This is a genomic window from Catalinimonas alkaloidigena (genome assembly GCF_029504655.1).
GTDB classification, from domain to species: Bacteria; Bacteroidota; Bacteroidia; order Cytophagales; family Cyclobacteriaceae; genus Catalinimonas; species Catalinimonas alkaloidigena.
The window spans coordinates 351,029-581,714 of record NZ_JAQFIL010000001.1; the positions used below are offsets into that span (position 1 = coordinate 351,029).

193 protein-coding genes and 2 pseudogenes (2 of these 195 cut by a window edge) are annotated in these 230,686 nt (G+C 42.5%); 134 read left to right on the forward strand and 61 right to left on the reverse strand.

Annotation, left to right across the window (positions count from 1 at the left end):
* The 6 genes from OKW21_RS01440 to OKW21_RS01465 form a co-directional block, all read left to right on the forward strand.
* Positions 1-3,103: the 3' portion of a S41 family peptidase gene (locus OKW21_RS01440; RefSeq protein ID WP_277476585.1), read on the forward strand. The gene continues 194 nt to the left of window position 1, outside the view; the window shows 3,103 of its 3,297 coding nt (coding positions 195-3,297); its start codon lies off the left edge, out of view; its stop codon occupies positions 3,101-3,103.
* 141 nt (positions 3,104-3,244) lie between these two features.
* Complete coding sequence (locus OKW21_RS01445) at positions 3,245-4,174, forward strand: polysaccharide deacetylase family protein (RefSeq protein WP_277476586.1); 930 nt, start codon at positions 3,245-3,247, stop codon at positions 4,172-4,174.
* Positions 4,175-4,283: 109 nt separating this feature from the next.
* Entirely contained in the window at positions 4,284-4,994 is a 711-nt protein-coding gene (locus OKW21_RS01450) for a 3-keto-disaccharide hydrolase (RefSeq protein WP_277476587.1), read from the forward strand.
* Positions 4,995-5,107: 113 nt separating this feature from the next.
* Complete coding sequence (locus tag OKW21_RS01455; protein WP_277476589.1) at positions 5,108-5,692, forward strand: Crp/Fnr family transcriptional regulator; 585 nt, start codon at positions 5,108-5,110, stop codon at positions 5,690-5,692.
* 126 nt (positions 5,693-5,818) lie between these two features.
* Complete coding sequence (locus OKW21_RS01460; protein ID WP_277476590.1) at positions 5,819-6,001, forward strand: hypothetical protein; 183 nt, start codon at positions 5,819-5,821, stop codon at positions 5,999-6,001.
* Between the two features lie 59 nt (positions 6,002-6,060).
* Positions 6,061-6,210, forward strand: a complete 150-nt coding sequence (locus OKW21_RS01465) for a hypothetical protein (RefSeq protein ID WP_277476592.1) — start codon at positions 6,061-6,063, stop codon at positions 6,208-6,210.
* A 56-nt stretch (positions 6,211-6,266) separates the two neighbouring features.
* On the opposite strand, the gene OKW21_RS01470 is transcribed toward OKW21_RS01465, so the two are convergent.
* On the reverse strand, positions 6,267-7,211 hold the full coding sequence (locus OKW21_RS01470) for a putative phage abortive infection protein (protein ID WP_277476593.1): 945 nt from the start codon (positions 7,209-7,211) through the stop codon (positions 6,267-6,269).
* Between the two features lie 549 nt (positions 7,212-7,760).
* On the opposite strand from OKW21_RS01470, the gene OKW21_RS01475 reads away from it, so the two are divergent.
* The 3 genes from OKW21_RS01475 to OKW21_RS01485 all read left to right on the forward strand — a co-directional run bounded on the left by OKW21_RS01475 (position 7,761) and on the right by OKW21_RS01485 (position 13,733).
* Entirely contained in the window at positions 7,761-8,198 is a 438-nt protein-coding gene (locus OKW21_RS01475) for an SRPBCC domain-containing protein (RefSeq protein WP_277476594.1), read from the forward strand.
* 162 nt (positions 8,199-8,360) lie between these two features.
* On the forward strand, positions 8,361-11,477 hold the full coding sequence (locus OKW21_RS01480) for a tyrosinase family protein (RefSeq protein ID WP_277476596.1): 3,117 nt from the start codon (positions 8,361-8,363) through the stop codon (positions 11,475-11,477).
* Between the two features lie 267 nt (positions 11,478-11,744).
* Positions 11,745-13,733 (forward strand): cation:proton antiporter domain-containing protein, encoded by a 1,989-nt coding sequence (locus tag OKW21_RS01485; protein WP_277476597.1) that lies wholly within the window; start codon positions 11,745-11,747, stop codon positions 13,731-13,733.
* Between the two features lie 1,120 nt (positions 13,734-14,853).
* Here OKW21_RS01485 and OKW21_RS01490 read toward each other — a convergent pair.
* Positions 14,854-15,267 (reverse strand): hypothetical protein, encoded by a 414-nt coding sequence (locus OKW21_RS01490; RefSeq protein ID WP_277476598.1) that lies wholly within the window; start codon positions 15,265-15,267, stop codon positions 14,854-14,856.
* Between the two features lie 361 nt (positions 15,268-15,628).
* Here OKW21_RS01490 and OKW21_RS01495 point away from each other — a divergent pair, with 361 nt between their 5' ends.
* From OKW21_RS01495 to OKW21_RS01540, 10 genes are all read left to right on the forward strand, one after another.
* Positions 15,629-15,868, forward strand: coding sequence for an AbrB/MazE/SpoVT family DNA-binding domain-containing protein (locus OKW21_RS01495; RefSeq protein ID WP_277476599.1), 240 nt, complete (start codon positions 15,629-15,631; stop codon positions 15,866-15,868).
* The gene (locus tag OKW21_RS01500; RefSeq protein WP_277476601.1) at positions 15,865-16,188 is read left to right on the forward strand and encodes a type II toxin-antitoxin system PemK/MazF family toxin; all 324 of its coding nucleotides are present in this window, start codon (positions 15,865-15,867) and stop codon (positions 16,186-16,188) included. Before OKW21_RS01495 ends, OKW21_RS01500 begins: the two co-directional genes overlap by 4 nt.
* Positions 16,189-16,273: 85 nt before the next feature.
* Positions 16,274-17,113 carry a helix-turn-helix domain-containing protein gene (locus OKW21_RS01505; protein ID WP_277476603.1) on the forward strand — a complete coding sequence of 280 codons (840 nt, stop codon included), beginning with the start codon at positions 16,274-16,276 and terminating at the stop codon, positions 17,111-17,113.
* Positions 17,114-17,202: 89 nt separating this feature from the next.
* Entirely contained in the window at positions 17,203-17,757 is a 555-nt protein-coding gene (locus tag OKW21_RS01510; protein WP_277476604.1) for a YbhB/YbcL family Raf kinase inhibitor-like protein, read from the forward strand.
* A gap of 338 nt (positions 17,758-18,095) precedes the next feature.
* The gene (locus tag OKW21_RS01515) at positions 18,096-18,248 is read left to right on the forward strand and encodes a hypothetical protein (RefSeq protein WP_277476606.1); all 153 of its coding nucleotides are present in this window, start codon (positions 18,096-18,098) and stop codon (positions 18,246-18,248) included.
* A 274-nt stretch (positions 18,249-18,522) separates the two neighbouring features.
* The gene (locus OKW21_RS01520; protein WP_277476607.1) at positions 18,523-19,134 is read left to right on the forward strand and encodes a Tll0287-like domain-containing protein; all 612 of its coding nucleotides are present in this window, start codon (positions 18,523-18,525) and stop codon (positions 19,132-19,134) included.
* A gap of 151 nt (positions 19,135-19,285) precedes the next feature.
* Positions 19,286-19,807: a hypothetical protein gene (locus OKW21_RS01525; protein ID WP_277476609.1), complete on the forward strand. Its 522-nt coding sequence runs from the start codon at positions 19,286-19,288 to the stop codon at positions 19,805-19,807.
* Positions 19,808-19,977: 170 nt separating this feature from the next.
* Positions 19,978-21,852: a CBS domain-containing protein gene (locus tag OKW21_RS01530; RefSeq protein ID WP_277476611.1), complete on the forward strand. Its 1,875-nt coding sequence runs from the start codon at positions 19,978-19,980 to the stop codon at positions 21,850-21,852.
* Between the two features lie 19 nt (positions 21,853-21,871).
* Complete coding sequence (locus tag OKW21_RS01535) at positions 21,872-23,041, forward strand: succinylglutamate desuccinylase/aspartoacylase family protein (protein WP_277476612.1); 1,170 nt, start codon at positions 21,872-21,874, stop codon at positions 23,039-23,041.
* Positions 23,042-23,203: 162 nt separating this feature from the next.
* Complete coding sequence (locus tag OKW21_RS01540) at positions 23,204-24,310, forward strand: transporter substrate-binding domain-containing protein (protein WP_277476613.1); 1,107 nt, start codon at positions 23,204-23,206, stop codon at positions 24,308-24,310.
* 41 nt (positions 24,311-24,351) lie between these two features.
* Here the strand turns inward: OKW21_RS01540 and OKW21_RS01545 are convergent, their stop codons facing one another.
* Entirely contained in the window at positions 24,352-24,762 is a 411-nt protein-coding gene (locus OKW21_RS01545) for a response regulator (protein ID WP_277476614.1), read from the reverse strand.
* 40 nt (positions 24,763-24,802) lie between these two features.
* A complete protein-coding gene (locus OKW21_RS01550; protein WP_277476615.1) occupies positions 24,803-27,100 on the reverse strand; it encodes a PAS domain-containing sensor histidine kinase in 2,298 nt (765 codons plus the stop codon).
* Positions 27,101-27,479: 379 nt separating this feature from the next.
* On the opposite strand from OKW21_RS01550, the gene OKW21_RS01555 reads away from it, so the two are divergent.
* Positions 27,480-28,037: a hypothetical protein gene (locus tag OKW21_RS01555; protein ID WP_277476616.1), complete on the forward strand. Its 558-nt coding sequence runs from the start codon at positions 27,480-27,482 to the stop codon at positions 28,035-28,037.
* A 36-nt stretch (positions 28,038-28,073) separates the two neighbouring features.
* On the opposite strand, the gene OKW21_RS01560 is transcribed toward OKW21_RS01555, so the two are convergent.
* Genes OKW21_RS01560 through OKW21_RS01575 form a run of 4 tightly spaced genes read right to left on the reverse strand, consistent with a single transcriptional unit; the run spans position 28,074 to position 31,089 of the window.
* Positions 28,074-28,874, reverse strand: coding sequence for a DUF4097 family beta strand repeat-containing protein (locus OKW21_RS01560; protein ID WP_277476617.1), 801 nt, complete (start codon positions 28,872-28,874; stop codon positions 28,074-28,076).
* A gap of 1 nt (position 28,875) precedes the next feature.
* The gene (locus OKW21_RS01565; RefSeq protein WP_277476618.1) at positions 28,876-29,742 is read right to left on the reverse strand and encodes a DUF4097 family beta strand repeat-containing protein; all 867 of its coding nucleotides are present in this window, start codon (positions 29,740-29,742) and stop codon (positions 28,876-28,878) included.
* 7 nt (positions 29,743-29,749) lie between these two features.
* Positions 29,750-30,541 carry a HEAT repeat domain-containing protein gene (locus OKW21_RS01570; RefSeq protein ID WP_277476619.1) on the reverse strand — a complete coding sequence of 264 codons (792 nt, stop codon included), beginning with the start codon at positions 30,539-30,541 and terminating at the stop codon, positions 29,750-29,752.
* On the reverse strand, positions 30,538-31,089 hold the full coding sequence (locus tag OKW21_RS01575; RefSeq protein WP_277476620.1) for an RNA polymerase sigma factor: 552 nt from the start codon (positions 31,087-31,089) through the stop codon (positions 30,538-30,540). Before OKW21_RS01575 ends, OKW21_RS01570 begins: the two co-directional genes overlap by 4 nt.
* A 241-nt stretch (positions 31,090-31,330) precedes the next feature.
* On the opposite strand from OKW21_RS01575, the gene OKW21_RS01580 reads away from it, so the two are divergent.
* Both OKW21_RS01580 and OKW21_RS01585 read left to right on the forward strand, forming a co-directional pair.
* Positions 31,331-32,344 (forward strand): glycoside hydrolase family protein, encoded by a 1,014-nt coding sequence (locus tag OKW21_RS01580; protein WP_277476621.1) that lies wholly within the window; start codon positions 31,331-31,333, stop codon positions 32,342-32,344.
* A 44-nt stretch (positions 32,345-32,388) separates the two neighbouring features.
* The gene (locus OKW21_RS01585) at positions 32,389-32,895 is read left to right on the forward strand and encodes a DUF2911 domain-containing protein (RefSeq protein WP_277476622.1); all 507 of its coding nucleotides are present in this window, start codon (positions 32,389-32,391) and stop codon (positions 32,893-32,895) included.
* A gap of 3 nt (positions 32,896-32,898) precedes the next feature.
* On the opposite strand, the gene OKW21_RS01590 is transcribed toward OKW21_RS01585, so the two are convergent.
* A complete protein-coding gene (locus OKW21_RS01590) occupies positions 32,899-34,353 on the reverse strand; it encodes an AGE family epimerase/isomerase (protein ID WP_277476623.1) in 1,455 nt (484 codons plus the stop codon).
* Between the two features lie 132 nt (positions 34,354-34,485).
* On the opposite strand from OKW21_RS01590, the gene OKW21_RS01595 reads away from it, so the two are divergent.
* Positions 34,486-35,343 carry a polysaccharide deacetylase family protein gene (locus OKW21_RS01595; RefSeq protein ID WP_277476624.1) on the forward strand — a complete coding sequence of 286 codons (858 nt, stop codon included), beginning with the start codon at positions 34,486-34,488 and terminating at the stop codon, positions 35,341-35,343.
* A 508-nt stretch (positions 35,344-35,851) separates the two neighbouring features.
* Positions 35,852-36,307: a cold-shock protein gene (locus OKW21_RS01600; RefSeq protein WP_277476626.1), complete on the forward strand. Its 456-nt coding sequence runs from the start codon at positions 35,852-35,854 to the stop codon at positions 36,305-36,307.
* Between the two features lie 88 nt (positions 36,308-36,395).
* Here the strand turns inward: OKW21_RS01600 and OKW21_RS01605 are convergent, their stop codons facing one another.
* Complete coding sequence (locus OKW21_RS01605) at positions 36,396-36,965, reverse strand: TetR/AcrR family transcriptional regulator (RefSeq protein ID WP_277476628.1); 570 nt, start codon at positions 36,963-36,965, stop codon at positions 36,396-36,398.
* A 28-nt stretch (positions 36,966-36,993) separates the two neighbouring features.
* Positions 36,994-38,355 carry an alpha-amylase family glycosyl hydrolase gene (locus tag OKW21_RS01610; protein ID WP_277476629.1) on the reverse strand — a complete coding sequence of 454 codons (1,362 nt, stop codon included), beginning with the start codon at positions 38,353-38,355 and terminating at the stop codon, positions 36,994-36,996.
* A 309-nt stretch (positions 38,356-38,664) separates the two neighbouring features.
* Between OKW21_RS01610 and OKW21_RS01615 the strand changes: the two genes are divergently transcribed.
* Positions 38,665-40,137 (forward strand): sulfatase family protein, encoded by a 1,473-nt coding sequence (locus OKW21_RS01615; RefSeq protein ID WP_277476631.1) that lies wholly within the window; start codon positions 38,665-38,667, stop codon positions 40,135-40,137.
* Between the two features lie 100 nt (positions 40,138-40,237).
* Positions 40,238-42,859: an alkaline phosphatase D family protein gene (locus OKW21_RS01620; protein ID WP_277476632.1), complete on the forward strand. Its 2,622-nt coding sequence runs from the start codon at positions 40,238-40,240 to the stop codon at positions 42,857-42,859.
* Positions 42,860-42,915: 56 nt separating this feature from the next.
* Here OKW21_RS01620 and OKW21_RS01625 read toward each other — a convergent pair whose 3' ends face one another.
* Positions 42,916-45,660 carry a PAS domain S-box protein gene (locus OKW21_RS01625; RefSeq protein WP_277476633.1) on the reverse strand — a complete coding sequence of 915 codons (2,745 nt, stop codon included), beginning with the start codon at positions 45,658-45,660 and terminating at the stop codon, positions 42,916-42,918.
* A 415-nt stretch (positions 45,661-46,075) separates the two neighbouring features.
* Between OKW21_RS01625 and OKW21_RS01630 the strand changes: the two genes are divergently transcribed.
* On the forward strand, positions 46,076-46,216 hold the full coding sequence (locus OKW21_RS01630) for a hypothetical protein (RefSeq protein WP_277476634.1): 141 nt from the start codon (positions 46,076-46,078) through the stop codon (positions 46,214-46,216).
* Positions 46,217-46,246: 30 nt separating this feature from the next.
* Here the strand turns inward: OKW21_RS01630 and OKW21_RS01635 are convergent, their stop codons facing one another.
* The 6 genes from OKW21_RS01635 to OKW21_RS01660 form a co-directional block, all read right to left on the reverse strand.
* Positions 46,247-47,716: an efflux transporter outer membrane subunit gene (locus OKW21_RS01635; protein ID WP_277476635.1), complete on the reverse strand. Its 1,470-nt coding sequence runs from the start codon at positions 47,714-47,716 to the stop codon at positions 46,247-46,249.
* Positions 47,691-50,810 carry an efflux RND transporter permease subunit gene (locus tag OKW21_RS01640; RefSeq protein WP_277476637.1) on the reverse strand — a complete coding sequence of 1,040 codons (3,120 nt, stop codon included), beginning with the start codon at positions 50,808-50,810 and terminating at the stop codon, positions 47,691-47,693. The genes OKW21_RS01635 and OKW21_RS01640 overlap by 26 nt, the downstream gene beginning before the upstream one ends.
* 12 nt (positions 50,811-50,822) lie before the next feature.
* Complete coding sequence (locus OKW21_RS01645; RefSeq protein WP_277476638.1) at positions 50,823-51,857, reverse strand: efflux RND transporter periplasmic adaptor subunit; 1,035 nt, start codon at positions 51,855-51,857, stop codon at positions 50,823-50,825.
* Between the two features lie 854 nt (positions 51,858-52,711).
* Positions 52,712-53,131, reverse strand: a complete 420-nt coding sequence (locus OKW21_RS01650; protein ID WP_277476639.1) for an OsmC family protein — start codon at positions 53,129-53,131, stop codon at positions 52,712-52,714.
* A gap of 45 nt (positions 53,132-53,176) precedes the next feature.
* Positions 53,177-53,725, reverse strand: coding sequence for a carboxymuconolactone decarboxylase family protein (locus OKW21_RS01655; RefSeq protein WP_277476640.1), 549 nt, complete (start codon positions 53,723-53,725; stop codon positions 53,177-53,179).
* Positions 53,726-53,806: 81 nt separating this feature from the next.
* Positions 53,807-54,658, reverse strand: coding sequence for an AraC family transcriptional regulator (locus OKW21_RS01660; protein WP_277476641.1), 852 nt, complete (start codon positions 54,656-54,658; stop codon positions 53,807-53,809).
* A gap of 290 nt (positions 54,659-54,948) precedes the next feature.
* Between OKW21_RS01660 and OKW21_RS01665 the strand changes: the two genes are divergently transcribed.
* Positions 54,949-55,494, forward strand: a complete 546-nt coding sequence (locus OKW21_RS01665; RefSeq protein WP_277476642.1) for a 2'-5' RNA ligase family protein — start codon at positions 54,949-54,951, stop codon at positions 55,492-55,494.
* 24 nt (positions 55,495-55,518) lie between these two features.
* On the opposite strand, the gene OKW21_RS01670 is transcribed toward OKW21_RS01665, so the two are convergent.
* Entirely contained in the window at positions 55,519-56,805 is a 1,287-nt protein-coding gene (locus OKW21_RS01670; protein WP_277476643.1) for an aminotransferase class V-fold PLP-dependent enzyme, read from the reverse strand.
* 281 nt (positions 56,806-57,086) lie between these two features.
* Here OKW21_RS01670 and OKW21_RS01675 point away from each other — a divergent pair, with 281 nt between their 5' ends.
* Positions 57,087-57,662 (forward strand): hypothetical protein, encoded by a 576-nt coding sequence (locus OKW21_RS01675; protein ID WP_277476644.1) that lies wholly within the window; start codon positions 57,087-57,089, stop codon positions 57,660-57,662.
* 275 nt (positions 57,663-57,937) lie between these two features.
* On the opposite strand, the gene OKW21_RS01680 is transcribed toward OKW21_RS01675, so the two are convergent.
* From OKW21_RS01680 to OKW21_RS01695, 4 genes are all read right to left on the reverse strand, one after another.
* Entirely contained in the window at positions 57,938-59,338 is a 1,401-nt protein-coding gene (locus tag OKW21_RS01680; protein WP_277476645.1) for an MBL fold metallo-hydrolase RNA specificity domain-containing protein, read from the reverse strand.
* A gap of 114 nt (positions 59,339-59,452) precedes the next feature.
* Positions 59,453-59,809, reverse strand: a complete 357-nt coding sequence (locus OKW21_RS01685) for a hypothetical protein (RefSeq protein ID WP_277476647.1) — start codon at positions 59,807-59,809, stop codon at positions 59,453-59,455.
* A gap of 54 nt (positions 59,810-59,863) precedes the next feature.
* The gene (locus OKW21_RS01690) at positions 59,864-60,856 is read right to left on the reverse strand and encodes an IS4 family transposase (RefSeq protein ID WP_277476649.1); all 993 of its coding nucleotides are present in this window, start codon (positions 60,854-60,856) and stop codon (positions 59,864-59,866) included.
* A gap of 215 nt (positions 60,857-61,071) precedes the next feature.
* Positions 61,072-61,374: a DUF1330 domain-containing protein gene (locus tag OKW21_RS01695; RefSeq protein ID WP_277476650.1), complete on the reverse strand. Its 303-nt coding sequence runs from the start codon at positions 61,372-61,374 to the stop codon at positions 61,072-61,074.
* Positions 61,375-61,560: 186 nt separating this feature from the next.
* Here OKW21_RS01695 and OKW21_RS01700 point away from each other — a divergent pair.
* A pseudogene (locus OKW21_RS01700) lies at positions 61,561-61,871 on the forward strand (Uma2 family endonuclease); the annotation flags it as partial.
* The gene (locus OKW21_RS01705) at positions 61,871-62,041 is read left to right on the forward strand and encodes a hypothetical protein (RefSeq protein WP_277476652.1); all 171 of its coding nucleotides are present in this window, start codon (positions 61,871-61,873) and stop codon (positions 62,039-62,041) included. The pseudogene OKW21_RS01700 and the gene OKW21_RS01705, both read left to right, overlap by 1 nt.
* A 4-nt stretch (positions 62,042-62,045) precedes the next feature.
* Here OKW21_RS01705 and OKW21_RS01710 read toward each other — a convergent pair whose 3' ends face one another.
* Together OKW21_RS01710 and OKW21_RS01715 are read right to left on the reverse strand one after the other, a co-directional pair.
* Positions 62,046-62,996: a DUF1593 domain-containing protein gene (locus tag OKW21_RS01710; RefSeq protein ID WP_277476654.1), complete on the reverse strand. Its 951-nt coding sequence runs from the start codon at positions 62,994-62,996 to the stop codon at positions 62,046-62,048.
* A gap of 73 nt (positions 62,997-63,069) precedes the next feature.
* Positions 63,070-63,741: a DUF2306 domain-containing protein gene (locus OKW21_RS01715; protein WP_277476655.1), complete on the reverse strand. Its 672-nt coding sequence runs from the start codon at positions 63,739-63,741 to the stop codon at positions 63,070-63,072.
* A 390-nt stretch (positions 63,742-64,131) separates the two neighbouring features.
* Here OKW21_RS01715 and OKW21_RS01720 point away from each other — a divergent pair, with 390 nt between their 5' ends.
* Entirely contained in the window at positions 64,132-64,710 is a 579-nt protein-coding gene (locus tag OKW21_RS01720; protein ID WP_277476656.1) for a DUF2911 domain-containing protein, read from the forward strand.
* Positions 64,711-64,728: 18 nt separating this feature from the next.
* Here the strand turns inward: OKW21_RS01720 and floA are convergent, their stop codons facing one another.
* Entirely contained in the window at positions 64,729-65,628 is a 900-nt protein-coding gene (floA, locus tag OKW21_RS01725; protein WP_277476657.1) for a flotillin-like protein FloA, read from the reverse strand.
* Between the two features lie 326 nt (positions 65,629-65,954).
* On the opposite strand from floA, the gene OKW21_RS01730 reads away from it, so the two are divergent.
* Both OKW21_RS01730 and OKW21_RS01735 read left to right on the forward strand, forming a co-directional pair.
* A complete protein-coding gene (locus tag OKW21_RS01730; protein ID WP_277476659.1) occupies positions 65,955-66,881 on the forward strand; it encodes a hypothetical protein in 927 nt (308 codons plus the stop codon).
* Complete coding sequence (locus OKW21_RS01735; RefSeq protein ID WP_277476660.1) at positions 66,865-67,734, forward strand: phytochrome family protein; 870 nt, start codon at positions 66,865-66,867, stop codon at positions 67,732-67,734. Before OKW21_RS01730 ends, OKW21_RS01735 begins: the two co-directional genes overlap by 17 nt.
* Positions 67,735-67,748: 14 nt before the next feature.
* Here the strand turns inward: OKW21_RS01735 and OKW21_RS01740 are convergent, their stop codons facing one another.
* Positions 67,749-68,423, reverse strand: a complete 675-nt coding sequence (locus OKW21_RS01740; RefSeq protein ID WP_277476661.1) for a class I SAM-dependent methyltransferase — start codon at positions 68,421-68,423, stop codon at positions 67,749-67,751.
* Positions 68,424-68,672: 249 nt separating this feature from the next.
* Between OKW21_RS01740 and OKW21_RS01745 the strand changes: the two genes are divergently transcribed.
* From OKW21_RS01745 to OKW21_RS01765, 5 genes are read left to right on the forward strand one after another with little or no spacing between them, the layout of a single operon-like run.
* Entirely contained in the window at positions 68,673-69,836 is a 1,164-nt protein-coding gene (locus tag OKW21_RS01745; RefSeq protein ID WP_277476663.1) for a glycosyltransferase family 4 protein, read from the forward strand.
* A gap of 1 nt (position 69,837) precedes the next feature.
* The gene (locus OKW21_RS01750) at positions 69,838-70,731 is read left to right on the forward strand and encodes a hypothetical protein (protein ID WP_277476665.1); all 894 of its coding nucleotides are present in this window, start codon (positions 69,838-69,840) and stop codon (positions 70,729-70,731) included.
* Positions 70,728-70,907, forward strand: coding sequence for a hypothetical protein (locus OKW21_RS01755; protein WP_277476666.1), 180 nt, complete (start codon positions 70,728-70,730; stop codon positions 70,905-70,907). Before OKW21_RS01750 ends, OKW21_RS01755 begins: the two co-directional genes overlap by 4 nt.
* Before the next feature lie 55 nt (positions 70,908-70,962).
* A complete protein-coding gene (locus OKW21_RS01760; RefSeq protein WP_277476667.1) occupies positions 70,963-72,042 on the forward strand; it encodes a glycosyltransferase family 4 protein in 1,080 nt (359 codons plus the stop codon).
* Entirely contained in the window at positions 72,039-72,911 is an 873-nt protein-coding gene (locus tag OKW21_RS01765; RefSeq protein ID WP_277476668.1) for a hypothetical protein, read from the forward strand. The genes OKW21_RS01760 and OKW21_RS01765 overlap by 4 nt, the downstream gene beginning before the upstream one ends.
* An 83-nt stretch (positions 72,912-72,994) precedes the next feature.
* On the opposite strand, the gene OKW21_RS01770 is transcribed toward OKW21_RS01765, so the two are convergent.
* Positions 72,995-74,362 carry a TrpB-like pyridoxal phosphate-dependent enzyme gene (locus OKW21_RS01770; protein WP_277476669.1) on the reverse strand — a complete coding sequence of 456 codons (1,368 nt, stop codon included), beginning with the start codon at positions 74,360-74,362 and terminating at the stop codon, positions 72,995-72,997.
* A 206-nt stretch (positions 74,363-74,568) separates the two neighbouring features.
* Here OKW21_RS01770 and OKW21_RS01775 point away from each other — a divergent pair, with 206 nt between their 5' ends.
* The 3 genes from OKW21_RS01775 (at position 74,569) to OKW21_RS01785 (ending at position 77,301) form a co-directional block, all read left to right on the forward strand.
* Complete coding sequence (locus tag OKW21_RS01775; RefSeq protein ID WP_277476670.1) at positions 74,569-75,150, forward strand: DJ-1/PfpI family protein; 582 nt, start codon at positions 74,569-74,571, stop codon at positions 75,148-75,150.
* Between the two features lie 217 nt (positions 75,151-75,367).
* Positions 75,368-76,315: a YihY/virulence factor BrkB family protein gene (locus tag OKW21_RS01780; RefSeq protein WP_277476671.1), complete on the forward strand. Its 948-nt coding sequence runs from the start codon at positions 75,368-75,370 to the stop codon at positions 76,313-76,315.
* A 533-nt stretch (positions 76,316-76,848) separates the two neighbouring features.
* Complete coding sequence (locus OKW21_RS01785) at positions 76,849-77,301, forward strand: cytochrome B (protein ID WP_277476673.1); 453 nt, start codon at positions 76,849-76,851, stop codon at positions 77,299-77,301.
* Positions 77,302-77,352: 51 nt separating this feature from the next.
* On the opposite strand, the gene OKW21_RS01790 is transcribed toward OKW21_RS01785, so the two are convergent.
* The 6 genes from OKW21_RS01790 to OKW21_RS01815 form a co-directional block, all read right to left on the reverse strand.
* Positions 77,353-78,777 (reverse strand): DASH family cryptochrome, encoded by a 1,425-nt coding sequence (locus OKW21_RS01790; RefSeq protein WP_277476674.1) that lies wholly within the window; start codon positions 78,775-78,777, stop codon positions 77,353-77,355.
* Positions 78,778-78,835: 58 nt separating this feature from the next.
* Positions 78,836-79,510, reverse strand: a complete 675-nt coding sequence (gene nth / locus OKW21_RS01795) for an endonuclease III (protein WP_277487595.1) — start codon at positions 79,508-79,510, stop codon at positions 78,836-78,838.
* Positions 79,511-79,512: 2 nt separating this feature from the next.
* Complete coding sequence (locus OKW21_RS01800; RefSeq protein WP_277476676.1) at positions 79,513-79,758, reverse strand: hypothetical protein; 246 nt, start codon at positions 79,756-79,758, stop codon at positions 79,513-79,515.
* Positions 79,733-80,332, reverse strand: coding sequence for an RNA polymerase sigma factor (locus OKW21_RS01805; RefSeq protein ID WP_277476677.1), 600 nt, complete (start codon positions 80,330-80,332; stop codon positions 79,733-79,735). The genes OKW21_RS01800 and OKW21_RS01805 overlap by 26 nt, the downstream gene beginning before the upstream one ends.
* 301 nt (positions 80,333-80,633) lie before the next feature.
* A complete protein-coding gene (locus OKW21_RS01810) occupies positions 80,634-81,290 on the reverse strand; it encodes a PKD domain-containing protein (RefSeq protein ID WP_277476679.1) in 657 nt (218 codons plus the stop codon).
* A 77-nt stretch (positions 81,291-81,367) separates the two neighbouring features.
* A complete protein-coding gene (locus tag OKW21_RS01815) occupies positions 81,368-82,912 on the reverse strand; it encodes a hypothetical protein (RefSeq protein WP_277476681.1) in 1,545 nt (514 codons plus the stop codon).
* A gap of 180 nt (positions 82,913-83,092) precedes the next feature.
* Here OKW21_RS01815 and uvrA point away from each other — a divergent pair, with 180 nt between their 5' ends.
* The 3 genes from uvrA to OKW21_RS01830 all read left to right on the forward strand — a co-directional run bounded on the left by uvrA (position 83,093) and on the right by OKW21_RS01830 (position 87,347).
* Positions 83,093-85,936: an excinuclease ABC subunit UvrA gene (gene uvrA / locus OKW21_RS01820; RefSeq protein ID WP_277476683.1), complete on the forward strand. Its 2,844-nt coding sequence runs from the start codon at positions 83,093-83,095 to the stop codon at positions 85,934-85,936.
* Positions 85,937-86,045: 109 nt separating this feature from the next.
* Positions 86,046-86,888, forward strand: coding sequence for an acetyl-CoA carboxylase, carboxyltransferase subunit beta (gene accD / locus OKW21_RS01825; protein WP_277476684.1), 843 nt, complete (start codon positions 86,046-86,048; stop codon positions 86,886-86,888).
* Between the two features lie 24 nt (positions 86,889-86,912).
* Positions 86,913-87,347 carry a hypothetical protein gene (locus OKW21_RS01830; RefSeq protein ID WP_277476686.1) on the forward strand — a complete coding sequence of 145 codons (435 nt, stop codon included), beginning with the start codon at positions 86,913-86,915 and terminating at the stop codon, positions 87,345-87,347.
* A 3-nt stretch (positions 87,348-87,350) separates the two neighbouring features.
* Here OKW21_RS01830 and OKW21_RS01835 read toward each other — a convergent pair whose 3' ends face one another.
* Both OKW21_RS01835 and OKW21_RS01840 read right to left on the reverse strand, forming a co-directional pair.
* Entirely contained in the window at positions 87,351-88,442 is a 1,092-nt protein-coding gene (locus tag OKW21_RS01835; RefSeq protein ID WP_277476687.1) for a sensor histidine kinase, read from the reverse strand.
* A gap of 114 nt (positions 88,443-88,556) precedes the next feature.
* On the reverse strand, positions 88,557-89,747 hold the full coding sequence (locus OKW21_RS01840; protein ID WP_277476688.1) for a proline dehydrogenase family protein: 1,191 nt from the start codon (positions 89,745-89,747) through the stop codon (positions 88,557-88,559).
* Between the two features lie 232 nt (positions 89,748-89,979).
* Between OKW21_RS01840 and OKW21_RS01845 the strand changes: the two genes are divergently transcribed.
* A complete protein-coding gene (locus OKW21_RS01845) occupies positions 89,980-91,080 on the forward strand; it encodes a bifunctional 3-deoxy-7-phosphoheptulonate synthase/chorismate mutase type II (RefSeq protein ID WP_277476690.1) in 1,101 nt (366 codons plus the stop codon).
* A gap of 57 nt (positions 91,081-91,137) precedes the next feature.
* Positions 91,138-92,181, forward strand: coding sequence for a 3-dehydroquinate synthase (aroB, locus tag OKW21_RS01850; protein ID WP_277476691.1), 1,044 nt, complete (start codon positions 91,138-91,140; stop codon positions 92,179-92,181).
* A 158-nt stretch (positions 92,182-92,339) separates the two neighbouring features.
* Here aroB and OKW21_RS01855 read toward each other — a convergent pair whose 3' ends face one another.
* Entirely contained in the window at positions 92,340-92,984 is a 645-nt protein-coding gene (locus tag OKW21_RS01855; RefSeq protein WP_277476692.1) for a PQLLE family protein, read from the reverse strand.
* 12 nt (positions 92,985-92,996) lie between these two features.
* On the opposite strand from OKW21_RS01855, the gene OKW21_RS01860 reads away from it, so the two are divergent.
* Positions 92,997-93,149: a hypothetical protein gene (locus OKW21_RS01860; protein ID WP_277476693.1), complete on the forward strand. Its 153-nt coding sequence runs from the start codon at positions 92,997-92,999 to the stop codon at positions 93,147-93,149.
* A gap of 711 nt (positions 93,150-93,860) precedes the next feature.
* Positions 93,861-94,235, forward strand: a complete 375-nt coding sequence (locus OKW21_RS01865) for a VOC family protein (RefSeq protein ID WP_277476694.1) — start codon at positions 93,861-93,863, stop codon at positions 94,233-94,235.
* A gap of 412 nt (positions 94,236-94,647) precedes the next feature.
* Here the strand turns inward: OKW21_RS01865 and OKW21_RS01870 are convergent, their stop codons facing one another.
* Positions 94,648-94,887, reverse strand: coding sequence for a YtxH domain-containing protein (locus tag OKW21_RS01870; RefSeq protein WP_277476695.1), 240 nt, complete (start codon positions 94,885-94,887; stop codon positions 94,648-94,650).
* Positions 94,888-95,040: 153 nt separating this feature from the next.
* Between OKW21_RS01870 and OKW21_RS01875 the strand changes: the two genes are divergently transcribed.
* Positions 95,041-96,252 carry a 3-phosphoshikimate 1-carboxyvinyltransferase gene (locus OKW21_RS01875; RefSeq protein ID WP_277476696.1) on the forward strand — a complete coding sequence of 404 codons (1,212 nt, stop codon included), beginning with the start codon at positions 95,041-95,043 and terminating at the stop codon, positions 96,250-96,252.
* Here the strand turns inward: OKW21_RS01875 and OKW21_RS01880 are convergent.
* Both OKW21_RS01880 and OKW21_RS01885 read right to left on the reverse strand, forming a co-directional pair.
* Positions 96,239-96,415, reverse strand: coding sequence for a hypothetical protein (locus OKW21_RS01880; RefSeq protein ID WP_277476697.1), 177 nt, complete (start codon positions 96,413-96,415; stop codon positions 96,239-96,241). The genes OKW21_RS01875 and OKW21_RS01880 overlap by 14 nt on opposite strands.
* A 109-nt stretch (positions 96,416-96,524) precedes the next feature.
* Complete coding sequence (locus tag OKW21_RS01885; protein WP_277476698.1) at positions 96,525-97,547, reverse strand: SPASM domain-containing protein; 1,023 nt, start codon at positions 97,545-97,547, stop codon at positions 96,525-96,527.
* A 56-nt stretch (positions 97,548-97,603) separates the two neighbouring features.
* On the opposite strand from OKW21_RS01885, the gene OKW21_RS01890 reads away from it, so the two are divergent.
* The 3 genes from OKW21_RS01890 to OKW21_RS01900 all read left to right on the forward strand — a co-directional run bounded on the left by OKW21_RS01890 (position 97,604) and on the right by OKW21_RS01900 (position 99,914).
* Positions 97,604-98,473: a BadF/BadG/BcrA/BcrD ATPase family protein gene (locus OKW21_RS01890; protein WP_277476699.1), complete on the forward strand. Its 870-nt coding sequence runs from the start codon at positions 97,604-97,606 to the stop codon at positions 98,471-98,473.
* Positions 98,470-99,279, forward strand: a complete 810-nt coding sequence (gene murQ / locus OKW21_RS01895) for an N-acetylmuramic acid 6-phosphate etherase (RefSeq protein ID WP_277476701.1) — start codon at positions 98,470-98,472, stop codon at positions 99,277-99,279. The genes OKW21_RS01890 and murQ overlap by 4 nt, the downstream gene beginning before the upstream one ends.
* Before the next feature lie 62 nt (positions 99,280-99,341).
* Positions 99,342-99,914 (forward strand): hypothetical protein, encoded by a 573-nt coding sequence (locus OKW21_RS01900; protein WP_277476702.1) that lies wholly within the window; start codon positions 99,342-99,344, stop codon positions 99,912-99,914.
* On the opposite strand, the gene OKW21_RS01905 is transcribed toward OKW21_RS01900, so the two are convergent.
* A complete protein-coding gene (locus OKW21_RS01905; RefSeq protein ID WP_277476703.1) occupies positions 99,889-100,527 on the reverse strand; it encodes a SprT-like domain-containing protein in 639 nt (212 codons plus the stop codon). The two genes, OKW21_RS01900 and OKW21_RS01905, sit on opposite strands and share 26 nt — an antisense overlap.
* Complete coding sequence (locus OKW21_RS01910) at positions 100,517-101,023, reverse strand: hypothetical protein (RefSeq protein ID WP_277476704.1); 507 nt, start codon at positions 101,021-101,023, stop codon at positions 100,517-100,519. Before OKW21_RS01910 ends, OKW21_RS01905 begins: the two co-directional genes overlap by 11 nt.
* A gap of 154 nt (positions 101,024-101,177) precedes the next feature.
* Here OKW21_RS01910 and OKW21_RS01915 point away from each other — a divergent pair, with 154 nt between their 5' ends.
* The 3 genes from OKW21_RS01915 to OKW21_RS01925 all read left to right on the forward strand — a co-directional run bounded on the left by OKW21_RS01915 (position 101,178) and on the right by OKW21_RS01925 (position 102,996).
* A complete protein-coding gene (locus tag OKW21_RS01915; RefSeq protein ID WP_277476705.1) occupies positions 101,178-101,801 on the forward strand; it encodes a hypothetical protein in 624 nt (207 codons plus the stop codon).
* A gap of 3 nt (positions 101,802-101,804) precedes the next feature.
* Positions 101,805-102,401, forward strand: coding sequence for a ribosome biogenesis GTP-binding protein YihA/YsxC (gene yihA / locus OKW21_RS01920; RefSeq protein WP_277476706.1), 597 nt, complete (start codon positions 101,805-101,807; stop codon positions 102,399-102,401).
* Between the two features lie 142 nt (positions 102,402-102,543).
* Positions 102,544-102,996 carry a DUF5606 family protein gene (locus OKW21_RS01925; RefSeq protein WP_277476707.1) on the forward strand — a complete coding sequence of 151 codons (453 nt, stop codon included), beginning with the start codon at positions 102,544-102,546 and terminating at the stop codon, positions 102,994-102,996.
* Between the two features lie 41 nt (positions 102,997-103,037).
* On the opposite strand, the gene OKW21_RS01930 is transcribed toward OKW21_RS01925, so the two are convergent.
* The gene (locus OKW21_RS01930) at positions 103,038-104,501 is read right to left on the reverse strand and encodes an NADP-dependent isocitrate dehydrogenase (protein ID WP_277476709.1); all 1,464 of its coding nucleotides are present in this window, start codon (positions 104,499-104,501) and stop codon (positions 103,038-103,040) included.
* Between the two features lie 257 nt (positions 104,502-104,758).
* Between OKW21_RS01930 and OKW21_RS01935 the strand changes: the two genes are divergently transcribed.
* From OKW21_RS01935 to OKW21_RS01990, 12 genes are all read left to right on the forward strand, one after another.
* Positions 104,759-105,544, forward strand: a complete 786-nt coding sequence (locus OKW21_RS01935) for an enoyl-CoA hydratase/isomerase family protein (RefSeq protein ID WP_277476710.1) — start codon at positions 104,759-104,761, stop codon at positions 105,542-105,544.
* A 71-nt stretch (positions 105,545-105,615) separates the two neighbouring features.
* Positions 105,616-107,115 carry a lipopolysaccharide biosynthesis protein gene (locus OKW21_RS01940; protein WP_277476712.1) on the forward strand — a complete coding sequence of 500 codons (1,500 nt, stop codon included), beginning with the start codon at positions 105,616-105,618 and terminating at the stop codon, positions 107,113-107,115.
* Positions 107,116-107,177: 62 nt separating this feature from the next.
* Positions 107,178-107,618, forward strand: a complete 441-nt coding sequence (gene dut / locus OKW21_RS01945) for a dUTP diphosphatase (protein ID WP_277476713.1) — start codon at positions 107,178-107,180, stop codon at positions 107,616-107,618.
* A 31-nt stretch (positions 107,619-107,649) separates the two neighbouring features.
* Positions 107,650-108,666 carry a sugar phosphate nucleotidyltransferase gene (locus OKW21_RS01950; protein ID WP_277476715.1) on the forward strand — a complete coding sequence of 339 codons (1,017 nt, stop codon included), beginning with the start codon at positions 107,650-107,652 and terminating at the stop codon, positions 108,664-108,666.
* Between the two features lie 150 nt (positions 108,667-108,816).
* Entirely contained in the window at positions 108,817-110,568 is a 1,752-nt protein-coding gene (locus OKW21_RS01955) for a tetratricopeptide repeat protein (protein ID WP_277476716.1), read from the forward strand.
* A complete protein-coding gene (lolB1, locus tag OKW21_RS01960) occupies positions 110,561-111,346 on the forward strand; it encodes a lipoprotein insertase outer membrane protein LolB1 (RefSeq protein WP_277476718.1) in 786 nt (261 codons plus the stop codon). Before OKW21_RS01955 ends, lolB1 begins: the two co-directional genes overlap by 8 nt.
* Positions 111,333-112,562, forward strand: coding sequence for a murein hydrolase activator EnvC family protein (locus OKW21_RS01965; RefSeq protein ID WP_277476719.1), 1,230 nt, complete (start codon positions 111,333-111,335; stop codon positions 112,560-112,562). Before lolB1 ends, OKW21_RS01965 begins: the two co-directional genes overlap by 14 nt.
* A gap of 190 nt (positions 112,563-112,752) precedes the next feature.
* A complete protein-coding gene (locus OKW21_RS01970) occupies positions 112,753-112,959 on the forward strand; it encodes a twin-arginine translocase TatA/TatE family subunit (protein ID WP_277476720.1) in 207 nt (68 codons plus the stop codon).
* A 49-nt stretch (positions 112,960-113,008) separates the two neighbouring features.
* Positions 113,009-114,394 carry an Asp-tRNA(Asn)/Glu-tRNA(Gln) amidotransferase subunit GatA gene (gene gatA, locus OKW21_RS01975; RefSeq protein ID WP_277476721.1) on the forward strand — a complete coding sequence of 462 codons (1,386 nt, stop codon included), beginning with the start codon at positions 113,009-113,011 and terminating at the stop codon, positions 114,392-114,394.
* A 117-nt stretch (positions 114,395-114,511) separates the two neighbouring features.
* Positions 114,512-115,900 (forward strand): lytic transglycosylase domain-containing protein, encoded by a 1,389-nt coding sequence (locus tag OKW21_RS01980; RefSeq protein ID WP_277476722.1) that lies wholly within the window; start codon positions 114,512-114,514, stop codon positions 115,898-115,900.
* A gap of 104 nt (positions 115,901-116,004) precedes the next feature.
* Positions 116,005-117,120, forward strand: a complete 1,116-nt coding sequence (locus OKW21_RS01985; protein WP_277476723.1) for a DUF4837 family protein — start codon at positions 116,005-116,007, stop codon at positions 117,118-117,120.
* Between the two features lie 182 nt (positions 117,121-117,302).
* Complete coding sequence (locus OKW21_RS01990) at positions 117,303-119,606, forward strand: NADP-dependent malic enzyme (RefSeq protein ID WP_277476724.1); 2,304 nt, start codon at positions 117,303-117,305, stop codon at positions 119,604-119,606.
* Between the two features lie 23 nt (positions 119,607-119,629).
* Here OKW21_RS01990 and OKW21_RS01995 read toward each other — a convergent pair whose 3' ends face one another.
* Together OKW21_RS01995 and truA are read right to left on the reverse strand one after the other, a co-directional pair.
* Positions 119,630-121,393, reverse strand: coding sequence for an ABC transporter ATP-binding protein (locus OKW21_RS01995; RefSeq protein WP_277476725.1), 1,764 nt, complete (start codon positions 121,391-121,393; stop codon positions 119,630-119,632).
* 50 nt (positions 121,394-121,443) lie between these two features.
* Positions 121,444-122,196, reverse strand: coding sequence for a tRNA pseudouridine(38-40) synthase TruA (gene truA / locus OKW21_RS02000; protein ID WP_277476727.1), 753 nt, complete (start codon positions 122,194-122,196; stop codon positions 121,444-121,446).
* A gap of 242 nt (positions 122,197-122,438) precedes the next feature.
* Between truA and OKW21_RS02005 the strand changes: the two genes are divergently transcribed.
* The 7 genes from OKW21_RS02005 (at position 122,439) to OKW21_RS02035 (ending at position 130,057) form a co-directional block, all read left to right on the forward strand.
* Entirely contained in the window at positions 122,439-123,617 is a 1,179-nt protein-coding gene (locus tag OKW21_RS02005; protein WP_277476728.1) for a Na/Pi symporter, read from the forward strand.
* A 123-nt stretch (positions 123,618-123,740) separates the two neighbouring features.
* Positions 123,741-124,100, forward strand: a complete 360-nt coding sequence (locus OKW21_RS02010) for a hypothetical protein (RefSeq protein ID WP_277476729.1) — start codon at positions 123,741-123,743, stop codon at positions 124,098-124,100.
* Entirely contained in the window at positions 124,090-124,854 is a 765-nt protein-coding gene (locus OKW21_RS02015; RefSeq protein WP_277476730.1) for a phosphoglycerol geranylgeranyltransferase, read from the forward strand. Before OKW21_RS02010 ends, OKW21_RS02015 begins: the two co-directional genes overlap by 11 nt.
* Positions 124,855-124,960: 106 nt before the next feature.
* Positions 124,961-125,833: a sugar phosphate isomerase/epimerase family protein gene (locus OKW21_RS02020; RefSeq protein WP_277476731.1), complete on the forward strand. Its 873-nt coding sequence runs from the start codon at positions 124,961-124,963 to the stop codon at positions 125,831-125,833.
* A complete protein-coding gene (locus OKW21_RS02025; protein ID WP_277476732.1) occupies positions 125,833-128,703 on the forward strand; it encodes a PVC-type heme-binding CxxCH protein in 2,871 nt (956 codons plus the stop codon). Before OKW21_RS02020 ends, OKW21_RS02025 begins: the two co-directional genes overlap by 1 nt.
* Positions 128,704-128,766: 63 nt before the next feature.
* Positions 128,767-129,549: a Gfo/Idh/MocA family protein gene (locus OKW21_RS02030; protein WP_277476734.1), complete on the forward strand. Its 783-nt coding sequence runs from the start codon at positions 128,767-128,769 to the stop codon at positions 129,547-129,549.
* Positions 129,497-130,057 (forward strand): hypothetical protein, encoded by a 561-nt coding sequence (locus OKW21_RS02035; RefSeq protein ID WP_277476735.1) that lies wholly within the window; start codon positions 129,497-129,499, stop codon positions 130,055-130,057. The genes OKW21_RS02030 and OKW21_RS02035 overlap by 53 nt, the downstream gene beginning before the upstream one ends.
* Before the next feature lie 157 nt (positions 130,058-130,214).
* Here OKW21_RS02035 and OKW21_RS02040 read toward each other — a convergent pair whose 3' ends face one another.
* Positions 130,215-130,976: a 3-keto-disaccharide hydrolase gene (locus tag OKW21_RS02040; RefSeq protein WP_277476737.1), complete on the reverse strand. Its 762-nt coding sequence runs from the start codon at positions 130,974-130,976 to the stop codon at positions 130,215-130,217.
* A 211-nt stretch (positions 130,977-131,187) separates the two neighbouring features.
* Here OKW21_RS02040 and OKW21_RS02045 point away from each other — a divergent pair, with 211 nt between their 5' ends.
* Together OKW21_RS02045 and OKW21_RS02050 are read left to right on the forward strand one after the other, a co-directional pair.
* The gene (locus tag OKW21_RS02045) at positions 131,188-132,063 is read left to right on the forward strand and encodes an SDR family oxidoreductase (protein WP_277476738.1); all 876 of its coding nucleotides are present in this window, start codon (positions 131,188-131,190) and stop codon (positions 132,061-132,063) included.
* Between the two features lie 130 nt (positions 132,064-132,193).
* Entirely contained in the window at positions 132,194-133,198 is a 1,005-nt protein-coding gene (locus tag OKW21_RS02050) for a YpdA family putative bacillithiol disulfide reductase (protein ID WP_277476739.1), read from the forward strand.
* 67 nt (positions 133,199-133,265) lie between these two features.
* Here the strand turns inward: OKW21_RS02050 and OKW21_RS02055 are convergent, their stop codons facing one another.
* Positions 133,266-134,111 (reverse strand): helix-turn-helix domain-containing protein, encoded by an 846-nt coding sequence (locus tag OKW21_RS02055; RefSeq protein ID WP_277476740.1) that lies wholly within the window; start codon positions 134,109-134,111, stop codon positions 133,266-133,268.
* 206 nt (positions 134,112-134,317) lie between these two features.
* On the opposite strand from OKW21_RS02055, the gene OKW21_RS02060 reads away from it, so the two are divergent.
* The gene (locus tag OKW21_RS02060) at positions 134,318-135,304 is read left to right on the forward strand and encodes a phytanoyl-CoA dioxygenase family protein (RefSeq protein WP_420870095.1); all 987 of its coding nucleotides are present in this window, start codon (positions 134,318-134,320) and stop codon (positions 135,302-135,304) included.
* Positions 135,305-135,363: 59 nt separating this feature from the next.
* On the opposite strand, the gene OKW21_RS02065 is transcribed toward OKW21_RS02060, so the two are convergent.
* The 4 genes from OKW21_RS02065 to OKW21_RS02080 all read right to left on the reverse strand — a co-directional run bounded on the left by OKW21_RS02065 (position 135,364) and on the right by OKW21_RS02080 (position 142,925).
* Positions 135,364-136,968 (reverse strand): SGNH/GDSL hydrolase family protein, encoded by a 1,605-nt coding sequence (locus OKW21_RS02065; protein ID WP_277476742.1) that lies wholly within the window; start codon positions 136,966-136,968, stop codon positions 135,364-135,366.
* A gap of 1 nt (position 136,969) precedes the next feature.
* Positions 136,970-139,768 carry a TonB-dependent receptor gene (locus OKW21_RS02070; protein WP_277476743.1) on the reverse strand — a complete coding sequence of 933 codons (2,799 nt, stop codon included), beginning with the start codon at positions 139,766-139,768 and terminating at the stop codon, positions 136,970-136,972.
* Between the two features lie 219 nt (positions 139,769-139,987).
* Positions 139,988-141,709 carry a M3 family oligoendopeptidase gene (locus OKW21_RS02075; protein ID WP_277476744.1) on the reverse strand — a complete coding sequence of 574 codons (1,722 nt, stop codon included), beginning with the start codon at positions 141,707-141,709 and terminating at the stop codon, positions 139,988-139,990.
* 61 nt (positions 141,710-141,770) lie between these two features.
* Positions 141,771-142,925, reverse strand: a complete 1,155-nt coding sequence (locus OKW21_RS02080; RefSeq protein WP_277476745.1) for a ferredoxin--NADP reductase — start codon at positions 142,923-142,925, stop codon at positions 141,771-141,773.
* 240 nt (positions 142,926-143,165) lie between these two features.
* Between OKW21_RS02080 and purB the strand changes: the two genes are divergently transcribed.
* From purB to OKW21_RS02105, 5 genes are all read left to right on the forward strand, one after another.
* On the forward strand, positions 143,166-144,524 hold the full coding sequence (gene purB / locus OKW21_RS02085) for an adenylosuccinate lyase (RefSeq protein ID WP_277476746.1): 1,359 nt from the start codon (positions 143,166-143,168) through the stop codon (positions 144,522-144,524).
* Positions 144,525-144,778: 254 nt separating this feature from the next.
* Positions 144,779-145,252 (forward strand): transcription elongation factor GreA, encoded by a 474-nt coding sequence (greA, locus tag OKW21_RS02090; protein ID WP_277476747.1) that lies wholly within the window; start codon positions 144,779-144,781, stop codon positions 145,250-145,252.
* Between the two features lie 3 nt (positions 145,253-145,255).
* Positions 145,256-145,648 (forward strand): HIT family protein, encoded by a 393-nt coding sequence (locus tag OKW21_RS02095; protein WP_277476748.1) that lies wholly within the window; start codon positions 145,256-145,258, stop codon positions 145,646-145,648.
* A 476-nt stretch (positions 145,649-146,124) separates the two neighbouring features.
* Positions 146,125-146,523, forward strand: a complete 399-nt coding sequence (locus tag OKW21_RS02100; protein WP_277476749.1) for a hypothetical protein — start codon at positions 146,125-146,127, stop codon at positions 146,521-146,523.
* Between the two features lie 2 nt (positions 146,524-146,525).
* A complete protein-coding gene (locus OKW21_RS02105) occupies positions 146,526-158,663 on the forward strand; it encodes a fibronectin type III domain-containing protein (protein ID WP_277476750.1) in 12,138 nt (4,045 codons plus the stop codon).
* 73 nt (positions 158,664-158,736) lie between these two features.
* Here OKW21_RS02105 and OKW21_RS02110 read toward each other — a convergent pair whose 3' ends face one another.
* Complete coding sequence (locus tag OKW21_RS02110; RefSeq protein WP_277476751.1) at positions 158,737-159,162, reverse strand: OsmC family protein; 426 nt, start codon at positions 159,160-159,162, stop codon at positions 158,737-158,739.
* A gap of 123 nt (positions 159,163-159,285) precedes the next feature.
* Here OKW21_RS02110 and OKW21_RS02115 point away from each other — a divergent pair, with 123 nt between their 5' ends.
* A complete protein-coding gene (locus OKW21_RS02115) occupies positions 159,286-160,890 on the forward strand; it encodes a carbon-nitrogen hydrolase family protein (RefSeq protein ID WP_277476753.1) in 1,605 nt (534 codons plus the stop codon).
* Positions 160,891-160,925: 35 nt separating this feature from the next.
* On the opposite strand, the gene OKW21_RS02120 is transcribed toward OKW21_RS02115, so the two are convergent.
* Complete coding sequence (locus OKW21_RS02120) at positions 160,926-161,942, reverse strand: acyl-CoA reductase (protein WP_338130023.1); 1,017 nt, start codon at positions 161,940-161,942, stop codon at positions 160,926-160,928.
* A gap of 101 nt (positions 161,943-162,043) precedes the next feature.
* Here OKW21_RS02120 and OKW21_RS02125 point away from each other — a divergent pair, with 101 nt between their 5' ends.
* Positions 162,044-162,391: a 4Fe-4S dicluster domain-containing protein gene (locus tag OKW21_RS02125; protein ID WP_277476754.1), complete on the forward strand. Its 348-nt coding sequence runs from the start codon at positions 162,044-162,046 to the stop codon at positions 162,389-162,391.
* Between the two features lie 58 nt (positions 162,392-162,449).
* On the opposite strand, the gene OKW21_RS02130 is transcribed toward OKW21_RS02125, so the two are convergent.
* The gene (locus tag OKW21_RS02130) at positions 162,450-163,352 is read right to left on the reverse strand and encodes a DUF58 domain-containing protein (RefSeq protein ID WP_277476755.1); all 903 of its coding nucleotides are present in this window, start codon (positions 163,350-163,352) and stop codon (positions 162,450-162,452) included.
* 284 nt (positions 163,353-163,636) lie between these two features.
* On the opposite strand from OKW21_RS02130, the gene OKW21_RS02135 reads away from it, so the two are divergent.
* The 4 genes from OKW21_RS02135 (at position 163,637) to OKW21_RS02150 (ending at position 167,314) form a co-directional block, all read left to right on the forward strand.
* Positions 163,637-163,969: a DUF3276 family protein gene (locus OKW21_RS02135; RefSeq protein WP_277476756.1), complete on the forward strand. Its 333-nt coding sequence runs from the start codon at positions 163,637-163,639 to the stop codon at positions 163,967-163,969.
* An 85-nt stretch (positions 163,970-164,054) separates the two neighbouring features.
* Positions 164,055-165,143, forward strand: coding sequence for an AI-2E family transporter (locus tag OKW21_RS02140; protein ID WP_338130024.1), 1,089 nt, complete (start codon positions 164,055-164,057; stop codon positions 165,141-165,143).
* Positions 165,144-165,162: 19 nt separating this feature from the next.
* The gene (ychF, locus tag OKW21_RS02145) at positions 165,163-166,257 is read left to right on the forward strand and encodes a redox-regulated ATPase YchF (protein ID WP_277476757.1); all 1,095 of its coding nucleotides are present in this window, start codon (positions 165,163-165,165) and stop codon (positions 166,255-166,257) included.
* 205 nt (positions 166,258-166,462) lie between these two features.
* Positions 166,463-167,314 carry a CRISPR-associated endoribonuclease Cas6 gene (locus OKW21_RS02150; RefSeq protein WP_277476759.1) on the forward strand — a complete coding sequence of 284 codons (852 nt, stop codon included), beginning with the start codon at positions 166,463-166,465 and terminating at the stop codon, positions 167,312-167,314.
* Here the strand turns inward: OKW21_RS02150 and OKW21_RS02155 are convergent.
* The 3 genes and pseudogenes from OKW21_RS02155 to OKW21_RS02165 form a co-directional block, all read right to left on the reverse strand.
* A complete protein-coding gene (locus OKW21_RS02155; RefSeq protein WP_277476761.1) occupies positions 167,311-168,651 on the reverse strand; it encodes a type IX secretion system plug protein in 1,341 nt (446 codons plus the stop codon). The two genes, OKW21_RS02150 and OKW21_RS02155, sit on opposite strands and share 4 nt — an antisense overlap.
* A 6-nt stretch (positions 168,652-168,657) precedes the next feature.
* Positions 168,658-170,588: pseudogene (gene abc-f, locus OKW21_RS02160) on the reverse strand (ribosomal protection-like ABC-F family protein).
* 81 nt (positions 170,589-170,669) lie between these two features.
* Positions 170,670-171,368: a 2'-5' RNA ligase family protein gene (locus OKW21_RS02165; RefSeq protein WP_277476763.1), complete on the reverse strand. Its 699-nt coding sequence runs from the start codon at positions 171,366-171,368 to the stop codon at positions 170,670-170,672.
* Positions 171,369-171,462: 94 nt separating this feature from the next.
* Between OKW21_RS02165 and OKW21_RS02170 the strand changes: the two genes are divergently transcribed.
* From OKW21_RS02170 to OKW21_RS02210, 9 genes are all read left to right on the forward strand, one after another.
* A complete protein-coding gene (locus OKW21_RS02170) occupies positions 171,463-172,683 on the forward strand; it encodes a hypothetical protein (RefSeq protein ID WP_277476765.1) in 1,221 nt (406 codons plus the stop codon).
* Positions 172,684-172,694: 11 nt separating this feature from the next.
* Positions 172,695-174,362 carry a hypothetical protein gene (locus tag OKW21_RS02175; RefSeq protein WP_277476766.1) on the forward strand — a complete coding sequence of 556 codons (1,668 nt, stop codon included), beginning with the start codon at positions 172,695-172,697 and terminating at the stop codon, positions 174,360-174,362.
* Between the two features lie 235 nt (positions 174,363-174,597).
* Positions 174,598-175,686, forward strand: coding sequence for an alanine racemase (locus OKW21_RS02180; RefSeq protein WP_277476768.1), 1,089 nt, complete (start codon positions 174,598-174,600; stop codon positions 175,684-175,686).
* A gap of 44 nt (positions 175,687-175,730) precedes the next feature.
* Positions 175,731-177,092, forward strand: a complete 1,362-nt coding sequence (locus tag OKW21_RS02185; RefSeq protein WP_277476770.1) for a D-alanyl-D-alanine carboxypeptidase — start codon at positions 175,731-175,733, stop codon at positions 177,090-177,092.
* Positions 177,093-177,252: 160 nt separating this feature from the next.
* On the forward strand, positions 177,253-178,287 hold the full coding sequence (locus tag OKW21_RS02190; RefSeq protein ID WP_277476771.1) for a sensor histidine kinase: 1,035 nt from the start codon (positions 177,253-177,255) through the stop codon (positions 178,285-178,287).
* Positions 178,280-178,984, forward strand: coding sequence for a LytR/AlgR family response regulator transcription factor (locus OKW21_RS02195; protein ID WP_277476772.1), 705 nt, complete (start codon positions 178,280-178,282; stop codon positions 178,982-178,984). Before OKW21_RS02190 ends, OKW21_RS02195 begins: the two co-directional genes overlap by 8 nt.
* 5 nt (positions 178,985-178,989) lie before the next feature.
* Positions 178,990-180,498, forward strand: coding sequence for a TolC family protein (locus OKW21_RS02200; protein WP_277476773.1), 1,509 nt, complete (start codon positions 178,990-178,992; stop codon positions 180,496-180,498).
* A gap of 75 nt (positions 180,499-180,573) precedes the next feature.
* Entirely contained in the window at positions 180,574-181,884 is a 1,311-nt protein-coding gene (locus OKW21_RS02205; RefSeq protein ID WP_277476774.1) for a hypothetical protein, read from the forward strand.
* Positions 181,881-183,551, forward strand: coding sequence for a capsule assembly Wzi family protein (locus tag OKW21_RS02210; protein WP_277476776.1), 1,671 nt, complete (start codon positions 181,881-181,883; stop codon positions 183,549-183,551). Before OKW21_RS02205 ends, OKW21_RS02210 begins: the two co-directional genes overlap by 4 nt.
* A gap of 36 nt (positions 183,552-183,587) precedes the next feature.
* Here OKW21_RS02210 and OKW21_RS02215 read toward each other — a convergent pair whose 3' ends face one another.
* Positions 183,588-184,670, reverse strand: coding sequence for a glycosyltransferase family 4 protein (locus tag OKW21_RS02215; protein ID WP_277476777.1), 1,083 nt, complete (start codon positions 184,668-184,670; stop codon positions 183,588-183,590).
* A gap of 191 nt (positions 184,671-184,861) precedes the next feature.
* On the opposite strand from OKW21_RS02215, the gene OKW21_RS02220 reads away from it, so the two are divergent.
* From OKW21_RS02220 to OKW21_RS02375, 32 genes are all read left to right on the forward strand, one after another.
* The gene (locus tag OKW21_RS02220) at positions 184,862-186,028 is read left to right on the forward strand and encodes a LegC family aminotransferase (protein WP_277476779.1); all 1,167 of its coding nucleotides are present in this window, start codon (positions 184,862-184,864) and stop codon (positions 186,026-186,028) included.
* A 61-nt stretch (positions 186,029-186,089) separates the two neighbouring features.
* Positions 186,090-186,302, forward strand: a complete 213-nt coding sequence (locus OKW21_RS02225; protein ID WP_277476781.1) for a hypothetical protein — start codon at positions 186,090-186,092, stop codon at positions 186,300-186,302.
* Entirely contained in the window at positions 186,299-186,634 is a 336-nt protein-coding gene (locus OKW21_RS02230; protein WP_277476782.1) for a type II toxin-antitoxin system PemK/MazF family toxin, read from the forward strand. Before OKW21_RS02225 ends, OKW21_RS02230 begins: the two co-directional genes overlap by 4 nt.
* 10 nt (positions 186,635-186,644) lie before the next feature.
* Positions 186,645-187,280 (forward strand): acetyltransferase, encoded by a 636-nt coding sequence (locus OKW21_RS02235; RefSeq protein WP_277476783.1) that lies wholly within the window; start codon positions 186,645-186,647, stop codon positions 187,278-187,280.
* Positions 187,281-187,639: 359 nt separating this feature from the next.
* On the forward strand, positions 187,640-188,332 hold the full coding sequence (locus OKW21_RS02240) for a DNA-binding domain-containing protein (protein ID WP_277476785.1): 693 nt from the start codon (positions 187,640-187,642) through the stop codon (positions 188,330-188,332).
* 1,212 nt (positions 188,333-189,544) lie between these two features.
* Positions 189,545-190,396, forward strand: coding sequence for an ABC transporter permease (locus OKW21_RS02245; RefSeq protein ID WP_277476788.1), 852 nt, complete (start codon positions 189,545-189,547; stop codon positions 190,394-190,396).
* Positions 190,397-190,398: 2 nt separating this feature from the next.
* Positions 190,399-191,667 carry an ABC transporter ATP-binding protein gene (locus OKW21_RS02250; protein WP_277476790.1) on the forward strand — a complete coding sequence of 423 codons (1,269 nt, stop codon included), beginning with the start codon at positions 190,399-190,401 and terminating at the stop codon, positions 191,665-191,667.
* Positions 191,668-191,728: 61 nt separating this feature from the next.
* On the forward strand, positions 191,729-192,586 hold the full coding sequence (locus OKW21_RS02255; protein ID WP_277476792.1) for an FkbM family methyltransferase: 858 nt from the start codon (positions 191,729-191,731) through the stop codon (positions 192,584-192,586).
* A gap of 17 nt (positions 192,587-192,603) precedes the next feature.
* Positions 192,604-193,563: a class I SAM-dependent methyltransferase gene (locus tag OKW21_RS02260; RefSeq protein WP_277476793.1), complete on the forward strand. Its 960-nt coding sequence runs from the start codon at positions 192,604-192,606 to the stop codon at positions 193,561-193,563.
* Between the two features lie 25 nt (positions 193,564-193,588).
* Positions 193,589-194,575: a glycosyltransferase family 2 protein gene (locus OKW21_RS02265; protein WP_277476794.1), complete on the forward strand. Its 987-nt coding sequence runs from the start codon at positions 193,589-193,591 to the stop codon at positions 194,573-194,575.
* Entirely contained in the window at positions 194,568-195,245 is a 678-nt protein-coding gene (locus OKW21_RS02270; protein WP_277476795.1) for an acylneuraminate cytidylyltransferase family protein, read from the forward strand. The genes OKW21_RS02265 and OKW21_RS02270 overlap by 8 nt, the downstream gene beginning before the upstream one ends.
* Positions 195,238-196,173 (forward strand): phosphoglycerate dehydrogenase, encoded by a 936-nt coding sequence (locus OKW21_RS02275; protein ID WP_277476797.1) that lies wholly within the window; start codon positions 195,238-195,240, stop codon positions 196,171-196,173. The genes OKW21_RS02270 and OKW21_RS02275 overlap by 8 nt, the downstream gene beginning before the upstream one ends.
* A complete protein-coding gene (locus OKW21_RS02280; protein ID WP_277476798.1) occupies positions 196,170-196,919 on the forward strand; it encodes an SDR family NAD(P)-dependent oxidoreductase in 750 nt (249 codons plus the stop codon). The genes OKW21_RS02275 and OKW21_RS02280 overlap by 4 nt, the downstream gene beginning before the upstream one ends.
* Positions 196,920-196,936: 17 nt before the next feature.
* Positions 196,937-197,749 carry a 6-hydroxymethylpterin diphosphokinase MptE-like protein gene (locus tag OKW21_RS02285; protein WP_277476799.1) on the forward strand — a complete coding sequence of 271 codons (813 nt, stop codon included), beginning with the start codon at positions 196,937-196,939 and terminating at the stop codon, positions 197,747-197,749.
* Entirely contained in the window at positions 197,749-198,711 is a 963-nt protein-coding gene (locus tag OKW21_RS02290) for a sulfotransferase (RefSeq protein WP_277476800.1), read from the forward strand. Before OKW21_RS02285 ends, OKW21_RS02290 begins: the two co-directional genes overlap by 1 nt.
* A 3-nt stretch (positions 198,712-198,714) precedes the next feature.
* A complete protein-coding gene (locus tag OKW21_RS02295) occupies positions 198,715-199,725 on the forward strand; it encodes a glycosyltransferase (protein ID WP_277476803.1) in 1,011 nt (336 codons plus the stop codon).
* Between the two features lie 36 nt (positions 199,726-199,761).
* On the forward strand, positions 199,762-200,907 hold the full coding sequence (locus OKW21_RS02300) for a hypothetical protein (RefSeq protein ID WP_277476804.1): 1,146 nt from the start codon (positions 199,762-199,764) through the stop codon (positions 200,905-200,907).
* On the forward strand, positions 200,880-201,689 hold the full coding sequence (locus tag OKW21_RS02305) for a glycosyltransferase family 2 protein (RefSeq protein ID WP_277476805.1): 810 nt from the start codon (positions 200,880-200,882) through the stop codon (positions 201,687-201,689). The genes OKW21_RS02300 and OKW21_RS02305 overlap by 28 nt, the downstream gene beginning before the upstream one ends.
* Positions 201,686-202,468: a DUF5672 family protein gene (locus OKW21_RS02310; protein WP_277476807.1), complete on the forward strand. Its 783-nt coding sequence runs from the start codon at positions 201,686-201,688 to the stop codon at positions 202,466-202,468. Before OKW21_RS02305 ends, OKW21_RS02310 begins: the two co-directional genes overlap by 4 nt.
* Position 202,469: 1 nt before the next feature.
* A complete protein-coding gene (locus tag OKW21_RS02315) occupies positions 202,470-203,576 on the forward strand; it encodes a glycosyltransferase family 2 protein (RefSeq protein WP_277476809.1) in 1,107 nt (368 codons plus the stop codon).
* 11 nt (positions 203,577-203,587) lie between these two features.
* Positions 203,588-204,277, forward strand: coding sequence for a hypothetical protein (locus OKW21_RS02320; protein WP_277476811.1), 690 nt, complete (start codon positions 203,588-203,590; stop codon positions 204,275-204,277).
* Between the two features lie 24 nt (positions 204,278-204,301).
* Positions 204,302-205,537: a glycosyltransferase gene (locus OKW21_RS02325; protein ID WP_277476813.1), complete on the forward strand. Its 1,236-nt coding sequence runs from the start codon at positions 204,302-204,304 to the stop codon at positions 205,535-205,537.
* Positions 205,534-206,649 carry a non-hydrolyzing UDP-N-acetylglucosamine 2-epimerase gene (wecB, locus tag OKW21_RS02330; RefSeq protein WP_277476815.1) on the forward strand — a complete coding sequence of 372 codons (1,116 nt, stop codon included), beginning with the start codon at positions 205,534-205,536 and terminating at the stop codon, positions 206,647-206,649. Before OKW21_RS02325 ends, wecB begins: the two co-directional genes overlap by 4 nt.
* Entirely contained in the window at positions 206,646-207,866 is a 1,221-nt protein-coding gene (locus OKW21_RS02335) for a glycosyltransferase (RefSeq protein WP_277476816.1), read from the forward strand. The genes wecB and OKW21_RS02335 overlap by 4 nt, the downstream gene beginning before the upstream one ends.
* On the forward strand, positions 207,848-209,011 hold the full coding sequence (locus OKW21_RS02340; protein ID WP_277476817.1) for a polysaccharide pyruvyl transferase family protein: 1,164 nt from the start codon (positions 207,848-207,850) through the stop codon (positions 209,009-209,011). The genes OKW21_RS02335 and OKW21_RS02340 overlap by 19 nt, the downstream gene beginning before the upstream one ends.
* A 289-nt stretch (positions 209,012-209,300) precedes the next feature.
* Positions 209,301-210,434 (forward strand): glycosyltransferase family 4 protein, encoded by a 1,134-nt coding sequence (locus tag OKW21_RS02345; protein WP_277476818.1) that lies wholly within the window; start codon positions 209,301-209,303, stop codon positions 210,432-210,434.
* Between the two features lie 74 nt (positions 210,435-210,508).
* Positions 210,509-214,024, forward strand: a complete 3,516-nt coding sequence (locus OKW21_RS02350) for a PKD domain-containing protein (RefSeq protein WP_277476819.1) — start codon at positions 210,509-210,511, stop codon at positions 214,022-214,024.
* Between the two features lie 484 nt (positions 214,025-214,508).
* Positions 214,509-215,003: an Lrp/AsnC family transcriptional regulator gene (locus OKW21_RS02355; protein WP_277476820.1), complete on the forward strand. Its 495-nt coding sequence runs from the start codon at positions 214,509-214,511 to the stop codon at positions 215,001-215,003.
* A gap of 259 nt (positions 215,004-215,262) precedes the next feature.
* Positions 215,263-215,826, forward strand: a complete 564-nt coding sequence (locus OKW21_RS02360; protein ID WP_277476821.1) for a phosphoribosyltransferase family protein — start codon at positions 215,263-215,265, stop codon at positions 215,824-215,826.
* A 203-nt stretch (positions 215,827-216,029) separates the two neighbouring features.
* On the forward strand, positions 216,030-217,529 hold the full coding sequence (locus OKW21_RS02365; protein ID WP_277476823.1) for a sensor histidine kinase: 1,500 nt from the start codon (positions 216,030-216,032) through the stop codon (positions 217,527-217,529).
* Between the two features lie 434 nt (positions 217,530-217,963).
* Positions 217,964-220,777 (forward strand): hypothetical protein, encoded by a 2,814-nt coding sequence (locus OKW21_RS02370; protein ID WP_277476825.1) that lies wholly within the window; start codon positions 217,964-217,966, stop codon positions 220,775-220,777.
* A gap of 88 nt (positions 220,778-220,865) precedes the next feature.
* On the forward strand, positions 220,866-222,455 hold the full coding sequence (locus tag OKW21_RS02375) for an FAD-dependent oxidoreductase (protein WP_277476826.1): 1,590 nt from the start codon (positions 220,866-220,868) through the stop codon (positions 222,453-222,455).
* Here OKW21_RS02375 and meaB read toward each other — a convergent pair.
* Positions 222,452-223,444, reverse strand: coding sequence for a methylmalonyl Co-A mutase-associated GTPase MeaB (gene meaB / locus OKW21_RS02380; RefSeq protein WP_277476828.1), 993 nt, complete (start codon positions 223,442-223,444; stop codon positions 222,452-222,454). The two genes, OKW21_RS02375 and meaB, sit on opposite strands and share 4 nt — an antisense overlap.
* A gap of 467 nt (positions 223,445-223,911) precedes the next feature.
* On the opposite strand from meaB, the gene OKW21_RS02385 reads away from it, so the two are divergent.
* Entirely contained in the window at positions 223,912-224,820 is a 909-nt protein-coding gene (locus OKW21_RS02385) for a hypothetical protein (protein WP_277476829.1), read from the forward strand.
* 250 nt (positions 224,821-225,070) lie between these two features.
* Entirely contained in the window at positions 225,071-225,664 is a 594-nt protein-coding gene (locus OKW21_RS02390) for a phosphatase PAP2 family protein (protein WP_277476831.1), read from the forward strand.
* 14 nt (positions 225,665-225,678) lie between these two features.
* On the opposite strand, the gene OKW21_RS02395 is transcribed toward OKW21_RS02390, so the two are convergent.
* Positions 225,679-226,275 carry a riboflavin synthase gene (locus tag OKW21_RS02395; RefSeq protein WP_277476832.1) on the reverse strand — a complete coding sequence of 199 codons (597 nt, stop codon included), beginning with the start codon at positions 226,273-226,275 and terminating at the stop codon, positions 225,679-225,681.
* A 77-nt stretch (positions 226,276-226,352) separates the two neighbouring features.
* Positions 226,353-229,373: a PVC-type heme-binding CxxCH protein gene (locus OKW21_RS02400; RefSeq protein WP_277476834.1), complete on the reverse strand. Its 3,021-nt coding sequence runs from the start codon at positions 229,371-229,373 to the stop codon at positions 226,353-226,355.
* A 309-nt stretch (positions 229,374-229,682) separates the two neighbouring features.
* Here OKW21_RS02400 and OKW21_RS02405 point away from each other — a divergent pair, with 309 nt between their 5' ends.
* A complete protein-coding gene (locus OKW21_RS02405; RefSeq protein WP_277476837.1) occupies positions 229,683-230,312 on the forward strand; it encodes a TetR/AcrR family transcriptional regulator in 630 nt (209 codons plus the stop codon).
* 156 nt (positions 230,313-230,468) lie between these two features.
* A protein-coding gene (locus OKW21_RS02410) for a TolC family protein (protein WP_277476839.1) crosses the window boundary here: on the forward strand, positions 230,469-230,686 show its beginning. The gene runs 1,084 nt beyond the window's last position; the window shows 218 of its 1,302 coding nt (coding positions 1-218); it begins with the start codon at positions 230,469-230,471; the stop codon falls past the right edge of the window.

Consider the following 230,686-nt stretch of genomic DNA (forward strand, 5'->3'; position numbering starts at 1 on the left):
TCCCGGGGTGGAGTCTGAGCCCCACTTTTCACCTGACGGTCAGCAGATTGCTTTTACCGGTGAATACGATGGTAATACTGATGTGTTTGTCGTGCCGGTAGCCGGAGGAAGCCCTCAGCGGTTGACCTGGCATCCGGAAGATGATTTTGTGAGAGGATGGACAAAAGATAGTGAAGTCCTGTTTGCCTCGGGTCGTACACGCGTACCTTACCCTCTGCCAGACCAGTTATGGACAGTGAAGACTGACGGAAGTATGCCAGAGCAGTTCATCGTACCCCGGGCGGTGAATGGTAAGTTTTCTCCTAATGGCGATCAGTTTGTGTATGAAATGATCTTTCCCTGGGAGTCTGAGTTCAGAAACTATCGTGGGGGGCAGCTCACCCCTTTGCGCATCATGGATCTACAGTCTTATGATGTAAAAAAGTTGCCCTGGGACAACAGCCGGGACATAGATCCGGTATGGATGGGCGATAAGGTTTATTTCCTCTCCGATCGTGCGCAGGTCATGAATATCTGGGAATACGATACCCAGTCCAGAGCAGTAAAGCAGCTTAGCTTTTTTGAAAAATTTGATTGCAAAAACCTGGAAGGAGGCAATGCTACGCTCATCTTCGAGAACGGAGGTTATCTTCATACTCTGAATCCGGAAGGCGGTGAGCCTGAAAAGTTATCCATTGAGGTAGTTGGAGATTTCCCCTGGGCGCGTCCGCACTGGAGCAAGATAGAAGACTATGTGGATCATCTGTCTATTTCTCCTACCGGCAAAAGGGTAGCTATCTCAGCGCGTGGCGATGTTTTTACCGTACCGGCCGATAAAGGCAGCGTCAGAAATCTGACCAACACTTCAGGCGTTGCAGACAGACAGGTAGCCTGGTCGCCGGATGGTAAATATATCAGCTGGTTTTCCGATGAAGGAGGAGAATATCAGTTGGTAATCTCCGGTCAATACGGCAAGGAGAAGAGAAAAATTGAAATAGAACACCCAACCTTTTACTATCATCCCACTTGGTCGCCTGATTCCAAATACCTCAGTTTTTACAATGAGAACAGAACGCTGATGATTGTGGAGGTAGAAAGTGGAGCACTTACTGAAGTGGATAATGAAGGTTTTGCCCATCCCCAGCATGTAATCTACGGAGAATGGGCCCCTGACTCTAAGTGGTTAGCCTATACCAAACGCCTGAGCAATGAATACGCTGCGATTTTTGTTTATTCTCTGGATCAGCAAAAGTCTTTTCAGCTTACCGATGGGATGGCCGATTGCCAGATGCCTGCCTGGGATGCCAGTGGTAAGTACATTTACTTCACCGCCAGTACAGATTACGGACTTAATGTAGGCTGGCTGGATATGTCCTCTTATGATCACCCTGTCAACAGAGCTATTTACCTGGCTGTACTTTCCAAAGATGAGCCTTCGCCTTTATCACCGGAAAGTGATGATGAGCCAGTGGGAGAAGAGGAGAAAGAAGAAAAGGAAGAGGCTGAAAAAGACAAGAAAAAGAAAAGTGAGGAAGGTGAGGATCAGGCCGAAGAAAAAAAGGTGGAAGTGAAAATTGACTTTGAGGAACTACAGCAGAGAGTTGTGGCGTTGCCCGTACCGGTCAGAAGCTACACCCAACTGGAGGCTGCCAAAGAAGGTGTAATTCTCTATACCGAGCAGGTACCTCAGCAGGATGGCCTGAGCTTACATCGTTTCAGCCTGGAGAAAAGAGAGCCGGAAAAGATTACGGACGGTGTGCAGGGCTTTGAAATATCTGCGGATAAAAATAAATACCTCTATATGGCCTCAGGGAAGCAGTACATACTGTCTGATCCGTATGGCAAGCCTGATCCGGGAGAGGAAAAGCTCGATATCAGTAATGTAAAAATCAAAGTAGATCCGGCAAAAGAGTGGCAGCAAATCTTTAGGGAAGCATGGAGATACCAGAGAGATTATTTTTATGTAGACAATGTACATGGCCTGGACCTGGACTGGGCTTATGAAACCTATGCCCCCTGGATTGAAGATGTAAAGCATCGCTCTGATCTCAACTATGTGCTGGATATTTTTGGTGGAGAAACCTCTATCGGCCACTCCTTCGTGGGTGGAGGTGATTATCCCGATGTGGATCGTGTACCGCTAGGTTTGCTGGGCGCGGATTATACCATTGAAAACAACCGCTACCGGATTCAGAAAATCTATAGCGGGGAAAGCTGGAACCCGCAGATCAAAGCACCATTAAGTGCCCCGAGTAGCAATGTCAACGAAGGCGATTATCTGCTGGCAGTAAACGGGGTGGAACTGGATGCTTCTCAAAACCTTTTCTCTGCTTTTGACCAAACCGCCGATCAACAAATTTTCATTACTGTCAACAGTACTCCCAGCATGGAAGGCGCCAGAGAATTAACGGTTGTTCCGGTTTCCAACGAACATCTGCTAAGACAATATGACTGGGTAGAAGGCAACCGCAGGAAAGTGGATGAATTATCTGATGGACAACTGGCCTACGTCTGGCTGCCCAATACTGGTGGTGGAGGTTATGCCAATTTCAACCGCTATTACTTTGCCCAGAAAGACAAAAAAGGTGCTGTCATAGACGAGCGTTTCAATCAGGGCGGTTCTATTGCCGACTATATCGTAGACTTGCTGGCCCGTGATCTTTTGGGGTATTTCAACAATCCTATCGGAGATCGTCAGCCCTTTACCGCACCCAATGGGGGCATCTGGGGCCCCAAGGTGATGGTCATCAACGAAATGGCAGGTTCTGGTGGCGATATGATGCCCTATATGTTCAAGATGAGAGATATAGGTCCGCTGGTAGGTACCAAAACCTGGGGTGGGCTGGTAGGTATCTGGGATGTACCACAGCTGATTGATAACGGTAGGATCACCGCTCCGCGAGGAGGTTTTTACAATCTGGAAGGGGAGTGGGATGTGGAAAACATTGGAGTAGCACCAGACATAGAGGTAGAACAGGGTGTTAGATCAGTCATTGAAGGCCATGATCCTCAACTGGAAAAAGCAGTGGAAGTTGCTCTGGAGCTACTTGAAGAAAATCCGGTAGAATTACTACCTCAGCCAGAAGATCCGGTACGCGTTGTTCAGCCTTCTTCAGAAAGATAAATCAGTTTTTGTGAAATTATGCCTGTGATTTGTAGAACGACTCTCAAAAGTCGTTCTACTATTTTATAGAAGCCACATTTTTGTTATCCAATCATATCTCTCCTTATATTGCCTGCTTGATTCACAACATAAACCCAAAAAATGAAAAACTATTTGTTCCTTTGTATACTGTTTACTTCTATTGCTTCATTCGCCCAGACCAAAGAAGTCTGCTTTACTATTGATGACTTGCCAGTCGTGAATTATGGCAATAATGACGAAGCTTATCTGCAGGACATTACCCATAAGCTCATCGCTACTTTTGATGCATATGATATCCCCGCCATCGGCTTCGTAAATGAAAGCAAGCTTTATCAGCAAGGCGGCTTAAGCGCTTTGCAGATAGAGCTACTGGAGCATTGGCTGGAAAATGGATATCAACTGGGCAATCATACCTACTCTCATATCAATTACCATCAGACGAGCTTTAAGGAATATACCGCTGAGATTTTGAAGGGTGAAGAAGTCACTAAGCCTTTATCGGAGAAGTATGCGCTGGAATACAATTACTTTCGTCATCCTTTTCTACGAGTAGGTTTAACCAAAGCCAGACATGATTCTTTAAATCATTTCCTGGAGCAACATGGCTATCAGGAAGCGCCGGTCACCATAGACAATGATGACTACTTATTCGCTAAAGCTTACCATGTCTCCTTTACGAAGAAAGATCTGACAATGATGAAAAAGATTGGGGAAGACTATATCAGCTATATGGAAGATAAGGTAGAGTTTTATGAAAAGCTTTCCGGTCAGTTGTGGGACAGAAACATCAAACATATTCTGTTGCTGCATGCCAACAAACTCAACGCGGAATACCTGGATGAACTGGCTGAGATGTATCAGCGCCATGGCTATGCTTTTATTTCCCTTCAGGAAGCACTGACTGACGAAGTATACAAGGAGGAAATCAGCCGCTACGGAGACTGGGGCATCTCCTGGATCGACCGCTGGGCACTGACCAAAGGTAAGAAAGGAGATTTCTTCGCCGGAGATCCGGTTACGCCTGAATATGTACAGGAACTGGCGCAATAAAAAGAGTGGTATTCATTCCGGTAAAGGTACTTTATACTTGTTGAAGATTAATTTTTTGCTCATTTTGAACGCATTGTCATACATATCACGTCCAGCAAATATCAAAATAATGATCTGCAAACCATTCCTTATCATTTTTTCTCTTCTACTCAGTCTAAACTTTGTAAATGCACAGTCTGAGGAAGTTCTCCAGTTCAGACCGCTCTTCAATGGCGAAGACCTGAGTGGCTGGGTGGATGTGAATACTTCGCCCGAAACCTGGAAAGTAGAAGATGGCGTACTCATCTGTTCCGGCCTGCCTATCGGTGTGATGCGTACTGATCGTCAGTACGAAAACTTTATCCTGGAAATTGAATGGAGGCATATGGAAGCCGGAGGAAACTCAGGGGTTTTCGTCTGGAGCGAGGGCACACCCTTTGAAGATGACCCCCTCACCAAAGCCATAGAAGTGCAGATGCTAGAGCTGGAATGGGCTGAGCAGCACAATCAAACCGACGCCTATGTACACGGCGAGCTTTTTCCTACCATGGGCATGACCGCTATTCCCGATAACCCACGAGGTATCCGTAGCAAATCCATTGAGAAGAGATGCAAAGGCAAGGGAGAGTGGAATAAATATGTAGTGGTATGTGTGGATGGCACAGTCAAACTATCGGTCAATGGAAAATTTGTGAACGGCCTCCGGGCCTCGGAACGTAAAAAAGGCTATATCTGCCTGGAAGCCGAAGGTGCGGAGATTCATTTTCGTAACATCAGAATTATGGAACTGCCTCCGGGAGTGACTACCGCTGCTCAAACTGCTCCTGTGGTAGGTGAATAGGACATGAAACAAAATAGTAAAAAAAAGAAGCAGTACATGAATCTTAGGAGGAGGATGATCCCTTATCTCTGTTGAAAGATTGTCAGCTTCATTAAGTTCTAGAACGCTATGCTATGATCTTTGACAACTTCTGGACATTTACCGATCAGTTTGTTTCCTTTTCCAGGCAGGAAAAAGAGCAGATCAAACGTCAGTTGAGCATCCGAGATGTGCCCAGACATCATGTGCTGATCAATACGGGTGAGGTGGCAGATGAAATATTCTTCATCAACAAAGGATGCGTACGCCTCTATTACCTTACCAATGAGGGCGAGGAAATTACCGGCTTTATCTTTCTGGAAAATATGATGGCAGGTTCTTCCGAAAGCTTCTTCTCTCAGATTCCCGGCACACAAATTATAGAAACTTTAGAGGAGTGTGAGCTGCTGGTACTTACCTATGAGAAATTGGAGCAGCTTTATACTGATGTACCCAGAATGAACATACTCGTTAGAAAGATATTGGAACAAAGGATGGCTTTTGCGCAGAAAGTGGTGGCTTCCCTCATCATCAACAAGCCCCAGGACAGATACTCCAGCTATCAGCAATTACATCCCGGCCTGGAGAACCGTATTCCTCAACACGTATTGGCGAGTTACATGGGCATCACCCCGGTATCGTTAAGCAGAATTCGGAAGAGATTAAGTAAAGGGGAGTGATTTTTACCAATAATATCAAGAATAAAAACATGTCAATGACACACTCGTGACAAACTGTGAAAATGAAGCATTAAAGAGATTTGTTAGCTTAGAGAATTATAGCGATTTTAGTTAAAATGTATGCTTATGGAAGGGATTAAGAAAAAATATATAGTTGACGAAAACCAAAAGAAGATAGCAGTACAAATTGATATTGCTGATTTTGAAAAAATAGAGCAAATTCTTGAAGATTATGCGCTGGGTCAATTGATGAAAGAAAATGACGCTTCAGAAAATTTGGATTTTGGAGCAGGCCAAAAAGTTCTATAATCAATTAGATAAAGCGTAACTAAGTGACAATCAGGGTCAATAAGAAGTTTTTAAAGGATTTGGCAAAGATTCCAGCCAATGAGCGGCAAAAGATTGAAGTCTTTGTTTTTGAAGAAAGTGAAAAGATCAAATCTCTGGAAAAGGACTATCTTATTCAGGTAGAAAATTTGGAAGTATTTGAGGAGATCGTATCTATTACTGAACTCTGATAGGGCGAAAATCATGTCAAGCTACGATTTCATCCAGAAGGAACATATCTGAAGTATCATACCTGCATCCTTGCTAATGGTACTAAATAAGCATATAAGGTTCTATCTTTTACATGATTATGTAAATCTAAATCTGTTATTTTATCAAATATATTGTAATGATCGGCAATCGCTAAAAAGTTTTTATATCCATGATTAATAGCTAAAGAATAGTAAAATAAAATTACAAGCTCATGAGTTGTTATTTGTGATATAAAAATGTTTCTGTAGAATTTATATTCAGTAGGGTATATTGATTCTAGTTTTTTGATGTACTTAAGGATTTCAAAAATTGTGTTAATATAATCCGTAAAAGTCTCTGAGTGATCTCTGATAAAATTATCAATAACCTCATCCATAACTCTTTTCCAGGCTGTGTTCTGATTTATTAATCGGTATTTTTCTTGATTGAAATGCCAAGTAGCCTCAATTCTATCTTTTAAACTTTCATTAGCTAATTTAAATACTTCTTTACCACTGTAGGATGCAGCACCCTCTCTAAAAATAACATTTCTAGAAATTTCACCATATGTATCCAGCAATTTAAAAAATACGTTTTCGTAGTTTTGCTTTATTAAAGTTTCATTTTGAGACTCCATTTCTTGTCTAGTAAGCCTGAGTTCTTCCTTTTGGCTTAAGTATGTCAGAAAAACTAAGAAAACTGCAACACCTGAAAAAATAGTCCCAACAAATCCACCTAAAAAAGTGCCAAATCCAGAGATAGTTTCATTATCAATTTCACCCTCAAAATCAATTAAACCCTGCTTGTAATAAATGAAAATTGTAACTCCAATTATAGCAAACATTGCTAACATAAATGCGATAAAGTAGTATACGAGCAAACCTTTCAAGGACTTAGCCATTACACTGTTTATCTCCTTTACAACTTTTGACCATTTATATTCTTTGGCATTTTCATTAAATTCTACCTTGCCTGTTTTTTTATTGAGTTTGATTTCCACCTGGTTTTTGATTAAGTGCTGCTAGTAAATAACTACAATCACAATTAATTTTCAAAGTGATATCGAACACCAAAATACGCCGCTGTCCGTTCCCGCCGTTCAAAATTTAACCAGTAAGATTTGCTTTTACTTTAAATGTCGATGTTGCAAAAACGCAGAATCACTCTCAAAACTTCAATAACATCAACAGTAAAAACGATCTTGATTATTAAACTAATAATCACTTTGCCTGGGGAATTATTATCCCCTTCTCCTCTTAACATAATTAATATGTTTTTTCCAATGCCAACAGCCCCACTGTGCTGGCTTCCAAATGTTAATACGTGATATTTTGAAAAAATGTTAAACTATAATGGGAGGTTATTTGCTTACCAAAAACTGAAAGAATAAATACACCATGCATGGTATTAAATCTGTAATCTTAAGTAGATTAGAAAAGTCCATTTTAAAATAGATCTCTAGCCAAACCTAAAAGCTATTTTTCTTTACAATTGTTAATGGAATAGACTGCGAATCAGATGAACTTTGGGGAAACAAAATGTAGAAATCATGAAAGAACTCAAAACTGAAATCATCCTGAATGCCCCTAAAGAACAAATCTGGAAAGTACTTACCGACTTCCAGAATTACCCCTCCTGGAATCCTTTTATCGTCTCTATTGAAGGCAAACCCCTACTGCATAGTCAGCTCAAAAATACCCTGATGAGCAAAGGTAAGCCTATGGTTTTTACTCCCACCGTCACCCGCCTGGAAGAGAACCGTATTTTTGAGTGGCTAGGCTCAGGTTTATTAGGTACCTTTAAAGGAAGGCATTACTTCATCCTGGAAGACATAGGAAACGGACAAACCAAACTTATCCACGGCGAAAAATTCAGTGGCTTACTTAGCGGTCCCATCCTGAAAATGATAGGCGACGAGACTTTGCTCAACTTCCAGCGCATGAACAAGGCCTTGAAAGAGAGAGTAGAACAGCAGCTAGCTGTGTAAATACTGCTAGGTGTATAAATAAGTGTAAGACATCATTTGAGATAATGCTAAATTAGCGAAAGGTTACATTAGGACTTTTAGGGTGACTAAATAGCGTTGACTTTATCCCCTGAGCTATTGCTCAGTCAAAGTATATTTATGGTAACACAACCTTAAAAAGCTATGAACTGTCGTAAAAATGTCAGTCGGATGACCGACGCTGAAAAAACAGCCTATGTCAATGCCGTATTGGCCCTCAAAGCTACTCCTATCATAGAGGCTGATCAGCCTGCTGCCTGGGCAGATGGTGCCAGAAATCGTTATGATGTATATGTATGGGTACATTTACAGGTGATGGACGGAGCTCATAAAGGCTCAGCTTTTCTACCCTGGCACCGGGAGTTCCTCCGGCAATTTGAACTGGAACTACAGGATGCCTCGGGAAACCCCAAGCTAACGATTCCCTACTGGGATTGGATAGACTACAGAGATGAAGGAGATAACAGTCCTGATCCTGATGGTACTGGAGCCGGTTATCCACTGACGGCTAATTTTATGGGAGGCATGGGCACCGGAGCTGATAATCGGGTAGAAACCGGAGCTTTTGCCGAAAGCGCGGGCTGGGAGCTTAATGTCATTACCGGCAACCCTAGTGGCAATGCCCGGGATGATACCACTTATTTGCGTCGGGCCGGTACCGCAAGCCCAAATTTCCTGCCTGGTAGTACCACTCAAAATGCTTGCCTTTCTACGAGTGATTATGATCAGTCTCCTTTTAATGAACCCAATTATGGTTCAGGAGGAATCAGTCCGGCTGAACAGGCAGAAATTGATGCCAGCTTTCGCAAGAAACTGGAATGGGGGCTGCATAATGGTCCTCACCTAGGAATAGGAGGAAATATGATCCCTATGACTTCTCCCAATGACCCGATATTCTTCCTTCACCATTCTAATGTAGACAAGATATGGGCAGTCTGGAGTCATATTAACCCTTCCGGATTTTCCAATTTCCAGCCCAATGCGGGTGCGCCGGGTCATAGTTTGAATTCTATCATGGCCATGCTGGACCAGACCTTTTTTAACCATCCGGTAAAACCCACACCTAATGAGTTATTGGATCATCGTGATCTGGGTTATATGTACGATACGGATTTGCCGGTAGTCACCCCTTCCAGCATGTCTATTAACTATGGACAGGTGCCGGAAAATACAGTGACCTATGGATGGGTGGAGTTTACCATCACCACCTGCCGAAAAGTCACTTTCAGCATTACCGGCCTGGGAGGAGATGCCGCTTTTCAGGTACCTGATCATATTATGCCCTATGAAGTAGAGGTAGACCCTAATGATGGGGAAGAGCAAACGATAAAGGTTTTTGTGAAGCTGGACACAGCTACAGGCCTGGGTAATAAGAATGGTATGGCAACCATCTCCGCGATTGTTGATGACGAAGAGGGCTACTATGGTCCGGAAGGAAATGAATTTACTGCCCAATCCTGGGATATCAATTTGTCTGCCAATGTGCAGGAGCGGGAAAAGTCCGCCATCTGCCTGGTACTGGATAAGTCAGGAAGTATGTCCAATACCGATGGGACCAGCCTCAGCCGTTTTGAAATGCTGGAAACCGCTGTAGACGTAGTACGCGATATTATGCTGCCCGACGATGGCATCGGCATGGTCTATTACGATACCAATGAAAACCGCCTCTTCGGCATTACCCAGATGTCGGCGGGAGGAAGTACCAATGTCAGCAATGCGCTGAGCGACCCGGCACTGAACCCCGGAGGTGATACGGCCATAGGTAAAGGGATGATAGAAGGAGCCGACGTGCTGGGCGATGAGATCAACCTTGCCGCTACGCCTTATGATAACTTTGCCATGCTGGTGATGAGTGATGGCAATCAGAATGTCTCTCCCTATGTAGGCACTCCGCCGGTAAACACGGCCATTACCGATATCAGCAGCGATGTATATGCCATAGGCTTGGGAGTACAAGGCTCAGTAAATGACGCTGTGCTGGGAGAAATCTCTAATTACCAACTGATTACCGGCAATATGACTGCCGATGAGCGTCTGTTTCTGCTGACTCATTATTTCGTGCAGATACTGGCTGATGTCAGCAACAATGATATTGTGGTTGACCCTATGGGCAGGCTGTTTTTCGGTCTTAAACATGAGATAGACTTTCACCTCAACGAAGCGGATATCTATGCCGATGTGATCATACTTTCACCTTTTGCGCCCCTCATTACTGCTTCTATCATTACCCCTGCCGGTGATGTGATACAGGGTAGTGGGGGCAATACCCAGCACAAGGTCAATATGAATGATCAACTCTACAGGATTACCTTGCCAGCCATTCCCGCGCAAGCCATAGGCTCACATGCAGGTAAGTGGAAGGTAGTGCTGGAACTATCAGCAGAGAAGGTCAGGGAAATATGGAAAGAAATTGCTGAAAACAATCAGGATCTGTTAAAACAGCTTAGTGAATATCAGTCGGTACCCTATAGTGTAATTGTACAGTCCTATACTGATCTTAATTTTGCCGCTGCCGTAGACCAGACCTCCAATGTAGCGGGAGCGAAGATCAATCTGTCAGCTACCATCAGGCAGTACAATGTGGCGATTGAAGGTGAAGTAAAAGCAGAGGTTAGCTATCCCAATGGCATCAAGAAAACATTAAAGTTAGATTCCCAGGGGGAGGGTAGCTATGCTACTGATTTTGAGGGAGATCACTCCGGTTTATACCAGATCAGGTTCAAAGCATCAGGCAATTCCATGTCCGGTAATGCATTTACCCGGGAGGCGGTACGTACGGTCTCTCTTTACAGAAGCGAACCTGTTCCTCCTATCAAGGAGGATGATGGAAGAGGAAGCGGCGATGCTTTGTGCAAAATTGCAGACTGTTTTTTAAGTGATAAGGGTATCATGGCATTGCTGAAAAAGCATGAGATTGATGCCCGGCGATTACGTGAATGTCTAAAGAAACATTGTATGGATCAGGAAAGAAATGATAAGCGGATAAGTGCTACGGCAGCGGGGCGGGAAAAAACCGCTGACAGCAGGCTCTCAGCTCAGGTGAAAGCAGTGGTATCCAATACAGATATTGAAAAGATTATCCTAACTGCACCGGAGATCAAAAAAATCCCCCCTCATAAGCCCAATATTCCAAAGCATAGCAAAGAGCATTTGTGGATGCCGGTACCTCCTGCCATTCGCATTGACGAAAACGGAAATATTGAGCTGATAGATTTTGACAAAGAGAATAAGGAAAAGAAAAAGACGAAAAAGAAAAAGTAAGTCATTATACAAGCAGGCAGTGTGATGCTTAGGGCATTATCACTGCCTTTTCCTTGAAAGATGTAATTACTGTTGACAACTGGCACTTCAGCCCTTTGGCATAGAGCGTATTCTTTCAATATTATCCTGCATATGAAGGTCATTGCCTCAGGCCTGATCAGCTAAGCACTTGCCACATACCGGAAATAGGTGAATTTTTTCACAGGCATCAGTTGGTACTCATTTCCGCTTTTTTCATCTTAGTACAGCAAAGATTTTTTTTAACTTATGGAAATACCTCTACTTACCGATATCATCATCATCCTAGGCGCGTCTGTATTCGTGATTTATCTCTTCCAGCGCCTCAACCTGCCTACCATTTTAGGCTATCTGATGACAGGTATCATCGCCGGGCCCTACGTGCTGGCATTGATTACTGCCTCTCATGAGATAGAAGTCATGGCAGAGATAGGGGTGATACTGCTGCTCTTTATCATCGGTATGGAGTTCTCGCTGAAAAGCCTGGCAGCCATCAAAAACAGCGTCCTGATCGGGGGAGCGGTACAGGTGGGGCTGACCATCCTCATCACTGCCCTGATCGCCATGTGGACTGGTTTTACAATGAACAAAGCTATCTTTCTGGGTTTTGTGTTTTCACTGAGTAGTACCGCCATCGTCCTTAAGCTTTTGCAGGAGAGAAATGAAGTCAACAGCCCGCATGGCAAGGTAGCGCTGGCAGTGCTGATCTTTCAGGACATCATCGTAGTCCCCATGATGTTGCTTACCCCTATTTTGTCCGGAAATGGAGGAGACATCTGGATTACCCTGGGAGAACTACTGCTTAAAGCAGGAGGAGTTATCGTAATTGTATTGTTCGGGGCTCGTTATCTTATTCCTTTCCTGCTGCACGAAGTTGCCAAGACCAAAAGTCGGGAGCTGTTCATTCTGTTTATCGTGGTCATCTGCTTTGCCGTAGCCTGGGCTACCTCCAGCATTGGCCTTTCCCTGGCACTGGGTGCTTTCCTGGCCGGGCTGATCATTTCAGAGTCCGATTACAGCTATCAGGCCACCGGATTTATCATTCCTTTTCGCGAGATATTTACCAGCTTCTTCTTTGTATCTATTGGCATGCTGCTGGATGTAGTTTTTCTCCTGGACAATTTGCTTCTGATCCTGGGCATACTGGCTTTGGTCTTTGTATTCAAAACCCTGATTGCAGGCTCTGCGGCTTTTATCCTGGGCTATCCACTGCGTACCGCGGTGCTTACCGGTCTGAGTCTCTTTCAGGTAGGGGAATTCGCTTTTATCCTTTCTGATGTAGGGATTGAAAATGAGCTTCTTTCAGAGAACACCTATCAGTACTTTCTCTCGGTGTCCATACTCTCCATGGCCATTACCCCCTTTATCATCCAAAACTCAGGAAAAGTCACGCGGCTGTTTTCCAAAACTAACCTGCCCGATAAGATGCCGGTAAAGACAGGCAGTGGTGCCGGAGAGGAAATGGAAGAACTGATAGAAAAGCTGAAAGACCATACCATCATCATTGGCTACGGAGTCAACGGTAGAAATGTAGCGCAGGCGGCTAAATTCGCTAAAATTCCTTATGTTATTATAGAAATGAATGCCGAGACCGTAAGGCTGGAGCGTGCCAAAGGCGAGCCCATCCTGTTTGGCGATGCTACCAATCCTTTCATTCTGGAGCATGTGAAGGTATATAGTGCCCGGGTGGCTATCGTCGCTATTTCTGACCCTCCCGCTACCAAAGGAGTGGTGAGTAGCATAAGGACGATCTGCCCTACTGTTCATATGATCGTACGTACCAGGTTTATGTATGAGATGCGTGAGCAGCTTCAGTTGGGTGCCAGCGAAGTGATCCCTGAGGAATTTGAGACTTCCGTTGAGATTTTTACGCGGCTGCTCCACAAATACCTGGTGCCCCATGATGAGATTGAACGCTTTGTGCAAACTGTACGCTCCGACAATTACGAAATGCTAAGGCCAAGGGAGTTTGTCTATAAAGGTATTGCCGGAATCAATATTCCCAATATGAATATCTCTTCGCTGAGGGTACAGAACACCAATAAGGAGGTAGTAGGTAAAAAAATTGATGAGTCAAAAATTCGTTCCCGCTTCGGAGTTAATATACTGGCGATACAACGCGAGGATGACTACCTTGCTCACATTGAAGCCGATACTGAGATCAGGCAGGATGATATTCTCTTCCTGGCCGGTAAGCCCGAAGATATCTCCCGCTTTCATGAGTTGATCAAGGTGTAAAAGAAATAATGCTCATCGCATTGTTTATTCCGTAGCGCAGCGAGGAATTTCGGCCCGAGGGCTTTACCAGCTTGTTGGCAATTGATAAGCTGACCTTAAGTGGGGGCAAGATGCCTGACGGCATGACTGATGTTTTCAGACCAAGGTTTGTGTCTCACAAAGCTTCAAAGCCGTTGTGAAAAGATCAGCATTTGTGACCTATACTGCTTTGGCTTTCAGGCGAAGGGGGTACTTCAAAGCTTCACATTTGAAGTTCCGAACCTCAGTTTTGTACTTTAGAACTTCAAATCAATACTTTGGAAGTGCTCGGCTGAATGACCAGAGCGCAATGCCGGACTTCTATTCCTTAATGTTGATGTATAAGGCTTATAACTTGTTAGTGGGAAGATTACTTTTTAGTGATTTAGATTTGCGAGTTACAAATTCAGTGAGCAGGAGGAGTAAGTGTTTTTCTTTTTTGTCATCCTGAACGGGTAATTTACAAGACTCATTGATAAACTATGCGATTTAGTCACCCTCCTGTCATCCTGAATAGACAATAAACGAAATTCATTGATAAAGTGTATGACATACTTCCCCCTCCCTGTCATCAAGGAGGGAACTTTTAAAATTTGAAATGGAAAGTAATTTTCTTATAAAACGTTTTATATCCTTGATAGGAACTTTTTAGGGTTGATTACCAAGCTATCTGAGGATATAAACAAACTTTCTCAATAGCAGAAAGCCACAACTGAGAAGGTTGGTCAGTGAGTGGAGGGGAAGCATCAAAAGTATAGGAATAATGTTAAGATGGAGGACAATAAAGAACATCTATTTAATTCCTGAAGAGATTCTTATCAACTGTATAAATCTTTTAAGGCCAAAAATCAATATATACGCAGGTCTTAGCAAGGTCTTTCGGCATCGGCCGTCCGACAGGATGACAAAGCATAAACATATCGTACATCAATCAATGAACGACAATTTTATTGTATGTTCTGAATGACAAGACTGGATAAATTGGTCAATTGAAAAAAGGAAGGTTGGTAAAGAATAGTGAAGTGACACAAAGCTCAAAACCATAAAGTAGACAAAAGGTCTACCCTGCTATCCACCATTTACTTCTTCTGAAAACGCTGGCTCAAATCCTCAAAAATAGACTTAGCCCCGGTACATTCATTTTGCTGGCCTGTTTTACCGAATTGTAATAAGCCAGAGCCGCGGCATAGGCTTCGCTACCCGAAAGCATCATGGTATCGTCCAGATTTTTGCACAACTGCTCCACTTCGCGATACAGTCTACGTAGATCATCCACTGCCTGAATGTCAATTTCCATCTCATCTACCTGCAGGTAAGAAGGCGTAAACTCGGGATTGGATTTAGTATACTCCAGTACCTTTTCTACAAAAGGAATCGTCTTATCGCTCATCTTGGGCAGGGACTGATGCTCTGCGGGCTGGAGGGCAATGAGATAAGACTTTAAGAGCGCACTGATCTCCTGCAACTTTTTGGTAAGTGTCTTCTGATCCTCTTGTGGGATCTGGATAGACCACATTTTCGTTTGACATAATTTTTAAAATTTTGGTAAATAAAAAAACCTCCCGAAATGATGCTTTTCTCCCAAAGCAGAAAGTGATGAAAAGAAACGGACTTACGGAGATAAGGAAGAAAGAGGAATAGTGAAAGAATGGAATGTGTTCACAAGCATTTAATAAGCGTTTGCAAACGGATAAGTATAAAACACAGTAATTTTATATATTATCATTATAAAATTAATAAAAAGCCTTTATCTTGGAGTGGTATATGGGAAATAGCCGTATATATGCGCTATCCCGATGTTACCCTGCATTAAAATTTGAAAAGAACTTGGAACTTTATGTGCATGTAATTACATTGTAAATACAAAAGTATAAACTATGGAAGTTTCAATCATACAAATCGGCAACTCGAGAGGCCTTAGATTAAACAAATCAGTTCTTGATAAATATAATATTAAAGATAAAGTTGAGGTGATTTTGGAGGAAGGGCAGATAATTCTTCGTCCAATAGATACACCTAGAAAGGGTTGGAATGAAGCTTTCAAGGAAATGCATGAGAATCAAGATGACCAATTATTGTTAGATGATGTCTTTGAAGATGAAAGTTTTGAAGAATGAAAATAAATCAATATGCAATAGTTTTAGTTAATCTAGATCCGACAGTAGGAAGCGAGATAAAGAAAACTAGGCCATGTTTGATTATATCTCCCAATGAAATCAATGACAATCTTAGAACAGTTGTTGTCGCTCCAATGACTACTAAAAGTAAACCTTATCCTTCTAGAATAAGAGTGCGACATAACAATCAAACAGGTTGGGTAGTCATTGATCAGATACGAACGATTGATAAAAGTAGGATCATCAAAGTGTTAGGAAAAATTACAGCGAAAGAAATTAAAAGCTGTAAATCAGTGATCAAAGAAACATTTGTTGATTGAAAACGCAGGGTAACAATGCTCAGCGGGCATGCTTCGGCTAAAGCCTTCGCCGTCCGCTGCATTAGCCGATAGAGACAATTGAGCTTTGAAAACCGTTATTTTACCTGAAGACTTAATACCCTACGAAAAAGCAGATGTGCTTGCTTATGACTACAGGGCTCAGCAAGAGTCTACGAAGCAGCAAGTCGATCTTTCTATGAATACGTTTAGTTTTCTTATGGAAGGCTATAAGGAAGTTCACTCTGATATTAAGTCAACCGCTATTTCAAATACTGAATTTCTTTTAATGAAAGCAGGCAAATGCTTAATGACAGAGAAATTAACGGGAACGAATAATAGCTATAGAAGTGTCCTTTTCTTTTTTCCAAATGAAGCTGTTTTACAGTTTGTTAAAAAGTATTCTATTACACTTTCAAAAAATATTGAGAGAAAAACCATTCAACCCATTCCATTTGATCGGTACCTCCGCACCTTTGCTGAAAGTTTGACCTGTCTCGATCATCTGTCTTCATCAAATAGGCAGAGAGTACTTCAAGTTAAATTTGAAGAATTGATATTATACCTGATTGATAATTTAGGTCATAGCTTCTTAGAATCCTTGATAACGAGTGTCAATGACTATGACTTACATTTTCAGCAGGTAATTGAAAACAACAAGTTGAACAAATTGACATTGAATGAATTGGCTTTCTTATGCAATATGAGTTTGTCAACTTTTAAAAGAACCTTTGAAAAACAATATCGTGTTTCACCTAGCAAGTGGTTTCAGGAAAGAAGGTTAGAATACGCTGCTATTTTGCTGAAAAATGAAAGGAAACGCCCATCTGATATCTATCTTGAGGTAGGCTATGAATCACTAACCAACTTTATTCAAGCCTTCAAATCCAAGTACGGGGTGACTCCAAAACAGTTTCAATCAACTTGAACTTTTAGCAATACTTTCTGACCTAGTCGCATGCACTAATTGGTCTTCCGAACCATGAGCTTTGTAACATTATTTAAACACAAAGATTCATGAAAAAGACAATCTTATTAATCACATTCAGTATTATTTCACAAATAACATTCAGTCAGTCAACCTTTACCTTATCAAGTAAAGACCTAGGAGGACAGGCTACTTTAACAGAAGAGTTCAATGGTTTTGGGTGTGTAGGAGATAATAAATCGCCTCAGCTCTCATGGGAGAATGCACCCGAAGGAACCAAAAGCTTTGCAGTGACGATGTACGATCCGGACGCACCAACAGGTAGCGGATGGTGGCATTGGGTAATGTTTGACATTCCTTCCAATACCTATGAATTAGTAAGTGGTGCTGGAGATGTATCAACAAAACTAGCTCCCAAAGGTGCTATTCAAAGCATCACCAACTATGGTGCTAAAGGATATGGAGGGCCGTGTCCACCTGAAGGTCATGGTTTACATCAGTATGTTATTACCATCTATGCCTTGAAAACTGATAAGTTGGGATTAGATGAAAACACAAACCCTGCGGTTGTTGGATACTACCTGTGGAACAACACTATTGCAAAAGCTAGTATCGTAACTTACTACCAACGAGAAGCTAAATAAAAGTCTCTAACATATGATATAGCACGTGCCTCAACTGAGTTTATTTGAAACTGAAATGCAAAACCGGTATTTGAGTAGATACTTAAAAAAGCTCAGAGGCACGTGCCCTATCTGGACGTAGGGAAATGTAATGAGACTGCTAAGTTTGAAAGTAAATCTCAGCTTGTAAAGCGTTTGTCAACGCTGATGAAATAGCCAGAGGATTATCTCCTTTTCAAGCCGAGAAGACAGCGACAGAGGCAGGAAGATTAAGGTTGAAAAGGACCAATACGCTAATTGAATCAGGTGAGAACTTTGCTTTTGAAACTAGGCGGTCTACTAAAAGCTATGTATAACAGATGAATCAAGTTAAAAATAAAGCATTTCAAGTAACCCTTCCGTTTTTTTTGCTTCATTCATTTGACCTGGCTATTTCAAGAGTAAAAGATCGGGTAAAAGAAGATATGAAAGTATACGAAGAGAGTCTAAAAGTCTATCGTGATAATGTATAGTGTCATTGAAACCGCTAAAAAAGAAGGAGCGATTAAAAAGAAATTGAGATTAACAGGGAAATGAAGAAAGATAATCATCCTATTGAGCTGATTATAAATACACTGGACTGACAAAAGCACAGATAGAAAAATTATAAGCTCCTCAAGCATAATTTCCCACTGTGACATAAGTCACTTTTTCTTTCCTCTTTTTTTACGTCCTTAGGTATTGTAAGCAGCAGATTGTAAGTCTGCGGTGATAATGATGGTTTAGCTCAATTTTGAATACCTAAAGATGAAAAAGATAAGCCCACGCAAACTGTTCTTATTAAGTCCTGTGCTTCTGTTGCTAAGCTGTGGGGGAAGGAATGCAAATGAGCAAAGCGATACTGCTCAGCTCAGCACGCCAGAAGACACTGTTGATTATCTGGCCTTAGGACAGGAATATGCTGCCCAGACCCAGTCAGTCCTGGGTAAAAACCTGATGCAGGCTATCCAAAGTGAGGGAAGCGCCCATGCGGTAGACTTTTGTAATACCCGGGCCTATCCGCTCACCGATAGTATGGCGCAGGTGCTGAATGTTCATCTGAAAAGAGTTTCTGATCAGCCCCGGAATCCTGATAATGCCGCCGATGGTTCACAACTGCAATACATTAAGGCAGGCAAAGAGAAGCTGGCGCAGGGAGGGAAAGTAAGTCCTCAGCTACAGGAGTTTGATGGGAAAATGATCGCTTACTATCCTATTATTACCAACACTATGTGTCTGCAATGCCACGGTGACCCTAACCGCCAGATCAATCAGGAGACTTTGGCTAAGCTCAATACGCTTTATCCTGAAGATCAGGCGAAGGGCTATGCCGAAAATCAGCTGAGGGGAATATGGGTAGTGGAAATGGATAAGGAATAAGGTGTGGAGAGCGCTTTACCCTTTCAGGGGTTAAACTGCTGAAGGCCAATACGCTAAACTCAGTAAAAGCAGTGCAAAACATACATTTTGTCAAAGTAATACCTGTGATGAACTATATTGGTTTACATAATCACATTTAAACTCACAAGCTATGAGTACGATGCAAAGGTATTTTGAGCAGTTGGTGGATGACATACGGGAGTCGGCAAAAAATAAAGATCAGAATGTGCAGTTCAATATTCCCACGGACCTTTTGGAGGTACCGGAAGAATATGAACACCTAGAGGTAGAGCCGGCCCAGAAGGCCAGCGAATGGTTCAGGCTTTCACCGGAAATGTTCCCCCCTGCTGAGAAATGGACAGAAAGACAATTGCTCTACATGTGTGCAATCCTTCGTCAGCTTTATGAGCATTATAACATAATCGTAGAGTTACCATCTTATCTTCCTTACGATTTAGTGTACACTTATCTTCTGAAAGCCATGGATGTGTATATCACCTGCGACCAGGAGAGCTTGAATGACATTCGCTTTTGTGATGGAAAAGGCTACGAATGTCCTTTTGGAAAGCATTGTACCAATGAGGGAGAGTACCACTGCGATACCTGGGAGTTTGGACAGGACTGGGAGGGTTTCAGCGATCTGAAGTACATGGAAGACAATGATGAAGAATAATGCCTACAAAGTGTTGAATGGTGCATGATGATCCTATCCATCTCCGGATAAAAGTGCAGGGCTACTGAATGCAAAGGTAGTCAGAAAGCTAATTTGCTGTTTTCTTCATTATTCGCTGGAAAAAGCTATTTTTAGAACAATAGGCGTACTTGTCTTTCAGAATACATAATATGGGGGAACATAGCGTAAATAGCCAACTCAATCATGAAAAGCGGGCAGCATTTATCAGGCATCTGCTTGATGACCTTCAGGCGCTGGAGTACATGCTTGCGCATGGGTTGATAGAAGATGACATCGTCCGCATCGGGGCGGAGCAGGAATTTTGCCTGGTGAATAACAACTGGCGGCCTACCAAAAATGCGGAGCAGGTGCTAAAATCTATTGATGATCCACACTTCACTACAGAGATTGCCCGCTACAATCTGGAGATCAACCTTGATCCGCAGAAGATGAATGCTGACTGCTTCTCCCGGCTGGAAAAGCAACTGAACAGCCTGCTGGCAAAGGCCAAGGCAGGAGCAGAAAAGCATGACACGAAAATTGTACTTAGCGGAATCCTGCCTACCATCAGCAAGAATGAACTGGAACTGGAGTACATGACGCCTACACCCCGCTATCGCGCATTGAATGAAATGATCAAGACATTGAGGGGTACAGATTTTTCTCTCCACCTGCGGGGCGTAGATGAACTTACCATTACTCATAACTCAGTACTTTTTGAGGCCTGTAATACGAGCTTTCAGCTGCACTTACAGATTGCCCCTCAGGATTTTATCGCCAGCTATAACTGGGCTCAGGCAATCTCAGGACCAGTATTGGGGATATGCGCAAACTCTCCCTTGCTGCTGGGCCGGGAGCTATGGAGTGAAACCCGTATCGCGCTCTTTCAGCAAAGTATTGACACCCGCAGTTCCTCTTATGCGCTCAAAGACCAGCAGGGGAGGGTAAGCTTCGGTAATGCCTGGGCTAGCGGTTCTATCGCTGAGATTTTTAAGGATAACATTGCTCAGCATAAAGTGATTCTTTCCAGGGAGATTGGCAGCAATGCAATGGAAGAGTTACAAAGAGGAAATACACCAAAGCTGGAAGCGCTCAACCTGCATAATGGTACTGTGTATCGCTGGAACCGTCCCTGTTATGGCGTAGGAGGGGGAAGAGCCCATGTACGTATTGAGAATCGGTATATTCCTGCTGGTCCTACTGTATTGGACGAAATGGCAAACTTTGCCTTTTGGGTAGGCTTGATGAAAGGCAGGCCCGCGAAATTTGAAGACATGTCTGGCTGCATGGATTTTCGTGATGCTAAGGCCAACTTTATCAAAGCGGCCAGAACGGGTAAAGAAACCATTCTACACTGGATGGGTAAGTCCGTATCAGTGGAGAAGCTAGTGACCAATGAGCTCTTGCCCATGGCCTATATAGGTTTACAAAAGGTGCAGATTGACCGGAAAGATATAGACCGGCTGCTGGGTATTATTGAGCGGCGTACCCAAGGGAAAACCGGTGCGCAATGGCAGGTAGAAAGCTATCGCAATTTCAGAAAGCAGATGAAGCAGGATGATGCATTGCTGGCACTTACCAAAGCTATTTATGAGCATCAACAAACGGACTTTCCTGTACATCAATGGCCAAAAGTAGAAAGCAAACCAGCCATTCATAAGGCAGCAGAGCAGGTGGGGCATATCATGTCTACCCAGATGTTTACCGTGCACGAAGGTGACCTCGCTACTTTGGCCACCAGTATGATGCAGTGGAAAAATATCCATCATGTACCGGTAGAAAACCAGTCAGGAAAGCTCTGCGGACTGCTGACCTGGTCACATATGGAAAGTCAAAAAAAAGAAAATAAGGGTGATGAACGTACCGTAGCTGATATTATGATCAAGGAAGTGGTCACGGTGCAGTACCACACCAAAATCAGTGAAGCCATCCAACTTATGAAAAAGCATGAAATCGGCTGTCTTCCGGTAGTGCATGAGCAGGACCTGGTAGGCATCATTACTAAGCATGATATTAGCGCGTTTCTGCATGGTGAAGGTAAATAGCAAGGCACTTAAGCAATCCATGAAAATTGGCCGTATGATTGGCCAACTTAAAGGGCGCGAAGCCGGACCGACCATCATCTTTACGGGAGGTATTCATGGCAACGAACCGGCAGGTATTTTTGCGCTGGATAAGGTGATGAAGGAAATAAAAGATAAGGATATCCGGCTTAATGGAAATATTTATGCGATCAGCGGTAATTTGTGGGCACTGGAAAGAGGCGTGAGATATCATCAGGAAGACCTGAACCGCCTCTGGACGAGCGAAAAGATGGAAAGCTTACTGACTGGCAAACTCGAGGTGAAACATGAAGATATTGCGCAACAGATAGAAATATACCGCGTTCTCAGAACAATTCTGGATACCGGAGAAAGTCCGTTCTACTTCATTGACCTGCATACTACTTCCAGCCAGACTATTCCTTTCCTTACGGTAAATGATAGCTTGCTCAACCGGAAGTTTACTACACAATATCCGGTGCCTATGATACTGGGGATAGAAGAGTATCTGGATGGCCCTTTGCTGAGCTATATCAATGAGTTGGGCTATGTGGCTTTTGGTTATGAGGGAGGACAGCATGACGCTCTGTTTACTATAGAAAGCATGATTTCTTTTATTTATCTCAGCCTGGTTTTTTCGGGTAGCATTGAGAAACAGGCGATTGATTTTGAGTATTATTATCAGTTGCTCTTACAGTCTTCGGAAGCCTCCCGGGGCATATATGAGATTTTTTCTCGTTACGAGATCAAATCAGGGGAGGCTTTCCGCATGAAAGCGGGCTTTAGTAATTTTCAGGAAATTGAGAAAGGGCAAGTACTCGCAGAAAGTGATGGGCAATACATCTTAGCCCCTCATGATGGAAAAATATTTATGCCCTTATACCAGAGCCAGGGCAATGATGGGTTCTTTCTCATCCGTAAAATTCCTCCAGTATTTCTTCGTCTGTCTGCTTTCCTGCGAAAATTTCGTTTTGACCGCCTCCTTCCTCTGCTCCCCGGTGTGCGTTGGCTTACAGATCAGCATGATGTATTGCGTGTCAACCAGAATGTAGCGCGCTTTTTTGCCAAACAGTTTTTTCATCTCCTGGGATACCGGAGTAAGCAAATGGATAAAAGCCACCTGATTATGAAAAACCGGGAAGCAGCTTCAAGGGAGCAGGAGTACCAGCAAAGCTTTTGGTACAAACCATAGGCACAGCGTGAAAAACTAATGTTGTTTAGCGCTGGTCTATAAATGTCTGCTCCTGAAAAAAACAAAAAGTGCCTGAGGTGATTTTAATTGTATCATCAATACTTTTTAAACTGTCTGTGCTGAAAATCCTAAAGTAAATGGAGTGAGTAAGCATGAGAACCTATGAACATGCGTATTTTTTTAACGAAAACTTCTTTTTTAATATTTCCTTTGCTATTATTCTTTTCTGCCGGATTTGCTCAAGAGAATAGCCTGAATATAGGCAGAGACCCTAAAATAAAAGTAGCAATCCATTCACAGCCCCCATACATCATTCAGGGTAAGAATGACACCTGGGATGGTATCAGTATACAATTATGGCGTGAAGTCGCCGAAAGCTTACAATTACAATATCAGTTAGTTAATGTGCCTGAGGAGGAGCAGCAAAGTGCTTTGCAAAATGGTAAAATTGATGTTGCATTACTTGCTAACGTATCTGCTGAGAAGGACACTTTACTGGATTTCAGCTATTTTTATCATACATCTCATCTGGGAATAGCAATGATGCAAAGTAATAATCTGCGCGACATTGCTTCAGCCTTCTTCAGCAAGCGTTTCTGGAAAATTGCGCTGATGCTTTCTGTACTGCTGCTCATCGTAGGTACAGCGATCTATTTAATTGAGCGTACCAGCAATGATGATAACTTTGGGGGTGAGCGTTCTATCATCAGGGGGATAGGCGCTGGTTTTTGGTGGGCCGGCGTGACCATGACGACCATTGGCTATGGAGACAAAGCCCCCGTAACCTTTTTTGGCCGCGCAGTAGCCTTGCTATGGATGCTGATTGCCATGGGGGTGACCTCAGTGCTTACGGCAAGTATTATATCCGCTATGGGAGGATCATACAGCAAAACACTTAGCATACCTGATGACTTACGTGATATGAAAGTGGCCGCTGTAGAAGACTCAGATGCTGCTACCTATCTCAAAGAAGAAAATGTCAGCTATCAATCCTACCCAAGTCTGAAGGAAGCATTGCAAGCGGTAGAAAATAAGCAGCTTGAGGTAGCAGTCAGCAGTGTCGCCTTGTTAAAATATACGATTGACAATAGCCAGAACATCACTTTAAAAATACAGCCTCAAAAGCGTAATCCTCAATATTATGCTTTAGGCATAAGAGAAGAACATGATTTACTGGAAGATATCAACCGCGAAGTGATAAGAGTAATCAAGACGGACCAGTGGCAGCAGCAACTGGAGCGTTATATGCCTGAAAAGGCCGCGAAGTAAAAGAAGTCATGTTTCTGCTATTCAAGGTGATAATCCCGGCGCTATGAAGGATTGAGCTCATCCAGAATGGTTTTAACGCTTTCTTCTTTCAGCGGTTTATCAATGAATTTACAGATTTTATAATCCTTAGCTTTCTGTAGATCTTTAGCGTTTTGAGAGCTTGTTAGTAAATACACCTTGATCTGTGAGTGAGAGAGGCTCATTTCGTTCAGGGCATCCAGCACCTCAAATCCATCCAGTGCAGGCATGTTGATATCCAGAAAAAGCAACAGCAGGGTGTTATTTTTTTTAAGCTTTTCGTTGGTATCATTCACAATATTTACGGCTTCGTCACCGTCTGTAGTCACCATAATTTCATCTTCCCCAAACCCTAACTTTTCCAGTAGTAATTGGTTAATAAAATTAGTGATGGGGTCATCATCTACTAATAAAATACATTCTATCCCTTGCATTACTTACTTTATTCGTTTAAAAAAAAGCAACTGAGCAGCGCTATGTGTTTAAAAAATGTACGATAAACTCACTTCCTTCGCCTTGCCGGCTATGCACTTTCAGGTTACCTCCATTACTTTCTATGATACGTTTGATGGTATAGAGCCCGATACCGGTGCCTTCCACATGTGTGTGAAGACGCTTAAACATTTGGAATAGCTTCTGCTGTTGTTCATCGCTCAGGCCCAGGCCATTATCTTTTACTGACAGTACCACTGCACCCTCCTCAAAAAAGGTGCTAATTTTAATTACAGGAGGACGCTCAGCAGCATAATATTTTACAGCATTTGAAAAGAGGTTATACAGAATACTTCTAAGATTAGGCCTTTTGTAAATAATACTCGGAACCTGAAAGTCAAGCTTGATTTCAGGTGCAGCAGCATCAAGCAGGTGCTGGACATCCGACTTAATTTCTTCAAATATTTCCTCAAAACTGACTTCTTCACGGGTGGCATAAGCATTTTCATGCTGCATTTTAGTAAACTCAACGAGGTCAGTTATGGTTTTGTTGAGTTTACCTACAGAGGTATCTATCATATCCAGAAGCATCTTTTCCTTTTGGTTCGTTTTTCCAAGTATAGTTCCCCGAATAGCGAGCATGAGTCCTTCCAGATTGGTAATAGGTGCTCTAAGGTCGTGAGAAGCGGTATACACAAAATTATCCAGGTCAGTATTGATCCGTTCTAGTTCCAGGTTCTTCTGCTTGATCTCAGTGATGTCCATCACCACGCCTGCCATACGCAGGGCTTTTTTATTCTCAAAAAAAGTTTTGCCTTTAAGGGCTATCCAGCGGTCTTCCTGTTTAGCGCTTCGTATCTGCGTTTCCAGGTTGAGTTGTCCTGTCTCTTTTGCCAGCTCAAACTGCTCTCTTACATATTCCCTTTCTTTCGGTAGTACATGCTCAATCAGGTTTTCAAATCCCCAGTCGGGAGGCTGCTCTTTGTACCCAAATATGTAGTCATATTGCAAAGAGTGCGAAAACTCCCCGCTGTCCAGATCAAAGTCCCAGGTGCCCATCTCTCCGGCGCTCAAGGCAATGCGCAGGCTTTCTTCGCTTCTTTCGGCCAGTTTACGGGCATTGATCTGCTCAGTTACTTCAAAGGCAAATACCAGTATTCCGGAGATATTGCCTTCGCTATTGCGCATGGCCTTGTATACAAAGGTAAAATAATGATCATTGAGCTGTCCTGTTCTTTCAAGGTCAAGAGGAACAGCTACTTCATTACCAACGTAAGTCTCTCCGGTGTGGTAAACATGTTCAATGATGTTCAAGAGGTCTTGACCTTTGAGTTCTGGTATGGCCTCCAGCAGAGGAAGGCCTTGTAGCTGGCGACCCTGAAAGAGTTGCTGATACTTAGGGTTTACCAAATCAAAAACATGTTCGGGACCTTTCGAAGAAGCAACAAGGGCGGGAATGTTCATGAAAAGCTCTTTTAGTGCTTCGTTTTGCCTTTCCTCTTCCTGCCGGGCAGCTTCTTCCATAGCTGCAATACGCTCTCTTTCAGCAGCTTCTTTCTGCTCACTAATGTCAGTAATAATGCCTGACATACTCACAGCCTGTCCCTTGAGGTTAAACAAAGCTTTACCTTTTACCTGGATCCAGTGAATACTTTGATCGGGCCATCTGATTCTTGCTTCATAATTCAGGATACCATTTTGTAATGATTCTTCATAGCACCTCTGTGCATAGGCTCTGTCTTCTTCCAGAATATGCTGCCAAAACTGTTCAACTCCCCAGTCGGCAGGAAGCTCCTTATAACCAAAAATGGCACTGTGCCCAATAGAACGTATCGTAGCGTCCTGTACAAAATCCATATACCAGCTCCCCATTTTTCCTGCTTCCAGCGAAAGCTTGAGTATATCTTCATTCCTTTCAGCCATCTGTCGGGCTTTCACTATCTCGGTGACTTCCGTAGCAGTCTGAATAATCCCTGTGATATTGCCTTCAGCGTCGCGTAGTGGCTTGTAGATAATATTGAAATAGCAAAGGTTCATTCTTCGGTTTCTCTCCAATGTGGCAGGAAGCTCATTCCCCGAGAAAGGTTCTCCTGTTTGAAGCACTTTGGCCAGTATCTCCTCAAAGCCCTGTTCGGCTACCTCGGGCAGAGCTTTAAAAAGCGGCTTGTTGATGACCTGCTCATATTGCCGCCCCCATAATTCACACATGGCAGGGTTGGCCATTTCAATTATGTGTTCCTGTCCAACATAAATGCCTATGGCTACCGGGGCCTGCATGTATAATTGATGAAACCATTGAGATTCTTTAGAGAAGAGAGAAGTGTTGATGACTGATTTCAAACTCAAAAAATTTTAATGCACAAAGGTAAAAGAATTTGCATGTTGTATACAGCTCACTTTTAATACAATACAAAGATGCTGAAATGTTTAAAGAGCGACAACATCAGGTTTCCTGTGTATGGTGGTTTATATTAAGGCTATAAAGTAATAAAGGAAAACCGTAATTCTATGAATCTCTCATTAAACGGTGAGCTGGCAGCAGATATTTTTATTCCTAAATCAGAAAAATTAACTTTCTAATTTACTAATTTGATAAAAGCAGGATTTTTTTGATCTGAAAGGCCAGATTATTAAGATTGGTAGAATATCAAAAATGGTAAATATTTTTGAATGAAAATTTATTGATAGTATTTTGAATAAATCATTCAACAAGGAACGCTTGAGAACATATCCACTATTGTTTTGCTGTATACTTCTGGGCTTACTGCTGCTTAGTCATATTAGCTGTGGGCAGCGACAATTGGTGGTGCTGAAATACAATGAGGTAGTCGCTCGTTTCAATCCCGGTCAGCCTTTTACTTTTAAGTACAAAGCAAGCCGGGAAAAGGTGTCTACTTACATTCGTGATATATCAGACACTGCGGTAGTTACGTATGACGATACCGTGTCTATACACGAAATAGACAGAATTTATTTTAAACAGCATGCTTTCCACCAAACCTTAGGGGCCGCATTAGTGATTGTAGGGGTAGGTAGGTTTGTGATTGATCAGATCAATAATTTAGCTGTACATGGCAATAAACCCTCGCTGGACAGCGAGGTCAATGAGTTTTCCATCTCTACAGTTACAGCGGGGCTACCTATGCTGTTGATTAGGAAGAAATCGCAGAAAATGCTGTATAAATATAAGGCTATTATCATAGAGAATGACTCTTACCTCTATGCCAGTCCTAATCCGGAACCATACCCGTCTTCGTATTCAGAGAGGGGAAATTAGCATCATAAACAGTACAGCTTATGATGCTCTGAATATTTACCGTCTCCGGATATAAATATTGCCATTGTGGTTCTTGAAGATCACTTTAGGTCCCCCGCCATTGATGTCTCCCATAATGCTTTTGTCTACAGTAACTTTGTATACGCCATTCTCTTTTCGTTTATCAACACTACCCGACGCATTTACGTTGATGTCAAAATCAGTATAGATTTCTCCATTGAGTGTTTTCATCTGGGCAGTCATTTTGGTATTGCTAGGAAAGCTCACATCTATATCTCCGTTGAGGCTGCTGAAGGCCATAGGTGTATCAGGTGTCACTTCCAGAAATTCAACCCTCACATCGCCATTGACGGTACTGGCTACCGCAGAACCCCTGATGCCTTCCAGGCGAATACCTCCATTGACATTGCTCACTTCCATCTCTCCACTGAGTCCGCTGATACTGATATGTCCGTCATTCACAGTGCCAGCGTTTACAGAGAAATTGGAGGGTACGAGTATTTCAAGGTTAGACATTTGATTGGGCGGGCCGGCATCAATACGTACTTCATTATCCTGCTCAGTAGCATCCAGCCCAAAACTTGGTCCGGAGATCCTGCGCATACCATTTTTCGTATCTTCTTTGGTCGCTTTTTTCTGCCCACCGATGATGCGTACCACTACCTCCTGCCCATCGTAACTCTGTACACTGATAGAGCCTCTTACCATTTGTACCTCCAGTTGCCCGGCTTCTCCGGGACGACTAAGTGGGATAGCGATCTGCTCCTGCGCATGGGCTAGTCCTATGGCTAACAGATAAGTCAGCAGGGCAATTAATATAACTTTTATCAGTCTCATATCAGTACTTTTTAACATATACATTTCCGTTTAACACATTGAAATCAAGGAGTGGCCCGCCATTATTGATTTGTAGGAGGGTAGATTGGTTCAGACGATACATTTTCTTGTTCCCCTTCTCAGCACTGGTTTGCTCAATACCGGGTTTGGTTTGTACTTCAGGATAATTGGTATACAGGTCACCATTCATACTTTTGAAGCGCACGTCAGCACTAAGGTTTTCAGGGCAGATCACATTGATATCTCCGTTGATGGTATGAAACTCCGCATCCTGCGTTGGCTTTTGCGTATAGCTCACTTCTATCTCTCCATTGACCGTATGGGCTTCTGTAAGTCCGCTGACCTTGTCTGCCTTGATACTTCCATTGACATTATGCAGTTGAATGTTTTTGCCTTCTACGTTTTTGACCCTCACTTCCCCATCATTGACAGTAGATGCTTGCAGACTAACATTGCGGGGTACCCGCAGTCTGAAATCATAATGGGAATGATAGTCAGGATCATGGCGGTTAACATGGTAGTGAAACCGCCGGCCTTTCAACTCCGCTTTGACGTCCGGGTCTTCAGGGTAGATCAGGATAATGTCGCCTTCTACCCTTGTGATCAGCCGCACCTCTTCTTTGGCGTGCTCCAGAGCGGCTTGGTCTCTTCCCTTCAAAACCTGCCGGGCTTCCATTTCTACCGTATTGCCCTCATAACCTTCAATTTCTATACTTCCGCTGATATTCTTAAGGATAAGAAGGCGGTCGGTATTTTGCGCAAAGCTGAGCGAACGCCTGATGGTTTCTTCTTCCTGCACCCGCATTTTTTGGGCATGGGAATGCAGCCCACAGCAAATGAGCAGGGCAGTAAATACAATTCTTTTCATGATGTTTTCAGGTTAAAGCTTTGATACTTTTTTTGATTTCTTCGGCTACCATTTCGTTGAGTTCCTGTTGTTCCATCAGTTGCTGGAGAGCCTCTACCGACCTTTTCTCCTGGAGCTGTACCATGGCTTCTGCCAGCGCGATTTGTACCATAGGAGCCTCCTGTGCCGGTATAGATTGTACCAGGCCTTCGCGTATTCGGGGGGTGTGTGCATAATTCAGCAAAGCATCCAAAGCCGCCAGCCGTACATTGACATGAGGGTCTTCATTGAGCACTTTCAGAAGCGCTACACCCACCTTCCCATCATTTTGAGGCAGCTGGTTACTTATGCTTACTGCTTTAAGTCTCTGCGTAGCGGAAGGCTGTTCCAGTAGGTTGATCACCATCGTCTCCTGCATATTTTGTAACTCAGCGCGCATCGCTGACATCTGCTGTTCATAGCCACGATTAGTATTAAACCATAGTCCTATCATCAGTCCCAGCAAGAAGATGAAAGCCGCGGACAAAACATGAGAAAGCTTGACATCTGCCTGCAGGCGGGGAAGCCAGCTTCTCCAGCTCTGCTTGCGCTTCTCTTTGACCATCTCCTGCTCGAGTTGAGCAAAAAAGTTATGTCTGAGCTGCTGCGAAGGTTCCGGCGTCGGATAAGTTTCTGTCTTCATGTAAAATTGACGTAACTCTTCTATCTGCTCCTGCCGGATCACCTTAGCCTCAAGTAACTCATCCAGTTGATGCTGCTGTGCTTCACTGAGTTTGCCCTCCAGATAGTCTAGAACCAATATGATATGTTTATCCTTCATAATGCACTGAACCTTTCCAGTTTTTGAAAAATCTCTTTTAGCTCCCGTAGCGCACGGTATACTTTTACTTTGATATTGGCTTCGCTGGTGTTCTGCATATCGGCGATCTCCTGATAGCGTAGTCCCTGATAGCGGCTGAGTACCAGTACCTCCCGCTTGTCATCGCTCAGGTACTGCATGGCCTTTTCCAGCAGCCTGATTCGTTCTTCTTTCGTTTCCTGTGCGGCTTCTTCTTCCCACAGTTTCTCCACTTCTTTAAAATTATCAGTAGTCATTTTCTTCTTTTTCCGGTAGTGGTCAGCCAGCAGGTTACGCGCCAGATGGTACATCCAGCTGGTAAATTTCCCCTCTCCAGTGAAGGTATGCCGATACTTGATCATCCGCAGAAAGAGATTCTGCACCAGATCCTCGCTCAGCTCAGCATCCTGACACATGCGATAGTAAAAGCCAAAAAGAGGCCTGTGATGACGCTCAAAAAGAAGACCCATCTTCTCGAGATCACCGCTTTTGACTTTTAGCATGATGGCGTTGTCAGTGCTGGAATCCAAGTTTGGTAGTTTTGTCCGGGGAAACTTTGACTTTAAGGAAAGGTTACAAATAAATTTAATATTTTTCTCACAAGATAGTTTTGGGGTATGATGGTACTTTAGTGTGAAAGAGCGATGGTTTATAAATTATTCGTAACCACAGACTCTAATATCAAAACACTACATACAGGATCTTAGCACAACACTCAGAACCATAACACTATCGCTCCCTAACGCTAAACTTTAAACGACAACCTCAATTATGAAATTACCCATTTTTATTGTAAGCATTGTTACTTTATGTTGTGCCTGTTCTACTTCTTCCGACACTCAGCAAGAGCAGGAAAATATTTCATCAATTACCCCATTAGTGCCCCAGATTGAAGGCGACTGGTGGCAGATCGCTGCTAATCCTGATTTGGGTGAGCTTACAAGTGAGGAGCAGCAACCCGTAGACTTTGGCATCTGGCAGGCTGCTGACGGTAGCTGGCAGGTCTGGTCCTGTATTCGTAAAACCAATGCTCCGGGCAAAACTCGTCTGTTTCATCGCTGGGAAGGTAAACAGCTTCGCGATACGCTTTGGCAGCCTATGGGCATAGCCATGCAGGCAGATACCAACCTGGGCGAAGAGCCGGGTGGCATGCAGGCTCCTTATGTGCTTCAGCATGAAGGAGAATACCTGATGTTTTATGGCGACTGGAACCGTATCTGCCTGGCCAAAAGTGAAGATGGAAAGGAATTTACCAGAGTGCTACGTGATGGTTCTCCCGCGCTTTTTGGTGACACCACCGAAACCAATACCCGCGACGCGATGGTGAAACAGATCAATGACCTCTGGTACTGCTACTATACAGCCCATCCTGGCGATGAAGGTGCGGTTTATCTGCGCACTTCCGATAACCTTTATGACTGGAGCGACTCTCAGATTGTAGCTTACGGAGGAGAAGCGGCAGGCAGGGGCAATGGGCAATTCTGGCTGGCGGAATGCCCGCATGTGGTACAGCCGGCAGAGGGTGGAGCGTACTACCTGTTTCGTACCCAGAGCTACGGCAGGCTAGTGGGTGGTAAGCTGGAGAAAGCACAAAAAACCACGGTTTATGCTTCACCAGACCCCACAGACTTCGGAATTGATGACGATCGTTATTTTGTGGATTCTCTGGAAGTGGCGGCACCGGAAATTTTCCAGCATGAAGGGCAGTGGTACATCGCTTCACTCCAGGCTGATCTGCAGGGAATTCAGCTGGCCAGGCTCAATTGGGTAGCAAAGGAAGATTAAAAAGCATATCTTTCTGTCAATTACCAAAATTAAATTTTTTAAGTATGAAGATTTTAAATTCCTTCCTTTTATCAGGCTTTGCTTTCTTGCTTACCTTTTGCTCCCCACAAAGCCCCTCGGCCACTTCTGAGGGAAGTATAGAAGGTGTTAATGTCAGTGTGGATTACAGTTCTCCGAGAGTAAAAGGGCGACAAGGTAAGATATGGGGAGATATGCTGCCTTATGGAGAAGTATGGCGTGCCGGAGCCAATGCCGCCACTGAAGTTACTTTTGATCAGCCGGTAATGGTGGAAGGAGAACGTCTGGATGCCGGGACCTACAGCCTGTTTATGATTCCTGGGGAGCAGGATTGGACAGTCATCTTCAATGCGGCCACTGGTATTTCAGGTACTGAATATGAATCGGTCAAAGATCAGAATGTACTGGAAGTATCGGTGCAGCCTCAGAAAAACAGTGATTTAAGAGAAGAACTGAATTATGAAGTTACTGATGGTGAGCTCAGGCTGAACTGGGAATATCTGACCATACCCCTGGATGTGCAGCCTGCCTGATTCCTATCGCTTTCTCAGGCTCACTTCTACATGCTGATTTTTTTTGGGAGGGAGGCTAATGTATCCCTCCTCCTGACTGACCTGATTCCAGGCCTTACCGTTAACCAGCACTTTTTCTATCTCATATGCCATTTCTTCTATGGGTAAAGGATAGAGTTTTTCTTCATCAGCGTTGGTGATAAAATAATGTAAAGTAATGCGCTTGTGATTGGCCCACACATCCAGGTAGAGGTAGTTGAGAAGTCCGTGTTCCATGGCATGGTAAGAAGTTTTGGTCCTTACCGCCTTGTTGCCATTATCAATGCTTCCATCGGCTAATGCGCTGAGGTAGGCTCCTCCCAGCTTTTTGTCTATCAAATTCTGGTTCCAGAACTCGGCTCCTTTACGGAAGTTGTCCAGATACTTTTGATCCCCACTGCTGTGATATAAATAAAGCTGAAACATATTACCATAAGCCTGTACCCACCAGGGGCTGTCTTCACTGTGCTGCTGCGCATCCGCTACTTTGATTTTGTGGTACCAAACTCCACTTTCCGGGTGAAAGGCATATTGTAGTAACTGCCTGTTCAAATCCATAGCCTGCTTTTGATATTCTTCTTTGCCGGTCAGATCGTACAGACGCATGAGCATCCAGGCTACTTCTACGTTATGCCCGGTGTTCATCCACGCATTGCCTTGGGGCAGCAACTTCCACTGCTGATCATAGCCCTCCATGATCCATCCGCTTTCCTCATCAGTCATATTTTCCACTACTGTTTGCAAAATACGCTCGCTCATTTGCAGATATTGGGCGTCGCGGGTAGCGGCATAGAGGTAAAGTAAATAGCCGGACAGTGGGGCCAGTTGGGGAGAAAATACTTTATCTCTGTTTTTGATCGTCAAATCCTGCTGTAGCGCCCGTACATAACCTCCGCCATTTTGCGTATCCCAGGCATGTTGTTCCAGGAGAGCTATTGAGCGGTCTACATATGCTTTGACCTCACTATCTTTACGCATTACATAATACATGGCAAGGCCGGTAATAGCATAAGTCTGCATAAAAAGGTCTTTGGAGGCATCAACTACCTTCCCTGACCGATCCAGTTCGTTGTACCAGCCACCGTACTGCTCATCCCAGCCATGGGTAATGAGGTAATCATAGGTTTGGGCAGCCTGCTGTCGATATTCATCCTTTCCGCTAAGCATATAGGCTACGGTAGCACTGAAGAGGTGACGGGCAATCATGCCGGGATATTTATGATCGCCATTGAATGGCTTCCAGTCCTGATCCAGAAAGCTATGGTAGGCTCCATATTCATGATCTATGGCATGTGCTGTCCAGGGTTTGATGATCTCTTCAATAGCCTGCTTTTTCCAGTAGTTTCCTTCAGTGATAGGTTGTCCGGAGAGGATAGAATATTGACCAAAGAGGACGCATAAAATGAGTGTGAGTGAAGCTTGGTAAAGGTGTAGTTTCATTGGAAATTGTTGTATAGCAGCTTATTTTAATGAGCCCATTCTGTGTAGAAGAGAAACTAACCTACCCTTATGGCACAGGACAGAGCCGAACGGCTAATATGCTAATTTTCTGATATTCTGAAAACTATACTTATGAAACAACTCTATTTTCTACTGATTTTTTGCGCCATAAGCAGCCTCTTGTCTGCTCAGGATCAGCCTGTCCGTCTCATTGTACGCAGCGATGATATGGGCTTTTCGCATGCCGCCAACCAGGCCATGATAGAAACTGTGGAGGAAGGCATCACCACATCCATAGAGGTGATGGTACCCACCCCCTGGTTTCCAGAAGCAGTAGAATTGTTGAAAGCCTATCCAGGCCTTGATGTAGGCATACATATTACGCTAACCAGCGAGTGGTCAAATGTCAAATGGCGACCACTGACCAAAGCCCCCAGCATCAGCGATGAGAATGGTTATTTTTATCCCATGATCTGGCCCAACGACAATTACGGCCCTGAGCAGGCACTACAGGCACAGGACTGGGATATCAGGGAAATAGAGGAGGAGATACGTGCCCAGATAGAAATAGCAGTACGTAATATTCCGCAGATCAGCCACCTTACGGCCCATATGGGATGCACCAGTATGGCTTCCGAAGTAGAAGAAGTGTATCGCAGGCTGGCAAAGGAGTATAAGCTGGATATTCATCCTGAAGACCTGGGGGTAGCACGTGCCCGCTATGCCGGGCCTACCGATACACCCGCCCTCAAGCGCCAGAGCTTTATCAATATGCTGCAGCAACTGACTCCCGGGACGTATCTATTTGTAGACCATCCGGCTTATGATGTGCCTGAAGTGCGCGGGATTCGGCATACCGGCTATGAAGATGTGGCTGTTGACCGCCAAGGGGTCACGGATTTGCTAACTGATCCGGAGATCATTCAACTGGTCAAAGATCTAAACATAGCGCTTATCAGCTACGCTGACCTTAGAAAGTCTTCTCATTGACCTCTAAAAGTAATTCCTTCTGCTTACAGCATTTTACGTGAAGGAGCACTTTGAGCTTTAGCACTTGGGCCTTTCCTCTTTCATTGCTGATGGCAATGTAGCAATGGGTGGAGACCTGAGTAATTCAATATGGATTGATTAGCGAACAAGTGAAAAACATGAAGATCACTGTTTTATTTTGAGCTGTCATCACCAGATTTTTCCTGCCATATAACAGAAATAATATTTGTAAAAATATAGGGGGTTATGCAGAAACTTTATGCTGGCATACACATGTTGTGCATTTAATGCAGGGTAGATTGAGAAAGCTGGTTTAGCAGATTCGTAAAGTTTTATTACTTACACTGAATTGTTACTGGACAAAAAAATCTTCTAGAAACAAAGAAATTTTGTAGCTTTACTTTTCACATTTGTCTCTTGGAAATACTGAATGTCTTCTTTCTCCTTCCCTGATTCACAATGCATCATTTATCACCTAAAAAACATATTTTAATTAGTAAACACCATTATGGGCAGATCAAAAGAAACTGTAAACAAAAAAGAAACTGAAAAGAAAAAACAGAAAAAGAAGAAGGAAAAAGAGCAAAGACGATTAGATAGAAAAGCTAATGCCAAAGATGGTAACAGCCTTGATGATATGATCATGTACGTGGATGAGGACGGTAATTTCACTTCTACCCCTCCTGATCCTACCAAAAAGACAGAAATTAACGAAGAAGACATCGTAATCGGTGTGCCTAAAAAAGAAGCCGAAGAGCCTGAGGATGTGGTCAGAAAAGGTAGAGTAAGCTTTTTCAATGATTCTAAAGGATATGGCTTTATCAAAGACATAGATACCCAAGAGAGTATTTTTGTGCACCTGAATGGACTGATAGACAGAATCGCAGAGAATGACAAAGTGACTTTTGAAGTAGAGATGGGTATGAAAGGTCCTAACGCAGTACGTGTAAAGCTGGCAGAATAACAGCCCCTTTCTAGCTCGCTGGTTTTGTGAACTTGCTTTTTTTAGCCCAAAGTACGTCTGTAAACCTACATACTTTTGGCAAATCGTTTTATGAAAGTATACCGTGCATAAACTGGTGAACCAGTCGGTTTACCAGTTCATCATTTGCACTGGCCTTCTGCTGATTTAATAGCTGCTCAATATAAGCATTGAGCGTACCCAGGAAACTCACCGTATATTCCTTCTGCCTGCCTTGCATATTACCGTGCTGCTTGGCTGCTTCCCTAAACATATTCTCCAAAAGCTCATATTGCCTTTCTTTCAAAGGCAATATGGTTGCGTAGGCCTCGCTTTGAGGAGGAGAAAACAGTAGACTGAGTTGCATTCTGTAAAACAGCGTATGCTCACTGGCAAAATCAATATAAGCAGTAGCGATCTTGCGTAATGTGATTGTTAGATCACCTTCATACACGCCGGTCGCTTGGGTAGAGGTATATAGCACATCAAAATATTGCTGTAGCACGGCTTTCAGCAAGCCTCGTTTGCTGTCAAAATAATAATATAGCGTAGGCTTCGTCACCTCCGCTGCTTTAACGATCTGCTGTACGCTCACCCCTTCGTAGCCATAAGCAGCAAAGAGTGATACTGCCTGGGATATGATTTCTGTCCTTTTATCCATTCTATTTGTTTGTTATGGTCTGATAAGTTTATGCTACTTTCATAATTCTTCCCCAGTAGGGGTATAAGTTGATTTGAGTAGTATTGGCATTGAACTCAACACTTTGTTCAGGATTAAGCAGGTCTACCAACCTACGCCCTTTCAGCTCAGGGAGCTTAATATCCACACTTACTTCTTCAGCTGCTGCATTCACTATCACCAGTATGGTTTCATCATCACTTTGCCGCAAGAAGGCCAGTTGCTCATGCGTAACATGTACTTGCTTATAATTTCCATGCCTGAGTGCCGAAGAGGTTTTACGGAGCTGAGCAAGTTTATGAATCGTTTGTGCCAGATCAGGATGAGGGCTTATCTGCTCCGCCCTGCCAAGTTCTATATCCGGACGAAGAGGATGGTCATTTCCATTGACCTTTTTGCCTTCCCAGCCCCATTCACTACCGTAGTATAAGGAAGGCACTCCGGGTATGCTAAAGAGCAAAGTATATAGGGGATACAGATGACGCTGATCCGTAAGCGTACTGGCTACACGGTCTACATCATGATTGTCAGCAAAATTATAGAGAGGTAAGCCTTTGTACATGCCCGGATCATCAAACTGACGTTTGAGGGAGTGAGCGATCTCAAAATAATTGGCATCCACATGGCTGGAATACAGCCCCTTGTACACTTCATAATTGGTGGTAGCATCCAAAGTATCTTCATTGGTCCACTGACGATAATCCCCATGGATCACTTCTCCCATCAGCCAGAAGTCGGGTTTCATCTGATCCCGGAAGGAAGAGAGGGCTTTAAGAAAATCAATGTCAATATCTTCGGCTACATCCAATCTTAAGCCATCAATATCAAACTCATCTTTCCAGAATTGTACTGCCTGAAAAATATGCTCCTTCACCTCAGGATGGTGAAGATTAAGCTTGACCAGGCTATAATGCCCATTCCATGCTTCGTACTGGAAAGGGTCTCCGTATGGGCTGCTGCCATCAAAGGAAAGTCCGGTAAACCAATCGCAATAAGGAGACTTTTCACCATGTTCCAGCACATCCCGGAAAGCCCAGAAATCCCGCCCCACATGGTGAAACACCCCATCCAGAATAACGCGTATGCCATTTTCATGAAGGGTCCTGATAAGCTGTGCAAGACTTTCATTCGTGCCCAGACGACGGTCAACCTTAAAGTAATCTGCGGTATCATATCCATGCTCGCCTGATTCAAATAAAGGTCCCAGATACAACGCGTTGATGCCTAAATACTTTAAATGATTTACCCAATCGTAAATTTTGTCCAAACGATTTACAGCCGGTTTAGTGAAATCATTTTTTTCCGGTGCTCCGCAAAATCCCAGAGGATAGATGTGATAAAATATGGCTTCATGAGCCCAATGCTTGTTCATTATTTCTGTGTTTATAGATCTAAAATTTTATATACCTACCGGTAAGTATACATATTCAGCCAAAGAATAATTCATCACCTCGGAAAAAAATAAGTATTGCTTAGTGTCTTAAGCTGATAATCAAGCCAGTTCCTTTAGAATCTGAGATTTTTTATAGATTTTGGATGCTTTGTCGATCGTTAGAAAAAGTAAATAATTTATGTCAGCTTAGAAAAGAGAAGAATGCTTTTACCAAAACCTGAAAATTTCCTTAGAAGATAGTTGTGGATTTCCTGTTATCCTTAGCTTCAATGCTTCAAGCCTATGACTATGCAGCTACCTGAATACTTTTCTAACCAAGTCACATTCTTTATTTGTCTTCTGGGACTGGCTTTGATAATCCTTGGATGCGAGCTTCAACAGCAGCAGCAAGCAGCAGAAACTCCACCCAATATTGTCTGGATCATGCTGGAAGACTGGGGCTATCAGCTTTCCGCTTATGGGGAGCCAGGCGTCAGCACTCCTAACATTGATAAGTTTGCCTCTGAAGGTATGCGATATACCAATTCATTCTGTACCGCTCCGGTCTGTTCGCCCTCCCGTTCCGCTATGATGACGGGCTTTCATCAGAATTACATAGGGGCGAGTCAGCACCGTACCAATGGCTCAGGCTTCGAAAGAAAACCTTTACCCCACGGCATTAAGCCGATCACCCATCTTTTGAAAGAAGCCGGCTACTTTACCTGCTTTATGCAGGCCAGAAAGGCCGATCTCAATTTTACCTTTGCGGGTGATCTGTATGAGGGAGAAGACTGGAGTGAAAGGGCTGAAGGGCAACCCTTTTTTGCGCAGCTCACTTTTCCCGGTACCCATAGGCGCTGGGAACGCGATTCTCTGAATCCTATTGACATTAGCGAAGTGCAGCTTCCTCCTTATTATCCACAGGTAGATTTAGCCAAAAGAGACTGGGCCAACGGCCTGGAAGCCATGCAGGTGGTAGATCGTAGGGTAGGAGAGGTCTTAAGCCGTCTGGAAGAAGAAGGTCTGGCCGAAAATACGCTGGTTTTTCTAATTGGAGATAATGGACGCTGTATGCCCCGAGGAAAACAGTTTTTATACGATGGAGGCATACAGGTGCCTATTATTGCCCGCTGGCCGGGGCATATAGAGGCTGGTAAAGTCTCAGATGATATGGTAATGACGATAGATATTTCTAAAACCATACTGGATGTAGCCGGAGCTGAATCCTCTCATCCTTTGCACGGTAGGAACCTTTTCAGTCCGGAGATCAGTGAACGTAAATACATATTTGCTGCCCGCGACAAGATGGACAGCACCCATGATGCCATGCGGGCGATCCGTTCTGACAAATTTAAGCTAATCCACAACCTGATGCCTGAGCGGGCTTACTGTCAGTATAATCGCTACAAAGAAAATAGCTATCCGGTTCTGGCCTTGCTCAATGTATTGCATCTAAAAGGTGAACTATCAGCTGAGCAGGCCCGCTTTATGGCTGCCACTAAGCCTGAATTTGAGCTCTATGATCTGGAAAATGATCCCTACGAACTCAATAATCTGGCAGATGATCCTGCCCATCAGGAGACCAGGGCAGAGCTGCTGGAAGCCTTGAATCAGTGGAGAATATCTATCAATGATGAGGGAGTTAGTGAAAGTTTTAGGGAAGGAGGCTGGGAAGCTACATATCCTGGCCGAACATTGGAAGAATGGGAAGAAAGGCTGGAGCAATTCAGGCCCTGGGTATTTCGTGAGCCTACTGAGGAGGTAGATCATCCCTTTTATTAAAAAGCGTATGCGCTTAAGGGGCTTGGATTTGTAAACTTCAACCAAGACTTCTTAAATTATTGATTCGGAAAAAAATAAACACTAATTAACAATCTAAAATATGCGAAGAAGAGATGCTGTTAAGGCGCTAGCCATCACTACTGTTACCCCCAAAGTATTTTTTAATGGAACTGCCTCAGCTAAAGATTCAGCAGCAAAAGCTGTATTGAGAGGAGTCAAAGCCTCATTTGAAAGTAAGTGGCAAAACTGGCCGGATATGCTGTGGGTAGGCCCTGATTACTGGGGAAACCGCCTGCAGGACTGGGAAATCCAATCGGGAAGGGTAGTATGTAACGTAAGTGGAAAGAACCGAGCCTTACATAATTTGTGCTGCCAGCTGAATGGGCAGAAAGGAGCTTTTAACAGCAGTGTGATCCTGGAGATACAAAATGTCCCTGAGCAGGCAAAAGGATATGCGGGCTTGAGATTAGGAGCTAAGGGACCTTTTGAAGATTACCGTTCAGCCGCCGTATTTGGTAAAGGTTTAGATGTCGGGATTAATCGTGAAGGACAGTTGTTTATCGGTGAAACTACGGGAGAAGGAGTTCCTGCCGTCAACCGGCCCATCCTCTTGAATCTGAAAGCTACACCACAAGGCAAAACCTATAGCCTTACACTTTCGGCTACTGCGCAGGAGCAGGGCGAGGCCGCTGAGCTAACAGTCAGTGATATTTCCGCAGAGATACTGCAGGGCAATATCGCCCTGGTATCACACTTTGAAGCAGAAGGAGAGGCGGCAAGTCAACCCTCAGCAATTTTTGATCAGTGGAATATAGAAGGAGAAAAAATAGATCATCAGCCGGAACAAAGCTTTGGGCCGGTATGCTTTGCTCAGTATACTTTGCAAAATAAAACCTTAAAACTAACCGCCCAGCTTACGCCCATAGAGTCAATTGAAGATTATAAAGTTTCACTTCAGGTGCAGGAAAAAGGGCAGTGGAAAACGATACAACAGAGAAGCATTGATCCTATGGGGCGCACTGCTCAGTTCAGGATAGAAAGCTGGCCTTATGAAGAAGGAATGCCTTATCGGGTGAAGCTGGATTTGCCCTTAGTAAATGAGACAGCTACTTACTTTTATGAAGGTACTATTGCCAAAGAACCTACTGCCGATGATCAGGTAAAAATGGCGGTCTTTAGCTGTAATGCCGACCACGGTTTCCCTGATCAGGAAGTGGCAGTGAATGTAGAAAAGCATCAGCCTCATCTGGCAGTATTTCTGGGAGATCAATACTACGAAGGTTCTGGGGGCTTTGGTATACAGAAAGACCCGGTAGAAAAGGCTGCGCTGGACTTTCTACACAAATGGTATATGTTCGGCTGGTCGTATCGCGATATTTTCAAAGATATTCCATCTGCCTGTATTCCTGACGATCATGATGTATACCATGGTAATGTGTGGGGAGAAGGGGGTAAACATGCTCCTTCTGATGAAGGATGGGGCTATGTGGCCCAGGACCAGGGAGGATATAAAATGCCGGTTACCTGGGTGAATATGGTGCAGCGTACGCAAACAGGACACTTACCCGATCCTTATGACCCCACGCCAGTCAAACGAGGTATTGGTGTCTATTATACCGGATGGAATTACGGAGGTGTCAGTATGGCTATTCTGGAAGACCGAAAGTTTAAGTCTGCACCCAAGAACGTATTGCCGGAGGAGGCCAGGGTGACCAACGGCTTTATACAAAACCGGGAATTTGATATCAAGAAGCATCGGGATATAGATGCGGAGCTTTTGGGAGAACGCCAACTGAGGTTTTTAGAAGATTGGGGGAATGACTGGAGCCATGGTGCGCAGATGAAAGCGGTGCTTTCACAGACCAATTTCTGTACAGTAGCTACTTTGCCTGAAGGCAGTATTATTGACAGCATTGTGCCTAGCCTCCCCACACCTGAAAAAGGTGAATATGTAAAAGGTGATGCCCCTACTACGGATATGGACTCCAATGGCTGGCCGCAGGAAGGCCGTGACAAAGCCGTGAGGGCATTACGCAAATGTTTTGCGCTCCACATTGCCGGTGATCAGCATTTGGCCAGTACGGTACGCTATGGCGTAGACGAGTTTGGCGATGCGGGTTTTGCCTTTGCCGGTCCGGCACTTAACAACCTCTGGCCTCGTCGCTGGTGGCCTACTATCGGAGAAGGTCATCAGCCACTTGAAGGGCAGCCCCCCTATACCGGCAACTTCCTGGATGGCTTTGGTAACCGGATGACCGTACATGCTGTCGCCAATCCATATCAGAGCGGTAGGGAGCCTGCCCGTATCTATGATCGTGGTACCGGTTACGGCATGATCACTTTTGATAAGCAGGCACGGGAAATGAAGATAGAATGCTGGCCTCGTTACGTAGACCCGATTGCCAATCCCGAAGGGCAGTATGATGGCTGGCCCATTACTGTCAGCCAGAAGGAAAATTACGGGCGCAAAGCAGTAGCCTATCTGGATGAGATTGAAATACAAGGCACTGCTGACCCGGTAGTAGAAGTGATCAATGAGGCTAGTCAGGAAACGGAATATGTATTACGGATTAAGGGTAACCGTATTCAGCCTTACGTCTTTGCTGAAGGCAGCTATACACTTAAGGTGAGCGCTCCTGAAGAAGGCAAAATGAAAAGCCTGAAGGGGCTTAAGACTCATGCTAAACAGTCAGATGGAGGGACAAAACAGATACAACTTTAAGCATATGAGTAAGAAGAGATAAAGCACAAATACTTTCTTATTTCTCATTTGTGACTTTATCCTTCTTTATCTTCAGAAATTGGTAAGGTGAGCGTAAATGTTGTGCCTTTTCCGAGTTGGCTACCTACTTTCACTTTGCCATTGAGGGCTTCAGTCTGGGTTTTTACCAAATGGAGTCCTAAGCCTTTACCTTGTACATGATGATGAAAGCGCTTATACAAGCCAAATACTTTTCCTTTATTTTTTAACAGGTCTATACCCAGGCCATTATCACTGACTTCAATGATGATATGACTGTTTGTTCTTTTTGTATGAATTTTGATCTCAGGAACACGGTCAGAGGCTTTATATTTTATGGCATTGGAGAGTAGGTTATGAAAAATACTTTGCAGATAGCTTTTGACAGTATAAATCCTGCTGACTTCAAACGAAGCTGATATTTGTGCGTCCGTAGCTTTTATGGATGATGCGATTAATACTTTTACATTGTCCAGCACATCTTCAAAATTGACCCATTCACGCTGAGCACTTAGCGATTTCTGATACTCTAAAATTTGATTGAGGTCCTGGATGATTTCATCCATTTTCTCAGCCGTCATACGTATGCGATGTATTGCCTGCACACATATTGGATTATTTATTTCATTTTCATCAACAACCTCTAAGAGGCCGAGTAAAGTAGCCACCGGGCTTCTGAGGTTATGAGAAGTAATATAACCAAACTGTTGTAACTGCTCATTCTGTTGTATCAGCTCTTTGTTCAGAGCCTTTTCCTGTTGCTCCCGCTGCAAACGAAGCGTGATATCTCTCATGATTATGGTAAGATATTTTTGAGTTCCTACTTCTACCTGTGATACAGAAGCTTCAATAGGAAACTCTTTACCCATATTGTTCATCCCGAAAACCGCCTGGTCATCCTCCATTATCCGGTTTGAGTTCTCGGAGTTCATTGTATAGGAGTGGTAAAAATTTTGGAAGCGAGCAGGAATAAGTACCGAGAGTGGTTTGCCAATAACCTGCTGAGCTGTATAACCAAACATCTTTTCGGCTGACTTATTGAATATCAAAATTTGCTGCTCCTCATTGGTAGTGATGATAGCGTCCATTGCTGAGTCAATAATTCCCTCCAGGCGTTGCTGCAGTTCCAGGATTTTGTTCTCATGAGCTTTTCTCTCACTGATGTTTCTGAAGTGTCCACCAAAGAACTCCCGGTCACCATATTTAAGGTAATTAGTGCTAATCTCTACCGGTATTTCCTCCCCTTCTCCGTTACGATGGATAGACTCAAAATTTAAGGATTTTTCTCTCTTGATGTTTTCCCAGTGTAAATGGCATCTTTCTGTAGTGAAAGTAGGATCCCATTCCGGTAGGCTCATGCCGAGTAGTTTTTCTTCTGGTAGGCCATAATGCCTGCAGGCGGCCTCGTTGACATATACAAAGCGGAAGTTGTTATGGGGGTCAATCCAATAGATAGGATCGTCAGTGTGGTCTATCAGATACTTAAAAAAGCGGTTACTTTCTTCTGCCTTTTTCATCTCAGTGATATCCTGCAAAACCCCGACAATTCGCAATGCTTTTCCTTCCGCATTACGTTTTATTATTTTGGCACTGCTCATCACCCATTTGTACTGACCGGAAGCTTCTGTTATACGGTACTGCTCCTGGTAGGAAGATGTGTTTCCTTCTTCATGCAGTCTTAGCTTTTCTAAAACTGAAGGTAAGTCGTCGGGATGAATCCGTTTGGTAAAATCACGAAGTCTGGTTTCATGGTTTTCACGATTCAGGCCCGTAATACTGAGGTACCGGTCATCGCAAAGTAAGGTGTCGTTTACCAGATCACGCTCCCATGTTCCCAGGTCGGCAGCCCAGAGCGCAAGTTCAAGTTGCTTTTTTTGTTCTTCTAATTGCTTTTGCGCCTGTTGCAAAGGTGTAATATCCACCGTGATGACCGATATGCCATCGGTAGTTGGGTAAGCGTTGACCTCATAGGTACGGTTTTCATATTCGGTACCGAACTGCTGAATGTATTTATCAGATTGGCCGGTTTGCATTACTTTTTTGTAAAACTGGTCAATCGGGGAGCCTTGCAGGTGGGGATACAACTCATACATACTTTTTCCTACTGCTTCTTCCGCTGGAATATTACTAAATGCTTCACTGGCTTTGTTCCAGTGTGTAAAGCAAAACGAAGTATCCAGGGCAAAGAAGATATCTGAAATACTCTCGGCAAGGTCTTTATATTTTTGCTGATTGTACTGAATCCTTTCGTACGAGAGCCTTTGTATTTCATCTTTGGCAGCTGACAACTGTTCATTGAGAAGTGTCAGTTCCTCATTGGCAGCTTGTAATTCTTCGTTTGCGGCATGCAGTTCCTCATTGGAAGCACTAAGCTCCTCATTTGTTGCAGAGAGCTCTTCGTTTACTTCAGCCCATTGTCTTCCAGTGGGGAGCAATACTATTTTGGGGATGTATTTAATCAATACATAGGCGGTCCCGATAGATGCAAGGGCTGTAACTATGCGTACAACTGAATCAATATGGTAAATGGGGTACCAGATATTTACAACATCAAACACATGTGTAAGCCCACAACCGAATATAAATATGGCGAAAAGGATCCCCATCCAACTGTAAACAAAGTCTTTTCGCCTGTAAAAAATGTAAAAAAGAGAGAAAGGAATGATCATATAGGCTAAGGCGATAATTCCGTCGGAAAGGGCATGGGACCAGAGGATATAAGGCTCCCAGAAGTAACAATGCCCATGAGGCATAAAATCAGCCACCGTTGATTGATCTTGCATACTGGAATGATGTTATTAGAGAATATACCTTGTTGATATTAAGTCGGATACTCTCTGATATTATAGGTGTTGACACTTATTGAATCTTTAAGCAATTATTGTTCTTTGTACGTATTATTTCATATTCTGTTTTACATAGCCTTACGAATCAGAAGCTTTACAAGGATTCCATTTTTGTAAAGCAAATTTTTTTAAAAAGGTTAAACTTACTACAAGATAAAGTTATTTCAATCCCATTTATTTGCCCGGGAAAACTAAGTACTCACTTTGTCCACCCACGGGTACGCATTGACCATTAACGGACAAAATTATTTTACAGTATGGGGCAAAACAACATTTTGAGGGTATGGTGCTGTAGTTGTTTTTTTAAGACATATACAATACACACACGAAAAGAACTCATCTGGAAAAATGCGTGGAAGGGGAACGGCCTGCTGCCAGCTTACAGGCTACCAAAGCTGATCAGGCCAATCCGGCAGACTGCCTGCACAATAAGCAAAAAAGGGTAGATATATTGTTTCTTAGCCGGTGGTCAACAGCTTTTTTAGCAAAATAGTCGGCTGAAAGCTCTGAACACTTTCAGGGACTATTCCATAAATTCCTCAGCCTCATAAAGTTGAGGGGCACTTTCCCAGTTGCCACCAGATGCCAGGCTAAGGTTAATCATGCTTTGGTAGAGTTGTCCTACAATGACTACAGCATCTACCTGATTGAGGAGTGCAGTACGCTCAGCATCTACTACTTCCAGGTAAGAGACCAGGCCAGCTTCATAACGTTGGCGCGCAAGGTCCAAAGTCCTGGTGGCTGCTGCCACTGTTTGTTGCTGTCTCCGGTACTGGTTATTGAGGTAATAGATGTTGGCTAACTCATTTTCAACTTCTTCAAAAGCTGATAATACCGACTGCTGATACAGCTCGGCTACCTCCTGATAGCGGGCATATGCTGCTTCAACCAACGCTTTATTTCTACCATAATTGAACACAGGCTGAAGCAAACCTCCGCCGATCGTCCAGGCAAAACTCTGTGGCGTAAGAATGTTTTCAAAAGACCTGCCCTGAAACCCAGCTTGAGCAGACAAAGTAATATTAGGGTAGAGGTTTGCTTTCGCAATTCCGATACGGGCGTTTTCTGCCTCCATACTCTTAAGCGCAATCCACACATCAGGCCTTCTGGTCAGTACTTCAGAGGGTATTTGTGAAGGAATAATAGGAGGCAATGAATCTAGCGGAGTGTCAGGCAAAGAGAAGTTTGAAGGTTCTCTGCCGGTCAGTACCGCCAGTGAATTTTCCAGTCGTGCCCGCTGGTTGATCAACGTCCACCGCTGGGCCTGGGCAGTGCGGAGCTGTGTTTCAGCTCTTGCAGGGTCCAGCGCATCGGAGGCTCCCGCTTCATAATTTAAGTTGGCGATTTGTAAAGAGCGCTCCCTTAGGCGAATTGTGGAATCATAGAGGGCGATTTGTGTATCCAGCTGACGAATACTGATATACTGAGAAGCAGCCTGGGCTCTTAGTATAGAAAGCAGGTTGTAATATTCCAACAAAGCTATTTCTGACTCAACAATTGAAGCTTCGTAATTATTTCTCAAGGCCCCCCACAGGTCAAGCTGGTAGCTGGCCAATCCTAAAAATGAATAATTGGTGAATTTGTTGGACTGGAAGCTTTGTACCGCATTTTCTGAAACTACCGTACGGGAGGTATTGATTTCTGTCCGCACTTCCGGCAGAAGGGGGGAGCGCTCAACTCTGGTCAATATATCAGCCTGCTCAAAACTTTGCAGCGCAGCCTGCAGGTTATTATTGTTCAGCGAGACCTGCCTGATGATGTTGTCCAAAGTACTATCCTCAAAATACTTCCACCAGATAGTATCTATAGTGATGGAAGAGAGGGAGTCAGCAAATGCTTTATATTTAAAGTCATCATAAATTTGCTGATCGGGCTTTTGAAAAACCGGAGCCAGATTGCAGGAGCCAATGCCGGCAATCAGTAAGATCAATAATACGTCTAGAAGCTTTTTTTTTACGCTGCTCAAATCAGGCAAGGTTAAGTTTTTCTTCATTCAAAGATTTTTCCAGTTCGTTGGCTACTGCATTGGGACTGGATGTGCCTCGGGCAATTAGCTTGTACATGGCAGGCACAGTATAGATGGTAAAAACAGAAGATACCAGTACGCCGAATAATATGGCTATTCCGATCACCAATCTTGTTTCACTACCTGCGCCGAAAGATATGATTAACGGAAGAGACCCCATAATCGTAGTGAGACCGGTCATCACAATAGGGCGTAGGCGCATCACTGATGCATCAATAATGGCGCTATCAAAGCTTTGGCCGCGATCCCGTAGCTGGTTGATGAATTCTACGATCAATATACCGTTTTTGGTGGCAAGGCCTACCAGCATAATCATCCCGATCTGGCTGTAAATATTAATGGATTGACTGAATATCCAAAGGCCCAGCAAGGCACCCAGCAGAGCAAAAGGAACAGTCAGAATCAGTACAAAAGGGTGTACAAAGCTTTCAAACTGAGCTGCCAGCACCAGGTATACTACTATCAGTGCCAGTATAAAAATAAAGATGACAGACTCACTGGAATCTTTATAATCAAGCGATTCGCCCTTGTAGCCGATGGAAACTTCTTCGGGTAGTTGTTCTACAGCTACTGCATCCAGATAGTCCAGTGCCTGTCCCAGCGTATAGCCATTGGCCAGGTTAGCCTCAATGGTGATGGCACGCATGCGGTTGTAACGGTTCAGGCTACCAGAGTCAGCAAACTCATCCAGACTTACCAGGTTAGACAATGGAATCAGATTGCCGGTACGTTCGGAGCGCACGAAGATATTCTTCAGGTCATACAACATCCTTTTCTGCTCAAAGTCAGATTCAACGATCACATCATATTCTTCCCCCCCTTTGATAAAGGTAGTCACCAGGCGAGAGCCTAATAGCGTCTCCAGCGTCCGCCCTATGTTGATGATAGAAACCCCCAGTTCAGCGGCTCTGGTTTTATCAATGTTGACCTTCAGTTGAGGTTTGGTTTCTTTGTAGTCATAGTCAATATCTGCCAGCCCGGGGTAGTCTTCTATTTCGTTAAGTAGCATGTCTCGCCATTCGGCAATCTCCTGATAGGTATCACCGCTCAGCACATACTGCACCGGTTTTCCGGAGCCGGAGCTCAGTCCCTGGCGCATGATGACTGAGATTTGTAGTCCGGTGAGATCAGAGAGTCTTTCCCTTACCTCATCCATTATCTCCCAGGCAGACCGTCTTTGGGAAAAGTCTGACAGCACGATGATTACCCTGCCATCATTGAAAGACTGTACAGTTGACCCAAAGCTTCCGGGCGTTCTTACCAGTATGGTCCCTGCTTCGCCAGTCTCTTCGTTCAGGTACATCAGCCTCTCCTCAATTTCATCCATATAGGATTTGGTGTAGGAATAGGTAGAACCTTCGGGGGCCAATGCGCTCAGGAAGAAAACCCCACGATCTTCTTTGGGAATGAATTCTTTAGGCACGATCATGAATAATCCTACTGAGCCAGCCAGGAAGAGCAGAATGATGATCACACTTATGTAAGGCTTAATGATAAAACGCTCCAGGCTGGAACGATAACCTTTTTGCAGATACCTGACGGCTCTGTCTACCGCATGAGTAAGCATATTGCCCCTTTTTGTTTTGTGCTTCAGCATCTTGGAACACAGCATGGGTGATAATGAAAGTGCTACCAGGGTAGAGAAAAATACGGCAGCAGCCATGGCAATGGCGAATTCAGTAAATAGCTTGCCAATATCGCCTGCCAGAAAGGTGATAGGAATAAAAACTGCAAGAAGCACCAATGAGGTAGCGATTACTGCAAACCCAACCTCTCTTGCTCCCTGATAGGCAGCGAGTAGAGGTTTCCCTCCCTTTTCTAATCGTGTGTAAATGTTCTCCAGTACTACGATGGCATCATCTACCACCAGGCCGATAGCCAGTACCAAAGCCAGGAGGGTAAGTAAGTTTAAGGAATAGCCGAAAATCAATAGCACAATGCAGGTGCCTACCAGGGAAACCGGTACGGTTACAGCAGGAATAATGGTAGCTCTTATATCTCCTAAAAAGATATATATGACAAATATTACCAGGATGATGGCAATGCCCAGCGTTTTATACACTTCTGAAATAGCCTCTGAAATAAATACTGAGCGGTCATAGCTATTGCTGATAGACATATGCTCAGGTAAAGTAGGCTTGATTTTTTCTACCTCCTTCTGTACGGCATTGGCGATATCCAATGTATTGGACTTAGACTGCTTGATGATTCCCAGCCCAACCCTCATTACGCCATTACCGGTATAACTCATTCTATGTTCCTCTGGCCCCAGCTGTACACGCGCTACTTCTTCCAGTTGAATATGGTGGCCATTTGCGTCTCTTTTGATTATGAGCTTATTAAAATCTTCTACCTCCTCAAATTCACGGTTCAGGCGCACAGTAAACTGGCGGTCCAATGACTCCAGAGAACCGGCTGGTAGTTCTACATTCTCGCTGCGTAGTGCATCTTCCACATCGGTTACTGTAAGCTGACGGGCTGCCAGCGCCTCCCTGTCAAGCCATATCCTCATGGCATAGCGCGATCCGCCTGAGATTCTGATTCTGGCTACACCGGGCAGGACGGAAAAGCGGTCTACCAGGTAGCGGTCGGCATAATCGGTAAGTTCCAGCATGCCCATTTCGGTGCTGGTAAGGTTCAGATACAATACGGCATCTGAGCCGGCGTCTACCTTATTGATTTCTGGTGGGTCAGCTTCTTCCGGCAGGTTGTCCAGCAGGTTGGAGACGGCTTCCCTTACATCATTTGCCGCTGCGTCAATATCCCGGTTCAGGTCAAATTCTATGGTAACCTCAGAGCGACCGTCTACACTACTGGAATTAATCAGCTTGATTGCCTCCACCTCGCTTACGCGTTGCTCCACCAACTGGGTAATGCGGGTTTCAACCACAGCAGCGGAAGCGCCCAGATAATTAGTCTCAACTGATACGATGGGTGGTTCAATGTCGGGATACTCCCGAACTACCAGCCGGGTGTAGCAAACCAGACCAAAAGCCAATATCAATAAACTTAAGACCGCAGCAAATACAGGTCTTTTGACAGAAATATCAGATAGTTTCATAGGAATATGGGCTTATTGAGACAACTGGCTTTCTAGGTCAATAATTTCTGTAGGTTCAGTAGGCTGTTCAAATACTCCATCTATTTGTACGCTTACCCCATCATCTAGATCCTGCAGGCCGGAGGTAGCTACCGAATCACCGAGGGTAAGCCCTGAGACCACTTCCACATAGCCGGGCTTTCTTCTTCCCAGCCTGATTTCGGTTCTTTGTACAAAGTCTTTGCTTACCTTATAGACGAATTGCCTTTCTCCGGTTTGTAATACTGATCTCTCCGGAATAGAAGGAGAAGTCCCTCTTTCCAGTGCCATTTCTACATATAGCAGCATGCCTGGCTTAAGCAATTGTCTTTCATTCGGAATCTCGGCTCTCACACGGATTGCTCTTGAGCTGGGATCTACCCGGGTATCTATTTCGGTCACCTTACCTTTAAACACTTGCTCCGGATAGGCCTGTGAAATGGCACTTATTTCCATGCCCGAGCTGATCTGCCCCAGGTAAATTTCCGGTACTGTAAAGTCTACACGCATGGTGCTCAGGTCGTCAATGGTGGTGATGACGTTTTGGGGAGATACCAGTGAACCCGCGCTGATATTGCGCAAACCCAGCACCCCGTCAAAGGGTGCTCTGATAATTCTGTCTGATATTTGAGCTTGAAACTGAAGGATTTGTTGTTCAGCTACCTGCTTTTGCGTGTTTCTGGCATCCAGGGCAGACACAGCCGCTGCTCCGCTTTTAACCAGTCCGGTAAGGCGTTCAATCTCTCTTTCCTGTTCTTTAAGATTGGCTTTGGCGGCACTGAGCTGCGCGCTTTCTTCAGCATAACGGAGCACCACGATGACGTCTCCTTTCTTGACCAGCTGCCCGTCCCTGAAATTAATTTTTTCAACTACTTCAGTAACATTAGGCGTAATTTCGGCAGACTCATAAGCGAAAGTAGAACCTACAGCCTCTACAAAGTCTGCAAACTCAGTGGCTGTAACTTCGGCTATTTTTATGGGAAGAATATTTTCCTTGCTAAGTGAATCTGCTTTTTTCTCCTTATGCATAAGAGAGGGGAAAATCAGAAGTGATAACAGTCCTAAAACTATAACACTTATCCCAATAAAAAGCCATTTTTTCATGATATATAATTAATTCCGGATTCGTAAAATTGTTTATGGTAAAGAAAAATAAGTTAAACTTTTCTTTTGCAATGCCAGTGCAAAATATGGTATTAAAATAAAACCAATCTCTGTGCTTACATAAACTGATAGTTTTTTTGTCTGTCCTGACAGATTTTTGGCATTAAATCACCTGTTTTATGAATTTTAAACTTATAAGTAATATTACTAAAATATACCCTTATTGGTCTAAAATTCGCAAAGGTTAGTCTAAAACTTAAACAATGCTGTAATAAAGTACAGGTTTCGCGCCCAATCTCTTATGCAAAGTGGAGAAACCAGGCTTCGTATTTCCAACTGTCTGTATGTATTAAGTAGAGATCTTTCTTTTCTCAAATTTTATACTCAGACTTTGTTTTAGTCTTATAAGCAATGGAGATGTGGTAAAGGAGCCTACCGGTCCGGGACCTGACCTAAGTATTATTACGACGTATTTATAAGAAGCGCATAAAAACCTGATAAAGAATATTATCGATACTTTATGATTTACAGAATAAGCTGTCAAATGACTTGCTACTTTCGCAGATCTTTGATAATCTGGATTTTACTGGCGACCAACAGCAGTGCTGGCATGAGGTTGATTTATCATTGGTCGGAAAACTGACTAGTCAGTAAAGGATTCAATTTCTCTGACAATCATACTCCCAAAACTAAAGAAGATAAAAAGTACAATTAGCTTTTTTTGATAGCCATTAAAAAGCCCCTGAATGTCATAAGTCATTCAGGGGCTCACACTGATATCAGCTTACCATTTGCAGTTTTGAGGCAGTCTCTTCTATCTCCCAATCCCCTTCTATCAGCCGATGGATGTAACAGCGATCTGCTTCTCCCAGCAACTCTTGCTTCTGCTCTTCAGTTAAATCACCTTCAATGGTGATCTCAACCTTTATACGAGGGAATAATTGCTTGCCATCTCTCTTAACTTCCATTGCTAATTCAGCATCTACCTCACCAATTTCCCATTGCTTCTTCCTCGCAATATATCTAACTGTGGCTACTTTGCAGAAAGCCAGACTGGATAGTAAAAGCTCTGTAGGACTGAAGCCAAGGTCAGTTCCCTTTGAAATGACTGGCTCATCACCGATAATAGCATGTCTTCCATTGGAAATTAAGGACTGAAATCCTTCCTCCATATTTGTTATTTTGATTTTCGTGGCCATGATTAACCTCTTTTTTGATGTTCAAAAATAGCAGAGATGATACTGTTACACATTTACTTCTTCCAGCACCGGAGCGGCAGGAAAATCAACAGCTACCTGTGTAGCCCCATGAATGAAGTTACTGATGATCTTGTCACCGATGACCATGATTACATCTACAAGATTGGCTTTTGTGTAACCAGCTTCAAAAAGCTTCTCCAGAGCATGAGGGGCAGGCTTACTTCGGTTGAGCGTAATGTTTTTTACAAACGCAGCCAATGCATCAAGTTTGTTGTCAAACGAAGCTTTTCCTGAACGGATTTCCAGTATTTGCTCGCTGGTAAAGCCATTCATTTTACCTATCGCTGTGTGCGCTGCTAAGCAGTACTCACATTCATTAACCTGACTTACTACCAAATTAATAACTTCCCTTTCTTTGGCTTTAAGGGTACTTTTCCTGTTTTGCAGGTTCAGGTAGTCACCTAGTGCAGTATCGTTATAAGCATAAGTGGCATACAAATTAGGAACAAAGCCTACTGTGTCTCTTAGCTTATCAAAAATCTGTTGGTTCGAAGGGTTTACTTCTTCTCTGGTTGGAACTTTGAAAGTTGTCATTTTTACATTTGTTTTTGTGTGCTGCTACTTTATACGACCATTTACTAGCTCCTGCAGAGTCTATTTTTCCCTTATGTATGTTCAAACTTCCTTTTCTTTCAATTTATTCCGGTATTGCTGAGGAGTTTGTTTAGTTATTCTCTTAAAAAGCTTATGAAAAGAGGCTACTTCTTTGTAGCCGAGTTCGTAAGCAATCTGTTTGAATGGCTTATCAGTATACAAAAGCAAGCGTTTGGCTTCGAGTATGATTCGGTGATGAATAATTTCCAAAGGTGTCTGTTGATGAAATTGGGCAAAAAGATTGGATAAGGTTTTGGGAGATTTGAACAATAAATCAGCATAGTCACTTACCTGATGCTTCTCCCGGAAATGCATGTCTACCAACACATTGAATTTACGAATGATATCTATCTGCTTATTGTCGGTTTTTTTATGTAGCAATTGAGCTTTGGCCAGGCGGGTAGTTTTGATGATAAGCCTCTTTAGCAGCATCCGCAACATCTCTCCCTGTATGTTATCCTTAGTCTGAAATTCTTCCAGAAATACCTGATACAACAGATTGAAAGAGTAATTCTGCTGCTCATCCAGACTGATCAGGGGAGTTTGCTGGGCGCCAAAAAAAAGTATGCCATTACAGGAAACTTCATGGTCATGATCCTGTATACAATAAAACTCGCGATTGAAGGCAAAAGCAGTAAGTGGACCGGTATTTTTGTCAAAAGAGATATGTTGCAGGTAAGTGCAACTGCTAAGCTGACCGGGCTGGAGTGAGTGGGGTACAGCATCCAGGTATAGATGTATGGGTTCTGACGTTCTGTTCCAGAAAATATAGATCAGGTTCCTGTAATACTGCATCTCTATTCTTTCTCTGGAAAAATCAGTGCTGATACAAAAAAAGGAGCCTAAGTCCTGCTTCTGATAAGTATATAGCATGTGTTTATAGGATTGAACTATTATAGGAAGTAAGTTAATATTTTAACCTTACCCAACAGCCTTGCAAAAGATACGCAAGAGCAATGATAAAGATTAAATGAAGAGGAGGATTCATAGACACATCACATTAGCTATAATAAGCTCAATGGCGTTTAGACATGCAGTAAGGGGGGGGCAGAAATAATAGCGTGTTTTGTTTCAGTATCTTTATTATATGTTTTGGGCGTAATGCTTTGTATCTCTTTTTTTATACCTATATTTTTTTAGCATGAATAACCCTTAATACGTTTATGAAACTCTATTTTATTGCCTTCATACCCCACGAAGCGCTCAAAGAAAATATCAGAGCATTGAAAGAGGAGATGAAAGAGAGGTTTAACGCTCAACATGCTTTGAAGTCTCCGGCCCATATAACATTGCAAATGCCTTTTAAACGGAAAGAGGAAGAGGAAAGCAGGTTCATTCCCACCTTAGAAAAGTTTGCCGGCCAACAGTCAGGATTTTTATCAAGGCTCAATGGTTTCGGCCACTTTTCCACTCGGGTGATTTATATAAATGTGGAGCCCTCCCAAGCTATTTTGGATATTCATGCGCACCTGAACCAAGTGCTGGCAGAGCAGTTGGGTTTTCCTGAGGGTGAGATTAGAACCGAGTTTCATCCGCATATGACGATTGCTACGCGCGACCTCAGCAAATCAGCTTTTAAGGAAGCCTGGAAAGAGTTTCAGTATCGAGATTTTCAGGACAGCTTTATGGCAGAGAGTATCTTTCTGCTGAAGCATAACGGAAAGCACTGGGATATTTACCGGGAATTTTATTTCGCTAAGAGTGTGTGAAAATTACGGCTATTACACCACCAGCTATACCTCTTCCAGCGCCTCTACAATTTTATCTATATCCGCCATAGTATTATAGATATGGGGAGATAGACGTAAGCCTCCGGTGGGGGCACAGGCGATGCCATGAACATCATATAGTTTTTGAAAAACTGCTGTCTGATCTTTGCCCGGCATACTCAGAATAGTGACCCCTCCACTTAATTCAGCTGAGAGAGGCGTAACAAACTTAACAGCATGAATTTTCTCTTTTACCTGCGCTTTAAGGTAAGCGTTCAAAGCTTTGATTCTCGCTTCTATCTGAGGTTTTCCGATGGAGTGATGAAAATCAACAATAGAGCCAAGTGCTGACGCGGTAGTTTCATTTCTTTGCCCTAGGACACAAAGCTTTTCATCTACTGTATTGCTTTCAGGATTCCAGCCAGCCCCGATTACTGCCGGATAGACGTGTGTAAGCTTATCTTTTTTGACATAAAGGATACCGTTTTCTAATGGTCCCATCAGCCATTTATGGGTACTGCTGGAGTAGAAGTCACAGCCCATCTCTTTGAGATCCAGATCCAGCGCGCCTAGTGATTGTGCTCCGTCTACCATGCTCAGGATGTTTTTTTCTCTGGCAAGCGCACATATTTCTTTTGCAGGTAAAGCAATGCCGGACGTATTGGAAATATGAGAAAAAGAGATAAGGCGGGTTTTGGGAGTAATAGCATCTGCAAAGGGCTGAATCAAATCATCAACAGAAGTTGGAGCGGTGGGCACACTTATCATTTTGACACTAAAGCCATAGCGTTTGGCCTGTTGTTCCCAGGCGATACCATTGGTAGGATGGTTTTGATCCCACAGCAACACTTCATCGCCCTTCTTAAGTGCTAGTCCGTGTACAATGATGTTGTTGCTTTCTGTGGTATTGCGGGTGATGCCCATTTCATCTTTGTCTACGCCTACAAAATCTGCCAGAGCTTTAAGGGCTTCTTCCCGTTCAGTGGAGAATACTGAGCGGTATTGGAAAGATACATCTTTCTCCAGCTTTTGCTGGGAGGTGAGTACCTGCTCAGTTACAAAATAGGGACTGGGGCAGAGGTTAGCGGCATTTACCATAATCAGCGCATCAGGAATGGTAAACTGCCTCTTGACCATCTCCCAATAACTTTCTTCATATTTATTTTCACGCCTTGACAATAGTTCCAGAATCTCATGAGGCTTAGCTGAGCTCTCGGCTAGTGCCGGTAAGGTGAATGAAGCCAACGATCCTCTTAAGCACTGCTTTAGAAATCTTCTTTTAGATTCAGAATTATTTATTGAATTATGCATAATATGTAGTGTAAAAATTTAAATAAATGCCATTCTAAAGAATTTTAATTTTTAATAAAAGATATTCTCCTTCTTTATTCGCTTGATGGATCAGGTATGATAGCCTTTCCCCAAAAATTTAGATGAAGGATGCTTCTCTTGAAAGGAGTAAAAGTATATAGCACCATGCACGGTTGATCAGCTTGAGGTAAGGTTTTCTATAAGTTTGAATAACTTTTCAGTGAGTATACTTGATAAAAGTTGAGAAAAAATCACTATCGTTGCTGAAAATAAAAATAAACATGACGATAAACACTCTAAAGTCCACGTTTCTATTACTGATAGTAATGCTTGTTGCAGCTTATCCTATTCATGCGCAAGAAAATGAAGATAAACCTGTCAGGGAAATAGGTATAGGGAGCAGTAACCTTAGCAGTAATTTCAGTTTTATCTACAAAAAGGAACTGGAGGAAAATAAATATAAAAGATATGATGCTTTCTTTTCAATGGTTTATTTGGATAGAAGAAGCACTTCTAACTCATATTTGCTTAGTACATTAGTTACCGATATATCATTCACGCTTGGTACTGAAAACAGGAAGTATATTAATGATAAATTTAAGTTTGTCCATGGGTTTTATTACGGAGGAGGTATCAAAATGTACTTTCAAGAAGGTAACACTGTGGTGGAGTTAATCCCTGAGTTTGGATATTTATTAGGTGTACAATATGATATCAATGATCAATTTTATATAGGTGCTACTACTTTTCCGGGTATAATCACTGATATTAGTTTAAATAGTGAAGATGTACATATATCAAAAGTAATGGTTGGGTTCACAACAATTGCTGAGTTAAGTTTACTTTACAGGTTTTAAGCCATAAAAAACGAAAAAGGCTTGTTCATTTATTTGAGTAAGTCTTTTTGTATATCATTATACCAGGCCTAATACTTTAGTTGTCATCTTCGTCAAAAGTATATGACCACTTACCGTATTCAATCTTTTCTACCAGCTCATCATTATGCAGGTGCCAGATTTTGAGGGTGGCATCCTGAGTGTTTTAGACAGTAGACTACCCCATCCCCTTTAGTTTCCATCCTTTTCTGCCTTTTACCCATATTGGTTATAAAAGTGAAAGATGATGCGGCTGCTTATATGTTGTCAAAGAGCTTATGTTGTTCCATGTAGTCAGGGACATGCACATTAGACCAGCCGAGCTTTTGCGTAAGTGTCTGTTGTAACGCTTGAGCACTTTCTATTTCTCCATGTACAATAAAGGTCCTTTTGGGAGCTTCTTGCAGCGTACTTACCCACTTGAGTAATTCGTTTTTATCAGCATGGGCTGATAGCCCGTCAATCTTGCGTACCTGCATTTTGAGCGGAACTTCCTGCCCAAACATTCTGATGGTTTCTTTTTGTTCCAAAATATCACGGCCTCGTGTGCCTTTTGCCTGGAAGCCGACAAACAGGATTGTATCTTCTTCTCGGGGAAGGCGATGGTAAAGGTGGTGCAGAATGCGGCCTCCGGTACACATACCACTGGAAGATACGATGATAGCATTGCGACGTATTTCATTGATCCCTTTAGAAGCCTCAGCACTGCGGTAGTAATTAAAAAGCTCATAGTCAAATATAGATTCTTTAGATAAGTCTTCATCACGTAGTTTATGATAAGAAAAATGATGCTTGTATAGCTTTGTCATGCTGATGGCCATCGGACTATCCAGGTATACCGGTACCTTGGGAATTGTACCTGCTTCCATAAGTGTCTTGAGATAATACATGACCATCTGGGTTCGTCCTAATGCAAAGGCGGGAATGAGCAGGCAACCGCCTCTTTCCAATGCCTCATTCACCACCTGGGCAAACTCTTCAGAAGGATCTTCAAATAAATTATCACGATCACCGTAGGTAGATTCGGTTACCAATACGTCAGCCTGTTTCATAGAAACCGGATCACGAAGTATCGGTTGGTGATAGCGTCCTAAGTCGCCGGAAAAAACGAGGGTTTTTTGCTGCCTTTCGGTCTGTACTGTCAGCTCCACCCAACCAGCTCCCAGTATGTGTCCGGCATTATGAAATTTTATCCGAATGTCATCTCGCAGGTAAATATCTTCGTCAAACTCATAGGGCTGAAATAACCGGAAAGTATTTTCTGCCTCTTCTGTAGTGTACAATGGCTTGGGTGGATGGTGTTTAGAGTAGCCTTTCTTCTTCGCCCATTCAGCTTCTTCTTCCTGTAGCTTGGCAGAGTCAAGCAGCAGAATTTTTGCCAGATCAGCGGTAGCGGAAGTGCAGTATACGGGACCATCAAAGCCTTCTTTAACGAACTTGGGCAGGTAGCCAATATGGTCAATGTGGGCATGGGTGAGTACCAGGGCTTCCACCTGAGAGACATCCATGGGGAAGGGATCCCAGTTGCGTAGCCGTAGTTCTTTGAGCCCCTGGAAAAGACCACAATCAATAAGTACCTGAAAATCATCAAAATGAAGCAGATGCTTGGAGCCGGTGACTGATTGGGCTGCGCCTAAAAAGTGAATGGAAATATTCATATGAGTAGTTTTGGTAATAATCTACCAAAACTACCGCTGCTAAAAAAGTAAAAGTCTAATTCATGGTTTTAGGCAATCACTTTGATTTTATTTAGAAAGGGAATCCAAACCAACTTATACTTTTTGTTTCTCATTAATGAACCGATCCTTCAGAAAAGTGCTTACCTCAGTTTCCAGCTTACGCCAGTCTGCATGAGGGTAATCAAAAGCGGAAAGTCCGGCACCAAAGAAAGTGTTTAACCAGATCATAAAGGCACTGAAAGGAGAAGCATAGGTGCCTTCAATCTGTATGATATTTTGTTTGCTATAAGAAATCTGCACCGCATGCAGGGGTGAACGGCTAAGGATAATACTTTTGTAGGGGCCAACGCCAAAAAAACGTATGTTATAATCTCTCCCCAAGCCTTCTTTTAAGACTCTTATTAGTGTTTCTTTTCTGGGTCGCTCTGATAATATCAATTGCTGCATCATATGGAGTTTTGGCTTAGAGTATCTTTTAAGATAAAGAAAAACAGGGAGATTACTCTACCCGATGATATTTATCAGTTGATAATCGCAGGCCCCAGTTCGCTCTACTCTTCGCAGAAATAGTTTAAGCAGCCTATCAAAGTCAGCTTGATGCTTGCCTTTTAAATACTGCCGGAACCAATCTAACCCTCTGCGGAAAGTACTCTTGGCTGGATAGCCGTGCTTTTTGATCGCTACTTTTTGTGTTTTATCCAAGAACTCTCTGCCTAAGGACAGGCAAATAGCAAAAGCAATACACACTAAAGCAAATAGTTTTTTCCACTTGTCTAGACTTCGTAAATGTGAACCTTCCAATTTGAAACCGCGTCCTTTCAAACTTTGAAAGAAAACCTCTATGGTCCAGCGTTTGCGATATATGTGCGGAAGCTGCTTAGCAAAGTGAGTACCGATGACATACAACATTTCTCGGTTAGCCAGTCTTCTAATAGCTACATTAACTCTTACTCCATCCACAATAGCATTTTGAAAGTACCGTGTAGACTGGTGAGCCATTAATTCTTCGGCTTGGTAGGTTTCACCGTTACGCAAGGTGATAGTATGATGTTTAGGAACGCGGACACAGAAGGGAATTTCAGCCTTCTGAAGCCAAGTCAGCCACTGATGGCCGATAAATTCTCTATCCATAATGACTGAAGCGATGCGTGCTTTACCTAGCAGCCTTACACACTGCTTCAGTAGATCGATCCGATCTTGATAGTTGCTATTCCCACTTTTATTATCCAACATCTCAAAGTATAAAGGCAAGCCCACTTTACCTACACAAGCGGTGATACATAAAATATTAACCTGGCACTGGCCAAAATCCCATTCCGTACGGTCAAGACTCAGACTCACTTCTCCGGGGGGTAGAAACCTAGATAGAAGGGCCGCTACTTGTTGATAATCAAGAAGAGCATCTTTGAAAAAAGCTTGGATGCGCCGTTCATTTGAAGTCTCTCGTACTTCATCATTCAGTTCCGTAGCTAACTCACAGAATTGCACAGTGCGCATTTTGATAACTGTTTTTACAAACTGCCAGACAAATTTCTGTCGTGACAAATGGCGGACAACAGGAAAGGCATTCAAAGTTTTTTTATCTTTGATTCTAATAAATATTTCATGGTAAAGCTGAGTTTAGAGTGTATGGTAACCTCAAAATTCAGCTTTTCTTTTTCTTACTCAAAATCATCGGGTAGAGTACAGGGAGATAATAATGACGTTTTCCGTTATAGCTTATGCCCCTGAATCAAGCACAACTCTCTGATAGACTGTTCTTTCAAATGCAATAATTGCTTGCGCGTTTTATCCAGTTTGAAGCTTTCAAAGTCTGCCTCAGAAAAAAAAGATACCAAATGAATTTCGTATGGCTTTTCAATAGTAGCATCAATAACAGTATCCTGAGTAGGTCTAAGCCTGAGAAGAAGCTCCCCTTTATGTTTGCGGATAATGGGTATGGCGACATCTTCAAAAGCATGGAAAACATCTTCCTGCCCTTCTTTGAGGTAGATAAACTGGGTGAAGTAAATCATGTTGAGCAAAAAAAAGAGAAATTAAACAGACTTGTTTTACAAGCTTCACCATTTAAGCTAAATTAAGAAAAGTGAAGCTTGATAACTGAATCAGATATGGAATCTTTTGCGATAAAATTTCCGGACAGGTTAAAACTGACTGACGATGAATTTTATGAGTTCTGTCGGGAAAATGAGCATGTCCGCATGGAAAAAAATAGTAAAGGAGAAGTCATTATTATGGCACCTACCGGAGGGAATACAGGAAGAATTAACAAAAATATCCTTTTTGAGCTTGAGTCATGGAATCGGAAAACAGGACTAGGTGAGACATTTGACTCTTCTACAGGTTTCGCTTTGTCTAATGGTGCTACACGTTCTCCCGATGCCTCCTGGATCGCTGGAAAGCTTTAACTGAAGATGAAAAAAAGAAATTTCCTCCACTTTGCCCCGACTTTGTGGTGGAATTGATGTCTGAATCTGATAATCTGAGTTCGGCACAACAAAAGATGGATGAGTGGATGAACAACGGTTGCCGCCTGGCCTGGCTGTTTCAGCCTTCGGAAGAAAAAGTGTTATTTATGCTACCGGACAGAAAGTAAAAGAGGTTAAAGGTTATCAGCAGCATATTTCAGGAGATGAAGTGTTGCCAGGTTTTACATTTGACTTAGGCTGGATTCAGAAGTAGGTAATTATGGCTTTTTTAATGTCCAGTCCATACGCTTCGCCCAGTCATCCAGATAAGCTTTGCGGTAGTGATTGACAGTCTTTGCGCCAGGGCGATCATTTTCTACCAGTTCCGGCTGTGGGTCATCGGTCCAGTAATGAGGTCCGTGTGCGGTTTTGACATAAGTGCCACCCCAACTTTTATCAGTTGGGTCAGCAGGGTCACCGGAGAGCAGATACAATACGGAAGGCGTATCGCCCATTTTGATGTCTTTTTTCTTTTCCCAGAACAGCTCACCTAAGGAGCCGTGTCCTTTTACGTGTTTTTCTACAAAGGCGGTGTTTTCATATGCACCTTCCTCCATGCCGCCCATGTACATACCTCTGAAGGTAGTATTGCTTTCAATCCACCAGAGGTCTGGATGATTTTCGTAGAGATAATCTCTGGAGTTGGGGTCCAGGCGGGTGTTCCAGGAGCCGATAGCGTAAACCCTGATATTCTTTTTGATAGAAGGATCTGCATGTACTGCCTGGGCTACATCCGTGATAGAGCCCCAAACCAGTACGTAAAGTGGTGCGGAATCTTCTTTGGCTTTTTGGATAATCCACTCAGCCCCTTCACTAAGCTCAGTAGGTTCGGCAGTAGAGAGGGAATCAATGGCACCTTGTTTAGTCAGTTGCAACAAAGCTTCCGGGGAGGGAAATTCTCCGTGTTGCCTGAGCTGCGGATAATCTTTGGCATAAGCTTGCAAAGCTTCTTCTATGTGTGTTTTTCTGCCTTCATGAGGGGGAGAACTGATCAGGCCCTCAATGTCAAAGCAGTCAGCATAGACCAGAAAGTGCACCATAGACTGAAAGTCGTCCGGATCGCTGCCTCCAATGTCGGTGGACACAATGACACGGGGCTTATCAGTATTAACAGATTGACAAAGTGATACATAGGGAAGCAGGATAAACAAAAAGAGCAGGTGGCGCATAGTTCTAATTTAGGCTAGGTTGATATTAAAACATCTGGTTCCCGATAATATAGATTATTTTGATAAAACACAGCTACTTTGCCAATATCACCTGCCGTTTTTTGGCATATTTCTGATGAATGATCCACTGGGCGATGAGCAGGTTGGGCACCCAGCATAGCCAGGCAATGATACGGTAGGATTCAACAAAAGACATTTGGAAGGCACCCATAAACAAGGGAAGCCATAGCCTGAGAGTTACTGCGGCGAAAGTAAGGGCGTAACTTCTGATCATCCAGTTTTCATGTACATCAGTATTTCCTCTCCTGATAGCCAGATAAGCCATGGCAGAGGTGAACAGCCAGAGTGAGCCCAGGGCTTCAAAGCCCAGCACTGCTATGATGCCTCCGGAGGTGTAATAAGCAATGTATAGACTGGAAAGTCCGCTGAGCAATACGGCCAGCAGATAAACTTTGCCTAAATTACGATGTAACCTAAGGTTTTTGTTTCTAATATTCTTAAAAAACTGGGACCATCCGCTTAGCAAAGCAATGCCCCCTAAGCCGACATGGGCATAAAAACATACATTCCAGAAGTTGCTGGCCAGAAGTTCCTGGGGTTTACTAGCCAGGATGCCACTCTGCTGAGTCATATCTGTAAGAAAGTAAATGGAAGGATACAGGCCTACGCCTATGGCAAGGAAGGCAAATAGAAACCAAAGTAGTCTGCGGGCATTCATGCTGTCTCTTGATGAAGGGTTGAGCAAAAGCTAATATTTCATACCTAATATAAAAAATATGTGCAACGATTTCCAATACTCAGGTTCAAGCTTATACATGAAGCCAGCGTTTGTTTGAAACAACAAGAAAGCCAATAATGCCTATTGTCGTGAGTGCGACAGGTGTCATAGTCTGTACTTTAGTTTCCGCCATTTGCTTCTTGATGTCGTTGGCTTCCTCTTGCCTGAAAGATGTATCCAGCCTCTTTCCATTAGTAAAAGCTCATTTCACTTATCTTGTCCTGCATAGTTTTTTTACTGCTCTATATCAGGGGCTCATTTTGTATTAGACTCATTTGTCGGCTATATTGCTTACTGATCTGGAGCCTGTGCTTAAATTGTTTTCTATTTTACATTTCATTTACCAAACCTAGCAAGATGAAAAACTACCTGCTTTTGGCTGTCCTATGCGTTGTCTTTTGTAGTGCATTACATGCCCAGGAATTGCGGGGCACTGACAAGAGCCCTATGGATATGGCCTATTTTCCCGACGACTTTGCTCATGACATACGTTTCGCGCCCGAAGAACTTGAGTTTGATTACCCAGTGATCAGAGTTACATATAGCCGTCCGGCCAAAAATGGCAGAGAAGTATTTGGAGAGTTAGTGCCCTACGGTAAAGTGTGGCGCAATGGAGCCAATGAAGCTCCTGAAATTAAGTTCTATGAAGACGTACAACTTAATGGTAAGCAGGTAAAAGCCGGTTCTTATGCTCTGCTAAGCATACCTGCTAAAGATGAGTGGACGATTATCCTTAGTAGCGATGTAGACCAGTGGGGGGCTTACAGCTATGATGAAGCGGATGATGTGCTGCGCGTTAGCGCTCCGGTATCCCAGCTTGATAGCCCAGTAGAAAATTTTACCATTCAGTTTGAAGGCAAAGGTAAAGGAGCAAAAGAAGGCGTTATGAAACTGGCCTGGGACCAGACTGTGGTGGAAGTTCCTTTTACGTTTTGAAAAGATCTGAACTTAGCCTTATCGGATATTCAAATTCCCTTTTTTGAAAGCTTCTGCCAATGCAATTGGTACTTCAGCCTGGGCAGCAATTACGTTAGCCCGGGCTTTTTGAGACTTCGCCCGCATCTCCTGCTCTGAAGCCACGGCCATAGCTCGTTTCTCTTCGGCTTTCGCTTTAGCGACTCTCAGGTCAGCAGAAGCCTGGTCTATCATCAGTTTGGCACCAATATTTTCTCCTACATCAATATCCGCGATATCTACCGAGAGAATGCTAAAAGCCGTACCCGCGTCCAGGCCTCTCTCCAGAATATTTTTAGAGATATTATCAGGGTTTTCCAGAATGATGGCATGTGAACGGGCTGAGCCAATAGTATTGATGATTCCTTCACCCACCCGTGCCAGAATAGTATCTTCACCAGCGCCACCTACCAGTTGCTGTATATTGGCCCGTACTGTTACCCGTGCCCGAACGATCAACTGAATACCATCTCCGGCTACTCCGGCAATGGAGGGAGTATCTATAATTTTTGGCGTCACTGAAGTCTGTACAGCTTGTAGTACATTTCTGCCGGCCAGGTCAATAGCAGTAGCCTGCTTAAAAGTGAGAGGAATATTGGCTTTGTCTGCCACGATTAATGCTTTTACTACGGTAGGCACATTTCCCCCTGCCAGATAATGCGTTTCCAACTCATCGGAACTCACATCGCTAAGCCCCGCTTTGTTGGCCAGGATCATAGCATTGGCAATGGTACTGGGAGGGACCCTGCGCACCCGCATGAAGGTCAGGTTTAGCAGCCTTACTCTTACCCCTGAAAACACAGCAGGAATCCATATGTTGATAGGCAGTATATAAAATAACACGATGATCCCTAAGACCACTGCGCCAATGATGATCAAAACATTAAAAAGTCCATCCATGGGGATAAATTTAGCTATGCCTGCCTTGGCATTTGTAGCCTAAAGCTAGAGTTTATGTGTGAGATAACCAGAAAATCCTTACTTATTTTAATAAAGAAAGTGCTTCTTCTGTACTCTTCTATCAATTGAAAATAAAGCTGGGTACTGTACTATACCCAAGCGAAGTTATTGCACTATGACTTAAAGCACTTAATTGACTCACGCATTCACTTACCAAAAAGCAGAAAACCACAGTAAAGAAGTATATCTCACAAGTTAACTTTTAATGCAATAAGTATTTATAGGTAAAATATTTTTCTAATTTAGGAAAGCCCTACGCATGAGTTATGCTGCATAATAATTCTTCCAACCGGTCATTTGAGTCAAGAGTGCTACTCACTTTATTTTTGATAGCGCTTGTGCGAACGCTCTTAGGGACTGTGCAAGATCTGATAGGAGAAGTGTCCTGGCAGGGAATCCTGATAGACTCCATATTACTATGTGTTTTTACAGCGGTAACTATTTTCGCTTTTAGAAACAAGTCCTTTACACATATTCATCCTTTGCTGGGTGTCCTTTTGGTGCTTTTGATTTCGCTGTTATTTGTACGCTCGGGTGGTGTGGAAGGTAGCACGGAGTATAATTTTTTTGCGTTAATGGTTTTACTTAGCTTGCTATATGATGGCCGATGGCAAAGAAGCCTGCTAGTGATCTCTTTCGTTATTGTTATCTATCTTTCTTACAGCGTATACGTCAAAAACTCCCTATTTTATCTCCTCTTCGTGCGTAACTCCCGGGGTTACGATAATTTCCTGTATACACTAGTCGCTTTAACTATTTTGGTCGCATATCTACAGATGCTCATAGAAGAAGAAGACAAAAAACTGAAAGCCAAACATGAGGAGCTAAAGAAAAAAGTAAAGCTGGTAAGTATAAAAAATGTGAAGCTTAGTAAGCAGCAAGCACAGTTAACCCAGATGAATCATCAACTGAAACAGAAAGTTGAGGAGAGTAAAGCATATCATGAGCAAAGGAACAGGGCACTGCAGCAGTACATTGAACAGCACACTAACAAAATCCAGCTTCCTATTCAAAACCTCCACGAAGTGATTCAGCAAGTAGGTACTCCTTATCCCTACCGCTATCAGGAAATGCTAAAAAAGTCTATGGATGATATATACAAGGTGTTGGACTCAATAAAAGAATCCATTTATTCAGAACGGCAATTCACAATCACTTCTCTTCCTCCAGAGCAGAATGAAAGCAAGCATTGAACAACCTATATTAAGAATATTTATCTATTGTAGCCTTTGCTACCAACTTATACAGCTGGGCTATGATTTTTTGTTTACAGAATATGTGTGGATTACCCAGATAGAAAACATAGTGACTATAAGTCTGTATGCTTTAGTACTGTATAAAAGCATCCATAAGGCACCTCATCATATCAATCCTTATTGGGTAATCATGATTGCGGCTCTTTCTTTAACTTTTGAATGGTTATTTTTTGGTGGCTTCAATAGCACAATGCCTTATAATGCTATTTTCCTGATGATGATGATTGTCATTTGCTGCCCGGGAAAGTTGCGCTTACAGTCATCCTCTTTTTTCTTTATCTGGATTGTTGCCCTGCTTTATCTGGATTACGCTCAGGTTTTGCCGGCATACGATACCACTATCTATCCTTCTGAGCTTACCCAGTTACTTGATTTTCTATTACACGCCTTGCTTGTCGCTTTTCTAACCCTGGTTCTTAAACAAAAATTTGTTGCATACCGTAATCGGATTGTCAGGAAGAATGAGGAGTTGAAGGCTTTGGATACAGCGCTTATAAGGAAAAATGATGAGTTGGCTATTCAACAGACTGAAATTCAACTATTGAATAGTAGGCTCGAGCAAATGGTAGTAATGGAAGTAGAGCATACGCAGGAAAAAAACCGTAGACTTGCTGAGTATGCTTATATTAATGCCCATCATCTAAGGGGGCCTCTTTGCCGTATAATTGGTTTAAGTGATCTTATGAAAGAAATTGATTCCGGGGCTCCTAATCATCTTTCCCAAATTATTAAAAAGCGTGCCGAAGAACTTGATGAGATTATCAAACAAATCAATAAGACCGTTTCTTAATTCGTTTCGCTTGCTCAGGCAGGAGAAAGCACAAAAATCACCGAGAGTGGAACATGCGTATGCGGATGGATTGGCTCATGGATTTTCTCCAGTTTCAACTGGCAATGCTCAAAAAGTTTTTTCCAGTCTTTTATACTTCTCAAATACCAGTGATAGGAATCCTTAAAATTTCCTGGAAGGTTCTGCCAGACATCAGCTTCCCAGCGGCTTACTTTACTGTTTGGCATAGCATCAGGGTGTAGACTTTGGATGACCATTTTTCCTTCAGTAGTTAAGTGCTTGCGTACCTTTTGTAGTAGTGGAGCAGTAGTGCTCTCATCAAAAAGAGCAAAATTGAATATAGCAGCTTCAAATGGGGAGCCATTCACTTTGCTACCGGAAACAATATCTCCATAGCTCATACACCCATAAGTACCGCTGCCTTTTTCTTTCGCCAGCTTGATAAGCTCAGCACTACCATCTATTCCCCAGCATTCAACCCCCTCTTTCTTCATGCTTCTTACCAGCCACCCTTCTCCACATCCAATATCCAGTATTTTTTTACAGCCAAGCGATAGCAAGACATCAATAATTGCTTGATTGGTAACCAGCCGACGACTTTCCAGGCTGTTTTCTTCAATGAGCTTATTCCAGCGCTTCGCGTTCTGGTTCCAGCTATGGAGTACAAAGGATTCTTCTGGTATCTTCATAAGCAAGTGTATGATATAGTAAGTATGAAGACTTATTTACATTAAACTAAAACTGGTTTCAGTCTTCAAGACTGAAATCATGAATGAAGGTAAAGTCTGAGACTTTGCTTCATTTGTCCACTTCAGTTAGAAACTGAAGCGAGTATCTTGCTACAAAGCAATGATTTAAACTAATAGTGTCAACTTACTTAAGGTAATTAGGCTTATATCAGTTTGCAAAATGATAAGGCTTTTCTAATATTGGGTTTCATGGATCAGCAGTACCGTGCCCTGTATGCCGCTTTTGACCCTTATCCTTCTCCCAAAGGAGCGGCTACCCATATTCGCTATTTTTCTGAAACACTCTTTCGGCAGTGGAATGGAGGGGTACTTTATACAATCGGTACTTACGATCAGCCTTCTTCTGAGGTAGATGGTAACATTGGCTACGAGCGATTTAACCTGCAGGTTAGAAATTATTTACATAGAGCTGAGGCTTTTGCTGAACAGCTTACAGACCTGAGGAATGCTTTGCCTGAATTGGAAATAGTGCATTTTCGGGATATCTGGAGTGGCATGGCACTGTTACAACAGGAGCATAAATACGCTACTGTTTTTGAAGTCAATGGTTTGCCATCCATAGAATTGCCTTACCGCTACGCAGAGCTGCCAGAGGCTACGCTGCACAAGATTTACCACTTGGAGCAGCATTGTCTGGAGCATGCAGACCATATTGTGGTACCTTCAAAAGTAATTGAGCATTATTTGCTAAATAGAGGAGTGTCTGACACAAAAATCACACTGATTCCGAATGGAGCAATTGTACCTCCCACCTTAAAATCTCCGGAAGATGCGCCCGAGCAGTACCTTATTTATTTTGGCGCTCTACAGCCCTGGCAGGGTATGGATATATTGCTCAGGACCTTACCTTATCTGCAGGATTTCAGCGATCTCAAGCTTATGATTTGCGCGGCGCACCATCGTCATTTTGTAAAACCTTATCGCAAACTGGCTGAAAAACTAGGTGTAGCAGAGCGAGTGATATGGAAATTCGGGCTCGAGCAGGAAGAGTTGTGGGCTTATGTACAACATGCTCAACTTTCATTGGCTCCCCTCAAAGAATGTAGCCGCAATCTGGAACAGGGTTGTTGTCCTCTAAAGATTCTGGAATCTATGGCTTGTGGTACTACGGTAATTGCCTCTGACCTGCCGGTGGTTCGTGAGTTATTACAAAATGACATAAACGCTAAACTGGTGAGAGCAGAGCGACCTGCCGAATTGGCCAGAGCCATCAGAATTTTACTGGACTATCCTGAAGAAAATAGTAAGTTAAGAGAAAGTGCTCGCCTGAAAGTGGAGAGCCAATTTGGCTGGGCAGAGCAGCAGGCTAAGTTGACAAAATTGTACCAAACTATCATCAACCATCGCATGTAACATGTTTAAAAATTCTATTAACGCATACCGGATTTACCGAAGGCTGACCGATGAAGAAAAAGAAATACTGCAGGACCGAAAAGTCAGCGGAAAATATACGATAAGAGAGTGGAATAAGAAGCTGAGCCATATTGCCCTGATGGACAGTTATGCCGATAAGGCGAGGCAAGGCTTGGTATTGGTCATGGTTTCTATGGCATTTCCATTATTTATTCTCATTATCCTGATGATAAATGGAGTTGTATTTGCCTTCTTCTTAGCTTTTCTGCTTGTTTTATTATTTGGCACTGCATTATGGCTGCATCTGAAGTTTAAGAAGCTGGATGTAGGGAATCAGCTTCGTTTCTTCGTGATTCCCAGCCTGAAATTGCTTAGTAGTAAAGTACGCAAAAGTCATAAAGTAGAACTGGATATCAACCTGGGAATCCCTACTGATGAACAATACCAAAGCAGCCAGGAAGTTGATGACAGGCCTGCTAATAAACGTTATCAAAAGATTACGACCACATTCTTCCGCCTTTCCTGGCTTACTGCCAAGGTTCCCCTGGCCGATGGGGCATTGCTCATTTGGGAAAATGAAGATATCGTAAGAGAACGCAGGGGAGTGAAGTATCATAAAAACAAACGCAAGACGAAGTATAAAAACAAGCATCTTCTCAAAGCTAAGTTGGTCTTGCCTAAGGCAAAATACCAATTGGCAGAAGATGTGTCGGAAGGAGTTAGCATTGAAGAAACCGAAAAATTTTATATGATCAGTCTGAAAGGCAAACAGCTGTCTAAATATCACCCTAACCTTCACGGAGATTATTTCAAAAGCATGAGCCCGAAATACTTTACCAGCTTACTAATTTCTGCATACAAGCAAGTAGAACCCATTCAACCCCTAGCATCATGAATCAGGATGAGATGTTTCCTAATGAAGACGGAGAAGAAAAAGATCCATACAAACGTGTAAAAAAACGGGCTGCCGGAGGGCGACTGTTTTCTGAAGATGACTACGATGCTTTTGATGAAGAGCATCTGCTGGAGTTTGATGAAGATGAGGAGGCTTTAACCTATCTGGATAGTTAAATTGGGGTTACGTTTACTTTGGCTTAGCGAAAACTATTTCCCTAATCGGGGAGGCATGGCACAGTCCTGCGACCGTATTGTGCATCATCTGAGGGAGGGAGGCGTGCAGATAGATATCATCCATTTTTCTCAGCGCAAAAAAGCTTACCAGTGGCAGGTACAGAAGAGAGGCAGGTATATGGCTTGCCCGTTTGAGGTAGATGCTGCCCATACGCTCAACAAGCTCTGGAATAAGCTGAGTGAAGAAAAAGAGCTGTATTCTCATCTTGTGGCTTTTGGGGGAAACTTACCAATACTGGCTGCTTCTGTCTATCCCACATGGATGCAGACTCCTCTGGTCACACTCTTCCGGGGTAATGATTTTGATGCGGCTATGTTTTCAACAAGAAGGCAGCCTATTCTGCTAAGGGCTATCCAACAGTCGGCAGCTATAGGAGCGGTAAGTCAGGATAAGGTCATTAAGATACAACGACTTTTCCCTGAGCATAAAGTTTTTTATACACCAAACGGGATTGATACTACCAACTGGCGACTTAGTTCTAGTGATCTTGAAAAGGCTATGCAGTGGCGAAAAGAAATTGCACCTGATAGAAAAGTGATCGGCCTTTTTGGTGACCTGAAGGCTAAGAAGGGCGTTCCCTTTTTCCTGGAGGCCATTCGTAAGAGCAGCTTGACAGACCACTTGCATTTGTTGTTGGTGGGAAATGTAGAAGATACATTATTAGAAACCCTGCAAGAAGAACCCGCTATTCGCTTTTCTTCCCTGGGCTTTTTGGATCGCTATGAACTGCTGGGCTATTACCCCGCATGTGATGCCATTGCTATCCCTTCTTACTATGATGGTATGCCTAATGTGATGCTGGAAGCCGGGAGCCTGGGTGTTCCTCTGATCACCTCAGCCATAGATGGGATGAAAGATGTATTGATAAATGATGAAGAACAGTTAGCTTGCTTGTTCCATGCTGGTGATGTCAGGGATGCTGCCCGTGCGTTGAAATGGTGGTACAGCTCTCCCGAACAGGCAAAGCAGCAGAAAGCAGCTAGGTGTCAGCGTATCATCAAAGAACGTTTCAACCATAAGCAGGAAGTTGCCAATTACCTGGAAATTTTTCATCAAACGCTAAAAAGACCGTGAAGCTGTATTATGCAGTAGGCGGGGGACTGGGGCATTTAAGCAGAGCCATCGCTTTCATCCACACCCGGCCCGACCTTAACATAGACAACACCATAGTAATGCTTGCAGACAGAGACATCTATCAAATGGAGCAGGCTGCTTTTATGGAAGAAAAATGGAGAGCGTTAAGAATAGCACCTATTCCATTATCTTTTTTTAAGCGTTTTGAGAAGTTGAGCGCTTATCTGAAAAATTGGGTCAATGATAATGTGCCCGACCAAATCTATCTGGATACTTTTCCTGAAGGGATCATGGGCGAATGGAATTTTGAAATTAGCAAGCCGGCACAGCTACATTATGTCGGGCGCTATCTCAACTGGCCAAATTATCAACAGCCGGTTTTTAAGAGCTTTGATACTCTCTACAAAGTAGATGACTGGCATCCTGAACAACAAAGCTATTTGCCCTTATTATCACCAAATACAGTTGAGGTGAAGCTCCAGTATCCTGAAGCGAAAGTGCCAGGTGGAATACTGACTCAATTTCAGCAATGGAAAGAAGAAGGTAAAGACATTTGGTTGGTCGTACACTCAGAGCCCGCGGAAGAAGTAGAAGCTTTGTTGCACTATGCCAGAGATGTGGCAAAAGCTGAGCAGACATCGCCGGTTTTTGTGCTTTGCAGCCAGAGTAAAGTAGATGATAAGCAGTTAGATTTGCACCTTTCACTATTTCCCGCCTACGGGCTTTTTGTGCATGTAGATAAAATCGTGACTGCCGGAGGGTTCAATTTGATGCAGCAGGCAAAACATTTCAGGGACAAGCACCGCTGTATGCCCTTCCCCCGCCGCTTTGATGATCAGTTTATGCGTGTCAGAATATGGAAGGCGTAAAAATAAAAAATTGAGATTTGCCAGATTACATAGAACCTGACAAATCCCAAAAGCTTACTTGGTTTTCAATCTGAAATTTGTAATTAATTAATCTCCGGAGTATCCAACTCTGCCAGTGAAGATCGGATTTCCTCATTGGTCAACTCGTGTTCTACCAGATTACCGGACAGATAATTTTCATAGGCAGCCATGTCAAAATTACCATGCCCGCAGAGGTTGAACAGAATGGTTTTGGATTTACCTTCTTGCTTGGCCTGTTCTGCTTCCTGAATCACTGTGGCGATAGCATGATTAGCTTCAGGAGCAGGTATTATGCCTTCTGCCTGGGCAAATTTAACGCCTGCCTCAAAACACTCCAGCTGATGATGGGCACGGGCTTCCATCAGCTTATCTTTCAGTAACTGACTTACCATCACACCTGCTCCGTGGTAGCGGAGACCACCGGCATGGATTGGAGCGGGCACAAAATTATGGCCAAGGGTAAACATGGGCAGGAGGGGTGTCATACCGACAGTGTCACCAAAATCGTAACGGAATACTCCTTTGGTGAGCTTGGGACAGGAAGCAGGCTCACTGGCGATGCAGCGTATATTTTTGCCTTCTTCAAAATTGAGACGCATGAAAGGAAAAGCGATACCCGCAAAATTTGAACCTCCACCAAAAGGAGCCACTACTATATCCGGCATATCTCCCGCTTTCTCCATTTGCTTAATAGCTTCTTGTCCGATCACAGTCTGGTGCATAAGCACATGATTGAGCACACTACCCAGTGAATATTTGGTGCCCTCATCCATAGCAGCGCGTTCTACTGCCTCAGAGATCGCAATACCCAGGCTACCTGGAGAGTCAGGGTTCTTGGCCAGGATTTTTCTTCCTGCTTCAGTTTTGTCACTGGGAGAAGCGATAACATTGGCGCCCCAGGTATTCATCATCAGCTTACGGTAGGGCTTCTGATTGTGGCTGATTTTCACCATGTATACTTCACATTCAATTCCAAAGTGACGACAGGCAAAGCTTAGCGCACTGCCCCACTGGCCGGCACCGGTTTCGGTAGTAATTCTTTTTACACCTTCCTGCTTATTGTAGTAAGCCTGCGCAATAGCAGTATTAGGCTTATGCGAACCGGAAGGGCTTACCCCTTCATATTTATAATATATCTTAGCGGGGGTATCCAGCATTTTTTCCAGCCCACGTGCACGGAATAGAGGAGTAGGACGCCAAATGCTATAAAGATTTCTAATCTCATCAGGGATTTCTATCCATTTGTCAGCTGACACTTCCTGCTTGATCAATTCCATGGGGAAAAGTGGGGCCAGAGCATCAGGTCCTATAGGTTCTTTGGTAGCTGGATTGAGCGGAGGCAAGGGCTTATTAGGCATATCGGCTACAATATTGTACCAATGCTCAGGCATTTCCTTTTCCTCCAGGGTAATCTTTCTTTGTTCTAGCATGATATAAAGGTTTGTTTACGTGACTGCTTTGCAGTTAATACAAGCTTCTAAAAATAAGTAATTTGAATTTTGAGAAAAAAAATGGCCTCAAAAAAAGCGTATTTTTAGTATTCATCCTATCTTTTGTCCGTTAGTTATTTATTAGCGTGCAGCCTTGTTCTGCACCTCAATTTCATGAACTTTTTACTTTAAAATTTTAAAAAAAGATGGCTAAAAAAAAGATTCTCTTCCTAACCGGTGATTATGCCGAAGACTACGAAACTATGGTGCCTTTCCAGATGCTGAATATGGTAGGCCATGAAGTACATGCAGTTTGCCCAAATAAAAAAAAGGGTGACACTATCATGACTGCCATACATGATTTTGATGGCTATCAGACTTATTCAGAGCGACAGGGACATCACTTCACGCTAAATGCTACTTTTGACGAAATTGATATCAAGAGTTATGATGCACTGATGATCGCCGGTGGTCGCGCTCCCGAATACCTCAGGTTAGATGCCAGGGTAATTGAGACTGCCAAATATTTTGCTGAAGCTGACAAGCCTATCGCAGCCATTTGCCACGGAATTCAGATACTGACTGCTGCTGATGTTGTAAGAGGTAAGAAATTGACCGCTTATCCTGCAGTAGGTCCGGAAGTAAGCATGGCAGGAGGAGAGTATGTGGATGTTCCTGCGACAGATGCGGTGGTAGATGGAAAACTGATCACTTCTCCCGCCTGGCCCGGCCACTCCGCCTTTATCGCTGAGTTTTTAAAAGTGCTGGGAACCAGAATTGAGCTTTAATCTATAGCCGGCTTATTTGAGTCGGCTTTTCTTTGCGTCTTCTGAGTGGATAATCAGCTGTAATTGAATATGCCGCTTTCTATGATTTTTCTTAACCCATTGACCTTACTAAACTGAATAGTTGTATTTTCACCTTCTCATTCCGAAAATAATATACACGATAAACAATAACCTTATCTGACATTTGAGGTTAAAAAACCTTGTTAAGGAAGCTTTTATGAAATTCTTAAGGAAAAAATGGAAGAGGCTAAAAAAGACATTGGTCTTCAAAATCATTGGAGATATTGTCAAAGGCTTTCAGCATGACCATCCTATGCTGTATGGGGCTTCTATTGCCTTTTATATGATCTTTTCCATGCCGGCGCTTTTGATTTTTACGCTCTTGATTGCCGGAACCATCTTTGAAGAGCAGGCAGCGGAAAACCAGCTTTTTTACTACATAGAAGACTTCGTGGGTACCCAGAGTGCCCAGCAAATACAAAACATCATTAAAAACGCAGCAATTGATGAAGCTGGCTACATTGCGCGCATTATTGGTATAGCTACCCTTACCTTCAGTGCTACTACGGTATTTGTGAATATTCAGCTCGCATTGAATGAGATATGGGGAGTACGCGCCAAGCCCCAGAAAGGCTGGCTTAAACTTATCATAGATCGTTTGTTTTCTTTTGCTTTGGTCATCCTGCTGGGCATGCTCCTGATCACTTCTATTTTGATAGATACTCTGCTGGATAGTTTTGAAGATATACTGACACGCATATTTTCGGATTATACTGTTTATTTACTACAGGTTATCAGTAAAGTAGTCTCCACTACAATTGTGACAGTGGTGTTTGCTATTATGTTTAAGCTCCTGCCAGATGCTAAAGTAAGATGGAAAGATGTATGGGTAGGGGCAATTTTTACTACCGTTCTCTTTGTTGTTGGTAAAGAGCTTATAGGTATATATCTGGGCAACAGTAATTTCTCATCCACTTATGGAGCAGCAGGCTCCTTGGTCATTATACTGATATGGATTTATTACTCAGCAGTGATATTTCTGATTGGGGCCGAATTCACCAAAGCTTATTCTCAAAGAATAGGTAAGGCAATCCGCCCTAAAAAGAATGCGGTAAAAGTGGTAAAGAGAGAGATAGAAAGAGAAGTGAAACAGGAAGAGAGTTAGGTAATCACCTTATATTGTTGGCTTTCATACCACTTTAATAAGCAGAGAAAAGTCATGAAATTTTATTTATTTGATGTGCAACTTTTTGTAGTGTTAGGCTGTATATGGAGTAAATATTATTACGATATAAAAAATGATTGCAATCTTATCTTACTTAGTACTAGCCCTTTTTTTGGGTGGGTCTTTGTATATTCTCGGCTTGATGTTTTACCTGGTGATTAAGAAGGGAGAAACTCGTGTAAAACCTATTGATCCTAAAGGAAACAAAAGTCAACGACTGCCAAAAGCTGCTTAAGTAAATTAACAAATAGCTTTTTTGCGACAGCGTCACTGAGACAGCGTCACTGCGACAGTATCCACCTACTGTCGCTTTTTTTATCTTTCCTGCTAATTGATTCAAGTCTTTTATTACATTTACCCTGAATTAACTTCAGGGTTTACCCTTATCTTATTTCCGGGTTTATTCTTTACTTTTTACAGATCATTTTCTGTGTCATGTATGAACTAAACTTACACTCACAAAAATAAATTTTATGTATACCGGACTTCTTCATTTACACTCTACACTTCGTTATATCGTACTTATTTTACTGGTCATTGCTGTAATCAAGGCCTTGATAAATTGGCAAAAGAATAAGGATTTCAAATCAGGAGATAAAAAAATCTATCTATTCACGCTGATTGCTACACATGTTCAATTACTTATTGGTCTTATTCTATATTTTGTCAGCCCGATTGTAGATCAGGTATATGCTGATTTTGGTGCTGCCATGAAAAATGCGATGCTCAGATTCTGGGGGGTAGAACACTTTGTAGTAATGCTTATTGCTATTATTCTGATCACTATAGGATATTCCTCCTCCAAGAAAGCAGCAGAAGCAGTTACTAAGCATAAGAGAGTAGCCATCTTTTATCTCATTGGCTTAGTTCTGATATTAATCTCCATACCCTGGCCGTTTAGTAGCGTTGCCAGGCCTTGGTTTTAAAAACTACCGCAAAAAAGCAAAGACAACTTAAGAAAGTTGTCTTTTTTTATTTTAATACATCCACTTATCAAAATCCACTATAGGTTTGGGGTAATCGGTGCCTAACTTGACTTTAGCGTAGTCAAGATTTTGCTTTTCCAGCCTTGCAGGAAAGTGTGCTTTTTTACCCTTCAGTTCAGACAACTCAGGTATCCAGCGTCTGACATATTCTCCCTGAGGATCATAGCGTTGTGCCTGACTCATAATATTAAAATAGCGGCCTTCACGTGGGTCATTGCCCACTCCTGCAATGTAGTTCCAGTTACCCCAGTTACTGCAGACATCGTAATCAATCAGCAGTGTTTCAAAGTAAGATGCTCCCCATGTCCAATTGACTTTCAGGTCTTTGACTAAGAAGCTCGCTACATTCTGTCTTCCCCGATTAGACATATAACCACTCGCATTGATTTCACGCATGTTAGCGTCAATGAATGGTATACCAGTACTTCCCTGTTTCCAACGCTCAAATGTCACTAAGTCATTATAGTATTCTATCTCTTTTTTCTGTATGCCCTCAACTTTGAAAATACGGGTGCCATATTTTTTTGCCATAAATCGAAAGTAGTCTCTCCATAGGAGTTCAAAAAAGAGCCAGTAAGTAGAGCTGTTTTTCTCACGCTCCTGCTCATATTTTTGAATTTCCTCATACACTTTACGTGGTGACAAAGCTCCAATGGATAACCAGGCAGAAAATTTGGATGAATATGCATCACCCAAGAGTCCATTGCGGGTTTCTTTGTAAACTTTAAGCTGATCCTTATTCCAGATATAATCATGTAGGCGGTCAAGGCCTGCCGTTTCCCCTCCAATATATTTCAACACTGCCCGTTTGTCATTAGGAGGCTCACTTAAACCCAACTCATCCAAAGAGGGAATACTACCCGTCTTGACGCCATCAAAAGCGTACATTTCATGAGGAGGAGGGAGCGCTTTATTAACAACAGTGCTTCGCTCTGCTTCCTTTCTAAATTGGGTAAATGTATCAGGAATGTTCTTAACAGGCCATGGGATTTCATCTATATGTAGAAGGGTAGCCTGCCAATGAAGCTCTAGATTAATGCCTTCTCTATGTAAAGCGGTCTCCAAAGATTGCTCTACTTGTAATTCTTCCGAACCCACTTCTCTGCTAGCATAAACAGCAGTTACATTCAGCTCTTTGGCAAGTAAGGGTATAATTTTTTCAGGTAGCCCTTGTCTTACGATTAAGTCTGAGCCTATATTCTGAAGGTTCTGCCGGAGGTCACGGATAGACTCTAAAATAAATTGACCACGGAAAGAACCTGTTTTGGGAAGACCAATTTCGGTCTCTTCATACTGTCTTGGGTCAAAACAGTATACCGGATAGATGAAATCAGATTTTTGGATGGCATGATGCAAGCATGTATTATCATGTAACCTCAAATCATTTCTAAACCAAACTATTATATTGCGGTGCATGTATTGTTTAATTATTATAAAATAATATTAAACATAAACAGGCGAAAGGAGCTATAGTTTAGACTTTTTGTGTAGATGATTTATCTAAACGTGCAAATTTTTTTGAAAAAAACCTGCAAAAATGCGTGAGGTCACATTTAGCGCATTTTGGGTTTCTGGCGATACAGACATAGCGACCGTGAAGGATGAGCCAGTGGTGAGCCTTACCGATGTATTGTTCAGGTATATGCCGTATGAGCTGTTTTTCAACTTCTAGGGGTGTTTTGGCAGATTGAGTTACTAACCCAAGCCTTTTGGATACTCTGAAAACATGGGTGTCCACCGCCATGGCCGGTTGGTTAAATATTACAGAGGAGATTACATTAGCAGTCTTTCGGCCTACACCGGGGAGTTTTTGTAGATCTTCGACGGTTTCCGGTACTTCACTATTGAATTGTTCAACTAGCATTTTGGCCATGCCAATCAGATGCTTGGTCTTGTTGTTTGGATAGGAAATGCTTTTAATGAAGGGAAATAACTCATCAAATGTAGCCTGAGCAAGTATTTCAGGCGCTGGATAGCTTTTAAAAAGAGAAGGCGTCACCATATTGACACGCTTATCAGTGCATTGGGCACTTAAAATAACAGCTACCAATAACTCATAAGGGTTACGGTAGCTTAATTCTGTTTGCGGCTCAGGCTTCGTTTCAGCAAAATGATGAACGAAAGCCTGAAAACGCTCCTTCTTGTTCATCATTATTCTTCAGCCATCTGCAAGTTATAAGACCTGGAATAATTCAGGATCTTATCAATTGAAGATTGGCGCGGCTCTTCTCTGACAGGGTTGCTGTCGAGCGTGCTTTTCACAATCAGCATTTGCTGATATTCATCCATGAGCTCACTATCAAGCAGCATGGATTCTTGAAACTTGTGCGCTTCATCTTCATTCATTTCATCATAAAGAAAGCGTACTACATCATCTAGGGTAAATGTTTGGATCATAGGCTATATTATGTTTTTGCATGTTTTTCCTCAGGTTAATGAGTGCATAACGCATACGCCCTAAAGCTGTGTTGATACTGACCCCTGTTGCATCTGCAATCTCTTTAAAACTCATGTCCATATAATGGCGCATTGTCAGTACCTGTCTCTGTGCTTCGGGTAACTCTTTAATCAATTGTCTCAATAATGCATGTGTATCTTTCCTGATTTGCAGAGACTCAGCAGAGTCTTCTGAAAAATCCAAAGTATTAAACACGCTTTTTCCATCCTCCATTACTACCGTTGGATACCTTTTGTTCTTTCGGAAGTAATCTATGGATAAGTTATGGGCTATACGCATGACCCATGGTAAAAACTTACCTTCTTCATTATATCTACCTGACTTTATCGTTTTTATCACTTTGATAAAAGTCTCTTGCAATATGTCTTCTGCCACAGACTCGTCTTTTACAATCAGGTATATAGTAGTAAAAACTCTTGACCTGTGACGGTTAACTAACTGCTCAAAAGCTGCTTCATTTCCTCTTTTGTACTGAGAAACTAGCTTGCTGTCGCTGACTGAATACTTCTTCATTAATCCAATTGTTTAGTTAACGTAGAAGTTTATCTCATATTGTCTATGGTTAAGAATGGAACATCAAAATTTATAGGCACATTTTTCAAATCTAAAAAAGTAGCAAATAATATGCAACTTTTATTTTCTCAATTGAAATAAAGTAAGAATAAAAGCATAATCTTACATATTTTACAAAATTTGCTCTACAGGTGCAATAACTTTTTTTTAATATTTTTTATTCTTAGAAAAAAGTTTTAAGAACATCAATAATCATAATATTCTGATTGTCAGTTTATTACTTAATAACCATGAACGCTGGTTATTGATTCACGCTAATATCAATATTATCGGTATCAGACTTGCCGCTGGGATCTGTAACTTTTAGCCGAAAGCTATATAGTCCAGCAGCAGTTGGTACAAAAGTAGCTATCTCTTTATCAGCATCGTTAAGCGTCACTTCCACATCTATCGGAGTAGTATTAGAAATCCATTCATAGGCAAGCACATCGCCATCAGGGTCAGAAGAAGCGCTTCCGTCGAGAGTTACGGTAGTATTCACCTGTACGGTTTGGTCTTCACCAGCATTTGCCACGGGTGGCCCTCCGGTAGGAGGTAAAATATTGATACTCAAATTGTCCCGTGCAGGCGGATGATTACCGTCATCCACAGACAAACTAACTTCATACATACCCTCTACATCAGGGGTAATAGAAGCATTCATCTCCTCATCGTTATTAAGTGTGGCCGTACTGCCATCAGGTTGAGAATTGAGAGTCCACTGGTAAGTAAGCTGGTCACCATCCGGATCTGAAGAGCCGGACCCACTTAGTGCAAGAGTTCCCGCTAAATCCAGGGGAACTTCCACATCATCACCAGCATCCGCTATGGGGGGTGAGCCGGGAATATCTTCATCCGAACTGCAACGGATAAAGCAGAGGAAGGGCAAAAGCAAGAAGCCCAACTTTTGATAATACATATACACCTGTTTTTACAAAAATCTAAACCTTAGATGTATAAGATAGGGATTTTTTCTGACTTTTTCTTTAGAGAATGCTAGAACTTTATCCTCAGTATCCCCTGCTTACCGGATTTTTCCACAGGAACAGTAAGTAGTCCAGGCTCAAGCATATTGGCATAGGCTGGAATTAAGCGAACACGGTAATCACTTCTGTCCATATAGGTGGTTAGGCTTATGTCACCTTCTTTTTGAAGTGTAACCAGAGAAATGTCTGAAGCATTTTTGATATCGTTATTGAACAGCAAATAGTAGGACGCATCGTCATAGGCAAATGCATAAGAAGCATAAATGTCTTTAGACTCACTGGAACGTTGATTTTTATCTATGATTTTTACCCAATTGCTGCTTTGGTCTGGAGCAATCTTGACTGCGAGAATTTTTTTGTAAATATCGCCCATCTCAACATCCGCACTTACCGGATTGAAGGCACTGAGACTAAGTTTAGGCTTAAGCAATGGGCCTCGCTTGTACGATTCAGCAAAAAACACCAGGCTGCCGTCATCTTCCAGCACCATATTATTTACAGTATATTCTTCTGCATGCTCTTTGTCTTCCTTCTCGTTGATGTCTTTCATTACCGCCTTATCAAAAGCAAACTGTTCAACCTGGGAGGAACCCTCCACATTCACTTTGATCATCATACCTCCCTCAATGTCATTGTTTTGCGGATTGGCATAAACTCCTGCCAGTACCGGTTGTTGATTTTCATTGAGTGCCAAACCCATATTAATGACAAACTTCCCCTGCGAATCAAAATCCAGGCTACTCGCCTCTCCGCTCTCAGGATCGTAGCTATATAGAAGATACTCAAAATCATTGGCAGACTTCTTAAAGTTATCATCTTCAAAAGAAGCCATAAGAATATAAAGCTTTCCATCGTTAGCCAGGGCATAGTCTTCCAGCAGTAAGTTGCTTCCCTCAGTAGGCAGATCTATTATGTTTGACCATTCTTCCTCAAGGTTTTCGTTGAGTACCACACATTGAAAATTGGCAACGGTGGAAGAAAAATAGTTGAAGTCAAAAAAGAGGGCCAGTTTATCTTCGGCAGCATTGGTTTTGGGGGTAATAAATAGTCCCTTACGCATTTTACCAAACTGATTGGAGAAGAAGCTCCGGAATGCCGAACTTACATCATAAGTAAAAATATAGGGATAAATCTGATCCAGGTCTTTTTCTTGGCCCACACTTTCCATTTGTTGATTGTAGCTGTTCAGATAAATATGAAACAGTCCATCGTCAGATTCTTTGGTGTCATGCGAAAGCGTATGTAGTTGATCTTTGTACGAAAAGGTATAAAAATAGTCTCTTGAACGGTCTTCCTGCTTCATTACTACCGATTTTACTTCATTTGGACCAGCTATATCGTAATAGGACACCACTTGCTTATTTCCTGTGCCACTGTAGTAGTAGTCTTCAGTAAGCCCTACAAAAAAACCATTGCTATTTCCCCCGATGATATGAAGGTCTTCATCATTCTTGACATTTATGTAATCACTGATAGCAGCATCCTGTGCCAGCAGGCAAAAAGAGGAGAAACAAATTAAGCTGGAAATAAATACAGAGCGTTGAAGTAGTTTCATGATTATGGGGTTTGTGTTTAAGTCTTTATGCCTTTTATGAGATAATTGTAAACAAAAAAATGAACAAATCAGAACCTTTCCTTGCTTTGTGCTCTTGTGGAATAGAGCATACTTTCCTGTTGTGAGGAAGAGAAATATCCACTATTTGATAACGATAAAATATAGTACATTTGCAGGCCTATGAGCACGGCTAGTATTTCTAAAAATAATAGTATTGAAGACCTTGATCCTAAGCAGTTTATCCTGATCAAAGGAGCTAAGGTCAATAATCTGAAAAATCTGACGGTAGCCATTCCCCGCAATAAGCTGGTAGTGGTGACCGGCCTGTCAGGTTCCGGTAAATCTTCACTGGCTTTTGATACCCTTTTCGCTGAAGGCCAGCGCATGTATGTAGAGAGCCTCAGCTCGTATGCGAGGCAGTTTCTGGGAAGAATGGAAAAACCGGAAGTAGAATATATCAAAGGTGTATCCCCGGCAATTGCCATTGAACAAAAAGTGAACACCCGCAATCCCCGTTCAACAGTAGGAACAACTACCGAAATTTACGATTACCTCAAGCTGTTGTATGCCCGTATCGGCAAAACTTATTCGCCGGTGAGTGGCAATCTGGTAAGCCGTGATACAGTGAGTGGCATTGTTGACTTTATCTTTAGCCAGCCGGATGGTACCAAGCTTATGGTGCTTTGTCCACTGCACCCAAAGGAAGATCGTCCTTTGGAAGATGAGCTGAATATTCTGATGCAAAAAGGTTTCACCCGTATCATGGTCAATGATGAGGTACTCTTCATAGAAGAGCTGCTGGAAAAGAACACCGAAGCATATACTGATGCGGAAATCAAAATTATGATAGACCGTGCCTCCGTAAGACAGGATGATCAGGATCTGGCTTATAGGATTGCCGACTCCGTACAAACAGCTTTTTTTGAAGGTGAAGGTATTTGTCAGGTAGATATCGTAGGACGAGAAGGTACACAACGTCATCATTTCTCTGATAAGTTTGAGCAGGATGGGATGGTGTTTGAAGAACCCAGTGTCAACCTTTTCACCTTTAATAATCCATATGGAGCCTGTCGTACTTGTGAAGGTTTTGGTAAGGTACTGGGCATAGATGCTGATTTGGTTATTCCCGACAAAAGCCTTTCTGTGTATGAAGGAGCGATTGCTCCCTGGCGCAGCCATTCCATGAAGAAGTGGCTGGAATCTTTACTCAAGCATGGAATAGAATTTGACTTCCCTATCCACCGGGCTTATGTAGACTTAAGCGAAGAACAAAAAGAATTGCTGTGGACAGGTAATCAATACTTCAAAGGGTTGAATGCTTTTTTCAAATACCTGGAGTCTAAAACGCACAAGATTCAATACAGAGTGATGCTCTCCCGCTATCGTGGACGTACCATCTGCCCTGAGTGTAAGGGAACTCGCCTTCGCAAAGACGCTTCCTACGTGAAAATTGATGGTACCGCCATTACCGAACTGGTGCTGATGCAGATAGAGCAGGTGATCAGCTTTTTTGAACGTTTGCAGCTTGACGAACATGATATTAAAGTTTCTAATCGCATCCTAAAAGAGATCAGAAGCAGGTTGGAATACCTCAATAAAGTAGGCTTGGGCTACTTGACGCTTAACCGCCTGACCAGTTCGCTTTCAGGCGGGGAATACCAGCGCATCAAGCTGGCTACTTCGCTGGGAAGTGCGCTAGTAGGCTCTATGTACATTCTGGATGAGCCTAGCATTGGCCTGCACCCTCGTGATACTGCACGTTTGGTAGAAGTGCTCAAAACCTTACGTAATTTGGGAAATACTGTGATTGTGGTAGAGCATGAAGAAGAAGTGATGCGGGCTGCCGATCAAATTATTGACATCGGGCCGGATGCAGGTTCACATGGAGGAGAGCTCGTTTTTCAGGGCACCATTAAGGACCTGGAGAAACAGAACGGTCATGCCAATACACATACTTCGCGTTATCTGAGTGGCAGAGATAGTATTCCTGTGCCCAAGCAGAGGCGTAAGTTTAAGTATAAGATTAGTATACAGGGGGCACGTGAAAATAATTTGAAGCATATCAATGTAGATATTCCACTGGGCGTACTTTCTGTGGTGACCGGTGTTAGTGGCTCCGGTAAATCTACGCTGATCAAGAGCATACTTTATCCTGCGCTAGGCAAGATCTTCGGTACAGTCAATGAGACTACCGGAAAGTTTGACAAACTGGAAGGTGATATCAAGAAAGTAAGCCAGGTAGAGTTTGTGGACCAGAATCCAATTGGAAAGTCATCCCGCTCTAACCCAGTGACCTATGTGAAAGCCTATGATGGCATCCGTCAGCTCTTTTCGGAGCAACCACTGGCGAAGCAAAGAGGGTACAAGCCGGCTTTCTTCTCTTTTAATGTGGATGGTGGGCGCTGCGAAAACTGCCAGGGCGAGGGAGAAGTGAAGATAGAGATGCAGTTTATGGCGGATATTCACCTTACCTGTGAGGCCTGTGGGGGAAAGAGGTTTAAAAAAGAAATACTGGAAGTGAAGTATGAGGGTAAAGATATTGCCGATGTGTTGGACATGACAGTAGATGATAGCGTAGCATTCTTTTCTGAGCAAAATACGATCGTCAACAAACTTCAGCCGCTACAGGATGTCGGTTTGGGCTACGTAAGGTTAGGGCAATCATCTAGCTCATTAAGTGGAGGAGAGGCCCAAAGAGTGAAGCTGGCTTCTTTTCTGGGCAAAGGTAATACGCCTCGCAGTCAGCAGGAGCATATCCTTTTCATCTTTGATGAACCTACCACCGGTTTGCATTTTCACGATATTCGTAAGCTGATGGACGCTATCAGTGCGTTGATAGAACAAGGTAACAGTGTGGTAATCATTGAGCACAATATGGAAATAATCAAAAGTGCGGACTGGGTCATTGATCTAGGGCCGGAAGGCGGTGAGCAGGGTGGGAAGCTTATTTTTTCAGGAACACCTGAAGAAATGATTAAAATAGATGATAACTATACAGCGAAGTATTTAAAGAACAAGTTTTGAAGTAGTTTAGCTTCTTCTATAAATTTTTTGGAATAGCAAAATTCTCAATAACTTAGCAGCCCCAAAACAGTAGGATCCTGAAAGACAGGATCTTCAAAATGCAGTAAATATGGCATGGTTTAGAAGAAAAGATAAGGGTATACAGACACCTACTGAAGCAAAGAAGGAAGCTCCTGACGGCTTATGGTACAAAACTCCGGGAGGAAAGATTATACATACCCGGGAACTGAAAAATAATGCTTATGTAGTTCCGGAAGATGGCTACCATGTTCGTATAGGCTCTAATGAATATTTTGAGGTGCTTTTTGATGACAACAAGTTTACTGAGCTTGATGCAAAGATAGAATCTGCAGACCCACTAAATTTTGTAGACAGTAAGCCATACCCAAAGAGGATTAAAGATTCACAGGAAAAAACCCAACTAAAAGATGCGCTTCGCTCTGCGCATGGGAAAATGAACGGACTTGAAATAGTCATTGCCTGCATGGATTTTAGCTTTATCGGGGGCTCTATGGGATCAGTAGTAGGAGAAAAAATAGCCAGAGCCATAGATTATTCCATCAATCATAAAGTGCCTTTCCTTATGATTTCAAAGTCGGGCGGAGCACGCATGATGGAGGCAGGTTTTTCGTTGATGCAAATGGCAAAAACTTCTGCCAAGCTGGCCTTACTTTCTGAGGCAAAGATACCTTATATCTCATTACTTACTGACCCTACTACCGGAGGCGTTACGGCTTCTTTTGCTATGTTGGGTGATTTTAATATTGCTGAGCCAGGAGCACTAATCGGCTTTGCCGGGCCCAGGGTGATAGAGCAGACGATTGGTAAGAGCCTGCCTAAGGGTTTTCAGAGTTCAGAATTTGTGCTTGAACATGGATTCCTGGATTTTATCGTTGACCGTAGAAATCTAAAGTCGGAGTTGACTACTCTGCTTAAAATGCTGGAAAATTAATTATTCACCTTTTATATACTGTTTATGAGTCTCTGGAACCTATTCAGCCCCGGAAAAAGAGCGCGTGAAGAAGATTTTATTCGTCAGCTGTTTCATCTGGCCCTGGCGGATGATGACCTGGATGAAGTAGAAATGGAATACATTCACGGCTTAGGTGATAAGCTTGGGTTAACCCGTGAAAGAGTAAATGAGTTACGGGATCAGTATGTCGAAGGAGACATTAAATACCTCAAGCCTCCTTCAGGAGAAAGCTTTTTTACGCTTTTTTACATGATCAACCTTATCCTGGTAGATGAAGAAGTGCATAACAAAGAGCTGATTATTGCTAAGCAAATGGTACTTAAGCTGGGTTATGCTCCGGATACAGTTGATGTGATTCTGGATGTGATAAGCCGTAATCAGGCGAATAATATTTCAGTAGAAGAGACTTACAAAAACCTGAAGGAAAGACTTTCCTGAGGCTTAGAGTGCTGACTTATCTGGTAGTTGGGTGGGCTGAAATGGAAGAAAAAAGTAAAATATGCTACCTGTGCCATAGGTACTGCTGAAGCCTATTTCACCCTGATGGGCTTCAATGATTTTTCTTACTATTGCCAGGCCCAATCCACTGGAGCGTTCGCCCCCGGTTGGCACATTCTGTGCTTTTTCAAAAGGGCGGAAGATTTTGTCTTTGTCCTGATCTCTAATTCCCATACCCTGGTCTATTACTTCTGTCTTAGCATACTGTCCATTAATACTTACCTTAATTTTGACTTCAGTTTTAGGAAAAGAATATTTCAGGGCGTTTGTCAGCAGGTTGTTCAATACCTGACCCAGATAGGATCTGTCAAATTCCAGGCTGACTTCAGAATTATCGCTCTCTAAGACGATTTTCTGCTCTTTATTAGTAGCTATATGCTGGTTGATTGCTATGATCTCTCTTATAAACTCCAGGTAATCATGCTTTTCTTTTTTGATTTTCAGCGTTCCTGCTTCAATTTGAGCTACATCCAGAAGGTTATCCAGGAGGCTCAGTGCGTTATAACTGGTCTTGTTGATTAAAGTTAGAAACTCCTGCTGGCTTACTGTAAGGTTGGCACTGCTCTTGGGGTCCAGCATAAGGTCGGAGAGGTTGTAAATATTGCCAACCGGACTTCTCAGGTCGTGGGCAGTGATACCGATGTATTTGTTTTTCTCTGCATTAAGCCTCTGTAATTCCAGGTTTGCCAGTTTCAGTTTTTGCTGTTCTCTGCTTAATGCATTCACAAAGATAGCGATAGAAAAAAAGATGCCTGCCCGTACCAAAGCATTCCAGTACAATATCCAGGCACTTGAATAAGGATGACGGGTGATAAGCTCAATGCTAAACCAGGATAAACTACATACTGCGGCAATAATGAGCACCGCACGTTTACTGGTAAGCCTGCTGGAAGCAATATAATAAATGGGTAAAAGATATAGAATAGAAGTAGAGACCTCATAGCCTGTTTGATGGTCTATGACGGTAATAAATGCTACTAGTAAGTAAGTGAGTATATAAACTCCGCGTTTTGTGAAAAAAAAATTCTTAGGCATACTTAGCTTGCTCTACTAATAGAAACGCAAATTTATTTCCAATCATATTATTGCAATACGTTTACCAGAGAAAAAAGCCAATTATTTGTCATTAAAACATACTTTGCTTAAGTCTTATTTTTGATGCGCCGCTTTTCTTCTTTTCAGCTCGCTTTTTACGAGCCGGTACTCGCGGCTACTTTGTCCTGCCACTGAGGTATTTTCTTCCGCTCTCCTGAATAAATAGGGCATTACTGCATCAATTGGACCATAGGGAAGATACTTCGTAACATTAAAGCCGGCATGTGCGAGATTGAAAGATAAGTTATCGCTCATCCCATAGAGCTGAGAAAAATAAACCCGCGAGTCGGAAGGAGACATACTGTGTTTTTGCATCAGGAGTACCAGGTATTGATTACTGTACTCATTATGAGAACCGGATACCAAAGCGATACGCTGCTTGTTATTGATACAATAAAGTAATGCCTTATTATAGTCATCATCGGTAGCCTGTTTGTTGGGTTGTATAGGGTCAGGGTAGCCCTCCTCTTCCGCTCTTTCGCGTTCCTTTTCCATATAAGCCCCTCTCACCAGCTTGGCTCCCAGAAAATACTGATGAGTTACTGCTCTCTGGAAAGCCAGTTTTAAATTACTGAGCATATCTTTGCGGTACATCTGATAGGTATTGAATACCGTAACACGTTCACGGTTATACCGGGCCATCATTTCTTCGGCCAGGTCGTCAATTACCTCCTGTATCCAACTCTCTTCTCCATCAATAAAAATACCTATCTGTGCCTCATAAGCGGCTTTACATAGCGTATCTACTCTCTGTCTTACACGCTCAAAGGCTTCCTGTTCTGCTGAACTAAGCTTGTGCTGAGCCTGCACTTTCTCCAATAGCCTGGTACTGGCTATTCCTGTTAGCTTGAATACACAGAAAGGCAGGTGTTCTGAGATTTTGGCCTTGGCTATGGCGGCCAGTACTTCCCGGGTCACTTTTTCAAATCCTTTCTCCGTTTTCTCACCTTCAGCAGAATAGTCCAGGATGGTCTTGACATGATGAGAGGCAAGGCGCTGAATGGTGGGCTCACACTGATGGATAGTCTCTCCTCCACAAAACTGCTGGAAAATAGTTTTACGTAAAATACCGTGTATAGGTAGTTTTAATTTTAAGGCAATTTTCACCAACTTTGTGCCTACTTTTGTCAATAGGGGTGAGTTAATCGCAGAAAATATCAGATAAGTCTTCCTCAATTCTTCATCCGACTTGTAGGAAAAAGCAATCTCTGTATTATCTAAAGAAACCGGTTGTACAGCGAACATTCTGAGCTTGATTTGAAATTAAGAACATTGAGCATTGCCCAACTGCTTTTTTTAGTACAGGCAATTATTTTCCAAAGGATACTGTTACCCTAAAACAAAACGCAATGATATTGTTTTAAGCTGAGATGCATATTCATTTGTATGTAAAAGTTTTAAGACACTCCGGTTGCAATATAATTGGCTTTTGTTGAGCTGAAATAAACCTCTTAATATCGTTCAAAACGTTTAAGCAATGAAAATTGAAAGCATTGAGTCTTGGAACACAGGTAGTACCCATCCTCTCATTATCGCCGGTCCCTGTAGTGCCGAAACTGAAGAGCAGTTGTACGAAACCGCCAAAGCTGTAAAGGAGCAGGGTGTTTCTGTCATCAGGGCAGGTGTATGGAAACCCCGTACCCGTCCCAATACTTTTGAAGGCATAGGGCAGGAAGCTTTACAGTGGATCAGTGACATCAAAAAAGAACTCAATGTGCAGTTTGCGGTAGAGGTAGCCAATGCCATGCATGTGGAGGAAGCACTTCACTTTGGTATTGATATCTTATGGATTGGAGCCCGCAGCACGGTAAGTCCTTTCATCGTGCAGGAAATCGCTGACGCGCTGAAAGGTGTGGATATCCCCGTACTGGTCAAAAACCCTATCAACCCCGACCTTGCCCTCTGGATGGGTGCATTGGAAAGGCTAAACCAGGCGGGTATAAATAAACTGGGAGCTATCCACCGGGGCTTCTCTACGCATCAGAAAACCCGCTACAGAAATGTGCCCATGTGGCAGATTCCTATAGAGCTTAAGCGCCAGCTTCCTGACCTGCCTATCATTTGTGACCCCAGTCATGTTGCCGGTAAACGGGAGATGATCGCTGAGATCTCGCAGGTGGCTATGGATGTAAACTTTGACGGGTTGATCATAGAAACACATCGTGATCCTGAGCATGCCTGGAGCGATGCCCGCCAGCAGGTAACACCGGCCTCTTTGGGAGAGATCATCAAGCACCTTCAGATCCGCAAGTCTTCTTCGGAGGATATTGAATACATCACCCATCTGGAAGAGCTACGTACCCAGATTGATCATGCCGACCGGGAAGTGGTAGAAACCCTGGCGCAGCGTATGGAAATGGTAGCTAAGATAGGAGAGTGGAAAAAGAAAAATAACGTAGCCGCTTTTCAGTTGGATCGCTGGAATGAGGTGTTCCGTAGCCGTAAAGAATGGGCAGAATCACTAGGCCTTCGTGAGAAGTTTATTACTGAGCTTTTTAACCTGCTACATGTTGAGTCTATCAAGAAGCAAACCGAAGTAATGGATAAACTTGATGAAGAATTGAATATTACAGATTGAAAATTGCAAATTGCAGTTTCTTAATTTGTAATCCGTAATTTTTAGTCTTCAATTTCAATGCCCGCAAAGAACGTTACCCTTACCCAGGACATTGCCCTTAGCCTCAAGGCGCATTTTAGCGAATACAAGCCCAGCCAGATAGGCGTAGTGGCAGATGAAAATACGAAGGAGCATTGTTACCCTCTCATCAAAGACAGTCTGCCTGAGCATAGTGTATGTGAGATCAGGAGTGGGGAACTCAATAAAAACCTCAATACCTGCTCTGACATCTGGGAGTGGATGACCACCGAGCATTTTGATCGCAAAGCGCTGCTGATCAACCTGGGGGGGGGCGTGATCGGAGATATGGGTGGCTTTTGTGCGGCTACTTATAAGCGGGGTATCCCTTTTATCAATCTGCCTACCAGCCTGCTGGCCCAGGTAGATGCCTCGGTAGGGGGGAAGCTGGGTATAGACTTCCAGGGCTACAAAAATCATATCGGACTGTTTCAGGAGCCGGAGCATGTATTTGTATATCCGCACTTTGTCAAGACTTTACCTCCGGAAGAAGTACGTTCCGGCTTTGGCGAGGTCATCAAACACAGCCTCATCCGTGATGCTGCCTACTGGCCCAATGTAAAAGCGCAGGGATTGGAAGTGGAAGACTGGAGCAAGCACATCGCCCATTCCATTGACATCAAATCCTCTGTGGTGGATGCTGATTTCAGGGAAGGCGGATTGCGGAAGATACTCAACTATGGGCATACCATCGGCCATGCCATTGAGAGCTATTTTTTAGAAACGGAGAAGCGCTTGCTGCATGGAGAGGCCATTGCCATCGGTATGGTAGCCGAAGGCATGCTTTCCGCCAAGCTTTGCGGCATGCCCCAGGCTGAAGTAGATGAGATGAGCCGCTTCATGCTTTCCATTTACGGTTATCACGCAATCAATAGCGCAGAAGAAGAGGCGATCATCAAACTCACCTTACAGGATAAGAAGAATGAAAAAGGGGTGATCAAATGCACCCTGCTGGAAGAGATTGGCAAAGCAGTCTACGACATTGACATCACTGCCGAAGATGTAGCCGAAGGACTGGCCTACTACCGCCAGTACCAACAGTAAGCTTCAGTTTGCCCTAGCGTAGTGTGCCGGGAGCTATCAGCGTGCTCTGGGAGTGACGCTGATCAGGTAAAGTATCAATCATAAGGTCTTAGCTGGAAGTTTTTGAGCATCTGGTGCGCGTATATAAGGGGTACATCGTACATCAATCTGCTGTATCCCTATACCTTACTCGGTACTAATATACTGAACATTTCCAGCATCTGCGGATTGTCTCTAAAAGTCAGGCGGGCGATGGCGCGAAACTCCATTACCCACAGACGCAAAGCTTTGAAAGCAGCTTTCTTTTCCTGCGTACAACTTTCCGCTATACCCTTCCTGCGTGTACGTTCTTCTTTCATTTGCATGGCCTGATGTATGGATGCAGTAGCCTGTTCCAGTTCTTTCTTGCTGACGCCAAAGGGCTGAAAGTTAAGCTCCATCTCTTCAATGCGGGCATAGAAGTAAGCTGCCTGCCGCATACAGGCCCAGCCATGATTGGCAAAGCGTTTGATCTTCAGGGCATGCAAAACTTCAGGCTGTTTGCGGAAAGCAGTGCGAGCTACCCAGGCATGCTCCTTAAACTGTGCTTCCAGCGTACCCAACTGCGCATTAAGCTGCTGCGACAAACTCCATTGGGCATCGTAGAGTACCTTATGTTTTTTCTGGTATTCCAGTGCTTTGTCTACCAGGCTTTGGCCCTGATGTTTCTTTTTGGGGCTTAGCCCGTAAGCTTCCATCTGTAGCCTTATACTTTCTTCCAGTTCCATAGTAGACAGGGCAAGCTGAGCCGCTTCCAATACTTTGTGTTCAGCATTTAACTTCATCCTTTTCAGTTTATGTGGTTTACAAGTAATGATGGACAGCATGTGCAGGACTACGACCATCAGTTCGTAGTACTTTACCGGCAAATAAGAGACAGTATTGGACTGACTTTCAGTAGTATACTTCTGATATACTACCAGGGTATTATTTATAGAAAAAGGAAATAAAAGAAGTTTTTTAGCCCGGTCGAGACCTCAGGCGAGCGCATAAGCTGCTGACTGACATACAGTAAAGCATATACTGCTAAGCCTGAGTAACAAGGCAGTCGCTAAATATTACCTGAAGGGTGCCCCGTCCCTTACTGCATTCCTTAACCGGTAGTGCATGAAAAGCTCGGGCGCCATGCGAAACGCTACACGTTTCTTACACATGCCCACGGTCGCCGCCCTCAATCGGCTTCGTCTGCACATGAGAACCTGCGGCGTCATGTAAAACCGTACTCGTTTCTTACCCACGACCAGCGCCGCCACCTGTAAACGACATCGTTTGGACATGAAATCCCGGGGCGCGGAGCATTAATGACTTCGTTTTTGGCCCACGTCCGCCTTCGCGGCCTTGATACGATTCTGTATAAGCATGAAATTTCCGGTCGCAAGGCGTAAAGAGCTTCGGTTGCTGTCTGCGTTCGCTGCCGCCCTCTTTAGCTGGGCTAGGTAAGCATCAGAACCAATAGAAGAGATGCTATATCATCATGACATGAGGGTATGGCAGAAGAAAAGGAAGCGTAGTGCATAGAAGAAAGTTGTGCAAAACGCTATCCCTAAGTATCTTACTGAGGGCCATAATATAAGTGTAAGGGGAGGGGGGGTATATGGAAGGTTGGCAGTCATTGAAACTGACGATAGCGCAAAAAGCAAAAACGAATAAAATAGATAGGTATGGATACAAAATTTGAAGCAGGAATTAACATCGCGATAAAGATCCCCAAAAGCAAATATGAGAAAACCGTTGCTTTTTACAGGGACATACTGAAGTTGGAAGTTGAAGAACAACCCATTGACAACCCTACCGTTTCGAGAACCCACGAAGTAAAGTTCGGAGACAATATCATATGGTTGGACTGCGTGGACAACTATACACATTCAGAAACCTGGTTACAGCTTACGGTTCCTGACGTAGAAGCAGCAACAAACTATCTGAAGTTAAACGGTGTGGAAACTTGTGACGAACTTGAAGAGCTTCCGGAAAACATGCATTGGATTCAAGATCCGGCAGGCACAGTATTCAACCTGCAAAAGAGAGAAACCAGATAACTCCCTGGCGTGTTTTCGTGCAACGAAAACGCGTGCTTCAAAGCAATGCCTTATATTGCTTTAACCTCATTAAATTAAGAGATAAACCTCTAATTTTAAGGTATGGAAACACCTCGTCCCTGGTCTGTGCCTCACCTAAAGTATATACACAACTTTATAAAGTTTTTATTATTAAATAGCTATAAAACTCAAAATCCTCGCTTCAGTGTGTCACTGAAGCGTAAATATAATGTCAATTCTGAGACTTGACATCATTGTACATCAGTGGATAATGAGGAATAAGCCTAACGGCCTACTTAAGCGTCAAATAATTTAGGAGTGGGAAGGTCAGGTCACTGATAGTTCCGGATAACTTTAGAGGCTAAAAAAATAGCCTCACAAGGAGGCTATATTACATGAAGTCTTGCTGACACTAGCTGTTGATCTTCTTGTTATACTTTTCAATTTCCTCTACAGCACTGTCCGCCAGGTCTTTGATTTTTTCAGCGCTGTCTTCCCAGGCATCTTCCAGGTCATCCATCAGGTCTTTGGCTGACTTATTAAGTTTACGTCGGGTTTTATCTCCGCTCTCAGGTGCTAACAAAAGGCCAGTGATGGCACCGGCAGCAGCTCCGATTAAAAGTGCAGAAAGTACTTTACCAGAATTATCCATGTTTATGATGTATTATTGTGTAAAAAAATAGCTCAATTTGCTCTAAGTTACGAAAAAAAAACGCATTTGTTTTAAAGCGCCCCGACAGATACTAAATTAGGGGCATCAAAATTAATTATTACTGTGGTAGAGAAAATAATAAGACTGCAAAGGGTGAATAAGCCCATACAGGCCCAAATCCGGCTGACCTCATCGAAGAGTGAAAGCAATCGTTCGCTGATCATTCAGGCACTGGCCAAAGATAATATTGAGCTGCAAAACCTTGCTGAAGCACGCGACACTCAGACTATGATGCGCCTGCTGAAGTCCGAAGAGGAAGAACTTGATGTGCTGGATGCCGGTACGACTATGCGCTTTCTGCTGGCCTATTGTACGGTTGCCAAGCCGGGCAGAGTGCTAAGGGGTACGCCCCGCATGCATCAGCGTCCGGTCAAACTGTTGGTAGACGCGCTTACCAAGCTAGGCGCTAGTATAGATTATTTACAGAATGAAGGTTATCCACCGGTGCGTCTCAATGGCCTGCCCGATGGACAAAAGCAGGCAGCCGTAAGCATCAGAGGTGATGTGAGTAGCCAGTATATCTCTGCCCTCTTGATGATTGCCCCCACCTTGCCGGAGGGACTGAAGTTGACACTTGAAGGTAAGATCGGTAGTCGCCCTTATATTGCCATGACACTGGGCCTGATGAAGCGCTTTGGCATTGAGTACCTGTGGGAAGACAATGTCATCACCATTGATCCCCAAGCCTATGGTAAAGGCAGCTATACGATAGAGTCCGACTGGTCTGGAGCGAGCTATTGGTACAGCCTGGTAGCTTTGGCAGAAGATGCAGAAATAAAATTACTGGGCCTGAGAAAAGACTCATTGCAGGGCGATATTGCTATCGTTGAGATCATGGATAAGCTGGGGGTAACTTCCACTTTTGATGAGACAGGTGTGCTTTTACAAAAAAAGGAAGCGGTAGAAGAGCTGGCCTATGACTTCAGTGATTGCCCTGACCTGGCACAAACCGTGGCAGTGACCTGTGCCGCCAAAGGCATTCCCTGCACCATGACAGGTTTGGAGAGCTTATACATCAAGGAGACGGATCGGATAGCAGCACTACGTGAAGAACTGAGTAAACTGGGGGCTAGTCTTTTAGAAGACAAAGATACCTGGGAACTTAAGCCCGGAATGAATCCTAAAGAAATAGCAGGGGTACAGATACACACCTACGAAGATCACCGAATGGCGATGGCCTTCGCTCCTCTGGCTGCCTTAATGGATGTAGTGATAGAAGAACCTGAGGTAGTCGTGAAATCCTATCCGGGATTCTGGAAAGATTTAGATCAGGCTGGAGTGGTACAGAAAATTACAAGCGTTTAGACGCTTGTTTTCCTTTTGCTTCAGCTGCGTTTAGCACCTGAATCATTTGCTTCTTTTGAATAGAATCTTCCGTTGCATAAGCCGGACAACTTTTGTAAGTGGAACAACTAGCTGCCAAACTGATAACACATATTGCTACTAAGCCTGTTTTTAGTAGTTTCATAGTCATTACTTTGTAGTTTACTTTAGAAAGTAAGAATTTATTTCACTTTAATAAAAGAATTAACGACAAAAAGTTTGTTAAAGTGCCTCTTTTAGGTGTTTATATTCTATCAGGCCCACACTTTAGTTCCTTCTGTGCAGTTTTTGCACATTTCAATCTCACTTCGTGAGTGCAGTAGGTTTTGCCGAAATTGCTGATATGCTTCACTTTGCCATATGGATTTGAAGTTGGTAGTCCGCATATCACCCAGCTGATAGTGTGCGTCTTTGTCAAAGCAGCAGGGTACTATTTTGCCATCCCAGCTCATTACACAGGAGTGCCACATCTTCCAGCAGTGATTCAGAATCTTGTTTTTGATCGCGTAGGTACCGTTGGGCAGTCTTCGGTAGCGAGAATATTTTTCTTGCCTGGGGATCAGAGGAGAGCCATGCTGATAATCATAAATCTGAGCGGTCTTAAAGGCTACCGTTTCTACACCCAAAGTCTTAGCCAGATGCTTTACCTCTTCCACCTGATGCTCATTGGGGCCTACTACCAGAAACTGAAAGATCACATGAGGGGTGGATGACTTTAGTTTTTTCTTCCAGCGAATGATGTTTTGGGTGCCTTCAATTACTTTTTGCAGCTTTCCCCCTTTGCGATATGCCTCGTAGGTTTCCTGCGTCGTACCGTCAATAGAGATGATCAGGCGGTCCAGACCGGACTCAACTGTGTTGCGGGCGTTTTGGTCATTGAGGTAATGAGCATTGGTAGAGGTGGCAGTATAAATCCCTTGCCCGGACGCATAGCTTACCCATTTCAGAAACTGGGGATGCAGATAAGGCTCTCCCTGGAAGTAGAATAGTAGATATAGGAGCGTGTCTTTTAGTTCATCAATTGTTTTTTGGAAGACCTTCTCCTGAAGCATTCCGGTAGGGCGGGTAAAAGAGCGTAGCCCGCTAGGGCACTCCGGGCAACGCAGATTGCAGGCAGTAGTAGGTTCTATAGAAAGGCTGATAGGCAAACCTGATTGTCTGGCATTACCACTAAGCCTTGAGATATAGTAGCTGCCCAGTACTTTGAGGGCATTGGTAGTTCGTTTTAAGGTGAGTTTGGAAATAAAATTAAAACTGTCCCGCAGATTGATCTCCATAGTAGCACTAATTTAAGGCGAAAGTTATAATTTTGCTTTCTGAACATGAAGAGTCTTTGAACATTACTCAAGCAGGGATGATATTAATCGCAGATAGTGGCTCCACCAAAACCGACTGGCGGGTAATAGATGAAGCCGGAAAGATAAGCCAGGCCAAGACTGTAGGACTTAATCCTTATCTGGAAACTCTGGATAAGATGGTAAAAGTTTTGCGGGAGGAGCTACATCCTCAGCTTCCCTCAACCATCCGGAACATTTATTTCTATGGCGCAGGTTGCGCTACGGATTCTGCCTGTAAAAAGGTGAGCAACGCACTCGGTGAGGTGTTTCATGATGCCGACATAGTGGTAAATAATGATCAGTTTGGCGCGGCAAGGGCACTCTGCGGCAAAGAAGCCGGTATCGCCTGCATTCTGGGCACAGGCTCCAACACCTGCCTTTATGATGGGGAGAAAATCATTGACAACATACCTCCTATGGGTTATATCCTCGGAGATGAAGGGAGTGGTTCCAATATAGGTAAAGAACTGCTAAACCGTTACTTCAGGCGTGAGTTGCCTACCGAAATCAAGGAAAGGCTGGAAAAACGTTTTGACATGAGCAAGGAAGCAGTGCTGGACAGCGTATACGGAAAGTCTTATCCTAATCGTTATATGGCTGCTTTTGCCAAATTTGTGTTTCAGAACCTGAAGGATCCCTATCTGACCCGTATGGTCTACGAAATATTTGCTAACTTCTTTGACAAAACTATCGCCCGTTACGATAACTATGGGCAATACAAAATACATTTTACCGGCTCTATCGCCTTTTACTTTGGTAACTTGCTTCGTCAGGTAGCCAATGACAAAGGGCTGCGGGTATTCAATATACTGGAAACCCCTATTGCCGGACTAACATTATATCACCAAGAAGCCTTAAAAACATGAGTACAACGGAATCCTCATCCCTCTATAATGACTTAGAAAAAATGCCTACCCGTGAGCTACTGCAGGGTATCAATAATGAAGACAAGAAGGTAGCCTATGCGGTAGAGAAAGTAATCCCCCAGGTAGAAAAACTGGTGGATGGTATTGTAGCCAGAATGAAAAAGGGCGGTCGTATCTTCTATATCGGTGCCGGTACCAGTGGCCGGCTGGGGATTGTAGATGCATCCGAATGCCCTCCAACATATGGTGTCCCTCACGACTGGGTGATTGGTATTATGGCCGGAGGAGATGACGCCATCCGTAAGGCGGTAGAGTTTGCTGAAGATGATCCCGACCAGGCATGGAAGGACCTAGCTGTGTATGACATCAACGAAAAGGATACGCTGATTGGTATTGCCGCTTCAGGGCGCACTCCTTATGTCATCGGAGGTATCAAAGATGCCAGGTCCAGAGGAATTCTTACCGGCTGCATCACCTGTAATCTGGATTCTGCCCTGGCTGAGGCTGCTGAGATTCCGATAGAAGTAGTAGTAGGCCCTGAGTTTGTGACTGGAAGTACCCGTATGAAGGCCGGAACAGCACAAAAGCTGGTACTTAACATGATTTCTACCACCACTATGATCGGCCTGGGAAGAGTGAAAGGCAACCGTATGATAGATATGCAACTGAGCAATAATAAACTGGTAGATAGGGGAACGAGAATGCTTATGGAAGAGTTAAATGTGGATAGGGAAAACGCTGAGGCATTACTCAGGAAGCATGGCTCTGTACGTCAGGCGTTGGCTGCTGAAAAGCACGACTTTTAAGCGCACTTCCGCACGCCTTCTTTCCCAGAACTGAGGATATAAATGGCTTTACCATCAGGCGTATGCACGATATTGAACCTTTTTACAACTGGCACAAATACTACAATCCGGCCGAGGATGAGCAGTCGCCCTATTTTGGGAAAGAATACAACTATGAGCTGTATACCAATACGATCTATGGGTACTATATAGATCCTGGCTGGGATTATATGGGTTCTGAAACCCTTTACATTAAAATTCTTTATGCTGACTATCAGCGGGGGTTTTGTGTGATCGAGCTGATTGGTGAGTGGAATGATGCGCTATACAACGATATTATGCATCTGAAGAGGAATATCATTGACCATCTTACCAATAGAGGAATCAATAAATTTATTTTGGTAGGGGAAAATATACTGAACTTTCACGGCTCAGACGACTGCTACTATGAAGAGTGGTTTGAAGATGTGGAAGATGGCTGGATAGCCGGGGTTGGGTTTCGTGATTTTGTGCTTGCCGAAATGACGGTCTTTAATATTGATTCTTTCATAAATTACGGTGGAAGCCTGCAAATAGAAAACTGGCGGACACTAAAACCCTTGCAGTTTTATGAAGTGGTCAGTTCTCTGATCACTCGTCGCTTATCTCTTCCCTGATCAATTGTACTCTCGCTATCTCAGATACCAGGTATCGCTTGCCACTATCAAGGTCGCGGCATAGAGCACGAGTACGGCGTACCGTCTCTTTCACAAAAACCATATCCCTGAACTGAAATGTCTGCTCCGGCTGAATTTTGGACAGAGGAACACTCCCATCCTGCTGGTCATAATTTTGTAAGGCCAAAGATAGCCTGTGGTCGGAACCACTGGCAGCTTTGGGGTTAAGCATATACTTCTTGAGCGGCCGGAGTACATCCTGAGGAAACACATGGGCATGAAGCATAGGCTCCATCAGTTGTTGAAAGCTTTTTTTCCATGCTGCACCGTGTGGCGCAATCTTAAAGCCGTATTTTTGGAAAGCGATAAGATGGGCAATCTCATGCAGATAAGTAATCAGAAATGAGTAAGGGTTAAGCGTAGCATTTAGCGTAATGATATGCGTATTCTTTTTTTTGTGGTAACGATAGTCTCCTAACTTACTGATACGCTTAGGCGTGATATGCAGGCTAAAAGGATGTTGTAACCAGAGGTCGATGCAATACGCCTGAGCTGCCTCGGGCACATGCCTGCTCATGATCTGGGTAATCTGATGGTTATGATTAGAGTTCATCAAAATTTTTGTCACTTCTTAACCACTGATTTTCCTCTTCACTAAGTTTCATGTCTTTGCTGATCCTCTGGTGGGTAGGTCGGTTGAGAGAAAAGACTACCAAAGCGATAGCATACAGGCCGGCAAACACCTGCTCACCGGTATAGTACATACTGATGACTGGCAGGAAATTGGCCAGGCTAAGTAGCCCGTACTTGTATAAAGATACTTCGTGAAATGCTTTAAGCTTTTCCTGAAAGCGAACAGCTTGGTGCTGACGTAACTTCAGCTTGTACACGCTGTAGGCGAAATATATGCTGGCGACTGTTGCCAGCGGAATGATAATGTGGGTGAGTATTTGCAGATTTTCCGTTGCTCTCAAACCTCCCTGCTCCTCATAAGAGAGATAGACCAGCACAAAAAAAACGAGCGGAATGCCTACCATCAGATAAAACACTAGGGTGAGGGTGTTGAAATATTCATAAGCATTGCTCAAAAAATGTCTTTTCCTGGACATAAAATTAGATAAAAACGCTGCTTTCAAGGATTAATGGCTCTCCAAACAATATTATGCAAGAGATTGTATTATATTTATACCGTTCAACTGCTTATCAAAAACTTAAGCATCGCCGTAAAACTAATCTTTCTGTATAAAACCGCATAGTTTTTTGATGAAGAATACACTCTGGCTTTTGTTGCTATTCCTTACTGTTGCTGCCTGTAGCTCACGCATCAATCGGCAGACTGAGGAGCAATTGACTGATGAACAGTTTGATTCATTACGTAGCGTGTATTATGGTCTTAACGATAGCCTCAAACATGCCTGGAACATAATGATGGAAGATGATAGCGAAAAAATCAACAACCTGCACCTTCTGTTGGATGAGATACAAAAGTTAGAGACCCGCGGAACAGATACGCTGGATTCACTCAATCAGATGGTAAGCATGCTGGAAGAAATGCGTTATGATTCTGTCAGCGTGCGTAGCTCGGCGCTGATTGATAAGTACGACAGTGCTAATACAGCAGTGAGCAATGCAGTGCTTGACTATGTAGAAAATATTCCTGAGGCCGAGTACAATCCGGTAGTTAATGTGCTGGTAGACCAGGTAATGAGTGCCAATAACAGTATATTGCTCTATCGTATTCGTTACGACCGCTTTAGCGAAGACTTCAATATCTTTTTAGAGAAATACAAAAATGTGATGTCCAATATAGACAGCAGTGGCGGACCGGTATACAAAAGGCCGATGTTTCGTCTGGTTAATGATTTTAGAGAAGAAGAAGAAAAATAATTTATGCTGGTCAAAGAGGCGGAATTTATTAAAAGTGCATCAAAGTTAACGCAATGTCCGGAGAGCAAGCTGCCGGAGTATGCTTTTATCGGGCGTTCTAATGTAGGTAAGTCATCGCTGATCAATATGCTGACTGGGCGGAAAAAGCTGGCAAAAACCTCAGCAAAGCCTGGAAAAACCCAGCTTATTAACCATTTTTTGATCAACCAGCAATGGCACCTGGTGGATTTACCCGGCTATGGCTGGGCGAAGGTAAGCAAAAGCAAAAGGGCGGACTGGGGTGATATGATAGAGGATTATCTGCTTAAGCGACCTCAACTGCTTTGTCTCTTTATCCTGATTGATTCGCGAATACCACCCCAGGAGATTGACTTAAGCTTTATGGAGTGGGCAGGCGTAAACCAGATTCCTTTTGCCATGGTATTTACCAAAGTGGATAAGCAATCTATCAACAAGACAGAAAAAGCTATTGCTGCCTATCATAAGACCATGAAGAAGAGCTGGGTAGAGCTGCCTCCTATGTTTGTCACCTCTGCTATAGACAATACCGGGAAAGAAGAAATACTGGACTATATTCACGAAACCATGAATGTAGGGTAATAGTGCAGCAGCTAAAAAATTGCCGGCTAAAAAAACAGAATTCTCAACAATTCACCTTTACTTTGCTGCGTATTAGTATAGCAAACCAATAAAAGGTTTACACTTTTCACTCTTAATTGAATAACCCAAAAAGATAAGATTCATGGATTTGAATGAGATTGCGTCTATTTCAGGAAAAGGAGGATTATTTCATATCGTAAAGCCTACGCGTAGTGGTGTGATTGTAGAATCATTGGATGAACAGAAAAAGAAGCTGGTCATCGGGGCTAATCATCGTGTATCCGTGCTTAAAGAAGTCTCCATCTACACTACCGATACTGAAGGCTCCGTACCGCTGGAAGAGGTGTTTAAAAAAATACATGAAGAGTTTGGCGATGATCCCGGCGTAGACACTTCGGATGCGGAAGAACTTAAAGCTTTTACCAAACACATCATCCCTGACTATGATGAAGAGAGAGTATACCCTTCGGACATGAAGAAGCTAGTCAACTGGTACGGGGTTTTGTTACAGTACGCTCCTGAGGTGTTTGAGCAAAAAGAAGAAGAAAATAAAGAAGCAAAGGCCGAAGAGAGTAGTAAAGAAGAGAAAGAATAAAAAAAGCAGGCCAAAAGCCTGCTTTCTCATTATATGCCAGCTCAATCTCCTCTGGCGGAGGAAAAAGCCCTTTTACCATTAAAGGTGTAGAGGTTTTCTGTTTTGATAAAGTCAAACTTAGCATCTTCGTGCAGGCGACGAAGCAGATCCAGAATTTGTGCATGGCTCACCAGTCCATCTTCTGCTTCAGATGATACGAAGCGACAGCGCCAGTGATCAGTAGCAAAAGTTTCTGGTTTACCTTCAGGATACACTTTAACACCACGGTTGGTGATCATATCCAGTTTTAGGCTGTTACCACTTACTGCTTCCAGTTTTTTACCCAATACCTGGGGATCTCTGTTGTCTTCTTTCCAGTCTAGAAATACATCCACACCGATTAATTCCTTCTTCAGGCTGGGATCAGAAGGGGTAGTCTGATGCAATTTGCTTCCCTTTACCGGCTTAAACTCAGCAGGTTTTAACTGCTTTGGTATTTTGCCCAGGTTGCCAATTACAGCTTTGGCAAAGCCTTGTGTACCAACAATTTCAGTACTGGAACCGGGGCGGTAGATATCCGCGGTATGTATGCCGTCTTCCATCGTCTTGAGCCAGGCATTATTGATATCAGTTGCGATATCCGGTTGTCCGATATGCACCAGCATCATGATGGCAGCATTAATCAGACCGGAGGGGTTGGCAATATCTTTACCGGCAATGGGAGGGGCCGAACCATGAATAGCTTCAAACATCGCACAGATTTCTCCTACATTGGCAGAGCCACCTAAACCTACCGAGCCGGCAATCTGGGCAGCGATATCAGAAATAATATCGCCATAGAGGTTCAGTGTAACCACAACATCCAGTGTCTCCGGCTTATCAGCAAGAATAGCAGACCCGATATCAATGATCATGTGATCTTTCTCAATCTCAGGGTACTCCTCACCAATTTCGTTAAAAATTCGGTGAAAAAGACCGTCAGCGAGCTTCATGATATTATCTTTTGTGAAACAAGTGACCTTTTTGCGGTTATAAGCCTTCGCATACTCAAAAGCGTAGCGAATGATTTTCTCACAACCCGGACGACTGATCAGTTTAAGGCTTTGTACAACTTCCTCGGTCTGCTGGTGTTCAATCCCTGCGTACAAATCTTCCTCATTTTCCCGTATGATCACCATATCCAGCGCATTATGGCGGGTGGCTACATAAGGGCTGTAGGAACGACAGGGACGTACATTGGCATATAAGCCCAGGGTAGTACGGGTAGTTACATTCAGGGATTTAAAACCTCCTCCCTGAGGAGTGGTGATGGGAGCCTTGAGGAAAACCTGTGTTTCTCGCAGAGAGTCCCAGGATGAGGGTTCAATACCCGCGGGATTGCCTTGCTTAAAAACCTTTTCTCCTATATCTATAACTTGTGGATCTATCTGTGCTCCAGCAGCATCCAGTATATTAAGTGTAGCTTTCATGATTTCAGGCCCGATGCCATCGCCATATGCTACAGTAATTTTTTTCTTCTCAGGCATAAAAAAGTAATTTTGGTTAGCGTGATGAAATAAGTAAAGTGGCTCTATATGTTAGCCTAAAGTAAAACTATATAGCTTAAAAAAACAGTATAGAGCAGGCTAAATGCAATAAATATGTGTAAATCGTAATACTTTAACATATTTACTCCATGTGAGTTTGAGCAGGCAATAAATAAGATATATCTGGATAATTGAGAAGGTAGCTTTTGAGTTTACTATACCACCTGTTATATTTGGGCAAAACATAAGGTATTGAGATGACGAACTTTAAGTTTCTCACGACTACCCTGAATGAGGGTATATTAACCATCACTATCAGTCGGGCAGATAAGATGAACGCGCTGAACAAAGCTACCCTTGAGGAATTAGGCGAGGCTTTTCAGGAAGTGTATGACGAGAAAGATATCAAAGGAATTATTGTTACAGGGGAAGGCGAGAAAGCATTTGCCGCTGGCGCAGACATAGCCGAAATCGCGGAACTTAATGAGCTTAACGGTAGAAAATTTTCTGAAATTGGCCAGGAAGTATTTGCTCTGATAGAAAAATGTGATAAGCCGGTGATTGCAGCAGTACATGGTTTTGCTTTGGGAGGAGGTTGTGAATTGGCTATGGCTTGCCATCTTAGGGTTGTGTCCAGCAATGCCGTATTTGGGCAGCCGGAGGTGAACTTAGGCTTGATTCCTGGTTTCGGAGGTACACAGAGATTGACTCAACTGGTAGGCAAAGGCAGAGCTTTGGAAATGATGATGACTGCTGATACTATTTCTGCTGAAAAGGCAAAAGAGTATGGTTTGGCAAATTTTCTTGTCAGTGATAAGAAAGAGTTAATGGAGTTTTCTCTTCGTTTAATGAAGAAAATACTGTCAAAAGCACCACTTGCCATCGGCATGGTAATAGACTGCGTAAATGCGGCATTTGCCGGAGATGAAAATGGCTATCAGACAGAAGCCAATAGTTTTGCTGCCTGTTGTAAATCAAGCGATTTTGAAGAAGGAACGCAGGCATTTCTTACCAAGCGTGAAGCACACTTTACCGGAGAGTAATTTAGCAGGGTACGTTGTTTGCAGGGCAGTAGTAAAAATTAATTTTTACTACTGATGCGCTTTTCCACTCTATGAATCCACTTAAAAAACTGGCTGGACAAACTGCCCTCTATGGTGGAAGCACCATATTAGGGAGGCTACTCAGCTATGCTCTTGTGCCACTGCATACCGCAGTCTTTGAAGATACTGCACAGTATGGTGCAGTTACTGAGTTTTATGCCTATGTGGCTTTTCTCAATATCTTTTATACCTATGGTATGGAGACCGCATTCTTTCGCTTTATTACTCGGCATAAAGGTGATATGGTAAGTATGCAGAAGGTATACAGCTCAGCCGTAACGGCGATCTTATCCACCAGTATTTTATTTTCCGGTATCATTATTGGTTTTTCCGGCGGAATCGCGGACTTGATCGGCTATCCGGAAAGCAGTCAGATCATTATCTGGTTGGCACTGATTATGTTTACCGATGCAGTAGTAGCTGTCCCCTACGCAAAACTAAGACAGGAAAACAGGCCCCTGATGTTTGCGGTTACCAAGGTATCCAGTATCGTGCTAACGGTTTTGCTTAACTTGTTTTTCCTGCTGCTTTTACCCAAAATACATACTCACTCACCTATTCTGGAAGCCATGTATTTTCCTGAGATGGGAGTGGCCTATGTTTTTTTAGCTAATTTGATTGGTAATGCGGTGATTCCGCTTTTCTTATGGCGTACTCTTTCAGAAGTAAGACTGAGCATTGATTGGCCAGTATTTAGGCAGATGCTTATTTATGGATATCCTATACTTATTATGGGGCTGGGAGGAATGATCAATGAAAATATCGATAAGCTCTTGCTCAGTGATTTGCTACCGGAAGACTTTTATCCTGATATGACCCCTAAAGAGGCTTTGGGAGCTTACGGTGCCTGTTTTAAGATTAGTGTTTTGATGACATTAGCAGTGCAGGCATTTCGCTACGCTGGTGAACCTTTCTTCTTTTCTCAGGCAGAGAATAAAGAAGCGCCGGAGCTCTTTGCCAAGGTGATGCACTACTTCACTCTATTGAGCATATTGATTTTGTTGGGTGTCAGTGTTAATCTGGAACTTATAGGTTCAATTTTTCTTCGCAGCCCAGGTTATCTGGATGCGCTTGTCGTCGTACCTTTTCTCTTGTTTGCAAAGTTACTCTTCGGCATTTATAATAACCTCACAGTCTGGTTTAAGCTGACTGACAGAACCAAGTACGGGACTTATTTTAGTGTATTAGGTGCTGCGATCACATTGGCTGGCAATTTTGTGCTAATACCTTATATAGGTTATTTGGGGTGCGCAGTAGCGAGTATTGCATGCTATCTCGTCATGTGTATTGTCTGCTACACATACGGACAAAAATATTACCCTATTCCTTACGACTTTAAGCCAAGCCTTATATATGCTATCGTGGCTTTGGTTATGGTTTATGTCTCTTTTCAGGTTAACCTCAATAACCCTTTACTTGAAAATACTTTAAATATAAGTGCAGTGCTTCTGTTTATGGCTGTGACCTTTTTGGTGGAAAGAAAAAGGCTTACTCACCGAAGTATTTCTTAACTTGTTCCGAAAAATTAAAAATATAAACCTTACAATAATTTATCTAATCGTTACAAAAATTGATGAAAGTAAGAATTATCAACCAATCTGACCAACCTCTTCCTGCTTATCAGACTGCGCATGCAGCCGGTATGGACTTACATGCTGATATTAAGGAAAAAGTAACTTTGAAACCTTTAGAAAGAGCATTGGTAGGAACAGGGCTATATATTGAGTTGCCGGTTGGCTTTGAGGCACAAATTCGTCCACGAAGCGGCATGGCTTACAAGCATGGGATCACCGTGCTGAATAGCCCTGGCACAATTGATGCTGACTACAGAGGAGAAATCAAGGTGCTGCTGGTTAATATTTCTAATGATACCTTTACCATTGATCACGGTGATAGAATTGCCCAAATGGTAGTCGCTCCTCATGCGCAGGTAGAGTGGGAAGAGACCAACAAGCTTAGCGACACTGACAGAGGTGTAGGTGGCTATGGCAGTACCGGGATTAATATTAAGTAAAGCAGTGAAGAAACACTAAAATCCACAAAGCGTGAAAATTATTGTACCTATGGCCGGTATGGGCAAGCGTATGCGCCCCCATACACTTACCATTCCCAAACCATTGATTCCAATTGCCGGAAAGCCTATCGTTCACCGTTTGGTAGAGGATATCGCAAAAGTGGTGAATGAGCCTGTTGCTGAAGTAGGTTTTGTCATCAACCGGAGTTTTGGGGAAGAAGTAGAAAACAGTCTTAAAGAAGTTGCCGGCACGATAGGGGCGTCAGGCAAAATATACTATCAGGATGAGCCACTGGGTACAGCCCATGCCTTGTACTGTGCTAAGGATATGCTGGAAGGCAATGTAATCGTTGCCTATGCAGATACCTTATTCAAAGCGGAATTTACGCTGGATAAAGAACAGGATGGAATTGTCTGGGTACATAAAGTCAAAGACCCAGCTGCTTTTGGCGTAGTAAAGCTGGATGATGACCAGGTCATTACCGGCTTTGTAGAGAAACCTGCCACCTATGTATCTGATCTGGCTATCATTGGAATTTACTACTTCAAAGACGGGGCTTTTCTGAAGCGGGAGCTTCAGTATTTAATTGATAATAATATCATGAACTCCGGTGAGTACCAGATTACCAACGCATTGGATAATATGAAAAATAAGGGGGTTCGCTTTGTGCCTGGTCAGGTAGATGAATGGCTGGACTGTGGAAATAAAGATGCGACCGTATATACCAACCAAAGATACCTGGAGTATATCAAGGATTCTCTTGCTAATCCAGATACTGCCGGTATGGAGAACTCTGCGATCATTCCTCCTGTTTATATCGGTAAAAATGTAAAGATTACTAATTCTGTTATTGGTCCTTATGTGTCTATAGGAGATGGAACAAGAATTAAAAACTCAAGGATTCGTAACTCTATATTGCAAACCAATACGATGGTGGATAATGCCAATCTTGAAAATTCTATGCTGGGTAATCATGTTACACTTAAGCTCAGCTCGTCTGACCTGAGCATAGGAGATTATAACTCAGTGGTTGAAAATATGCACTAGCAACAGAATAATCTTTAGGTTTTTGAAAAACTTGAAATAGAAAGTATATTAAATTCGTTTATAATCTTATATGAAAGCCAGATTTGTTATAGTCTGGTTTTATTTCATCGTCATGCCGGGCGATCTTAAAAACGCTTAATTACATTGAATATGCCAATTGGAAGTCATCTTTCGCGAGTCCTGTTTTTGCTGATAGCAGTAGTTCTTTCCTTTAGCGCTGAAGAGGTGGTTGCGCAAAAGAAAAAGAAATCCAGCCGTGAAGAAAGAAAAGTTAGAGAGGCAACTTTTTATTTTACTGAAGGAGTAAAATATTACATCCTTAGTGAGCCTGACTTTGATTCCGAAAATATGGACCGGGCGTTGATGCTTTTTAAGAAATCACTTGAAAGTGATGCTGACAATGCTACCGCATATTTCAAAATAGCAACCATCCTGGCAGGTAGAGGTGATCTGGATAATGCATTATCCAACGCTAACAAAGCGATGGAACTGGATCCTGAAAACCCTTATTTCTACACCCTTACGGCAGACATCCTTACCCGCAAGTCTAATTTTGCCGAGGCTGCTCAGATATACGAGCGTTTAATCGCAAATCTTGATGATACGGACGAATACCTTTTTGACCTGGCAGCTATTTATCTTTATCAGGGGGACTATGAGCAGGGACTGGAAGTTTATAACCAGGCAGAAAAGGTATTCGGAGTTAATCCTGAAGTCACGCGGGCAAAACAACAAATTTACCTGAAACTCAACAAGCTAGATAAAGCCATAGAAGAGGGGGAAAAGCTGGTGCAAACCTATCCTGGAGAAGTAAGCTATGTCATGGCCTTAGCAGAGATATTTGTTTCAAATGATAGAGAGAAAGATGCTATTCCATATCTGGAGGGACTTTTAGAAGTGTCTCCTAACAATCCGGAAGCTCGGTTGATGCTTTCTAAAATCTATCAGCAGACAGGCAGTGGAGAACAGGCTACCGAAAGTATGGAAGTGGCTTTTGCAAATCCGGACCTGAGCCTTAAGCTCAAATTGGATTTGATTGCTAAACACATCAGAGAGTTGCCAAATGCAGATACCGAAATAATGCTCCATGCACTTACTGATTTACTGATTGAAACCCACCCGGAAGAGGCGGATGCTTATGTAATCAAAGGAGATTTTCTGAATGCCATCAAAGATAGTGAAGGTGCAAGAGATAACTACCTGAAATCTCTGGAGTATGAAGATACTAACTTTAACGTCTGGCAAAACCTGCTGACCATTGAGTTTCAGGATCTGCAAGATACTGAAAGCGTGATTGAGCATTCAGAGTCCGCATTAGAGCTTTTCCCTAACCAGGCAGTAATTTACTTCTACAATGGTGCAGCAAATTCTGTAGCTAAAAACTATGATGAGGCTGCCTATGCGTTAGAACAGAGTAAGCGATTGGCTAATAACGATGAATTGGCTAAGTATAGTAATATGTACCTGGGAGATGTCTACAATGAAATGAAAGACTATAAAAAGTCCGAACAAGCTTATGAGACAGTACTAAAACTGGATCCTACCAATGACTATGTGTTAAATAATTATAGCTACTTCCTGGCCTTGCGTCAGGAAAAACTGGATTATGCCGATAAGCTTTCTACAAGACTATTGGAACTTAATCCGGAGAATGCCAATTACCTTGACACCCGTGCTTGGGTACTCTATAAGCGAGGAGAATTTAAGCAGGCTCGTAAACTTTTAGAAAAAGCCATAGAGAACAATGATGAAAGTGGCGTAATTGTAGAGCACTACGGGGATGTGTTATTCAAGCTGGGAGAAGTAGACCAGGCGGTGAAGCAGTGGATGAAAGCCAAAGGCATGGATGATACTTCAGAATTAATTGACAAAAAAATTGCGGACAGAAAGCTGTATGAATAAAAACACACTCATTTTATTTTTTTGCCTTAGTTTCATTTTCGCGGCTTGCAGCAAAAAAACACTAAGCTTCAAAGATGCTGAAATTGCTGAAGAATTTGCAGTCAATGATCTCGTGTTTGAGTATCTGACTACCAATAGTAAAATTAAGTTTAGCAATGACGGTAAGAACCTGAGTGCTACCGCAAACATTCGTTTGAAAAAGGATAGCATCATTTGGGTTTCCATCACTCCAGGCTTTGGTATTGAAGCAGCCCGGGGGTTAATTACCAAAGATTCTTTGATCTTTATCAACCGCATGAATAAAGAGTACTCAGCCTATAATTTTAAGGAGCTGAGCGAAAAATTTAATTTTAATATCAATTTTGAGCTTCTGCAATCCGTATTGCTGGGTGATATGCCGGTAGCACCGGATGATGAGGATCTGGTGAAAAAAGAAAGTAACTATTATATAGTAAAACAGGAAAAAGGACCGATCACTATTAATAACTTCGTTGATGCCAGAAGTCTGAAGCTTGAGCGTGTAGCGATGCAGGATAGAAGCAAAGAGGAAGCTTTTGGTAAAACCCGCACGCGAAATAACACGCTCACCTTGAAATACAATGATTTTAAGATGCTTAGTGAACAAGTTTTCCCCTATGAAAACCTTGTATCGCTAAACTATCAGCGTGATGGAAAAAAACGTAAAACAGAGATTGAAATTCAGCATAAAAAAGCAAACATTACCGATGAAGCGCTCCGTTTCCCTTTCTCTGTACCGGAAAAGTATGTTCAAAAGTAAGCGCTATCAAGTCAGCATGCTTATCATGCTACTGTGTACTTTGTTCGGGCAATCTGCTCTCCTGGCTCAGACTACCCCCAAGCGTTCTCAGCTTGAACAGGAAAAAAAAGTAACTTTACAGAAAATAAAAGAGGCGCAGCAGATCCTCACTGAAACATCTTCTCGTAAAAAAACCAGCCTGGGTCAGTTGAACGCAATCAATCGTCAAATTGAAGCCCGGGAGGCCTTAATAACGTCTATCAACGAAGAACTGGCCCTTCTGAAAAGTCAGATCCGTGAGATTACCGGAGTAATAGAAGCCCTGGAAGATGATTTGGTGAGGTTGAAAAAGGAATATGCCTATATGGTATACGCAACCAGTAAAACAAGCAACAGCTACGATCGGCTGATGTTCATTTTCTCAGCCTCTACCTTCAATCAGATGTTTATGCGAATCAAGTATATGCAGCAGTACGCTGAGGCCCGTAAAAATCAGGTAGAACAAATCCAGAAGGTAAAACAAACGCTGACCAACCAGCGAAGTACCCTGGAAGGTAAAGAGATGGAACAGCAGGTGCTTCTGGATCAGCAGGTAATGGCCAACAAAGACCTCCTGGCTTTGAAAACAAAGCAGCGTTCGGTAGTAAGGGATCTTAATCAGCAGGAGGCCGAATTGAGGAAAGAACTTGCGCAGCGCCAAAAAGATGTGGAAGAGCTTGATAAACTGATTGCTAACCTGATACGCAAAGAAATAGAAAAGAGCAATAAAGACAAAACCTCCGACAGAGTAGCACTAACTTCATCTAATGAAAAGGTATCAGTTTCTTTCGCTCAAAGCAAAAACAGTCTTACCTGGCCGGTCAATTCGGGTTTTATCTCTCAAAAATTTGGTCGTAATCCCCATCCCATCATGAAAAATATCATGGTGCCTAATGATGGCGTAGATATACAAACTATCCAAAATGCCGAGGTAAAAGCTGTATTTGATGGAATTGTCAAAGCAATTACGCCTATACCCGAACCAGGAGATCTGAAAGCAGTCATTATGCAACATGGAGAGTATTTTACCGTCTATTCACGCCTTAAAGAAGTCAATGTGAAGACCGGACAAGCACTTAAAGCTTCGGATTCAGTAGGCATGGTATATACTGATGGAAATGGCGTATCGATGTTACAATTTCAGATATGGAGAAATAGCCAGAAACTTAACCCTGAAGCCTGGCTTCAGAAAAAATAAATTGTTATTTCATTTGTTAGAAGAGTTTTACCGTATTTCTGCAACAATTATTGTGTTGCATTAGCATCTTTGAGCGAACTTTTTTTACATTGCCAACCTTTGATTATTGACAGATAACTTTTTCGCGGCGGATATATTGGGTATATTTACGTGATCGTGAAAGTTTTTTCACATTTAAAAAATTGACTTTATGCACACTACATTAGCATTTGTTGGCGGACTTGGAGGATGGGAGATTCTTCTGATAGTACTGGTTTTAGTAATCTTCTTTGGTGCCAAGAAAATTCCTGAACTAGCTCGTGGCATGGGACGCGGTATTCGCGAGTTCAAAGACGCCACTAAAGAAATTAAAGACGAGATCGAAGATAATTCTCATAATACCACTGCCAGCAAATAACTTATCACCTTGAAAAGATTTACGGTCTTTCAGCCGCATACAAACGTATTTGGTTGAGGAGGTACTTACCTGTCAGGACATCGTAAGGGAGTACCTGAAAAATATTCAGGAGCAAGATCATCTGAACGTTTTCCTGGAGGTTTATGCTGAGGAAGCTTTACAGCGTGCCGGGGAAATAGACCTGAAAATCAAAAATGGTACCGCTGGCCGTCTTGCTGGGATGGTTATCGGTCTGAAAGATATCTTATGCTACCAAGATCATAAACTTCAGGCAAGCAGTAAAATCCTCGAAGGCTTTCATTCTCAGTTTACAGGCACAGCCATTCAGCGTTTGCTAGATGAAGATGCAATTATCATCGGCAGACAAAACTGTGATGAATTTGCCATGGGATCTTCTAATGAAAACTCTGCTTATGGTGTAACGCGCAATGCGGCAGATCATGCTGCTGTGCCCGGAGGATCTTCAGGAGCTTCAGCAGTATCTGTTCAGGCTAACTTATGTACCGCTGCATTAGGCTCAGACACTGGAGGTTCGGTAAGGCAGCCTGCTGCCTTTTGTGGGGTAGTCGGGTTAAAGCCTACATATTCACGTATCTCCCGTTATGGCCTTCTCGCATACGCCTCTTCTTTTGATACTATCGGCATTTTTACCAACAACATTGAAGATAATGCGCTGCTGTTGGAAATAATTGCCGGGAAAGACGATTATGACAGTACAGTTTATCAGGGTGAAGTGCCTGCATACACTCAACGGCTAGCCTTTGATAAAAAAGTGAAAGTGGCTTATATAGAAGAGACACTGAACAATGAAGGGCTTAATGAAGAAGTACGTGAACGTACCGAGAAAGCGATTAAGTTTCTTCAGAATGACGGACATCAAGTAGAGGTAGTTCATTTTTCAATGCTAGACTACCTGCTTCCCACCTATTACATTCTGACCATGGCAGAGGCCTCATCTAATCTTTCACGCTTTGATGGAATAAAGTACGGACATAGAAATAAAGAAGCGCGTAATCTGGAGGCGATGTATAAGAAAAGTCGTTCCGAAGCTTTTGGCGAAGAGGTGAAACGGCGCATTATGCTTGGTACTTTTGTGCTGAGTGCTAGCTATTATGATGCTTATTATACAAAAGCCCAAAAAGTAAGGCGCTTGATACAGGAAGCCACACTCAAAATTCTGGAGGATTACGATTTCATTGTATTACCGACAACTCCTACTACTGCGTTTAAAATAGGCGATACAAATACTCCTCTTGAAATGTATCTCGCAGACCTTTTTACGGTGCAGGCTTCAATTGCCGGGGTACCGGCTGTTTCAATTCCTAATGGGGAAGACCAGGCAGGCTTGCCAATCGGATTACAAATCATGACAGGTAATTTCCAGGAAGACAAGCTTTTTGCATTTTCTAAATATATTTTAGATAATTTGGCCTAAATGCAATGTTTGATTGCTAAAAACGTTTTAAATATCCCAACTTTTTTCGTATTTTGTATAGATTTTGCATGTAGCAAATCTAGGTTTTGGATAAAGTAAAGCTAAATCAGTAAGGCAATGTCAAAAAATATGGGAATTTTGTTTGTCACCCTTTTTTCGGTGTCAATTTTAACGGTTAGTGAGAAAGCAAATGCGAGTACAAACGATCCTGTAGATTCTGTAGGTACTGATTTGTACGAACCAGCCTACGATTATGAGTATATTCCCGATGCTTCTTATGAGTTGGTTGAAGACCGTATTGCCTGCCTGGAAACTGATATGCCACTGGTTTTTAATGAAAGAGTAAAGGCTTTTGTTGACTATTTTACGATAAAGAACAGGGAGTATACCCGTATGGTAGTTAGGCGTCAGGAAGTATTTTTTCCTCTGTTTGAGAAGTATCTGAAAAAATATGGTATTCCTGAAGATCTAAAGTATCTCTCCATTGTTGAGTCAGGGTTGAACCCCGAAGCCCGCTCAAGAGTAGGAGCAGTGGGCTTGTGGCAGTTTATGCCAAGTACAGGTCGTATGTACGGGCTAGGTCAGGACTGGTATGTAGATGAGCGAATGAACCCTGAAAAATCTACTGAAGCTGCCTGTAAGTATCTGAAGCAGCTTTACAATATGTTTGATGACTGGGAACTGGCACTGGCTGCATACAATACTGGTCCTGGTAATGTACGAAAAGCCATACGCCGTTCGGGTTATAAAAGAGATTTCTGGTCTATCTATAACTACCTCCCTCGCGAAACAAGAAGTTATGTTCCTCAATTCGTTGCGGTATTGTATACCCTTAATTATCTGGATGAGCATAATCTCAGAGAAGAAATTCCTGAATACACGATAGCTTCAGACACGCTTTGGGTAAGTCAGTTCATAAGTTTGAAAGCCCTTGCTGAGCAAATCAATGTATGTGAAGAAGACCTTACCCGCCTCAATCCTGAGCTGAAAAGAGGAGCGGTTCCCGAAACGGCCAAAAACTACCCGCTATTAATCCCTTCTGATACGTACGATTTCATTGCAGCAAATACATCTGCTATTCTGGACTCAGCAGGCAAGAAGGAGTTACAGGAGCAAATGGACTATGTGGTACGCAATACGCCTGGCAACACTCATAATAAGGAGAAAATTTATTATCGTGTGCGCAGTGGTGATGTTTTAGGGGTGATCGCTGAGCGTCATGGCGTTCGTCTCTCGGATTTGCGGACGTGGAACAATATCAGTGGTAGCCGCATCTATGCCGGGCAAAAGTTAGCAATATGGGTACATCCCTCTTCCAATCAGATTGCCTCCTCAGGGACTACTAAAGCCATTCCCGACAGTAAAGTGCATTTGGTTCAACCGGGAGATTCTCTCTGGGAAATCTCCAGGCGCTACCAGGGCCTGAGTGTAAATAAGATCAAGCAGCTTAATAACCTGACAAGCAATAAGATAACTCCTGGGCAAAAACTGATCATAGGACGCTGAGAAAATTTCTGTACAGACAACTCTAAAAAGAAATTTGGTGTTATACAAGGTGAAAAAAACTGATTATCGTATTTTAAGCTTGTAAACATCAAAATAGCGTTACTGTGGATAAAAAGAAATTATCATCATACATTACACCTTTTTTACTTTCGTGTCTAATAGTTACTGTCACAGCATGTAGTGAAAGTGGAGGTAGTTCTTCATTAGATACCTTACCAATAGCAAGAGGAGCTTCAGGTGAGTTGCTATTAGTTATGGATTCCGCACTATGGCAAAGTGAACTGGGCGACGAATTGAGACAGACTTTCCTAAAAGCTATGCCGGGCTTACCCCAGGCAGAACCTTACTTTTCTGTAAGGTATATAGATCCTTTTAAACTGAATAAAGTATTACGAAGTGCAAAAAATATGCTTTTTGTAGCGACTTTGGATAACCAAAGCATCGCGGGCAAGAAAATGAAGAGTTTCTTCACCCAATCTTCAGTTGACAGAATAGAGAGTGATCCTAACCTTTATCAGTTTAGTAAGAAGAATCAGTTTGCCAGAGGGCAGGAAGTACTTTTTTTATTTGGTCAGTCGGATGAAGCTTTGATAGAGAACCTGAAAGATAACCGTAAAGAAATCAGGAATCACTTTCACGAAATTGAAATTGATAGATTACAATCAAATCTTTATAAAGCGAACGAAAGAAGAACAATTAACCGTACGCTTTTAGAAAAAGAAGGCTTTTACATTAGGGTACCATATGGATATGAGCAGGTTCCTAAAAAAAACACTGAAGATTTTGTCTGGATACGTAGTCTGGGGGATGAGGTAGATAAGAGTGTATTTGTTGCTTATAAGGAATATACCTCCGAAGAAGCATTTAAGCCAGAAAATATACTAGACTTCAGAGAAGAAATGTCCAAAAAGTATCTTGCCGATGATAGTACTGTTCATATGACGATTCAGTCTGAAATCCCAATAGAGTTTGATACTGTAAATTTTAATGGTAAATATGCTATTGAAGCCAGAGGGCTCTGGAAGTTAAATAACAATTCTATGGGAGGTCCTTTCCTTAGCTATACTTTTGTTGATGAAGAAAGTGGAAGACTATATTATATAGAAGGATTTATATATAGCCCAGGAAAGCAAAAAAGGCCCTTTATAAGAGAGATAGAAGCTATTTTGCATACCTTCAGGACTGCCAGCGAAATGGAAAAAAAGCAAGCCACGAGTTAAACGTGGCTTTTTTTATACATTTTTCTTTCCTTAGCGTTATGCACATTCATGCATGTTCCAGTTTTACTATGATGTAAGTGCCTATTAACCAGTGCTTTAGTGCTATTAAAAAATAGCTCTGGTGCTCAAAAGGTGGATGTAGGAATATTTACTACTTTTACAACACCAAAAAATGAAGAACATTGGAAGGAAAAGTACAACAATTCAGATCTATTAAGATCAGGAGGGAAGATGCCCTCAACTACCACACCCAGGGTCAGCCTGGTAAGATTGAAGTGGTCCCAACTAAGTTATTAAGCTCACAGATTGACCTGGCACTTGCCTATTCTCCTGGGGTGGCAGAGCCTTGTAAAGAGATTGCTGCTGACAAGGAAAATGTCTATAAGTATACCGCCAAAGGCAATCTGGTAGGCGTTATCTCCAACGGTACCGCGGTGCTCGGTTTGGGCAACATTGGTCCGGAAGCGTCTAAGCCGGTAATGGAAGGGAAAGGCGTATTATTTAAAAAATTTGCTGGTATAGATGTGTTTGATCTTGAGGTAGCTGTGACTGACCCTGACGTTTTTGTACAGACAGTCAAAGCACTGGAACCTACCTTTGGAGGAATTAACCTGGAAGATATTAAGGCCCCTGAGTGTTTTGAAATAGAAGAGCGACTGAAGAAGGAAATGAACATTCCTGTGATTCATGACGATCAGCATGGTACAGCGATCATCACAGGCGCAGCGCTACTAAATGCGCTAGAGGTAGTTGAGAAAGATATTTCTGAAATAAAACTTGTGGTGAGTGGAGCAGGCGCATCGGCTATTGCATGTACCAGGTTATTTCTGCTGTTAGGTGTGCGCAGGGAGAATGTGGTGATGTGCGATATTGATGGAGTGCTAAAGCAGGGAAGAGAAGACCTGGATGAAATCAGGGAGCACTTTGCTACGGAAAGAAATGTAAATTCAATGGCTGAGGCTATGCAGGAGGCAGATGTATTTTTAGGGCTTTCCGCCGCTAATATTGTATCACAGGATATGATACGCTCTATGGCTGATAATCCTGTCGTTTTTGCATTGGCAAATCCAGATCCGGAGATTAGTTATGATCTGGCAATGGCAAGTCGTGATGATATCGTGATGGCAACCGGCCGCTCAGATCATCCCAATCAGGTAAATAATGTGCTCGGTTTTCCTTATATATTCAGAGGGGCACTGGATGTGAGAGCTACAGCAATCAATGAGGAAATGAAGCTAGCCGCTGTGAAAGCTTTAGCCAATCTTGCCAAAGCACCCACTCCTGAAATTGTCAATAAAGCTTATAGCAGCGACAAAATTATTTTCGGTAAAGATTATCTTATTCCCAAACCCCTTGACCCACGCCTGATTACTACTATCTCTCCGGCAGTAGCTAAGGCAGCAATGAAATCTGGTGTAGCGAGAACACATATTACAGATTGGGAGCATTATCATGTAGAATTACAGCAGCGAATTGGCATTGACCAGAAGTTGATGTCACAGGTAATAAGCAAAGCTAAAAAGCAGCCTAAACGTGTGGTTTTTGCTGAAGCAGAAGACCAGAAAATTCTGAAAGCTGCTCAGATACTGCAGGATGAGCAGATCGCTATACCCATACTCCTTGGAAACAAAGAGAAAATTCAGACGCTGATAGAAGATCATAAGTTGGATCTGCCCTCATGTACGATCATTGACCCCTACTATGCGGAAGGTGATAAGATTGATGAATATGGAGATCTCCTTTATGAGAAACGTAAGCGTAAGGGAATGACGCGTTATGAGGCTCGTCGCTTGATGCGTTCGCGCAATTACTATGGTACAACTATGGTAGAGGTAGGTGAAGCAGATGCCTTTATTTCTGGTCTTACCAGTGATTATCCCAAAACGATATTACCGGCACTAAGAGTGATCGGGGTAAGTAATGAGGTGAAACGAGTGGCTGGGATGTACATAATCACCAATAAAAAAGGACCGTTCTTTTTTGCCGATACCACAGTGAACGTAAACCCTACAGCCGAAGAGCTTTTGGATGTTATCGGGTTGACCGCTTCATCAGTGAGCTCCTTTGGGATTGAGCCGCGTATGGCGGTTTTATCCTATTCAAATTTTGGCTCCAGCAAAGGTGAAGTACCTGACAAAGCAGCCAGAGCAGTAGAGATGGCAAGAGAACGTTGGCCCGAACTCATCATTGAGGGTGACATACAAGCCAATACAGCGCTTAATACTGAGATGCAAAGAGAAATTTATCCTTTCAGCCGTTTGGTAGAAGAGGGCGCTAATACTTTTATCTTCCCAAATCTGGCGTCTGGAAACATTGCCTATAAGCTGTTGATGGAAGTAGGAGGCGCGGAGGCCATAGGCCCTATTCTGCTGGGGATGAATCGTCCGGTACACATCCTACAGCAGGGAAGTACAATTCGTGAAATCGTAAATATGGTAGCCATCGCTGTACTGGACGCTCAGGCTTTTGAACGGATAAGAGTTTAATATATAGTGAAAGGAGGGGATAATTATACCACCTCCTTATACTGCATGCGGTGGAGCTGGGCATAATAACCTTTAAGCTCCAGTAGCTCCTGATGCGTACCACTTTCTTTGATTTCTCCATGATCCAACACAATGATCTGACTGGCACTTTGAATAGTTGAAAGTCGGTGAGCGATAACAATGGACGTTCTGCCCTTCATCAGCTTGGCCACAGCTTCCTGAATTAGTTCTTCGGTTTCAGTATCTACCGAGGAGGTGGCTTCATCTAGTACGATGATTTTTGGGTCATAAACCATTGCCCTCACAAAAGATATCAATTGTCTCTGGCCTACAGAAAGCGTGGCTCCTCTTTCCATCACATTATAATCAAGTCCTCCTGGTAAGCGTTCAATAAATTTTCTGGCACCAACCAGGTCCGCCGCTTCCATTACTTTTTCTCTGCTGATCTCCGGATTCCCAAGCGTGATATTATTTTTAATAGTATCTGAGAAAAGAAAGACATCCTGAAGCACCACACCGATGTGATGACGCAGGAAGTTGAGTTCATAATCTTTAATCTCAACTCCGTCAACTAGTATCTCTCCGCGTTTTATATCATAGAAACGGTTGAGCAGATTGATAATGGATGATTTTCCTGCTCCGGTAGCCCCTACCAGCGCCAACGTATCACCTGAAGCTACCTCAAAGTTTATGTCTTTCAGCACATAGTCTCTGTCATTATAAGCGAACCATACGTTACGAAAAACCACATTGCCATCAATACGATCAGGGGCGTAGCTGCCATTATTGGGAATATGATCATTACTATCCAGAATTTTAAGAATACGGGAAGAGCTGACGATGCCGAGTTGGAGTGTATTGAAACGGTCAGCAATCTGACGAATGGGACGGAAAAACATATTAATATACATGATAAAAGCAACCAGTATACCGATAGTAACATCGTCGTATAACACTCCCCGAGCGCCATACCAGACAAGCAGTCCGATACCAGTGGCCTGTATCACTTCAGCTACCGGGTAGTATACCGAGTAATACATCACTGACTTGAGGTGTGCCTGCTTATGTTCTTCGTTAATTTCTTTAAAACGGTCATACTCAACTTTTTCACTACCAAAAATCTGTACAATGCTCATTCCGGTAATATGTTCCTGCACAAAAGAGTTGAGGTTAGAAACAGCATTACGGACTTCGTTGAAGGCTACTTTGATTTTTTCCTTAAAGACATACGTGCTAAGAATGAGTAAAGGCAGCGTTGATAAACTTACCAGCGTAAGCTTCCAGTCAATGTATAGCATTACACTGAGGATTACTACAATCTGTAGCAGATCTCCAATAATAGCAGCCACACCCTGACTGAAGATATCTGATAGTGTTTCAATATCAGATACATTACGGGTTACCAGACGGCCTATAGGAGTGTTGTCAAAATATTTCAGTCTTAGATTCAACAAGTGACGGTAGAGCTTGATACGGATATCCTTGATTATGTGCTGACCCAGCCAGCCTGAAAGAAAAGTATGAGAATACTGCGTTACTCCCTGAACTACCAGAAGGGCTACCAACGCAAGGCTCATATATACCAGTCCCTGATAGTCTCCCACCAGTATGTAGCTGTCTATTGTTTTTTGGACAAGAAAGGGTAGTGCCGGGGAGAGAAAAGCTACAAATATGGTAAGCGCTACAAGTGCATAGAATCGACCTTTATAAGGTTTGACAAATTTGAATATCCTGCGAAGAACATCTAAATCAATGATATCACCACTGCTGGTTTTTTCTTTATCCATAATTACTAATACTCAAAAGCTGTTGGTAGGTTATACATTTTTCTTTTGCATTAAGAAAAAATTTCAGGAGGATAGCTGACCTGGCTAAGGTACAGGCCTTCGGCTGGTACTGACCTTCCTGCTCTTTTCCGATCCTTGCTCTGTAAAATTTTTTCAAAATCGTTAAGGGAAATTTTGTGGGTACCAATATCTAACATAGTACCTACAATGGCCCGAACCATATTTCTGAGAAAACGATTGGCCGAGATATAAAACACAATTCGTGAGTGATCTTTTTTTTGCCATTCAGCTTGCTCTATCTTACAAAGGTAATTTTGCTGGCTACTTCTTGATTTACTAAAACATTCATAATCCTGCTCTTCACCAGTAGCCAGTTGGGCAGCAGCGATATTCATCTTTTCAAGATCCAGCCTAGGACGAAAATAATAACTGAATCCATACAGAAAAGGACTCTTTACCTGATGAATATGGTACTGATAATTACGTTGATGGGCATCAAAGCGGCTGTGCGCATTATCTGTAACAGGAAGAACTGCCTGAATTGAAATATCATGCGGTAATAAAGCATTGAACCTATATTGGGATTCCTCAGGAATTAGTTTTTTTGAGGTGTCAAAATGAGCATACTGCTGTACCGCATGCACTCCTGTATCAGTACGGCCGCTACCAGTAATGCTGATCTCTTCACCCAGTATTTTGCTAAGTGTATCATTGATGATGGCCTGTATGCTTTTTGCATTTTTCTGAATCTGCCAACCATGATACCGGCTGCCTTTATAGCTAATTTGTAAAAAGTATCGCACAGTAGTTAGTTTCTAAGCATTTACGGTCTGGGTATACGAATTAATCTGAACAAGACGTTTGTATGACTAAACATGTGATATCACATGCATAATTCCGAGCTTTGCATATGTTATTTGTCTATAAAACAAAAACTTAACAATTGCTTCACAACAAAACTAAGTTTTATTGCTGTCTTATTCATAATTTTACTGCTTGAACTTAAATGCGAACGTAGTTCGCTGATTTTTATTCAGTCACCTGCTTGATCACAAATACTGGAAATAAGATTGTGTCGGCTGTCAAATACATTGAGACAGGAGTGAAAGTAATTGAACAAAGCAAAAAGAGAGAGAGCCTGATGGTTGTCGGAAAAGTGTTACTCGTCTTATTGACGGTTCTACTGTTTCTGATATCATTGGATATCATGGGAAATTCATTCCTGTCGTTGCGACAGACGGCAGCAGAGACTATCCTTTCGGTTACCGCAAATCCTTTCATCGGGCTTTTCATTGGTTTACTACTTACCGCCATCATTCAGAGCAGTTCTACCAGCACTGCTATGATTGTAGCCCTGGTGGGTTCTGGCGCCTTGAGCCTCTCTTCAGCGGTCCCTATCATCATGGGTGCAAATATCGGCACTACACTTACCAGTACCATTATATCGTTAGGCTTTATCACCAGTAAACGTGAATTCAGAAAGGCTATCAGTGCAGGATCTGTTCATGATATTTATAATCTTATCCTGACAGTCATTCTGTTTCCTCTTGAATATTACTACCAGTTTCTGTCCAGCATGAGCAATACGATTGCTGCCTTGTTAGTTAGGTTTACTACTGACACCAGAGTGGCAGCGCAGACCGAAAATGTACAAAGCTGGAGTCCGGGGGCTTATCTTACTGAGGCAGTAGACAACAGCTGGCTGCTGGTACTGCTTTCCTTCATCATGTTATTCGCGGCGATTAAGATCATGTCTCAGATTATTTACACTTCGCTGATAGGTAAGTCAAAAGATCATATGCAGGATTATATTTTTAATAACCCTTACAAATCCTTTGCCTGGGGAAGCGTGATCACTGCCGCTGTACAATCCAGCTCTATCACGACTTCGTTGATGGTTCCCCTGGTGGCGACCAGCAAAGTGTCATTGCAAAAATCTTTTCCGTTTATCATTGGAGCTAACATCGGCACTACGGTAACGGCTTTGATCGCGGCAATTTACAAGTCTGAGGCAGCAATTAGTATTGCCTTGGTTCACTTTCTGTTCAATTCTTTTGGCGTGCTGGTCTTTTTGCCTTATAAGCCCCTTCGCCGGATACCAGGTTTGCTTGCCGGGAGGTTCGGAAAGCTCACTCAGCGTAATCGTCTGATCGGTTTCATTTACATCGTATTAATGTTCTTCCTGATCCCTTTCCTGCTTATTTATTTAAACAATCGCTTCTAAAGCTGAATTCTATTCTAAAGGCTTATCTATAATTATTGATTATCTGATGGAACATGTATAAATTGCTCATCAGGATATTTTTAATCTGAATAAGTAACTTACTTAATTTTTTATTTTGATACTATGAGTAAAGAAACCGAATCACTGGAAGAACAAAAAGAAAAATTCTTTGAAGCAATTGCCAGCTTACAGGAATCCCTTGACCTGAACGATGAGGATGTGCAAAAGATTAAAGACTGGGGGCTCGGGCTATTGGTAGCGGGCATTTCTGTATACGTGATATACAAACTGCTGAATAGCGCTTTTAAAGGTACCAGCGTTGATGTAGAAACTAAAAAAGGCCACATGCCTAAGGTTAAGATGAAGCGTAACACATCTATATCGCGTATGGTGAAAGAGCAGATTGTAGTCATATTAATCGCGGTTTTCAGGAAGAAGATTATGGAGTTCCTGCGCGAGAATGAACTTATTGATGAAGACTAAGCTATACCATAGTTTTTTACATAGTCAGGCAGAAGGAAAAAAAAGCTTTGCCGTACTCATTGATCCTGACAAGACTGAGGGACAGGCGGCTTGTATGCGTATTATCAATATGGCCCTGGAGAACAGGGTAGACTATTTTTTTGTAGGCGGTAGCCTGATTACCGGAAACAACTTTGGGCAAATCATAAGATTGCTCAAAGAGCATACAAATATTCCTGTCATTATCTTTCCGGGAAGCAGCATGCATATTGAACCGGAAGCCGATGCCATCCTTTTCCTTTCGCTGATTTCCGGAAGAAACCCCGACCTTCTGATCGGACAGCATGTAGTAGCTGCCCCGGTACTTAAGCGCAGTAATCTGGAAGTCCTTTCTACCGGCTATATGTTAGTGAGCTCAGGTAATTCAACTACAGTTTCTTATATGAGCAATACCATGCCGATTCCGGCAGATAAGTCTTCAGTGGCTGCGTGTACGGCAGTAGCCGGAGAAATGCTGGGGCTAAAGCTCATCTATCTGGATGCTGGTAGTGGTGCAGAACAACCCATAAGCAGCAAAATGATCAATATGGTGAGAAAATCTGTGGACGTGCCCTTAATTGTAGGAGGAGGCATCAACAATGCCCACAAAGCCGCACGTGCCTTTGAAGCCGGTGCGGACACCATAGTAATTGGAAATGGCATAGAAAAGAACCCTGAACTCCTGGTTGAAATAGCAGAACTCACTGAACGATACAATCAGCAATTAAAAATATAACTGTAAAATTATAAGTATTGAACCAATATTTGGTCTTATGCCGGTAGGAAGTCGTTTCTTATCGGCTATTTTTTTATATTTTAAGCTATAACAACCTAACAAAGCTATGTCAGTGATTTCACGCCGACGCATGCTCAAAGAGAGTGCGGCAGTGGCAGCTACACTTTCCTGTCTGCCAACCTATTCCTTATTTGCTTCTGAAAAACAAACTTACCGTATTGGGGCCTGCGACTGGTCTATTGGTCACCATAGTGAGGTGGAAGCGATGGCTACCGCCCAAAAAATTGGCCTTGATGGTGTACAGATCAGCCTGGGCAAAGTGGAAAATAATATGCACCTGCGCCAAAAAGAAGTGCAGCAGGCTTACAAGGCAGCAGCTAAAAAATATGGCGTGAAAGTTTCCAGCCTCGCCATCGGTGAACTGAACCAGGTGCCTTACAAATCTGCTCCTGAAACCATCGGATGGGTGAGCGATAGCATAGACGTAGCCCAAGCGATGGGCGTACCGCTAGTCCTGCTGGCTTTTTTTGGTAATGGCGATCTGAAGAACGATGTCCAAGGGATAAAGGAAGTGATCAAGCGTTTAAAGGATGTAGCCCCAAAAGCAGAAAAGCAAGGTATCATTCTGGGTATAGAATCCTGGCTGAGTGCCGATGAACATCTGGAAATTATTGAAGTCGTAGGCTCCCCCAATGTACGCGTCTATTATGATGTAGCCAATTCCCACAAAATGGGCTATGATATTTATGAAGAAATACAGCGGCTGGGCAGCGAATACATCTGCGAAGTACATGCCAAAGAAAATGGTTACCTGCTGGGAAAAGGAAGTATTGATTTTGAGCGGGTCAAAGCGATTCTGGATGATGTGAGCTATCAGGGCTGGGTGATCATAGAAGGAGCTATACCCGAAGGTATGGAAATGTTGGAAGCCTACCAGGCCAATTGTCAATTTGTGCAATCCGTATTCAATCAATCCTGATGCAAAAGCTTCTCTTATTTCTCCTGCTGTTATTGGCCGCCTGTGCTTCCGAATCCGAAGAGCTTGTTCGGGAAGTGCCTGAGCTTTACCTGCCCGATGATCTTCAGGCAAGCGTCTGGGCTGAATCTCCTCAGTTTTTCAATCCTACCAACATAGACGTAGACATCAAAGGGCGGGTATGGGTGGCCGAAGCCGTCAATTACCGGGATTTTAATAATCACGAAGGACATAGGACCCATGAGCAAGGCGACCGTATCATGATTCTGGAAGACCTGGATGGAGATGGTAAAAGCGATACTTCCAAAGTTTTTGTACAAGACCCCGACCTGCGTTCCCCTTTGGGTATAGCCGTACTGGGCAAACAGGTGGTAGTCTCCTGCTCTCCGAATGTGATTGTCTACACCGATGAAGATGGAGACGATCAGCCCGACCATAAAGAAATCCTGCTTACTGGCTTTGGCGGCAAGGATCATGATCACGGACTGCACTCCGTCACTGCCGGTCCGGATGGACGATGGTACTTCAATACTGGAAATGCCGGACCGCATGTCGTCACCGACCGTAGTGGCTGGACGCTCAGGGCTGGTAGCGTATACACCGGAGGTACGCCCTACAACAATGAAAATACGCCTGCCCTGCGTAGCGATGACGGTCGTATCTGGACAGGAGGCATGGCCCTTAGCATGAATCCTGATGGAACAGACCTGGAAGTACTGGCGCATAATTTTCGCAATTCTTATGAAGTGGCGGTGGATTCCTATGGCGATCTATGGCAAAATGACAATGACGATCAGAAGGACGCCAACCGTACCACCTGGCTCATGCGGGGTGCGAATGCGGGTTTTTTCTCTGCCGACGGTTCCCGTAGCTGGCAGGCAGATCGTCGTCCCGAGCAGAGCATACAGCAAGCCCATTGGCATCAGGGCGATCCCGGAGTACTACCTGTGGGAGATATTTTTGGCTCCGGCTCACCTACCGGTGTAGTCATGTACGAAGGAGACGCACTGGGAGAAAAGTACCGGGGTATGTTTCTCAGTGCCGATGCCGGACGTAATGTGGTCTTTGGTTATCATACTGAAGCTGAGGGCGCAGGCTTTGCCTTGCACCGAAGCAACCTCATCAGTTCGGTCAATGCGTCTACCGAAGGCTATCGCTGGTATGAAGTAGATGAAAACAAGCGCAAATGGTTTCGTCCCAGCGATGTGGCCGTAGGGCCGGATGGTGCTATCTATGTAGCTGACTGGTACGACCCCATTGTAGGCGGACACCAGATGCACGATAAGCAGGGCTACGGAAGAATCTACCGGATCACCCCTAAAAATAAATTACTGGACATTCCTGAGATTGACCTCAATACCACCGAAGGTCAGCTTCTGGCCCTGCAAAGTCCGGCAATCAATGTGCGTAACCAGGGCTTTGTAAAGCTACGGGAACAGGGAGAAGCGGTGATGGAAGAGGTGAAGACTTTGCTCACTGCCGAAAATCCTTACCATCAGGCAAGGGCCGTCTGGTTGCTGAGTCAGTTGGGGGAAAAGGGAATTCAGGAAGTGGAGCAGGTGCTTCGGCATGAAGATGCGCAACATGATAATCCGAGACTTAGGATTACTGCTTTACGAGCATTACAACAAGTGAAGCCTCAGGATTGGCTGGCTTATGCTGATCAACTCGCCAAAGATCCATCCATTGCTGTAAGACGGGAGGTGGCGCTATCGCTCAGAGACGTGCCGCTCACTCAGAGTAAAGCATTGATCTTGAATCTTATCAACAGCTATAAGGGTGAAGATCCCTGGTACCTGGAAGCTTTAGGTTCGGCCATGGATGGCAAAGAAGCTACCCTTTATCCTGAACTGCTTGAAACATTTGGTGATGAAAACCCAGAGTCGTGGAGTGAAGTTTTTGCAAGTTTAATCTGGCGTATACATCCTCCCCAGGCTGTTCAGGCCTTAAGAACAAGAGTGTTGTCCTCTAAGCTTACGCCCGAACAACAACAGCAGGCGATGGTGGCTCTGGCCTTTGTGCCTACTCAGGAAGCTGCCCAGGCCATGCTGGAGGTTGACAGCAAAGCTTCTGGCGACTTAAAGAAGCAATCCCTGTGGTGGCTGCAGTTCAGGAAGACCAACGATTGGAAAACCTATCTGCAGGACTGGAAAGCTCCCATTGACTATCTCCCTGAGGCTCATCCCGAACAACTGGCTTTGAAGAAACAGCTTCTGGACACCACAATCAGCTTGGAAAAAAGACTGGCATCAGCAAAAGAGATGCGTTTAACAGCAGCAGGAAGCTGGCATCTGCTGCAGGTTCTTGACTGGCTGGAAGAAGGCATGAAAGATACTGTACGTTCGGTAGCGATACCTAAAATGCTGCAAAGTGAAGACCTTTACCTGAAAGCGGTAGCCCGCCATTATCTACCAGATAAACAGAGGGCGTCGGTCTACGATAGTGAGCAACTTTTATCCTTAGCTGTCAGTGCAGAAAGTGGCAAAACCTTATTCTACCAAAACTGCACTACCTGTCATAAAATGGGTGATGCAGGGCAGGAGATTGGTCCGGAGCTCACGAACATTCATCGTAAATACGATCAGTTGGGCATGTTGGAAGGAGTAACCAACCCCGATGCAGCCATTGCTTTTGGCTACGAACCCTGGCTGGTCAGTACCCGGGATGGCGGTATTGTCTATGGATTAATGCTGTCGGATGGTCCTGTGATTACCATAATGGATATGTATGGCCGGCAGTATATAATGGAACAGGGCTTTGTGCAACACAAAAAGCAGTTTAACTTTAGTCCCATGCCCTCACCGGCGGATTTTTCGCTGAGTGAGCAGCAAGTCGCTGATATCACCGCTTTTTTACTCCAGGCAAACATTTGAAGTCAGAACCTTAGTTTGTAATCAAGTAATCATTTATTAATTGAATCATTAAGTCATTTAGCTATGCAACCGTCAATCAAGCGTAGAGAGTTTATCAAAAAAAGTGGGCTGGGTGCCTTAGGGCTCAGCACTTTTCCTTATCTCTCCAGAAGCGTAGCGCCCAGTGATACTTTACGGGTCGCTCATATTGGTATCAATGGCATGGGTACAGCTCACCTCAACTGGTTTGCGAATTTGCCTGAAGTAGATGTGGTAGGCATTTGCGATGTAGATGAGTTGCACCTGAGCAAAGGACTGGCGAAAGCCCGTGAGCTTCAGCCGGATGTAAAAGTAAAAGGCTACAACGATTTCCGACGGGTGCTGGAGCAGCAGGATATTGATGTGATTACCTGTGCCACACCCGATCACTGGCATGCACAGGTAGCCATGCTGGCGTTTGAAGCGGGTAAGGATGTGTACGGTGAAAAGCCGCTGGCCTATAGTGTTAAGGAAGGACAGCAGATGCTCAAGAGTATGGAAAAGCACAATAAGGTTTTTCAGTTGGGTACGCAGATTCATGCGACGGATAACTACCATCGGGTGGTGGAACTCATACAATCGGGTGTGATCGGTGACATAAAAGCAGTAAGGTTATGGAAAACAGGCGATACACCTGATCTGGGCAATCCTCCCAAGCAACCTGTGCCTAATCATCTGAACTGGGATATGTGGCTCGGGCCGGCTCCGTATGCAGACTATGTGCCCGAGCGATGTCATTTCAACTTTCGTTACTTTTCTGGACTATTCAGGAGGCATGTTTCAGGATTTCTGGTGCCACATAGCCGATATCGTATGGTGGGCTGCTAAGCCACAGGGCCTGAAAAGTGTAAAGGCGGAAGGAGAAGCGCCTAAAAACAGTATAGCTGATGTGCCCGAGTGGATCAATGTTGCCTATGAATTTGACAATATGGACATTCACTGGACGTCCACTCCTCCCGATGTGCCAGGGGCCAAAGACCGTAGCATAGGTGCGTATTTTGAAGGCAGCAAAGGTACATTGGTGTGCGACTACAATACCCGTGAGATTCGTATTGATGGAGAAGTGATGGAAGATGTGACAACAGTAGATCAGTTCATTCCCCGCTCTCCCGGACATCAGCAGAACTTTGTAGATGCTGTGAAGAACAGAACGCAACCAGAGAGTAATCTGGCTTACGCCCGTGAGATGACCCTGCCCATGCACCTGGCACTGATCTCTTTCCGCCTGGGAGGCAGAGCCCTGGAATGGAATGCCAAAAGAGAGAAGTTCAAAGGAGATAGGGATGCCAATGAGCTGCTGGAAAGAAAACCCAGGAAGGAATGGGATTTGGTGTAAAAGATTTGAGATGAGGCCGTCTCATAAGTCTTTAAAGTGTCATTTTGAGCGTTAGCGAAAAATCTTTTCTATTTGATAGGCAGATAATTACAGAAGAGAAAAGATGTTTCATTTCATTCAACATGACTTATGAGACAGCCCCATCTTTGTGCTTCTCTTACAACTCCCTGATCTTAATGTTCTTATAACGTACTTCCTGACCGATCTGCTCTTCCCGTCCAGCACCATGCAATTGCAAACCAATATGTCCGCTACTGGCCATGTCATCGGTATGATCCGCCACAGCTACGCCATTGATATAAGATTTGAACTGGTTGCCTTGGGCCTCTATGCGCATATGGTTCCACTCTCCGGGCCTGAAAGCCTGCTGAGCCTCCTCATTATCGGTGAGAGGTTGCAGCCAGCCGCGGCCACCTTCCTCATAAAAACCGCCTGTCCAGGCTCGCTCCGAAGGGTCTATCTCAATCTGGTAACCATGAAACCTTCCTGCTTCCCAGTCGCGGGTACTTTCTTCCAACTGTCCCGAAATGTAAGCCGTAGTGGTATCATTTTCATAGGTGCTGCTCCTGATCTGCACGCCTGAGTTAATGGCATCATCAATTTTAAAATCTAACTCCAGCACAAAGTCATCGTAAGTGTCGTCAGTGACCAGAAAGGTATTGGGCAGACCTTCTTCTGTCAGGCCTACCAACACGCTGTCTTCAATGTAAAAATTAGGATCACCGCCTACTTCATGCCAGCCGCCAAGGTCTTTCCCATTGAAAAGTACCTGCCAGTCGGCATTCGCATTGGGGCTGCTGCTGGTATCAGTCTCTTGTGTCTTCTCCTGACCAGCATCTTCATTATTGCCGGGCTGGCAACCGAAGCATAGAGTTGCAAAAAAGATAAATAGCTTGCCATGCAAAAAAATAGTGTTCATGTTCATTGCGATTAGATGTTAGGCTATAAATGTGAGAAAGGTAAAATAATAAAAAACAGGAAAATATGAATTTGATTAGCACAGACATCAGAATGCTGAAGGCGATAATTCCTCCTGCATTCTGAACAATAGTACATATTTATCAGATTATCATTAAGGTACTTCCTACAAATTATTTGGGGTAGAATAAATCTAATAAAATAAACATCAGATGAAAGATAAAATCTGTTTGATCACCGGGGCTAATTCGGGAATAGGAAAAATTACAGCGCGTGAACTGGCCAAAAAGGGCGCGCATGTGATCATGCTGTGCCGTAATGAAGAGAAAGCAGAGCGGGCCAAAGAAGATATTCTCAAAGTTTGCGGACACGATAGGGTAGATATCGTGCTGGCTGACCTAGCTTCCACGAAGCAGATTCGTGAAGCTGCCGCCCACATCAATGCTACTTACCCTCACATAGACGTGCTGAATAACAATGCCGGACTGCTGATGGGCAGCAAGCGTGAGACGACAGAAGATGGTTTTGAAATGACTTTTGGCGTTAACCACCTGGCACCCTTCCTGCTCACCCATCTGCTCATAGATAAAGTGTTTGCCAGCAAAAGAGGGAATATCATCAACGTTTCCTCGGAAGCCCATCGTATTGCCAATCTGGACTTCAATAACCTGCAATACGAAAAAAAATACGGTGGTCTGAAAGCCTATGCGCTATCCAAGCTCTGTAATCTGCTATTTACCTACGAACTGGCGAAGCGGCTGCAAGGTACCCATGTCGTGACCAACGCTTTGCATCCTGGAGGTATCGCTACCGGCTTGTATGAAGGTGTACCCGGCATTTTCGGAACGATCGCGAAATTGACTAAACCTTTTTTGCCAGGGGAGAAGAAAGGCGCCGAAACCAGCATCTATCTGGCTAGCAGTGAAGAAGGGTATACCGCTAATGGCCAATATTTCAAAAGCAAGAAGCCAAGCTCACCTACCAAAGTGGCAACCAATGACTACAATGCCCGTAGACTATGGGAGGTCAGTGAAGCTTTGCTGGATATCCGCTTTCAGCCGGAAAAGAAAAGCTTTAGTAAGAGCTGATCCTAAGCGAACACCATCTTTATTATGATTGTTGTATATTTGCAGCCGCGAGGTGCCCATAGCATGGCGCCCACCGCCTAGCGTAATACAAATCACAAAAAGAAGTACAATACACAAAATTTAGCAAAGCATGAACATTTATGATGTACTCATTGTCGGAGCAGGACCTTGTGGCTTAGCCTGCGGCATTGAGGCACAGCAAAACGGCTTAAATTATGCTGTTTTAGATAAAGGAAGCATTACCGAATCCATTCGTCGCTATCCTGTAGACATGACGTTCTTCTCCAGTGCGGATAACATTTCTATAGGAAATGTACCTTTTACTTCTCTAAACCTCAGGCCCAGCAGGGCAGAAGCCTTGAAATACTATCGTAAAGTGGTAGAGCATTTTGGGCTGAACATACACCCTTTTACCGAGGTGCAGAACATTGAAAAGGAAGACGAGCTTTTCATACTGAATACCGACAAAAGCCAGTACAAAGCTCGCAAAGTTATTCTGGCTATCGGTTATTATGATATTCCCCGCGAGCTTAACATACCCGGTGAGAACCTGCCGCACGTAACGCATTACTATGATGAACCATATAAGTATACCGGAACCAAAGCTGTAGTGGTAGGAGGAGCTAATTCAGCCATAGAAACTGCCCTGGATCTGTACCGCAATGGTGTAGACGTAACGGTGGTGCATCAGTTTGAAGGCTTTGACAAAACGGCCAAGTACTGGATCGTGCCTGATATGGAAAACCGGGTAAAGAAGGAAGAAGTACAAACCTATTTCAGAAGCGCGGTCACCGAGATTACGGAGAAAGAGGTACACCTTCAGAACCTGGATACCGGCGAAAAGAGTACCATCTCTGCCGATTTCGTATTCCTGATGGTAGGCTATCATCCCGACGCTAAGTTTCTGCGCAGGGTAGGCGTACAGCTCAATGGAGAAATGCTCATCCCGGAAATTAATTCGGAAACCTATGAGAGTAATATTCCCGGTATTTACATGGGAGGTTCAGTGATAGGAGGGGAAGAGACAGCTAAGGTCTTTATTGAAAACGGTAAGCTGCATGCCATACCTATCATCGCTGATATCAAAGCTAAGCTGAGCCAGGAAGCAATGCCTTCCGCCAAAGCTTCATCTTAGGAAATGTAGAAGCCAAGGGCTGTGTCTCACAGCACTTTAACTTTATATTAACATCTGCTTTGTAGGTTCAGGGCAGATGTTCTTTTTTAAAGGCAAGCGGGTTTTTGCCTGTCACTTTTTTGAAGGTGCGGTTAAAGTAAGAAAGGCTTTCAAACCCACATTCAAAACAGCTTTCTGTGACGTTCTTATCCATGAGCAGCAGCTTTTTCGCTTTGTCAATACGGTAATGATTCACAAATTCGGTAAAGGTAAGGCGTGTCATCTTTTTAAAATATCGGCAAAAAGCTGCCTTTGTCAGATTGCTCATTTGGGCTACCTCTTCAATCTTAATCTTCTGCTGATAATGTAGATCAATGAAGGCGTAAATGGCTTTGAGCCTATCCTGATCTTTGCGGGTATACTGATTTTTTACGGGTTCGACATGTAAAAGCTCTTTATCTTCAGCATGCATGAGCAGATGGAAGATACTTAACAGTTCCAGAAACTGCTCAAAAGATGAGTATTCCGGCAGCTTCTTCAGGCGTGGCCCTACTAGGTCCTTCGTTTTTTCTCCAAAAGCAATGCCATGCTGGGCAAGTTCCAGCAGTTGTTGTACTACTTTCAGCTCAGGAGCAACCGCTGTATGGTGCTTCAAAAAATCATGACGGATATGTACCACCACTTCTTCGTAAGATGTTTGGATACCGTAATCAAAATTCAGATGGGGTATGTAAGAACCAATCAGTACGAGGTCACTACCATTATAACGGGAAAAATGCTGGCCTACATGGCGGTTCCCGTCTGCTCCTTCTATAAAGACCAACTCATACTCAGGATGAAAATGCCAGAAGAAGAAGTCGCTCAGCTTAGGATTGACCATCAGGCTGAGAGAGCTGTCTTTGTCAGGAATGATCTTTTCCAGTTCAGTCTTCATAACCTTAATTTACATAAATGAGTACTGATTATGAATCATTATATCAATATTGTTCAAATACTGGTAATTATAGGAGCAGAAATCTGGCTTGAGAATAGGTAGCTTTGGTATATCATAAAGCACGAAGTCTGAAGACAGGAGTCCGAAGACAGAAGTCATAAGTTTACTTCGGGCTCCCGGCTTCTAACAATCAAAATGTATACGACATGAAAAATATGAAAGCACAGACTCTTGATCAGAACAGCCCAAACAAAAACCATAAGGAAATTCCGGGAAATCCTTCTACCGCTACCAGCAGCAAGCAGAAACTCAATGATCGTTCCAATGGAAAACCGCTTCGGGTTTTGACTGAGGATGACTGGAAGTTTTGGGTAGAGAATGGGTATGTAGTCATCAAAAACGCGCTACCCCCTGAGCAGGCTCAGAAGACCGCCGACTTTCTGTGGGAGTTTGAAGAGAAAGATAAAAATGATCCCTCCACCTGGTATACAGCTCCCCGTGCGGAAATGCAGATGAAAGAACTGGCCGGCACCGGCATGGTGGAAGTCTACAATACGCAGGCTTTATGGAACAACCGGCAGACACAGAGAATATATGATGCTTTTGTGGATATCTGGGGCACCGAGAAGCTTTGGGTCACCATTGATCGGGCCAACCTTAATTTTCCGATCCGCCCAGGTTTTGAATACAAAGGCTTCATCCACTGGGATTATGACCCTGAGACCAAACCACAAAATGTGCAGGGTGTACTGGCTCTGGCTGATCAAAATGATGAGAACATGGGCGGCTTTCAGTGCATCCCCTGGCTCTACAGAAATTACGATAGCTGGAAACTCACTCAGCCGGATGACAGGGACCATTTCAAGCCTGATGTAAGTGGTTTGGAAGACAAGCTTGTGAAGGTAAAACTGAATGCCGGTGATTTACTCATTTTCAACAGCTTACAACCGCATGGCATTCGGCCCAACAGATCAGAAGACAAAGTGCGGATTGCCCAGTATATCTCCATGATGCCTGCTGAGGAAGATAATGAAGAACTGAGACAGTGGCGTATTAACTCCTGGAAAAACCGTATCGCGCCCAGCGGCTATGCATTCCCTGGCGACCCACGCAATTATGAGCAGCAGAACTACGAAACAGCGAAGCTTAATGATTTGGGCAAAAAGCTGTTGGGGTTAGAGAAATGGGAATAGCAGCAGCCTAAAGGTTAAAAGTGAAAAGAGCACTTGAAGTAATCAAGTGCTCTTTGATATTAAAGTGCCACGACTACCGTCCGGAAAGGTGTAATGTCTATCGGAGGGATGTCTGCCTCAAAGGCTTCATTCATGACTTCAATGATCGCATTGGCTACCAGCGCATGACCTTTGGGGTTGGGGTGAACTCCATCGGTAGAGATGATCCCATTAGGTGAAAAGTCAGGTTGTAGGCTTACTCCGTCAACGACAATACCCTGAACCCCATCCGCTGAGGCAATTGCTTCAGATGACAAACCTAATTGAGTGGCTTGCTCGGCCGTCAGTCCTGCCACATCAGCGAAGATTGTATTGACATCTACCAAAGCTACTCTACCTCCGGTGCTGGCTACTATCTGAGCGATGATACCGTTGAAAAATGCGATACGTGTGTTCAGCACAATTTGTTCGTTAAGTGTGAGTACATACTGGTTTTCCACCGGGGCCTCTAATCCGTAAATGCCTGCTTCGGTACTGGTCCCCAGCAAAGTCGCTACATTAAATGTCAGCAGATCAGAGGCATTGGCCTGACGAAGTTTAGGTAGTACAATGGGGTCTCCTCCCTGTGGGTCAGGTAAGGTAATATCAGAAAGGTCTTCATCCAGAATTACCACCGCATTAGTTTCATTTGCATTCGTAGTTAGCTGAAAACTGATATTGCGCAATGCAGCTTCTTCTTCCGTAATCATTCCAAACTGCGCTGCTGCCTGTACGCCCTGATTGTAATCGGCATAACCGGCATTCAGTGCATCCGCATTGGCCTGATCCAGCGCGATAGGATCATAAGTGACGGCTCGGAAAAAGGGTAAGAGAGTGATGGAAGGAATCGTAATGGCTACACCTCTTGCATCTGTATGGGCAGCCAGCATGCTATTGATCACATTTGAGTATGCCTGGGTAAAACTGTTGATGCTGCTCAGTGTATTGGCCTCAGTTTGTTCTGCATCAGGATTTTCTTCTCCATCCGGGGCTGCACCACCTACTCTTGCCCAGGAGAGAACATCATTCCCCCCCAGCCAGACAGTGAAGAAGCTTCCCTGAGCGGCAGAGGCATCGCCCAGCATGGAGGCATTGGCAGATGAGGCGAAGCGAGCGAAAAAAGGATTGACTTGCCCATAACCCGAAGCAGCTACATCCAGGACCCTGGCGCCGGGCACGCCGAAATTATTCAACTGCGAGCGGTCGCCTCCGTATGGAGTGGGTAGCTCTCCTACGGTAGGTATTGGCCCTGGAATACTTGTATCCAGTATAAACCTTCCTGCTACTTGTCCGCCAACATTGTTGATAGAGATATTATAGCCGTTGGTTGAGCTGATATCCGGTTGGTTAAAAGTACCGGCATCTAAGCCTTCTACAGCCTGGAAATGATTAGCCAAAATATTGGGAAATGAATTCTGCTGACCGCTGCTATAGAGGGCAGCGTCCATCAGCCCGGCGGTAAGAGAATTACCGATAGCGACGAATTTGCCAAGGTTCACTGTCCCAGGATCACCGCTAATCGCGCCCACCGGAGGCAAAGGATTATTCTCTAACCGTTCTTCAATCAGTTCATCCTCCGTTTCACAAGCTGAAAAGAACAATGACAGGCTAAGTAAAGAAACATAAACTCTATATAACTTTTTCATATCAGTTCAGGAATTCATCAAAGGTGAGTGATACATAATACAGGGCACCCATACGGGGGTTGGCAAAGGAGGTGGTAAAGCGTTCGTTCAGAATGTTAGAGCCCCCAACCTTCAGCACGGTCTTCAGTTCAGGAATTTTGTAGCTCACCTGAGCATCCAGTGTCTGATAGGCCGGAATAACTCCTTCTCCTATTGAAGATTCCCACAAGAAAGCATCCTGCCATCTCCATACGATATTAAAGCCCAGCTCTTCTGTGACCTTGCGATTGGCAAAGCGGATATTATATCTCCACTCAGGAGTGTTGTAGGCCGCGCGGAAGCCCTGAGCAATCAGATCATCCTGATCTATGAGCTTGTTGTAAGCTACGTTTCCTCCCAGGGTATATCCTTTGCTTAGAGAATAATCTACCGCTGCTGCAAATCCGTGAGCATTCACCGTACCATCCGCATTGACATCAAAGCCAAAACGCTGAAGAGGAACAGACTGGGTTACGATTCCATCAGGATTGGCTGGCCCTTCATAAGGAGGGTTCCCGTTGTTACCTCCCAGCGCAGTTTGGGCGAAATCAATTTCAGCGACAAAATCCTGATAAGCACTGTAATAGTAATAGGCATCTATCAGCAGTTTATTATTGATCAGGCCTTTATAGCCTACTTCAAATGTGTTGACTTTCTCTGTATCAAACGCTTCAAACTCCACCGGGTCAAGTATTGCACGGGCAGCAGCCAAATCTCCATCGGCCTGGTAAGCCTGCTGGGCAGCAATAACACTTTGGGTAGTGTATACTGTGTTACTTTCAAAATTATAACGGTCTACTAATACGGAATTGCTTCCAATCAGTCGGCGGGTAACTACATCCAGGTCAATGAACTGATCCTGCGTAGTAGGAATGCGGAAGCCACGCTGAAAGGATGCCCTGAAATTATGATTTCCCTGCGCAGTATATACCCCTGAAATTCGGGGAGAGAACTGGCCGTCAAAATATTCATTCTTATCATAGCGCACTGAGCCGGTGAGGTCCAGCTTATCATCCAGCAGCTTTTTGGTGAGCTGTATGTAGGCTCCCCATTCATCAATGTCAAATTCATCTCCATTGTCTTGCAGGGCAAAGAGGGTACCATCAGATTTTAAGTTATAGCGACGGTAATTGGCTCCCACGATTACCTCAGCAAAATCTACCTGTTCACTCAGGTTGTACATACCTTCAAAATGAGTCAGGCTGGTTTCATCCAGAAATTTGGCCCCTCCTTCTGAAATTGGTACCTGCCGTAGAGAATCATATAGCTCCTGAAAGCGACCATTGTTAAGATTTTGCTCTCTCAGGTTGTCACTCACAGTCCTGGCCAGTGCATGAGCGTCATCTATAGATCCGCCTACAAGCCGTACAGCGGCGAAGCCTTGTACATAAGTAGGAATAGTCGTTTGTACGTTGATTAAGGTAGCTAATGTGTTAGCGGCATAGCTATCTCCTGAGTTTTCCTGGGTGCGATAGCCTCTCAGGAAGAAGTTGGTTCCTCTCAGCTCTGCTTTGGCTGTCCAGATAGAGAAATCGTCCAGTACAAAACGGTCGTTGGCAGTATATACCGTGCTTCCAAAACCCTGATTGAATTGGGCTAGCGCTTCCAGCTTATCATTGATACGATAGTGTATTGCTCCTCCAAGTTTTAAACTTTCCGTGGTGTTGTCTACAAATTCCTTTTCTGTGTAGCCGGTAGGGGTAAAGTTTCCTCTTTCATCCAGGGGCAACAATGCTTCAGCGCCCGAGCCAATGCCCAAAATACCTACGTTTAACAAAGGGTCACCATACACATTGACTCCATCATAAGTGCGGGAGTTGCGCTCATTTGGATCAATGCCTTCAGGACTGCGCTCTACCAGGTCCTGAGCATCCCGGTAATCCACACCGATAAAATCTACTGCCTTCAGGTATTCAGCATTAAGCTTGAAAGCAATTCTGTTGTTAAAAGCTTTAGCATAGCGTAAACCATAAGATTGATATAATCCCGGATCATCGTCCTCACCGTCAATATGGGTTATCCCTAGCTTGGCTGCTACGCTCAATCCCTGGTACTCAAAGGGGTTTTTGCTGTTCATTAGGATGATGCCGTTGATCGCGTTCGGGCCATAAAGGGCAGAGGCTGAGCCAGGCAGTAATTCTACACTTTCCAGATCAAGCTCAGGAATACCGACAATATTACCCACAGGAAAGTTAAGGCCGGGCGCCTGATTGTCTATGCCATCTATCAGTTGCACTACACGGGTATTGCCGTTAGCGCCAAAACCTCGGGGGTTAATAGATTTAAAGGTTAGGCTCTGAGCACTGACATCAATCCCTTTAAGATTGGCGATCTGATCATAAAAACTGGGTGCCGCGGCAGATTGAATATCGCGAATGTCCATTTTTTCAATGGAAACCGGAGACTGTAAGATAGATTCTTCTACTCTGGATGCTGAAACAACTATTTCCTGTCCCAATATAGCCTGCTCACTAAGCATGATAGTGAGGTCAGTCGATTGTGCTTCGGAAACGACAACTTCCTTCGGTTGATAACCTACACTGGAAACAACCAGGGTAAGAGGAGGAGAGTCATTGATAGTAAGTTCAAAATTACCATCGGTGTCAGTGATCGTTCCAATTACCTTACCTTTTACTAGAATATTTACTCCAATTAAAGGGGCATTACTTGCTTCATCTAGCACCTTTCCTGAAACACTGGTACTGGATTGGGCTTTAAGAGGGCTTATCGATATGCAGAGTAAATTTACTCCTAATATCAAAAGGCGTAAATATGTTCTCATAAATCCGTATTATATGATATTCATAATAATAACGGTAAATATGAGAATTAAATTGAAAAATTTGCAAAAATAAAAAAATGGTATTAATAGGTGTAAATTAAGGCCAGAATAAAAGGAGCAAAGTTAAGCGGTATCAGAAAATCAAATAAATGCTTGCAAAAGGTAAGGGGTGGGGATGGAAAAAATAAAAGGTAGAGATCTTTTCTCTACCTTAGTGTTTTATATTTTATTTAACTCATCTCGGACAAAATGCATGAGAGAGTGTATGTACGTTGTGCTAAAGTCAAACTTGATTCCTGCTGCCTCATAGACTTCAGGAATGGTACGCGTGTAGCCTAGTTTGAGGGCGTTTTTGTAACCTTTTAATCCCTTTTCAGGATCGTCCTTATAGTTTTTCCATACAGCGACTGCCCCAAGCTGTGCAAAACCATATTCTATATAATAAAACGGTACTTCAAATAAATGAAGCTGCTTTTGCCAAAGGTTGCTACGTTCTTCTTCCAGATCGCTCCAATCTGTAATACTATCGGAGAAAGTGCCAAAGATCTCATTCCACGCTTGCTTGCGCTCTTCTGTACTATGTTCAGGGTGCTCATATATCCAATGTTGAAACTTATCTATAGTGGCTACCCAGGGCAGGGTCTCTATGATCTGTTCCAGATGCTGGCGCTTGGCGCGCTTAAGATCATCTTCATCGGTGAAAAAAAGGTCCCAATGATCCATTGCGATGAGTTCCATAGACATGGAAGCCAGCTCAGCTATTTCCGAAGGCGCATGCTTGAAGTTATTAAGCTCCAGATCACGGGTTAAGAAAGAATGTACCGCATGTCCTCCTTCGTGCATGATGGTCACCATATCACGCAGATTAGAGGTTGCGTTCATAAAAATAAAAGGTACACCTGTTTCAGCCAGCGGATAGTTATAGCCGCCCGGAGCTTTTCCTTTGCGTGATTCCAGATCAAGATGCCCCATCGCCTGCATAATGGCAATACGTTCGCCCAGATAATCATCAAGCTTACTAAAGCATTCTATTGTTTTTACAGTTAACTCATTACCGTGCTGGAACGGTTTTAAGGGAGGCTCTCCGCTAGGATCTACGGCTTTATCCCAGGGACGTAGCTTCTCCAGACCCAGGCTTGATTTACGGTCTTTTGCCAAATCATTAAGCATAGGCACTACTTCTTTAGCTACTGCTTCATGAAAATCAAAGCAGTCCTCTTTGCTATAGTCAAAGCGACCCATAGCAGCAAACATATAGTCGCGGTAGTTTTCAAAACCGGCGTTCTTTCCGATTTTATCGCGTACGCTTATCAGTTTGCCAAAGAGGGCGTCCAGCTTTTCTTTGTCTTGCAAGCGGCGTTTGGTGATTTTACGGTAAGCATCTTCCCGTTCTACACGGTCAACGGATTGGAGCAGGTTTGCAGCTTGTTGTAGTGTCATTTCCTGCCCGTCAATTTCTACGCTCATGTCACCGGATATAGCACCAAAATTCTGAGCTTCCTGCTGCTCTTCAGTTTTGAGCGGAATGTTTTCTTCGCGGTAGATCTTAGCATCCTTTTCCAATTCACGGATCATAATAGGGTAGCCTTCCTCCTGCTTTAATTCTTCTAAGTACGGAGATTTAAGGGCTTTCTGATTAAGTTCATTGCTCACCGGCTCAATTTTAGGCTGAATCTGGGTGATGAACTCATTATAGCTTTCCCGTATCTTTTCGTTGGTAGTGTCACAGGTCATTTTGATGTAGCGCCAGGCCAGATTTTCTGAAAGTACGGCTTCCAGTTCGCTACGGTCCTGAAACCATTTGCGAAGGTCTGCTGCTGAACCTATATCACGCTGCAGCAAATCGTCAAAATAAGGCTTTACAGCTTCCCAACTGCTTACTTGAAAATCTTCGGGTAAGAAAGCTCTGTCTTTCTTTTCGGGTATCTTGATGTCTTCCATATTTAATAATGATTAATGATCAGTGAATAATGATCAATACGTAATTTTCAGTTTTGATCCTTTAGTCAATTTCAATTCTTACATTAGGAGTTAAAGGGTGGCCGACACAGGTCAATACGAATCCCTGCTGAAGTTCACCATCCGTAAGCGTATCTTCCTCGTCCAGCTTTACTCTTCCTGAAGTACACTTACCCATACAAGCGGTGCAGATACCACTCTGGCATGAGTAAGGCAAGTCAATGTCCAGCGCCAGTGCGGTATGAAGAATGGAGTTACCAGGTTCAACAGGAAAAGTATACTCTTCTCCATCATATACTACGGTAACTTCCTGTACCTCTTTAACAGTTTCGTTTTCAGTTTTAAAAGCTCCAATGAGGCCGTCCTCTACCGGTTTATCGGCTGATTCCTCAGAAACCTCACTATTCTCCGGCGAAGGAATAAACTCTTGCTCTTTTCCTTCTGAGGGAGAAGTAATACCTGCCACAAAGCTTTCTTTATGAATACGATTGTGATCCACAGCCAGCATCTTCAATCCCTCTATAGCATTATGCATCATTCCACTAGGGCCACAGATAAAGTATTCGGTATCTACCGCGGGAAGTTGTGGTAAGTCAGCTAAAAGCGCTCTTACCTGCTCCGGTTCTATCCGCCCATGCAAAGAAGGAAAGTCTGGTGAGGGTTCTTCCAGAATATGAATAACCTTAAAGGTGCGATCATATTTCCTGCTTAAGGCGTCCAGTTGATTCTTGAATATAATGGACTCTTCATCGCGATTAGCGTAGATCAGCGAGACTTTGGTTTTAGGTTCGGCATACAATACCGATTTCATGATGGACATAAGGGGTGTGATGCCGCTTCCCCCGCCAAACATGATAAGGTGCCTTTGCTCTGTGCCGATCAAAGTCGTGGTAAACTTACCCATAGGCTGCATTACCTCTAAAGTATCTCCCGCTTTGAGCTGATCGTTCAGATAGTTAGACACTTTACCGGATGCTACTCGCTTTACTGTCACTGCCGGATACTTATCCAGAAAAGGGCAGGTTGATAATGAATAAGAGCGTCTGACTCTTTCTCCATCTATAGGTAAAATAAGGGTAAGAAACTGTCCGGCCTCATATTGCAGTCTTTCTTCAGTCTGATCAAAAACGATCGTAATGGCATCTGATGTTTCTCTTATAATTTCTCGTACTGTAAGTTGATGGTATTTGTTACTCATCCTTTCTTTCTATTGCTTTAAAATTTATAAAATGATTGCTAAACTTCACTTATATATTCGCTTGGTAAGGCAAAATTGTTTGAATTTTAGGATTTGATACGCAAATATTCAATGTTTGACTGAATTGGAAGGTGAAATTCCTAAATTGCGCCCGAATTATATCGCTATATAACAAGCCTTAGGTAGAATAAAAAAGCAGGCATCTATAGCGTTAACATTTCCCAAAACATTGTTATCACTATGAACTTAAGCACTTTGACGGCCATCTCACCTATAGATGGCAGATATAGAAGTAAAACGGACGCTTTAGCACAGTATTTCTCAGAATACGCGTTAATCCGATACCGTGTACAGGTAGAAGTAGAGTATTTTATTGCGCTATGTGAACTGCGTCTTCCTCAGCTTTCGGGGGTAGATACGGCTGTTTTTCCTGAATTGAGGAAAGTTTATGAAGATTTTAGTGAGAAAGACGCAGCCTCTATTAAAGAAATAGAGAAAGTTACCAATCATGATGTCAAAGCGGTTGAATATTTTCTGAAAGAAAAGTGGGATGCGCTGGGGCTTACCGAATCCAAAGAGTTTATTCACTTTGGACTCACCTCGCAGGACATTAACAATACCGCTATTCCTGCCTCCATGAAAGATGCAATACAGCAGGAGGTACTGCCTCTGCTAAAAGAGGTAATGGATAAGATTCTTCAAAAAGCGGAGGAATGGAAAGATATTCCTATGCTGGCACGTACTCACGGTCAACCCGCTTCGCCTACCAGGGTAGGTAAAGAGTGGATGGTGTTTTACGAAAGACTTCAGCAGCAACGGGCCTTACTGGAAACACTTCCTCATGCTGCTAAATTTGGTGGTGCAACCGGCAACTTCAACGCTCATGCTGTGGCTTACCCTGACACAGACTGGCTGGCCTTCGGAAATCAGTTTACAGAAAAATATTTAGGCTTACGCCGCAGTCATCCGACTACCCAGATCGAGCATTATGATATGCTGGCTGCCCTTTTTGATAACCTGAAGCGGATTAACGTAATTCTGCTGGATTTCAGCCGCGATGTATGGCAGTATGTTGCTATGAACTACCTGAAGCAGAAAGTGGTAGCCAATGAAGTAGGCTCATCAGCCATGCCGCATAAAGTGAACCCCATAGATTTTGAAAATGCTGAAGGTAACCTGGGCATTGCCAATGCCTTGTTTGAGCATATGGCGGCCAAGCTACCGATCTCTCGCCTGCAGCGGGACCTGACTGACTCTACGGTATTGCGTAACATTGGCGTTCCTTTAGGACATACTTTAATCGCTTTTCATTCACTGCTTAAAGGTTTGGGTAAGATTGAAATCAATGAAGAAGCGATACATGATGATTTGGAAGAAAACTGGGCGGTAGTGGCCGAAGGCATACAGACCATATTGAGGCGCGAAGGTTTCCCCAATCCATATGAAGCGCTGAAAACCCTGACTCGCAAGCAGGAAAGAATTACTGAGGCAGCGATTAAGCAATTCGTACACTCGCTGGAAGTGAGTGAAGAGGTGAAACAAGAGCTATTGACAGTAACTCCTTTTAATTATACGGGGATAAGCAGTGACAAGAAATAATAAAACATTTTTTATAAAATCTTAGTATATTAACCTAGTTAATTAGATGTAGAGAAGCAATTGTATGCCAAATATTGAAATGCATGTATTAATTCTCTAATTTTACATGCTTAATTAACGTTCTGCGAGAGGCTTCAGACAGAAGCATTTAAAGGAAAAATTTCATATTATAGCTATATCTTAAGAAACGGCTGCTTTTGTATGCCGTTCTTTTGTTTTTTATAGTAGTACACAAAGTTTTAACATAAATAAGTATGGCACAGGTATCTTATTACACACAAGAAGGATTACAGAAGCTCAAGGATGAGCTGAATGAACTCAAAACTAAGGGCAGAACAGATATTGCCAAGCAGATAGCAGAAGCACGCGATAAGGGTGATTTGAGTGAAAATGCTGAATATGATGCTGCCAAAGATGCCCAGGGGATGCTGGAAATGAAAATCGCCAAACTGGAAGAGGTAGTGGGGAATGCCCGTGTGTTGGATGAGTCAAAGCTTGACACTTCCAAGGTTTCAATACTTTCTAAGGTGAAGATCAAGAATCAGCAGAATGGAGCTGAGATGACTTATACACTGGTTTCTGAAGAAGAAGCAGATCTCAAAAACGGAAAAATTTCCGTTAAGTCACCCATTGGCAAAGGCTTGTTGGGAAAGAAAGTAGGGGATACTGCCGAAATCCAGGCTCCCGCCGGTACCATGAAATTTGAGATCAAAGACATATCCATTTAGATCATGGCTAGCATATTCACCAAAATCATCAATCGCGAAATACCTGCATATATTGTTGCTGAGAATGACCATGCGCTGGCGTTTCTGGACATTCGCCCTTTGACCAAAGGACATACCCTGGTCATCCCTAAGCAAGAAGTAGATTATCTTTTTGATCTGGACGATGACTCCTATACGCAACTGCAACTATTTGCTAAAGAGGTAGCGCTTAAAATAGACAAAGTTATTCCCTGTGAGCGAATTAGCACTGCGGTGATTGGACTGGAAGTGCCTCATGCCCACATTCACCTCATTCCTATTAATAGCATGAGTGATGCTAACTTTGGTAATCCTAAACTGCAGCTTGCTGATGAAGAAATGGAGCAGATTGCTGAAAAAATACGCTCCGCTACATAAGTGTAGATTTTAATTCCCCTTTTTGAAACCAGCGTTAGGTGTGCTTCCGGCTCACCTGGCGCTGGTTTTTTATTTCCCGCCCTTTCTTATTCATGCCTGAATTTGACTAAAAGATTCATTCTTTCTGCAGATTCTCCATCACTACCCCACTTTACTACATCCCTCTCATAGTACACTTCGTGCCTTACCCTTTTTTATATCCCAATTACTCTAAATTTAATAAATATGTAGAGTATACATTGAATAATTGCAAATAGATATGGTTGTAAATACAATAAAAAATTAGATAAATCATATTTATTAAATAATGTAAAATGAGAGAAAACAGAATATAATATCGGCGTAGTGCAAAAAAGACTAAAAAAATTGCCGTGTACCTTTTTGTCAATTTTGAAGTCTGGAATGAGCGATCAGTTGATATTATTTACTAAAGAATAGACCACAAAGTAAGCTACGATTATCAAAAAGATGCTTTTATGAGCAAGTTTTACACATTTATCATCAGCCTGTGCATTTGTTTTTTGAGCCTGGAAGAGAGTTGGGCGCAATGTCCACAGCTTGATCAAATAAGTATACATACCAGCAATGCACAATCATTTGAGAAAGATGAGGGAACACTCCTCTTTACCATCTCAGCAGATATTGCTTTCAATAAAGATCAGTACAGAATCAGACTCTGGGATCATGATAAGCAACGCTACATCTATGATGATAACAACCCTGATTTTTTGAACATCACTGAGGTCAAAGTTGACCAAAATCAAATCAGTTTTGCCTCACTTCCCAAAGGCAAATATGCGCTTGAACTACATGGTGGAAACTGCCAGTACACTCGCTTTGAGGTAAGTGGTCATTCTGAAACTAAATCTAACTAGGCATGACAGTGGTAAATTTGAAAAATAGATTATTGGTAAGTGGGATAATCAGTTTCATCTGTCTGCTGATGAATGGTTCACCAGCATTAGCCCAATGCCCTACAACAGGCGGAACAACCATTACAAAGACAGACGAGCTTTGCTTTAGTGCAAATGATGGTACAATTACTTTTACTTTTAGTGATGGTTCATACCCTTCAGTGACCGATTATAGAGTAAGGCTGTGGAATTTTGAAGAAGGCGCAACGGGTGCTTACGTATATGACGATAATAACCCTCCTTTTCTCAATATAGTCCCTGCTCCATCTATTGTAGCAGATATGTTGGTTTTTTCTAATGTTCCTCCGGGAGATTATCTGCTGGTATTGGACGGAGGAAGTTGTTCTAACGAAGATTATGGGTTCCTTTTTTCAGGAGCTCCAAATAGCGGTATCAGAATCAATGCCGCAACAGAAATCGTTATTGATGAGCCAACCATAGCTACGGTCGGTAACGATCAGTGTAATGCGCCATTTAATGGGTCAATAGATGCTAGCGGAGCCGTTAGCGGTGGCACTGGAGGATATGAATATTCTATTGATGGAGGAACAAACTATCAGCCAAGCCCGGTATTCAGTAATTTAGAAAACAATACCTACACACTGACTGTCAGAGACACTAATGGTTGTATCAAAGAAGAAGCGAATATTGTCATTAATGATAATCGTGTGACACCCACAGCAGGCATTACGCCTTCACCTGCTTCTGTTTGTGCTGGAGAAGATTTAGTATTGGATGGAAACCCTGCGGGAGGAGCCGGAGGTTTTACTCATAGCTGGACCGGAGATACGGGTTTTCTTTCGGCTACCAATGTAAGTAATCCAACCTTTAATGCAGCTACGGATGGCAATTACTCATTGACATATACAGTAACGGATGCAAGTGGATGTACGGCTACCAGCAATATTTCTGTAACAGTTAATGCCCTACCAGTAGTAGCAGATCAGATGCCTACGGTTTGTGCAGATATACCCGGAGGTACCCAGGCGACTGCTGTTGATTTGACCACATTAAATGTGTCAATAGATGGAGGAAATGGCTACACTATCAATTGGTACGCTGATGCAGGTCCTGCTTCCCCAATAGCTGACCCAAGCAATGTGACAGTAAATGGCGGAGACGATTTCTTTGCCGAAGTAATTGATGGAAATGGCTGTTCTTCTGTGGCAACGATCAGCTATAGTGTTGTTTCTGCTCCTATTGCTCCTGCAAATGTAACAACATCCAATATTATTTGTGATGGTTTTGATTTAAGCTGGGATGTATCAGCGACAGCTACTTCCTATAGAATAGAAATTGACGAAGACCCTGCTTATGGAAGTCCGGAAGTAAATGCAACGCAAGCTGGAAATACTTTAAATGTAAGTGGGTTAACACAGGGTACAGTATATAACATTCGTATTACACCTATTAATAGTTGTGGAGACGGAACCTCAGCCACAGATACAGAAACGACTACAGATGTACCGCTAGCATTGGCGAATTTAGCCTCAGCCAACCCGGTCTGTGATGGTTTTGATGTAAGCTGGGATGCTTCAGCAGGTGCGGTAGATTACCTGATAGAAATAGATGATGACCCTGGCTTTGGGAGCATAGAGGTGACTACCACGCAGGCAGGTATTACTTACAATGCCAGTGGCTTGTCACAGGGCATAACATACAACATCAGGGTAACGCCCAGAAATACCTGTGGAAATGGTGCTTCAGCCACCGATACCGAGACGACTACCGATGTACCGGTGGCGCTAGCGAATTTAGCTTTGGCCAACCCGGTCTGTGATGGCTTTGAAGTAAGCTGGGATGCCTCGGCAGGTGCGGTAGATTACCTGATAGAAATAGATGATGACCCTGGCTTTGGGAGCATAGAGGTGACTACCACGCAGGCAGGCACGACATACAATGCCACAGGCTTGTCACAGGGCATAACATACAACATCAGGGTAACGCCTAGAAATACCTGTGGAAATGGTGCTTCAGCCACAGACACCGAGACGACTACCGATGTACCAGTGGCACTTGCGAATTTAGCTTTGGCTAATCCGGTCTGTGATGGCTTTGAAGTAAGCTGGGATGCTTCAGCAGGTGCGGTAGATTACCTGATAGAAATAGATGATGACCCTGGCTTTGGGAGCATAGAGGTGACTACCACGCAGGCAGGCACGACATACATTGCCACAGGCTTGACACAGGGCATAACATACAACATCAGGGTAACGCCCAGAAATACCTGTGGAAATGGTGCTTCAGCCACAGACACCGAGACGACTACGGATGTACCGGTGGCGCTAGCGAATTTAGCTTTGGCTAATCCGATCTGTGATGGCTTTGAAGTAAGCTGGGATGCATCGGCAGGAGCGGTGGATTATTTGATAGAGATAGATGATGATCCTGCCTTTGGCAGCATAGATTTGACCACGACTCAGGCAGGTATTACTTACAATGCCACAGGCTTGTTACAGGGCACTACTTATAACATCAGAGTAACGCCCAGAAATACCTGCGGCGATGGAGCCTCAGCCACAGACACCGAGACGACTACGGATGTACCGCTGGCCCTGGCGAATTTAGCTACAGCCAACCCGGTCTGCGATGGCTTTGAAGTAAGCTGGGATGCTTCAGCAGGAGCGGTGGATTATTTGATAGAGATAGATGATGACCCTGCCTTTGGCAGCATAGATCTGAGTACTACTCAGGCAGGTATTACTTACAATGCCACAGGCTTGTTACAGGGCATAACATACAACATCAGGGTAACGCCCAGAAATACCTGTGGAGACGGAACCTCAGCCACAGATACAGAAACGACTACAGATGTACCGGAGCAGCCTATCAATCTGCTCAGCAGTGGAGAAGTCTGTGATGGATTTGATGCAGCCTGGGACCCGGCTTTGGGAGCAGCAAGTTATCGGGTAGAAGTGAGTGATGATAATTTTGCCACAACAGTAGCGACAGCCACTCCCTCAGCAGGTACCGAGATTGTAAGCTTTTCTGGTTTGAGTCAGGGGGTAACTTATGCGTGGAGAGTGACAGCGATCAACAGCTGTGGCAATAGTATAGTATCCGCAGAACAGACCGCTACTACGACTACTGCTCCAGTTGTAATCGACCCTGCACCAGCACTTTGTTCAGATGACATCGGAGGCAATACTGCCTCAAATATAGACTTGAGAGCACAGGAAGCAGTCATGGATGGAGGAGCAGGATATCCTTTTGTATGGTACAGTGATGCTGCAGCAACAATATCAGTTCCTGATCCAACCGATGTTACAGCCACCGATGGACAAAGCTTTTATGCCAGAGTAGGTACAGGTTCCTGTGAAGTAATTGCCAGTCTTACCTTCGCTGTCAACTCGACAGATGACTCAGGCTTTGACTATGTACAGGCAGCCTACTGTGAGAATGAGTTGAATCCTGTAGCCCAGAATGTGATGACTGCCGGTGGTACTTTTTCTTCCACGGCAGGCCTAAACTTTCTGGATACTACCACCGGAGAGATAGACCTGGCAAGTAGTACAGCAGGTACTTATGTAATTACTTATACTACTGCTGGTGCTTGTCCTTCTTCATCAACGTATGGAATAGAAATTTATGAGGTTCCTACAGCGAATCACCTTTCAGAGGTAGTTTGCGAAGATGCTGAAGGAAGTAGCTCTGCCACAGTAGACCTGACTGTACTTGAAAGTGCTATCAACAATGAGGGAGGCTTAACTTTTACCTGGTATGATGATCCCGGCCTGGCTCCGGCTAATGAAGTAGCTACTCCCAACAATATTAGTGTGGGTAATGGCGATACCTATTATGCTGTAGTGAGCAATGGCAATTGTCAGGCAGTAGGTGAGGTGAGCTATACCATAAATAGTCTTCCAGCGGTAGTTGACTTAACGCCTGAGGCTTGTGAAACGACTGCCGGTGGTGGTAGCGCTTCAGCAAGCCTGAGAGATTTGGAAATGGCTATGGATGGTGGCGCGGGACTTACCTTCACCTGGTTTGAAGATAATCTATTTGCTACACCAGTAGCTGACCCTACCAATGTAACGGTGAGCAATGGTGATGATTTTTACGCCTTGGCTAGTGATGGCACTTGTGAGAGCTCTGCTTCAGTAACTTATACGGTTAATGCGCTGCCAGTGATAAGTTTCAGCGGATTGAGTTCTCCCTACTGTGAAACAGATGGTGCTGTATTGTTAACTGGGGATCAGGCCCCGAATGGTACATTCTCCGGACCTGGTATCACGGATAATGGGGACGGAACGGCTAGCTTTGATCCGGCAACTGCCTTGGCAGGTACACATACTATTACTTATTTTTTTACAGATGGCAATGGATGCGCTGCCGAAAGTGCGCAAACAGTTGTGGTCAATGACTGTACCCTGCCGGTAAGCGCTAATTTTACCGCTGATGTCACCAGCATATGTGATGGTGAGACAGTAACATTTACCAATCAGTCATCGGGAACCATTACGACTTACAATTGGGACTTCGGAGTAGGAGCTACCCCGGCTACAGCTACCGGTGCAGGACCACACGTAGTTACTTATAATGGCGTAGCCAGTTATACAGTTTCTCTGGAGGTAAGTGATGGCGTAGATACAGATACAGAAAGTAAGACTGATTTCATCACCGTTAACCCGGCAGATGACTCAGGCTTTGACTATGCACAGGCAGCCTACTGTGAGAATGAGTTGAATCCTGTAGCCCAGAATGTGATGACTGCCGGTGGTACTTTTTCTTCCACGGCAGGCCTAAACTTTCTGGATACTACCACCGGAGAGATAGACCTGGCAAGTAGTACAGCAGGTACTTATGTAATTACTTATACTACTGCTGGTGCTTGTCCTTCTTCATCAACGTATGGAATAGAAATTTATGAGGTTCCTACAGCGAATCACCTTTCAGAGGTAGTTTGCGAAGATGCTGAAGGAAGTAGCTCTGCCACAGTAGACCTGACTGTACTTGAAAGTGCTATCAACAATGAGGGAGGCTTAACTTTTACCTGGTATGATGATCCCGGCCTGGCTCCGGCTAATGAAGTAGCTACTCCCAACAATATTAGTGTGGGTAATGGCGATACCTATTATGCTGTAGTGAGCAATGGCAATTGTCAGGCAGTAGGTGAGGTGAGCTATACCATAAATAGTCTTCCAGCGGTAGTTGACTTAACGCCTGAGGCTTGTGAAACGACTGCCGGTGGTGGTAGCGCTTCAGCAAGCCTGAGAGATTTGGAAATGGCTATGGATGGTGGCGCGGGACTTACCTTCACCTGGTTTGAAGATAATCTATTTGCTACACCAGTAGCTGACCCTACCAATGTAACGGTGAGCAATGGTGATGATTTTTACGCCTTGGCTAGTGATGGCACTTGTGAGAGCTCTGCTTCAGTAACTTATACGGTTAATGCGCTGCCAGTGATAAGTTTCAGCGGATTGAGTTCTCCCTACTGTGAAACAGATGGTGCTGTATTGTTAACTGGGGATCAGGCCCCGAATGGTACATTCTCCGGACCTGGTATCACGGATAATGGGGACGGAACGGCTAGCTTTGATCCGGCAACTGCCTTGGCAGGTACACATACTATTACTTATTTTTTTACAGATGGCAATGGATGCGCTGCCGAAAGTGCGCAAACAGTTGTGGTCAATGACTGTACCCTGCCGGTAAGCGCTAATTTTACCGCTGATGTCACCAGCATATGTGATGGTGAGACAGTAACATTTACCAATCAGTCATCGGGAACCATTACGACTTACAATTGGGACTTCGGAGTAGGAGCTACCCCGGCTACAGCTACCGGTGCAGGACCACACGTAGTTACTTATAATGGCGTAGCCAGTTATACAGTTTCTCTGGAGGTAAGTGATGGCGTAGATACAGATACAGAAAGTAAGACTGATTTCATCACCGTTAACCCGGCAGATGATTCGGGCTTTGCTTATGGGGCTACCGATTACTGCCCCGGTGATGCTGACCCTACTCCTGTTTTAAGCGATGTATTGATTAGTGGTACATTCACGGCAAGCCCGGCTGGTTTGGTGATTAATGCAAACACCGGTGAAATAAATATAGCGGGGAGCACTCCAAATGCATACGTTGTAAGATATACTACTACTGGAGCTTGCCCAACATTTACAGAAGCGCCAATTAACATTAATCCTGCAGAAGATCCGAACTTTAACTATGCCAGCAATACCTATTGTAAAAGTGATCCGGTAAATCCTGTCGCGAATGTTACGGGAGATACAGGTGGTACTTTTGATGAGCCTAGCGGAGATCTGATAATTAATGCCTCTACTGGCGAGATAGATTTGGCAGTAAGTACAGCAGGTACATATACAATTACTTATACAACAGGAGGCCCATGCCCTGCTTCAACAATGTTTGACATCACCATAGAAGAAGCACCAGATGCTACTTTCAGTTATACCTCTGCTTCTTTCTGCCAGACAGCTGGTAATCAGTTGCCAAATCTGATAGTACAGAGTGGTGGAGGTTTCTCTATCGTAGGACCGGCTCCGGCAGGATTTCTGGTAGACACTGGCACTGGTGAAATTGATCCTTCTCTTGGAGTGGTAGGAGATACGTATACCATTGCTTACGAGATCGTTGGTGCAAGCTGTAATGATATACACACCTTTGATGTTACCATCACCGGTGCGCCTGATGCTACTTTTGAATACGATCTTACAGTAGATGGCGAGTCTTCTTTCTGTCAGAACGAAGCTAATCCATTACCTGACTTCGCGACAGGGGCCTCAGCGGGCACATTCTCGGCTTTATCTCCTGACCTGGTGTTTGCGGATGTCAATACCGGTGAAATTGATCTAACTGCTAGTACACCGGGTGTCTATTCGGTGACCAATACCATTCCTGCTGCAGGCTCTTGCCTTGCTGCCACACATACTGATCTGGTAGAGGTCAGAGCGCAGGAGGATGCCAGCTTTACTTACGATCAGGCCAGCTATTGTAAAAGTGAAACTACCAATCCGGTAGCCAATATTACCGGAGATGCAGGTGCCTTTGATCCGGTCGCTGGCATTGTGTGGGAAGATGATACAAGGGGTGAAATTGACCTGGCAAATAGTACAGCAGGTACTTACGTAATTACTTATACTACCGCCGGTGTTTGTAGTACAACACAAACTTTTGACCTTGAAATTACAGAGGTAGAAGATGCCAGCTTCCACTACGGTGGGGTTACAGAATTTTGCAAAGCAGATGCGAACCCAACGGTCACTATTGATGGCGTGGGTGGAGGTACATTCAGTGCTGGTGCCGGCTTAGTGTTTACCGCTAATCCGGGTGAGATAGATCTGGCTGCCAGTGATGCAGGTGAATATGAAATCACTTACGTTACTCCCGGTACCACACCTGGCTTCTGTGCGGGTAGCAGTACACTTACCATTACGATTTATGATGATGTTACTGCCAATGCCGGATTAGATGGCGCTTCTTGCAGTTTTGATTATACTTTGGATGCGGGCGTACCAGCAAGTGGTACCGGTACCTGGACATTGGTGGGCACACCTCCGGGTACTGCTTTCTTCAATGATCCGAATGACCCTGCTACCGATGTGCAGGTGGATAGCCCGGGCTCTTACGAATTTCAGTGGGAAGTTGTGAATGGAGCCTGTACAAGTACTGATATTGTAGAAGTTGTTTTTACTGATCCTCTAATAATAACTCCCGTGGGAAGTCCTAGTACAGCCAATTGTACAGCTACCCCTGGAGGACGTAGAATAGTAACAGTTTCCGGAGGCAGTGGAAATTATACTTTGCTCTGGAGCCCCAATGGAGAGGCTGATGATTTCTTAAATGGAACAGCGGCAGCTGGTTTTGGCCCGGGAGTACCTGGAGGGGTTTATGTTCTGACAGTGACAGATGATGATACCGGATGTGAAGCTACTTTCGTACAGGAAATAACCAATTCCGGAATAGATGGAGCAGTATCCATAACATCTAATGACAATGCTTGTAGCGGGGATGGTGCAGGAAGTATAGAAGTAGAGTACCTGACAGGCACGGGTCCTTATGTAGTCACTTACTATGATGAGTTTGGAATAGAACTAGATTCTCATAACTCAGTAGCCGGACCACTCAACGACCAGCTAAGTGGGCTTTACGGAGGTATATATTATGTAGATGTACAGGATCAGGGTGCAGGCTGTTCAACAGGGCGAAAGGTAATCATTGCCGAACCGGCTCCAATTACAGTCATGCCGGATGATATCACGGATGCTTCTTGTTTTGGGAGGGCTGATGGCAGCATTACTGTGGATGTAACCGGAGGCACGGGAGGACCCTATACTTTTAGTTGGAAAGATGATACAAATACCGAAATTAGTACTGACGAAGTTCCTATAGATTTGGCAGCAGGAGATTATTATGTAGAAGTAAGTGATGGTTCTGCCTGTCCTTCTATCACCTCAGCGATATTTACTATTGGTGAACCTGCTCCTGAAGCTGCTCCGGTAGCAAATACTGCTATCAACATCACTTGTAACAGTTTTGAAATCAGTTGGAGTGATGAGAGCGTATTGAATTATAATATAGACATCAGCGAACTTGCGGACTTCAGCAGTGGTGTGATAACCACCAACATTACAGACGGTAGTACTAGTTTATCGGTAAATACTGGAATTAATGCTGCGACTACTTATTATTACAGAGTGAGTGCTAAAAAAGGATGTGGGTTTACAGAATTTTCAAATGTAGAAAGTGTAGATACTGAAACAGTACCTGCTCCGGTAGCACAGGCAGTCAATGGGTTCTGCGATTCATTTACCGCAGAGTGGACCAGTGTAGCGGGTGCGACAGACTATTATCTGGATGTATCTACTGACCCTGATTTCACTACGAATGATATCATAGATAATCAGGCAGTAGGCGTAGTGAATAGTTATGATGTAACAGGGCTGACTGATGCTGGGCCATTCTATTACAGAGTAAGAGCAGAAACATGTGATATTTCAGCAAATTCTAATGTAGAGACCGTAGAGCTTTTAGGAATTCCTGCCCAGCCTGATGGTTTGACTACAAGTTTAGAGAAATGTACAAGCTTCCAGGCGAGTTGGAATCCGGTAGCTGGTGCAGCTAATTACCTGATTGAAGTAAGTGCAGATGGAAACATAACCTCACATTATGCAAGTACTGAAACTTTCGTAGTGACAGGATTGACTGCAGGCACAGACTATGAATGGCGAGTAACCGCGCTGCACCCTTGTGGAGACCGCCCCGCATCAGCACCTATTCCGGCGAGCACTTTAGATGTACCGGAAGATTTGACAAATCTCAGTGCCACTCCTGCCTGCGAAGGATTTGATTTGAGCTGGAATACTTCTGATGGGGCAAATGAATATCGTGTAGAAATATTTGACAATCCTGGTTTTGCCGGGCTGGCTATTGAAAGTGTAACTCAGCCAGGCACTACTTATACTACGCCCGTACTAGCGGAAGGTACAGAATACTTCTATCGGGTTACACCAGTCAATACTTGTGGAGATGGTATAGGTGATGACAATAGTGTAATCACATTAGAAAAACCAGCAGCGCTTTCAGGCTTAACAGTAGACAATGTCTTCTGTGATGGCTTTGAAATAAGCTGGGATGCGGCAGATAGAGCAGGTGAGTATCATATAGAAATAGACGATGATAATCTGTTTGGTAGTCCCGAGTTTGATCTACTGCAGTCTGAAACTAGTTATTTAGCATCAGGATTAACCGATGGCGTGACTTACTACTACCGTATTACCCCTGGAAATGGATGCGGAGATGGAACGGAAAGCACAGGGAGTGAAGTCCCTACGCTTACACCTTTGGCGGCACCAGTGAATCTAAGTATTAGTGCATCAAACTGTACAGGATTTACCCTAAGCTGGGATGGAGTTAGCGGCGCTGCTCAGTATAGAGTTGAGGTTTCTTCTGACAACTTTAGCACAATTGCTGAAAGCATGTTGGTGAGTACATTGACCCACGACTTTGTATCGCTTTCTTCAGACATCATGGATTACAAAGTGAGAGTAGTGGCAATAGACAATTGTGGAAACGATGGTACTCAATCCACAGAGGTAGATGCCCAAACCTCTCCTCAGGAGGATTGTGGCTGTGGGTTTGATCCTGACAGAGCATCTTTCGTGGTTTCTTCCGAAAATGTGAACTGTCCGGGTAGTGAAGATGGTGCCTTGATGGTGTATCTGAACCCCACTTCTACGGTAAATCCTGGCAGGTATGAATATAGCTATGTTAGTGGTCAGGATTCAGTTGGCTTTGTGGCAGGAGGAAATTCCACAGGATTAGTTTTTCTGGCTGATAATCTTTCTGCCGGAGATTACACCCTATACGTTTGGGATAAAAACGGAGATCCTGCAACCTGTGACACCCTTCGTACTTTTACAAGAACGGTTGAAGTACAAAATAACGCTTCACTCACGACAACACCCGAAACTTGTGCAGGTAGTGATGGAGGGATCACCGTAAATATCCCTTCAGGCTGTAGCGCTAACCAGGCTTATGAGATTATTGGTAATAATGTAGATACTGGAGATCCGATAAATTTTGCCGGAAATATAGCAGAGAACCTGATGGCTGGTAGTTACGAGATTGTCTTGCGTGATGATCTTGGCAATAGCCTGGATACCCTATACACTTCAGTGATTACGACCTGTAGTAATAATGGGGGCGGCGGCTCAGGGCTTACCTGTGAACTGGGGGATAAAACAGTAGATGTTTCAGTGACTGCTGCGAGCTGTGATACTGGTGAAGGCGCAGTTATCCTTTCGGTCATAGGAGGAGAAACTGAGGTGTATAACTTCCGGGTAGTCAGTGTGTCAGGCGCTATTGACAAAACAGTGACCAGTGTTGGTTCAGCTACTTTTGATGAATTACCTGCTGGTCAGTATGAGTACATTGTCATTGACGAAGCCGGTTCGCCCAGATGCCAGTCTTCTTTTAATGTGGTTGAGAATATTGTCGTGATCAATACCATTGGCATGACACTTCCTTCATGTGAGGATGAGGAGCAGACAGCTACACTGGATGTACTGTTGAGCGCTGCTACCACAGCCCCTGCTCCTTATGATGTGTTTGTCATCAATGGAAGTGATACGGTAAGTACAGCGATCATAGAAGCAGGCACTAATAGCACGGAAGTAAGCGGCGTACCTACCGGTGGTGACTTCAATGTAGTGGTTAAATCTCGCGGTGCGCAAACCTGTCCTGCTTCTCGTATCATGAATATTCCGGCGACAGGCACAGTGGCCATTAGCTTTGACCATACTTCTGAAGATATTACCTGCTTTGGTGATGGAGGTACAGTAACCATCAACAATATTGTGGTGGCAGAAGATACTGAGTTTACGATTAACCTGATGAGTGTGGAGCAGACACAGCCTTATGCCACACGTATCTTCTCCGCCATACCAAGCAGCTATACGTTTGCTAACCTTGAAAAAGGAGATTATCGTATTCAGCTCGTTCAGCAACAGTCAAGCTGCGGAATCATCAGCACCGAAAGTTCTCCGGTATTTACCATTGATGGAGGTGATGAGGAACTTTCAGCAGTTGTGCCTGAAGAAGTGTTTGTAGATGTAAATAATCCTTATGGTACCATCAAACTGGATAGTATAGAAGGAGGAGGCTTGCCTTATGAAGTACGTATTGCAGCTGACCCTAACGGAAATACTACTGATTGGATAGAAGTAACCAACGATAATCCGGTCATCAAGCCTTATGCTCATGCGTATAACGATCTGGAGATAGGTAACTATTTTGTAGAGTTAAGGGATCGTTTTGGTTGCTCTATCTTGTTTGAGGTAGATATCCATTATACGGCAGATCTGTATATCCCCAATATCATTACTCCTAATGGCGATGGTGATAACGACACTTTCAGGATCATTAACCTTACTCCTGAAGATAGTAACAATGGAGCGAAAATGATGATATCCAATCGCTGGGGTAAAATTGTGTACCGTTCAAACAACTATAGTAATGATGATGGATGGGATGGAGGTGAAAGCGCTGACGGTATGTACTTCTACCAATTGATCATGCCGGATGGTAGCGAGTATACTGGGTGGATAGAAGTGTGGAGAGGAAGAACCCCTTAAAAATTGAATAGTTATAGAAAAGGCTGTCTTCTATACAGGAGACAGCCTTTTTAATTTTCTTTTAGTATTAGGCTTAAACGAGCTTGGCATCCAGCTCAATCTTTACTGCTGATAAAGCTTTTGAGACCGGGCAATTTTCTTTGGCTCCATTGGCATGCTTTTCAAAATCCTCCTGGCTGATTTCAGGAATTTTGGCTTGGGTAACTAGTTTGATCTTCGAGATGGAAAATCCTCCATCAGATTTGGTTAAGCTCACCTGTGCTTCAGTTTTTACACTTTCTGGAGAGAATCCAGCTCCTTCCAATGCACCTGATAAGGCCATGCTGTAACAACCAGCGTGGGCCGCAGCAATGAGTTCCTCAGGATTGGTGCCGTCCCCTTCTTCAAAACGAGACTGGAAGCTGTAAGCGCCTTCATAGGCGCCACTGCCCAAGGCCATATTGCCTTTTCCGTTTTTAAGACCGCCGTTCCACTCAGCATTTGATTTTCTTAGTGCCATAAAATTTGATATTAAAGGTTGAAAAAATAGTACTATCATAAAACGTCTGCGCTTGGTAAAAGTTAATAATAAAACGAAATTGCAGTACCCATCTCCAAGAATGGGATTTTATAAACATCAGATATGAACAATAGAGAAATAGTTGAGCATCACCGCCTCAAGTTACGCCAGCTTCGTCTGAGTGATCATGACGATATCAAGGAAATTATGAAAATTGTCTATGCACAGGCAGGTGGTGCGTGGACCAAGAAAGAGTTTAAAAACCAGTTAAAGGCTTTTCCTGAAGGACAAATATGTATTGAAGTAGACGATAAAGTAGTAGCTGGTGCCTTAAGTATCATTGTAGACTATAGGAAGTTTGGAGACAACCATACCTATGACGAAATTACCGGATACGGTAAGTTTGATACGCATGATGACAATGGAGATACCCTCTATGGTACTGACGTATTCGTTCATCCTGAATATCGTGATATGCGATTGGGAAGGCGTCTGTATGATGCCCGCAAAGAGCTGTGCGAAAACCTTAACTTAAGAGCCATCATCGCCGGAGGGCGAATTCCGGGTTATAACAAGTACCGGAATGAGATGACACCCAAAAGGTATATTGAGGAAGTAAAAAACAAAGAGATTTATGATCCTGTACTTAGCTTCCAGCTTGCCAATGATTTTCACGTCCGCAAGGTCATTACTAAATATTCTGACGATGATGTCGCTTCGCACTACTATGCGACATTGCTGGAATGGCTCAATGTATATTATGATGAGTCGGAGAAACTGATCGGCGGTACCAAGTCGGTTGTAAGGGTAGGAGCGGTGCAGTGGCAGATGAGAAGAGTCGTCTCTCTGGAAGATTTACTTCACCAGATGGAATTCTTCGTTGATACCGTATCCAGTTACAATGCCGACTTTGCTATGTTTCCTGAGTTTTTCAATGCTCCGCTCATGGCGATGTTTAAGGATGTGGATGCTGCTGATGCCGTTCGTATGCTGGCCGATTATACCGAAAAGATCAAAGATAAGATGTTGGAGTTTGCCATATCTTACAACATCAATATTATTGCTGGTTCCATGCCGGTCTATGAAGACCATAAGCTGTACAATGTAAGTTACCTGCTACACCGTGATGGCAAAGTAGATGCCCAATACAAGCTGCATATTACCCCGGACGAACAAAGCTACTGGGGCTTACAAGGCGGAGATGAAGTAAAGGTATTCAATACCGATGCTGGCAGGATTGGAATTCTGATCTGTTACGATGTAGAATTTCCTGAGCTTAGCAGAATTATGGCTGACCAGCAGATGGATATCCTGTTTGTCCCTTACTGGACAGATACTAAAAATGCCTATCTCAGGGTAAGAAGATGCGCACAGGCAAGAGCCATAGAAAATGAGTGCTATGTGGTAGTATCGGGTAGTGTGGGTAACCTGCCTAGGGTAGAAAATATGGATATTCAGTACTCTCAGTCGGCGGTATTTTCACCATCTGATTTTTCCTTTCCACATGATGCTATTGTAGCAGAAGCCACACCCAATACCGAGACGACCTTAGTCTCTGATCTGGACCTTGAACTCCTCAAGAAACTGAGGACCCAGGGTAGTGTGCGTAACCTGCAACAACGCCGAAAAGATATCTACGATGTAGTGATGAAAAAGAAAAAAAAGCAGAAGAAAGAGTCCTTACCAGAAGAAGAACCACTGGATGAGAAACAGGAAGTAAATGCATAAAAAAAAGAAAGCTGGCTCATAAGCCAGCTTTCTTTCTAAGAGAGCTTCTTGACAAAGGCTAATGTATTAACGTCATCAGCATAGTCCCATAGTTCAGGTTGCTGTGCTTTACCTAATGGTAAACTGGAGGGAAACCAAGCATCTCGGGAAACTATACACTGGATTTTGTCTTCCAAAGTTTTCAATTTTTCTTGAAGCACTTCCTTTTGCTGATATTTTTCATAAAAAACTACTGAAATCGGAGAGACCAGCTGTTCGCTTTCCCGCAACAAAGCAAAACCTGTATCAAAATGCGGCTCATTGTTTACCAAAAAGATAGACTTGTTGTAATCGTAATTGTTGTTGTACTTATGATGATTGATAATGGAAGCATAACCTTGCCAGGCATCTAAGAGCTTTTTAAAATCAAAACCTTCAGGAACATAAATTTTGGAAACATTCCTACACCCCAGACCAAAATGCTGGAATATGTCATCTGCCAGGTCTGTTAGTTCCGCCTGACTTTCTTTCCCATCTATTACTGCTACAGAAGTACGGTTGTGCCGTATGATATGAGGAATTTTGGCGAAATAGTATTCAAAGTAGCGTGCTGTGTTGTCGCTGCCGGTGGCAATCATAGCTTCGGCTTCATTTAACTTATCCAGAAAATGAATTTGTGCTTTAAAATAGGGCTCAATGTCGGTAAGTATCTCAGCAATGTATTTGATCAGAAAGCTATCCTGAGAGCTTAGCTTGGCCAGTAACTGATGTCCACTGATCAGTACAGTGAGAAAATCGTGAAAACCTACCAGAGGAATATTCCCCGCCATGACTACGCCTATTTTTTTTGCATACTCAGGCTTATCAGGAAGGTCTTGCGTCCATGTTTTAAGCTTATTTTCATCCAGATAACGGATAACACCTTGTAAAGCTATGTCCAGATTTTCATCAGTAAACCAACTGTTTTCTCCTTTCGCACGCTGGTAAATGTGGGTTTTTTCGTCTTCAGATAAGTTGTCAAGGATATTTCCAACCGTATGAAAGGCCTTTATTCTATCTTCTAGTTTGATCATTTCTTAATAAATCATTCAAATGATTGTAAAATAAAACTAATGGTTGTTTAATTCGTTAATTAAATTAGTAAAAAATAAGTAACCAAATATCAAGAGTTGATATGGCGATAATGATTACCGATGAATGCATCAACTGTGGTGCATGCGAGCCGGAATGCCCTAATACTGCAATATATGAAGGTGGTGTAGAATGGTCGTGGGCAGATGGTACCGACTTGAGTGAAGTAGAACTGGATGACGGAACGGTAGTAGATGGCTCAGAGCCTCAAGAGCCCGTTTCCGACGAATTTTATTATATCGTAACTGGAAAATGTACTGAGTGTATGGGTTTCCATGAGGAGCCCCAGTGTGCGGCAGTTTGTCCGGTTGACTGTTGTGTGGAAGACCCGGATGCCAGAGAGTCCGAAGAAGAGCTTCTTGGCAAAAAAGCCTGGATGCATAATGAATAAGTTGAAAGTTAAAGGTTAAAAGTTGATGAGCGTAAACTCTCAACTTTTAACCTTTGATTCATTTCATACTTGCCCTTTTTATCAGATAAGACCTCAAAATGTGGTCAAACCCCTCATTTATATCGGCCTCTATAAAGTCAATCTTTGCCTGTCCGCATTTTATTTTTAGCTCGTGGTAGTACTCTTCCATTTGCTTACGGTAGGCCTCTTTGATTTGAGAAGGCTGAAGCTTTAGGCGATCTCCTTTTTCTACATCAATAAATTCATAAGGACGCTCATCAAAGTCAAAATCAAGCTCAGTTTTATGATCAGTAACATGAAATAGGAGTACTTCATGTTTATTGTGCTTTAGATGTTGTAGAGCACCAAATATTTTCTCCTTATCATGAAAATTCTCAAACATGTCACTGAAAATAATCACAAGCGATCGTTTGTTGATTTTTTCTGCAACCTGATGTAGTACGCTGGCTACAGAAGTCTGCTGCATTTTGGGCTGACTTTTCAGCATAGCTTCCAGGATAATAAATAGCTTATGAAGGTGTGAAGAGGTAGACTTTACCTGAGTCTGCTGCTCGATATCGTCAGAAAAAATGCACAAGCCGAAAGCGTCACGCTGCTTTTGCAACAGATAGGCCAGTGCGGCGGCTGTCATAATGCTAAAAGTGATTTTACCCATATTTTCCTGCGGGTAGTACATAGAAGAAGAATTGTCAATAACTAGCTGGCAGCGCAGGTTTGTCTCTTCTTCATATCGTTTAGTGTAGAGACGGTCAGTTTTTGCATATACTTTCCAGTCAATATGACGAGTGCTTTCTCCGGAATTGTATAGCCGATGTTCAGCGAACTCTACCGAAAAACCGTGGTAGGGTGACTTGTGAAGGCCGGTAATAAAGCCTTCTACCATTTGTTTGGCAAGCATCTCTATATTTCCAAATTCTCGGATTTCTCTTAATTGCAGCATAAAAAATACATTCCGTGTATGTGTATAACGAAATTCAATATATCAATTTGTGTTCATAATAAAAGGAAGTGCATTATATATCCACTACGTTAGCCTTCGGATAAGCACAAACTTATGAGAAGTCTGAGTTCCCTCCCATAACGTAAAAATTTTAGCCTTAGCTCATATTGCAGTTTTTTATTTGTAATAATGGTTGGATTTATACTATATTTAGGACAATTTAGTGTCAAACTAAACAAAACTTTAATCTAAAGTACTCACTTTAAAACCTAAATTTAGCTGTTGTGGAAGATAATCAAGGTAAAGAAAGGGCAGAAATTTATTCGCAGAGAGTAAGGGCCGGTAAACGTACATACTTCTTTGATGTGAAGTCTACACGTTCAAATGATTATTATCTTACTATCACCGAGAGTAGAAGAAGATACAAGGATGATGGTTATTTTTATGAGAAGCACAAAGTTTTTCTTTACAAAGAAGACTTTAACAAATTCATCAATGCGCTTCAGGAGACCATCAATCATGTGAAGGAGGAGTTAATGCCTGAATACGATTTTGATCAGTACGAAACTGCAAACAAGGAAGAAACAAGCATTGATGATGAATTAAAGTGGGACTAGGTCATCTTTAGTCATTGACGATGTAAGCCCTTGAATCTTCTTGGGCTTTATTTTTTTCTTCGGTCTAATATTTTTATGTACAATCATGATCAATAAGGGTGTCCTCTATATCATCTTATTTGTGCTGGGCTTTTTACTTCTGGCGTGGATATTCTCTGATATTTTTGGCTACTTCGTGATTGCATTGGTCTTGTCGGCTATATTTTCACCGCTAACAAATTACATCAACCAGCTGCATTTTTTTGGCTACCACATGCCACGCTTTATTGCTGTGTTGATTTCATTCGCAGTGATTATTATATTGATTTCTTCATTTATTATACTTTTTATCCCTCTTATTGATGATCAGGTAAATATCATTACCAGTATTAATTATGAGGATCTTTATTATAAGGCAAGTGCCCCTTTGCAGCGTGTTGAGACTTTTCTCTATAATAACGGCATCATTGAAGATGAAGACCTGTTAGTAGAAAGTTTACGGTCCAGCCTTCTCGCCCTAATTGGTACTATTAATTTTGGAGAGTTTTTCAATCAGTTGATCTCCCTGACAGGAACTTTTTTTGTAGGGATTCTCGCGGTAGTTTTTATCACTTTTATATTACTGTATGAGAAAGGCATAGTACGCCGGCTAGTCATTAAGTTGATCCCTAATCATTATTTTGAAGTATTTATTGCAGCCATTTATAAAATAGAGACGCTCCTCTCTAACTACCTGATTGGCTTGCTCCTTCAGATATTCTCTATTTTTTGTATCGCCTCATTGGGGCTCAGCTTGTTTGGTATCAACTATGCGCTTACCATTGCTATTTTTGCGGCAGTGGCGAACCTCATTCCATATGCCGGGCCTATTTTAGGCTCTGCCTTTGGTATCGCAGTGGGTTTGTCTACTACAATACTTGATGCCTCAACCAACGAGATGATCATTCTCGCCATTAAAGTTATTTCTGTCTTTGCTGTAGTACAACTCACTGATAATCTTGTACTTCAACCATTGATTTTCTCAAAAAGCGTAAAAGCTCATCCTTTAGAAATATTTATAGTTATTTTTGCGGGCGCTACCATTGCAGGGGTTATTGGCATGGTAGCAGCTATTCCGGCATATACTATATTAAAAGTAGTGTACATGGAACTTTATAACGGATACAAACAGTATCATATTTTTAAGACTAAATAAAATTAGCATAAAGTAGCATATGAGTTTACAGTGTGGAATAGTAGGCTTGCCTAATGTAGGCAAATCAACTTTGTTTAATGCTTTATCAAGTGCCAAGGCAGAAGCGGCAAATTTTCCTTTTTGTACGATTGAGCCAAATGTGGGTGTAATTACAGTGCCTGATGAGCGGCTGAATACGCTGCAGTCTCTGGTCAATCCGCAGAAGGTAATCCCAACAACTATAGAATTTGTAGATATTGCAGGCTTAGTAAAAGGAGCAAGCAAAGGAGAAGGTTTGGGAAATAAATTTTTAGCGAACATTAGAGAGGTTGACGCCATTATTCATGTGGTGAGATGTTTTGCGGATGATAATGTAGTGCACGTAGCTGGTTCAGTAGATCCGGTATTTGACAAAGAGGTGATTGATACCGAACTGCAACTTAAAGACCTGGAGTCGGTAGACAAGAAAATATTGCGATTGGAAAAAATCGCCAAATCAGGGGACGCCAAGGCCAGAAAACATCTGGCGACTTTACAAAGTTATAAACAGCATTTAGAGGCAGGTAAAAATGCCCGTAGTATAGATGTGGCAGAGGAAGATAAAGAGGCTGTACAGGATTTACAATTACTCACTGCCAAGCCAGTCATTTATGTGGCTAATGTAGATGAAGCTTCGGTACACGATGGCAATGAATATGTAGAAGCTTTGAAAAAAGGGGTAAGCGATGAAGAAGCAGAAATCATTTTGATTTCCGCATCTATTGAATCGCAAATCGCGGAACTGGACCCGGAAGAGCGTACTGTTTTTCTAGAGGAGTATGGCTTGACTGAGTCAGGATTGAACAAATTAATAAGGGCATCTTATAGAATCCTGAATTTAATTACATACTTTACTGCTGGTGAGAAAGAAGTAAGAGCCTGGACGATTATGAGAGGGTGGAAAGCGCCACAGGCTGCCGGAGTAATCCATACTGACTTTGAAAAAGGGTTTATCAAAGCTGAAGTCATCAAATTAGCGGATTATAAGCAGTATAAGTCAGAGCAGGGGTGCAGAGAAGCAGGTAAATTAGCCATTGAAGGGAAAGAATATGTTGTAGAAGATGGAGATATAATGCACTTCAGGTTCAATGTTTGATTTGGAATTTGTAAATTCATCTTTAATAATTACGTGAGTATCAATCAATCTGAAAAGGTTTTTGACTAATTGCTTAATAAATAAGTATTTTTACATATAAATGGTAGGTCTATATAAACAATTTCCATTATATTCTATTCCTACATTTTAGATAAGACTTTTATTCGGTCAAATTTTTTTTGGTTTAATTTAAACAGCTGGTTTTTTGAGAATACGTATCATTTTTATACTGCGGAACAAGGGCTCATATGTTCCTTTCCATCATCAGTATTTGTTGGCCCAACTAATTAAAGGGATACTGGTGAAAGGAGGCGAAGAAAAATTTATAAATTCAAGGCTCTATAATTTTTCAGGACTGAAAGGGCAGACAAAAATCAGTCGCAACGGCCTTCATTTTTATTCTAGCCGTGTTACACTGGTGTTATCAGCAACCAACAAAGACTTTATAGATTATTTTCTGAAACACCTCTTTGCTTTTCCTCAGATCGATATCGGTACCATGAGCCTGATACCGGAAGCTGTTGAGCTAGAAGACAAGCCCACTCTGAAAGATGCCATGAAGTATGTGTGCATCTCTCCATTGGTATTGGTAGAGCCCTCATTTAGCGATGATCGTGGAAAAAAGTTTATCATTCCCACCTCTGATACTTTCTCGGATCTTTTGTATGAGTCTATCATGATCCGAATGGAGAAGTCTGGTATCTATTCCGCAGATCAGATGGCTGATTTCTATAAGTTTCAGCTCGTGCCTGACAAAAATTATCTACTCAGAATTAAAGAGCAGCAGAAAAAGTTTGCCCGTATCTATCCCCTCTACGATCAAGATGTAAAATATGAAGTTAGAGGCTATACCTTCCCTTTCGTACTATATGCTGCTAAAGAGGTACAGGACTTTATCTTCAATAATGGACTGGGGTTATATGCCCATAAAGGCTTTGGCATGCTTGACTTGGCTACAGCGGATCCTGGTAAAGGTACTTCAAAGTACGAATTCGAAGGAGCTCCTGCTGCCAAACCCAACAATAAAGAAAGAGAGGATAGAGAAATTGAGTCCTAGCGTAAGTTAGATACAAAGCGACTATAGCCAATCAAAAGATCAGCCCTCTGGCCCAGTGGCCGGGTGTAAATGAAGATTTCGTACAAGTTTTCTGTCTCGTAATGGTTTCCATCAAATGGGTAAGGATCCTGGCCTTCTCCATGGTCTACATAATAAAGGTAATTATAGAATCCTTGTTTGAGTAACACATCCAGTGTATAACCCTGCTGGAGTTCATCATATGTCATTCTTACCCGCTCATTGAGTACCCGGTGGTTAAAAGCTCCTATGACATATACATCTCCGTTGAGAGGCTCGTCAGCATCCAGGAAAAAATGAGTATTGATATAATCCGCAGTGAGTTCCCCTCCTCTGTTTTCCAGATTTCCAATAATGTAACTACCATTCAAGTCATTGTATTGACTGTAAGCTTCATTAGCGCGATTACGATCGGGCAGCAGAAAAGCCTCCATTGGCTGTTGGTCCTGCAAAACTTCAGCTACATTTTGCCCCAAAGCTTTTGAAGTTCTCAGGTCAAAATAGCGATACTCGTTACCAGCCCAAAAATTATTTTCAAGATCAAAAAAGGTATACTCCAGCTGCTTTATATCTTCCCGTACAAAACTTGGTTTGAGTCCGCTAATGGTATTAAACCACTGCTGATTCTGCCGGATCACCACATAGATGTCGTTATAAGGGTTAGGGAGATTGAAGTTCTGATAATTGATGAGAAAGTCAATCTGGTGGCGGGTATCCCTTGCCTGTACACCACTGGAAAGCTTTACGTTGGCCTGAATATTTACTCTCGGATCATACACCATAAACCGTTTAGTAAATAATGGCTGATCTTCCGCATTTCTTTCATAGACTACAATAGCATAATTGCCAGGTAATTTCACCCTGGGTATAGCTAAAGTGTAGCGCGCAAAAGGTACTTTGGTATTGAAAGAAAGTTCCTCATCGATGATCCTGAATTCATTATACTCATACAGATAATCCATGCTGTATAACTTGGATTGACGCCAGTCGGAATTGCAGTGGATAATTTTAGCATTTAGCTCTCCATACACTTCTCGTTCGCCCAGTTCCAGCCAGTCAAACGACAGCAGGGTAGGAGTATTCTGATTGATATTAATAACAGCTTCATACTGTTGCTCATCGGGCTGAATCAGCCTGACAGTCTGTATTTCATCACTGAAAGTACGGTCTTCGTAAACGCCATCATCAGCTAAAGTAGAAGTGCTACTGCCGGTAGGGCTGCTGCTGTTAGTAGTAGAAGTACCTGCTACGGGCACACAGGCCAACAAATACGAAATGGAAACTAAAAAAAATGTGACTTTATACAGTAGCTGATTCATGAAGTATTAATTCAATTGCTTCTCAAGTTCTTCTACCTTCATGGCGAGTGCCTCCCAGCTTTCTGTGGCTTGCGTGAGTTCATGTTCCACAGCATCAAATTTCTGAGAGTTTTCTGCCAAAAGATCAACATTGCCAAATACAGAAGGTTTAGCTAATTCCTTTTCAAGCTGTTCTTTTTGCTCTTCCAGTTCCATTACCCTATTTTCTGCTTTTTCCAGCTCGCCTTTTAGCCTTTTCAGCTCTTTTTGAGCCTCATGATTATTGTTTTGCGGTTTGGGCGCACTGGATTTTGGCTTTGCTTTGGGCTGTTCCTGCTTTTCCTCTTGCTTACCATTGGACGGCGCTTGCTGGCTTTGCCAATAGGCATACTCTTCATACGTACCGGGATACTCTTTTATTTCCTTATCTTCTATATACCAGATCTTGTTCGCCACTTCGGAAATAAAGTAGCGATCGTGAGAAACGATGATGAACGTGCCCTTATACTGCTGCAAAGCCTGTATCAGAATATTTACCGACTGCATGTCCAGGTGGTTGGTAGGCTCATCCAGCAGCAGAAAGTTTGATTCTCCGATCAGCGTTTTGGCCAGCGCCACTCTTGACTTTTCCCCTCCGGAAAGCACTTTGACCTTTTTAAATACTTCTTCATCCGTAAATAAAAACAGCCTAAAACCCCTCTCAATTCCTGCTCGGTTTTCTCGCTACCCGCCTGCTTAAGTTCTCCCAAAATGTCATTGCTAACATTTAACGCTTCCAACTGATGCTGCGCAAAAAAGCCCATATCAACATTATAACCCAGCTTGCTTTCTCCCTCAACAGCTTCAGTACCGGCAATGATGCGCAGTAGGGTGGACTTACCTTTGCCATTGGCACCGATCAGGGCAATTTTATCTCCTCTTTCAATGGCACGAGAAGTGTTCTTCAAAATCTGCAGATCACCATAAGATTTGGAGACATCATCGAGCTCTACCACAAAACGCCCCGACTGCTTCTTGAAGTTAAACCTGAAATTAACACTGGCGTTTTCATCCACCACTTCATCTACCTTATCCATACGGTCCAGCGCTTTTACGCGGGATTGTACCTGTCGGGCTTTGGTAGCCTTGGCACGAAAGCGCTCAATAAACTTTTCGGTTTGCTTAATTTTCTGCTGCTGGTTTTCATAAGCATTTTGCTGTATTTCTCTGCGCAGCTCCCTTTCTTCCAGATAAAAGGAGTAGTTGCCAGAATAGACATTAAGCTGCTGATTGGATACCTCCACCACCATATTAATGGTATTATCCAGAAACTGCCGGTCGTGAGATACTACAATTACAGCACCCTCATATGAGCGCAAATAGTTTTCAATCCACTGGATAGAAGGGAGGTCCAGGTGGTTGGTAGGCTCATCCAGCATAAGCAGTGAAGGCTTTTCCAGCAGAAGTTTGGCCAGCATCACGCGCATGCGCCAGCCTCCGGAAAACTCTCTGAGCGGGCGTTTCAGGTCTTCGGTATTGAAGCCTATACCTTCCAGAATTTCCTCCGCTTTGGCCTGTAGTGCATAGCCCTCCATCATCTCAAACTTCTCCTGCAGCTTGGCAAGTTTATCTACCAGGGCATCATCATAGTCGGTTTCCATCTTTTTGAGCACCTTTTCAATTTCATGCTCAATCTTAAGTGCCTCTTCAAAAGCCTGCATGGCTACGTTCAGGATAGAATCATCCGACTGAAAAGAGAGCAGGTCCTGGTTGAGGTAGCCTATGCTACAGTCATTGGCTTTGCTGATCTCTCCGCCATCAGCGGTGTACTCACCATTGATCAGGCGTAACAAAGTAGTTTTGCCGGTTCCGTTCAGGCCGATCAGGCCAATTTTGTCTTTGGGCTTAATGTGCAGACTGGCATCCTCATAGATGGGCCTGCTGCCGATATAGTACGATAAGTTATTAATGGCTAACATATGCGTGCAAAAATAGAAAATATAAAACGCAGATGTAACGTCAGCCGGAAATTAAACATTCCTTGTGCTTGCCGGAAAGTTTTAGCGTGCAGCGGAAAGTGTAAAAGTTTTCAGCAATTTGACCTTAGCCTCCCGCTGATACCAGTCGTTTCCTAACAGTTCAAGCTGGCGGGCCGTGACAAGCCCAAAATCTGCTTCTCGGTATTTTTCCAGGCTATCAATAAATTTTTGAGGATTGAGCAGTGGCTCTCTGAAACGAATAACAGTACTATGTGCTGTAAAAAGCCTGTAGCGGGAATCTATGGAATGCTGTAGCTCAGAACTTTTGAAAACTTCCCTGAGCTGATCTCTTAGCCGTTCCAGGGCACCATCTTCTGGAAAACCCTGGATGAGTACAGTGGAAGGAGAGGCAGTAACACCTTTGAAGAGAATTTTGATAGGAGGAATGCCATCCAAAGCTTTCTGAATCAACTTGTTGTAAGCCAACACATCAATATCTTCCAATTCAAAACCTGAGTAGCAGGAAATGATAGAAAGAATGGTCATATGCTGATCTGACAAAGGATAATAATACTGATGAGGTTCTACCTGAGCGATCTCATCCAAAAATGCATTGATATTTTGAGCGGTAGCATTATCAGGGCGCAGCAGTAAAGTAATCCCGTAGCGATCATCACCCGGCTCATCCAGCAGGGTGTCTGTCTGCTGATTTCCTTCCAGAAAGCTGTTACGGGCTTTTGTCCACATTTGAGTATAGTGTTCAGAGAGAGCTTGGTTCATGAAAAGCTTTTAGGTTGATCATCATTTAGTGAAGGTACGGTCAAATTTGCGAAATTTTTATAACTTCAAACTGCTAACCTAAGCTATTACCCCTATGGATGTTTCATTTCAAGCACATACTGCTACTAAAAAAGTAAGGTCAGACTCTGCTTCTGTAAAGATGCTGGGCATTCCGCTATTTGTTTTTGCTACTGCCTTTGCCTCTCTAAGTATTATCATCGGGCTTATCTGGGATATCTCCTGGCATACCAGCATAGGCCGCGATGGTTTACTTTCACCTCCTCACCTGGGGATGTACCTGGGAGCGATAGTCTCCGGCCTGTTTTCCGGCTATCAGGTTCTGAAAACCAGTTTTTGGGGTAGCAAAGAAGTGAAGCAGCGTTCAGTACGCTTTTGGGGTATTTTCTCAGGTTCACTGGGAGCGCTTTTCTGTATCTGGGGCTGCTTTGCTATGCTTACCTCCGCACCTTTTGATGACTGGTGGCACAATACCTACGGTCTGGACGTTACCATACTTTCCCCTCCTCACACAGTACTGCTCCTGGGGATGATGATGGTGCAATTTGGTGCGATGATCAGTGTACTGGCTATGCAGAATCAGACTATACCCGCTGGTCTTTCTGCTTTGCAGGAAAATAAGCGCAACAGACTGCTGAGAACAATTTACGTAATTACCTCCGGCTTTTTTCTGGTGATGCTATATACGATGGCCTCCGAATTCCAGAGCAGGCATGATATGCACGGCGGCACTTTTTACATTGTTGGTGGACTACTTTACCCCTTCTTTCTCTCAGCCATAGCACGTTCTTCCAAGCTCAAATGGGCCGCCACTGCCACCGCCGGAGTATATATGTTGGTGCTGATGCTTCTCGCCTGGATGCTTCCGCTTTTTCCTGCCGAACCATTGCTAGGCCCCATATTGAATGATATTACCCACTATCAGGCCTTTGATTTTCCTTTGCTGCTGATCATTCCGGCAATTGCGATTGATATGATTATGCAGCGGAAAGAAGAAAATAATAAGTGGCTACTTGCGCTGATGATTGGTCCCCTTTTCGTCTTACTGCTTCTGGCAGTGCAATGGCCGTTCGGAGACTTTCTGATGTCGCCTTATGCGCGCAACTGGTTTTTTGCACAGGAAAGTTGGTATTTTGGCAGTAATCCTGACTGGGAATATCGCTATGCCTACGCCCCCTGGATGGTGAGTAGCGGTTGGCCCTTAATTAAGAGCCTGCTGATCGCAGGAGGAATCTCTATCCTGACTACCCGCCTGGGACTACACTGGGGTGGCTGGATGAAAAAAGTAATGCGCTAAAGCCTGAGCTTATGAAATATATCATAAATCCAGTTCGTCTTTTTATCTTATTCCTGCTGGTATTATCTCCTGCCTATGCCCACGTAGGAAGCCCGGGAGTCATCTATGAGGGAGAAGCCGGTCCTTATAGAATTATGGTAAATGTAAATCCTCCGGACGTAATACCCGGTACGGCTACGGTGCAGGTGTACGTGACCAATGGAGGTGTAGAGCAGGTGCTGCTCAAACCCATTTATTGGTTCAGCGGGGCTGATGGAGCACCCAAGGCAGATGAAGCTTTACCGCTTGCCGCTAGTCCGGGGCAGTATGAAGGGTTGACCTGGCTGATGAGCAATGGCACTGCCAGCATAGAAGTCAAGGTGAGTGGCGAATTAGGAGAAGGAACAGCACTGGTGCCGGTAATGGCGATGTCTACTGCCCAGAAAGAAATGGACCCAGCCCTGGGCTGGATACTGGGAGCTTTAGGTTTATTTCTGGTCATCCTCATGATCACCATCATTGGTGTGAGTGTCAGTGATGCAGTAGTACCTCCCGGGGATGAAAAGAAGAAAACAGGACACCGTAAAACCAAAGGTATGGTAGTCGCCGCTGCTTTTCTTTGCCTTATCCTCTATGGTGGAATGAGCTGGTGGAACAACTGGGCTGAGGATTATCGCCGTTATATGTATAAGCCCTACCAGGCAAACACTAAAGTGGTGACAACAGATAATGGCAGGAAGATGATCTTTGAAATTGACTCAGCCTATAAAGAATATCGCCAAAACTATTTACCAATCAGCTATCTTATCCCCGATCACGGTAAGCTTATGCATATGTTTTTGGTCAGGGAAGGGAGCCTGGATGCCTTCGCCCACTTGCATCCTGTTCGTACGGATTCGCTCACTTTTGAAGTAGATTTACCTCCGCTACCCAACGGACGTTACTTTGTTTTTGGCGACATCGTGAGAGGCAATGGTTTTCACGAAACTATCACTGATACTATGGAAATCATGGGTTTAGAATTGCCGGTAAGTTTGACTACGTCTGACGAAAATGATGGATGGCAACCTTCCGACCCTGATGATACTTACATTATTTCCAATCCGGTTTTACCTAACCAGGTGCAGCTGGCTGCCGGAGATATTGTGGTCTGCGGCAAGCCGGGTATTCGTACGCCACTTCCGGATGGTTCTTCGGCAATCTGGGAACATGAAGGTGAAAGCTTTCAGGCCAACCGTCTTTATCCCATGACCTTCAGTATTCTTGACCCCGATGGTGAACCCGCTGAACTGGAACCTTATATGGGTATGATGGGGCACGCGGTAGTTATGAAGCATGATGGTAGTGTTTATATACATCTTCATCCGGTAGGTAACTATTCATCTGCTTCTCAGGATCTGATCAAGCGGCGCATGGAGGATGACAGCCGACTGGTCGAACTGCCTTCAGCCGATCAGTTTCGTGATAGTGTAGACCAGGTGGTAGCCAGTATCAAGGCTATGAGTGAAGAAGAAAGAAATGATTATCTGATGGAATTGATGGGACATACTTATGAGGAAGAAGAAAATGGTGAGCATGCCGGCCATGCTACCGTTACCTTTCCCTACGCTTTTCCTGAGCCGGGCAATTACCGTATCTGGATACAAATGAAACGCAATGGGCAGGTACTTAACACTGCTTTTGATGCGGTAGTGGAGTAGTAGGAAGAGAATTACTAATCTTAATCATTGATGCTGAAAAGGCTAATCTAAATATAGCTAAGCTTTCAATGTTGTTAATCATATGCCTACTTTCTTTATATTAAAATAAAGCGATTCATTCTAAATCAGTTCTTGCTGATAATTCTCCATCCTTTTCCAATAGATTTGATGGGCTTGCTTAGCGCTTAGCAAATTTTCATTAAATTCACCGGCTAAAAGATTAGCTAAAGTATACATGAAACTTACAGAACCTACCTTATTGCTGGACGAAGAAAAAGCCAGAAATAATATAGCCGTGATGGCTGATAAAGCCCGTAAGCTGGGCGTAGAACTGCACCCCCACTTCAAAACCCATCAATCTCAGGCAGTGGGAGGATGGTTTGCCGAGGAAGGCATCAAAGCCATTACTGTTTCTTCTTTGCGCATGGCTTCCTACTTCGCTGACGATGGCTGGGAAGAAATTACTGTAGCTTTTCCGGTCAATGTGCTCCGCAAAGACATCATCAAAGACCTTTCAAAACGAATCCGGCTCAACCTTTATATCAATAACCTGGAATCAGCTCAGTACCTGGAAAAGCACCTGAAAAGACCTGTTGGCGTATTCACTGAAATTGATACGGGCTATCATCGTTCCGGCATCCCATATCAAGCTGATGAGGAAATTTCTCGCCTGCTTTCTTTTTTTAAGCATGCTGAGCATCTGCAGTTTCAGGGTATTTATGCCCATGCCGGTCATTCCTATCATGTGCAGGGCAAGGAAGCGGTAAGCAAAATCCATCGTGAAACGGCTGGTCGACTCAACGAAGTCAGGAATAAGTTTGAAGCGGATTTTGGCCCGATCAAAGTCAGCCTGGGAGATACACCATCCTGTAGCCTGGCCGACGATTTTAGTGATGTGGATATCATCCGTCCCGGAAACTATGTGTTCTATGATTTGGTTCAGGCTCAGATTGGTGCCTGCACTACTGAAGAGATTGCGGTATGCATGGCTTCGCCTATTGTAGAAAAACATTCGGATAGAGGCGAGGTGATTATACATGGAGGAGCCGTTCACTTTTCTAAAGATACACTGGCTGAAGGTGAGCAAAAGATGTATGGTAAGGTGGTCCCTTTGCATAATGAAGGCTGGGGTGAGCCTCTGGAGGGGTGCTATGTAAAATCGCTATCTCAGGAACATGGTGTAGTAAAGCTGAGTGAAACTGTCATGAAGCAGATTAAAGTGGGAGACTGGATCGGTATCCTGCCCGTACATTCCTGCCTTACGGCTGACCTGATGCGCTCCTACTGCACTTTGGGGGGACAGGTATTACGTTGCATGCCTTAACTAAAAAAATCAATATCTCTAAATCAAAATACGTCATTTTCTTTATGAAGAAACAAGTACTTCATTTCCTGTTTTTTGCTGCCATCATTATATTCATCAGTGCCTGTGCCAGCAGGCCGGGCATCAGCTCCCGAAAGTTCAAAGATTATATAGCGGAGTCTCCTGTATTTAAAACTAACTTTACCGGCTTTGCACTGTATGATACCAGACTGGATGAAATGGTGTATACCTATCAGGGAGATAAATATTATACTCCGGCTTCTAATACCAAGATATTTAGCCTATATGCCTCTCTGAAGCTGATGGGAGATTCTATCCCGGCGCTTGAATACACCGTTCAGGGAGATTCACTGCTGTTTACCGGTACAGGTGATCCTACTTTTTTGCATCATGATATTACGGATCTGGATACTACTTATAGTCAGCATGTTTACAATTTCCTGAAAGACTATGACGGACAGCTGGTATATGTGCCCAGGCCTACCGAAGATAGATATTTCGGACCCGGTTGGGCGTGGAGTGACTATAATTTTTATTATTCTCCGGAGAAATCCGTTTTTCCTATGTATGCCAATGTGGTACGCTTCAATTTTAAGGAAGGTTTTAATAAGCCTCTGGTGAGCCCTGATTTTTTTACCAGTTATGTAGAAGGCTTTCCCGATCCAAAAGCACCCTATTCGGTCTTCAGACAACAGCACGAAAATTACTTTAGCTATGCACCCAAAGATGATACACTGAGCTTTGAAAGGGATGTACCTTTTATACAGTCAGATCGGCTAGTAGCCAGATTGCTTTCCGATACGTTAAAGAGAAATGTACAACTGATGCAGCCAAAACTAAGTGTACAGGATAGTTTTCCGGTCTTTACGTATAAGCTATATAGTTTGCCTGCCGATAGTGTCTATAAGCGGATGATGCAGCATAGTGACAACTTTTTTGCCGAACAGTTGCTTATGACCTGTTCTTCAGTTTTTCAGGATACATTGAGTACCGAATGGACGATTGACTATATGAAAGAGCATTATCTGAACGACCTGCCGGACGAACCTATCTGGAGAGATGGGTCAGGCTTGTCACGCTATAATCTGCAGACGCCTCGCAGTATTGTTGCTCTCTTGCGAAAAGTAGGCGAAGAATTGAACGATGAAAGGATCAAAGATATTTTCCCGGCGGGAGGGGAGTCCGGTACCATAAGCTCCTGGTATCCTAATCCTGAGGGTAGTGAGCCTTTTGTGTTTGCCAAGACCGGGACACTCAGCAACAAGTCTGCCTTGAGTGGATTTATTTATACTAAATCCGGTAAAAAGTTGATCTTCAGTTTTTTACATAACAACTATATTACTTCTACTACCCCACTGAAGAAAGAAATGGAAAGGATATTACAGGATATTTATCTGAATTATTAAAAGTTCTAAGCCATAAGCTGAAATGACTTAAAAAAGTCATCAGCTGAAAAATTCTTATCTACTGCAAAATTACGTACGTAGAATCTTTGAAGGCCTCCGTCTAATACAAATGTGGCTAATTTGTAGAAAGTGTACCTTCAATTTTGTATAATCATGTAATATGTCTACTCATATAAATTCGCCGCTCACCTTTCGTTTGGTGATGATCCATGTGGGGGCATGGGTTGCTTTTATTCTCCTGTTGTTCGTGATATTCGGTACGCCAATAGATGATCCGAGTGTAACGATGAGAACTTTACTGTCAACCATTCCTCTGATCGCACTATTTTATTCTAACACCTCTTTTCTGATCCCTCGCCTGTTGGCTAAGAAAAGAGTGATTCCTTATATACTGGCAGTGATAGGAGCCGTGGGCCTGGTAGCCCTGCTCACTTTATGGATTGAAAGAACCTTCAACTGGGAGTTTTATGAGAGTCACAGCTGGTATCCCGGAATCGTAACCAGCCGCTCGGTACTCAATAGCCTTTTGATTCTTACTGTGAGCGGAGGCTTGAAAATGACCAAAGAATGGTTCAGAAATGAGCGCCTGAAGAATGAGATGGAGAAAGAGAAAATGGCTTCTGAACTGGCCATGCTCAAATCACAGATCAATCCTCACTTTTTATTTAACAACCTCAATAACATCTATTCACTGGCTATCAAAAAGTCGGAAGACGCTCCCAAAGGCATAGTGATGCTTTCGGAAATGATGCGCTATGTGCTGTACGATTCCAGCGCCGACAAGATTAGTCTGAGTAAGGAAGTAGAGCATTTGCAAAACTATATTGATTTGCAGAAGCTACGTTTAAAGCAGGGTAAGAAAATTTGCTTTGAAACTGAAGGTGATCTGGAAATCAAGAAAATTGAACCTATGCTTCTGGAACCCTTTGTGGAAAACGCATTCAAGCATGGTGACATTTTCAGGCAGGAGGGTAATATTTGTATCAAGTTAAAAGTGGAGGGGGACGAGTTGAGCTTCAAGGTAAAAAATACAGTAAGCAGAAACGGACACGTTAAAGATAAGCACTCGGGTATTGGGTTGAAAAACATAGAAAAGCGGCTTGACCTACTTTATCCCAAACGCTATCAGCTAAATATAGAAGAGAAAGAAGGAACATTTGAAGTGGATTTGAAGCTAAACTTGACCCATGATTAGATGCATAGCGATTGATGATGAGCCCCTGGCACTTGATGTGTTAGAAGATTTTATCAAAAAAGTGCCTTTCCTGCAACTGGTAAAATGCTGTCAGAGCGCGGTGGAAGCTATAGAGCTTCTCCATCAGGAAAATATCCAGCTTATCTTTCTGGACATTCAGATGCCGCAAATCTCAGGAGTGCAGTTTCTGAAAAGCCTGGAGCATCGTCCGAAAGTCATTTTTACTACTGCCTATTCAGATTATGCACTGGAGGGCTTTAACCTGGACGCGGTAGATTACCTGCTCAAGCCTTTTACCTTTGAGCGTTTCCTCAAGGCAGTGAATAAAGCGTATCAGCAGATCAATATGCAGACTGCTCCCCCAGAACAGGCGGCGCCCCTGGTAAAGGATTATATGTTTGTAAAATCGGGCTATGACATTATCAAGGTACATTATAAGGATATTCGCTATATAGAAGGGCTGAAAGATTATGTAAAAATACATACTGACGAAAAGGTTGTGGTATCTTTGATGAGCATGAAGACTCTGGCAGATGATCTGCCTGAGCAATTTATAAGGGTACATCGCAGTTTTATCGTTAATTTTGAACGAATCACCCTGGTACAAAAACGGAAAGTATTTATTCAAAAAGTAGAGATACCTATTGGGGAGGTATACAGAGATGCTTTTTTTGAGAGACTGAAGCAAGAACGTTAGCCAACATGACCACAACCATCCAAAACAAGAGGTTGCACCTCTTTGTCACCCTTCTGTTAATTCTTCTTGCTATAGCTGGCAGGGCTCAATCCGTTGAAGATGACCCTTTGGTCTTAAGCTTACAGGAAAGTATTGAGCGTGCGATCAATAATAATGTCTCTGTTAAGCAGACTGAACTACAGGTGATAGGAAGCCAGGTGGCACTCAAGCAGTCAAAAGCTGACCTGCTGCCCTCGCTGAATGCCAGTACCGGCATCAGCTATAGCGTAGGGCGTACCATCAACCAATTTACCAATGAATATGTAGACCAGCCGGTGCGGCAGCAGAATATGGGCATAAATTCCCAGCTCACTATATTTAACGGGCTGCAGCGTCTGAATACAATTAAGCAAAATAAAATTAACCTGGAAGGCAGTCAGTATGAGCTGGAAGCCAGTAAAGATGCGGTGACCCTCAATGTGATACAGGCCTATACTCAGATTTTGTTTAATATTGAGTTGTTGGAAACCGCCGACTTTCAGCTACAGACGACACAACAACAGTTGCAGCGTACGGAAAAGCTGGTGAATGCAGGTTCGTTACCTATCGCTAATCAATTGCAGCTAGAAGCGCAACTGGCCAGTGATGAGCTTAATATCGTTAATGCGGAAAATGACCTGGAACTGGCATATCTCAATCTGAAACAACTACTGCAAATTCCTGAGAGCGACGCTATAGAAATTATCATTCCCGAACTGGAAGCCCCTACATCAGCAGAACTGCCTTTCTCTGCCGGAGTGGTGTATGAAGGGGCTGTACAAAACTGGGCAAACTTGCAGAGTGCCGAACTACAGATAAACAGTGCCCGCTACGGCCTGGCCATCGCAAAAGGTGGCTACTATCCTACACTTTCCCTTAGTGCTGGAATTTTTTCGCAATATTCCAGCATAGCCCCGGACCAGATTCCCCGAGCAGGTACGGATAATATTACCAGCGTGCTTCCTACCGGAGATTTTCTCCAGGTGCCCGATGGCCTGATACCGGATTTACCAGCCGGAACACGTATTCCTGTGCTGACGGAAACGCAGATCCCTTCAGAGTTTACAGACAATACCTACTGGAATCAGTTGGACTTTAACCTACGCCGTTTCATCAGCCTGGACCTGAACATACCTATCTTCAACAATTGGAGGGTACGCTCTAATGTCGCCAATGCCCGGATCAATATGGAGAGTGCCCGCCTGGAGGTGATCAATCAGCGAAACCAGCTGCGCCAAACTATTGAGCAGGTATACCTGGATGCTAAGGCCGCCGCCAAGAGTTTTGAAGCCAATAATAAGAGAGTAGCCTCTTTACAGGAAGCTTTCAGGAATACCGAAACCCGCTACCAGGTAGGAGCCATAGACGCAGTGGATTTCAATCAGGCGAAGAATGACCTGAATGCAGCAGAATCCGATCTGATAAGAGCAAAGTACAATTATATCTTTAGCCTCAAGGTGCTGGATTTTTATCAGGGTAAACCGCTGGATTTCTAGTATAGAATTTGTCTATCTTAGGTTATGGGGATAAAAGATCTTTTAATAACACCGGTCTGGTTAGGCATCATTTACATGATAGCCTATGCACTGAAGCCTGCTTTCACTGATCTCCGAATCAAACGCTACTTCATTCCTGGCCTTAGTGTTAAGATCATCGGTGCTTTATCCGTAGGTTTTATCTATCAGTTTTACTATGGGGGAGGCCGACCCAGTGGGGATACTTTCGCTTACTTTAAGGATGCCAATGTAATCTTCGGGGCTTTTTGGGAGAACCCGGTCGCCGGCATTAAACTCTTTCTAGCGAGGGGAGAAGTATCACCTGAAACTTTCCAATATGCCAATCGCATGTACTGGTTTAATTCCCCTACGGAATATTTTGTGATAAGGGTGATTGCTCTCTGTAGTTTACTTACCTTTCATAGCTATGCTGCCAATGCTCTACTCTTTGCAGCAATCAGCTTCTCAGGGATATGGGCAATGTATCGTGCTTTTTATAAACTATTTCCTTCCCTGCACAAAGAGTTTGCGATAGCCATGCTTTTCATCCCTTCAGTTTTCTTCTGGGGTTCCGGTATTCTTAAAGATACTATTACCTTAGGAGCATTGGGTTGGGCTACCTGGGCAATAGTTCGCATTTTCTTTGAGCGCAAAGGAGTGGTAGTAGCTGGGATTGTTCTCTTTCTTAGTCTTTATACCATTTACTCCATCAAAATTTACATTGTACTTTGCTTTCTTCCGGCAGCTATTCTGTGGGTATTCCTGGCAAATGCCGAAAGGATAAAGTCAGTGATAGTTCGGATAATGATTCTTCCATTTGTACTGCTTATTAGTGGGGTGCTGGGCTATTATGCCATGCTGGAAATTGGGGAAGACAATGCCCGCTACTCCCTGGACAAAGTATCGGAGACCGCAGAAATCACTGCCCGCTACCTGACCTATGTAGGGGAAAGCCAGGGTGGTTCGGTTTATACCTTAGGTGAAGACTATGACTTTAGCCTGGCAGGCATGCTCAGGAAATTCCCTCTGGCAGTCAATGTTACGCTTTTCAGACCTTATCTATGGGAAGCTCATAATGTAGTCATGCTTTTATCCGCGCTGGAAAGCTTTGCGACTTTATTATTGACCCTATGGGTAATCTATCAGGCCGGTCTGGTCAATCTTATCAGATATCTATTGGCTAAGCCCATCATTAGTTTTTGTTTGCTCTTTGCCATCGCCTTTAGCTTTGCGGTGGGTATCTCTACTTACAATTTTGGCTCTCTGGTAAGATATAAGATCCCAATGTTCCCATTTTATTTGGCAGGCTTATTCATCTTGCGCTATCTTGCCCAGCGAAAAAAAATAAAACCCAAACGGCGCACTAAAGTCCTTGTAAAACCTTGAAAAAACTTTTCCTCTCTTTCTGCCTGCCTCTTTTTTTGTACTCTCTTCCCACATTTGCCCAGAGCACCTATGCCCCTCTGCAGGAATCTTATTACCAACTGCTGCATCGCTATGAGCTTTTGAATGGGCAGTGGTCATCTGAACTGGGTTCCATGGTCAAGCCTTTCCAGCGAGAAGCTATTGCTACTTTTTTAGATTCCTTAGAGCTTGGCTCACCCTCACAGGCAGATCAGTTTAACCTTGACTATCTCAGGCTGGACAATTGGGAATATACGGATACGCTGGCAGAAAACAGTCGTAAAGCCATCTTTGGTGTTTTTTACAAAAACCAGCGTGATTTACTTAGTGTAAGGGAGAAAGATTTTGAACTCTATGTGAACCCGGTATTGCATTTGGGGGTGGGAGCAGATCAGGCGGAGGGAAATCCTTATATTAATACACGAGCTGTGCAATTGCACGGGACCATTGACCGTAAAATTGGCTTTTATACGTATATCGGTGAAAATCAGATCGCTTTTCCTGACTATGTGGATCGCCATATCAGAAATAAGCTTAACGTACCTCAGGAAGGTTTCTGGAAAGGCTACGGCGAAAGAGGTGTAGACTTCCTGACGGCACGAGGACATATCAGTTTCAGCGCCAGTAAGCATATTGATCTGCAACTAGGCCACGGACGTCATTCTGTAGGGAATGGCTATCGCTCCATGCTACTTTCTGACTTTGCCAATAATTACCTCTTTCTCCGTATCAATACAAAAGTCTGGAAGTTACAGTATACCAATATCTTCGCCCAAATGACGGCTGACCTCACCGGCAATAGTACCGGCCTTTATGGAACAGCAGCCTTCCCTCATAAGTATTTTGCCATGCATAGGCTGGGCGCCAGTATTACCCCTAAGCTACAGCTTGGCTTGTTTGAGAGTATTACCTATGGAGATGCGTCGGGCAATTTTGATTTTAACTACCTGAATCCCATCATTTTTTACCGAGCTGTAGAGCAACAGGGAGGTAGTGCCGGTAATGCATTACTGGGTCTGGACTTACGCTGGCTTCCGCTCAGAGGGGTCGCGCTCTACACCCAGGCTTTGATTGATGAGTTTGTGATTTCTGAAATTCGCTCAGGAAAGAACTGGTGGGGCAATAAGTACGCGCTTCAATTTGGTCTTGAATATGCCAATGCCCTGAGCATTGATAATCTGGATTTGCAGTTAGAGTATAATAGGGTACGGCCTTATACTTATGCCCATGAGGATCTCTATCGCAGTTATACTCACTACGAACAGCCACTGGCCCACCCTCTGGGCGCTAATTTTAAGGAGCTAATAGGTATAGCACGTTTTCAACCTATTGGCAGATTGCAGCTACAGGCCAAACTTATTGGGGCACAGTATGGAGGAGATACACTAAACTCCAATTGGGGGCATAATATCCTGCTGGATAATCGTACCAAGGAGCGTGACTATAATAACACCCTGGGACAAGGGGTGGAGAACAATTTGTTGATCGCTGATTTTATTGCCTCTTATCAGCTGTGGCACAATATGTTCATAGACTTACGCTACCTGCATCGCAGCCGTCAGAATGATTTGCTGCCGGAAGCGGAAACCACCAATTTTACTTCTATCGCGCTGCGCTGGAACATCCGGCAGCGCTACTATGATTTCTAACAGTTCTACCAGGTTTCAGAAACTTGGCAGATATACTTATTTAAACAAACCCAAAAAGTTGCTGGTATTGGCTTTTACCGAGTATTCCTCCTCCACTTTATTCCTTCCTGCCGCTCCCATCCTTGTACGCAGTTCCTGATCATTCAGTAGTTTGGACAAACTGTCATACCACTCCTGATCAGAGGAACAGAGGTAACCGTTCACCCCCTGTGCTACGATTTTGGCATTTACGCCTACCGGAGACACCAGCGCCGGGATCCCCAATGATAAATACTGTAAGGCTTTGAAGCCACACTTGCCTTTCGCCCACAAGTCATCAGGCAGGGGCATGATTCCGATATGAAGTTGAAGTAAGTCATCTATTTCCGTAGCTTCTTTCCAGGGGATAAAGTGCAGGTTCTTCAGCTTCATTTCCGGAGGGCGGTTAGAGATCACTACAAAGCGAAAGGCGTAAACTTTTTCTAGTTGTTGTAATACGTCTTCAATAGCATACAGGTATTTCATGGTAGAGTGTGAGCCTGTCCACCCGATCGTGAGCGGACTATCATGCTGGTTTTTGCGTTGATTGTGATAATGTTCCGTGTCAATCGTGGTAGGATTGAGCACTATCTGCTGACAGTACTGCTTTGCAAAATCGTATAGATAATTATTACCTGCGCTTACTTTATAGCTCCATCTACAGATACTGGCTACTTTTTGCTGCCATTTAATTTTGGCCATAAAACTATTGATTCCAGAAGTATCTCTCAGCCAGATAGCATCATCAAAATCATAGATGATCTTTTTCTTCAAAATTTTGGCGATGATCCATTCTACGATAGGTGGTCCCACAGGGGTGGCTTCCCGATGGATAAACACATAATCTGCTTTATTCAGGGTAGGCAGGAACAAAAGTCTGCGCAGAAAACCTTTAAGCACCCCCAGCAACTTTTTTGCGGTTTGACCCGGCTGATAGAGTATACGGTTGGTCTTTTCATCCAGGAAACCCTCAATGCGATATTGAAAGCCATTATCGTTTAGCGCTTGCAGATATTGCTCAAAACGAAAGCGTTGGCTGGGCGCTCCTCCTTCAGGGTAAGGACATAAAAAAACAATCAGCCTGGGCTTATTAAGATTCATAGGCGCAAAACAAATTTTGCACAAGATATGCCAGATTTTTGAAATGGCGACGCCAAGTCCTGGCATATCTACGCTCCTGTATGCATTTCAAATATTAATTTGCGTTCCATAAGCCATATTGTTTCAAATGATCAGAGAAGCATTACCCCCAACAACTTGCTCACCAAGCCCATAATGTCGTAGATTGCGGTATGTTAGCCGAATTCACCAGCTTTATCAGAGAATATTACCAAAGGCCGGAAGGTGAAATACCGCTGCACGAAGCCTTTATCGCTGAGCAGGATTATCTGCGACTGAAGGCCTGTCTGGATTCGGGCATCGTTTCTACGGTAGGTAGTTTGGTAGAGGAGTTTGAGCGGAAAATTGCAGAGACTGTCAATGCGGAGTATGCAGTGGCTACCAATACGGGAACAGCCGCCCTGCATCTGGCTTTGCTTTGTTCAGGAGTAAAAGCCCATGATCTGGTCATTACCCAGCCCTTTAGTTTCGTAGCTTCCTGCAATGCCATCCGCTACTGTGGTGCCGATCCCCTTTTTATTGATATTGACCGGCTTACCTTAGGCTTATCCGCTGATGCGTTGGCGACTTTTCTGGAAGAGGAAACAGAAGTCAGAGAGGATGGAAAATCCTATCATAAAGCCAGTGGTAGGAGGGTAAGTCATTGCCTGCCGGTTTGTACGTTTGGTCATCCGCCGGAGCTGGATAAAATACAAACGCTTTGCCAGAAGCATGGTATTGGCGTGATCGTAGATGCCGCCGAGGCCCTGGGAAGTAGCTATCAGGGAAAGCCCGCTGCCAGCTGGGGAGATGCAGCGGTGCTGAGTTTCAATGGGAATAAGATCGTGACCAGCGGGGGTGGAGGGATGCTACTTACCAAGCATAAACATTTGGCTGACCAAGCCCGGCATCTGTCAGTACAGGCCAGGCGACACGAAAGTATTCATATTAGCCATGATCATGTGGGCTATAACTACCGCATGCCCAATCTCAATGCTGCTTTGGGACTAGCGCAGTTGGAAAGTCTGAAAGAAAAAATGAAAAAGTTACGTCAGCTGGCAGAAGTCTATCATACTTTCTTCTGTGCATACGATTTAGAAGTAGTAAAAGAATACGAGGAAGCGAAGTCTAATTACTGGTTAAATGCAGTAGCTTTCTCCAAACAGGCGGAACGCGACGGTTTTGTGCAGGAAACCAATGCAAAGGGCATACTGACCCGCCCTGCCTGGACGCTGATGAACCACCTGCCTATGTACCAGAATTGTATCAGCACAGCCTTACCCAATGCCGAAGGGGCAGCGCAACAACTGGCACTTTTACCGAGTATCGTTGTAAATACGCCTATGGATTCTAAGTTGTAGTGGAAGAAACACTTCCTTTTTCTTATACGTTTGGTTAAATTGAAAATAAAATAAAGTCATTATGAATACTATCACCATAAGCGTACCTACCGAAAAGGATGTGAAACTATTGGAGCAATTAGCCCATAAAATGGGGTATAAAGTTCAGATTTCATTAGGCACAAAGAGTGAAAAGAAAAAGAATCATGAAGTGGGTGAAGTTACTTTGCTGTCTGAGCCAGCACTTGCAGAAGCTTGGTTAGATCCTGAAGATGATGTATACAACAACTTATGAGATACGACCAGGGTGATATAGTACTGATACCATTTCCTTTTACAGATTTAAGCCAGACAAAAAAACGACCGGCATTAGTGATAAGTAATTCAACAGCAAACCAAAGCGGTGATTACTTATTAATGCAGATAACCTCAAAGTATAGCGCTGACCTATGTGTAAAAATTTTGCTAGCTGATTATGAGGAAGAGAGATTACCTATACAAAGTTTTGTGAGGATAAATAAGATTTTTTGCCTGAACGGATCGCTCATTGAAAAAAAGATTTCCTCTGTTACTGCCGGGTTTAGCAAGCGTATCACTCAAGAAATAATAGCGATTATCAAAAGGTAGAAGTGAATTTATGGCTAAAGAAATCATACTCATCGGTGGAGGCGGGCATTGTAAGTCAGTCATAGATGTGATCGAACAGGAAGGTAGTTATACCATTAAAGGTATCATAGATGTAGCTGAGAAGGTAGGGCAGCAGGTATCGGCTTATAACATTATCGGTACTGAAGAGGAACTGCCGGAATTTCTGGAAGCATCACCCTATGCGGTAGTAACTGTCGGACAGGTAAGAGACTCAGCGCTTCGCATAAAACTTTTTGAACGTATTAAAAAAGCTGGCGGGCAGCTGCCAGTGATCATTTCTCCCCGGGCTTATGTCTCTCCCCGGGCAGAAATTGGGGAAGGAAGCGTGGTCATGCATGCGGCCTGTGTCAATGCCGGGGTAAAAGTGGGGCTGAATGCCATTATCAACAGCCAGGCCCTGATAGAGCATGATGCGGTGGTGGGTGATTATTGCCATATCTCTACCGCCGCGGTAATCAACGGCGACTGTCAGGTGGGCAATGAGGTTCTGATAGGCAGCCGGGCCGCACTGCGACAGGGAGTGAAAATAGCCGATAAAGTGCTGGTCGGGATGGGTAGCGTCGTATTACACGACATCTTAACTGCGGGTATTTATGCCGGTGTACCTGCGCATAAGTTATCATAGCGTGGTTTTTATTGCTTATTTCTCTTCACTAGCTGTAAGCTAAATCTTCTTCACTTTACCTTTCACCAAAATATCGCGTAAAAAACTGAATTTCTGTGGATTACATATTTTGCAATTTTTACTCGCTATTTTTACTTAAGACATATCACTCAATAGACAATTATTTTATCGTGTAGGTACACGATGGTAAGAAGCGTGCGTATGTTATTTTAGTAAGTAATAAAACTAAAATTTAGAAAATATACGTGATTTATATTAAGTGTTTTTGGTTTGTTTAACGTGAGTTATGTATTGAAAATTGATAGTATATACTCAAGTGTCTGCTTAATTTTGAGCATGTTAAAAAAAATAATAAAATTATGCTTGATTTCTTTTTGGTAGACAATCATCTGACGGCAGATCCCAATGATTGCCGGGCCATTACCCAACACAAGAAGACGATTACGATGGATCAGCTTATCAAGCTGATCATGTTACGCAGTGCCGGACTTACCGAGTCTGAGATTTCATCGGTACTGAAGGAGTACTTTGTGGCTTTGGAGTATTTTCTGGAAGAGGGCAATCGCATCACCACCCCTTATTTCAATATTACCCCTACGGTATGTGGGGTGTTTGAAGATAAGAAAGCGAGTTTTGAAAAAGGTAAGCACCGCATCAAAATCAATGTGACAGCGGGCGTACAGCTAAAAAAGGTAGCGGATAATATAGGAACTGAGAAAATCCGGGGCAACAAAAATGTACCTTATGTGGATGATGTATACGATCATGCCAGCGATAGTATGGATGACGTTCTTACGCCCGGAAAGCCGATCCGCATTAGCGGAGAATTTCTGAAGCTGGATCCGCAAGATGTTGCCCAGGGCGTATTCTTTGTAAACATGGCCGATCAGGCGGAGAGCCGGGCCGACATGTATATGGAAAGCCGCAATAAGCAACTCTCTTTGATGGTACCGGATACATTGGTCAGTGGGAACTATAGTCTCAAGATCAGAGCCCACATGGGCAGCGAGATCAGGGTAGGGGAGTTTAGCAGCCCACTTACAGTAAGCTGATCAGCTGTTTCCTTAGTAGCGAGCCTGTTCCTTTAGGGACAGGTTTTTTTGTTTTTGCTCACTTTTGGTAGCCTGCCATTTACTTTCCCCATCACATTTTTTTATAAACCCTCTACTGCTTCATACCGAGGGTGTCGCCCTGACCGGTAATAAACGAGATTCATTGATAAAGTATATGCCCTCCCTCTTGTCCTCCTGTCGGACGGCCGATGCCGAGGGATCTTTTTAAGTTATGAAAATGATAGTTTCTTGTGCTCAGATACATCATGTCATTGGTAGGAAACTTGCTTGATCCTGCTTGAAGCTTGGCACGAGGAGCAAAAAGTGAAGTGTTGAGGTAGGTGCTTTTAATAAAGCGATGATCTAGTACCTATACTTGGTTCACCACTCTAAAAAGTTCCTTCCAGGATGACATGCGTTGTGGATACAGCCCCTGTGGACACAGCCCCTGTGGAATAGCCCCTGCGAAGCAGCAGCTACGCCAGAGTTTGTGTCCCTGACTGAGGGTCTTACAAACCTTCATTTTTCAACAATAAAATGCAGTGAAAATAGAAGTTTTACTGATTTCAACAAAAGAAAATTTGCCCTCATACGCTTTGTCATCTCGTAACGCAGTGGAGAGATCTTAGCCTCTAAGGATAAGCTAATTTTCATAATGTATGAAATTTTATGAGATGGCTAACAAATGAATAGGCTTTGATCCATACAGGTCCTTCTAAGTCACTAGTAAGAAAGATAAAGATGGTGCAGTGAAAGCTCCCTTTGCTGCCCCAGAAAAAGAATCCTTTATTGCACCAATGAATTTATTTTCCTGCACCAGAAAAACCTTTTTCCTGCACCACTTAAGCTATTTCTCTGCCCCAGAAAAAGTATTTTACTGCCTCAAGTAAGCTTCACTTCTGTACCTGCAAGTATTTATTAGCCTAATAAAGTAGCATCTAAAAAAGCTTCAAAGCTTAGATGCCTGGCATAAAATAGTGGTATAAGCTCCCAAAGTTATGTCCATCTCCCGGAAATATCTTTCATTTACTTTTTTTCTTACAAGCTTTTCCTTCTAATTTAGCGCAGCAATATTGAGGCCTCATAGCGTAAACAGGGTGTATGTGAGCCTTCCTTTTAGCAATGAACGTATAGTTTGTGATTAGCAGCAAGCTAGTCGATGATTCGCTTTTTCTGCTTAACTTGCAGCGTAAATAATTGATTTATAGCTTTATGCACAATGTAAAGCGTATTGTATATACTCCTGAGTCTGGCTTAAGGAGACCGGGAGAACTGATCCGTGATTTTGTAGAGAGCCTGCCGCAGGCACATGCTCTGGGATATCGTCTATTTTTGAGAAATCTGAAAGGGATGTACCGTCAATCTCTGCTGGGTATGTTCTGGTCAGTCATTCCTCCCCTGATTACCTCTCTGATCTGGATATTGCTCAATGGACAGCGGGTAGTGAACATAGACGTGCCGGGTGTCTCATATCCTCTTTTTGTGATCATTGGTACCATCCTCTGGCAGAGTTTTGCAGAAGGGGTAAATGGGCCGATCAAAGGGGTGACCATGGGTAAATCCATGCTGGCCAAGATCAACTTTCCCCGCGAATCCCTTATCCTCTCCGGTATTTATGAGGTGATCTTTAATACTTTGATCAAGATTGGACTGCTGGTGCTGGTGTTTATCGCTTTTCAGCAAGTGCCCTCCTGGACTACGCTTTTTGGTTTGGTAGGTTTTGCTTCTCTTATTCTGATGGGCAGTACCATCGGGCTGCTGCTAACACCTTTGGGTATGCTGTACAATGATGTGCAGAAAGGAGTGGTGATTGTACTGCAATTTGCCATTTACCTGACGCCGGTAATCTATCCTGAACCCAAGAGTGGCTTGGTGGCTGAATTGATGAAATTTAATCCGGTAGCCCCCTTGCTGACCACTACCCGTAACCTGATGATTGGCGCACCTACACCGGGATTAGATACTTTCTTCTGGGTAAGTGGGGGGGCATTGCTATTATTTTTGCTGGGCGTTCTGATTTACCGCCTGACTATGCCCATCATCATAGAACGTATCGGGAGCTAATTATGGAAAAGATGAAGGAAAGCAAAGCCACGCAGAAGTTGGAAGTGCAGGAAAACAACAAGCCAACTGCCGCTAAGGATGAAGATGAGGTGCTGGTGAGGGTAGAGAATCTCTCCAAAAAGTTTTGTCGAGACCTCAAGCGTTCCCTCTGGTATGGGGTACAGGATATGGCAGGTGAGGTAGTAGGGCGTACTAAGAAAGACACTTTACGTAAGGATGAATTCTGGGCAGTAAAGGATGTGAGCTTCGAACTGAGACGGGGTGAGTGCCTGGGGCTGATCGGCCATAATGGAGCAGGCAAAAGTACGCTCTTGAAGATGCTCAACGGCTTGATTAAACCTGATCAGGGACGCATAGAAATGAACGGCCGGGTAGGTGCCCTGATAGAACTAGGGGCAGGCTTTAATCCGGTACTCACGGGTAGAGAGAATGTCTATATTAATGGGCAAATACTAGGCTTTACGAAGAAAGAGATAGACGAAAAATACGAAGCCATTGTAGAGTTTGCTGAGCTACAGGATTTTATGGAAACCCCGGTACAAAGCTACAGTTCCGGCATGAAAGTACGTCTGGGCTTTGCCATCGCAGCCCAAATGGAACCGGATATCCTGATCATTGATGAGGTGCTGGCTGTGGGTGATGCTAGTTTTAGGATGAAATGCCTGAACAAGATCAGTAATATGCTATTCAATGCGGCAGTTATCTTTGTTTCTCATAACATGACTCAGGTGGGCAGGATCACTAATCATTTACTAATGTTGGCAAAAGGTAAGGTGTTGTATGACAGTGATGATGTGAGAACCGGGGTTAATGAGTTCCTTGCCGCTCAGGTAAGTAGTACTAAAAGCAGCTCTGGGGAATTTAACAATGATGAGCTTGGACAAGTAGAAATAGAGCATTTGGCATTCTTAAACGATGAAGGAAAAGAAGTAGATACCCTTATCTGGAATCAGGCATATGTTATTCATGTTGTATTGAACAGCTCTTATGCTATGGATGAGTGCCTGTTGACTTTTATATTTGATAATGGAGAAATGCAGCCCATTGCTAGCTGTTATAAAAAACTAGATTTGAAAATAGGTGAAAATAGTATTCATTTAAACCTTGGTAAAGCATATCTGTCTTCTTCACGTTATTCTTTGAGGTTTATTCTCAGAAAGGATATTAATGATCTAATGCTTAGAAGAAAAGAATATCCCAATTTTTTTGTGGTTAAGGGAGTAAAAAATATAGATCAGGCTTATACTCAAATTCAAGTTTTAAATGCTTAATTAAGCTATAAACATATGAATATTTTTAGTACCATAATGACTTGTTAAAGGGTAATTGAAAGTGGAAAAGCTATTCTCTTATTTTTATCAAAATATGTTTCAAATCAAACAGAGGTTGACAGGTAGGCCTACTGACCAGAGTAAATTATTGATTAAGAAAATTCAAGGTAATTCTAAAATTAGAAATTCTAAATCTCTTGCAGATCAAATCCTTAAACAGGTAAATGAGCTAAAAGTAGAGTATGAACAATTTACTTTTTATATAAATCATGATGGCCCAGCTTTGTACCACATTCTTAATTCCATTGATAAAGTGGAAAAACTTGTTGTTTCAGTATATGAGCAAACAAAAGGGACAAAAGTACCAAGCGTTTTTTTTGATGTAGGAGCTAATTTAGGTCTTTTTAGTGTTTTCGTAAAACATTACTTTCCTGAATCTACATTGTATATTTTTGAAGCTGATCCACAATTAATACCATTCATTGAGAAAAACACCCAGGGGCTTCAAAATATCCATATTCATAATCTGGCAGTTTCTAATCTACACGGTGAGGAACTTAAATTCTACAGAAATAGGAATAGTTTTCAAACCAATTCACTTTTACAAGAAGCAGTTCTGCCTTTTTCCAAGGGACATGAATTAGAAGAGTTTGATGTAATGTCTTGTTCTATAGATAGCTTTGTATCTGAAATGAACATACCTAAAGTAGATGTAATAAAGCTTGATATACAGGGAGCAGAATATATTGCTTTAAAAGGTGGTGAGGAAACACTTAAAGCATGTAGCTTTTTATTTTTGGAAGTTTGCTTTCTAATGCCACAGGCTATTGAAAGTCTAAAACTTGCATACGATTTTTTCCCAAATCAAAAACCCATTAATGACATTATTATGGGCGCAGATTTATTAATGACAAAATAAAAATTTTATTTGATATAATGATGAACAGTTTCCTTACAAGGGTGAGTCAATCAATTCAACAATCAGAGCAGTTTGGTCTTCTATCCGATAACAAAAATTTATCAGGTTATTCAGGTAAAAAACTAGTCGGAGTTTTACAGAGATTATCTAACACTTTGATTGACGAAGATGAATGCTACTTGGAAATTGGTGTATTTCAGGGGTTAACATTGCTTTCAGTAGCTTTAGCCTTAGAAGATAGGTCTGCCTATGGGATTGATAATTTTGCTTTTTTTGATCCGGAAGGCAAAAACTTTGGCACTGTAAAGGAGCGAATACAACATCTACAGCTTAAAAATGCATTTGTTATCAATGAGGATTACGAGGATGCCATGGAAACTTTACCTAAACATGTAGATAAGAAGGTAAAAGTTTTTTTTATAGATGGGCCGCATGACTATCGCAGTCAGCTTATGTGTCTACTTTTAAGCATACCATATCTTGCAGATGATGCAGTTATCATAATAGATGACTGTAATTATAAACACGTCAGACAGGCGAATCGCGATTTCTTAATTACACATCCCGAGTTCAAAATGATCTTTGAAGCTTATACGAGTAGTCATCCTGCAAATATGTCTGATGAAGAAAAAAAAACAGCTACAGAAGGATGGTGGAATGGAGTAAATATCATAGTTAAAGATACTGCTAATAAAATTGATCCTATGTATCCTCCAACGGAAAGAAGTAGGACAGTATTTGAAAATGAACACTTATTACATGCCAAAAAGTATCCGCTAAGACAACTAGAATATGCTCGCTTGCTTCAGGCTTATGACTCTTTTGATGTAAAAAAGATTATTAATTTAAACCTTAAACTATACAGGGAAAGAAACTTCATAAGAAGTGGTGAAATAGTTGGAAAATATACAGCCTTAAATACCTATAGTGATAGCCTACCAAAAGCAAGGTATAATACATCAATAGATAGATCTTGATGTAATGAACAAATAAATTGTGTTTATGATGAAAAAAGCTTCTATCATCATCCGTTCTTTTAATGAGGAAGAGCATATTGCCAAATTACTGAGTGGTATCCTGGCGCAGGATTATCAGAATTATGAGATTATACTGGTAGATTCTGGCTCAACGGACGCTACTGTCAGTATTGCTTTCCATTATCCGGTGAAGATTATTTCTATACGTCCGGAAGAATTTTCCTTTGGTTATGCTCTTAATAAAGGTTGTGCTGAGGCTAGTGGGGAAGTTTTGGTTTTTGGCAGTGCGCATGTCTATCCGGTATATACCGACTGGCTGAGAGAGTTAGTAAAGCCTTTTAACAATGATGATGTTGGCTTAGTGTATGGAAAACAGCGGGGTAATGAGCAAAGCCAATATTCAGAGCATCAGGTATTTGCTAAATGGTTTCCTGAAGTTTCTGATCAAAATCAATTGCACCCTTTCTGCAACAATGCTAATGCAGCAATAAGAAGGTCATTATGGCAGATAATACCTTATGATGAATCGCTAACCGGCCTTGAGGATCTGGACTGGGCCAGAAAAGTGAAAGCGATAGGATATAAAATTGTGTATTCTGCCAAAGCAGAAATTATCCATGTGCATCAGGAAACTCCTAAGAAGATACTTAATCGGTACAGACGAGAGGCCATGGCCATGAAACAGATTATTAAGGAAAGCAGCTTCACTTTTTTTGACTTCATTAATTTTTTAGTATACAGCATATTTCATGATATGCTACACGCTTTACATGACAGAGTTTTTTTAAAGGAATTTAGAAATATTCTGATGTTTCGGTTTATGCAGTATTATGGAACCTATAGGGGGCATAAAGAAAGTAAGATACTAAATAATGAACTACGTCAGCGTTTTTACTATCCTAAAAGCTTTAACTTGAGGCGTAACGATTGTAATAGTTTAGAAAGTACAACTACAAACTTGATAGATTATAGTCAACTGCTTTCTACTAAAAAAGAATCTTTGTATGAGTAAAAAAGTAGCTGCGATTGTGCCGATGAGGCATAATAGTGAAAGAGTGCTGGGAAAAAACTATCGATTATTTGCTGGTAAGCCTCTTTACCATCATGTGATGCATGCACTCATAGCGGTACCAGGCATTCATGAGATTATTATTGATACTGATAGTCCAAACATTATGGAAGATGCTGCGAAGCATTTTCCTCAGGTAAAGCTTTTGGAGAGGCCCGAACATCTTAGAGATGGAGGCATCCCTATGAATGATGTATTGCTTAATATTATCTCTCAGGTTGAAAGTGATTTTTACCTGCAGACGCATAGCACCAATCCATTGTTGAGCAGCAGGTCAATTGACAAGGCAGTTCAATTTTTACTGGAAAACTATCCTATTTACGATTCTCTATTTGGTGTAACCCGTCTACAGACCAGACTGTGGGATAGTTTAGCCAGGCCGGTCAATCACAATGCAGCTATCCTTCTCAGGACACAAGATTTGCCTCCTATTTATGAGGAGAATTCCTGTATCTATATCTTTACAGAAGAAACGCTCAGACAACGTCATAATCGTATAGGAGAAAGGCCTTATCTGTTTGAGATTTCCAAACATGAAGCTCATGATATTGATATTGAAACTGACTTTTTAGTAGCGGAAACACTATATAAAGCACAGCAAAAAAATGCGTAGAGTACTGATAACAGCCCCCTATCTGAAAAATGAAATTCATAAGTTTGAGGAAGAACTTAGAGAGAAAGGGATTGATTTTTTTGTATATCCGGTCAAGGAGCGGGTAGAAGAAGATGAGTTGTTGAAAATCATAGAGCAGTATGAAGGAATAGTATGTGGGGATGACAGGATAACAGCTAAAGTAATTGATCAGGCGAAAAACCTTAAAGTAATCGTTAAATGGGGTACAGGTATAGATTCAATCAATAAAGTTTATGCTGAGGAACATGGAATACCAGTAAGGAATACGCTTAATGCGTTTACTGAGCCAGTTTCGGACTCTGTGCTGGCAATCATGCTGGCTTTTTCCAGAAAGCTTTTTGAATCTGACAGGATTATGAAATCAGGTCAGTGGGAAAAGGCCTTTGGGGTTTGTCTGAGTGAAGTGAGCTTAGGAATTATTGGATTGGGAAATATCGGTAAGGCAGTAGCCCGAAAGATCAAAACATTTGGTACAAAAGTGTATGCAAACGATATTATTGATATCCCTAAAAGTATTGTGGATGAATTAGATGTGGAGATGGTTCCATTGGAGGTTTTACTGGAAAAGTCTGATTTTGTCAATACCTGTTGTACCCTCAATGAGACCAGCCATCATTTGATCAATTCAGATACCCTGGGTAAAATGAAATCTACGGCTTACCTTATCAACGTAGCCAGAGGTCCGATTGTAAAAGAGTCTGATTTGATAAAAGCACTGGAGGAAAAAAGAATAGCTGGAGCTGGTCTTGATGTATTTGAGCATGAGCCTCTGCCTATTAACTCCCCACTCAGGAGTATGGATAACTGTATATTATCCTCTCATAATGTGAATGCCAGTCCTAAGTACTGGAATAAAGTACATAGAAACACACTGGATATGTTATACGAAGGATTAGGAATCAAATGAAGAAAGTAGTAGTCGTAACAGGATGTAATGGCGGCATTGGAAGTGCCAGCTGTACCAAATTTAAATCTGAGGGCTGGATGGTTATAGGTATTGATGTTCGTAAAGTAGAGAATCAGGCCGGATTAGATAGGTTTATTCAGGCAGATATTGTGGATGTTGACCAGATCAATACTTTAGCTCAATCCATACAGAAACAGGAAGGTAGAGTAGATGCAATTGTAAACAATGCTGCTCTTCAGGTTTGCAAGCCGTTTCAGGAGACGAAAGTGGAAGAGTGGGATCAGGTGATTAATGTTAATATGCGTGCCCCTTTCTTTTTAGTAAGCGCTTTGTATGACCTGCTAAAGGAAAATAAAGGAGCTGTTGTCAATGTAAGCTCAGTACATGCGATAGCTACTTCTAAAAATATATTGGCTTATGCAGCTAGTAAAGGAGGATTAACAACATTAACGCGTTCTCTTGCGGTAGAATGTGCAGATGATGGGGTGAGAGTCAATGCAGTATTACCAGGAGCAGTTGACACAACTATGTTGAGAGATGGACTAAAAAGAGGGCATGTAAAAGGAAGTTCTGAAGATTCCCTGGTAAGAGCTTTAGGCTTAAAGCACCTGATAGGTAGAGTAGGACAACCAGAAGAAATAGCTGAAGCAATATATTATTTAGCTGATAGTAGCAAATCTTCCTTTATTACTGGTCAGTGTATTACCATTGATGGTGGAGCCACGATTAAATTAAGTACTGAATAAATAAGGTAGCGCAGGATATGAAATTATTTTCTCCAAAAAAAGAATGGTATGTACTTAAAGATGCTATTCAAAACTACAGGGAAAATCGTTATAAGCCTCTGGATTATTATATCTGGAAAAATCAATACGCAGAACGATTAAAAAGATTCAAAGATATTCACAAAGGAGAAGACTGTTTCATTATTGGCAATGGGCCTTCTTTAAATAAGATAGACATAGAAAAGCTGAATGATTATTACACCTTTGGGCTGAATAAAATATACCTGATTAATAAAAATAAAAATTTAAAAATTGACTATTTAGCTTCTATCAATCCCTATGTAATTGAGCAAAGTATAGAACAGTTTAAGTCAATGGATCTAGAGGTATTTTTATCTTTACAATCTTGTATTGAGAAGGAGCTTAAAATTGAGAGTGGAATAAATTATCTTAATATAAAAAGAGGGATTCAATTTTCAAGGGATTGTAGTACACATGTTGGTGCAGGGCATACTGTAACCTTTACTGCTATGCAGTTGGCATATTATATGGGGTTCAAAAGAGTTTTTTTAGTAGGTATTGACCATAATTTCTTTCAGACTGGAAAGCCTAATGAGGAGCAAGTATTAACGGGAGATGATATTAATCATTTTGATAATAATTATTTTAGTGGTCAAAAATGGCAATTAGCTGACCTAGAAGGAAGTGAAGCTGCATATTCACTTGCAAAGTATTATTTTAATAAAGATGAAAAACAAATAATTGATGCTACATATGAAGGTAAATTAACCATCTTCCCCAAAATATCATATCATGAAGCTCTAACAATGGCTAATAAGAAACTAAAATAGTGATAGAAAAAGCTTTATTTTTTAATTTCTTTCAAAAAAAATTAACTTTTCTGCTTCACACTATATACACTCTTTTAGGTAGGAACCAAAAAATTTCTATCCTACTGTATGCAAGCAGACGTGGAGGGTCTACCCTATTGGCCCAGTCAATTGCAGCTAAGCGTAGTATTAGTATCATCGACCAACCTTTTGATCTGTGGAAGCCCGATACGGAGAGGGGTAAAATCATTACCAGTCATATACCAGCCAAGGCCATGAGCCAGTTTTTTGAACTCAGCCCTGTTGAAAAAAGCCAGGTAAACCATTATTTGAACAGCATCTATCAGCGCAAACTCAATCAGTTAGCAGACCGGCCAAATAGTTCTCAGTTTGTTCTAAAAATTGTAAACGCCCACGGACTTATAGATGAATTGAGCGATATGGTACCAAGCCGGTCTGTGGCTTTAATCAGACATCCCTGTGCGCAGGCAAGTTCTGTAGTAAGAAATAAATGGGGAACCTGCGAAGAGCCTTTTCTTTATTCTACAGATTGGGCAAAAAAATACCTGAGTCCGGCGCAATTGGCTTTTGGGTTAAAAATATCAAAGGAAGGGAGCTATTTTTCCAAGGCAGTACTAAACTGGTGTCTTGAATGGCAATATCCCTTAAAATATGCTGCTTCTGAATATTATCTTATCAGGTATGAAGATTTGATCATATCACCGGAGCCAACGATAAAGAAACTTTTTAATTTTCTTCATTTAAACCATGTTGAAGAAGCCATTTCGGTTTTAAAAAAACCGTCAAACTCATCTTCGTTCAGTACCGAGGCTACCCTGGAAGATATTGAGAAAGGGACAAAAGAAAACTTACTGTCCAACTGGCGGAAATATCTTTCAGATGAAGCCATTATAGAAGCTCAGCAAATTTTAGATATCTTTGAAATTGAATTATATCATACAAAGCATAACCTGCCTCAGTAAGTCTTGGTTTCCATAATACTGCCTACGTACAATAGCATAAGATTTTTAGAAGCAAGACTAAAATCTATCATAAACCAGACATTAACCGGATGGGAGTGCATCGTCATTGATGGATACTCTTCTGATGGAAGTTGGGAAATGCTGCAGGAAATTGCAGCTTCTGATAATCGTTTCCTCTTGTATAAATACCCTCCTAAGGGTCCTTATGATGCATGGAATAAAGGATTAATACATGCCCAGGGAGCATATGTTTATATCGCAACCAGCGATGATACGATGTCTCCAGATTGCTTAGAAAAGCTATTTGTTGCGTTAGAAGAACATCAGGACTGTGAGATCGCCCATTGTAATCTGACTATTATAGATGAGGAAGGTAATGATCTAAGAGCTAAAGGCTGGGATTGGGCGAAATTCCCTCCCGGTCAGTATTTTGGGGAATGGTACCATAAAAAGCACAAAAGAATTGCGCCTCATGATGCTATTTTATATGCCTCTTTACATACGATTTATCATTCCATTACTCAACTTTTATTTAGAAAAAGCCTGTGTGAAAAGATCGGTTATTTCAGAACAGATAGAGGCTCTGCCGCTGATTTTGAATGGGGAATGCGGGCTGCTTTTGTGACTAATACTTTGCATATACCAGAATACTTAGCTACCTGGCGAGTGCATAAAAAGCAAGTAACAAATATAGACCTTTTATATAGCTCTGAACATAGGGAAATGCTATTGAAAATGGTAGAGGCTGCTTACCAAAATAAATTGAATAATACAATAAAGTTAGAGGATCTGACGCATACCTACCTATTAGAAATGTGGAGTTTTTCAATTAAAGAAGGAAAACTTTATAGCTTTACCTTGTCCTTTTTGCGTACAATCATAAAAAATCCAGCTTATATCAAAAATCTATATTATCTGATAAGATACAACAATATTATAGGGGAGAACTCTGTAGAATATGCTAATAAAATGGTGATTAAATATAACTTAATGGGGTATTTGGTGCATATTTGAACTCCTAAATAGAAGAATTAGGATAAGCAGTATTATATGAAAATATTAAGGATTTCTTTTTTTGACTCAAATCCTTGGGGAGATGGAGGTGCTAAAAGAACTGCCCAAATTACTGAAATACTGAGTAGGATTGAATCAGGAGAGCAGTGTATTAAGTTTGAAGATTATTATGCAAACTCATTTAGCAGGATACACTTTACCAAACTTCAGGTATTGAAAATCGGCATTGCTATTTTATCTAGATATAAGCTATTATATCATCTCGCCAATAAAAAAAGACCTCATACTTTTCTTGCGAATGTGGGAGTGACGTTTCTGGTTACTAAAGATATACTTAATAGTTTTGTATTTGAACGTGTAATATTAGAAAACACCAGGTCAGAATACTGGTATTTGCCCTATTTTCTTGATTATCTGGGTATTGATTTTATTGCGCTGCCTCATAATCTGGAAGCTTTAGTTCCAGGTCAGGTTTCATTTTTATCTCAAAAACGTGCACCAAATTGGTTAACAGAAGAACTAAAAAAGTTGACTTTGGCCGAAAAGTTATTTACTATCTCTCATGAAGAGGCATGGCTGCTAAGTATTTATCAATTGGGTGGAACGTATTTGCCTTACTGGCCAGCAGATGAAGTATATCAACATTTAAAGAAGATAAGGGTAAAAAGAAAAAATACAGAAAAACAAGGAGCATTAATCATCGGCTCTGCCACAAACCCTCCGACTTATCAGGGAATGGCTCTGGTTATTGATTATTTTTCAAACAAAAAAAGCTTTCAGTATCCCATTTATCTTGCTGGCTATCAAACCGATAAGATATTTAACCATCTCTATAAAGATTGTCCCGATACAATTCAATTTCTTGGAGCCATATCCCAGGAAAGGCTTACCGAGTTATTAACGGAGGTTAAGTGTGTGATTATCAACCAACAAAACAGTAGCGGTGCATTAACAAAAATCTTAGAATTTTTGATTGCAGGTATCCCCTTGGTTGTCAATCAGGAAAGTATCAGGTCTTATCAAAATGTAAATGGAATTTATCCTTTCTATTGTCATGATCAGATTGAGAGTTATTTAGACCAAAAATTAGGTATACCCTCTATGCCTCAATATCCCGAAAGAGAGATTAATTATTTTGTAAACTTTGTAAACACATGGATACAAAAAAGATCTCAGTTCTGACACCTTCTTATAATTCGGGTAAGTATATTGAGCGGGCTATCCAAAATGTGCTTAGCCAAGATTATCAGAATTGGGAACATATTATTGTAGATGGTCAAAGTAAGGATGAAACAATCAATATATTAAAGAAGTATCCTCATTTGAAGTGGATATCCGAGCCTGATCAGGGACAATCTGATGCCATGAATAAGGCCTTTCAGATGTGTACTGGCGATATCATTGTATATTTAAATGCGGATGACTGGTTTGAGGATAATATTTTTTTGCATGTTTGCAGCGAGTTCGACAGAAACCAAAATGTAGACATGTTGGTGGGTAACCTAATTGTATATTTTGAAGGTAAGAAGAAAGAATTGAGAAAGCCTTCTATAGTATATGAGGACATATTGAGCTACTGGAAAACATTATTTCCTGGAAATCCGGTGAGTTATTTTTATAAAAGAGAGCTACAATCTAAAATAGGCCAATTTCCTATCAATTATCACTATACTATGGATTATTGGTTTCTCTTAAAGGCATATCAAATTGGTAAGGTCGGGTATTTGGATGAAACATTTGGCACTTTTTATATAGACGGTTTTAATAAAACGGCAACTTCTTTTGTCTTACAGAATTTACATATTACGTTGCTTAAGCATTTAGCACTTAGGGACCCACTTAACATATTTAACATATACAAAAAATACATAAGTTTTTTTGGTTTTAGAAGGACAATAGAGTATCAGCAGTTTTTTTGGTACGTAAGAAGAATTATGCAACTTGCAGGCCTGAAACGAAAATGAATAATAATAAGAATCTGGTAGCCGTAGTGATACCATTTCATAAGAGTGAAATGAGTGAGATAGAAGAGGTATCATTTATTAATAATACTAAGATACTTAACAGGTATCCAATTTACCTCCTGTTACCTGAGGGTACTAACGCAGATAGGTTCCTGCAAATTGCGCCTAACATTAGATTATTATTTTTTCATCCTAGATATTTTAGTTCTTACTCAGCAGCCAATCATTTTTGGATACAAAAAGACCTTTATGATTATTTTAAGCAGTTTAAATTCATTTTAAAATGTGAGCTGGATTCTTATGTCTTTAAAGATGAACTTGAGTACTGGTGTGCTAGAAATTATGATTATATAGGTGCCCCTTGGATTGATAGCAAAAAATGGATACCTATTTTACAAAACGCTTTACATTCGGAAAACATAATTTTTAAGAAAATAAAGTATGTCTTAAGTAAGAGGACAAGAAGTAAGAATATTTTTGTTGGGAATAGTGGATTATCATTAAGAAAAGTAAGTGTATTTAGATTGGTAAGCAGGTTGTTACCTCTCTTTATTCCTAATCTAGAAAAGTTTAGCGTACAAGAAGACTTCATTTGGTCTTTTTACGTAGCAAGTTATTTCTCATTCTTCAATATACCTGATTACAAAGAGGCCTTACAATTCTCTATAGAGACTGAACCAAGGGAATGTTATCGCTTAAACAATTATCAGCTTCCTTTTGGGTGTCATGCCTGGGAAAAGTATGATATGGATTTCTGGAAAAACCATATGAAGGTTTAAAATGAGTACTTATCATAAACAAGGTGGAGGTGAACAAAGACCACCTTACATTGATGCTAAATTCAATATCCATGATATAGTATTAAGTACTCCAAGGCAATGGCCGAAAATATCCATTGTCACTCCAAGCTACAATCAAGGACAGTTTATTGAAGAAACTATTCTTTCAGTGATTAATCAAAACTATCCTAACTTAGAATACATTATCATTGACGGAGGAAGTACAGATAATACGATTGATGTTATAAGAAAATATGAAAAGTATATTACTTATTGGATAAGTGAAGCAGATGAAGGTCAAACTGATGCTATTAACAAAGGTTTAGCTAAGTGTACAGGAGAAGTATTTAATTGGCTAAATAGTGATGATTATTTCGAGCCAGAGGCATTAATACAAATTGGCAAAGCTTTTAAAGACTCAAGTACATATGTGTTTTCTGGAAAAGAAAGAAGAGTTAATGAAAAAGGAGGTGAAATTGAAATTAGTGATGGCACAAGTATATTAGACACTTTGTCAAAGACAATTGGTAAATGTCATATAGATCAACCTTCCACGTTTTTCAGATTGTCTGCGCTAAAGCCTTTATTGCCCCTAAATAATGCTTTCCATTACTTAATGGATGGAGAAATATGGATGAGGTATTTACTGTATTGGGGACAGGAAAATGTAGTGAAATCTAATGCGATATTAGTTAACTTTAGGCATCATAACACCTCAAAAACAATTTCATTGTACACTAATTTTCAAATTGATAAAAACACCTTTGAAAACAATCTGATAAAAAAATTCGCAATAGATAATATAATAAAAAATATTTTATTAGGCAGAGAATCTTGGAATTATTCAAAAAAACTTAAGATCAATTTTCACATTGATGAAAATGTGATTATAAGTTTTTTTTGTGCAAGATCAATTACTCAGCTTTACAGTGATGGCAAATATACAAGTGCAAAAAAGTGCTTGATGTTTATTAAAACTCATTATCCTAACCTTTTTAATTTGTATCCTGCCTTAAATTATTATATGAAAGTTCTTTTAATTCCTGTTGATATTTTATCTTTTGTTCGGAATGTAAAAAAATCATTGTCAGGCTATTTCTATAAATAAAAAATTGTAGCATGTTCACTGCTTATTATAGATTGAAGGAGAGAATAGTTATAGCTTTGAAATGGAGGATCATACACTTAACCAGATTAGCGCGAAAGAAATTAGAAAAATATAAATTTCTTCCACCGAAACCAGAGCTTAAGCAAGAAGCATTATTTTGGGAAGCCTTACAAGAAACTGGAATGGATGGAGAAAAAAGAATAGACCATATCAATGCGCGATGCTATCTGAATGATAAAGAATTTTACGTTATTTTCCCTTTAAGGTACCTTGCAAGTGTAAAAAAATTAGACAAAACGAAAACACTACATTATGTTTTTGTTGGTAAAGAAGAAGAAGGAAGGGAATGGGTCAATGAGTTTAGTGGAGATAAATCCTTTATTAGTCTTACAGATAAAGGGTGGAAAATGCCTAAAAATTTATTTGATTCAACTTACTATCAGCTTCTATGCAATAGTAAATTTACTTTGTGCCCAAGGGGAAAGTTTTTATGGACATATAGGTTTTACGAAGCGATCATGTGTAAGTCGATTCCAATAGTAGATAAGCATTATGAAGAACCAAGTATGTGGGGTTTCAAATATTATTACTATCAGGAATCATCTACCCATTTATTTTCCCAAGACATTGTGGAACATAATTACAGGTTATTTCTTCAACGACATACTTTAATTGATGAGTTCTTAGAATTGGTTTTGTAAAAGACCAGAATAGTGAATTTATTTATGTCTCCTTACAGAAAAAAAAAATTACTGATCGTAAGTATATCGGCTCCGCCCAAAAATGCCCCTGAAAGTTTGCAAGCTGCCAAATATTTTAAATATCTTTCTTATGAAGATTTTAACACTACTTTAATTACTTCTAAAATAAGTGATGGTTGGCGGCCTAATGATGATACATTAAAACCTTATTTAAAAAATATACACAAAGTTATTGAAATACCTATCTGGCCTAATCGGTATATACATGCTCTTACTAGCTTGTTGTGCCCTTTTCTTTTAGAGAAACCTGATGGTGATGCCCCTTTCCACTGGCGTTATCAACAAGTGAAAAAAAAGTTAAAAAACGATGAGCCAGATATAATATATTCAAGATCAACCCCTATAAGTTCATCTATCTTAGCATTAAAGCTTAAAATGAATTACAAAGTGCCCTGGGTGATGCATCTTAGTGATCCTTGGGTGGATAATCCTTATTTGAACCTTAAAAAAAAAGGTAAGTCATATAATAAAAAAAAGGAATCGCTTTGCTTTAAATATGCTGATAGAGTAACTGTTACCTCAAAAAAAACTTTGGAGCTTTATCAGGAGAAGTATCCAGAACATACAGACAAATTATTGTTATATCCTAATGTATATGACCCCGATCTACTAAATGAAATAGATTTAACTTTAAATGAAAAGTTGACATTTGTGCATACAGGGAGACTATATGAGAGTAGGAACGTAAAGTCTATGCTTAGTGCTATTGAGAAGTTTATTTCCAGGAATCCTGCGGCTCAGGGTCATGTAGATTTCATATTTGCTGGTTTTGCTGATGAAAAAAACAAACAAATCATGACAAATTGTAGCCTTGGTTGTGTAAAATATTTAGGGGCACTGCCTTTTGATAAATCTCTGTATTTACAGCGAAGTGCACATGTTTTAATAAATATTGATAGTGATGAGCAAGATAGTAGGTTTCAGCTTTTTTTTCCTTCTAAACTATTGGACTATTTTGTGGCTAAAAAGACGATGTTATGCATAACAGCAGAAGGGTCTACTACCTATGATCTCATTGAAGACAAATACGGCCGTTGCTTTACTCATGATGATATAGAGGGATTGGCAGATTATATCACAGTTTGTTATGAAAAGTTTGTATTAGGTGATAAACAGTTTTTCTATAATGCAGATGTTCCTACTGAGTTTTCAGCAAGCGTAAATGGAAAAAGGTTAAGCACACTTCTAAAAGAATTATGAAAAAAATTGCCATAGTAGTAGGTACCCGACCAGAAGCAATCAAATTGATTCCGCTATACTTAGCCCTTAAGAAAAATGAAAATTATAACGTAATTCTGATTTCTACAGGACAGCATCAGAAAATGCTTAATCAGATTTTTGATTTTTTTGAAACTACTCCAAATTATGATTTGGGTGTAATGGTTCACAATCAAACGCTAACATCACTTACAGCAAAGCTTTTACTAAAACTCGGAAGTTTATTTGAAGACATAAAGCCTGATGCAGTAATTGTGCAGGGGGATACAACTACCTGTCTGACAGGGGCTTTAGCTGCGTACTACCAACAAATTAGAGTAGTTCATATAGAGGCAGGTTTAAGAACAGGAAATAAATTTGCTCCTTTTCCTGAAGAAGTCAACAGGAAGTTAGTAGCCGATATTGCTGATATGCATTTTCCTCCAACTCATAGAGCATTACATGCTCTTAAGCAAGAGAATATCAATGAAAGTGTTTATGTAGTAGGAAATACTGTGGTGGATAGTTTATTGATTGCTAAAGAGAAAATATATAAACAAGAAAATAAGTATAAAATACTCTTCAAGTATGCTCTGTGTACGTACGAACGACTTATTTTGATTACTTGCCACAGAAGGGAAAGCTTTGGTACCGGCCTTAATAGTATTTGCCAAGCAATTAAGAGCTTAGCTATTCTTTTCCCAAACTTTTCATTTTTTTTTCCAGTCCACCTAAATCCCAATATTCAAAGAATTGTTAACGAGATTCTGTGTGAAATAGACAATGTTTTTTTAAGCTCTCCTCTTCCTTATGATCAGATGGTTTATTTGATGAATGAAGCATACTTAATCATGACAGACTCTGGAGGTATACAAGAAGAAGCTCCCAGCTTAAAAAAGCCTGTTATGATAATGAGAGAGACTACTGAGAGGCCGGAAGGTGTGGAGGCAGGTTGTAGTGTACTTGTAGGTACCAATAAATCTGTAATAGAAAAAGCTTTTTTGAGGATACTTAATGACCCGGATGTCTATGATAACATGAGCAAAGGCAATAATCCTTATGGAGATGGTAAGGCCTCTTTGCATATTGTAAAATATATTGATCAATTGTGGTGAAAAGAAATATACTCTTAGTTATTCCTAATCTGGGATTTGGAGGAGCGCAGCGAGATTTTAGTAAATTAAGTATAGAGCTTGCTAAAAAATATTGCATTTACGTATGCGTATTCAATAAAATTGGGGGCGTAGATTTTCCTCTTGGAGGCAAATTAATTGATATGTCAGTTTCTGGAGGGGGTAGTGTTTTTAAAAAGTTGCTGAATTTTATTAAACGAGTAAAAAAGTTAAAGGCAATAAAACAAGCATACGAAATTGATGCTACTATTAGCTATTTAGAGGGGGCTAATTATGTTAATGTCTTGTCTAAATCAAATGATAAAATTATCATTAGTATTCGAGGTAGTCAACAGTATGATGAAACCATAAAAGGCTTTTTAGGCTGGTTACGCAAAAATATTTTTATTAAGCTACTTTATTCCAGAGCAGATAAATTGGTTGCACTAAATTATGGAATTAGTAAAGAGTTGACCGATATTTATAAAATTAATGCTGATAAGGTGAATATTATCAGGAACTATTTTGATCTTGAAGAGATACGAATTAAGTCTAAAGAAAATTTGAGTGGTGAATTGGCTAATTTTTTTGATGGCTTTATTATTTGTACAGCGGGTAGGCTAGCACCTGAAAAAGGTTACTTTCATCTAATGAATGTAGTAGCAGAGGTAAGAAAAGTAAAGGCTAATATTAAACTTTTGATCATAGGTGACGGCCCATTAAAGTATCAGCTATTTGAATATGCTAAACAATTAGGTTTGAAGCCCTATGCAGAGTGGAATGAGAGGCATCCATTTAGTATAGATGAAACCCAATTGTTATTTACCGGATATGAAAATAATCCCTTTAAATTTATAGCCAAAAGTCAACTGTTCACTATTACCTCCTCTAGTGAAGGAGGGCCTAACATTCTGTCTGAAGCCATGATATGTAATGTGCCAGTAATTTCAGTAGATTGTCCGAGTGGGCCTAGAGAAAAACTGTCAAAAAATTGTGAAAGGCCGAGCAAAAGTATTACAAAAGCAGAATGTAGTGATTATGGAATTTTAATGCCTGTTTTTGAACAAAATAATAGACAGCCGATCCAAGAATGGATAAGAGTAATTTCAGAATTAGTAGATAATAAAGATATACTTAGTCGATATGTAAAACGAGCAAATCAAATGATTGCGCGATATGATATATCGTTAATGAGTAAGGCATGGGAAAAAGTAATGTAGCATGTAAATCAGAGTGTAAAAAAATTTTAATCAAAGGATACTATGGGTTTGGGAATTTAGGTGATGATATCTTAATGATGACCTCATATTCCTTTTTAAAGGAAAAATATCCAGATGCTACCTATTACGTTTTTAGCAATAATGATGATGAAGTTTTCAGGCAGTATATATATAAGTTACTAAACAAGGAAGTACTAATCATTGATTGGAAGAGTCAGGAAAACTTTGATATAATATGGAGAGGAGGAGGGGGAGTCTTCTTTGACTTTAAAACAGGAAAACTCAAGGACCTTATAATAAATTTATCCATCAAATTAATGGGGATTTATTCATATAAGACTCTTTTTAATTTATATAAAAAACTAACTAAGCAAAAAAATATTAGTACCAAAAGACAATTGGGAATTGGTATAGGATTAGGGAAGCACACATTATCTTCCAGAAAATTTAGAGATCATTGTATAGAGCTTGCTAATTTCAATGCATTAATAGTCAGGGATTCTATTAGTATAAGTTATTTGAAGAAGCTAAAATTTAAAAAGTTTTATAGTCAGCGCACGGATTTAGCTTTTTTTTGTAATGCTTGGGAGCAGAGAAGTTTGAAGAGTAATAATGGGGTTTTCCACAACAAGATAGGTTTTGTACTAAGAGATTGGAATTACGAAGATATAACTGCTGAGGATAACATATTTCAAGTGGCATTGCAGTTACAAGAAAAAGGAATACAAACTAGTTTTTTTTCTTTTGATGAAAGTGGAGATGCTCATGTAATTGAAAAAGCAAAACAATTAAATTTTATTGTTTATGTCTGGAATCCTAATAATATTTCTTTGAGTGACTACTTGGAATATTTGGCATTAAACTCTTTGCTAATCACTGCAAGAGCACATGGTGCTATTATTGGTAATTGTTTACAAATCCCCAGCATATGTCTAGCTATTGAACCAAAACTTGTACAAGTTCACCAAATGTTGTCAATATCCACGGAATTGATTAATCCTCCCTTCTTAAATGAGGAGTTACTTCATTCAGTTAATAAAATTATTTTAAGCTATCAATCTTATTTTGAAGCCACATTGGTGGATTTCTACAAAAACAAACAAATGATTAATAAAGGTTTTGATGAGATAAGTAACTTCTTTTGATAAGCATTAAATCTGAGAGCATATAGTGAAAAACTGTTTAGAGTCTTTAGATAAGTAGAGATTTCCTTTAAAGAAAATGTGTGATACATTACTTCTGTTTAAGAGTATTGTTCTGGCAGTTGTAAGTTTTAGTCTTGTATTCCCAAAAAACATATGGAAAGATAGTCTATACCCTTATCGTCAGAATATTCCATAATATCACTATTACAACTTATTATTCAGCGCATAGGGTGTAAATGATGACTTCGACCAAAGATACTGCTTATGAAAAAAATGAAGTAACTACACTATGGTAAACGAAAAAGACAAGCCCGTAGTCTTGGTCATAGAGAATTCCATAGATACTACCGGTGCATTTAAAGCAATTTTAAATTATGCTATTTATGCCAGAGCATCATATGAATTTATATTTGTACTCCCACGAAAAAGCAGTTTAATACAAAGGGTGAAAAAAGAGAGGTTTAGAGTTGAAACGCTTCCTTTTTTAGAAATCAGGAAGCATCCAATTCATATCTTTCTTTATCTTCCTTTACTTATCATGAATGCAATTCGGCTAAAGCGATTAGTACACCGTTATCAGGTAAACTTGGTGCATGTCAATGACTTTTATAATCTAGTAGCTGTAGTAGTAAAAATGCTAGGCGGGCATTTTGCTTTATTGACCCATGTTCGTTTTATGCCAGACAGATTTCCATGGCTCCTGGTAAAAATATGGATAAGCCTTAATTTGAAATACAGCGAACGTATCATTTGCGTATCAGAAGCTGTGAGAAAATGTCTGAAAGATCATCCTAAAATCCATGTCATTTATGATGGTCTAAGCAATACTATTTCGAAAAGGGTAAAATCAAAAAAGGATGACGGGCTTATCAAATTACTTTATTTAGCACACTATATTCCTGGTAAAGGTCAGGACTTCGCACTACAAGCTTTTTTCAAAGCTTATCAACAAAACCCTAAACTTCGGCTTCGCTTTGTAGGAGGCGATATGGGAAAGAAAAAGAACCAATTATATAAAGAATATTTAAAAACACAATCTATAGTATTAGAAATTGAGCAGGTAGTAACTTTTGCCGGTCCAGCCACGAATATTGAACACGAATTTGCCAAAGCAGATATTGCTCTAAATTTTTCTGAATCTGAATCTTTTTCCTTCACCTGTCTGGAAGCTTTGTTAAATGCCGTTCCTCTTGTAGCTTCTGATAGTGGGGGACCATCTGAACTATTTGAAGCTGGAAAGTCTGGCGTTTTAGTATCCAACAGGAATGTAGATGAGATGACCAACGCAATACTATATTTAACAAAGGACAATAATTTGAGAAAAACTTACGCACAGGAAGGTTTTCAGTATGTTAGCCATAAATTTGCAAAAAGTAATACCTTAGAAGTTCTCAAAGAAGCTTATAATCAGATATTACCTTAATGACCACCCGTTTCTATATCCTTGTTATTTGTTTAGTTTTTTCGGGTAAAGCCTATGTCCAGGCACAGTGCCCTGTGGTTGAATTCACGGCACCAGATACGGTTTGTATAAGAGAGAATATCAGGGTTGAAAATAGTAGTACAGGTGCAATAAAATATGAATGGGATTTTTGCATGCTGGATGTTTATGAGCTACCTACACAAGAAACAGTATTGGAACATAGTCTTATTAATAGAATTGCTTCAATAGATTTGGTACAACAAGAGGGTATTTGGTATGGGCTTGCAGTAGATGATGCCAATGGCAATATCATTAGACTGGTATTTAAGGATGGATTAGATAGCGTACCAACTCTTGAGAACCTTGGGGATTTTAATCAATTTGACCGTCCTGTTGATATTGATATTATTAATGATAATGGTAATTGGTTAGCGATACTTGCAGATTTTGGTAGTTCAGCTCTAGGCATGCTAAATTTTGGGAGTGACTTGAATAATATTCCTACAGCTCATGATTTAGGAGATTTTAGCATACTTAACCAACCCAGAAGTCTTGAGGTAGAAAATGATAATGGTAATTGGGTGGGAATAATAAGCAATGCTGCTGGAAAAAGCATTACTCTTATCAATTGGGGTGTGTCAATTTTATCTAGTCCAAACCCTCCAATAATAAATCGTGTAATAGGAGTAAGTTTATACAGTGTTGACATAATTTATACTAATTCAGGTTGGTATGGATTAACATCCTCAAGGGATAATTCAGCGGTTTACAGATTAGTTTTTGGTACAAGTTTATTTAAAATACCAAATGTAATCGGTATGTCTACTCTACCTCAATGGCCGGGAGGAATATCCTTAATTGAGGATGAAGGGAGGTATGTCGGGTTTATTAATGGATTAGCTGGGGACTTGTATAGATTTAATTTTGGCAACAGTATGGCTAATAATACTGGCTATAAAAAAGTAAATGACTTAATTGATTTTAAACTAAGATTCAATTTTAACATAATAAAAGACAAAGGAACAATCTCTCTTTATTCATCAGAGGTTCAGTCAAATAAAATAGATAAGCTAACCTTTCACAAACAGTGTGATCAATCTACTGATTATTCAGAAGAAGTTGAGCCTGAAATTGCTTATCAGTCAACAGGTAATAAAAATATAAGACTAACTATATCTAATGATAACTGTACAATAGACTCAACCTTTTCTATTTACGTTAAAGAAGATATTGCCCCCACGCTTGATATTCAGGCAGGAGATATTTGCGAAGGAAGTACTACACAGTTAACTTTTTCAACTGAAAATACTGATAATATTATAAGCCAGCTTTGGACTATTGAAAATACTACATTCACTGAGGATACTATCAACTACACCTTTCCCTCACCTGGCACCTACCCTGTCACCCTGGAAGTAGAGACTGCTGATGGCTGTGGGCAGCGGGTGACGAAAGACATCACCATTTATGAGCCGCCGGAGCCTGAGTTTGTGGTGGATAAGGAGGTCATTTGCACTAATGGGGAGATTGCTTTTCAGAACCTTACGGATACCAAAGGGGCGGATGAAATTATCACCTACACATGGGATTTTAACGGAGAAGGGAGTTCTACCGAAGCTAATCCTACTTTTGCCTTTAGCAGCGGAGGGAGTAAAACAGTCAGCCTTACGGCCAGCATACCCGGCTGCTCCAATACCTATGATACTACCTTCGTGGTAGAGCAGGGGCCGGTGGTAGATTTCAGTACGCCACCTCAGATCTGCCAGGGCGATGAAGTCACTTTTGAAAATCTTACTGCTGGTGAAAACATTACGGGCTTTAGCTGGAATTTTGGGGATGGGGGCACTTATAGCAGTACAGCATTGGAAAGTCCCAGCTATGTCTATGATTCTGCCGGTACCTATATTGCTAGCCTGGAGGTAAATAATACTGTGGGCTGCGCCAATAGCCTGAGCAAAACCATCACCATCTACGCCCGTCCGCAGGCGGCTTTTACCGCGGATATCGCCTGTGCGGGAGCGCCTACCCAGTTTATAGATGAGAGTACCACCGGCATCAATTCCAATGTGGTGGCCTGGGAATGGAGTTTTGGTGACGGTGGAGAGGCCGCCCCGGAGGGGACCGCCCAGGAGGGGCGTTCACAGGCACGTAATCCGCAGTATACCTATGCCTTGCCAGGTGTTTACGACGCGACCCTGGTCGTGCTTACCAGCGCCGGCTGTACCGATACCCTGAGTCAGGAGATCGTCGTAGAATCCGCGGTGCAGGCAGATTTCAGTACCCAGACGCTTTGCCCTTCAGATTCGAATCCTTTTACAGTTCAGTTCACCGATATGTCGACAGTCAATGATGATGAAGAGATAAGTGAGTGGCTGTGGACCATCAACGGAGAGAACTTTGTCATCGCCAATCCTGAGTATGCTTTTGAAGAGCCGGGTACTTATCAGGTATCGCTGACGGTCTTCTCGGCTACCGCCTGTAATGCGTCGGTCACTAAAAACATCACCATAAATACGCCTCCCACGCCTGACTTTAGCTTCGTCGCCAATTGTGCGGGGCAAGCCATAAGCTTTAGTAATGAAAGCCTCAGTGAGGAGGTAGAAATCAGCGAGTACCGCTGGGACTTTGGAGGACTGGGTGTCAGCTATGAGGAAAATCCTGCCTTTGTGTTTGAGGAAGCGGGTAACTATCAGGTAAGCTTTAGCCTGGAGACTAGTGAAGGCTGTGAATATACCTATAGTCAGGAAGTAAGTGTGCCTGCCGCGCCACAGGCAGCTTTTACTGCCGATGTGGTCTATGGAGGAGTTCCGCTGACGGTAAACTTTAGCAATACCAGCACTGATGCAGATAGCTTAAGCTGGGATTTTGGAGGAGCAGCCAGCTCAAATGAAGCCAATCCTTCCTATACTTTTAGCGAGCCGGGCATTTATACAGTCTCTTTGGAGGTTCAATCTGATCTGGGCTGTACCGATGTTTATCGCGAAACTGTAGAAGTTGTGGCACCTTCCTATGACCTGCAATTGCAAAGAATAAGTTTGTTGTCTGAAGAAGGTGATCCCAATATCAGCCTATTATTGACCATGCGGAACCTGAGCAATCTGACCGTCAGCGATTTTGACATCTCCATTACCCTGGACGAAGTGCTGACCATCACGGAATCTTTTGAGGGAAGTCTGGAGCCGGGCGAGATCATCAATTATCCTCTGGACTTTACGATATCTTCCCAGCTCAATCAGGATATTGACCTGCGTTACATATGTACCAGGCTTTCGGCATTGCCGGATGAAAAAAATATTACCAATAACCGTACATGCCTAAGCCTCAACAACACCCTTAGTGTGATGTCTCCACACCCCAATCCTTCCTCTGAGAGGGTTATGGTAGAAATGGTGTTGCCCCAGAAGGACATAGTCCGTTTCAGCCTGCTGACCACAAAAGGCGAATTGGTAGAAAATATCGTTTTTAACGATACTAAAGTCGGCCTTAATACGTTTGAGATTGATGTGTCAAAGATGATCACAGGGAATTATCTCTTGCAGGTAGGCTATTCGGATCACTCAGAAACCTACCGCCTGATGGTGGGGCCTTAAAAACAGTTTCAAAAGCTTTTTAAATATTATTCTGCGCCTTAGCGAAGCATCTTTTTTAGGTATTGGTATGAATACTCCATCATAAAGATATTTATTCCAGTTTTCCCTGATGAATAAAAATTGTAAAAAGGAAAGGTACTAAACCAAGGCTCACCTTAACCCGTTCAATGCAGATTTGTCCACGATGATCGCAGGAAATTACCGCTTACAGGTAGGCCATTCGGACCGCTCATAAACTTACTGCCTGATGATAAGGGAAGTAAGGAACTTTACTGTTTTCTCCTCATTTAAATAAAATATATGTTCCCTCAGGATGTAAAAAAATTATGAACTTGATAAATTTAGTTGATTATTTGTTCGCTATAAAACTATATTATTTTTAATTTTAACAAATTACAGTAACAAAGTTCTGTAATGTTTAGTAAAATGATTACGATCACCTATCTTTGCAGCAATTTTTTCAGTTTAAATGATACCAATAAAAATGACAACAAGTCCGAAGTTAGATAAGGTAGACCGGAAGATATTGGAGATATTACAGCGGAACGCTAAAATCACCAATGCCCAGCTTTCAAAAGAAATTGGTTTATCTCCGGCGCCTACCCTGGAGCGTGTAAAAAAACTTGAGCAATCAGGCGTAATTGATAGCTATCATGCCAAATTAAATACCTCTAAAATAGGTTTAGGCATCAGCACTTTTGTGCAAATTAAGCTTACAGGACACGACAAAGAGAGTATTAAGACATTTATTAATGCGATTAACAAGATTGACGAGGTCATTGAGTGCCATCACGTTACAGGTTCCAGTGATTTTATTCTCAGAGTTATAGCCAAGGATATCGCTTCCTATCAGCAACTGATGTTGGATAAGGTTAACGAAGTTCCTGTAGTGGATAGTCTTCAGTCACTGGTCATATTATCTACTTTCAAAGACAGTAAGACTCTTCCTGTACCTGAAGATGAGAAAGTGAAAGTATAATAAAAAGATAAGCTACAACATCTCTTTGCCCCAGCCAGTAAATAACTTTATCAAGGCTGGGGTTTTTTGATTTTAAGGAGTTTTATTTAGACTTGTCACCGAGTGATGATTGTAAATTACTAATTTGAAATCGCAGATCGGCAAACCAATGATACCTAGGGAATTAAGTACTTAGTAATCCGCAATTTGGCACTGACTAAGATCGTACTTGGTTTGAAGCATCTTCATGTGAACTCAAGCAAGCTAAAACATTTTTAAAATGGTAACTGAAACAAGCGAATCGCCTCGTATTATTCTAAATGCGGATCAGATACAACAAAAGATCAGACGTATTGCCTATGAAATTTATGAACGTAACTTCAAAGATCAGCAACTGATACTGGCCGGTATAGTAGATCGTGGCTTTGCACTGGCTGAGCGAATAGGCCATGAGCTGAATGCGATCAGTCATTTTAAGTACGAAGGAAGTCCCTCCTCACCTGATGCGCATACCGAAGCTAGTCTACAGTTGGTGAAAATTCATCTGGAAAAGTTTACGGAAAAGCAATGTGAAGTGAAATTGGACTACCCCATAGAACAACTGGATGGTAAGCGGATTATATTGGTTGATGATGTGCTTAATACCGGAAGAACGTTGGCTTATAGTATGCGTCCGTTTTTAGAAAGAAATATCAGTCAGATGGAGATCGCGGTACTGGTCAACCGCAGTCATAGTAAGTTTCCTGTAGTCGCTAACTATACAGGCTATGAACTAGCCACTACCTTAGAAGAACATATAGAAGTCATACTGGATGGAAAAACTGATGCCGTGCACTTAAAATAATCAAGGCATATATTCCTAAAGTGAAATTTCATTCAGATAAAAAATACTTTATCAGTAAAAAACTTACCTGAAAGAATAAAATAATGCTTTTTTGGCATATAATTGTGTAATTATCATGTAATACTTATTATGTTATTAAAATAAAAACTTATTTTCGTTACATAATGAGTTATTTTTTTTCATTTTCTTTTACCCTAGCGTAGATGCCCCGCAGCTCAGGATCTGAAATTGCGCATAAGCAGCAAGTAAAAGCTTTACGAAAGGAAAAGCAGGAGCTTGAGGAAGCCTTACTAAGGCTTAAGAAGGATAAGTTTGCGCTGGCAGATAAGCTGCATTGGCAGGAAGAAGTGCTGAGTGCTAACCGTTCCGGTTTGTTTGAGTGGAAGATCGGTAGCAAAGAATTTTACCTGCAGTTTCCCTGGAAGAAAGTAATAGGGGAGTCCAGGGAAGGAGAAAAAGATTTTGGTAAACTGCTGGAATTCATCGTTCCGGAACATCGCTTTAGTGTGAAGAGAATGTTCTGGAAAATGGCAAAAGGCATAAATGATCAATATCAACTTAGAGTTAAAATGCTGAATAACAGCACCGGCACTATCTTCTTACTGATCAAAGCTGCCCTAGTGTACGATGAAAACAAAAAGCCTTTAAACGTTGCCGGTACCTTGCTGGCAATTGAACAGGAAGCAGTAGCTGAACAGGAAAGCTTAAGCTTACTGGATCATGTTCCCGCCGCAATACTGAAGGCGGATCGTGAGGGTAATATCCGTTATCAGAATAAGCTTTCCCAGGCGCTGTTGACCTCCCTGCACCGTACAGATATGGTAAGGCGGCTACAGGATGTGATGGGAGAAGAAGTATGGCATAACTTTAACGAAGAGCTAACCAAAGAAAGTTTAATCGAGTACTGGTCATTCTCTCCCGAAGAAAATAAGCATTGGCAGCTCAATGCGCAGTATAGCGATAGAGATATTTTTTTGCTGATCCAGGAGGTAAGTGAGCAGGTCAATACCATAGAAGAATTGCAGCAGGTCAATGTAGACCTGGATAATTTTGTGTATCATGCTTCCCATGATCTCAGAGCTCCCCTGCGTACAGTTTTAGGTATGCTGGGCATACTCAAGTCAGAGACCAATAAAGAGCAGCGGAAGCGGTGTGTAGACCTCATTGAAGGTAGTATAAAAAGGTTAGACACGTTGGTAGTGGATCTCCTGAGTATTTCAAGAAACAAGCGATCCACAGATCCCCTTGTCAAAATCAATTTTATGGTAGAGGTAAATCTGGCAGTGGCCAACTTTTACCATGTAGGCAATACTAAAAACCTTGAAATCACTACGAAGATCAGCCAGCCGGTAAGCTTCGTTTCTGATCTGACTCGCGTCAGGATCATCTTAAATAACCTGGTCTCCAATGCGATTAAATATCGGCGCTACTATCTGGATCGTTCATTTATTGACATCAGGATATGGGTAGATGAAGCAGCCGCGCATATCGAGATTGAAGACAATGGAGAAGGCATTCCTGAAGAAGAACTTCCCCGCATTTTTGATATGTTTTCCCGTGCTTCTGAGCGTAGTGAAGGTTCAGGCTTGGGACTCTATATTGTAAAAGATGTACTCCACAAACTTAATGGCAAGATTGACGTTCAATCTACCTTTGATAAGGGCAGCACATTTGCAGTAACTATTCCGAACCAGCATACATAAGCCTTTCTTTTGATTTTTGTCTGATTATTGTTGCTCTTTTATGTTAGAGGCTTTAGTTAGTTTGCGAAAAAATAATATTCTATTATATATATTCGGAATAAAAGAAATTAGCTTTCGTTCTAACAAAGTATACTTACTCATTATTAAAATGAAGTCTGATATGCTTGCTTGTGGGACTTAAGCTGATCAGAGAACAGTCTGAAATAAAATAATAGCTTGATTTGCCAGCGCTCAATGCCATTAAGTTAAGCTTTTTACGAACCTCACTTCAGTCTCTGACTGAAGTGGTAAGCTTGTTTAAGTCTTAGACTTGAATACATCTAGAGGCTTCAGATACAATCGGCCCTCCGACGCGGCTGAAGCTGGTTATTTCCTTAACTTAATGACATTGTGCCAGCGCTGGTAAGAGCCAAAATTTAATGTAAACAGGTAATTTGAAGAATAAAAGAGTTTTTTGGGTAATTGCGATACTGCTTTTACTTACGGTAGTATTATTTTATGTAGAACGTCGATGGAAGCAGGAAGAAGAGATTCCACTTTGGGCTATGGTGCCCGAGAGTGCGGCTCTGGTATATGAAACCGCTGAATTACCGGCCACCTGGGAAAAACTACAAAGTAGTCAGCTTTGGAAAAACCTGCAAGGTATTGAGGCGTACCAAAGCATGGAAGGGCATATGGAGTTGATGGATAGCCTGGCAAATATTAAGCAGTTCTTCACGGGGAAACAGTTACTGATAGGTACCCATGTGATCTCCAAAGATAACTTTGACTTCACCTACTTTTTTAGATTAGACAATGCCAGAGAGCACAATGGGCTAAGTCAGGCACTCAAACGGTTTCAGGAAAAAGAAAATATAAAAAGCGAGAGCAGAATGTTCAACGGCTTCCGCATCAGTGAACTGACTGATGAGAATAGTGGGAGACAGTTTTCTTATCTAGTTCATCGTGACATTTTTGTAGGTAGTTTTACACCATTTCTGATTGAAGATGTAGTAAGAAATATAGAGACTGAGTTTCAGGAGCATAGTTTTCTTTATCATAATGCCTCAAGAGATGAGGTCCCTAAGCTGGCAAACGATGAAGGTAATCTCTACCTGAACATGGCCAAGTTGCCTCTTCTTCTGTCAGTATTTACCACCAATGAATTCTTACCCTATTTGCAGCCCCTGGCCCAGTTAAGTGAGACTGTGTTTTTGGATGTAAACCTTACAGATAATCAAATCTTGTTCAATGGGTTCAGCAAAGTTGAACAAAAAGAAGCAGAGGCAGGCTCCGTTCAAGATCAAGAGACTCCTGTATGGCTTAGTACCTTTGAGGAAGAGCAGCCCCAGGCCATCAATCTATACCAGTATGTACCCGAAAGAACGGCAGTGCTCTATCATTTTGCCGCTCAGAATGGGGAGGGATGGTTACAGAAACTGTATCGTCAGCAGGAGCAGGCAAATGAGAAGCTGGTAAAGCAAACCCAACGCTACCGTAAGAATCTTAGCGAGCTTTATGATGTCCGCCTGCAAAACCTCCTTAGCTGGTTTGAAGGTGAAATGGGATTGATGGTATTGGAATCCATAGATACCAAAATGCCGGATAAGATTTTGCTTCTGGAGACCAAAGATACTGCGAAAGCCAGTATAAGCCTACGCCAACTGGAAACCAAGTTAAGTCGTGAAGTGGAAGGCATAAGCTATTCAGAGCAGTTTGCTGGTTACCAGATCGGTGAAATAAGTTACAAAGAGTTTCCTGCCGCCATGCTGGGACCTATAGCCCTTGGTTTTGACCAATGTTTTTACATGCTCACAGATCGCTATGTTATTTTCGCCAATAGTATACGTGCCCTCAAGCGCCTGATTGCTGACCGTGAGGCTGAAAATACCTGGGATAAATCCATTCAGGAGGTCAGGTTTCTGGAGTCGGCATTAGATGAGTCTAATGTAAGTGTGTTTGTCAATACCTCACGCTGCTGGAGTCTGTTACGAGAGCACCTTTCTTCAAAATGGAAGCAGTTTGCAAATACTCATGCCGATGTGCTTAAAAACTTTGATCACCTAGCCATACAATTTAGTAAGGCAGACGAGGATTTTTATACGAGCTTTGCAATAAGCTATGAGCCATTATCTTCTTCAGAAGGAGAATCAGAGCAGTTTAGCGATGTGAGTCGCTTGTTTGTAGATTATCCCTTACAGACCAAACCTTTTGTGGTTCGGGATCACACAGATCAGACACTTGAAGTGCTTTTTCAGGATCAGAAAAATCAACTTTATCTGGCCGAAACCGATGGTGAAATTCTCTGGAAAGACTCTCTCCAGAATGCCATCATCGGAGAAGTATATCAGATAGATTATTTCAAAAACGGAAATCTACAGTATCTATTTGCTACTGATAGTGCTATCCACCTCATAGACCGTACCGGGGCGTACGTCTCAGGTTACCCTTCTTATATGCCAGAGGATGTTCGTATCCGTTACCTTAGCCTGATAGACTATGATAACAGCAAAAACTACCGCTTTTTGGTCAGCGATACAGCGGGGAGGCTCTGGATGTTCAATAAAGACAGGGAATCCCTTGAAGGGTGGAATCCCAATGCCACTGTCAATGCTGCGCTGGCTACCGCTCCCTTTCACGTTAGGGTAGGCAATAAAGATTTTATTATCGCTATTCAACAGGATGGTTCTATCTACTCCCTCAACAGGAGGGGGCAACCTTATGCCGGTTTTCCTATTAACCTGGACAAACCTATCCAGAGTGTAGCCTATACAGACTTAGGCAGTAATCCGACAAATACAGTTCTTACCACGGTGAGTCTGCATGGTGAAATCATTTCATTTAACCTTCAGGGAAATATCACCAAAAGAGAGCAGCTTTATCGCCCATCCACACAGACGCGCTTTCAGCTAAGCATAGATGCATTAGGGAAGACATTTATCATTGCCCGACAGGATGAGCGTTTGTTTGGCGTGCTGAATTATGAGGGTAAGCTCATGTTTGAAAAAAATTACATGAGTCCGGCGGCTATGACTTCAGATATGCTGGAAGTACAGTATTATGACTTTGGGGCCGGAAACGAAATTTACGCAGTGACGGACGAAGTGCAGGAATTCACCTACCTTTTCAACCGGCAGGGCACGCTCATCAAGGATCGCCCTATTGAAAGCAGATATCCGGTGGGAATCTTGTTTTATGATAACGACGATCAGTTTCATGTGTATAGAAACTTTGAAAACGAATTCTCTATTCTTTCTTTCTCTCGTTAATTAGAATTTTTTTCTTGACGGCAGGATAAACACTCTTAGCGCTTGCTGGTTGAAATATTACGTTTTTTCAACTGCTAAATTTTATCCCATGACCTATCAGCAAGCAAAAGTGGCCCGCAAAGATGAATTGGCTCCCGGCGAAATGAAACAGGTAAAAGTAGGAGAAACCGAAGTCCTGCTTGCCCGTTATCAGGATGATTTTTTTGCGACGGCCGCCCATTGTACACATTATGGCGCACCATTGAAAGATGGTTTACTCCATGGCAAGCGCATAATATGTCCCTGGCACCATGCCTGTTTTGATGTTACAAACGGTGATCACCTCGAGCCGCCTGGTTGTGATAGTCTTCCTAGCTTTGAAGTGAAGGTTGAAGGAGAGGATATTATCGTAAAAGTTCCCGACGATGCGCCGTCTCAGCGTATGCCTGATATGCAAAGCAGAGATAAAAAAGATTCACAACTGAATCTGATAGTGGGAGCAGGTACTGCCGCCCAATACGCGGCTGAAGCCATGCGTAGTAACGGTTTTCGGGGAAGAATACTAATGCTTACTCCAGAGTTGGAAAAACCCTATGACCGGCCGAACTGCAGTAAGGAGTACTTGCAGGGTGAAGCCCCTGATGAGTGGATGCCTTTACGTCCGGCCGAATTTTATGAAGATCATGATATTGAAGTCATGCATAAAGTTGAGGTTAGTGAGCTGGATGTCTCCCAAAAGCAAGTTAGCCTTACTGATGGACAAACAATAAAATACGACAAAGTGCTACTCTGTACGGGGGGTAAAGCGATAAAGCCTGACATGCCGGGAACAAATTTACAGAATGTGTTTACGCTTCGTTCAATGGCTGATAGCAAAGCGATCATGGAAGCTGCCAAACAAGTGAAAAAAGTACTTATTGTAGGCTCTTCTTTCATCGGAATGGAAAGTGCCTGGAGCCTGAATAAACTGGGGTGTGAAGTTACGGTGGTAGCCCCGGAAGAGTACCCTTTTGCTTCGCTTTGGGGAGACAAAGTAGGTAAAATGATACAGGAGATACATGCAAAGGAGGGGATTAACTTCTTTATGGGCCGAAAAGTAGAACAGTTGAAAGGCAATCAACATGTCCAATCGGCCGTACTGGATAAGGGCGACGAACTAGAAACTGAGCTGGTGCTTATTGGCGTAGGGGTAAAACCGGCCACATCATATGTTAAAGCTCTTACACTGGCCGATGATGGGGGAGTAGTTGTAGACAAACATTTTAGTGCCGGCCAGGATGTCTATGCCGCTGGGGATATTGCGGAATTTACTTATCACGGTCGGCAGGTTCGTATCGAGCACTGGCGGGTAGCTGGCCAGCAGGGTCGTATCGCGGGCGCGAATATGAGTGGTCAGAGTAAAACTTATGATAGTGTACCCTTCTTCTGGACTGCCCAGCACAGTATAAAGCTCCGCTACGTAGGGCATGTCAAGGCCTATGATGATATTATTTTTGATGGAAAGGTAGAGGAGCAGGAGTTTCTGGCTTACTATGTGAAAGAAGGAGATGTAAAAGCTGTCTTAGGGCTCAACCGGGATGGGGATATGTTGATGGTTGAAGAATTACTGAGGCTGAAAAAAATGCCTTCGCCTTCTGAAATCAAAAGCTCTGAATTTAAACTAAAGCAATACTTTAATGCTCAAAAACAGTTGTCTTAGACTGCAGAAGTAAATTTTTGCATCAGCAGGTGTGCTGTTTTGCCAGGTGTGGTTGTGCCTTTAATAACCGCTTCCTCAAAAGCTGCTAGCTCTTTCTGTATTGCGGGATGTTGGTAAAAAAGTTGTTTCAATTGGTGGCCTAGCGTCTCGTGCAGCCACTGAAGTCTTTGCTTTTGCCTCCTTTGCAGAAAATAGCCATTAGCCTGGGTCACTTTTGTATATGCCTGTATGGCTTTCCATACCTCAGGTATGCCCTTATTTTCCAGGGCTGAGCAAGTGAGTATCTTAGGTAAAACCTGGCTTTCAGGTTCAGGGAAAAGGTGCAAGGCATTCTGATATTCTTTCCTGGCTTGCTGTGCAGGAGCAGCGTACGGCCCATCCGCTTTATTGATCACGAGTAAATCAGTCATTTCCATGATGCCTCTTTTAATGCCTTGCAGTTCATCTCCCGCACCTGCCAGCATGAGTAACATAAAACAGTCTACCATCTGGTGTACCAGTGTTTCTGACTGCCCTACACCGACAGTCTCCACAAAGATGACATCATATCCTGCTGCCTCACAGAGCAGCATGCTTTCACGTGTTTTTTGAGCTACTCCCCCCAGGGTATTGCCCGTAGCCGAAGGACGGATATACGCATTTGCAGATTGTGCCAGCACAGGCATGCGTGTTTTGTCACCTAATATGCTTCCCCTGCTTTTCTCACTGCTTGGATCTATGGACAACACGGCTAGCTTATGTCCTTCACTGATCAGATATGGGCCGATAGCATTGATAAAAGTACTTTTTCCTACACCGGGGACGCCCGTAATTCCTACCCGTACTGACTTTCCGCTAAAGGGAAGTAGTGCCTCAAGAATTTCCTCAGCAAGCTGTTGGTCAGTCGGTAATGTGCTCTCAGTCAGGGTAATTGCCTGGCTGAGAACAAAGCGTTTCCCCTCCTTAACTCCTTTAATATACTCCTGAGATGAGAGCCTTTTTCTGACCATGGTGCAAGCATTATTACGTAATAAAAAGTCAATATTTATCAATAAAACTAAAATTTATCACCGAATAAGCTACATTCTGATAAATTGTTTACAATAGGAGTCCAATTTTTAAACTTAGTAGAAGTAAGAGAGTTTTTATTAGGAGGGCTAAAAGTAATGATTGGATATTAAAGACCAACTATTGTTTTTGTGCTAAAAAGTAGGGTGATTTTTTGTGTTATTTAAAGATTTTTCAAGCAAATAGCTGCTTTCAGTAGGGTATATTTTAAATTATAATTATAAATATTTATTTTTGTGTATATTTGATAAATACCATCAGGTGAGTGATGTTAAAATTTTCTTGATCTGAAGTCACGATTGTAATTTTTTACCACTTAACCAGTTGTATGCTTTTTTGTAATGAACGAATTTAGCATAGTATTTTAGCAGAATATCATACATAGCTTATACTTACGGAAGGAAAAATTATGAAGATCAAAAAATTATTTCTGAACGTCTCTTTAATACTGGGCCTGATTTTATCAGCGAACACGCTTCTTTGTGCCCAGGATTATGTCTTTCAGGTTTTGGCAATAGATGGTGAAGCGCTATATATGAAGGGCGATCATTGGCAAGCTGTGGAATTAGGGCAATCTTTGATGGCCAATGATATAGTCAGAGTAGAACGTAACACTTACTTAGGACTAGCTCATCAGAATGGAGCTACCCTTTCTTTAAGAAAAGAAGGTACCTATGAAATAGATCATCTAAGCAGCAAAGTAGGCAACCAAAAGCGAAATGTAGCCAGCAAGTATGCTAATTTATACGTTAAAAGTCTTAAGAATGCCAGCAATAAAACTGTCACTGCCTCTGCCGAGAGGGGCATAGATCAAAACCGTGTTAAAATTTTCCTTCCTAACTCGGTAGACGTTTTTAACGATGAAGTGATTCTCCGATGGAAAAACATGTCAACTATTGATGAAAAGTATGAGGTAAAGCTAAAGAACATGTTCAATGAGGTAATTGCAGTTGAAGAGGTGCAGGATACTAAAACTGTGCTTAACTTTAAAGACGAAAAAATTGCTAAGGAACGAATGATCATAGTCTCTGTGAACAGTACTGAGTTCAAAGATCAGCAGTCTAATGATTATGGTATGAAACATCTTACCCCTGAAGAAGCTGCACCTATCGCTCAGGAGCTAAAAGAACTCAAACTTGAAATTACTGATGAGCAATCAGCTCTTGATAAACTGATTTTAGCATCATTTTACGAGCAAAATAATTTATTGGCTGATGCCTTGACTAATTATGAGTATGCTATTTCTCTAGCGCCCGAAGTAGAAGCTTTTCGTGTAGCTTATAATCAGTTTATATTCAGGAATGGTTTGGCCAATTAGCTGACCATCAACCCATCAAACCGTAGACGCCATTAACCGCTTATCTTAAGCGGTTTTTTTTATTTCCTTTTATTTTGGTTGCCCTCCTCTGTATCATCGCTGTATTTATAAAATTGATCCGGCAGAAATAGCTTCAATAAGGCTAAACTATTTGAATGAATTGTGCCTATTAAGGAGGCAGTTGAAGTTTTTCTCTGTCAGTTGTTATAAATTGCTAAGACTTTTTAAGGACAGATTCGCAGGATAATTTATGATTGAAAAACTAGAAGAGTTAGACAGACAGTTATTTATATATCTCAACAGCCTGAATACCGAATGGCTGGATATTTTAATGTATTGGATAACCTATAAATTTACCTGGTATCCCATATATGTGTTACTTGTTGTTCTGGTAGTTATCAGGTTCAAATGGAAAGGGGCTCTCCTTATGCTAATTGTGGTAGTTGCTGTAGGATTGGCTGATCAACTTACCTCGGGTTTCATGAAACCTTATTTCGGAAGGCTTAGACCTTGTCACGAACCAGAGATTAGTTCTCTTATCAATGTAGTCTCCGGTTGTGGAGGCAGGTTTGGTTTCGCTTCTTCCCATGCCTCAACGACTTTTGCCTTGGCTACCTCTTTATGGCTTTTACTAAAAGACTGGTCTCGCTGGTTTATGTGGGGCTTCCTGTGGGCAGCTATTGTAGCTTACAGTCGGGTATATGTAGGAGTACATTATCCAGGGGATATTTTAATAGGTGCAATGGGTGGAATAATGGTGGGTTGGATAACGGTTCAGCTCTATTTATGGCTGACAAAACGATTCTACGGAACTCCAATTTCTTCAAAGACCCTACTTGAGTAAGAGAACACGCTTCGTTAAGATTTCTTACGAGCTATGATCTTGCTGATATATTTACCTATAATATCAAACTCCAGGTTTACAGCGTCTCCTGTTTTGAGTTGATGAAAATTAGTATGTTCATAAGTATAAGGAATAATGGCTACCCTAAAACTTTCAAAAGTAGAATCAAAGCAGGTTAGACTTACTCCGTTAATCGTAATTGAACCCTTCTCCACAGTAAGGTACTCTTGATTTTCCGTTTGGTATGAAAAATCAAAAAGCCAACTGCCTGCTTCCTCCTGTATACCAGTACATTTGGCGGTTAAATCTACATGCCCTTGTACAATGTGCCCGTCAAACCGGCCATGGGAGGGCATACAGCGCTCAAGGTTCACCTTACTCCCTTTTTTTAACGCGCTCAGATTACTTCTTTTCAAAGTTTCGTCAATGGCAGTAACCTTATAAGTCTCATCTGATAAAGAGGTGACAGTGAGGCACACTCCATTATGACATACGCTCTGGTCTATTTTGAGCTCAGGAGTCAGGTGGCTGCTAATTTCAAAATGTTGATTACTTCCTTCTTCTACAATATCAACAACTTCTCCTATGGCTTCAATTATTCCGGTAAACATAATTCATGAGGTTTAGAATTGTAAACCTAAATAATAAGCCCGGAAGTTCGGAAACAATTGCAGAAAATTGCTCTTTTCTACCTGCTGGCTGCCTGAAGAATGGCAGAAGGATGTGTTTTTAGAAATTCCAGCAGATCAGCCATCTGTTGCTTATCAATCTGATTCTCTAGTCCGGCAGGCATTGCGGAAACTCCAATATCTTTGATCTCCTCAATATCACTGCGCTGTATTGTGCTTTCATTGGCACTTAAATCTGTCAGGTTTAGGGCGCTCACTGACTCCGCACTGATGATTCCCGAGAGTTGCTTGTTACTGTTGAGCTTAATTTGCCAGAATTCAAAACCGTCGGCAATAGACTTGTTGGGCATCAATATATCTTGCATAATGGCTTCTTTACTTCTGTTTCTTACTGCAGATAAGTCCGGGCCTATGCTCGTCCCAAGCTGCCCACCAAACTGATGGCAGCGGGCACAGCTTTCGGTAAAAACGTTCAGCCCCCTTTTTGCATTCCCTTCCAAAGTAAGAGCACTTTGGTAATTTTTGAGTACCTGGGCTTCATTAGGTTTGCTATCTGCCAATAAGCTACGGGCTTTCACTCGCACGGCTTCAGTGTCATGGTTCATCAGTTCTACACTTCTTCTCCAACCGATAGTGGCCGGACTTACCTGTTCTTTTTCCACAGCTTCCAGGAGCAGAAGCATACGCTCATCGCTATTGGCAAATACGTTGATGGCTTCGTCTCTAAGCTCCGGGGTAAGGCTAGGCCATTTTTCCAGCACGAATTCGCATGGAGCCATATCGTAGGTATTGTGTAAGCTCTGTATCGCTGCTTTTTGCACAAGCACAGGCTCCTGAGGCCGTAGTAGTTGCAGCAATTGCTTCCAGTAGCGTTCAGGAGCAGTACTAGCCAGCAGTTGTATAGCGTCCATGCGCCAGTACGGGTCTGCGTTCTGGTCTGAAACGGCTTCAATTGCCAGTTGTAGTGCTGAACTGAGCAGTTTTTTATCTTTAGGACTATCCAAAGCTGCTATCAAACGAAGACCTGCTGACCTAAGTTTTGGATCCGTCTCAGGCTTGACCAGTGAAAGTAATTCACGATACATCCGGGGAGAAACATCAGCTGGAGAAATGCTATTGGCTAACCCTCTTAAAGAAGCTGCCTGCCACCACTGAGGCTCCTGAACCTTTGCTGTAGCCTGATTAATCAGCTTCTGTATGGCTTGTTGGTTACCAGAGTGCCCAATCATCGTAGCCAGCTTGCTAAATAAGGGAGCAGCTCTTTGCTCCTGTTCATGAGTTAATTCAGCTAGGGCCATGTCTAGCCATTCTGCTTCCTGATCGTGGGCGGAACTCAGCGCAGCATATTGTACCCACTCATCATGGATATCCTGCTTTAGCATTTGCCATATCAGCTGTTGTGCTTTATGTTCTCGCATAGAGCCCAGGCTACATATTAGCTGAAAACGGACTTTAGCATTTTCATCATCCACCAGTTGGTAAAGCGCTTCTTTGATAGCAGGTGATTGATTCATATAGCTTTCTGAAATTTTGATGGCATTTTCTCTTAGGCCGGCTTCCTGATCCTGCAATGCGGATAAGAGATATTTTTCATCCAAGGTATTAAGCCCTTCTAATGTCCATAGCGCATGCAATCTACCCACCGCAGACTCATGTTCTGTTAGCATTTGTTGGAGTAAGTTTACCTGCTCACTAGCCTGCCGATCAATGAGAAGGCGCTGCGCGTGTCTGCGCCACCATAAGTTGGGGTGTGCCAGCTTTTCTACCAATGATGCATTAGTCTCATTACCTAAATTGATATTATCTAAAAATGACATTTTTGCTGCGCCCTCAGGCACAATTCTGTAAATTCTGCCCTGATGGGTGCCGTCATAAAGCTCTCCAGATTCATTTACTTCTTCAGCCATCCACTCCGGGTGCTCAATAATTTTACGGTAATAGTCTAGCAGATAGAGGGCGCCATCTGGTCCCTGGTAAAAGTTGACCGGACGAAACCAGCTATCGGTAGAAGCCAGAAACTCAGCGTTTTCTAGTAAGCGGTCGGCTTTAAAGGTGGCTCCATCGTCGCTGATCACATCGGCATGTACCAGGTTATGCACCGGTTCAGCTACAAAGGCCACTTGTTTAAACTCTTCGGGAAACAGATCAGCCTGGTACCAGTTGACACCACAGGCAGAGGTTATGGTACCCACATCGGTAAGAAGCTGATGTTCCGGGTTTTTGGTAATTGGAAAAATTTCTACGCCATAACCGTAGGAGGGGAGATACTGGCTAACCTCCGGAATGGCCAGGTTAGGGTTACGCTGCACATAGGGCGCGGCTAACACCTCATGAAAAAGATGTGTAGCATTGCTGGTCATCAGCATATGGCCCCAGCTATCAAAGCTAAGTCCAAACTGGGTTTCTCCCGACAGAGCTTCTAATTCATAAGTGTCGGGCTTGAATCTTACATTTCTACCATTAGCATTGGTAGGGAGCTTGATTTCCGGTTTTGCATTAAACCTGACTTCTTCCCCTTCACCTCCGAACTTTTCGTGAAAAAATTTAGTAGAAACTGTACTTTCATGAGCCAGGTAAATCCAGTTATCCAAGCCATAGAGCGGTGTGTTTAGGTTGTGCTGAGGGTTAGAGCGGGCAAAGCCGGTAAGTATCTTTTCTTTGATATCTGCCTGCCCATCATTGTCACTATCCTCCAGGTACCAGACGTCTGGAGCATCAGTGACAATCACTCCATTCTTCCAGCGCATAATGCCGGTGGGGAGTATGAGACTATCGGCAAAGACAGTGCTCTTATCGGGTAAGCCATCATCATTGGTATCTTCAAGTAGCTTCACTTTTCCGCTACCTGCAACGTCCAGGGGGTAGCCATGCATTTCCACTACATACATGCGTCCGTATTCATCTATTTCCATGGCTAGCGGGTCGGCTACCAAGGGTTCTGAAGCTACTAACTCTATCCTAAAACCATCCATAATTTCAAAAGTGTGGATGGGGTTTTGATAGTTCGCAGATAAGTCAGACGGTTCTTGTTGGCAGGCAGTGAAAGCTACCAGCAAAAAGAAAGGCAATACATGTTTCATAAGCTATAGTGTGCAGTGTAGTAGTGATGATGAATAAGTTATGGATTTAACTTCTATGAATCAATAGTTGCGAGCGTAAGACCAGAATCTAATCGCTGATGAACTTACGTTCTCTATAAGTCAGAGCCCTTTAATAGAAAATAATAAAATTAAACACACGTTTAAAAAACTTATTTAAAGTTATGTCCGTTAATAAGAAAAGTCTACTTTTGTGAAAGCGAAAAACTAGATTATAGGTAAATAAAGTTTAGCTTGCTTAAGGCATAGGTAATCTTTTTTTGATGATTTTAAGATACACAGCATAGAGTTATGACGGAACATATTCAAACTGAAAAAGATAATACCGAACAAAAGATACGTCAGGTGGCTAAGCGCTTGTTTACCGAACGCGGCTATGCGGGTACTAAAATTCGGGATGTGGCTGAAGAGGCAGGCGTAAATATTGCACTTTTGAATTACTACTTTAGAAGCAAAGAGCGTCTTTACGAAACTATTCTTAGTGAAAATTTTGAAGAGTATGCTTGTGCTATCAGCGAAACACTAAATGCGCAAGATATTCCTTTGCATGACAGAATAAAGGCTTATATATCTCAACTGATAGATCATCTGGAAAAAAATCCCGACTTGCCTTTCTTTATTATGAGTGAATGCCGGAACAATTCTGAGTTTTGTGTGCACATCATGAACAAAAAAATGAAAAAGTTTAATGAGTCTGTGTTAGCACAACAGCTGAAAAAAGAAGCTGAGAAAGGGAATATCCGTTCTATAGACCCTCTGCACTTTGAGCATATAGTCGTTTCTCAGATTGTGATGCCTTACCTGGGAACACCTATTTTCAAGCATGTCCATAAGATGGATGAAGATGCCTTCAAAAAGTTTATGGAAGAGCAAAAAGAGATTGTGCCTGATATGATTATGGCTTATCTAAAAAACACCTAAGATAAGCTGCAAAATTTTTTTATTCCTCAATTAAACAACCGTTTAAAAATAATATTTAAAAAATTTGATCAACATTAAACCCATGTGTAATGCTTGCGTTTAAACAAATGTTTAAAAAAGAAATTTAACCTCATGTTTAAAAAATATTTACCTACTATGTTATTAGCTGTTATGACGCTCCCCCTGTGGGCGCAATCTACGGACAGCTACTCCTTAGAAGAGGTGCTGGACAAAGCGCTGGAGAGAAATCTGAGCCTGAAAATCAGCCAACAAAACCAAACCTTGTTTGCGGAGCAGGTAAGAGAAGTTAAAAATAACTTCCTACCCAATATCAATCTAAATGCCCAGCATCAATACTATTTTGATATTCCTAC

Bases quoted from the DNA above. Each gene is read 5' to 3' on its own strand.
- OKW21_RS01445 (WP_277476586.1), top strand. From the start codon at position 3,245: ATGAAAAACTATTTGTTCCTTTGTATACTGTTTACTTCTATTGCTTCA.
- OKW21_RS01450 (WP_277476587.1), top strand. From the start codon at position 4,284: ATGATCTGCAAACCATTCCTTATCATTTTTTCTCTTCTACTCAGTCTA.
- OKW21_RS01455 (WP_277476589.1), top strand. From the start codon at position 5,108: ATGATCTTTGACAACTTCTGGACATTTACCGATCAGTTTGTTTCCTTT.
- OKW21_RS01460 (WP_277476590.1), top strand. From the start codon at position 5,819: ATGGAAGGGATTAAGAAAAAATATATAGTTGACGAAAACCAAAAGAAG.
- OKW21_RS01475 (WP_277476594.1), top strand. From the start codon at position 7,761: ATGAAAGAACTCAAAACTGAAATCATCCTGAATGCCCCTAAAGAACAA.
- OKW21_RS01480 (WP_277476596.1), top strand. From the start codon at position 8,361: ATGAACTGTCGTAAAAATGTCAGTCGGATGACCGACGCTGAAAAAACA.
- OKW21_RS01485 (WP_277476597.1), top strand. From the start codon at position 11,745: ATGGAAATACCTCTACTTACCGATATCATCATCATCCTAGGCGCGTCT.
- OKW21_RS01490 (WP_277476598.1), bottom strand. From the start codon at position 15,267: ATGTGGTCTATCCAGATCCCACAAGAGGATCAGAAGACACTTACCAAA.
- OKW21_RS01495 (WP_277476599.1), top strand. From the start codon at position 15,629: ATGGAAGTTTCAATCATACAAATCGGCAACTCGAGAGGCCTTAGATTA.
- OKW21_RS01500 (WP_277476601.1), top strand. From the start codon at position 15,865: ATGAAAATAAATCAATATGCAATAGTTTTAGTTAATCTAGATCCGACA.
- OKW21_RS01510 (WP_277476604.1), top strand. From the start codon at position 17,203: ATGAAAAAGACAATCTTATTAATCACATTCAGTATTATTTCACAAATA.
- OKW21_RS01515 (WP_277476606.1), top strand. From the start codon at position 18,096: ATGAATCAAGTTAAAAATAAAGCATTTCAAGTAACCCTTCCGTTTTTT.
- OKW21_RS01520 (WP_277476607.1), top strand. From the start codon at position 18,523: ATGAAAAAGATAAGCCCACGCAAACTGTTCTTATTAAGTCCTGTGCTT.
- OKW21_RS01525 (WP_277476609.1), top strand. From the start codon at position 19,286: ATGAGTACGATGCAAAGGTATTTTGAGCAGTTGGTGGATGACATACGG.
- OKW21_RS01530 (WP_277476611.1), top strand. From the start codon at position 19,978: ATGGGGGAACATAGCGTAAATAGCCAACTCAATCATGAAAAGCGGGCA.
- OKW21_RS01535 (WP_277476612.1), top strand. From the start codon at position 21,872: ATGAAAATTGGCCGTATGATTGGCCAACTTAAAGGGCGCGAAGCCGGA.
- OKW21_RS01540 (WP_277476613.1), top strand. From the start codon at position 23,204: ATGAACATGCGTATTTTTTTAACGAAAACTTCTTTTTTAATATTTCCT.
- OKW21_RS01545 (WP_277476614.1), bottom strand. From the start codon at position 24,762: ATGCAAGGGATAGAATGTATTTTATTAGTAGATGATGACCCCATCACT.
- OKW21_RS01560 (WP_277476617.1), bottom strand. From the start codon at position 28,874: ATGAGACTGATAAAAGTTATATTAATTGCCCTGCTGACTTATCTGTTA.
- OKW21_RS01565 (WP_277476618.1), bottom strand. From the start codon at position 29,742: ATGAAAAGAATTGTATTTACTGCCCTGCTCATTTGCTGTGGGCTGCAT.
- OKW21_RS01570 (WP_277476619.1), bottom strand. From the start codon at position 30,541: ATGAAGGATAAACATATCATATTGGTTCTAGACTATCTGGAGGGCAAA.
- OKW21_RS01580 (WP_277476621.1), top strand. From the start codon at position 31,331: ATGAAATTACCCATTTTTATTGTAAGCATTGTTACTTTATGTTGTGCC.
- OKW21_RS01585 (WP_277476622.1), top strand. From the start codon at position 32,389: ATGAAGATTTTAAATTCCTTCCTTTTATCAGGCTTTGCTTTCTTGCTT.
- OKW21_RS01590 (WP_277476623.1), bottom strand. From the start codon at position 34,353: ATGAAACTACACCTTTACCAAGCTTCACTCACACTCATTTTATGCGTC.
- OKW21_RS01595 (WP_277476624.1), top strand. From the start codon at position 34,486: ATGAAACAACTCTATTTTCTACTGATTTTTTGCGCCATAAGCAGCCTC.
- OKW21_RS01600 (WP_277476626.1), top strand. From the start codon at position 35,852: ATGGGCAGATCAAAAGAAACTGTAAACAAAAAAGAAACTGAAAAGAAA.
- OKW21_RS01605 (WP_277476628.1), bottom strand. From the start codon at position 36,965: ATGGATAAAAGGACAGAAATCATATCCCAGGCAGTATCACTCTTTGCT.
- OKW21_RS01610 (WP_277476629.1), bottom strand. From the start codon at position 38,355: ATGAACAAGCATTGGGCTCATGAAGCCATATTTTATCACATCTATCCT.
- OKW21_RS01615 (WP_277476631.1), top strand. From the start codon at position 38,665: ATGCAGCTACCTGAATACTTTTCTAACCAAGTCACATTCTTTATTTGT.
- OKW21_RS01620 (WP_277476632.1), top strand. From the start codon at position 40,238: ATGCGAAGAAGAGATGCTGTTAAGGCGCTAGCCATCACTACTGTTACC.
- OKW21_RS01625 (WP_277476633.1), bottom strand. From the start codon at position 45,660: ATGCAAGATCAATCAACGGTGGCTGATTTTATGCCTCATGGGCATTGT.
- OKW21_RS01635 (WP_277476635.1), bottom strand. From the start codon at position 47,716: ATGAAGAAAAACTTAACCTTGCCTGATTTGAGCAGCGTAAAAAAAAAG.
- OKW21_RS01640 (WP_277476637.1), bottom strand. From the start codon at position 50,810: ATGAAACTATCTGATATTTCTGTCAAAAGACCTGTATTTGCTGCGGTC.
- OKW21_RS01645 (WP_277476638.1), bottom strand. From the start codon at position 51,857: ATGCATAAGGAGAAAAAAGCAGATTCACTTAGCAAGGAAAATATTCTT.
- OKW21_RS01650 (WP_277476639.1), bottom strand. From the start codon at position 53,131: ATGGCCACGAAAATCAAAATAACAAATATGGAGGAAGGATTTCAGTCC.
- OKW21_RS01655 (WP_277476640.1), bottom strand. From the start codon at position 53,725: ATGACAACTTTCAAAGTTCCAACCAGAGAAGAAGTAAACCCTTCGAAC.
- OKW21_RS01660 (WP_277476641.1), bottom strand. From the start codon at position 54,658: ATGCTATATACTTATCAGAAGCAGGACTTAGGCTCCTTTTTTTGTATC.
- OKW21_RS01665 (WP_277476642.1), top strand. From the start codon at position 54,949: ATGAAACTCTATTTTATTGCCTTCATACCCCACGAAGCGCTCAAAGAA.
- OKW21_RS01670 (WP_277476643.1), bottom strand. From the start codon at position 56,805: ATGCATAATTCAATAAATAATTCTGAATCTAAAAGAAGATTTCTAAAG.
- OKW21_RS01675 (WP_277476644.1), top strand. From the start codon at position 57,087: ATGACGATAAACACTCTAAAGTCCACGTTTCTATTACTGATAGTAATG.
- OKW21_RS01680 (WP_277476645.1), bottom strand. From the start codon at position 59,338: ATGAATATTTCCATTCACTTTTTAGGCGCAGCCCAATCAGTCACCGGC.
- OKW21_RS01685 (WP_277476647.1), bottom strand. From the start codon at position 59,809: ATGATGCAGCAATTGATATTATCAGAGCGACCCAGAAAAGAAACACTA.
- OKW21_RS01690 (WP_277476649.1), bottom strand. From the start codon at position 60,856: ATGCGCACTGTGCAATTCTGTGAGTTAGCTACGGAACTGAATGATGAA.
- OKW21_RS01695 (WP_277476650.1), bottom strand. From the start codon at position 61,374: ATGATTTACTTCACCCAGTTTATCTACCTCAAAGAAGGGCAGGAAGAT.
- OKW21_RS01710 (WP_277476654.1), bottom strand. From the start codon at position 62,996: ATGCGCCACCTGCTCTTTTTGTTTATCCTGCTTCCCTATGTATCACTT.
- OKW21_RS01720 (WP_277476656.1), top strand. From the start codon at position 64,132: ATGAAAAACTACCTGCTTTTGGCTGTCCTATGCGTTGTCTTTTGTAGT.
- floA (WP_277476657.1), bottom strand. From the start codon at position 65,628: ATGGATGGACTTTTTAATGTTTTGATCATCATTGGCGCAGTGGTCTTA.
- OKW21_RS01730 (WP_277476659.1), top strand. From the start codon at position 65,955: ATGCTGCATAATAATTCTTCCAACCGGTCATTTGAGTCAAGAGTGCTA.
- OKW21_RS01735 (WP_277476660.1), top strand. From the start codon at position 66,865: ATGAAAGCAAGCATTGAACAACCTATATTAAGAATATTTATCTATTGT.
- OKW21_RS01740 (WP_277476661.1), bottom strand. From the start codon at position 68,423: ATGAAGATACCAGAAGAATCCTTTGTACTCCATAGCTGGAACCAGAAC.
- OKW21_RS01745 (WP_277476663.1), top strand. From the start codon at position 68,673: ATGGATCAGCAGTACCGTGCCCTGTATGCCGCTTTTGACCCTTATCCT.
- OKW21_RS01750 (WP_277476665.1), top strand. From the start codon at position 69,838: ATGTTTAAAAATTCTATTAACGCATACCGGATTTACCGAAGGCTGACC.
- OKW21_RS01755 (WP_277476666.1), top strand. From the start codon at position 70,728: ATGAATCAGGATGAGATGTTTCCTAATGAAGACGGAGAAGAAAAAGAT.
- OKW21_RS01760 (WP_277476667.1), top strand. From the start codon at position 70,963: ATGGCACAGTCCTGCGACCGTATTGTGCATCATCTGAGGGAGGGAGGC.
- OKW21_RS01770 (WP_277476669.1), bottom strand. From the start codon at position 74,362: ATGCTAGAACAAAGAAAGATTACCCTGGAGGAAAAGGAAATGCCTGAG.
- OKW21_RS01775 (WP_277476670.1), top strand. From the start codon at position 74,569: ATGGCTAAAAAAAAGATTCTCTTCCTAACCGGTGATTATGCCGAAGAC.
- OKW21_RS01780 (WP_277476671.1), top strand. From the start codon at position 75,368: ATGAAATTCTTAAGGAAAAAATGGAAGAGGCTAAAAAAGACATTGGTC.
- OKW21_RS01785 (WP_277476673.1), top strand. From the start codon at position 76,849: ATGTATACCGGACTTCTTCATTTACACTCTACACTTCGTTATATCGTA.
- OKW21_RS01790 (WP_277476674.1), bottom strand. From the start codon at position 78,777: ATGCACCGCAATATAATAGTTTGGTTTAGAAATGATTTGAGGTTACAT.
- nth (WP_277487595.1), bottom strand. From the start codon at position 79,510: ATGAACAAGAAGGAGCGTTTTCAGGCTTTCGTTCATCATTTTGCTGAA.
- OKW21_RS01800 (WP_277476676.1), bottom strand. From the start codon at position 79,758: ATGATCCAAACATTTACCCTAGATGATGTAGTACGCTTTCTTTATGAT.
- OKW21_RS01805 (WP_277476677.1), bottom strand. From the start codon at position 80,332: ATGAAGAAGTATTCAGTCAGCGACAGCAAGCTAGTTTCTCAGTACAAA.
- OKW21_RS01810 (WP_277476679.1), bottom strand. From the start codon at position 81,290: ATGTATTATCAAAAGTTGGGCTTCTTGCTTTTGCCCTTCCTCTGCTTT.
- OKW21_RS01815 (WP_277476681.1), bottom strand. From the start codon at position 82,912: ATGAAACTACTTCAACGCTCTGTATTTATTTCCAGCTTAATTTGTTTC.
- uvrA (WP_277476683.1), top strand. From the start codon at position 83,093: ATGAGCACGGCTAGTATTTCTAAAAATAATAGTATTGAAGACCTTGAT.
- accD (WP_277476684.1), top strand. From the start codon at position 86,046: ATGGCATGGTTTAGAAGAAAAGATAAGGGTATACAGACACCTACTGAA.
- OKW21_RS01830 (WP_277476686.1), top strand. From the start codon at position 86,913: ATGAGTCTCTGGAACCTATTCAGCCCCGGAAAAAGAGCGCGTGAAGAA.
- OKW21_RS01835 (WP_277476687.1), bottom strand. From the start codon at position 88,442: ATGCCTAAGAATTTTTTTTTCACAAAACGCGGAGTTTATATACTCACT.
- OKW21_RS01840 (WP_277476688.1), bottom strand. From the start codon at position 89,747: ATGTTCGCTGTACAACCGGTTTCTTTAGATAATACAGAGATTGCTTTT.
- OKW21_RS01845 (WP_277476690.1), top strand. From the start codon at position 89,980: ATGAAAATTGAAAGCATTGAGTCTTGGAACACAGGTAGTACCCATCCT.
- aroB (WP_277476691.1), top strand. From the start codon at position 91,138: ATGCCCGCAAAGAACGTTACCCTTACCCAGGACATTGCCCTTAGCCTC.
- OKW21_RS01855 (WP_277476692.1), bottom strand. From the start codon at position 92,984: ATGAAGTTAAATGCTGAACACAAAGTATTGGAAGCGGCTCAGCTTGCC.
- OKW21_RS01860 (WP_277476693.1), top strand. From the start codon at position 92,997: ATGTGGTTTACAAGTAATGATGGACAGCATGTGCAGGACTACGACCAT.
- OKW21_RS01865 (WP_277476694.1), top strand. From the start codon at position 93,861: ATGGATACAAAATTTGAAGCAGGAATTAACATCGCGATAAAGATCCCC.
- OKW21_RS01870 (WP_277476695.1), bottom strand. From the start codon at position 94,887: ATGGATAATTCTGGTAAAGTACTTTCTGCACTTTTAATCGGAGCTGCT.
- OKW21_RS01880 (WP_277476697.1), bottom strand. From the start codon at position 96,415: ATGAAACTACTAAAAACAGGCTTAGTAGCAATATGTGTTATCAGTTTG.
- OKW21_RS01885 (WP_277476698.1), bottom strand. From the start codon at position 97,547: ATGGAGATCAATCTGCGGGACAGTTTTAATTTTATTTCCAAACTCACC.
- murQ (WP_277476701.1), top strand. From the start codon at position 98,470: ATGAGTACAACGGAATCCTCATCCCTCTATAATGACTTAGAAAAAATG.
- OKW21_RS01900 (WP_277476702.1), top strand. From the start codon at position 99,342: ATGCACGATATTGAACCTTTTTACAACTGGCACAAATACTACAATCCG.
- OKW21_RS01905 (WP_277476703.1), bottom strand. From the start codon at position 100,527: ATGAACTCTAATCATAACCATCAGATTACCCAGATCATGAGCAGGCAT.
- OKW21_RS01910 (WP_277476704.1), bottom strand. From the start codon at position 101,023: ATGTCCAGGAAAAGACATTTTTTGAGCAATGCTTATGAATATTTCAAC.
- OKW21_RS01915 (WP_277476705.1), top strand. From the start codon at position 101,178: ATGAAGAATACACTCTGGCTTTTGTTGCTATTCCTTACTGTTGCTGCC.
- yihA (WP_277476706.1), top strand. From the start codon at position 101,805: ATGCTGGTCAAAGAGGCGGAATTTATTAAAAGTGCATCAAAGTTAACG.
- OKW21_RS01925 (WP_277476707.1), top strand. From the start codon at position 102,544: ATGGATTTGAATGAGATTGCGTCTATTTCAGGAAAAGGAGGATTATTT.
- OKW21_RS01930 (WP_277476709.1), bottom strand. From the start codon at position 104,501: ATGCCTGAGAAGAAAAAAATTACTGTAGCATATGGCGATGGCATCGGG.
- OKW21_RS01935 (WP_277476710.1), top strand. From the start codon at position 104,759: ATGACGAACTTTAAGTTTCTCACGACTACCCTGAATGAGGGTATATTA.
- OKW21_RS01940 (WP_277476712.1), top strand. From the start codon at position 105,616: ATGAATCCACTTAAAAAACTGGCTGGACAAACTGCCCTCTATGGTGGA.
- dut (WP_277476713.1), top strand. From the start codon at position 107,178: ATGAAAGTAAGAATTATCAACCAATCTGACCAACCTCTTCCTGCTTAT.
- OKW21_RS01955 (WP_277476716.1), top strand. From the start codon at position 108,817: ATGCCAATTGGAAGTCATCTTTCGCGAGTCCTGTTTTTGCTGATAGCA.
- lolB1 (WP_277476718.1), top strand. From the start codon at position 110,561: ATGAATAAAAACACACTCATTTTATTTTTTTGCCTTAGTTTCATTTTC.
- OKW21_RS01965 (WP_277476719.1), top strand. From the start codon at position 111,333: ATGTTCAAAAGTAAGCGCTATCAAGTCAGCATGCTTATCATGCTACTG.
- OKW21_RS01970 (WP_277476720.1), top strand. From the start codon at position 112,753: ATGCACACTACATTAGCATTTGTTGGCGGACTTGGAGGATGGGAGATT.
- OKW21_RS01980 (WP_277476722.1), top strand. From the start codon at position 114,512: ATGTCAAAAAATATGGGAATTTTGTTTGTCACCCTTTTTTCGGTGTCA.
- OKW21_RS01995 (WP_277476725.1), bottom strand. From the start codon at position 121,393: ATGGATAAAGAAAAAACCAGCAGTGGTGATATCATTGATTTAGATGTT.
- OKW21_RS02010 (WP_277476729.1), top strand. From the start codon at position 123,741: ATGAGTAAAGAAACCGAATCACTGGAAGAACAAAAAGAAAAATTCTTT.
- OKW21_RS02015 (WP_277476730.1), top strand. From the start codon at position 124,090: ATGAAGACTAAGCTATACCATAGTTTTTTACATAGTCAGGCAGAAGGA.
- OKW21_RS02020 (WP_277476731.1), top strand. From the start codon at position 124,961: ATGTCAGTGATTTCACGCCGACGCATGCTCAAAGAGAGTGCGGCAGTG.
- OKW21_RS02025 (WP_277476732.1), top strand. From the start codon at position 125,833: ATGCAAAAGCTTCTCTTATTTCTCCTGCTGTTATTGGCCGCCTGTGCT.
- OKW21_RS02030 (WP_277476734.1), top strand. From the start codon at position 128,767: ATGCAACCGTCAATCAAGCGTAGAGAGTTTATCAAAAAAAGTGGGCTG.
- OKW21_RS02035 (WP_277476735.1), top strand. From the start codon at position 129,497: ATGTTTCAGGATTTCTGGTGCCACATAGCCGATATCGTATGGTGGGCT.
- OKW21_RS02040 (WP_277476737.1), bottom strand. From the start codon at position 130,976: ATGAACACTATTTTTTTGCATGGCAAGCTATTTATCTTTTTTGCAACT.
- OKW21_RS02045 (WP_277476738.1), top strand. From the start codon at position 131,188: ATGAAAGATAAAATCTGTTTGATCACCGGGGCTAATTCGGGAATAGGA.
- OKW21_RS02050 (WP_277476739.1), top strand. From the start codon at position 132,194: ATGAACATTTATGATGTACTCATTGTCGGAGCAGGACCTTGTGGCTTA.
- OKW21_RS02055 (WP_277476740.1), bottom strand. From the start codon at position 134,111: ATGAAGACTGAACTGGAAAAGATCATTCCTGACAAAGACAGCTCTCTC.
- OKW21_RS02060 (WP_420870095.1), top strand. From the start codon at position 134,318: ATGAAAAATATGAAAGCACAGACTCTTGATCAGAACAGCCCAAACAAA.
- OKW21_RS02065 (WP_277476742.1), bottom strand. From the start codon at position 136,968: ATGAAAAAGTTATATAGAGTTTATGTTTCTTTACTTAGCCTGTCATTG.
- OKW21_RS02070 (WP_277476743.1), bottom strand. From the start codon at position 139,768: ATGAGAACATATTTACGCCTTTTGATATTAGGAGTAAATTTACTCTGC.
- OKW21_RS02075 (WP_277476744.1), bottom strand. From the start codon at position 141,709: ATGGAAGACATCAAGATACCCGAAAAGAAAGACAGAGCTTTCTTACCC.
- OKW21_RS02080 (WP_277476745.1), bottom strand. From the start codon at position 142,925: ATGAGTAACAAATACCATCAACTTACAGTACGAGAAATTATAAGAGAA.
- purB (WP_277476746.1), top strand. From the start codon at position 143,166: ATGAACTTAAGCACTTTGACGGCCATCTCACCTATAGATGGCAGATAT.
- greA (WP_277476747.1), top strand. From the start codon at position 144,779: ATGGCACAGGTATCTTATTACACACAAGAAGGATTACAGAAGCTCAAG.
- OKW21_RS02095 (WP_277476748.1), top strand. From the start codon at position 145,256: ATGGCTAGCATATTCACCAAAATCATCAATCGCGAAATACCTGCATAT.
- OKW21_RS02100 (WP_277476749.1), top strand. From the start codon at position 146,125: ATGAGCAAGTTTTACACATTTATCATCAGCCTGTGCATTTGTTTTTTG.
- OKW21_RS02105 (WP_277476750.1), top strand. From the start codon at position 146,526: ATGACAGTGGTAAATTTGAAAAATAGATTATTGGTAAGTGGGATAATC.
- OKW21_RS02110 (WP_277476751.1), bottom strand. From the start codon at position 159,162: ATGGCACTAAGAAAATCAAATGCTGAGTGGAACGGCGGTCTTAAAAAC.
- OKW21_RS02115 (WP_277476753.1), top strand. From the start codon at position 159,286: ATGAACAATAGAGAAATAGTTGAGCATCACCGCCTCAAGTTACGCCAG.
- OKW21_RS02120 (WP_338130023.1), bottom strand. From the start codon at position 161,942: ATGATCAAACTAGAAGATAGAATAAAGGCCTTTCATACGGTTGGAAAT.
- OKW21_RS02125 (WP_277476754.1), top strand. From the start codon at position 162,044: ATGGCGATAATGATTACCGATGAATGCATCAACTGTGGTGCATGCGAG.
- OKW21_RS02130 (WP_277476755.1), bottom strand. From the start codon at position 163,352: ATGCTGCAATTAAGAGAAATCCGAGAATTTGGAAATATAGAGATGCTT.
- OKW21_RS02140 (WP_338130024.1), top strand. From the start codon at position 164,055: ATGATCAATAAGGGTGTCCTCTATATCATCTTATTTGTGCTGGGCTTT.
- ychF (WP_277476757.1), top strand. From the start codon at position 165,163: ATGAGTTTACAGTGTGGAATAGTAGGCTTGCCTAATGTAGGCAAATCA.
- OKW21_RS02155 (WP_277476761.1), bottom strand. From the start codon at position 168,651: ATGAATCAGCTACTGTATAAAGTCACATTTTTTTTAGTTTCCATTTCG.
- OKW21_RS02165 (WP_277476763.1), bottom strand. From the start codon at position 171,368: ATGAACCAAGCTCTCTCTGAACACTATACTCAAATGTGGACAAAAGCC.
- OKW21_RS02170 (WP_277476765.1), top strand. From the start codon at position 171,463: ATGGATGTTTCATTTCAAGCACATACTGCTACTAAAAAAGTAAGGTCA.
- OKW21_RS02175 (WP_277476766.1), top strand. From the start codon at position 172,695: ATGAAATATATCATAAATCCAGTTCGTCTTTTTATCTTATTCCTGCTG.
- OKW21_RS02180 (WP_277476768.1), top strand. From the start codon at position 174,598: ATGAAACTTACAGAACCTACCTTATTGCTGGACGAAGAAAAAGCCAGA.
- OKW21_RS02185 (WP_277476770.1), top strand. From the start codon at position 175,731: ATGAAGAAACAAGTACTTCATTTCCTGTTTTTTGCTGCCATCATTATA.
- OKW21_RS02190 (WP_277476771.1), top strand. From the start codon at position 177,253: ATGTCTACTCATATAAATTCGCCGCTCACCTTTCGTTTGGTGATGATC.
- OKW21_RS02195 (WP_277476772.1), top strand. From the start codon at position 178,280: ATGATTAGATGCATAGCGATTGATGATGAGCCCCTGGCACTTGATGTG.
- OKW21_RS02200 (WP_277476773.1), top strand. From the start codon at position 178,990: ATGACCACAACCATCCAAAACAAGAGGTTGCACCTCTTTGTCACCCTT.
- OKW21_RS02205 (WP_277476774.1), top strand. From the start codon at position 180,574: ATGATAGCCTATGCACTGAAGCCTGCTTTCACTGATCTCCGAATCAAA.
- OKW21_RS02215 (WP_277476777.1), bottom strand. From the start codon at position 184,670: ATGAATCTTAATAAGCCCAGGCTGATTGTTTTTTTATGTCCTTACCCT.
- OKW21_RS02220 (WP_277476779.1), top strand. From the start codon at position 184,862: ATGTTAGCCGAATTCACCAGCTTTATCAGAGAATATTACCAAAGGCCG.
- OKW21_RS02225 (WP_277476781.1), top strand. From the start codon at position 186,090: ATGAATACTATCACCATAAGCGTACCTACCGAAAAGGATGTGAAACTA.
- OKW21_RS02230 (WP_277476782.1), top strand. From the start codon at position 186,299: ATGAGATACGACCAGGGTGATATAGTACTGATACCATTTCCTTTTACA.
- OKW21_RS02235 (WP_277476783.1), top strand. From the start codon at position 186,645: ATGGCTAAAGAAATCATACTCATCGGTGGAGGCGGGCATTGTAAGTCA.
- OKW21_RS02240 (WP_277476785.1), top strand. From the start codon at position 187,640: ATGCTTGATTTCTTTTTGGTAGACAATCATCTGACGGCAGATCCCAAT.
- OKW21_RS02245 (WP_277476788.1), top strand. From the start codon at position 189,545: ATGCACAATGTAAAGCGTATTGTATATACTCCTGAGTCTGGCTTAAGG.
- OKW21_RS02250 (WP_277476790.1), top strand. From the start codon at position 190,399: ATGGAAAAGATGAAGGAAAGCAAAGCCACGCAGAAGTTGGAAGTGCAG.
- OKW21_RS02260 (WP_277476793.1), top strand. From the start codon at position 192,604: ATGATGAACAGTTTCCTTACAAGGGTGAGTCAATCAATTCAACAATCA.
- OKW21_RS02265 (WP_277476794.1), top strand. From the start codon at position 193,589: ATGATGAAAAAAGCTTCTATCATCATCCGTTCTTTTAATGAGGAAGAG.
- OKW21_RS02270 (WP_277476795.1), top strand. From the start codon at position 194,568: ATGAGTAAAAAAGTAGCTGCGATTGTGCCGATGAGGCATAATAGTGAA.
- OKW21_RS02275 (WP_277476797.1), top strand. From the start codon at position 195,238: ATGCGTAGAGTACTGATAACAGCCCCCTATCTGAAAAATGAAATTCAT.
- OKW21_RS02280 (WP_277476798.1), top strand. From the start codon at position 196,170: ATGAAGAAAGTAGTAGTCGTAACAGGATGTAATGGCGGCATTGGAAGT.
- OKW21_RS02285 (WP_277476799.1), top strand. From the start codon at position 196,937: ATGAAATTATTTTCTCCAAAAAAAGAATGGTATGTACTTAAAGATGCT.
- OKW21_RS02300 (WP_277476804.1), top strand. From the start codon at position 199,762: ATGAAAATATTAAGGATTTCTTTTTTTGACTCAAATCCTTGGGGAGAT.
- OKW21_RS02305 (WP_277476805.1), top strand. From the start codon at position 200,880: ATGGATACAAAAAAGATCTCAGTTCTGACACCTTCTTATAATTCGGGT.
- OKW21_RS02310 (WP_277476807.1), top strand. From the start codon at position 201,686: ATGAATAATAATAAGAATCTGGTAGCCGTAGTGATACCATTTCATAAG.
- OKW21_RS02315 (WP_277476809.1), top strand. From the start codon at position 202,470: ATGAGTACTTATCATAAACAAGGTGGAGGTGAACAAAGACCACCTTAC.
- OKW21_RS02320 (WP_277476811.1), top strand. From the start codon at position 203,588: ATGTTCACTGCTTATTATAGATTGAAGGAGAGAATAGTTATAGCTTTG.
- OKW21_RS02325 (WP_277476813.1), top strand. From the start codon at position 204,302: ATGTCTCCTTACAGAAAAAAAAAATTACTGATCGTAAGTATATCGGCT.
- wecB (WP_277476815.1), top strand. From the start codon at position 205,534: ATGAAAAAAATTGCCATAGTAGTAGGTACCCGACCAGAAGCAATCAAA.
- OKW21_RS02340 (WP_277476817.1), top strand. From the start codon at position 207,848: ATGGGAAAAAGTAATGTAGCATGTAAATCAGAGTGTAAAAAAATTTTA.
- OKW21_RS02345 (WP_277476818.1), top strand. From the start codon at position 209,301: ATGGTAAACGAAAAAGACAAGCCCGTAGTCTTGGTCATAGAGAATTCC.
- OKW21_RS02355 (WP_277476820.1), top strand. From the start codon at position 214,509: ATGACAACAAGTCCGAAGTTAGATAAGGTAGACCGGAAGATATTGGAG.
- OKW21_RS02360 (WP_277476821.1), top strand. From the start codon at position 215,263: ATGGTAACTGAAACAAGCGAATCGCCTCGTATTATTCTAAATGCGGAT.
- OKW21_RS02365 (WP_277476823.1), top strand. From the start codon at position 216,030: ATGCCCCGCAGCTCAGGATCTGAAATTGCGCATAAGCAGCAAGTAAAA.
- OKW21_RS02375 (WP_277476826.1), top strand. From the start codon at position 220,866: ATGACCTATCAGCAAGCAAAAGTGGCCCGCAAAGATGAATTGGCTCCC.
- meaB (WP_277476828.1), bottom strand. From the start codon at position 223,444: ATGGTCAGAAAAAGGCTCTCATCTCAGGAGTATATTAAAGGAGTTAAG.
- OKW21_RS02385 (WP_277476829.1), top strand. From the start codon at position 223,912: ATGAAGATCAAAAAATTATTTCTGAACGTCTCTTTAATACTGGGCCTG.
- OKW21_RS02390 (WP_277476831.1), top strand. From the start codon at position 225,071: ATGATTGAAAAACTAGAAGAGTTAGACAGACAGTTATTTATATATCTC.
- OKW21_RS02395 (WP_277476832.1), bottom strand. From the start codon at position 226,275: ATGTTTACCGGAATAATTGAAGCCATAGGAGAAGTTGTTGATATTGTA.
- OKW21_RS02400 (WP_277476834.1), bottom strand. From the start codon at position 229,373: ATGAAACATGTATTGCCTTTCTTTTTGCTGGTAGCTTTCACTGCCTGC.
- OKW21_RS02405 (WP_277476837.1), top strand. From the start codon at position 229,683: ATGACGGAACATATTCAAACTGAAAAAGATAATACCGAACAAAAGATA.